We start from the raw sequence: 222110 nt of genomic DNA on the forward strand, positions 1-222110 counted from the left end.
GCTACGACCGCCCCACCTCGCTCACCTTCCGCCGCCCGCTTCTGTCGTGACGCCCGCGTAGGATGGGCAATCGTGCCCATCCTACCCCGCCCCTTGCAGCCGCCCGCCCCCACCATACCTTCCCCGGCAAGACTCCCCGCGAAAGGCCCACCCCATGCTCACCCTCCTCGGCATCGCCGGCGCGCTCCGCGCCGCCTCCACCAACCGCCTGCTGCTGGCCGAGGCCCGCCGCGCCTTTGGCGACGCCCACCATACCGAGGCCGACCTCCGCCTTCCCCTCTTCGACGAAGACCTCGAAATCACCCATGGGTTCCCTGCCGCCGTCACCACGCTCCACGCCCAGATCAAGGCCGCCGATGCCATCGTCATCGCCACGCCCGAATACAACAAGGCCCTGCCCGGCGTGCTGAAGAACGCGCTCGACTGGGTGTCGCGCGTGCCCGGCGCGGCCTGGCGCGACAAGCCCGTCGCCATCATGTCCGCCGCCGATGGCCGCGCCGGGGGCGAACGGTCGCAATTCTCCCTCCGCCTCTGCCTCACGCCCTTCCGCCCGCGCCTCATCACCGGGCCAGAGCTGGCCGTGGCCCATTCCCGCAGCGCCTTCGATGCCGAAGGCCGCCTGATCGACGAACGCTATCGCAAGACGCTGGCCGAACTGATGGCCCTCCTGCGGGCCGAGGCCGGGCGCCCCGCCTCCTGATCGCGCCCCATGCACCCGCCACCATCAGCCGCGGATGCGCTCCATCTCGTCCAGCACGTCCATCAACTGATGGGTGGATACGGGCTTCGTCAGCACCCGGTCCGTTCCGGCCTGCTCGAACAGCGTGCGTTCATCGCCGATGGCCGCAGCCGTCATGCCGATGATCGGGCAGGTCACCCCCTTCAGGCGCAGCGCGGCGGTCAACTCATCCCCGCCCATCTCCGGCATGAACAGATCGGTCAGCACGATATCCGGCATCAGGCTGTCGAACACCGCCAGCGCCTCCTTGCCGTTGCGCACCCAATCCACCGCGCCGAATACCCGCTTCAGCCGCGCCGTCAGCAACTCGCCGATCAGATCGCTGTCCTCCACGATCAGCACCCGCCGCTCGCGCCATCCAGGCCGCGGGGCCCTGTCGCGCTCTGTCCCGGCCGGTACCGGCGCCGCGCCTTGCACCGGCTCTGCCGCCTCGATCAGCGGCACCGTCAGGACAAAGACCGATCCCCCTTCGGCCCCATGCATGTGCTGCACGGTCCCACCCAGCAATTCGATCGACGTCCGCGTGACATAAAGGCCAAGCCCCGACCCATCGACCTGCGCCGTGCGCGCGCCATCCCCCCGACGAAAGGCGATGAACAGTTCCGACCGTGCCGCCTCGGGGATGCCATGGCCATCGTCGCTCACCCGCCAGCGCGCCACCGGCCCGGCCAGCCCCGCCTCCTCGGCATAGGACAGGGTGATCCGGCGGCAGCCCGAATGAAGGATCGCGTTCTTCACCAGATTGGACAGCGCCTGCACCAGCCGCACCCGATCCGACACGCGGGTCTGCGCCGCCTCGGGCGCCAGCGCCAGCTCGATCTCGATCCCGTTCGACCCCGCCATCAGCAGGAACGTGTTGCGCACCGTCTCCATCACGTCGCGGGGCTGGAACGGATCCATCCGCACGGGCAGGTTTTCCTCCGGGCGCACCGCCTGCCGCATATCCGCCAGAACCGACAGCAACTGCTCGCTCACCGCCTTGATGCGCGGGCCGATATCGGCCCAGCGCGCCCCCGCATCCAGTTCTTCCACCATCATCGAAATCACCGCTGCCGGTGTCCGCAGCTCATGCGATACGATGGAAAACATACGCGTCTGACGGTCCTGTTGATCCGACAGCCGCCGCAGCGCCTGCGCAAGCGCCTCCTCGCGGATGTGATCGGCCGTCAGGTCGATCAGCGCCCCATAAGCACGGGTCTGCTCGCCCTTGCGCCGCTCGTACCATGCATGCACCGTCAGATACTTCCGCGGCGCGCCCTCCTCCCAGACGGCCCCGTCGGCCAGAAGAAAGGACAGGCTCCGCGTCTCGCTTTTTTGATCGCCCAGCGCGGTGACGATCGCCCCCCGATCGGCGGGCGACACCCGCTCCAGAAACCGCTGGATGTCGAACGCGTTGGGCATCCCCAGCATCGTCGCCGCGACATCATCCACCACGACCGCGCCGGTCTCGATGTTCACCACGAAATGCCCGATGGTCGCCAGATCGTTCACCTGCACGATGCGCTGCAGCGTCTGGCGATAGGCGCGCCGCTGGATCATCGACAGATGCCGCTGCAACAGCAGCACATAGATCAGGCCCAAGAGCAGGATGGAAACGATCTCCAGCCGCATCACATCCGGCGTCGGCACCGGGATCTGCACCAGGAACTCGCCCGTGATGGCCACATAGGCCACCACCCCGATCACATTGGCCAGCACCGCCGCATAGACCGGTGCGATCAGCGTCACCGCCAGCGCCAGCAGTTCCACATCCAGCGTCGGGTGCAGCGCATAGCCCAGCACCCGCAGCACCCCCAGCACCACAAAGGCCGGCAGCACGATCCACGCCACCCGCAGGTTGCGCCGCGTCGGACGGTCCAGCAGCAAAAGCGCCAGCACCGCCCCGCACAGCGCGATCCGCGCCGCCCGGAACAGCCCCGCCTCCAGCGCGCCAAGCGTTCCCCCGGCCGTCATCCCGCGCCAGCCCGGTTCGAACAGCAGCGTCACCACCAGCCAGACGCCAAGGCCCGACAGCACCAGATAGGTCGCCGTCATCGTCAAGGACTGGATCATCACCCGCCGCCCCTGCCGCGATGCCCATCGCTCGGCCATCATCCGCCCGGCCAGCCCCGCGATCAGCGCGGGCACCGCGTTCAGCAGCATCGACCAGACCAGCACCACCCCCGCGCTGCCGCCCGGCGGCAGATAATCCGCCTCAAGCCACAGCCGCAGCAGAAAGCTCAGCGTGAAGCCGACGATATAGGTGGCCAGCGGCACGAAGATCAGCCGCAAGGGAAACACGACCATCCCCATCAGGATGGCAAAGACCGCCTCGCTCGGCAGCAGGTCCACCACGGCGCCGTTATCGACTGCCCGCGCCTCGGCCAGCGCCAGAAACAGCGTCAGCCCCACGATTCCGAAAAAGAAGATGAGCGAAGACCGTAGCGGCGCCTGCAGAACCGCCACCTCAAAGAAACCCGCGCGCGACACCGCAAGCGGCGCGAACAGACCCTCCGGCCCCGATCGGACAGGCTCGCCTCCAAACGGCATGTCGGCACTCACTCCCCTGCCCGATACGAAAGCACCTCGCACGGTGCCTCCGGGCCTCATGAAGGCTACACCCAAGCGCCCTTCGTGCAAACGCCATCTAAAGGATGGGACATGAACCTTCCGCCAGTGCGCCGGCCAGTGCTCTGGCCAATTCTCCGGCCCGGCGCCAATCGGTGGAAAAGGCGGCAATGCCGTCACCCGGCCACGCCCCGTCGCGCCCCACGGCGCCAGTGGCCTGTCCCCCGCCCTGAAACTGGCAGTATTTTGCAGTTGCAGCATGAAATATGTGCATTTTCTGTGCAGTTCACGGCGCAACCCTGGGCGAATTCATGCCGCGCCATTCACGCGCAGTTGAACGCGCCTTGCAGTCGGCTTCCCCTGTCCCCTATATGCCGCGCTGAGTCGCCCGGTCCTGTTCGGGTAGAAAAACCGTTGGGTTATAGACCTCTATGACGATGACAGACCCCCTGACTGGCAGGATCTCGCGCCGGAACCTCCTCGCTGTTGCGGGCGCCCTCGTCCCGGCAACGCTGGTCGCCGTGCCGCATGGCGTCTTTGCACAAGAAACGACCACGGCAGCAGCCCCGGCCCTTGCGGCAGCGCAGCAATTCTCTTTTGACCTTCTGACCGAAGAGATGCGCCTGCTGTCCACCCAGCCGCATGCCACGGCCCCGGCGCCCGAAGGTTTCTTGGGCGATCTCGATTACGACGATTACCGCCTGATCCGCTTCAACGACAAGCGCTCCCGCTGGGCTGACGAAAAGACCCGCTTCCGCCTTGCGGCCTTCCACATGGGCTGGCTCTTCCCCGAACCCGTCCGCCTGTTCGAAGTGTCGGGCGGCATGGCGTCCGAGATGCTCTTTTCGACCGACGATTTCGAATATCTCAACGAACTCGCGCAGCGCGTGCCTGAACATGCCGAACTGCCCGGCGTGGCGGGCTTCCGCCTGAACCACCCGCTGAACCGCCCGGACAAATGGGATGAACTGGTGGCCTTCGTGGGCGCCTCCTATTTCCGCGCGCTCGGGCGCGGCTCGGCCTACGGCATTTCCGCGCGCGGGCTCGCGCTCAACACCGCCACCGCGCAGGGCGAGGAATTCCCCCGCTTCTCGCGCTTCTACATGGAACGCGACACGAACGGCGGCTCTAGCATCACGGTCTATGCCACGCTGGAAAGCCCGTCGGTCACCGGCGCCTACCGCTTCGTCATCACCCCGGGCGCCGAAACGGTGATGGAAACGACCTGCCGCCTCTTCTTCCGTCAGGACGTGGCCGAACTGGGCATCGCGCCCCTCACCTCCATGTTCCTCTTCTCGGAAAAGAACCGGGCCGAGTTCGACGACTACCGCCCCAACGTCCATGACAGCGACGGCCTGCGCATCCTGCGCGCCGATGGCGATGTGATCTGGCGCCCGCTGAACAACCCGCCCCGCCTGACCGGCAGCTATTTCGCCGAAACCGCGCCGCGCCGCTTCGGCCTGCACCAGCGCGACCGCGATTTCCAAAGCTATCAGGACACTGGCGCCCGCTACGAACGCCGCCCCTCGCTTGATGTGGAACCCATCGGCGACTGGGGCCGCGGCAATGTCCGCCTTGTCGAAATCCCCTCCGACCTCGAGGCGAATGACAACATCGTCGCCTATTGGGTGCCCGAAGCCCCCGCACGGGCCGGCGATGCACGGGAATTCGCCTATCGCCTGCACTGGGGTGACCTCGCGCATGACGCGGGCGAACCCCTCGCCTATGTTTTCGAAACGCGCTCGGGCCACGGCGGTTTCGCCGGGGTCGAGGTCCAGCAGGGCACGCGGAAATTCGTCGTAGATTACCGCGGCGGCCTGATCGGGCCGCTCGGCGGCGATACGGAAATCGAGGCGGTTGTAACGATTGCCAACGGTGAAGTGACCAGCAAGGTACTGGAAAAGATCGCAGGGACGGATATCTGGCGTCTCGTGATCGACATTGCCGCCGAAGATGACGCCGTGGTTGAGCTCTCGGCGCATCTGGCGGGCTTTGACCGCCGCCTTACGGAAACCTGGCTCTATCAGTGGATCAACGCGCAATGATGGAAGTCGCGAAACCGGAACAGTTCGACCTCGACCATCTGGCCGAGGAACTGGGTAAACTGCCGAACGCACCGCTCGCCATGCCGGTGCAGGATCTGGAATACAGGCCCCAACGCGGCGGCCTGTGGGCCGCGCTGCGGCTGACCCGGGTCCGCAAGGCAGGTCACTAGGCCGTGGCGGCGCCGGCCGCCCTTGACCGGCGGGTGCTCCTGACGCGCACCCTCACCCTGACGGCCGCCATCCTTGCCGCAGGGCTTGGCTTTGTCGTGTTCCTGCAATTCGGCGCGTCGGATGGCTTTGATGCCTTCGACGTGCTGCGCGCCCTTCTCATCTTCGCCTCCACCTTCTGGCTGGCCTGGGGCGCCTTCACCGCGTTGGCGGGGCTGACAACGCGCCCGCCCGCCGTGCCGCGCGATGCTGGCCCCCTGCAGGGCATGACGGCCATCCTCGTGCCGGTCTACAACGAAGACCCCGTCGCCACCTTCGCCCGCATCGCCGCGATGGATGCCTCGCTCCGCGCCACGGGCCAGCGCGACCGCTTCCACTTCGCCATCCTGTCGGACACCCGCAACGAAGAGGTGGCCGCCAGCGAACGCATCTGGTTCCTGCGCCTTCTGGCCGACACCCACGGCGAAGGCCGCATCTTCTATCGCCGCCGCACCAACAACAAAGGGCGCAAGGCCGGCAATATCGAGGATTTCATCAAACGCTCTGGCGCGGCCTATACCTTCGCCATCATCCTCGATGCCGACAGCCTGATGGAAGGCGACACGATGGTGGAAATGGTCCGCCGGATGCAGGCCGCCCCCGATCTGGGCCTGTTGCAGACCCTGCCCACCGTCATCCGCGCCCGGTCGCGCTTCGGGCGCATCATGCAATTCGCAGGCGCCTTCTACTCGCCCATCTTCGCCCGCGGCCTTGCCATGATGCAGGGCCGCACCGGCCCCTTCTGGGGCCACAATGCCATCGTCCGCGTGCAGGCCTTCGCCCAAAGCTGTGGCCTGCCCGAACTGGCCGGTCGCCCGCCCTTCGGCGGCCATATCCTGAGCCATGACTATGTCGAAGCCGCCCTCCTCGCCCGCGCCGGCTGGACCGTGCGGGTGGATGACGATCTGTCGGGCAGCTATGAAGAGGCGCCCGAAAACATCATCGACCACGCCAAGCGTGACCGCCGCTGGTGCCAGGGCAACCTGCAACACTCCCGCCTCCTCATGGCCCCCGGCCTGAAGGCCTGGAGCCGCTTCGTCTTCCTCCAAGGCATCCTCGCCTACATCGCCCCGGTCTTCTGGCTGGCCTTCCTCGCCGCCTCCATCGCGGCCCCGCTCTTTTCGCCGCCGATCGACTATTTCCCCATCGAATACTGGCCCTTCCCGGTGATTCCGGTCAGCCAGGTGTCCAAGGCGCTGCTTCTTGCCGTGGGCGTGGGCGGCCTGCTGTTCCTGCCAAAGCTCCTGATCCTGCTCGACGCCGCCCTGCGCGGCCGCACGCGCGGCTTTGGCGGCGCGATCCGCACCCTGCAATCGACGCTGACCGAACTTCTCTTCTCCTCCATCACCGCCCCGGTCTTCCTGATGTTCCAGACCCGGTCGGTGCTGCAGGTGCTGCGCGGGGCCGATGGCGGCTGGCCCGCCCAAACGCGCGGCGACGGCACGCTGTCCTTCCGCGATGCCTGGGCCGCCTCGCACTGGATCGTCACGACGGGCGGCATCGTGCTGGCCTTCGCGCAGTGGCTCTCGCCGCAGCTCGTGCCGTGGCTTCTGCCCGTGGCGCTGCCCATGGTGCTGGCGCCGGTCCTGATCTCGTGGTCCTCGCGCCCCAGCCGCACCACGCTCTTCACCACGCCCGCCGAACGGCAGGCACCGCCCGTCATGGCACTGCATGACCGCGTCCTCACCCGTTGGGGCGCCGATCTCGATCAGCGCGACGCCGCCTGATCAGCCGCGCCGCCGCGCAGCATTCTGCCACCGCCGTCACGGAACCCTTGCAGAACCGTCACGAAGCGGGCAATAGCCCGCCCGTCGCGCCGCTTCGGGCGCCTTGGTGAACCATGTCCTCCCCTCCGCTGCCCGCCCGTTCCGTCCGCGATCCGCGCCTTGATGTGTTTCGCGGCATCTGCCTCGTGATGATCTTCGTCAATCACGTCCCCGGCACGGTGTTCGAGGATTTCACCACCCGCAATTTCGGCTTCTCCGACGCCGCCGAAGGCTTTGTCCTGATGTCGGGCATCGCGGCAGGCCTCGCCTATTCCAACGATTTCCGCGACAGGTCGATGCGCCTCTGGACCGGCCTCGCCCGCGTCTGGCGGCGGGTCTGGACGCTCTATCTCGTCCATATCCTCACCACCTTCGCCGCCCTCGCCATCGCCGCCGCCGTGGCGCTCTGGCTCGGCAATGCCGAGGTGCTGTTTGAAAACCAGATGAAATGGGTCTGGACCGATCCGCTGCGCACGCTGGTGGGTCTTGTCATCCTCACCCACCAGTTCGGCTATGTGAACATCCTGCCGCTTTACCTCACGCTGCTCGCGATCACCCCGGTTCTGCTCTTCGTGGCATGGCGCGCGCCGCTCTGGCTCTTGGCCGCCTCGATCCTTGTCTGGCTGGTGGCAGGCCTCTACCACCTTGGCCCGCCCAACTTTCCCACCCAAGGCGTGTGGTTCTTCAACCCGCTGACCTGGCAACTCATCTTCATCATCGGGCTGCTGACGGGCGTCGCGCTCAAGGACGGGCGGCGCTTCGTGCCGGTCCGCCGCTGGCTGCAGATCGCAAGCGGCCTCCTCGTCGTCTACGCGGCCTTTTCCGTCCAGATCCCCGCCGTGTCCAAGGCCACGGGCCACACCCTGTGGCTTGCCAAGGAAACCTTCCACTTGCCGTGGAACATCACCGCCTTCGACAAGACCTATGTCACCGCCCCGCGCCTTCTGCACATCCTCGCGCTGGCCTATTTCCTGTCATCCTTTGCCTTCATCCGCCGCGCCTGCGCCCACCGCCTTGCCGCACCGTTCGAACTGCTGGGCCGTCAGGCGCTGCCGGTCTTTGCGCTGGGATCGGTGCTCTGCATCGGGCTGCAGGGCGTCAAGCATGTCACAGGCGTCAACATCCTTGCCGATGCCGCGATCCTCGCCGTCGGTCTGGGCCTGCAATTCGCCCTCGCCGCCGCGCGCCAGTACTGGCCCAAACCGCCCAAGGCCGCCTGACCCCGCCCGCTGCCCGCCGCAGTTGTCCGCCTCAGTTAAACGTCGCCGGGTCAGGCCCCGTGCGTTCCCCCGCCTCCAGCGTGGCTATGGCGGCCATCTCGGCCTCGGTCAGGCTGAAATCGAAGATATCCAGGTTCTCGGCCAGCCCGGCCGCGCGGGTGGATCGCGGGATCACCGCACAGCCCAGTTGCAGATGCCAGCGCAGGATCACCTGCGCCGGGCTCTTGCCCGTGCGCGCTGCCGCCGCCTGCACCGGCGCCGCCTCGAAGGAACGCCCCTGTCCCAGCGGCGTCCAGCTTTGCGTGACGATCCCGTGCTTGGCATGGAAGGCCCGCAACTCCGCCTGCTGCAACCGAGGATGCAATTCGATCTGGTTCAGCACCGGCACCACCCCGGTTTCGCCGATGATCCGCTCCAGATCCGCCACGCGGAAATTCGACACCCCGATGGATGCCACCTTCCCCGCCGCCCGGCACTCGATCAGCGCCTTCCATGTGTCGAGGAACAGCCCCTGCTCCGGGCAGGGCCAGTGGATCAGCATCAGATCCACCTGCGGCAGGCCGATACGGCTCAGGCTGTCCTCCACCGCCCGCGCGGCCTCCTGCCGCCCCTGCCGGTCATTCCAGACCTTGGTGGTGATGAAGATCTGATCCCGCGCCACGCCCGCACTGCGCAGGCCTTCGCCCAGACCCACCTCATTGCCATAGATCGCCGCCCCGTCGATCATCCGGTATCCGGCCGCCACGCCCTCGCGCACCACGCGCGCGGTCTCCTCGGCAGGCACCTGCCACAGGCCGAAACCCAGCTGCGGCATCGTGCGACCATCGTTCAGCGTCAGGCGGGGCTGTGTCATCGGAAAGGCTCCTGTCGAAAATGGTTTGGGCCCATAAACCACAGCCCCATCCCCGATTGCCACCCACCGCCGCGCCCGGATAGCCTGCGGTCACGCAACCGTGTTCCGGCCCGCCGCACACAGCCGGTTGAAGCCGCCGCCGCCGCCTGCCACAGAAGGGCGAAACCCAAGGGGACATCACACCATGCCACGCCTTCCGCTCTCCGCGCTCCTGATCCCGGTCCTGCTCGCGGGCTGCGTCTCCACCACCGCCAATGGCGAAGGCGAACTCCCCCCCCTCCCGGAAGAGGTGGTCGCCGTGGCCGCACCGTGGCAGAACCTCGCCACCGCCCGCCTCATGCCCGAAGATGGCTGCTACTGGTATGAACATGACGGCCAGGTGGAAACCACTATGCTGCCCCTGCGCACACCCGAAGGCCGCCCGATCTGCACCGCAGCCAGCTAAACGCGCGGCCTGTTAAACGCGCGGCTAGCGGACGCCGCCGCGCAGAATGGGGCCGCGCGGGACGGCGCGCCTCAGCTGCGCGCCGTGATGCCCTCTTCCGCAGGGTAGAGAAAGGCCGAGACGCCGACCTCCACCTCTTCATACAGCCCGATGATATGGGCCATCACCATCCGCACGCAGCCCGAGCTTGCCCGCCACCCCACCGACCGCGGGATCGGCGTGCCATGGATGCGCAGCAGCGTGTCACGGTTGCCCTGATACAGATACAGCGCCCGCGCCCCCAGCGCATTGTCCGGCCCGGGCGGCATCCCGTCGGCATATTGCGCGTAAACCTCCGGCTCGCGCTCGATCATGTTCGCCGTCGGCGTCCAGCGCGGCCACTTGGCCTTGCGCCCGATGCGGAAGAACCCCGGCTCGTACAACCCGCCCCGCCCGATCGCCACGCCATAGCGCATCGCCGTGCCATCGCCCTGCACATGATACAGATAGCGCGCGATGGCATCGACATGGATATCCCCCGCCTTCAGCCCGGCCTTCACCTCCACCCGCGTCGGCAGCAACCGGGGATGCAGCCCCCACGGGTTCGACGTCGCCGGATCATAGGCGGGTGGCAGCACCTGCGCATCCCACGCCGCCCATTGCGCCTCTTGCGACTGGGCCAGCGCAGGCTCTGGCAACCCCAGTGCGGGCGAGAACAGCGCCGCGCTCGTGATGATGAAATGGCGTCGTGTCAGCATGGGCAGGGTCCTTTACACTCGCCCCCACAACGCCGCGAATCCCAGCGCCGTCAAGGTCCTTTCGTTCACGTTTGACGGAGCCAGCCCCAACCCGGCAGCGCGGTCAGGCAAATCGCGCGCACAGGTGCGATGCCCACAACGGACAGAGGCGCCAGACCGCCCGGTCTGGCGCCTCCGCGCACGGCCCGCCTAGGCCACCGCGATCCGCGGGATGGCGTTCTTGGCACCAGCCGCCGCAATCGCGCGGTCAAGGATCAGCGACGGCCGCTTTGGCGAGAACAAGGAATTGCTGACCATCGGGCTGACCCGGATCCGTGGCAAAGGCAGCCGATCCGACGTATAGATCGCGCGGAAATCCTCCATCTTGTCATTCATCTCCATTTCAAGGGCATGGTTCTGCCACTCGGTCCGCCCGGTGATCACACCGACAAAGGCGCCATTTCCCGCATAGGAAATCAGCACCTTCTCCGTCTTGATGCACTCCCCAAGAACAGACGCCACATCGGCAAGCATGCTTCGAAACGCGATATTGTCGACCATCCGGTAAATGGTCGTGGCGTTCTCGATGTTGATCGCGAAGGCCGAAACTGAAAACAGACCCTTCACGCCAAGCGTGAGCAGATAGTTCTGCAGGGCATGGAACTCAATCCCGCGGTCGAAATCCGGGATCATGATCGGCGTGTCAAAGGTGTAGTCCAGATAGGTCGAACCGGACCGAACCTTCACCTGATACTCAAGCTGCTTGATCCGCTTCTGTTCGTCCACAAGGCGCCGAACAGTACCCAGCCGGGCTTGCAGCTCCAACGCGTTGATGGGCTTCGTGATGTAATCAGAGGCGCCTGCATCAAAGGCCTGGTAGATGTTCGTCCGATCAGAAAGCGTGGTGAGCATGATGATCGGCGTATTCTGATAGGCCTGCAACGCCCGGATGCGCGCGCAAAGCTCGATGCCAGTCATCCCCGGCATCTCGATGTCGAGAAGGATGCAGTCGAAATGAGCATAGCTGCTCTCCAGCATAAGCAGGGCCGGTAGGGGGGAACTCAACAGTTCGTTATCGCCATAACCACTCGTGCGCAGCGCGTGATCGAGGATCTCCAGAAACACGCGGTCGTCATCAACAGCCAGAATCTTCATACTAGGTCTGCCTCTGAAAAATGAATGCTTCGACAGGTAAGACATGAGAAAATTCACATGCCTGAATTCAACCATTCCGCGAAAGTTTCGCACCCGGAATTAGTATTTGTTACTCAGTCATTGGCGTTGTAATTATGCAACATATTCTGTAAACCTGCACTTACAACCGCGCTCGATTTTCTGCGGATCATCTGCCGCATCTGCAAGAATCGCCTAAATTCTATGCACTTATTCACAGGGTCCGGGTCCGCATCCAGCGTGGATCGCCCCTGTCGAACGGCATTCGGCCAAGCATCCGGGATGATGCCCAACCCACCGCACGCCGACCGAAGACCTCCAAGAATGGAAATTCCTCAACCAAACAGCGTCTATCCAGCATCCCTCTGCGGCAGGGTTGGCAGGTTCAACCGGGCACTCCCTCACGGTCCCGACGGCACCTCCTTTCCAGGACAGGTCAGGCACTGACGCTGCCGGCGGCGGGGCCCGCCCGCTGCGCTGCAGCGGCTAGTTGCACAACGGCCACATCCATGTGTCGTTTTGATCAAGGGCTGCGCCGTCGCTTTCCCCTGCGTTAATAAATGATAACGGTCGCGTGACTGACACTTGACACAACCGCTGGGAAGGATCGTCACATGCTGAACCGTGCTTTCGCAAAGGCGATGCAGGCCTCCACGGCCCTCTGCCTCGTGATGGCTGCGCCGTCCTTCGCGCAGGATCAGACCTTCACATTGACCGTGACGGATAGCGATCAACCCTATCAGACGCCGGGCTACACGTTCCGCGTCATTCCCATCACGATCACGGACCCGTCGGGTTTTCGGGTTGATGCCGTAGCACAATCCGGGACCACCGGAGGCGTCTCGATCGTGGACTTCATCATCTTCACGCAGGGCGCCACGATCCCGAGCGGTGCCGGAACGAGCTTTTCAACACACTCGTTCGACCCGAACTCTGTTGGATTCTTCTACGACGGAAATCCGAACGGCGTGGATCCATTCTTCACCCTGGCGCAAGGTCCAGCTGGCCCACTGACCGTGGCAGGCGACTATCAACTGGTCATTGCCCCTTATGACAACCTTGGCACCGCTGGTGACATCACGGTGACATTTGATCTTTACGGGGTCTTTTCTTCGATCTTCGGACCGCCAGGTGTTCCCGCCACCGATGATCTCGCAGAATTCCTGTCGGCTTCCGGCGGCGCAGCCCGCTTGATCGTCGTCGATGCAGCCGGTGTTGCGCGGAAGGTCGGCACCGTCTCCCTATCGACCCGCGATGCCGCCAGCCTGCAACAGATCCGTTCAGGCTCTCAGATCACGGCCTCATCCAAGGGCATGACGGGTTTCCCGGACGGCCTCTACACTTGGGCTGAACTTACGGCCTTCCGCTTGGACGAACGCGATCCGGGCAATGCCGTGGTGACAGGATCCGGCCTCGCCATCGGCGCCGATGTCGCCATCGGCCCCGACATGGTGGCAGGTCTGTCCCTGGGCTATTCCGACATCAATGCCACCGACACCGGCACCGCTCAGGATGGCGCCTACACCTACCTGCAACCCTACATGGCCTACCGCGCGGGCAACTGGAACGGCAATGCCAGCATCATCTTCGGCTGGGGCGACTATACCCAGACGACGGCCGGCGGCACCGGGTCGAGCGATGTCGAACTGACGGCCCTGGCCTTCGAGGGCGGCTATGATCTGACCTACTCCGACAACATGGTCATCACCCCGACCATCGGGCTGGTCTACGGTCGGGAAACCAGTGATGGAACCAGCGGCACGCTGGCCGGAACGACCGGGGTTTCCGAATTCACGCAGGCCTCCTTCGGGGCGGTCCTGACCACCACCGCACCCTCCGGCACCTACAGCTTCGGCGCCCATCTGGATTGGCTCGATCAAGATGGCTCGCTGGCCCTCGCATCGCAGTTCATCGCCGAGGACGGCGTCACAGGCCGTCTTGAACTGGGGGCCGAAACGTCCATCGGATCGGGCATGTCGCTCGCAAGCTCGGTCGAGGTCGGCGGCATCGGCGGCAATGTCAACTCGCTCCATGGTGGCGTGAAGTTCTCTCTCCGCTTCTAAGCGGCCGGCCGGGCATCGAAACGCCCCGGCTCCCCACACAGATCGTGCAGCACCCACATGCGGTGCTGCACCGTTTTGCCCCCCTGCCCGCAGGTCCGTGGTCACGGACCATCGCCAATCCGAAACGGATCTCAGGCAGCGGCGCAGGTCAGACAGCACGGCACGAAAGGGCAAGGGTGGACGTCTTTCCCTTGCTGGATAGATCGTGCCCGGCCGTCACGACACGGGCTTCCTAACCAAATGAAAAACACACAGGGTCAAAGACCCTTATCATCCTTCCTACCATCAAGCCGTCTCCCGGGCCCCAACTCCAAGCATGGACGCCGAATTCCGCTGCCTCGCCGTCATTCACCGGGTCCTTGTAATTGACGCAGACCCTCCCATTGGAAAAAATCTGTGCGGTGAACTCTTGGGGCGGGGCTGGCCCAGGGGCAGGAAAGATTTCAATGATCCGTCGCGGTATCGGCACGCGAACCGCGACCCGATAACTGCATTCAAGACCAGGTCTATGTGAGGCATGCAGATCGGTCGCAAACTTTTCCAGAACCAAGACGACCTCATCCCTCGGCGAAACCACCCCGATCTGCCGCGCATAATGCGCTGCAATTTCACGATATTCCGCGTCCGAACACTCTTGCAGGTAACCCTCTTGCTTTTCGCTTGATGTCTTTCCCACCAAGCCGTCACTGCATGCGCAAGCCAGAAGAACAGCCAGAATGACAAATCCAAGCTGAGGGCTCAATTCATGGGCTCCCAAGAAAACTTTGGGGGTTCCCGCACACCCGTTGCGGCCAGGCTTTCCTCCGTTGAACCATCATCGCCTCAGAGCAAGCTGTTTGAAAAGGATCGCCTGACCTTATCTGTTGGACAAGCATCTTCTTAAAATATCCCAAACCCGCCATAAGGTGCCGCCTTGCGCGGCTCATCTCAACACCGCGCGTGACCGATCAGCCGTCTGCGCAACTGTCTCATACAAGCGGGGATTTTCTCACGCCCCCTTCCGCAAGGCAGTATTGATCTGCAATGGCCTTGGCGTCGCGAAGATGAAACTTTCCAACAAACTGCCCGCGCTGACCCTGATCGCACTCTTTGCCTTGCTGGGATGCGTCGCCGAACCGCCCGAATATTACGGCCCTTACAAACTCGAAAAGATGTCAACGGCTGAACGCGCAGATTGCCTGCGTCAAGGTGGACAGCTCTACGTCGGGGGCATTTTCCCCACCGAACTGTGCGATCTACCAACGCCGGATGCCGGAAAAGCGTGCAGCCGCGCCAGTGACTGCCAGGGCTACTGCCGATCGGCAACCAGAACGTGCTCACAATACTTCATGGGTTCAGGTGCCTACGATCTCTTGGATGAAGATGGATCAGCGACCACAATCTTCTACGACTGAGCGAGTATAGATCACAAACTCCCCCGCACCGCCCCTAGCGCCCACTGCCCCCGGCTGCCGCACCGGCACCTGCCGATAGACCGGCCGCTCAGGCCCGCCCGTCCCCGTGGTGGCCACCGCGCGCATCCGATCCACGCCCAACCCCCGCCACCAAGGCGCGCCACCCGGGCCAACCGCGCAGGGGCGGCTGACAGCGACCCTGCCACAAATTCACCCCACAGCACGCGTACCCGCGTCGCATTCGCCTGCCACAGAGGTCGGGCGTTTACCCGATACCAACCAGACCCTTTCCGATGGCCCTTTCCATGAAACAGATTTACCGCGACTCCTTTGACTTCTTCCGTGCGTCCTTTCCCTTCCTCCTCCTCGTCGGCGGCGGCATCGAACTGATCATCTGGTACTTGCAGCCAGACTCTGAAGGCATCTCGACGACCATCTCACTGATCCTGCTTGCCTATCTCTTCCACCGACACTTCCTCTTCGGCGAGAAACTGGCCTTCCGTCAGGCCAAACCCACCGAAAGCGCCCCGCCGCACAAGTTCGGTCTGTTCATCCTCGTCAGTCTGGCAATGATCCTCGTCCCCGTCTTTGCCGCCTTGCCCCTTGCCGCAATGCTGACCACGGATTTCTCAAGCCTCGGCTATCTGGCCACAGTGTTGGCGCTCTATCTGCTCAGCCTGTCGATGTTTGGCACCGTGCTGCCCGCCAGCGTGGCGCGCGATGGCACATGGCGCCTGTCGCACGGCCTGCGCCGCACCGGGGTGACGATGCTTCGCCTGCTTCTCGGGCCGGCAGTGGTGGGGCTCGTTCTGTTCGTCGTCTTTAACATCAGCGAAAACTGGCTTTTGTTAAAAGGCTTTCAGCCAGACGGAATGGCCTTCCTCGCCAGCTTCATCCTCGCCCGAACCTTCGGCTTCCTCACCACGATCCTTGCCGTGGCGGTACTGTGCCAAAGCTACCGTGACCTGCGCCCGTATGCCGACACACAGCCTGCATGACCGCCGCGCCATATCCAGTCACGGACAAATCCCGTGACAGACAAATCCCGTCACAAGGGCCGATCTGATTTGAAAGAGGGAGATGGTGGCGAGGGGGGGATTCGAACCCCCGACCCTGCGATTATGAGTCGCATGCTCTAACCAACTGAGCTACCTAGCCAACGCCCGGCTAGCTACAGCGCAGCACTTCTGCCGTCAAGCCACGATCCGCACGCCCCGCGACATCCGCCGCTCAGCCATGCGCGACACGGGGTCGCCCTGACGCGGTGGCGCTGACCGTCGCCTCGATGAACATCGCACGCCCCTCCACCTCGGCCTCGCGGATGTCGCGCGCCACGGTCACGCGCAGATCCTCTGCCCCCGCCGCCCGCGCCCGCGCGCTGGCCTCGGCCACCAGCGCCGCCTCCAGCACCGAAAGCGCGGCATCACGGTCGGCAAAGCTCTGCACCCCTTCCGCCAGATGCACCACGAACCGCCCCTCTGATGGCGAGGTGACCGTCCCCGTCACCCGCTGGCTCACCTGCCCCACCACCGCGCCGATGGCATTGGCCACCCCGGCATGCTCCGGCAGCACCATGCGGCAGCCCAGCCGCGCCCCCACCGCCCCGTAATAGGACGGCGCGCTCGCCCCCAGCCCGATCACCGGCACGCCCAGCCGGGCGGTGATCTCCACCACCCCCCGATGCCCCCGCAAGCCCGCCGCCATCAGGGGATGCCGCGCCAGCACCTCGGGCACCTCGGCGGCAAAGGCCGCATCCTCGCCAAAGGCCGCTTCCAGCAGGCAATCCACCGTCTGCGCGGTCAACTGGTCCACGATGGCCTGCGCCAGTGTCGCGGCGTCGGGCGCGAACCGCTCGCCCCGCCCGTTCCGCCGCCGTGCGAGCAGGCGCACCGCCTTCTCCGCCGCCACCCCGTCCCAGGCCGACAGGCGGCCCAGCACATGGCTCGCATCCGAAGGCGTCACGCCCGCGATCATCACCAGCCCCCGCGCCACCAACCGCTCCAGCGCCGCCACCTCAAGGCGTGACGTCAGCACCTGCGCCACCGGCATCGGCGCGACCAACCGCCCCAGCACGGCCATGTCGCGCGCCCCCAACCCCCCGGCATTGCCCCCCATGGGGATGGCAAAGCGCCCGTCATGCTCGCCCACCGCATCCGCCGAAAGCCAGCGATCCAGCGCCGCATGAACCATCGCCCCATGCTCCACCGCCAGCAGGGACACGGGGCACAGCCGCCGCGGCCCCAGCCGCAACCCGCCCTCCAGCCCTTCGGTGATCAGATGCACCTCGCTGTCACCGCCCAATCCGGTGGTCCGCATCGCCACGGCCTCCACCATCGTGCGGAACCCGCCCACCCGCGCGCCCTGCGGATCAATCTCCGGCAGACCGTCGCGCAACAGCGCCACATCCGTCGTCGTCCCGCCGATGTCGCTGACCAGCGCATCTTTTTCGCCCGTAAGCCAGCGCGCCCCCACGATACTGGCCGCAGGCCCCGAAAGGATAGTCTCGATCGGCCGTTCCCGCACCATCGCGGCGGAGATCAGCGCGCCGTCACCGCGCACCACCATCAGCGGCGCGGCAATCCCGACCGCCGCCAGATGCCGCTCGCAGGCCGCCACCAGCCGGTCGATCATCCCGATCAGCCGCGCGTTCAACACCGCCGTCAGCGCCCGCTTCGGCCCGTTCAGATTGGCCGAAAGTTCGTGCGAACAGGTCACCGGCCGCCCCGTCACGCGCCGGATCACCTCGCGCGCCGCCACCTCATGCGCGGGGTTGCGCGTGGCGAAACTCGCAGCCACCGCAAAACCCATCACCTGATCGGCCAGCCCCGCCACCTCGGCCTCCAACGCGGCAAGGTCCAGGGGCGCGGCCTCCATCCCGGCATGGTTATGCCCGCCCGCCAGCCGGATCACCGGATCGCCCTTCAAGGCCTCGACCAGACCGCCCCGCTCCAGATCGGCATCGGAAAAGCCGATGAAGACCAGCGCCACCCGGCCCCCCTGCCCCTCGACCAGCGCATTGGTGGCCAGCGTGGTGGACAGCGACACCAGCGCCACCTCGCCCGGCGCCACCCCGGCCTCGGCCAGCGCGGCATCCACGGCGCGGCCCACGCCCAGCGCCAGATCCTCGCGCGTCGTCAGCGACTTCGCCGATCCGATCACCCGCGTCGCGGCCTCATCCACGATCACGGCATCGGTATAGGTGCCGCCGGTATCCACGCCCAGAAAATACGCCATCGCCCGCCTGTCGTCCTGTTCCGCTCCGGCACCTAATGAATGCCAAGCGGGCAGAAGATCACCCCCGAAGGCGACCCCCTGCATCGCCAAATGCGTCGCCCGCGCGGAATTTGACACAAATTCCGGCCCCCATCCGTCGCGCAACGGCAGGAAACCGATCTCTGCGCGCAGAAATCGCCGCGAAATCTGCGCCAGATTTCGCCCCCCTCACACCACATGCAGATAGGGCGCCCCCGCCACCACCGCGCCGATCCGCACGGCGGGCACCCCCGCCGCGCCCAGCGCGGCCAGCACCGCGCCCGCTTCCGCCTCCGGCACCGCCGCAAGCAGCGGCCCCGCTGTCTGCGGATCGAACATCAACGCACCGCGCGGCCCGCCCGGCACGCTCATCCGCCCCGCCACCGCCGCGCGGTTCGCAGGTGCCAGCGTGCTCTCCACCCCCGCCGCCGCCAAGGCCTCGGCCCCCGGCAAAAGGGGCAGCGCCGCCAGCGCCACCCGCGCGGCACAGCCTGACGCCTCCAGCATCTCCAGCAGATGCCCCGCCAGGCCGAACCCCGTCACATCCGTCATCGCATGGGCCACCGGCGCAAGGATCGCCGCCGCCCCGTCCTGCGCCTGCACCATCGACGCATGGGCCGCCGCCACCGCCACACCCAGAATGGCGCCCGGCAGACGCGCCAGCGCCATCTCGCCCGCCAGCACCGTCCCCGATCCCAGCGCCTTGGTCAGGATCAGCGCATCCCCGGGCCGCGCCCCTGCCTTGGTCACCGGCCGCGCCGCCAGCCCGGTGATGGTGAAGCCGATGGTCAGTTCCGCCCCCACCGTCGTATGCCCCCCCACCACATCCGCGCCCGCTGCGCGGAACACCGCGCCTGCCGCCGCCATGATCTCGGCCAGCATGTCGGCCTGCAGCGCCGCGCCCAGCCGCGGCAGCGTGATCTGCGCCAGCGCCGCCTGCGGCGCCGCCCCCATCGCCCAGACATCGCCCAGCGCATGTACCGCCGCGATCCGCGCCATCAGCGCCGCATCCGCCGTCACCGCCCGCAGGTGATCGGTGGTGATCACCTGCACCCCGTCCCCCTGCCGCAGCACCGCCGCGTCATCCCCCGGCCCCGAAAGCACATCCGCCCGCGCGGGCGGGGGCAACCCCCGCAAGGCCGCGCCCAGCACGCCCGCCCCCACCTTGGCCCCGCAGGCCCCGCACATCGGCTTGTCCCCCATCGCCTCGGCCAGCCCCAGCGCGGCAGGCTCCGGCACCGCCCGCGCCATGGCGGGATAGGCGTCGAACCGCGCCATGAACCGCCGGTCGATCCGGTCCTTCAACCGCCACAGCCACGCCCCGCCCGTCTGCAGGCCGAACTTGTCAGCCACCGCCGCGCGCCCGCCCAGCGACACCAGCTTCAGATAATCCCGCTGCGGCTGGAACGGCTGCAACGGCAGCCCCGCCGCCGCCGCCTTCAGATTGTGCAGCAGCACAGGCGCCGCCCGCACCGCAAAGACCCCGGCCTTGGGGCGCGGCGCATGGGAAAGATGGGCGCAATCCCCCGCCGCAAAGATCGCGGGGTCGGACGTTTGCAGATGCCGGTCCACCCGCAGGAAACCGGCCTCCAGAGCCAGCCCCGTCTCTGCCAGCCAGCCCTGCGGGCGCGCCCCCGCAACCGACAGCGTGAAATCCGACGCCACCACCGCGCCATCCGACAGGGTGACGTGATCCGCCGCCACCGCCGTCACCTCCACCCCGCAGCGCAGCGTGACCCCCGCCGCCGCCAGCCGCTCCACAAGCACCGCCCGCGCCCGCGCCCCGATGCGCGGCAGCGCCTCCGCCCCCCGCTCCACCAGCACGATCTCAGGCACCCGCCCCGCCGCGCGCAAACGGTGGCTGGAGGCCAGCGCAAGCTCCACCCCGCCGACACCCGCCCCGATCAGCACCATCCGGGGCCGGGCCGGGGCCGCCGCCACAAAGGCCGCCCAGCGCCGGGCATAATCGCCCAAAGGCTTGGCCGCCGCCGCATGGGCGGCAAAACCCGGCACCTCGGGCAGGTCCGACCCGATCCCCACATCCAGTGACAGGATGTCATAGCGCAGCGCCCCCCGGTCGCGCAGGATCACCCGGCCGCCCGCCCGGTCAATCTCTACCGCACGGTCAAGGATGATCCGCGCCCCCGCGAACCGCGCCAGCCGCACCAGATCAATCATGATCTCATCCGCCCGGTAATGCCCCGCGATCAGCCCGGGCAACATCCCGGTGTAGGGTGCCGCCGGATCAGGATTGATCACCGTCAGCCGCACGCCCGGCAAGGGGTCCATCGCCCACATCCGCAAGACCAGCGCATGGGCATGCCCCCCGCCCACCAGCACGATATCCTGAACAAGGGGGATCGGTTCCTGCATCATCGCCCATCTGCCGCCATCCCCCGCACCCTACCCCCCGCCCCCACGAAAGGCGAGAGGGGGGGCACCACGCCCCCCCTCACCCCCCCTCACCCCCTGCCCCGTTGCGCCCGCCCCCCGATCCCCCGTAGAACCGCCCCATGGACGCCAAGCCGCGCATAGCCGTCACCACGTCCCAGCGCCTGCATCTGTCGCTCGCGCTGCAATCCTCGCTGCGGCTGCTCAAGGCCGATGCCGCAGGCCTCACCCGCTATCTCGAAGAACAGGCGGCCGAGAACCCCGCCCTCCAGCTTGGCCCCCCGCCCCCCGGCGACTGGCTCCCCCGCTGGGACAGCATGTTCCGCGGGGCCGAGCCGCCGCCCGACCGGGCCGAGGCCGCCCCACCCAGCCTCCTCGCCCATGTCATCGGCTGGATCGACCGCCAGTCCCTACCCCCGGCAGAGGCGCGCATCGCCCTCGCTCTGGCCGAGGCGCTGGAACCCTCCGGCTGGCTGGGCAGCCCCCTGCCCCGCATCGCGAAGGACATCGCCACCCCCCTCGCGCAGGTCGAGGCCGTCCTCGCCCGGCTCCAGACCATCGAACCCGCAGGTCTCTTTGCCCGCAGCCTGTCGGAATGTCTGCGCCTGCAGGCCCGGGCCGAAGGTGACCCCGATCCTGTGCTGCTGGGGGTGATCGACCATCTCGATCTGGTGGCCACCGGCGATATCCCGCGCCTCGCGCGCAAGTTCGGCGTCCCCGAACCCGCGATCACCCGCGCCATCCGCGCCATCCGCGCGATGAACCCCAAACCCGGCGCGCAGTTCGACCACCTCGCCGCGCCGATCCGCGAACCCGATCTCATCGCCCGGCGGGGTGATCTGGGCTGGACCGTCGCGCTCAACCGCTCCGCGCTGCCCAGCCTCTCGGTCACGCCGGGCCGGGGCGGGGGCCAAGGTCCCGCCCGCGCCCTCCTGCGGCTGGTCGAGGCACGCAACACCACCCTCCTGCGCGTGGGTCAGGAAATCCTGCGGCGGCAAGAGGCCGCGCTGGACCACGGCCCTGCCCGCCTGATCCCGCTGACGATGGCCGAGGTCGCCGCCGCGCTGGACCTGCACGAAAGCACCGTCAGCCGCGTCGTCTCGGGCACCAGCGTGGACACACCGCGCGGCACGCTCTGGCTGCGCGGCCTGTTTTCCGCCCGCCGCGGGGGCGAGGAAGCCCCCGCCCTGTCGGCCGCCGCGCTGCGCGCCCGCCTGGCCGATCTCGTCGCCCGCGAAGACCGCAGGCATCCCCTGACGGATGAGGCGCTCGCCCGCGCCCTGTCGGCCGAAGGCGCGATCATCGCCCGCCGCACCGCCGCCAAATACCGCGAAATGCAGGGCATCCCCGCGGCCCATCGCCGCCGCCAGCGCGGCTGAAGGCGGGCTTCTTGCGACGGACGGGGGGACCCCTGTCCCCCCGAACCCCCCTTCCGCCCCGCAACAGGCCGGCGCGACCGCCCCCCCGAAGACACCCAGCGCCCGGCCCATCATCCAGGATCGGGGGGGTGTCGGGGGGGCTGTTGCCCCCCCGCCCGGTCTCGCATCCCCTGCGGTCTGGCATTCACACCGCCTGCCAGCCCCTCCGGCGCCTTGTTCCCCCGGCCGCCATCGCATGGTCTATAACACGCGATGCTTGGCCCCCCGCAGGTCACGATCCCGCGCCCCCACCGCCTCGGCCACGCCCGCGCAATCGGCCGCCGCCACCAGCGCATCCCGGCGCGCCACATCCGCCACCAGATCGGCACAGGCCCGCTCCGCGCGCGCGCCGGATCACCACCCGTTCGCTCCGGCCATCATCAGGACCGCACCCCCCCCTTGCCGAAAAGCGCGCTTGGGGGCCGTCACCCCGCCCCGCTCCATCTCACATCCCCTGCACCACGGCGGCCACCCGGTCCACCAAACCGGCCAGATCGTCCAGTCCCTCGACCGCCACCTCGGTGGCGGGGGCTGCCCTGCGACTGCGGTGCTTGGCCTCGCAAAGGTCGCAAGGACGCGCCCCCACCGCCTCGGCCACGCCCGCGCAATCGCCCGCCGCCACCAGCGCATCCAAACGCGCCACATCCGCCACCATATCGGCACGGGCCCGCACCGCGCGCACGCAGCATCACCATCCGTTCGCCCCGGCCAAAATCAGGACCGCAACCCCCAGCCCCCTGCCGACAAGCGCGTTTGGGGGCCGTCACCCCGCCCCTGTCACCCCGCCCCGGCCCATCTCACATCCCCCGCACCACGGCGGCCACCCGGTCCGCCAAACCGGCCAGATCGTCCAGCCCCTCCACCGCCACCTCGGTGGCGGGGGCCGGCATTCGGCTGCGGTGCTTGCCATAGCGCGGGTCGTAATGCCGCGCCATCAACCCCTCGGCCACGCCCGCGAAATCGCCCGCCGCCACCATGGCCCGCCAGTCCGCGATCACCTCGCGCGGATGCGCAGGCGCCAGCGACGCCACCACCGCATCCAGACGCGCCACATCCGCCACCAGATCGGCATAGGCCCGCACCAGATAGCCTGCCCGCGCCGCCCGGGGCGCCTCGATCGCCACGCGCGGCGCCTCTACCATCGCGCGCCACAACCGGGGCGGCAGGCGGCACTCCCCCACCTTGGCGCTCTCCGCCTCCACCACCACCGGCCGCGCCGGATCGAGCCGCGCCAGCGCCAGCGCCAGCCGCCCCTCAAAGGCCTTCTGCGACGGCTGCTCTCCCACCCGACCGAACAGCGACCCCCGATGGTTCGCCAACCCTTCCAGATCCACCACCTGCACCCCCCGCGCGGGCAACAGGTTCAACACCTCCGTCTTGCCCGACCCGGTATTCCCGTCCAGCACCACCAACCGAAACGGAAAGGGCGCATTGTAAAGCGCATCCACCACCAGCCGCCGCCACGTCTTGTAGCCGCCTGCAACCACCTCCACCCGCCACCCGATCTGGGCCAGGATCGACGCAAAGCTCCCCGACCGCTGCCCCCCGCGCCAGCAATAGACCAAGGGCCGCCACCCCCCCGGCTTGTCGGCCAAGGGTCCCTCCAGATGCAAAGCGGCATTCTTCGCCACCAGCGCCGCGCCCACCTTGCGCGCGGTGAACGGGCTCACCTGCTTGTAGATCGTCCCCACCCGCGCCCGCTCCGCATCATCCAGCACCGGGAGCGAGATCGCCCCGGGCAGATGATCCTCCGCCCATTCCGCCGGGGCGCGCACGTCGATGATGTCATCGAAGTCCAGCGCCAGCACATCCGCCAGCGATGTCAGCACCACCGCCATCAGAACCCCGCCTCGCAGGCATCGACCAGCGCCGCCAGCATCGCACCGCAGCGCCCCATCTGCTCCACGCTGACATACTCATCCGGCTTGTGCCCCTGCGCCATCGACCCGGGCCCACAGATCACCGTGGGCACCCCCAACCGCGCGTCAAACAGGCCCCCTTCCGTGCCAAAGGCCACCTTGATGCTCCCGTTCGCCCCGGTCAGCCCCTTCACGAAGCGCACCACCTCGGCATCCGAAGGCGTCCCCAGCCCCGGATAATCCCACAGCCGCTCGATCCGGATCTCGGCTTCCGGGAACTCCACCCGCAAAGGCGCCACCACCGCCTCGCACCCCGCCTGCACCTCGGCGATCAAGCCCGCCACATCCTCCCCCGCCAGCGACCGTATCTCCCAATCCGCCACGGCCAGATTGGGCACGATGTTCACCTGCACCCCACCCGCCATCTTGCCCACATGCAGCGTGGTGTAGGGCACATCATAATCCCCGTCCCGCATCCCCCCGGCCGCCACCCGCGCCTGCACGCCCCGCAACACGCCCACGAACTCCGCCGCCAGATGCAGCGCGTTCAAGGCCAGCGGCGCCAGCGCCGAATGACCCTCCCGCCCCACGCAGGTCGCCCGCAAGGCCACCTTCCCCTTATGCCCCGTCGCCACAGCCATCCCCGTGGGTTCCCCCACGATGCACAGGCGCGGCCGCACCGGTGCGCGCTCCAGCATCTCGATCATCGACCGCACGCCCATGCAGCCGATCTCCTCATCGTAAGACAGCGCCAGATGCAGCGGCACCCGCAGCTCCCGCCGCGCCGCCGCCAGCACGGCCGCGATCGCGCAGGCGACAAAGCCCTTCATGTCCGCCGTCCCGCGCCCGTACAGCCGCCCCTGATCCTCGGTCAGCGCGAAGGGCGGATAGGTCCAGGCCTGCCCCTCCACCGGCACCACATCGGTATGCCCCGACAGCATCACCCCGCCCCTGTCGGCAGGCCCCACCGTCGCGTAAAGATTGGCCTTCGCCCCGCCCGCATCCGGGATCAGCACCGCCGCCACCCCTGCTTCCGCCAGCAGCCCCGCCACCCAATCCATCAACGCCCGGTTGGGCCGGTCGCTCACGGTGTCAAAGGCCACCAGCCGCTCCAGTATCGCGCGCGCATCCATGCCGCTGCCCTCCTGCTCCTCGCGCCACCTAACCGCAAAGCCGCGTGAAGCGGAAGGCCCGCCCCTTCCCCCGCCTGTCCCCCGGTGCCATGCTCCGCCACCACCTCACAAAGCGAATCCCCCCTCCCATGCGCCTGCCCTCCCCCACCCTGCCCGCCGCTGCCCTGCCCGCCGCTGCCCTCTGCGCCGCCCTCCTCGCCACGCCCCTCGCCGCTCAGGACAGCGGCCCGCAGCCGCCCCGCGACGCGGGCGCCGTCTCGCAACTCCTCGCCGCGCAGGCGCTCTTCGATCTGGGCCTGTCGCGCAAGGACCCGCTCGCCACCCTCGCCGCCGCGCGCCTCATGGCAGGCGTTGCCGCCACCGATACCGACCGCCAGCCCGATCCGCCCGGCGATGCCGTCCCGCCCACCTATCCGATGGCGGACTTCATGTTCACCGCCGCCCGCGCGCTGGCACAGGAAGACGACCTCGCGACCGATCTCATCGCCCGGACCGAGGCCGAGGCCCCCCGCACCCCCACCCTCACCGTGATGCGGTCCTCACGCGGCATCGGGGCCGGCGAAAGCCATGCCTATGCACTGCCCTTCTTCTCCGCCGCCCCGGCCGAAGTGGGCCTGCTCGGCGACGGCAAGGCCAATCTCGACCTGACCATCACCACCGCCGAGGAGACGCCCCTCTGCCTCGACACAGGCCCGTCCGACCGCGCGCTCTGCACCTTCACCCCGGCCGAGAACGCAACCTTCACCGTGACCGTCACAAACCGCAGCGAAACCGCAGCGACCTACAGCCTCCTGACCAACTAACCCCCTGCAAAACAACAATTGCTGCGCAGCATGAACCGCAGCGAACTGCCCGCTTCGCCGCGCAGCACAAACCCCGCGCACCCCGCAATCTCACCCATCCCCGCGGGAACATGAGGCGGCGACACGGGCCCGCCAACACCCCCCGCCCCAACATCCTCGGCCCCAACACCCCCACCCCCGGCCCACCCACAGCGCAAACCGCAAACTACCTCAACCCGGGACACCGTCCTCAACCCCAAAACCCCGCCCCCTCACCTCGGCCCAAACACCCATCCTCCACCACCCAAAAAAACCACACCACCCCTAAGCTCTCATCCCCGGACGTTAACCTTAACGCCCCCAACCAGAGACATCGCCCACTACCGCAAAACCCCGCCTGCTCACCTTGGCCCAAATACCCATCTTCCACCCGACCCCACCCAAAAACCACACACCCCTCCAGCCGCCATTCCTAGACGTTAACCTTAACGCCCCCTCACCCTAGACACCGCCCCCCCCCAAAGAACCCCGCGCCCTCACCTTGACCCAAACACCCATCCTCCACCGCCCAAAAAAACCACACCACCCTTAGCTCTCATCCCCGGACATTAACCTTAACGCCCCCAACCAGAGACATCGTCCACTACCCCAAAACCCCGCCCGCTCACCTTGGCCCAAATACCTATCGTCCACCCGACCCCACACCGAAACCACCCCCCTCCAGCCCCCTGCCCCGGACGTTAACCTTAACGCCCCCTCACCCGAGACACCGCCTCCCACTCAAAACCCCGCCCCTTCACCTTGACCCAAGCACCCCTTTTCCACCCCCCCCGAAAACACTCCACCCCTCCAGCTCTGATCCCCAAACGTTAACCTTAACGCCCCATTCTCCCGAGACAGCGCCCCCCACCCAAAAACCCGCCGCCTCACCTTGGCTCAAATACCCACCTTTCACCCCACCTCACCCCGAAACCACGCCGCCCGCCATCCCCCCACCCCGGACGTTGACCTTAACCCCCCCTTACCCGAGACACCGCCTCCTCACCTTGGCCCAAACACCCCTCTTCCACCCCACCCCCCCGAAACCACGCCACCCTCCCGGGACGCTAATCTCAACGCCCCCTCACCCAAGACATCGCAACCTCGGCCCTAACACCCATCCGCAACACGCGCCGCCCCGTCGGCGCTCTGCTGGCTCGCGCCTCCCAGCCTCGCCGCAATCTGCCGCGCCATAAGAAAAAGGCCGCGCAGCCCTCGCTGCGCGGCCTTCCCAACGCTCTGAGCGCTTCAGAGGATCTCGCTCATCTTCACCACGCGCCCCTCGGCCACCGACTTCACCGCCGCATCGGCCAGCGCCAGCGCGATCAGCCCGTCCTCGCCCGTCGGTTCCGCCTTCCCTTTGCCCGCCATCGCCGCCACAAAAGTGGCGATCTCGGCCGCATAGGCCTCGGTGTAGCGGGTCATGAAGAAATCATGCAGCGGCGGCCGCGTGTAGCCCGCCCCCGTTGCCACCTCGATGGACACAGGCCGCTGGTTTTCCGCCGACACCGCGCCCTTCGATCCATGCACCTCGATCCGCTGGTCATAGCCATAGGTCGCGCGGCGGGAATTCGAAATCATCGCCTGCTTGCCCGACGCGGTTTTCAACAACACCTGCACGGAATCGAAATCACCCGCCGTGCCAATCGCCGGATCGACCAGCACCGCCGCCGTGGCGACAACCTCGGTGATCTCTTCGCCCAACAGGAACCGCGCCATGTCGAAATCATGGATCGTCATGTCGCGGAAGATCCCGCCCGACCGCTTGATGTAATCCACCGGCGGCGCGCCGGGATCGCGGCTGGTGATCACCACCATCTCCACCTCGCCCACGGTGCCCTTGTCGATCTCCGCCCGCACGGCGCGGAAATGCGGGTCGAAACGGCGGTTGAACCCCACCATCAGCGTGCCCTTATGGGCGCGGACCACCTCCAGACAGGCCTTCACCCGCGCAAGCGACAGGTCGATGGGCTTTTCGCAGAACACGGCCTTGCCCGCCTTCACGAAGCGCTCGATCAGATCGGCATGGGTGTCGGTCGGCGTGCAGATCACCACCGCATCCACATCTGCCGCCGCCTCGATCGCCTCGATCGTCCGCACCTCGCAGCCATATTGCTCTGCCAAAGCCTGCGCCGCCGGCGCCATGGCATCCGCCACCGCCACCAGCCGCGCCTGCGCGTCGCCCGTCACCGCCTTCGCATGCACCTTGCCGATGCGCCCCGCGCCCAGCACCGCAAACCTGACTGCCATCTTCCCGCTCCTCTGCCCGCTCCGGGGCGTTGCCATCCGGACCGGGGGATCACTCCCCATAGGCCCCGTTCACATTCTGATCGAAATCCACCATCGCGCCCGTCATCACGCCCGCATCCTCGGACAGAAGATAGGACACAAGCCCCGCGACATGCACAGGCTTCACCAGCATCCCGAAAGGCTGCTTCGCCTCTGCCTCGGCCAGCCAGCCCTCGCCCGCGCCATGGAACCCGCGCTGGATGGCATCCTCGCCCGGCGTGTCCATCCAGCCCACATTCACCCCGTTCACCCGGATGCGATGGGCCCGCAGCGCATGGGCACTGTTCTTGGTGATATTGGCCAGCGCCGCCTTGCTGGCCGCATAGCCCGCAAGGAAAGACTGCCCGCAATGGCTGCTCATCGTCACGATGTTCACCGCTGCCGCCGGATGGCCCGCCGCGATCGCCGCCTGCGCGAACCGCTGCAGCGCAAAGAACGGCCCCTTGGCGTTGGTATCCATCAACGCGTCCCACCCTTCCGGCGTGGTATCAAGGATCGACCCCCGCGCGGTCGAGGCCGCCGCATTCACCAATGCGTTGACGGGGCCAAAACGCATCAGCGCCCGCTCCACCAGTTCCGCCGCCTCGCCCGCATCCGACATGTCCGCCGGCAGGAACCGCACATCCGCGCCCCGCGCGCGCAATCCTTCCGCCGCTGCCTCACCCTTCGTGACAGTCCGCCCCGAAATGATCAGCTTTCGGCACCCCTCGGCCACCAGCCGCTCGGCAATGGCAAGGCCCAGCCCCTGCCCACCCCCAGTGATGACGGCCACCGTCCGCGCGTGATCCGGCATGATCCCCCCATGGAAGGCTGAGTCCCTGCCTCGGAACTTCTATTCCATTTTACCGCGCTTTCAACCTGAATATTCCACAAGCGCAGCGTCGCTCGTGGGGCAATCGCGTGACACCCGCGAAACGCCCCGTAGGATGGGCAGTCCTGCCCATCCTACCCGCTCATTCCTGCGCACGCAGCACCTGCGCGGGTCGCGCCGCCAGTGGCCGAAGCGCGAACAGAAGCCCCGCCGCCATGGTCGCAAAGACGCCCCCCGCCACGATCGCCAGCGCCGACACGGGCTCAAAGAAATACTCTCCCTCCATCACAAACACCATCACCGCCCAGCCCGCCAAACCGCCCGCCACGATGGCCACCGCCCCCGCTGCCGCCCCCGTCAGCGCCGATCGCAGCGCGAAACTGGCAAGGATCCGCCCCCGCGTCGCGCCCAGCGTTTTCATCACCGCCGCCTCATAGACCCGCGCGCGTTCCCCCGCCGCCGCCGCCCCGATCAGCACGACGAACCCGGTCACCAGCGTCGCCGCCGCCGCCCAGGCCGTGGCCGTGGCAATGGCCTCCAGCGCCTCCGTCACCCGGTCAATCGCCTCGCGGATGCGGATCGCCGTCACATTGGGATAGGCCTGCGACACATCCCGCAGGATCGCCGCCTCCGCCGCCTCTTCGGCATAGACCGTGGCGATGAAGGTATGCGGCGCGCCTTGCAATGCGGCAGGGTTCATCGTCATGACAAACCCCATCCCCGCGCTGGAAAAATCCACCTGCCGGAAACTGGTGATCGTCGCCGGGATATCCCGCCCCAGCACATTCACCACCAGCGCATCCCCCAGCTTCAGCCCGATTTCCTCTGCCTCTTCGGCAGCGAATGACACCTGCGCCGGCCCGGTGTAATCGGCAGGCCACCATTCCCCCGCCACCACCTGCGCATTCTCCTGCGGCGCAGCGGAATAGGTGATCCCCCGGTCGCCCCGCACCACCCAATGCTCGCCCGCCACCTCGCGCGCGGGCCGCCCGTTGATCTCGGTCAGCACGCCGCGCAGCATGGGCGCGCTTTCCACCTTGCTCACCGCTGCATCCCCCTCGACCCGGGCAAGGAACCCTTCGATCTGGTCCGGCTGGATATCCACAAAGAAATAGCTCGGCGCCCGCTCCGGCAGGTCGGTTTCAATCGCCGCCCGCAGATTGGCATCAATCTGCCCCACCGCCGCCAGCACGCTGAGGCCGAGGCCAAGCGACAGGATCACCGCCCCCGCCTCATCCCGCGGCCCGCCGATGCTCGCCAGCGCCAGCCGCAACGCCACCCGCCCACGCGCCAGCCCCGCCCGCGCCGCGCCCCGCGCCAGCCACCGCAACCCCACCGCCGCCAAGGCCAGCACGATCAGCGCCCCGATCACGCCGCCCGCCGATCCCAGCGTCAATTCCCATGTGCCAGAGAACCACACCGCGCCGCCCACCAGCAGCACGGCCAGCCCGACAATCGCCCAGAGATGCCGCGCCGCAGGCACGCCCGCACGCCCCGCCCCGCGATACAGCGCCGCCGCCCGCACGCCTTCCGTGCGCGCCAGCGGCCACAGCGTGAACAGAAACGCCGTCACCACGCCGTAGAACGCAGCCTCCAGCAACGGCATGGGATAAACCCCCACCTCCGCCGGAAAAGGCAGCGATGCCTCGATCACGCCGCCAAACAGAACAGGCACCGCCGCGCCCAGCACCAGCCCGATGCCAACCCCCAGCCCCGCCAGAACCCCGATCTGCAAAAGGTAGATGCGAAAGATCAGCCGCCCCTCGGCCCCAAGGGTTTTCAGCGTGGCGATGGTCGCCACCTTGCCCTCCAGATAGGCCCGCACCGCCGCCTGCACGCCGACGCCACCCACGGCAAGGCCCGCGATCCCCACAAGGATCAGGAACGATCCGATCCGATCCACGAACCGCTCCACCCCCGGCGCGGCGCGGCGGCTGTCCTGCCAGCGCATCCCGGCATCGGCAAATTCAGCCTCCGCCCGCCGCTCCATCTCGGCAAGATCCGTGCCCGCGGGCAGCACCAGCCGGTATTCCGTCTCGAACAGCGATCCGGGTTCCAACAACCCCGACCCCGCCAGATCGGCCGTCCGCACGATGGTGCGCGGCCCCAGCGAAAAGCCGCCATTCGCGCTGTCGGGTTCGCGCAGCAGCACACCACCCAGCCGGAATTCGCCGACGCCCATCCGCACCGGATCGCCAAGGGACAGCCCCAGCCGATCCACCAGAACCTTGTCCATCACAAGGCCCGCGCGGCCACCCTCCACGGCCAGCGCCTCAGGTAATGTCCCGGCTTCCAGTTCCACCGCGCCCAGCAGCGGATAGGCATCATCCACGCCCTTCACCTGCGTCAGCGCCGTCTCCTCGCCCACCACCACCATCGACCGGAAATCCACGATCTCCGACACATCGGTGGCAATGCCTTCCATCCACGCCCGCTCCTCTTCGGACGCGAAGCGATAGGTGAACTCCATCTGCGCATCGCCACCCAGCAGCACCGCGCCCTGATCGCTCAACCCCTGCTGGATCGACGCGCGCACCAGCCCTACGGCGGCAATCGCCGCCACGCCCAGCGCCAGACAGGCGAGAAAGACCCGAAACCCCTTCACCCCCCCGCGCAATTCGCGCCGGGCAATCGTCCAGGCCAAGGTCATGCCGGGGGTCACGCCGCCACCTCCGGCGCCGCCACCCGCCCATCGGCCAGCCGCACCACCCGGTCGCAGCGCGCCGCCAGTTCCGGCGCATGGGTCACCAGAACCAGCGTCGCCCCATGCCGGTCGCGCAAGCCAAACAGCAGGTCCATGATCGCCTGCCCGTTCACACCATCCAGGTTCCCCGTCGGCTCATCTGCCAGCAGGATCGCCGGGCGCGGCGCGGCGGCCCGCGCCAGCGCCACACGCTGCTGCTCGCCGCCCGACATCTGGCTCGGATAATGCCCCATCCGCTTGCCCAGCCCCACCGCCGCCAGCTCCGCCTCCGCCCGGGCAAAGGCATCCGGCACCCCCATCAACTCAAGGGGCACCGCCACATTCTCCAGCGCCGTCATCGTGGGCATCAGATGGAAGGACTGGAACACCACCCCCATCTTCCCGCGCCGGAACCGCGCCAACCCATCCTCATCCATCGCCGTCAGGTCCTGGCCAAGCGCGCGCACCTCGCCCCCCGTGGCCCGCTCCAGCCCCCCCATCACCATCAAAAGCGATGACTTCCCCGATCCCGACGGCCCGATCAGGCCAACCGTCTCGCCCGCATGAACTTCCAGTGATATGCCCTTGAGGATATCGACCGGCCCCGCATTTCCCGCCAAGGTCAACCGCACGTCCTTCAGCGCCAAAACCGCCCCGCCCACTGAACCGAGACCCTGATCCGTCATGAAAATCGCCTTCCACCTGTCCAATGCCACATATGGCGCGGCCCACATGTTCCGCAACATCACATTGGCGCTAGGCCTCGCGCTTCCCGCCACCGCATTGGCCGAACCCACCATCGTGGCCTTGGGCGACAGCCTCACCGCAGGCTACGGCCTGCCCGAAGGCGATGGCCTCGTCCCGCAACTGAACGCATGGCTTGCGGCGCAGGGCTCCACCGCCACGGTGATCAACGCAGGCGTCTCGGGCGACACCTCGGCGGGCGGCCTCTCCCGCCTCGACTGGTCCCTCACCCCGGAAACCGACGCGCTGATCGTCACGCTGGGCGGCAACGACCTCCTCCGCGGCCTGCCGCCGGCCGAGACCGCAAGGAACATCGACGCCATCGTGAAATCCGCCACCGACCGTGGCCTGAAGGTCCTCATCGTCCCGATGGAGGCGCCGGGCAATTTCGGCCCCGATTACAAATCCGCCTTCGACTCGCTCTACACCGACATCGCCACCACCTACGGCGCGCAGATCACCGCCCCCTTCTTCCGCCTGATCGACCCACAGGCCACCGACCCCGGCCAGATCGCGCAATGGATGCAGGCCGACGGCATCCACCCCAACAAGGACGGCGTCGCCCGCGTGGTGGAAAACCTCGGCCCCGCGCTTCTCGAACTGGCGGGGGCGACAAGCGATTAGGCAATGCCCAACGCCCAGAGCGTGATCGAAGCCGCCGCTACCCTGACCTTCCTTCTGTGCTGGTCGGGTGTAGCCCTGATCTTCCTCTCGATGATCATCCCGCTCGTCCGCCAGCGCGCCTTCTGGAAGACACTCGTCCTGCCCTTCGCCGAACGCTCCCGCCTTCAGGGCGAACTCATCCACGCCCTCCTGCAAGTCATCGGAAAATCCCGCCTGAACCGCATCGGCCAGCGCCTCGGCGCAGCAGGCCTCACGCTTGGCCTCTTCACCGGCATCGCTTGGCTCGCCCTGCGCATCACCCAAGGCCCCGCTCCCTGACCCAACCGCCACGCCATTTTGTCCTTCCCTGACCTGCCCCTTCATCTTGGCCCAAATACCCACTTTGCCACGCCCGCCCCGAAGCGCCCCGCCGGGGCCTGAAAGAACCCCCCTTGCAACCCGCCCCCGCCCGCCCGACAACAGCGCCCGACGACCGGAGCGCGCCATGTCCCTGATCCAAGACCTCATTCCCCTGCTCGGGCAACCCCACGTTCTCACCGGCCCCGACATGGCCCGCTACGCCCGCGACTGGATGGGCGGCTACCAAGGCACACCCCTCGCCGTGGCCCGCCCCGGCAGCACGGCGGAAGTCGCCGCCACCGTCAAACTGGCCGCAGACCACAACATCCCCGTCATCCCCATCTCCGGCAACACGGGCCTCACCGGCGCGACCTATACCGAAGGCGGCCTCCTCCTCTCCACCGAACGGCTCAACCGCATCCGCGAGGTTCGCCCCGCTTCCCGCCTCGCCATCGTCGAGGCGGGCGTCATCCTGTCCCACCTCCACGACGCCGCCGCAGACCACGGCCTCTACTTCCCCCTCTGGTTCGGCGCGCGCGGCTCGGCCATGGTCGGGGGCGTGCTGTCCACCAACGCGGGCGGCTCCAACGTCCTGCGCTACGGCTCCACCCGCGCGCTTTGCCTGGGGCTCGAGGTGGTGCTGCCCGATGGCCGCGTCCTCAACCTGATGTCCGAACTGCACAAGGACAATTCCGGCTACGATCTGAAAAACCTTTTCATCGGCGCCGAAGGCACGCTCGGCATCATCACCGCCGCTGTGATGAAACTCGTCCCCGCCCCCCGCGCCCATGCCACCGCCACCCTCGCCGCGCGCTCCCTCCCCGACGCGCTCGAACTCCTCAACCGCCTGCAGGCGGCAACGGGCGGCCTGGTGGAGGCCTTCGAATACATGCCCGCCGATTACATGGCCCGGCTGGAACGGGTCCGCCCCGATCTCGGCATCCCCTTCCCCGCCCATCGCGCCTGCACCCTGCTCGTGGAAATCGCCGCCACCGCCCCCGCGCTGACGGCGGAAACCGCCCAAGGCACCCTCCCGCTGACCGACCTACTGGAGGACACCCTCGCCCAACTGATGGACGAAGGCCTCATCCTCGACGCGCAGATCGCCCGCTCCACCACCCAGCGCGCCGCCATGTGGGCGCGGCGCGAGGCGGCGGCCGAAATCGGCGCCGCCGTGAAGCCGATGATCGACAGCGACATCGCCCTCCCGCTCGACAAGGTTGAATCCTTCCTCACCCGCATCGGCCCGCGCCTCGCGCAGATCGCCCCCGGCGCGGAAACCGTCACCGTCGCCCATCTGGGCGATGGCAACCTGCATTTCTCCGTCTATCCCGGCGATCCGTCCAAGGCGCTCTATGACCGCGTCATCCACGCGATCGAAGATATCGTCCAGGATCTCGGCGGCTCCTTCTCCGCCGAACATGGCGTGGGCCTGTCCAAGCTCAACTCCATGGCCCGCCGCAAAGACCCCGTCGCGCTCGACCTGATGCGAACCCTCAAACAGGCCATCGACCCGGCCAACCTGATGAACCCCGGCAAGGTCATCCCCCCCAAGAACACAGCCCCCGAAGACCCGGCCAAAGACCCCACAGAATGACCAGCCTCTCCGTCCTGCGCGACCCCACGCTCCGGCTCATCGCCTGGGCGCTGCTCCTTCTCGGGGCGCTCAATGCCTCAGTCTATCCCTACCAGTCGCTGGTGGGCATCGAACGCATCGGCCTCAGCGAACCCGCCTTCGCGCTGATCCTGACGCTGGCCTCCGCCACCTCGGTCACCGCTTCGGTCCTGCTCGGCATCCTGTCCGATCAACGCGCCAACCGCCGCCGCATCGCATTGCTCACGGCCACATCGGGCGCGGCGGGCGTGGGGCTGATGCTCATCGCCCCCTCACCCCTAACCTTCGCCCTCTGCCACGGGCTTCTCTTCCCCGTCGCCACCTCGCTCTACGGCCAGCTCTTTGCCCTCGCCCGCCTCGCCCGCAGCGATGACGGCACCGCCCGCGACGCCATCCTCGGCACCCTGCGCTCAGCCCTCTCGCTCAGCTTCCTCACCATGCTGGTGTTCTGGACCTTCGCCTTCGGCTGGGGGCTCGACGTCATGGCCGTCTACCTTTCGGCCACGCTGGCCGCCGTCGCGCTGACCACGCTCTTGCACCTGCGCTGGCCCCGCGACGGCCAGACGACATGGGCTGATCGCCCCTCCGGACTGAACTTCCGCCGCGCGCTGGCCGAGATTGCGGAACCCCGCATCCTGATCCGGCTCCTGCTCCTCGGCGCCATCGCCTCAGCCGGCAACCTCTACATGATCCTCACCGCGCTGGTGTTCGACGCTTCCCCTATCCGCGATGCCGGCGATGCCGCGCTCTACATAGGCCTCGTCGCGGGGTGGGAGGTGCCCTTCATGCTCCTCCTGCCCCGCATCACCCACCGCTTCCGCCGCGCCACCCTGCTGGCGGCGGGAACCGTGCTCTATGTCACGCACCTCGCCCTGATGCCGGTGCTGACCGATACCGCATGGCTCTGGGGGCTGACACTCCTCGCAGGCCTCGGCGGCACGGCGATCCTCACCCTGCCCATCGCCTATTACCAAGACCTGCTCGACGGCCGCCCCGGCGCCGCAGGCGCCATGATCGCGCTCCAACGGCTGGCGGCAGAGCTCCTGGCCGCCGCCGCCTTCGCGACGGGCGCGCTGATCGGCGGCGGCTATGCTCTGACCGCGCTGATGGGTGCCGGCGTGGCCCTGACCGGGGCAGGCGTGCTCCTATGGATCGACCGCCCGCGCCTGTGAACGCCAACAGGAAACGCGCTTGCAGCGCGTTCAAATCCCGGCAGTATAGGACAGTAATAGGCGCGTCTCTTCGCCCCAACGTTTAAGTTTTCGCCCAGAAGATTTGATAGACTGAAGAAATCACGTCACAGGGATTCTTCAAGGTGATCCAAAGGCGATCAGTGTCGCCATCGCGGAGTCGATGATCTAAGCCGTGCAGCACGGACGGACTGTCACCATGTTTTCTGTCGGTTCAATCGCGATGGCAAAGAGGGTTGGCGTAATGTCAAAAAATCTAAAAAGCAAGATTACACTGGCCGCAATTGTTTTTGGAATAGCTTTCCTCGATCCGTCGTTCGAGCCTTTCCAAAGCGCTCATGGCTTCTTGAGCGTTTCTGTCGTTCTTCTAGTCATATTCTTCGGCGATCGTTTGGCATCTTGGCTAATGCGAAAGTAAAGAATGAAGCTTAAATTTCTTCCAGAGTAAGAAACCTCGTTTTTTGAACCACCCTAATTCAGGCGATCCACCTAAAAACCGCGCAGCGACGAGCATGCCATCTCGGCCAGTATCTTTCAGATCACGCCCATAGATTGATCGCGCATACCTATTGCTGCGGGCCTTCATCGCTTTTGGCTTCACACTTCGCATTCGCAATACCATCAACCTTGCTCTCTCGGTTATCCACCCAGAATACAACTGCTCGCACCTGAATAAAGGCTAGGTGGTCTATATCCACCGCACGACGTACAAGGCAAACGCGCGATGCGCGCCCGGCTTCCCTGAGAAGTGCAGAGAACTTCGCGACTCACCCGCCGTGTCATGGTTAACGCGCCGAAAACCCACCGCGCGTCTGCACGCCCGTCTGCACGCGTTCCTGCACGCCCGAAAACGCCGCCCGCCGCCGATTAATCCAGCGCCCGCTTACACTTAGCGCCAGCTGAAGAACCCCGCAGGCGCCCGGCCCAGCAACTCCTCCGCCAGATCGCGCCCCATGGCCGCCGCATCTGACAGGCCCCCACGCCGCGCGCCCGTGATCGACTCGCTGCCATCCGGCCGCAGGATCTCGCCGCGCAGCCAAAGCACGTCCTCTTCGATCACGGCAAGCCCCGCAATCGGCGTCTCGCAAGACCCGTCCAGCCGTGCCAGCATCCCGCGCTCGGCGGCCAGCCGCACCCCCGTATCCCGGTCATGGATCGCCGAAAGCATCCACTCAACCCGTTGATCGGAAACGCGTCTTTCCACGCCGATCGCGCCTTGCGCCACCGCAGGCAGCATCTCTTCCGGCGCAATCGCCGCCCGCGCCACATGCGCCATGCCCAGCCGGTTCAGCCCCGCCATGGCAAGGAACGTGGCCACCGCCACCCCTTCCTCCAGCTTGCGCATCCGCGTCTGCACATTGCCCCGGAACTCCACCAGCCGCAGATCGGGCCGCCGCAGCGCCAGTTGCGCCCGCCGCCGCAGCGACGAAGACCCCACCACCGCCCCCTGCGGCAGGTCCGCCAGCGACGCCACGCCGGGCGACACGAACCCGTCCCGCACATCCTCGCGCGGCAGATAGCAGTCCAGCACCAACCCCTCCGGCTGCACCGTCGGCATGTCCTTCATCGAATGGACCGCTATATCTATGGCGCCTTCGATCAACGCCTCCTCGATCTCGCGTGTGAACAGCCCCTTGCCGCCGATCTCCTTCAGCGGCTTGTCCAGGATCTGGTCGCCCGTCACCTTGATCACCACGATCTCGAACGCCTCATCCGGCAGGCCAAAGGCCACCCCCAGACAGCGCCGCACCTCATGCGCCTGCCACAGCGCAAGGGGCGAACCACGGGTTCCGATCTTCAACGGCTGGGCGGGGGAGGGGAGCGGATGCGTCATGCCCCAAGGCATACAACTGTCATCTTTACCTGACAACTCTTGACAAGCGGCCCCCGCCAGCCGACCCATAACGCCATGACGCTGTTCCTGTCCCTCGCCCTCCTCGCCTCTGCCGCGCTCATCTTCCTTGCGTTTCGGATGGAGCGCAGCGCGATCCTTGGCGGGATCAACGGCGCGAACGGCCTGACCATCCTCGTGGCCTTCATCGTGTCGGCCACGACAACGCTGCCCGTGGCCGCCGTCACATGGTGGATGCACGGCATCCTCGCGGCGCTGCTGGTCATCCTGATCTCGGTCCTCTGGCACTTCGGCGCGTGGCGCTATGCGATGGCCTCCCTGCAATCCCTCGCCGACCGCACGAATGGCGAGACCAGCCTGAAAGCCCGCCCATGACCGCACCCACCAAGACGATCCTGCGCGCCCTCGCAGGGGAAACCCTGCCCACGCCACCGATCTGGATGATGCGCCAGGCGGGCCGCTACCTGCCCGAATACCGCGCCACCCGCGCGCAGGCGGGGGATTTCCTGTCGCTCTGCTATACCCCTGATCTTGCGGCCGAAGTTACCCTGCAACCGATCCGCCGCTACGGCTTTGACGCCGCCATCCTCTTTGCCGACATCCTGCTGCTCCCACAGGCACTCGGCCCCAAACTCTGGTTCGAAACGGGCGAAGGCCCGCGGATGGAAACCACCACCACGATGGATCAGGTCCGCGCGCTCAAACCCACCGACGCGATCCATGACACGCTGTCGCCCGTCTATGAAACCGTCCGCATCCTGTCGCGCGAACTCCCGCGCGAGACCACCCTCATCGGCTTTGCCGGCGCGCCCTGGACCGTCGCCACCTACATGATCGGCGGGCGCGGGTCCAAGGATCAGGCTGCCGCCCATGCCCTGAAAGATACCGACCGCGCCACGTTCGAGGCGCTGATCGACCGCATCACCGAGGCGACGGTGGAATACCTCTCCGCCCAGGTGAATGCCGGGGCCGAGGTGGTGAAACTCTTCGATTCATGGGCAGGCTCGCTCAAAGGCAAGGATTTCAACGACTTCGCCGTCAAACCCGCCGCGCGCATCATCGCCGCGATGAAAGACCGCCACCCCGGCCTGCCCATCATCGCCTTCCCGCGCGAAGCGGGCGATGGCTATATCGGCTTCGCCGCCAAGACCGGGGCCGATTGCGTGGCGATCGACAATTCGGTGACGCCGGAATGGGCGGCCGAACATGTCCAGCCGGGCGGCTGCGTGCAGGGCAACCTTGCGCCCGAACACATGGTCACGGGGGGCGAGGCGCTGGTGGCGGAGACCCGCCGCGTGGTCAACGCCTTCCGCAAGGGGCCGCATATCTTCAACCTCGGCCACGGCATTACACCGGATGCCGAACCGGCCCATGTGCAACTGATGATCGACACGGTCCGCGGGGCCTGATCCATGACGCTGCCGCTCTGGGTCTGGGCCGCGCTGATGGGCGCCATCGCCCAGACCGGGCGCAATGCCACGCAGGCGGGGCTGACGGCGGCGCTCGGCACCGCCGGGGCCACGCAGGTGCGCTTTCTCTTCGGCCTGCCCTTTGCGGTTCTTTTCCTCGTGATTCAAACCACTTGGACCGGATCACCCATCCCCATCCCCGGCCCGGCCACGCTGGGCTGGACGGCGCTCGGCGCCTGGGGCCAGATCGCGGGCACCGCCCTCATGCTTCTCTTGATGAAGGATCAATCCTTCGGGGTCGCAACGGCATGGCTGAAGACAGAACCCGTCCTCGTGGCGCTTCTTGGGATCTTGCTGCTGGGCGACCACCTCACCCCCGGCATCCTCGCCGCCATCGCCATCGCGACGCTGGGCGTCCTGATCCTGTCGATCAGGCCCGGCCCGCTACGCAACCTGTTCCAGACCCGCGCCGCAGCCCTTGGCCTGCTCTCGGGCATGGGCTACGGACTGGCCGCGATCGGCTTTCGCGGTGGCATTACCGCCCTGCCGGATGGCAGCTTTCTCACCCGCGCGCTGACCACGCTTGGCCTCGCGCTCGCGATCCAGACCGCCACGCTGCTGATCTGGCTGGCGCTCTTCAACCGCGCCGCGCTGGTGGGGTCCTTCCGCGTCTGGCGCAGCTCGCTCGCCGCAGGCTTCCTCGGCGCCTTCGCCTCCGCCTGCTGGTTCACGGGGTTTTCCCTGACCTCTGCCGCGAATGTCCGCACGCTGGCCCTGATCGAGGTGCCGATGGCCCAGCTTGTCGCCCGCCTGCATTTCAAACAGACCACCACCCCGAGACAATACCTCGGGATGGCGGTCATCCTTGCCGGGGTCGCCGCGCTGCTGATCCAGCAGGGCTAGGCGTCAAAGCCCCGGGATCAGGCTCAGCAGGCCACGCCGCCCGAAGGTGGCCTCCTCGCCCCCCATCTCGATCGACAGGCCGACGCCCACAAAGGCCTCACTCCCCGTCAGACCAAAGGCATCTGCCCGCACCGATCCCACTTCCGCAAAGACCGAAGACCCCTGCCCCAGCGCGTAGATCCCCTTCACGCCCAGACGCGTAACATCGACCGCCCCGTCGAAATCCGCATTGTCCAGCTTTACCCCAAGCCCGAACTGCTCTGACAGCGCGAACTTGCCCTCGACCCCGATCACGGTGCCCGTCACGCCGGCCTCTTTCCCGCGTGCCAGATAGACCTCCACCCCGCCCGTGCCGAAGCTCTGCCCGTATTCAACCCCGTAGAAGTTGACGCTCGACCCATCCACATCGTCCACGCCCAGAAAAGCCCCCGCCGATCCCTGCGGGTTCACATCATAGATCCCATGCAGAACAAGGTTGGTGCCTTCCGCATTGCTTGCCCCGAACCCGAACAGCCCAAGGTCCAGCTGAACAGACGCCCGATCCGACAGGCCAAACTCGAACGCGCCCTCGCCCGAGATACGATTGACCGACATTTCATCCCAGAACGCAGAATAGCCAAGGGTGATGTCCCCCTTGAACTCCTGCGCCGACGCCACGCTGCAAAAAAGGGTCGCCGCGAATGCGGCGGTGATGATGTGCTTTTTCATGATGCCCTATGCCTCAGGATTTTTGTTATTGCTAAAGGGTATCAAAATGATCGCCAGCCTGCCAAGTCGCTGATCCGGCACGGCACGGAATCGGATGCCTGTCGTTGCATCGCAGTCACAAACAAGCATATGTAAACAAATGTAAATTCAAGCGGCCGTCGGCCCTAGAACCTGCCTCAGGACAGCCAGCGCTGCGTGGCCGTCGGCATCGCCCGCATCCACAAAGACTGCGACCTCACCCACCATCCCCAGTTTCGCCATCATGGCGGGCCGGATCGCCACGACAAAGCCCGCCTCGGTGAAAGTCACCGCCTCCACCGCATCCTTCGCGGCGAAAATCTCGTCGCTCACCTCCAGATACAGCCCCTTCCGGTCGCCCGGACGCCCTTCGAAGACGACATAGCCATCCTCCGGATCCTCGCTCGCGGCAAAGCCCACGGCAAGGCTGTCGCCCTCCACGTCCGTCCAGAAAGCCCGCGCCCTGATCTCGATATCCGCCATCGCCCGCCCCTTCGTCCCGCTGCGGCGCCTCTTACAGGGCGGACAGGATCAAGTCCACTTGGCGATCGGCGGCAGGCTCATCAGCACGGCATTGGCGTCATGCCCCGTCTCCAGCCCGAACTTGGTGCCGCGGTCATAGACAAGGTTGTATTCCGCATAAAGCCCGCGATGCACCAGTTGCGCCTCGCGGTCGGCCTCGGTCCAGGGCGTGTTCACCCGCTGCTCCGTCACCGGCACGAAAGCGGGCAGGAAATGCCGCCCCACCTCTTGCGTGAAGGCGAAATCCGCCTCCCAACTGTCGCCCGCCGCGCCGCCGCTGTTCAGGTCATCATAGAAGATGCCGCCCACACCCCGCGCCCGCCCGCGATGCGGCACGAAGAAATACTCATCCGCCCAAGCCTTGAACCGCGGATAATAAGCTGCGTCATGCAGATCGCAGGCCGCCCGCATCTGGCCGTGGAAATGCGCCGTATCCTCCGCGTATTCGATCGCCGGGTTCAGGTCCGACCCGCCGCCGAACCACCAGGCATGCGGTGTCCAGAACATCCGCGTGTTCATGTGCACCGCAGGCGCATGGGGGTTCACCATATGCGCCACCAGCGAAATCCCGCTCGCCCAGAAGCGCGGGTCCCGGTCCATGCCCGGCACGCCCCGCGCCGCCATCGCCTTCTGCGCCCGCTCGCCCAGCGTGCCATGCACCTCGGACACATTCACCCCAACCTTCTCGAAGACGCGCCCTCCGCGCATCACGCTCATCAGCCCGCCGCCGCCATCGGCGCGGGTGGTGGGCGTCACCTTGAACCGGCCCGGCGTCCCCGTCCCAAAGCGATCCTCCAGCCCCTCGAAGGCCGCCACGATCTGGTCGCGCAAGTCGCGGAACCACGCGGCAGCACGGGCTTTGCGGGCATCGTACAGGTCAGTCATCGCTGTCTCTCCAGGTTTACACCGGCATGCCTAGCATTTGGGAAGGCCGCTCAACAACACGGCATTTGCAGCGGAAGGCAAAGGTCGTAAACTGCGCCCGATCAAAGGATACCGCCCATGCGCCGCCTCGTCATTCCCGCCCTCCTGCTGCTCACTGCCTGCGGCACGCCGCAGGAACAGTGCATCAACCGCAACACCCGCGACCTGCGGACGATGCAGGGTCTGGTCGACGAAACGCAGGCCAACCTCGCCCGTGGCTACGCGATCGAGGAATACACCGTCTATGTCCCGGTCTGGCAGATCTGCGATTACGCCCCCTCAGGCGATCCGGCCAATCCCACGCCCGTGGCGCGCTACTGCTTTGAAGATGAACCGCAAACCCGCACCCGGCCCAAGGCCATCGACCTGAACGCCGAACGGGCCAAGCTCGAAAGCCTGCTGCAGCGGCGCGACGAACTGGCGCGCGCGGCCGAACCCGTCATCGCCCAGTGCAAGGCGCAATACCCGGAATAACGCAGGCCTGCGTCAGAAACTCGGGGCGGCGACCACATCCAGAAGGCCCCGCCCGCCATCCAGCGTCAGTACCTGCCCGGTCATGAACCCCGACGCGTCCGAGGCGAGGAAATGCACCGCCTCCGCCACCTCGTCGGCGCTGGCGATCCGGCCCAGCGGCGTGCCGCGCTCGATCCGGTCCCGCCAGTCCGAATTCTCGCGCAGCGCGCCCTGCAACGACGCGCTCATCACCGAACCGAAGGATACGGCGTTCACCCGGATGCCGCGTGGCGCCAAGGCCACCGCCAACGACCGCGTCATCTGCTCCACCGCCGCCGAACTGATCGAATAGCCCAGAAGCTGCGGCTGCGTCCGCACCGCCGCCAGCGAGGACAGGTTCACGATCGACCCGATCATCCCTTCGGCCTCTGCTTTCTCGGCCTTTTGGATCATCCGCTTGGCGGTCATCTGGCACAGGCGCAGGCTGGTCAGCAGGTTCTGCTCCAGCAATTCCTCCACCAGATCGCGTTCTGGGTCCAGCGCATCGGACACGCCGCATTGGCGGCTTGCGTTCACCAGAATGTCGATCCGTTCAAAGGCATCAACCGTGGCCGACAGAAGGTTCGCCATGGTCAGCTTCTGCCGCAGATCGCCCGCAAACATCCGCACCGGCCCTTCGGACCGGGCCTCTTCGCCCACCTCGTCCTCCAGCCGCGCCTCATCCATGTCGGCGAACATGACATTCGCCCCCTTGTCGACGAAATGCCGCGCGATCGCCAGCCCGATCCCGTTGGCCGCCCCGGTGATGATGGCCGTTTTGCCGGAAATGGAAAAACTCATGGATCGTCCTGTCTAGCGCACCCGGATCGGATGCGACGCCCGTATAACCCGAAACCCCGTATCCCCGCCAATATCCTGCACCTCGCGGAACAGGGTCGTCAGCACCCGATCATAGGGCAGGTGGCGGTTCGCGACCAGCCACAGCACGCCCTGCGGCTGCAGCATCCGCGCCGCCGCGCCGATGAAGGCGATGCCAAGCGCCGGGTCGGCGTCGCGTCCCTGATGGAAGGGCGGGTTCATCACCACATGATCCATCGCGCGGGGCAGCTTCACCGTGGTCGCATCGGCCCAGTGGAACGCGGCCCGTGCATTGGTCACGTTCACCCGCGCGCAATCCAGCGCATCGGCCTCGGCCTCCACCAGATGACATTCCTTCACGCCCGCCCGGCCCAGCACCGCCCGCGCCAGATAGCCCCACCCGGCCCCCAGATCGGCCACACGCCCCTTCATCTCTTCCGGCAACGCGGCGGCCAGCAGGGCCGATCCCCGGTCCACCCCATCGGCCGAAAAGACCCCCGCCACGGTGCGGAACCCCTCCACCTCGGCCGGTGCGGGCCGCCAATCCTCAAGCCCCGGCCCGGCGGGAAAGACCGCCAGCTTGCCATGCGCCTTCGACAGCGCCTCCGACACCGCGGCCCGACCGCGCAACTCCTTCAGCATGGCATCCACACCGTCGGTCTTCTGCCCGTCCACCACCACAGGCCCGCCCGGCACCACCAGCGCCGCCGCCATGGCCACCAGCGCCCGCCCCTGCGCCCGCGCGCGCGGCAGACAGACCACCGCCGCCGCATAGGGCCCCGCCCCCTCGCGCAGCACCGTCACACCGCGCGCGGCGAACCAGTCGAAATCCGGGCGAAAGCCGGTGATCACCTCTACCCGGTCTTTCGGCAGTTCCCCCAGATCATCCCCGATCCGGGGCCGGATCAGCGCCACCCGGCCCTCGGGCGGCACCACGAAAAGCCCTGCCTCCAGCGCCTGTGTCAGTCGGGCAGATCGCATCGCTTATCCCCTTGCAAATCGCCGCGCACCATAGGCAGCGCCCCGCCGGAACCCAAGGCGAAATCTGACGCAGATTTCGCAGCGTTTACCGTCACAGGAAACGAAAAACCGCCCCTCGGGGCGGTTCAATGCGGAACTTGCGTCAAATTCCGCCGCGATTTCTGCGTGCAGATATCGCCCTGCCGGGCGGGACGGATCACTCCTTCTCCATTGTGCATTGCAGCGGGTGCTGGTGGCGGCGCGCGAAATCCATCACCTGCGCCACCTTCGTCTCGGCCACCTCGAACGAAAAGACCCCCACCACCGCCAGCCCCTTCTTGTGAACCGTCAGCATGATGTCAAAGGCCTGCGCATGGCTCAGCCCAAAGAACCGCTCCAGCACATGGACCACAAACTCCATCGGCGTATAGTCGTCGTTCAGCAGCATCACCTTGTAAAGCGGCGGGCGCTGCGTCTTGGACTTCGTCTTCGTCAGAAGCCCGGAATCGCTCCCCGGACCCTCGGGGGTTCCAGACAGGGTGATCGGGCGCGAAGTCACGGGACGGTCTCTCCGATGGGGGCAGGGGATTCGGGCATGTTGCCTGACGCAAGAATATAATCCTTTCGCGCGCAACGAAAAGGGGCCTGCCGCCCGCCCGCGCCCAAAGCTTGCGCCCGGCCGCGTCCCACGGCATCACGGTGCCGCGATCCCGTGCAGCGCAACCCAGAAAGCAACGTCATGCCCGCCAGCCCCCGCATCACCACCATCGGTTTCGATGCCGACGATACGCTCTGGCAGAACGAATCCTTCTTCCGCCTGACGCAGGACCGCTTCACCGCCCTGCTGGCCGATTACGCCGATCCTGACCATCTGCATGACCGCCTGCTCGCCGCCGAACGCCGCAATCTTGGCCATTACGGGTTTGGCGTGAAGGGCTTCACCCTGTCGATGATCGAAACCGCGATCGAGGTGACCGAAGGCCGCGTCCCCGCCGCCGTCATCGCCGATCTGATCGCCGCCGGGCGCGAGATGCTGGAACATCCGATCGAGCTTCTGCCCCATGCCCGCGCGACCGTGCAGACGCTGGCCGAAACCCACCGTGTCCTGCTCATCACCAAGGGCGATCTTCTGGATCAAGAACGCAAGCTCGCCCAATCCGGCCTCGGCGATCTGTTCCACGGGGTGGAAATCGTGTCGAACAAGACCGCCCCGGTCTATGCCACAGTCTTCTCCCGCCACGGCGACGGCCCCGACCGCGCGCTCATGGTGGGCAACTCGCTCAAATCCGATGTCATCCCCGTGATCGAAGCCGGCGGCTTCGGCGTCTATGTGCCGCATGGGCTGACATGGGCGCTGGAACAGGCCGATCCGCCACAGGATCACCCGCGTTTCGCCGCCCTCGATCATCTGGGCCTTCTCCCCGATCTGGTAGCCCGGCTGTCCTGACCCACAAATCCTAGCGCCCCGCCCCGTCTCGCGGGCGGCTTTGCCACAGTGCAGCTTTCCGGTGAAAGTCATTGAAAAACGGGGGTTTTCCGGGCCACCCCCCTGTGCTAGTCTGCGACCAAGGCAGACAAGTCCCACCAAAAACCGGGGCACCCTGAGGCAGGAACAAGGAACCAGCGACGTGGCATCGCTCATGGGGCATTACGCCCGTTTGCTTTCATTCGTTTTCGTCGCGGCCCTTCTGGCGCTTGTGTCCGCATCACCGCTGCGCGCCGCCCCCTATGCCGCGATCGTGATCGACGCCCGCAGCGGCGAGGTGCTTTATGCCGAAAACGCCGACACGCGCCTGCACCCCGCCTCTCTCACCAAGATGATGACGCTCTACATCGCGTTCGAGGAAATCCAGCGCGGCAATATCTCGCTCGACACGATGGTGACCATCTCCAAGCACGCCGCCGCACAGCCGCCCTCGCGGCTCGGCCTGCGCGCCGGGCAGAAAGTGTCGCTGCGCAACCTGATCCGCGCCGCCGCGATCAAATCCGCCAATGATGCCGCCGCCGCCATCGGTGATGCCATCGCGGGCAACGAGGCCGATTTCGCCCGCCGCATGACCCGCACCGCCAAGGCGCTGGGGATGTCGAACACCACCTTCAAGAACGCCCACGGCCTCACCGCCTCGGGGCATCTCTCCACCGCCCGCGACATGACGATCCTCGGGCGGCACCTGTTCTATGACTTCCCGCAATACTACAACCTGTTCTCCCGCCGCTCCGCCGATGCGGGGCTGGCCACGGTGAACAACACCAACCGCCGCTTCCTCGATGCCTATGAAGGCGCCGACGGCATCAAGACCGGCTTCACCAATGCCGCGGGCTTCAACCTTACCGCCTCCGCCGAACGCGGCGGCAAGCGGCTGATCGCCACCGTCTTCGGTGGCAAATCCACCGCCGACCGCAACGCCCGCATGATGAAACTGCTCGACATGGGCTTCGGCAAGGCCCCGCGCAACGCGCCGGTGAACCCGCCCGCCCCGCCCAGCTATCAGGGCGGCGACGAAATGCTGGTCGCCGATGCCGATCTGCCGGAAACCGCCGATGGCGCGGGCAAGACGGTGCGCGTCTCGATGAACGTCACCACCTCGCCCCGGCCGCTGGCCCGCCCCGGCGCCGCTGCGCCCGAACCGCCCGCCGAAACCGTCGTCGCCACGGCCGAGGCGGTGGATGCCATGCAATCGGGCATCGAAGGCGCGCTCGCTGCCGCGCTGGCCCCAGAAGACAGCCTCGAATCGCAGGCCGCCGAACTCGCACAGGCCGCCGCACCCGCCGCGACCCTCGCCGTGGATGATGTGGAACTTGCCTCCGCCGGCACCACCGCGACCGATGCCCTGCCCGATGCCGATACGCTGGCCGCCGCCGTCGCCGCCCTGCCCGATGTGCCGCCGCAGGCCCGCCCCGGAACGGAACCGGGAACCGACGCCGAAACCGACGCCCTCGCCGCCGCCACCCTGCCCGAGGCCACGCCCACAGAGGCCGAACCCGAAATCATCCCCTTCCAGGTCGTCTCTGCCGCAGGCGTGGCCGTCTCGCCCCGCCCGCAGACGCGCAACGCCCCGATCTTCGACGATGTCGCCACCCCCGAAGCCACGGCCGCGGCCGAGCCCGAGGTGATCCTCTCCGTCTCCACCTCCGGCGAACGGCACTGGGGCGTGAACCTCGGCCGCTACGGTTCCAGCTACGAGGCCGAACGCGCCCTGCTCCGTCTGCAACTGGTGGAAACCGCCACGCTGAACGGGTCGCTCCGCAAGGTCATGCCGCGCAGCGGCGGGTTTGACGCCACTTTCGTGGGGCTGACACAGGATCAGGCCGATCTCGCCTGCCGCCGCTTTCAGGCCCGCGCGATCCAGTGCTTCACGATGGGGCCGTAACGGCCCCGCCTTCCCCGCTTCATGCCGCCGCCGCGCATCCCGCAGGGATGCCCGTTTTCTGCGTAAGAAAACGACGCGGAACTTGCGTCAAGTTCCGCCCGCCTCACGGCTTGGGGTGATCATCCCATTCCTTGGTCAGGATGCGCTGCGCATCCCCTTCCGGGTCGTCATACTGGCGGTGCCGCATCGTCCAGATGAACGCCACCAGCCCAAGCCCCCCCAGAAACAGCGATACGGGGATCAACAGGCCCAGAATTTCCATCGCGCTCCCCTCACTTCAACCGCAGTGCATTCAGCGACACGGTGATCGACGACAGGCTCATCGCCGCCGCCGCCGCAAGCGGCGTCGCCATCCCCACCAAGGCCAGCGGCACCGCGATCACGTTATAGGCCGCCGAGATCCCGAAATTCTCCACGATCCGGCGCGATGCCTGACGGCTGATCCGCAGCGCATCGCCGATGGGCGCCATATCCTGCCCCAAAAGCACGATGTCCGATGCCACCCGTGCCGCATCCAGCGCGCTGGCCGGCGACACCGACACATGCGCCGCCGCCAGCGCCGCCGTGTCGTTCAGCCCGTCACCCACCATCAGCACCCGCCGCCCCGCCTGCGTCCGAGCCTGCACATCCGCCGCCTTCTCGGCGGGCAGCACCCCGGCCTTCCATTCCGCAATGCCCAGCCGCGCCGCCATGTCCGCCACCGCACCCTGCGCATCGCCCGACAGCAGCACCACATGCAACCCCTGCCCGCGCAAACTGGCCACCGCCGCCTCGGCCCCCGGGCGCAGGCTGTCGGCAAAGGTGAAGGCCCGCGCCGCCCCCTCACCCGTGCACAGATAGCTCGCCGTCACGGCGCGCGGGTCCGCCCCGCACCACTCGGCCCGCCCCAGCCGCACCCGGCGGCCCTTCCAGACGCCCTCGACACCGTAGCCGGGAACCTCGCGCAACGCCTCCACCCGCGCGGGATGAACCCCCGCCGCCCGCGCGCCCGCCACCAAAGCCTGCGCCAAAGGATGCGACGACGCCGCCGCCAGCGCCGCCGCCACCTCCACCGCCGCGCGGGGATGATCACCCAGATTGGTCACCTCCGGCGCGCCCATGGTCAGCGTCCCGGTCTTGTCGAACACGACCGTATCCACCTCGGCCAGCCGCTCCAGCGCCGTGCCATGCTTGATGAGCAGCCCCTTGCGGAACAGCCGCCCGCTCGCCGCCGTCACCACCGCAGGCACCGCCAACCCCAGCGCACAGGGGCAGGTGATGATCAGAACCGCGGCCGAGATATTGACCGCATATCGAAGATCGCCCCCCGTCCTCCACATCCAGAAGCCAAAGGCGCTGAACGACAGGATATGCACCAGCGGCGAATAAAGCCGCGCCGCCCGCTCGGCGAGGCTGGTGTACCGCGTGCGCGCGCTTTCCGCGACCGCCACCAGATCGGCCATCCGGTGCAGGCTGGACTCCCGCCCCGCCGCCGTCACCCGCACCACCAGCGGCCCGGTCAGGTTCCCCTCCCCTGCGGATACCACTGCCCCCGGCCCGGCAAAGATGGGCAGGCTTTCCCCGGTCAGCAGCGACCGGTCCACCTCTGACTGCCCCTCCACCACCACACCATCCACCGGCATCCGCCCGCCCGGGCGCACGCGCACCAGATCGCCCGCCACCACCTCCGCCAAGGGCAGCACCACCTCGGCCCCATCGCGCAGCACGGTCGCGCGCGGCACCTCCAGCGCAGCCAGAACCGAAGCCGCCGACCGCGCCACCGCCCGCGTGCGGTGGTCCAGATAGCGCCCGGCCAGCAGAAAGAAGGCCAGCATCACAGCGGCATCGAAATAGGCGTGATGGCCGCTGTTCCATGTCTCGAACAGCGAAATCCCCGATGCCAGGATCAGCGCCAGGCTGATCGGCACATCCATCCCCAGCCGCCCCACCCGCAAACTCGCCCATGCGCTGCGAAAGAACGGCTGCCCCGCGAACACCACCGTGGGCAGCGCAATGGCGGCGGAAATCCAGTGGAACAGATCCCGCGTCGCCTCCCCCGCGCCCGACCAGACGGCGACCGACAACAGCATGACATTCATCATGCTGAACCCCGCCACCCCCAGCCGCATCAGCAGGTCGCGCCCCTGCCGGTCCGTCTCGGTCGCGCTCAAGAGACCGGGGTCCAGCTCATGCGCCTCATACCCCACCGCCTGCAGCGCGGTGATCAGCGGCGCGGCGGTCACCTCCGGCGCGGCATCGACCGATGCCCGCCGCAGCGTCAGGTTCACCCGCGCCGACCGCACCCCCGGCACGGCGGCCAGCGCCTGCTCCACCGTCGCGATACAGGCCGCGCAATGCGCGCCGGGCAAGGACAGCATCAGCCCCGCGCCCTGCGCCCCGGCGGCGCGGGCGGCGATGTCCCCGGCATCCGGGGCCGCCACGCAGGCCGGGCAGGCCGCCAGCTGCGCATGTTCGGGGATAGGGGCAGACAGCGTCATGGACTAACCCTGATCTGCATCGCTGATGAACAGTTCCAGCCGCTGGCGGAACGGCGTTCCATCCTGTGCCTCGGCCTCCACCAACACCATCCACTTGCCCCGCGCCAGCGCCAGATCGGCCTTCCAGACCCCGCCCACGCGCACCAGCGCGGGCCGCACATCCTGCCCGGTCTCCGTGGTCCGACCCACCAGCACCTCGAAGGACCGCGCCTCCGCCGGCAACCCTTGGGCATCCGTCACGGCCAGCGTCAGGCGACCCTCGTCATAGGCAGGCGCCACCCGCCAGCCCAGCGCCTCCTGTGCGCGGCGGTCCGCGTCAAAGCTCTGGCTCGCCACATAACCATTCGCCACCTCCAGCCCCGGAAATGTGGAAATCGCCTGCCAGGCCATCACCAGATTCACCGCGATGATCACGCCAAAGGCCCCCACCGCAATCCCCAGCACATGCCGCCCCGTCAGTTCGGCCATCTCACTGCCCCTTCCCGTTGAAGACCGTGTCATGATGCACCCGCGCCGTGCTGCCCGTATCGGCCACCCACAGGCGCAGCTCTGTCCGGTCCGCCACCGCCGCCGCCGATCCCGGCGCCGCCTCGACATAGACCCGCTGCTGCAGCGTCTCGTTCGCCGGCACCCGCACCAGCGCATCCGCGCTGCCCTCCAGCCGCAGCACCAGCCCCGCCTCCGAGGTCACCGAAATCGAATAGGTCTCGTCGCTGCCCGATTTGTTGCGCAGCCGGATGTCATAGGTGTTGCGGATCGTGCCATCCGACAGCGTCACAAAGGTCGGGTTGCGCACCGGCGATACGTTCACGTCGATCTCGGATCGCAGGAACAGCGCCACCACCAGCCCGATCCCCACCCCGGCCCAAAGCACGGTGTAAAGCACCGTCCGCAGCCGGAACACATGGCTCCAGACCGATTTCGGCGTCTGGCCTGCGCGTTCGCGCACCTCATCGGTCAGCGCCATATAGCCGATCAGATCGCGCGGCTTGCCGATCCTGTCCATCGTGTCGTTGCAGGCGTCGATGCACAGCCCGCAGGTGATGCAGGCCAGTTGCTGGCCATTGCGGATATCGATCCCCATCGGGCAGACGTTCACGCAGGCCATGCAGTCGATGCAATCGCCCTGCCCCTCCGCAACCTCACCCTGATGCAGCTTGCCGCGCGGCTCGCCCCGCCAGTCGCGATAGGCGATGGTCAGCGTGTCCTCGTCCATCATGGCGGCCTGGATGCGCGGCCAGGGACAGGCGTAGATGCAGATCTGCTCCCGCGCGAACCCGCCAAAGGCAAAGGTCGTCAGCGTCAGGATCAGCATCGTCAGATAGGCAACCGGGTGGGCCGTGCCCTGCACCAGATCGGCGGCCAGCGTCGGCGCATCGGTGAAATAGAAGATCCACGCCCCGCCCGTCGCCAACCCGATCAACAGCCACAGCGTCCATTTCAGCGCGCGCTTGCGGATCTTCTCGCCATCCCAGCCCTGCCGGTGCAGACGGATGCGCGCGTTGCGATCCCCCTCCACCCAGCGTTCGACCAGGATGTAAAGGTCGGTCCACACCGTCTGCGGGCAGGCATAGCCACACCACACCCGCCCCGCCGCGCTGGTGAACAGAAACAGCCCGAGCCCCGCCATGATCAGCAACCCCGCCACGAAGTAAAACTCGTGCGGCCAGATCTCGATCGTGAAGAAGAAGAACCGCCGGTTCGCCAGATCCACCAGCACCGCCTGATCGGGCAGGTTCGGCCCTCGGTCCCAGCGGATCCACGGCGTGAGGTAATAGATCCCCAGCGTCACCGCCATGATCCACCATTTCATCGTGCGGAACGCGCCTTTCACCCGGCGCGGAAAGATCGGCTCGCGCGCGGTGTACAGGCTGGTGGGCTCGGCATCAGGGCTGGTCACGGAAGGCTCCCGGGATTCGGATTGCCGTCAGGTATCGGCCAGCCGGGCTGGCGGCACCTTGACCTGCATCAAACCCGGATCAGACCTGCATCTTTGTCGCAGATCGCCCGGCAGGGCAGCGGCGCAGCGCCAAGAATTTCCAAGGGAAATTCTTGGCGCTGCGCCCTCAGAAAACTTTGCCCGCAAAGTTTTCTGCCCCCCGCCCGGAAATTCTTTCCAAAGAATTTCCGGGCTTGGAACGAAAAGAGGCGGGGCCAGTCGGCCCCGCCCTGTCCCGCACCTGCGGGGGCGTTGTGATCACTCCCCGCCGCCGCGCGAGTGGACCCAGGCCGCGACCGCGCGGATCTCGTCCTCGGTCAGCCGCCCGGCCCAGGCGGGCATCACCCCAAAGCGCGCATAGACGACCGTTTCCTTGATCTTCTCGCGGCTCCCGCCATACAGCCAGATCGCATCGTTCAGCGCGGGCGCACCTTGCGTGGGATCGCCCTCGCCCGCTTCCATATGGCAGCCCGTGCAGTTGTCGGCATAGACCGTGGCCCCCTCTGCTGCCAGCGCGGCATCATGCGCCTGTCCCGAGATGGCCAGCACATGTTCCACCACCGCGTCGATCTGGGCATCCTCCAGCAAGCCGTCCACGCCGAATTTCGGCATCTCCGAATAGCGGGCGTCGGGATCGGTCGTGTTGCGGATGCCGTGGGTGATGGTCAGATGGATATCCTCGATCGTCCCGCCCCACAGCCAGTCATCATCCAGAAGGCTCGGATAGCCCTTGCCTTCCACCCCCGCCGCGCCCGACCCGTGGCAGGTTGCGCAATTGGTGCGGAACACCGATGCCCCCGCCGGTTCGGCATAGGCCATCAGCGTCTGGTCCGCGGGGATCGACGCCAGCGGCGCCGCCACAAGCTGCGCCTTGATCCCGGCATTGGCCTCGTCAAAGCGCTGGATCTCGGCGGCCACATCGGCGCGGGTGCTGGCGCCCAGCACCCCCGGCGTCGCCCCGCTGATCAGCGGCCAGGCCGGATAGGCGATCATGTAGCCCACCGCCCAGACAATCGTGGCGTAGAAGGTCCAGACCCACCAGCGCGGCATCGGGTTGTTGAATTCCTCGATCCCGTCCCATTCATGCCCCGTCGTCCCGACCGGTTCGCTGGGCTTTCGCGTCACTTGCTTGGCGCACATCTCACGCCTCCCTCTCGCTCGGGGCCGGGGCATCGCGCCCCGCGTCGGCCGGTTTCATCTCGTGGCGGAAGATCGACGCCGCCGCCGCATCATGCAGGGGCCGGCTTCCGGGCCGGAAGGCCCAGACCACCACGCCCAGAAAGATCAGCGTCAGCGCCACCAGCGCCCAGCTGTCGGCGAACTCTCTCAGAAAGCTGTAGGTTTCCATGCCCCACCCCCCTTACCGGCTCGCATCCGGGGTGAAAGTCGAGAAATCGACCATCGTCCCCAGCACCTGCAGATAGGCGATCAGCGCATCCATCTCGGTCAGTTGCGGCTGGCCGTCGAAGTTCGACACGTTGGCCTTGGCATAGCGTTCCTGCAGCCCCGCATAGTCGCTGTTCGGGTCCGCCTGCGCCAGGAAATCGGCCACGGCGTTTTCCATCATGGCGTCGTCATAGGGCACGCCCACCATGCGATGGGTAGCCATGATCCCCTCGATATACCGCCCGTCCAGATCGCGGTTCAGCAGATAGCCGTATTTCGGCATCACCGATTCCGGCACCACGCTTTGGGGATCGGTCAGGTGATCCACATGCCAGGCGTCGGAATAGCGCCCGCCCACCCGGGCCAAATCCGGCCCCGTGCGCTTTGATCCCCACTGGAACGGATGGTCATACATCGATTCCGCCGCGAGGCTGTAATGACCGTAGCGCTCCACCTCGTCGCGCATCGGGCGGATCATCTGGCTGTGGCAGACATAACACCCCTCGCGGATATAGATGTCCCGCCCCGCCAGTTCCAACGGGCTGTAGGGGCGCACGCCTTCGACCTTTTCGATCGTGTTCTCCAGATAGAACAGCGGCACGATCTGCACGATCCCCCCGATGGTCACCACCAGAAAGGACAGGACCAGAAGCAGGGTCGCGTGGGTTTCAATCGCCTTGTGCTTGTCAAGAAAAGCCATCTCTCCTGCCCCCCTCACTCGGCCGGAACAAAATTGTTGGCATTGACGGGCGCCTTGGCGGGCTGCGCGCGCACCGTCATCCAAAGGTTGTAGGCCATGATCAGCGCCCCCAGGAGGTACATCCCCCCGCCCAGGCCGCGCACCACATACATCGGGAATTTCGCGGCCACCGTGTCGGCAAAGGCGTTCACAAGGAACCCGTTCGCATCCACCTCACGCCACATCAGCCCTTCCATGATGCCGGTCACCCACATCGACGACGCGTAAAGAACGATCCCGATCGTCGCCAACCAGAAATGCCAGCTCACCAGCTTCAGGCTATACAGCCGCTCGCGGTTCCACAGCCGCGGCGTCAGGAAGTACAGCGCCCCGAAGGTGATCATCCCGTTCCAGCCCAGCGCGCCGGAATGGACATGGCCGATGGTCCAGTCCGTGTAATGGGACAGGGAATTCACGGCCTTGATGCTCATCATCGGGCCTTCGAAGGTGGACATGCCGTAGAAGCCCACCGACACCACCATCATCCGGATGATCGGATCGGTGCGCAGCTTGTCCCATGCGCCCGACAGCGTCATCAGCCCGTTGATCATGCCGCCCCAGCTTGGCATCCACAGCATGATCGAAAAGGTCATGCCCAGCGTCGATGCCCAATCCGGCAGCGCGGTATAGTGCAGGTGGTGCGGACCCGCCCAGATATACAGAAAGATCAGCGCCCAGAAGTGGATGATCGACAGCTTGTAGGAATAGACCGGCCGCTCGGCCTGTTTGGGGATGAAGTAGTACATCATCCCCAGGAACCCGGCGGTCAGGAAGAAGCCCACCGCGTTATGGCCGTACCACCACTGGATCATCGCATCCTGCACGCCCGCCGTGACCTGCACGGATTGCGACGAAAAGATGGACACCGGGATCGCAAGGTTGTTGCCCACATGCAGCATCGCAATCGTCACGATGAAGGCCAGCAGGAACCAGTTCGCCACATAGATATGCGGCTCCTTGCGGTTGATCAGCGTGCCCATGAACACCGCAAGGAAGGACAGCCAGACCACCACGATCCACCAGTCGATATACCAGACGGTTTCGGCATATTCCTTGGATTGCGTGCCGCCCAGAACATAGCTCGTCGCCGCCAGCACGATCATCAACTGCCAGCCCCAGAACACGAACCACGCCAGATTGCCCCCCCAAAGCCGCGCCGCGCTGGTGCGTTGCACGATGTAGAAAGACGACATGATCAGCGCATTGCCGCCAAAGGCAAAGATCACCGCGCTGGTGTGCAGCGGGCGCAGGCGGCCAAAGTTCAATATGCCCTGCGCCCATTCAAAGTTCAGCGCCGGAAAGGCCAGCTGAAAGGCGATGAACACACCCACCAGAAAGCCCACCACGCCCCAGAACGTCGTCGCGATCACGCCCGCGCGCACCACGTCATCCATGTATTCGTTGGGCCTGGCCCGCTTCGGCTCGCCCATCCTGCGCAGCGTCCACAGGAATGTGCCCCCCGCGGCCAGCATCACCACCAGCGCATTGACCTGATAGGCCAGATCATGCGCGTAGTTCGTGGCGATGGCGGCAAACAGCGCGATCAGCCCCAGCACGATCAGTTTCGTGTAATCCCACATTTTGCGTCCCTTCGTCTCGTGTCCCGCCGCGCATGGATGTCTCCGGTCACGCGGGGCCTCTTGCGACTGTTCCGCTTTTGCAGCGCCCGGCCGTCCCATGCCTTGATCCATGTCAACGTTCAGCGCCGTCCGGGTTGACCTCCGTCAAGGACACCCGCCCCCGGCCCCCCCTAGACAGGTGTCATCCAAAGGAAGGAGGCACCCATGGCCTACAAATCCCTGTTGACCGTCGCGACCGATCCAGATCGCTGCGACCTTGCGATTTCGGGCGCCGCGCAGATCGCGCTGGCCCATGACGCGCATCTCGACATCCTCGCCCTTGGCGTGGATCGCACGCAGGTGGGCTATTCCTATGTGGGCTCGGGCGCCGTCATCCTCGCCGCCGCGGCCGAACGCGCCGAACAGGATGCCCACACGATCGAGGCCGCCGCCCGCACCTCGCTGGCCCGGCAGGACCGCGCCCTGCGCCACGCGATGGAGGCCGCGATCACCCAGCTTGGCGCGCTGACCGATCTGGTGGCGCAACGCGCGCGCTTTGCCGATCTTGTGGTCCTGCCCCGGCCCTACGGCCCCGATCTGGGCCCCGAGGCCGAAGCCGTGGCCGAGGCCGCGCTGTTCGAAGGCCATGCCCCGGTCCTGATCCTGCCCGACACGGGCGGCAGCCGCGCCGCCGCCCCCCGCCGCATCCTCATCGCCTGGAACCAGAGCGCCGAGGCGATGGCCGCCGTGCGCCAGGCGCTGCCGCTCCTGAAGCAGGCCGATCTTGTGACCATCACGGTGATCGACCCGCCGCATCACGGGCCGGAACGGTCTGATCCGGGCGGGCTTTTGTGCCAGATGCTGGTGCGCCACGGCGTCAAGGCCGAGGTGACGGTGCTTGCCCGCACCCTGCCGCGTGTCTCGGACGTGCTGGCCCGGCAGCTGCGCGATACCGATGCCGATCTTCTGGTCATGGGCGCCTATGGCCATTCCCGCTTCCGCGAGGCGATCATGGGCGGCGCCACGCGCAACATGCTGGAACAGGCCGAGGTGCCGGTGCTGATGGCCCATTGATCCGCGCCGCGCGCCCTGCCCCGGCAGGGCGCGCGGCGCACTTACACGTCAGCAACCAAGACATGCCCAGATGGCAGGGCAGGAAAGACCGCCGCATCACCGGCAGGCGGTCCCACCCGCCAATTCGTGCGCCAAAGCACCGTTAACCACGATTAGCCACCCATATCTGCCGAAATCTGTATGCACACTGTATGCACACACGGCTGCACAGAAAGCTGCACGCAGGGTATACACGGAAGTCGGGAAAGGCAGTGAAATTAAACTATTTATTTCATAAGCTTAGTTCAGATAACCGCCATCGCTGTCATCGCCGGTCTGTTCCATCAGCCGATCAAAATCCGGCACGATCACATGCCGCTTGCCTTCCAGAGTGATCACACCGTCCCGCTTCAGCGCGCTGATCTGGCGGCTCACCGTCTCCAGCGTCAGGCCAAGGTAATCGGCCATTTCCTCCCGCGTCAGCGGCAGGTCAAAGACGATCCCCCCCTTCGCCGATTTGGGCTTCAGCGCCGCATCCCGCCGCGCGATGATCGCCAACAGCGACGCGATCTTCTCCCGCGCCGTCTTGCGCCCCAGCAGCAGCATCCATTCCCGCGCCGCATCCAACTCGTCCAGCGTCATCTCCAGCAGGCGCTGCGCCACATGCGGCGTGGTCTGCATCATCTCTTCAAAGGGTTTCTTGCGGAAACAGCACATCACCAGATCGGTGGTCGCCGTCACGTCATAGGCCGCCGTTGCCCGCCCCGGGCGCCCCACGAAATCCGACGGTAGCAACAGCCCCACCATCTGCCGCCGCCCGTCCTCCATCGTCTGGGTCAGCGTGGCGATCCCCGTCACGACCGAAGCCACGAAATCCATCCGGTCGCCGGACCAGATCACCGTCTGCCCCGCCTCATAGCTGCGGTAGTATTTGATCTGCTCCAGCCGCGCCAATTCGTCCGCCTCGCAACGCGAACAGACGGCGCGATGTCGTATCGGGCAATCACCGCACTGTTGAGACACCGCCTGCAGGTCATGATGTGCCATGGCCAGCCCTTCTGTCCCTCGCCCCCGCGATCCCGCACCCTTGCAGGGTTTGATCTGCATCAAGGCTCTTGTCTTCCCTAACGATCACGCTAGGGCAATGACACAGGAATCGCAACTCACCCGTTTCGGACTCTTTGACGCGCGGGTTCCGCGCTATACCAGCTATCCCACCGCGCCCCATTTCGCGCCGGGCGTGGATGCGGCGCGGTTCGTGGATTGGGTGCAGTCCATCCCCGCCGGATCACGGATCTCGCTCTACCTGCACGTTCCCTTCTGCCGCAGGCTCTGCTGGTTCTGCGCCTGCCGCACGCAGGGCACCACCTCGGACGAACCCGTGCGCGCCTATGCCGCCACGCTGCGCGCCGAAATCGCGCTTCTGCGGCGCCACCTCGCCCCCGGGATCACGCTGTCGCGCCTGCACTGGGGCGGCGGCACGCCCACGCTCCTGTCGGCCGATCTGATGCGCGACCTTGCCGATACGATCCTTGCCGCCGTCCCGCTGGGGGCGGGTGCCGAATTCTCGGTCGAGATCGACCCGAACGAAATCGACGCCCCCCGCCTCGACGCGCTCTCCGCGGCAGGCATGAACCGCGCCTCCATCGGCGTGCAGGATTTCGATCCCGAAATCCAAAAGGCCATCGGCCGCGAACAGGGCTATGACCTCACCCGCCGCGTGGCCGACATGATCCGCGACCGGGGCATCCGCAGCTTGAACGCCGATATCCTCTACGGCCTGCCGCACCAGTCGCGGGCCCGCATCGCGAATTCGGTGCAAAAGCTCCTGACCCTGTCGCCAGATCGCGTGGCGCTCTATGGCTATGCCCATGTCCCGTGGATGAGCCGCCGCCAGCAGATGATCCCCTCCGACGCCATGCCCACCCCGGAGGAACGGCTCGACCTGTTCGAAACCGCCCAGCAACTGTTCACATGGGACGGCTATCAGGAGATCGGGATCGACCATTTCGCCCGGCCTCAGGACGGGCTGGCCATCGCCGCCCGCACCGGCCGCCTGCGCCGGAATTTCCAAGGCTATACCGATGACACCGCACCCGTGCTGATCGGGCTGGGCGCCTCCTCCATCAGCCGCTTCCCGCAGGGCTATGCCCAGAACGCCTCTGGCACCGCCGACCATACCCGCGCCATCCGCGCGGGCCACTTTTCCACCCATCGGGGCCATGTCTTCGCGGGCGAAGACCTGCTGCGCGCCCGGATCATCGAGGCGCTGATGTCCGATTTCCGCGTCAGCCGGGCCGAGCTTCTGGCCCGATTCGCCACCACGGCCGACAGGCTCGACACCCTGTTCCGCAGCGCCGCTGATGCCTTCCCCGGCATGGTGGACGTCACACCCGACGGCCTTGCCATCCCACCCGGATCGCGGCCCCTGACGCGCATGATCGCCCGCGCCTTCGACGCCTATGACCAGTCGCGCGCCCAGCATTCCGCCGCGATCTGAGCCGTGATCTGCCGGGTAGGATGGGCCGCGGCCCATCCTACGGCGCGAAGCGCTCCACCATCGCCACCATGCGCGGCAGGCAGATGCCGCGCAGGTCATAGCGTTCCACCACCGTGCGCCGCGCCGCCGCGCGCAGCGGCGCGAAGCGCGCGGGATCGGCCAGCGCCGCGGTCATGGTCCTTGACCAGCCCGCGATGTCGAAGAAATCCACCAACAGCCCGTTCTCGCCATGCCGGATCACCTCGCGCACCGGGGCGGTGTCGGACCCGATGACCAAGGCCCCCGCCGCCATCGATTCGAGCATCGACCAGGACAGCACGAAGGGATAGGTCAGATAGGCATGCGCCCGGCTGACCTGCATCAGCGAAACGAAAGTCGGATAGGGCACCTTGCCCATGAAATGCACTCGGGCCAGATCGAGCCTGTCCCGGACCTCATCCAGATAGATGTCCTTCCAGCGCCGCCCGTCCTTGGGCGCCGGGCCATAGCTTACCTCGTCGCCCCCCACGATCACCACCTGCGCTTGCGGGCGCGCCGCCAGCACATCGGGCAGCGCCCTGAGGAAGCTGTGATAGCCGCGATAGGGTTCGAGGTTGCGGTTGACGAAGGTCAGCACCTCTTCGCCCGCCCGCAGCACCCGGCCATCCGGCAGGGTGACCTGCGCCGCCGGATCCGGGCGCAGCGCGGCGGTATCCACCCCGTCAAAGATCACCTCGATCATCCGCCGCAGCGCGGGCGGATAGGTCGAGGCCTGCCACTCCGTCGGCGACACGCCGGCATCGGCATGCAGCATCGCCTGCCCCAGATGCGCCGCCCGCCCCTGCGCGATCATCACCTGATCGAACCCGGCCTCGCCCGCCTCAGGGTCAAAGCCCACATCGGCCCCGCGCCCCTGATAGTAGAACTCGGCATAGACGATCAGCTTCGCCTCGGGCCAGACCTCCTTGAGGAAGAGCGTCTCGCCCCAGCCGGAATGACCGAAGATCACGTCGGGCACATAGCCCGTCTCCTTGCGCAACTGCAGGCAGGCGCGCGCCACGGTGACGCCCCGGTCGCTCTGCAGCGTGTAGTTGCGGCCCAGTCGGCACGCTGCCGGGTCCACCTTGGGCGCCTGATGGCGATAGCGCAGGGTGCGGATGCCCGTCTCGCGCTTGTTGACGGTATCGGTCAGCGCCAGCACCTCATGCCCGCGCCGGGCCAGTTCGGGCGCCAGATGCAGGAATTGGCCGGGAAAGTTCTGGTGTACGAAAAGAACCTTCAAAGCGCCCGCTCCCCGAAGGCCGCAGCCATCAGGGAACGCGTATAGGCACTTTTCGGCGCGCCAAAAACCTCATCCGCTGCGCCAGATTCGACCACATCACCCGATTTCATCACCAACACCCTGTGCGACAACGCCTTCACGACCCGCAGGTCATGGCTGATGAAGATATAGGCCAGACCCCACTTGCGCTGCAACGATCGCAGCAGATCCACGATCTGCACCTGCACCGTCATATCCAGCGCGCTGGTCGGCTCATCCAGCACCACCAGCTTGGGCCGCAGGATCATCGCCCGGGCGATGGCGATGCGCTGGCGCTGCCCGCCCGAAAACTCGTGCGGATAGCGCCCCATCCATGCGGGATCGAGACCCACCTCCGCCATGATCTCGGCCACCATCTCGCGCCGGTCGCGGCCCGGCTCCAGCCCGTGCACGCCCAACCCTTCGGCGATGATCTGCTCGGCGGTCATCCGGGGCGACAGGCTGCCGAAAGGATCTTGGAACACCACCTGCATGTCGCGGCGCAGGGCGCGCAGCGCGGCACCGTGCACATCCTTCACCTCGCGCCCCAGAAAGACCACGCGGCCCTCTGACGGCGTCAGCCGCAGCACGGCCAGCGCCAGCGTCGTCTTGCCCGATCCGCTTTCGCCCACGATCCCCAGCGTCTCGCCCGCCCGGACGGACAGGCTGGCCTCGTTCACCGCCTTCACATGGCCCACGGTCCGGCGCAGGAACCCCTGCTGGATCGGGAACCAGACGCGCAGCTTTTCGGTCCGCACCACCTCGACCGCGTCCGCCGCCACCGGCTCGGGCGCACCCTGCGGCTCTGCCGCCAGCAGCTTCTGCGTGTAGGGGTGCTGCGGATTGGCGAAAATCTCCTTGGCCGCGCCCTGTTCCACGATCTCGCCGCCCTGCATCACGCAGACGCGGTCCGCGATCCGGCGCACGATGCCCAAGTCGTGGGTGATGAACAAAAGGCTCAGGCCTTCTTTCGCCTTCAACTCGGCCAGAAGATCCAGGATCTGCGCCTGAATCGTCACATCCAGCGCCGTCGTCGGCTCATCCGCGATCAACAGCTCCGGCCCGTTGGCCAGCGCCATGGCAATCATCACCCGCTGCCGCTGCCCCCCTGACAGCTGGTGCGGATAGGCACCAAGGCGGCTTTCGGCATCCGCGATGCCCACCTTCTGCAGAAGATCCACGATCCGCGCCCGCGCCGCCGCACCCGACAGGCCCTGATGCAGCGCCAGGGATTCGCCCAACTGCCGCTCGATCGTGTGCAGGGGATTGAGACTCGTCATCGGCTCCTGAAAGATGAAGCTGATGTCATTGCCCCGCACCCGGCGCAGCTCGGCCTCGGACGCGCCCACCATCTCGCGCCCCAGATAGCGGATCGACCCGCTCACCTCGGCACTGTCGGGCAGCAGCGCCACAGAGGACAGCGCAGTGACCGACTTGCCCGATCCGCTTTCGCCCACCAGCGCGACCGTCTCGCCCTTGCCGACGGTGAAGCTGACCCCCTTCACCGCGTGGATCACCCGGCCATCCTGACCAAAGCGGATGTTCAGCCCGTCTACCTCCAGCACCGCGGTCATCGGAAGGTCTTTCTCGGGTCAAAGGCATCGCGCACGCCTTCGAAGATGAAGACGAGCAGGCTCAGCATGATGGCGAATGTGAAGAACGCGGTGAAGCCCAACCACGGCGCCTGCAGGTTCTGTTTGGCTTGTTGGGTCAGTTCGCCAAGGCTGGGCGCGCTTTCGGGCAACCCGAAGCCAAGGAAATCCAGCGTGGCAAGGCTGCCGATGGTACCCGTGATGATGAAGGGCAGCATGGTCAGCGTGGCGACCATCGCATTGGGCAGCACATGGCGGAACATGATCACCGCATCCGACACGCCCAAGGCCCGTGCCGCGCGGACATATTCGAAATTCCGCGCCCGCAGGAATTCTGCCCGCACCACGCCCACCAGCGCCGTCCAGCCGAACAACACCATCAGCCCCACCAGCAGCCAGAAATCCATGGTGAAGATCGCGGCCACGATGATGATGATGTAAAGGCTGGGCGTCGCGCCCCAGATTTCGATCACCCGCTGGAAGATCAGGTCGGTCAGACCCCCGAAATAGCCCTGCACCGCCCCCGCCGCGATGCCCACGACCGATGTGATCAGCGTCACGATCAGCGCGAAACTGACCGAAAGGCGGAAACCATAGATCACCCGCGCCAGAACGTCGCGCGCCGTGTCATCGGTGCCCAGCCAGTGGTTGGCATCCGGCGGTGAAGGGGCCGCGCCCGGCAGATCGTTGATCGTGTTGTAGCTGTAGGGAATGATCGGCCAGACGATCCAGCCTTCCACGAATTCCGGGTCCACCTCGGCCCGCGTCCCCGCCTCGACCTGCGCGATCACGCCTTCCGGATCGTCCCAGCAATCAAGGCTTCCGCCCGATTTGATCAGACAGCGCACCTCGACATCGGAATATTTCGCCTCGGTTCGGAAATCGCCGCCAAAGGCGGTTTCGGGGTAAAAGGTCATGAAGGGCGTGTGCAACTCGCCCCGATAGCTGACCAGCAGGGGGCGGTCATTGGCGATCACCTCGGCGCAGAGCGTGATCCCGTAGAGCACGAGGAAAATCCACAGCGACCAATAGGCCCGGCGGTTGGCCTTGAAATTGCGCCAGCGGCGCTGGTTCAGCGGAGACAGTTTCAGCGACATGGCGGCCATCATGTCCCCCGCGTGCCGAAATCAATCCGGGGATCAATCCAGACATACATCAGGTCTGAAATCAGCCCCATCAGCAGCCCGATCAGGCCGAAAAAGAACAGCGTGCCGAAGATCACCGGATAATCCCGCTCCACCGCCGCGCGGAACCCCAACTGCCCCAACCCATCCAGCGAAAAGATCGTCTCGATGATCAGGCTGCCGCCAAAGAAGACGGATACGAACAGCGCCGGAAAGCCCGCGATCACGATCAGCATCGCATTGCGGAACACATGGCCATAAAGCACCCGGCTCTCGCTCAGGCCCTTGGCGCGGGCGGTCATGACATATTGCTTCTTGATCTCGTCCAGAAAGCTGTTCTTCGTCAGCAGCGTCAGCGTGGCAAAGCTGGATATGGTCGATGCGATCACCGGCAGCGCGATGTGCCACAGGTAATCTGCCACCTTGCCCAACATCGACAGGTCTTCCCAATTGTCCGACGTCAGCCCCCGCAGCGGGAAGATGCGGAAATAGGACCCGCCGGCGAACAGCACCAAAAGCAGGATGGCGAACAGGAAGCCGGGGATCGCATAGCCCACGATGATCGCCCCGGATGTCCATGTGTCAAAGGGCGTGCCGTCCCGCACGGCCTTGCGGATGCCCAGCGGGATCGAGATCAGATAGGCAATCAGCGTGGACCACAGGCCCAGCGTGATCGACACCGGCATCTTTTCAAGCACGAGATCGACCACTTCGATCGACCGGAAATAGCTCTCGCCGAAATCGAAACGGATGTAGTTCCACATCATGATGAAGAAGCGTTCCGTCGCCGGGATCATCTCCTTCTGACATTCCGGTGCGGTAACCGACGGCGCACCGGTAAAGCCCTCGTCACAGACGATGCGGGCAAAGCCGAACTGCACCTCAAGCTGCGCCAGAAACTCGGGCGGCAGGCCGCGCGCGCCGATATAGCCGTCATCCTGCCCCTGTGACCCGGACCCGGCATCGCCGCCGCCCGACACGACCTCCATCGCATCGCCATCGCCTTCCAGCCGCGCCGCCACCTGTTCGATGGGGCCGCCCGGCACGAATTGCGTGAGCGCAAAGTTGATGACCATGATCCCGACGAGGGTCGGGATGATCAGCAAAAGCCGACGCAGGATGTAGGCGCCCATTCGGAATTGTGCCTTCCGTTTACCTGATCGCGCCCGCAGCGCGCAGGGCTTCGGCCTTTTCGGCGTTGAACCACCAGAAATCAAGCTCGCCCAGCGCGTAGGGCGGCAGATTTGCCGGGTGTTCATACATGTCGAGATAGGCCACCCAATCCGCCGCCTTGTACCATTGCGGCACCCAGAACCGTTCCGCCCGCAGCACCCGGTCCAGCGCCTTGGTCGCCACCGTCAGCTCGTCCATCGACTGGGCGCCCATCACCACATCAATCATGCGGTCCACGGCGGGCGATTTCAGGCCCATGATGTTGAAAGCCGACACATCCGCCGTCGCAGACCCGTAGAACTGCTTCAGCTCCGATCCCGACAGATAGCCCGACCGCGCATTGCCCACGACGATATCGAAATCATAGGCGGGCGGGCGCGTGCGGCTTTCCATCTGCGCATTGTCGATCCCCGTCAGCACGGCATCCACGCCCAGCGCCTTCAGGTTTTCTACAAAGGGGATGATCACCCGGTCGAAACTGGGCGAGTCGTTCAGGAACTCCACCCGCAGCACCTCGCCGGCCGCATTGCGGCGCAACCCGTCATCGCCCACGGCCCAGCCTGCCTCGTCCAGCAGGGCGGATGCCGCGCGCAGATTGCGGCGGTCCAACTGCCGCTCGCCACTGGTGGGCGCGGGAACCGGCGGATCGGTCAGGATGGCGGCGGGCAGCAGCCCCTCGTCCACCAGGGGCTGCAAGAGCGCCACTTCCTCAGGCGACGGCGGCCCCTCGGGTTCCATCATCGAGTTTTCCCAGACCGAATCGATCCGGTCATAAAGCCCGTAGAACAGCGTGGCGTTCGACCATTCAAAGTTGAACATCAGACCGATCGCTTCCCGCACCCGCGGATCCGTGAACTTGTCGCGCCGCAGGTTGAACATGAAGGCCTGACCGCTGGCCTTCGCGCCCGACGGGACCTCTTCCTTTTTCACCCAGCCACTGGCCATCGCCGGAAAGTCATAGCGCGTGGCCCATGTGATCGACGATGCCTCGGTGCGGAAGGTGTAGTCACCGCCCTTGAAGCCCTCAAAAGCCGCGTCATAGTCGGCGTAATATTCAAAGCGGATGGTGTCGAAATTGCCCCGCCCGCGATTGATGGGCAGGTCCGCACCCCAGTAATCCGGGTTGCGCCGCCAGGTGATCGACTTGCCCACATCCACGCGGTCCAGAACGTATTGCCCGGTGCCGAGGAAGGGGGTCATGCTGGATTTCTCAAGGTCCAGACCATTCGCCTCGTAATGCGCCTTCGAGATCACGGGCAGACCGCCCACCTCGGACGGCAGGTCGCGGGTGGGAATACCGGTCTTGAAGGTGAACTTGATCTGCTGGGGACCCAGAACCTCGGCCGTTTCCACCTGTTCTGCCAGAACCGTGCGGAAATCGGTCAGGCCCTTGGTCAGGAAGGTCTGGTACGAGAACAGCACATCCTCGGCCGTCATCGGGGTGCCATCGGCAAAGGTCACATCGGGCCGCAGGTTGAAGATGACCCAGGATCGGTCGGCCGGATACTCCATCGTCTCGCACAGCAGGCAGTAAGAGGTGCCGATCTCGTCTGCCGTGGCCGTCAGGATGGATTCATACGGCGCCGAGGCCAGCGCGGCGGCGCGGCCCTGCACGGAATAGGGGTTCAGGCTGTCGAACCCGCCAAAAGCCCATTGCGATATCTCGCCGCCCTTGGGCGCATCGGGATTGACGTAGTCGAGATGGGGGAAGTCGGCCGGATACTTGGGCGGATCGCCGAAGGTGGTGATCGCGTGGCTGACGGTGACATCGCCCTGCGCCTTGGCCGCCACGCCCCAAGCGGCCAGTGCCAGCGCCACAAACCCCGCCCCGATCCATCGAAAGCCGGACCCTGCCTGCTGTGCCGCCCGTGCTGCAACCTTCGCCTGACCCGCACCGCCACCGCGTCTGATCATCCCGTACTCCCCTGCCACGGACGGCTGACCCGTCCATCGTCTTGATCGGAAGCTAGACCGCCTTGCCGCAAAGTCACAAGTTGCGTTTGCGTGAAAGGCCGCGCGCGGGGGGCCTTCGCAAAGCAAAAGGCCGTCTCCCCAACGGGAAACGGCCCCTTTTTTCGGCATGACGCCCGTCGCTTACTGCACGGTCGCCAGATAGGCGATGAGGTTTGCACGCTCTTCGACGTCAGGCAGACCCGCGAACGACATCTTGGTGCCCGGCATATAACCCTTGGGGTTCTCAAGGAAGCCGTTCAGGTTCTCGGGCGTCCACACTTCGCCCGTCAGAGCGGCCAGCGCGTCGGAATAGGCATAGCCCGCCGACGTGCCCTTGTTCTTGTCCACGATCCCGTTCAGGTGCGGGCCCACGCCATCCGACCCGTCCAGCTTGTGGCAGGAGCGGCACTTGGCGAAGACCTTCTCGCCATCGGCGGGCACCGCAGCGGCGTAGACAGTGGCAAAGTCGGGCGCGGCCTCGGCATCGGCGCTGGCGGTTTCAGAGGCGCCCGTGTCGATCGAATAGGCCTGCGCGATCTCTTCGCCGCCATGCGAGTCATGCCCGACGTGGTAGAGGCCTTCCCCCGCCCACGCTGCAAGAAGATAAACCAGCAGCGACCCGCAAACCGCACCCGTTGCCTTGGTCAGAGTCATCGTGTCGAACATGTCGCGCCTTCCTTTGGCCGTCCTTTGGCGGGGTATGTATCCGCTTCCCCCATCAGGTTTCAAGGTATACTAGCGCGACCAATCGCCCCTCTGCCGGGGTTTTTTGCTGACGGAGCCTGCCACAAATGACGGGACGCATCGCCTTTCAGGGGGAACCCGGGGCCTATTCGCATCAGGCCTGCATGCAGGCCCGCCCGGGGATGGAGGTCGTGCCCTGCCAGACCTTCGAGGATGTGGTGGAACTCACCCGCTCGGGCGAGGTGGAGTTGGGCATGCTGGCGGTGGAGAATTCCACCTATGGCCGGGTGGCCGATGTCCACAGCCTTTTGCCCAAGGCCGGGCTGCATATCGTGGACGAGGCGTTCGTCCGCGTGCATGTGAACCTGCTGGGCGTGCGCGGCGCACGGCTGGACCAGATCACCGAGGCGCATGGCCATGTCGTGATCATCCCGCAATGCGCGGCCTTCCTCAAGGCGCATGGCATCAAGGGCCGTGTCAGCAGCGACAATGCCCGCGCCGCGCGCGAGGTGGCCGAGGCTGGCGATCCCGCCCGCGCCGCGCTGGCCAGCGAACTGGCGGCCGAGATCTACGGTCTGGACGTGATCGCCCGGCATATCGAGGATCACGCCAACAACACCACCCGTTTCCTTGTGATGTCGCGCGACCTGAACCCCGCGCGGCGCGGTGCGGGCAAGATGATGACGACCTTCACCTTCCGCGTCCGCAACATCCCCGCCGCGCTGTACAAGGCGCTGGGGGGCTTTGCCACGAACGGCGTGAACATGACCAAGCTGGAAAGCTACATGGTGGGCGGCAGCTTCACCGCGACCGAGTTCTATGCCGATATCGAAGGCCATCCCGACGATGCCAACGTCAAGCTGGCGCTGGACGAGCTGCAGTACTTCACCACTTCGTTCAACATCCTTGGCATCTACCCGGCCGACAGGGAGCGCGGCTGAGGGGGAGCGCGGCTGATAGGGAAGGCGGCTACAGCGTCGGCTGGCCGATGAAACGCTGCTCGATATCACGGGCGACAGCCTGCAACCGGGCGTCATACTTGCGCTGCACCCGGCCCTTGGCCAGACGCATCGACTGAATGAACAGCCGCGCGGCCAGCGTGCGCGGCTTCATGTCCACCTGCATGAGCATCCGGGTCCGCTTGGCGGCGAGTTCGACCAGTTCGATGTTCATCACACCCTCGACCGACGGGCCGTCAAAGGCGAGGGAAAGGTTCAGGTTGGGTTGCAGCTTTGTCAGCCGCACCTGCAATTGCCGCTCGCGCCCGCGCCACGCGAAACGGGCCTGCCATGTCATGCCGGGGCCGGCCGCGCGCAGCTTGTCGGTGCGATGCACGTCCGCGCCGCGCCGCATGGCCGAACGCTCCCACGCCTCGAAATCCGAGAGCGCCGCGAAGACAAAGGCGATGGGCGCCCCGATATCCGTCCTGCCGCTAAGCTTCATTCCAGCCCTGACCTGCCAATGGCAACCACTTTACCCACCTCACTTTTCAACCGTGGACCGCCTTATCCGGCCAAGGTGGGCCTAATCAAGCCTGTCGGCAAGCCAGTTCGCAATCAGGAAATGCGCAATCGCACCGCGACGGGCCGGTTTGAGGCGCGGATGCTGCCCTGCCATCACGGCGACCATCTCTTCCCGGCTGACCCAGAGCGCATCCTGCAACTCGTCAGGATCAAGGGTGATCTCCTCGCTCAACGCTTCGCCCGCGCAGCCGAGCATGAGGCTGGCCGGAAAGGGCCAGGGCTGGCTGGCCAGATAACGCACCGCCCCCACGCGGATGCCCGCCTCTTCCAGCACCTCGCGCCGGACGGCGGCTTCGACCGTCTCGCCGGGTTCGACGAAACCGGCCAGAAGCGAATACATCCCTTCGGGCCAGTTTCCGTTGCGCCCGACCAGCACGCTGTTGCCGCGCGTGATCAGCATGATGACCACCGGATCGGTGCGCGGGAAATGTGATGCGCCACAGGCCGGGCAGACCCGCTGCCATCCCCCCTGCGCCATATCCGTGGCCGCGCCGCAAGCAGCGCAGAAGCCGTGGCTGCGGTGCCAGTGCAGCAGGGCCTTGGCGGTGGCGGCAAGTTCGGCATCAAGCGGCGTCAGCGCCGCCATCACCGCCCGCAACTCGCGATAGGCGTAAGGGTCCGGCAGCGCCGGATGGCGCTGTTCGGAAGTGTCGAGAAACCCTTGCTCCACCCCTGCCGCCCCTGCCTCGGGCGACCAGGTCGAGGTGTCGCTGGCAAAAAGCGCCTGCCCCTCGACCCGCCCCAGAAAGACCGGCTCGGACGCAGCCGCCAGCACCGGGCTGTCTGGCGGGACCCAACCCAGCGCCTCGGGCCCCGCGCAAAGCGGCTTGCCGCGCCACAAGGGCAGGACACGCGCCCCGGGCAACAGCGCCGCGGCATCGCCGCGCAGGGCGGCCGCGCGATCATAGCCCGCGCCTCCAAAGGTCACCGTCTCTGCGATCCGCATCCGATCCTCCGCACCGCCCGGGCCATCAGCGCCGACAGGCGCCCTCATGCCATGCCCGCCGCAGCAAGGCAAACCCACAGGCCCGGCGCGGCTAAACCGACATAGAAACAAAGCGGGTGGGGCGACCGACTGACCCAGCGTAAACTTCGCTTGCGCATATTCACGCAAGGGTTGTAAACTAAACCTTACAGGGTGCGGACACCAACCCGCGGCCCTGCTTTACGATTTTGGGGAGTGCGCCCATGCCCACGCTTGTGGCCATGCTCAGATTGCTTGCGACGTCGGATCTGCACGCGCATGCCTTTGGCTGGGATTACCACGGCGACAAGCCGCAATCGGGCCTGGGCCTTTCCGATCTGGCGCATCTGATTGATACCGCGCGGGCGGAATGTCCCAATACCTTGCTCGTGGACAATGGCGATTTCCTGCAGGGCAGCCCGCTGGGCGACTGGGCCGCAGAACAAGGCAGCGACCGGACCCATCCGATGATCTCGGCCATGAACGTGCTGGGCTATGATGCGGCAACGCTGGGCAACCATGAATTCAGCCATGGCCTGCCGCTTCTGCGCCGGGCGATCAGGGATGCGGATTTTCCCTTCGTTTCGGCCAATCTGCGCCCCCTCGACAACGGGCCTTTCGCGGAACGGTCGATCCTGATCGACCGCGTCCTGTCGGATGGCCAAGGCAAGAGCCGCCCGATCCGCATCGGGATCACCGGCGTCGCGCCGCCGCAAACGGTGGTCTGGGAGGCGAATAGGATCGACGGGCAGGTCGCCGCCTGCGATGCCGTGCCCGCCGCGACACATGCCGTCAACGCGCTGCGCGATGCCGGGGCAGATGTGGTGATCCTGCTTGCCCATACCGGGCTGGGCGAGGTGACCCACCACCCCGGAATGGAGAACGTGGCCCAGCCGCTTGCACGCCTGTCGGGGGCGGATGCCATGGTGATGGGCCACACCCACCTGATCTTTCCCGCGCCAGAGGATGGATCGGGGCCGACCGGTGAAGATCATCTCGGCGGAACCCCGGCCGTGATGCCGGGCTTCTTCGGATCGCATCTGGGGCTTATCGACCTGACGATGCGGCACGATGGCAGCCAGTGGTCGCTGTCGGGCGGCAGTGCGACCCTTCTGCCCACGGCGCCCGCCGCGCGCCCCCATCATGGCCTGCAACGCGCCTGCGGCGCCGCGCATGAAGCCACGCGAAACTGGCTGAGCCGCCAGATCGGGCATAGCGATATCGGCCTGCAAAGCTATTTCGCGCAGATCGCCCCCTGTCACACCATGCGCCTCGTCGCAGCGGCGCAGGCCTGGCATGTGCGCCAGCGGCTGGCGGAAACCCCCTTGGGCGACCTGCCGATCCTGTCATCGACGGCCCCGTTCCGCGCGGGGGGCCGGGGCGGGCCGGACAACTTTACCGATATCCCCCCCGGACCGTTGGAGTTGCGGCACGCGACGGACATCTATCCCTTTCCGAACACCGTGGTCGCGCTGCGGGTGACGGGCGCCGAACTGGAAGGCTGGCTGGAGCGCGCGGTGATCCAGTTCGCAACGATCGACCCGGACCAGACCGATCAGCCGCTTGTCCGCCCGGACAGCCCAAGCTTCGACCTCGATCTGATTGCCGGGTTGACCTTCGCCATCGACGTGACCGAACCGCCGCGTTTCGATGCGCGCGGGGTCTGTGTCAATGCGCAGGCGCATCGGATCCGCGATCTCACCCGCAACGGGCGGCCGATCGCGCCGGATGAGGTGTTTATCCTTGCCACCAACAGCTATCGCGCGGCGGGCAGCGGTGGCTTTCCCGGCTGCTGGGCAGAGCGCATCGTGCTGGACGACAAGACCGCCACCCGCGCGGCGCTGGTGGACTATCTTGCTGGGGCCAACAAGCAGGACACGATGGCCGAATATGACTGGACGTTCCGCCCTGTGGGAACGCGCGTGACCTTTGACACCTCGCCCCGCGCGGCGGCGCATCTGCGGCACATCGCCCGCCTGAACCCCGAACCCGCCGCGGGGGCAGGACCGGGATACCTTCGCTTTCACCTGCATCTGTAATGGGATAAGCAGGCCGCGACCGGAACGGAGCGTCCCATGTTCGATGCCATCTTCTTCGACCTCGACGGCACCCTTGTCGATACGGAAAGCCTTGCCCTGACATCAGGGCTGAAGGCTTTTGCCGATCTGGGCCATCCCGTGGATCTGGCCTTCATGCACGGGCTGGTGGGCAAATCGCAGCCACAGACGGCGGCGATCATCGTCGGGGCCTTTCCGACGCTGGACCTCGGCCAGTTCCACAGCGCCTGGAATACCGGGTTCGAGGCGCTGATGCAGAACGGGGTGCCGCTCAAGCCGGGCGCGGCAGAGCTGCTGGAGATGCTTGAACATCCGCTTGGCCTTGTGACGTCGAGCGGGCGCGCCGGCGCGCATCACAAGCTGGGTCTGGCGGGCCTTGCGCATCATTTCCGGACCGTGGTCACCTTCGATGACGTGGCGGCGCCGAAACCCGCGCCGGAACCCTATCTGGTGGCGGCCGAACGGCTGGGCGTGGACGCCGCGCGCTGCCTCGTGTTCGAAGACAGCGACATCGGCGCGGAAGCCGCGCATCGGGCCGGGTGCACCGTGGTGCAGGTGCCGGATGTGGCGCCGACCGACGGGCGTTTCGCACGGCACCTGGCGGCTGATCTGCTGGCCGGGGCGCGGGCCGCCGGGATCATCTGACGCCGGCCCCGCATCCCCCGGTCGCGCGGCCCGTGGCGCCGCTTGCGAATCCGGGATCATGCGCCTATGTAGGCGGCGAGAGGTTGGCGCGGGCAGGCGCCTCGCCAACCCGGTCAGGACCGGAAGGTAGCAGCCGTAACGAGCCCCGCTTGGGTCGTTGTCCAGCCTCTCACCCTTTCCCCTTCATGCCGTTGAGATCTGGGGAACCCCTTGCAGGCAAGGCGTTTGGCCGGGGGTTTGGCAGGCGCTTGCGCGACATTCGCTGCGGTAACACGGGGTTTCGGACAGCACGCAGAACGCGCCCTTGGTTCGCGAAAGATGGCGTGTGCGGATCGTCGCGCCAGAAGACCTGCGCCACATCCTCGGACGCGACATCATCATCGAGATCGGCCGTCCCGATCACATCCGCGCCTTGACATGTCTGGATCCCCCGATCGGGGGGAGATCGGCAGCAGTCCAAGTCACCCCGAAACCCTTCATCAGGCTGGAGAGGAGCCCAGAGTCTACGCCAGGGCCATGAAGCCGTGCTTCACAAACTGTAAACAGAACATAACGGACTTTGCAGCCTGTCCCGGTTTAACTGCCCATAAGCGGTTCGCCGCGCAGGGAGGAGTCTATGACAGATCATGGCCGCATTGCTGCGGCGTCCAACGTTTCGTTGGCGCTGCGTGCATGGAACATTCGCCGAAAATCGCTGCTCATGGGCGAGGTTCAGGGGCAGGGCTATATCGGCCAGGCGCTGGGTGTGGCCGACGTTCTGGCCGCCTCCTATTTCCACGCCCTGAGGTATGATCCGAAGGATCCGGAATGGGAAGGGCGCGACCGGTTCCTCCTGTCGATCGGTCACTACGCCATCGCCCTTTATGCCGTCCTGATGGAAGCGGGGATCCTGCCTGAGGACGAGTTGGAAACCTATGGCATGGATGACAGCCGGATGCCCATGTCTGGCATGGCCTCTTACACGCCGGGGATGGAGATCACAGGCGGGTCGCTGGGCCAAGGCCTCGGCATTGCGGTCGGCATGGCGATGGGGTTGAAGCGCAAGGGCAATCCGGCCTTCGTCTACAATCTGATGTCGGATGGGGAGCTGGGCGAAGGGTCCACTTGGGAAGCCGTCATGTCCGCGGTCCAGCACCGGCTGGACAATCTGATCTGCCTTGTCGATTTCAACGACCAGCAGGCCGATGGCAAGACAACAGCCGCGCTGGCCACCGGCGATGAACGAGCGAAATGGGAAACCTTCGGCTGGCACGCCCAACGGGTGGACGGCAACGATCTTGATGCCGTGGTCGCCGCCTTCGATGCCGCCCGCGCCGTGACCGAGGCAAAACCGCGCGTGATCATCTTCGACACGACCATGTGCAAGGGCGTTCCCTTTCTGGAAACGCGCGAGATCACCCATTTCGTCCGCGTGGAGGCGGATGAATGGTCCAAGGCGCTGGCCGTTCTGGAAGAAGGAAAACCGGCATGACCCTCGCCTCAATGGTCCGCAAATACGAACCTCGGCGCGTCCCCGAGGTGAAGGTCGCCACCACAGCGATGATCGCAAGCCTTGCCGCGGAAGGCTATGACACGGTGACCGCCCCCTTCGGCGCGGCACTGGTCGATCTGGCGAAACAGGATGATAGGATCGTCGGGCTTTCGGCGGATCTGGCGAAATACACCGACCTGCACATCTTCGCCCAGGCCATGCCCGACCGCTTTTATCAGATGGGTATGGCCGAACAGGTGCTGATGTCGGCAGCGGCCGGACTGGCGCGCGAAGGCTTCATCCCCTTTGCCACCACCTATGCGGTCTTTGCCAGCCGCCGCGCCTATGACTTCATCGCTATGGCGATCGCCGAAGAGAACCTTCCGGTCAAGATCGTCTGCGCCCTGCCCGGCCTGACCACCGGATACGGGCCGAGCCATCAGGCAACCGAGGATCTGGCGATCTTCCGCGGCCTGCCGAACATGACGCTGATCGACCCCTGCGATGCGACGGATGTCGCGCAGATGGTGCCTGCAATGGTGGCGCATCCCGGGCCGGTCTATGCGCGCCTGCTGCGTGGCAAGGTGCCTTCGGTCCTGAACCGCTACAAGCCGGACTACCAGTTCCAGCTGGGCCGCGCGCAGACGATCCGCGCGGGGCGGGATGTCCTTGTCATCTCGACCGGCATCATGACGATGCGGGCTCTGGATGCGGCCGAGGTCCTTGCCAAGGACGGTGTCGATGTGGCGGTCCTGCACGTCCCGACGATCAAGCCGCTGGATCGCGAGACGATCATGGCCGAGGTTGCGCGCGGGGGCCGACTGGTCGTGACCGCCGAGAACCACAGCGTTGTCGGCGGACTGGGCGAGGCGGTGGCCGGCACCCTGCTGCAGAACCGGCTTGCGCCGCGCTTTGGCATGATCGGCCTGCCCGACGCCTTTCTCGAGGCCGGCGCCCTGCCGACGCTGCACGAAATGTACGGCCTGTCGGTCAGCAAGGTTGCCGAAAAGATCAAGGGCTGGCTCTGAGGCCCGCCACAAGCCCCGCAAGGGCAAATCAAGAACGAGGGAGGAAAGGGTCCATGGGCCTGCTGGACGGACGTATCGCGATCATCACAGGGGCCGCGTCACCGCGCGGTCTTGGCAAGGCCACCGCGCGGCTCTTTGCCGAACATGGCGCCAGGGTGGTCATTCTTGACCTCGATGCCGATCAGGCGTCCGCTGCCGCCGCCGATCTGGGCGGGGGGCATCTGGGCCTTGCCTGCAATGTGACCGACAAGGCCCAATGCGAGGCGGCGGCGGCAGCGGTGACCGAAAAATGGGGCCGGATTGATGTGCTGGTTAACAATGCAGGCATCACCCAACCCCTGAAGATCATGGATATCGGCCCGGCAAACTATGATGCCGTGCTGGATGTGAACCTGCGCGGGACGCTTTACATGACCCAGGCCTGCATCCCGCAAATGCGCAACCAGAAAGCGGGCAGCGTGGTCAATATGTCGTCGGTCTCGGCGCAGCGTGGGGGCGGCATCTTTGGCGGCCCGCATTATTCGGCGGCCAAGGCCGGGGTGCTGGGCCTGACCAAGGCGATGGCGCGGGAACTTGCCCCGGCCAATATCCGCGTGAATGCGATCTGCCCGGGGTTCATTTCGACGGACATCACCGCCGGCAAACTGACGCCCGAAATGATGAAAGGCATTCTGGACGGCATTCCGATGGGCCGTGCGGGCGAGGCGTCGGATGTGGCGGGTTGTGCGCTGTTCCTTGCCTCGGATCTTTCGGCCTATTGCACCGGGACCGAGGTGGATGTGAACGGCGGGTCGCTGATCCACTAGGCCGGGCCAAACCGACCTTAGCAGTCTGATCCTGCACGGGACCAACACGGCATTTTTCGCCGTGCTGGAGAGGCATGAAGTTTTCAACCGCTTACCTCCACCAAATCCGGCGTGATCCAGATGACCGCGAACAGCCAATGGGCGACCGGGCAGATCGTGCCGGAAATCAACGCCATCGGCCTGCCCTTCCTGTTCGCGGACGCCCCCACGGCCTGGCGTGTGCTGGACGGCGATGCCGGCGCGATGATTGACGAAAAGGCACAGGCGGCCGGTCTTGAGGGTCTTGCCTTCCGGGACAACGGCATCCGCCATGTCAGCCACATGTCGAAATCCATCGCGACGCCTGCCGATCTGGCCGGGATGAAGATCCGCACCCCGCCGGATGACATGACCATCGCGATCTTCACCGCCCTTGGCGCGAACCCGGCTCCGCTGGCCTTCGCCGAACTGCCGACCGCCCTTCAGTCGGGCGTTTTCGGAGGGCAGGAGAACCCGATGACGAACATCTATTCATCAAAGATCCACGAGATCACGAAGTGCATCAGCCTGACGGGCCATAAATCCGAAAGCGCGCCGCTGCTGGCGTCGCTGGCGTGGTGGTCGTCGCTTTCGCCGGAAAATCGGGGCTGCGTCCAGAAATCGGCGACAGCCGCAATGTGGTATCAGCGCGGGCTGTCCTGGGAGGCCTCTTCGGCCCTGATGGAGCCGCCGGAGGCCGTGGCCTTTGCCCTGCTGATCGGCGCCTTTTTCCATCGCGACCTGTCGATCGGGCTGTACACCCCGCCCGTCGGGACGACGTTGTTCATTTCCTCGGCGATTGCCCGCACGGGCATCGGGGAAACGACGCGGGCGCTGCTGCCCTTCTATCTTGCGGCGATCCTTGTCCTGCTGGCGTTTTCCTACATACCGGCCCTGACGATCTACTGACGATCCCGCCAGCGCGGGGAGAGGGCGGCCCGCCATCCAGGCCGCCCTCTTTCGTTCAGGCCCCTTCCATGCTGCCGTCGGGATCGCTGAAACCCGCCCGGCGTTCAAACCGCATGCGATGCCCTCGCTCCTGCAGCCAGACGCGGGCGACATCCGTGTCGCGGCTTCCCACCCCTTCCACCCAGTTCGAGAAGAGCTTGACCGACCGTCGGCCCATCTGACGTGCCGGACAGACCAGCCAATAGGCAGGAAACTCGATCGTTTCAAACTCTGTCGACAGCGGCACAAGTTCGCCCCGGCGCAGTTCTTCGAAGGCAAGTGTCGTGCTTTCCAGGATCACCCCGCCGCCATCCTTGGCCAGTTGCACCGACATGGACGACCGGTCGAAACGATAGGGATAGGACATCGTCACCCCCTGCACGCCATTGCGCGGCAACCAGTAATCCCACCGGAAATAGGCCTTCACGCTGTCGATCAGCCTTGCCCGCGCCAATTGCACCCGCGGATCGGGCGAGATGCTGCGCAACTCTTCCAGATAGGCGGGCGAACACATCGGCAGGATCAGGTCATGGACCACGCATTGGGAATACAGCCCGGACCACCCGCCTTCGCCATAGCGCAGGTCCAGATCAATGATCTCTGTCTCGAATTCGGAAAAGCTCGGGGTGGCATCGACCCGCAAGTCCCAGTTGGGGTACTGGCGCACGAATTCGATCAGCCGCGGCGCAAGCCAGCGCACCCCAAAGGACGGGCTGACGCGGATCAACAGGTTGAAGCTTTCGCGCTGCCGGACGATCGCGGCCCGCACCTCGCGGATGGATTGAAAGGCCTGACTGGTGGTCTGGAACAGACGTTCGCCATCAATGGTCAGACGCAGATGCCGCTTTTCCCGATGGAACAGCTTTACGCCCAGCTGCTGCTCCAGAAGCCGGATCTGCTGACTGACCGCCGAGGCAGAGACCTGCAGTTCCCCGGACGCGCGGGAGATGCCGCCCAAACGGGCGACCGCCTCGAAATGCGCCATCGAGTTCAGGTTCAGGTCACGCGCCATGATCCATCCTTAAGCTGTGCTTCATAGTTTTAGAAGAATACTGCATTGATGCAACGCTCCTTTGTCCCCACCATGATCGCGGGGTGGAGGAGATAATCCCATGAAATTCAAGTATATCGCCTTTAGCGGGGCGAGACCGGCCGCCCGTTTGCCATATGGGCGGGCCGCGTGATGCGCGATGCAAGGGCCACTCCCCTGCTGGCGGCGCGGGATGTGCAGAAAAGCTATGGCGCAACGCATGTGTTGCGGGGTGTGGACTTCACGCTGCGCGCCGGGGAGATCCACGCGCTTCTGGGTGGAAATGGTGCGGGCAAGAGCACGCTGATCCGCATCCTGACCGGCAAGATCCCGCGTGACGCAGGCGAGATTACCACGGCATCACACCGCCGCCCCGGAACCGATCCGGTCATCGCTGTAGTGCATCAAGAGCTGGCCCTACTGCCCAATCTGACCGTGGCGGAAAACATCGGGATCGTCCATGGCAGGCGCGTCTTCGGGCTGCACAGCCCGGCGCGCCAGGCGCAGATCGCCTTTGATGCGCTGCGCGTGCTGGATGCGGACCTCGCGACGCGGGCCCTGCATCTGCCTGCCTCGGGGTTGAGCCTGCACGAAGCGCAGATCGTCGAGATCGCACGCGCCCTGTCGATCGGCGCAGAGGTTCTTCTGCTGGATGAACCGACAGCCAATCTGACGGCGCAGGAAACCGCGCTGTTCTTCGGCGTGCTTCGCAAGCTGGTTGCCGACCAGGGCATCGCCATCGTTTTCGTATCGCACCGCATGAAGGAGATCCGCCAGCTTTGCGATCGCTGCACGATCCTGCGCGATGGCAGAAGCGTTGTGGAAGACCGTTCCCTGTCGGACCTGAGCGATGCCGAGATCGTGGCCCAGATGGGCCAATCGGACCGGCGTGAACCGGTGGCTGCGACACGGGCGCAGATGTCGGACCAACGCGATGTCGTGCTGGCCGGACCGGACGGCGCGGAAATCGCGCTGGCGGCCGGAACCATCCTTGGCCTTGCTGGCGCGCCAACAGGCCCCATGGCCCTGATCACCGCCCTGACGGGCGGGGCACGCCACCCCCAGTGGCGGATCACGGCCGAAGGGATGCCGTCCAGCTTTTCAAGTCCCGGGACGGCCGTGAAGCACGGGATTGGCTACATCTCGGGCGATCGGGCCGGCAAGGGTGTGCTGGCCGACCTGCCGATCCTCGACAATGTGATGGCGGCACGCCGCATCCGGCAAGGCCGCCATGTCATCCATGCGAAGGAATTGGTGGACTGTGCCGCGCTTGTCGGGTCGCTGAAGCTGAAGGCGGCATCGCTTCACGATCTGCCGCGCACGCTTTCGGGCGGAAACCAGCAGAAGCTGCTTGTGGCGCGCTGGCTTGGCCTGCCGCTTCGGGTGCTTGTGCTGGAGGAGCCGACGCGCGGCGTCGATATCGGGACGAAGCGGGACATCTACGGCCTTATCCGACAGATGGCCGCGACGGGGGCCATCGTCATCTGGTGGTCCACCGAGAACGCCGAATTGCTTGAACTTTGCGATCGGATTTTCGCCTTCGACACGCAGGGACGACCGGCGGGCGATCTTTCCGCTGATCGCTTTACCGAAGAAGGCATTGCAGAACGAACGGGAATGGCAGCATGAGCGACACAACTAGAGACAGCCCGGCCGAGAGCGCCCTGCAGGCGCGTCCCCCGGCCATCTGGACGGGCTATCGCACCGAGATCGCCATCCTGCTGGCCATCATCGTGCTGATGCTTTCGGTCGGGGCCTTTGTTCCGCAGGCGCTGAGCGGGGGGAACTTCCGCAACATCCTGCAGGCGGCGGCCCCCCTTATCATCATGTCGCTCGGGGTGCTGCTTGTGGTGCTGACGGGGGGGATCGACCTGTCGGTCGGTTCTGTCTTTTCGCTGACGGGGATGGTCGTCGCCCTTGCGATGGATCAGGGGGCGGGCGCGCTTGGGGCCACGGCGCTGGGTCTGGCGGTCGGGCTGACCTTCGGCGCGATCAACGGCGCGCTGGTCACGCTGGTGGGACTGGCGCCCTTTGTCGTGACACTCATCACCTATGCCGTTGCGGGAAGCCTTGCCTTCATCGTGACGAACGGGCGGTCGATGCCGATCGGGGCGCCGGATTACTGGCTGATCAATTCAGGCCAGATCATCCCCGGGCTGCGCAACCACATCCTTTACTGCATCGTGCTGATGGTGCTGATCGAATTTGCCCTGCGCAAGCTGGTGGTCGGGCGCTGGTTCTATGCGGTCGGCACATCGGCCCCGGCGGCGCGACTTCTGGGCATCCCGGTGCAGCGCACGCGCTTTGCGGCCTATGTGATTTCGGGCCTGCTCGCCTCTTTCGCGGGGATCGTCACTGTCAGCTACATCCTGAACGCCGAAGCGATGGCGGGCGCCAGCCTGATGCTGCAGGCCATCGCCGCCGTGGTGATCGGCGGGGCAAGCCTTGCCGGGGGAACCGGCAGCGCCATCGGCGCCGTGCTGGGCGCGCTGATGATCACCTGCATCCAGAACGCGGTGAACCTGATCGGAGTGAACAGCTTCTGGCAGGGCTCCGTCACCGGCATGGCGATCCTGATTGCCGTGCTGATCGACCGGTTCGGCAAAGCGGACCGGACCTGAACAACAAGACTCATCGAAACGGGAGGAAACCAACGATGATGAAGACAGCCCTACTTGCCACGACCCTCGTCGCCGGCCTGACCGGTGCCGCATCGGCGCAGGACAAGTTCACCGTGGCCTATCTGGCCCCCTCTCTCGATATCTCCTACTGGCAGTGGGTGGGCTATGGCGTCAGCCAGAAAGCCGCCGAACTGGGGATGGAGTATGTCGAATACACGTCAGACAATTCGCCCGCCAAGCAGATGGACAATGCGCGCACGGCGGTGACGGCGGGCGTGGATGCCATCGTGATCGGGCCGGTCAGTTCGACCTCGACCCCGCCGCTGCTGGATTACCTTGCAGCGGAGAATATCCCCGTGGCCTTTGCCGGCATCGGCCCGCAACCGGGGCTGACGAACTACACGTCCTCGGTCACCGCCAACAACTATGAAACCGGCCGTGCTCAGGCCGCGTTCACCTGCGAACTGGCCAAGGAACGTGGCGGCACCAAGGTGGGCATGTTGTCGCTGCCGCAGGACCGCGAGAATGCCCAGAAATATCTGGCCGGGGCCAAGGAGGCCTTTGCCGAGAACGGTTGCGAGCTGGTCCAGATGCTTGAAACCCGCGGGTTGACGATCAACGAGGCGGTGACGCAGGCCAATGACCTGATGACGGCGCATCCCGACATCAAGGCGATCTACGGCATGTATGACGAGGCCGGCACCGGCGCTGCCAAGGTTCTGGAAACGATGGGCCTGACCGGCAAGGTCGGCATCACGGTGGCGGATGGAAGCCCCACGACCATCGGTCTGCTGAAGGCGGGGGCGATCAACGGCATCTTCTTTCAGGAAGCGGTCGGTCAGGGGATCGACGGCACCCAGCAGGTCTACAATGCCCTGACGGGTGCCGAGGTGACGCAGGACCTTGCGCTGGTGATGCCGCTGGTCACCGCCGACAAGATCGACACGCCCGAAGCGCAGGCCGTTATCGCCCGCGTCTTCCCGCCGTCGAACTAAAGCGCCAGACTGTCGGCGGCGCCTTGCCCGGCTGCCGCCGACCGCATGCCCAAGGAGGAACCCATGACCGACATCCCGATCATCGACCCCCATTTCCACCTGTGGGATCTGGAGACGAATTACTATCCCTGGCTGTCGGACGGGGTGAAGCCTTCGGCCTTTGGCGACTATACGGCGATCAACAAGACCTATCTCATCGGCGATTTCCTGGCCGACGCCAAAGGGCAGAACCTGGTGAAGGCGGTCCACCTCGATGTGGGATACGATCCCCGGGATCCGGCGGGTGAAACCCGCTGGCTGCAAGGCGTAGCGGACAAGTCCGGCTTTCCCCACGGGATTGTCGGCTACGCCGATTTCCGCAAGGCGGATGTAGCCGATCTGCTGGACGAACACCGGCAATATGCCAATTTCCGTGGCATCCGGCAGTCGATGAACTTTCACCCCGATCCCGCCAAGACCTATCTGTCCGAACCCTTCGTCAGCCGCACGCCGGAATGGCGGCGCGGCTTCCGGGAATTGGCCAGGCGCGATCTGTCTTATGACCTGCAGCTTTACTTCTGGCAGATCGACGAATTCATCGACCTCGCTCACGCCTTTCCGGACACGCAGATCATCCTGAACCACACGGGCATGCAGGTGGACGGGCCGCAGCTTTTCGACGGGTGGCGCAAGGCGATGCACCGGCTCTCCGACTGTCCGAACGTGGCTTGCAAGATTTCGGGTCTGGGGATGGGGGACTGGACCTGGACGACCGAAAGCATCCGCCCCTATGTCGAGGCGGCGATCGACGCTTTCGGCACGGATCGGTGCATGTTTGCGTCGAACTTTCCGGTGGACAAGCTGTTTTCAAGCTATGGCGCCATCTTCGATGCCTTCAAGGCGATCACCGCAGGCTATAGCGAGGCCGAGCGGCGGGCGCTGTTCCACGACAACTCCGCACGGATCTACAGGCTGTAGCGAGAAAGGGCCGGTCCCGCCCGGGCGGGCAGATCACCGGCCCTGCCCCCCGGAATTCATGCGCGGAACGGGTGCGGCGCATCTTCATAAAAATGCACAATGGAGGTGCAGGGTGCAGATCGCGCCACCTTTTCGCACGTCAGGCACATAGATTTTACAAAGCCGTAACAGGAAACGGGCGGTTTTCGTCCTTTTCGGCCGGGTCTGCAGGCCCCTACGAAGAAAAAGGCCCATGTTTCAGTAACTCTCGCACATTTTCCGGTGATCAGCCGCGATCAATCGGTGATTTCACAAACCGGGGGGGGCGACCCTATCTGCCTTTCATCTGATCGCGACTGCCGATCAGCAACTGATAAAATGGTATGAAGGAAAAGATCATGAAAAACGTCATCGCGACTTCCGCTCTGCTGATCCTCGTGGCTGGCGCCGCTTCGGCAGCGGGCAACGACAGCCGCCAGCGCGCCGACTTCAACCCGGCGCCCGTCACGCCCGCCCAGACGGTGCAGGTCGAGGCTGGTGCGATCTACAAGAGCAACAAGGAACTGAACCGCGCCGGTGTGTCGGCGGATGAGAGCGTCCAAGTGACGGTCATCCCGAGCTCGGGCCTTGTTGACAAGCGCGACGGCGACAACTGATCGGTCCTGACCGATCCAGTTTGACGCCTACGGGGATTGGGGGTGTCCGCGCGCTGCGGGCGCCCCCAAAACTTTTGCCGACGCACCGTTTGCCAAGGCACCGGGCGATATTGCCCCCGCCTCCGATGTCGCACTAAGTTGGCAACAACAAGGAGCGACCATGTCCGACACGCCCGACAAGGCCTATCAGGTTCTTGCCCGCAAGTACCGGCCCGAAACCTTTGCCGATCTGGTGGGGCAAGAGGCGATGGTGCGCACGTTGAAGAACGCCTTTGCCGCCGATCGGATCGCCCATGCCTTTGTGATGACGGGCATCCGGGGGACCGGCAAGACGACCACGGCGCGGATCATCGCCAAGGGGCTGAACTGTGTGGGCCTTGATGGCACGGGCGGGCCGACGACCGAGCCTTGCGGGCAGTGCGAACCCTGCCGCGCGATTGCCGAAGGCCGCCATGTTGACGTGATGGAGATGGACGCCGCCAGCCGGACCGGGGTGGGCGACATCCGCGAGATCATCGACAGCGTGCATTATCGGGCGGCCAGCGCGCGCTACAAAATCTATATCATCGACGAGGTTCACATGCTGTCGAACAGCGCGTTCAACGCGCTGCTAAAGACGCTGGAGGAACCGCCCGCGCATGTGAAATTCATCTTCGCCACGACCGAGATCCGCAAGGTGCCCGTCACCGTGCTGTCGCGCTGCCAGCGGTTCGATCTGAAGCGGATCGAGCCCGAGGTGATGATGGGCCTTTTGCGCAAGATCGCCACGGCGGAAGGCGCGCAGATCACCGATGGGGCGCTGGCCCTGATCACCCGCGCGGCGGAAGGATCGGCGCGGGATGCGACGTCGCTGCTGGATCAGGCGATTTCCAATGGCGCGGGCGAGGTGACGGCGGATCAGCTGCGCGCCATGCTGGGGCTGGCGGATCGCGGGCGCGTGCTGGACCTGTTCGATCTGATCGTGACGGGGGATGCAGCCGGGGCCTTGGCGGAACTGGCGGGGCAATATGCCGACGGGGCCGATCCGATGGCCGTGCTGCGCGATCTGGCCGAGATCACGCATTGGATTTCCGTGATCAAGATCACCCCCGCCGCCGCCGAAGACCCGACCACCCCGCCCGATGAACGCGCGCGGGGCAGCGACATGGCGGCGCGGCTGCCGATGCGGGTGCTGACGCGGATGTGGCAGATGCTGCTGAAGGCGCTGGAAGAGGTGGCGCTGGCGCCAAATGCGATGATGGCCGCCGAGATGGCGGTGATCCGGCTGACGCATGTGGCCGACCTGCCCGATCCCGAAACCCTGATCCGCAAGCTGCAATCGGCCCCGCAACCCGGGCCGGGCGCGGGGGGCGCGCCTGCGGGCGGTGGCGGGGGGGGCCGCGTTGTCCATGCCCCGGCGATGCGGATGGCGCCGGCGGCGCCCGCGCGCGGGCCGGTGATGCAGGGGGGACAGGCCCTGGCCGTGGCGGAAGGGACGCTGCAGGTCTATGCCAGCTTTGATCAGGTGGTCGAACTGATCCGTGAAAAGCGCGACATGAAGCTGCTGTACGAAGTGGAAAGCGGTGTCCGGCTGGTGCGCTATGCGCCCGGGCGGATCGAGTTCCAGCCCGCGCCGGAGGCGCGGCCCGATCTGGCCGCACAGCTTGGCCAGCGGTTGCAGATGTGGACCGGCGCGCGCTGGGGCGTATCGGTGGTGAATGAGGGCGGCGCCCCGACGATTGCCGAGGAACGTGACCGCGCGCGGCTGGAGGCCGAGGCGGCCGCGATGCAGAACCCGCTGGTGCAGGCGGTGATGGCGGCCTTTCCCGGCGCGAAGATCGCAGAGATCCGCACCCCCGCCGCGCTGGCCGCCGCCGCAGAGGCCGAGGCGCTGCCCGAGGTCGAGGACGAATGGGACCCGTTCGAGGACGGCTGATCGCCGCGCTGGCGCTGCTTGCCGCATCCATGCTGGCCGGGCCTGCAAGGGCCGGGGTCTGCGCCGATCTGCGCCCGGATTGGGTGGCCGGGGAAGGTACGTTCGGGGCGCTGGCAGAGGCGGGCTATGTGCTGGGATCCCCGATCGGGATGATCCTGCTGGCGCTGGTGGGGCTGGCGCTGATCTGGCCGCGCCGGTGGCTGGCGGTGGTCGTGGCGCTGCCGGTTCTGGGTTTGGCGGGGCTGTTGTTCCTGTCGCGGCAGGCCGAGACGGCGGCGCAGGCGATGGCCGAGGGGTGCATCGGCGGGATCGGGCCGACGGTGGTGTTTCTGGTGCTGCTGGCAGCGGCGGTTCTGGTGCGCGGGTTCCGGCCACGCCGCCGCGCGGCTTGAAGCCCGGGGGGCCAGCCCCTATCACTGGGGTAGGCGTGGCATGGAAGGAGCGGGCGGATGCTGAAGGGATTGGGCGGTCTGGGCGGGCTTGGCGACATGGCCAAGATGATGAAGGCCGCGCAGGAGATGCAGACGAAGATGGCCGAGATGCAGGAGCAACTGGCCAGCACCGTGGTGATGGGCGAGGCCGGGGCGGGGCTGGTGAAGGCGCGCGTCACGGCGAAGGGCGAGGTGACGGGGCTGGACATCGACCCGTCGATCCTTGTCGCGTCCGAAAAAGAGGTGGTGGAGGATCTGATCGTCGCCGCGATCAAGGATGCCCAGGCCAAGGGCCAGCAGAAGATGGCCGATGAGATGCGCCGCATGACCGAGGCGCTGGGTCTGCCCGCCGACATGAAGCTGCCGTTCTAAGATGCCGCCCCCCGGCGATGGCCCGCGCGAGATCGAGGCGCTGATCGACCTGATGGCGCGGCTGCCGGGGCTTGGCCCCCGGTCGGCGCGGCGGGCGGTGCTTGTGCTGCTGAAACGCCGCGGGGCGCTGATGGCGCCTTTGGCGCAGGCCATGGCGCAGGTGGCGCTGTCGGCGCGGGATTGCCGGGTGTGCGGCAATATCGGCACGGCGGATATCTGCGCCATCTGCAGCGACGACCGCCGCGCGACGGGCGAGATCTGCGTGGTCGAGGATGTAGCGGACCTTTGGGCGCTGGAACGGGCGGGGGTGTTCCGGGGGCGCTATCACGTGCTGGGCGGCACGCTGTCGGCGCTGGATGCCGTGGGACCCGAGGAATTGCGCATCCCCGCGCTGATCGACCGGGTGGGATCCGAGGGCGCGCGCGAGGTGATCCTTGCGCTGAACGCCACGGTGGACGGGCAGACGACGGCGCATTACATCGCCGATGCGCTGGCGGGGACCGGGGTCACGGTCACGTCGCTGGCCCAAGGGGTGCCGATCGGGGGAGAGTTGGATTACCTCGACGACGGCACGCTGGGCGCGGCGCTGCGGGCGCGGAAGTCGTTCTGAGGGCGGAAAGGAATAGGGCACGGGATACGCCTCACGCATCCTGTCCAGCAGGATACGGATCGGTCTTAGGACAATTGGACGAAGCCTGCTGCGGTAGTCCGGTGGGGATCACTTGGGCTATTTGCGCCAAGTCTGAGATAAGCGACGGGCGGGAGGCGGATGTTCTCTGCACCACTCAACAACGTCCGCTATCGGGACGAAGCGGACGTTTGCTGTTGCAGCATAGATAGTTCCTCCACTCGTGGTAGACGCGCTGTTCAAGGCCCTTAGCGGATGTTCGTCTTGGCCTGGGAAGGATTTGTTGTTTCAACCTAGTCATTTGGCTGAAGCAGTAGGTTTGGCCGGCTCAAGTTTGCTCTATGGCTCTCGGCCTTCCAAAGCATCTTGCAACAGCCTGCGCAGCGCGGTGGGGGTAACTGAGCGGGGGTTCCAGTAGGGGTTTCGTGTGGCTAGATCCACGGCGCGGTCGAGGTCGGCTTCCCTGAGACCGAGGTCGCGGAGCGCCGTTGGCGCCTTCATGCTGGTGGCGAAAGCGTGGAGGGCTTGGCCTGGGCGGATTCCTCCGAAGATTTCGTTGATCGGTGCCAGTTCGCGTGCCGCTGCGGTTTCGTTATAGGCGATGGCGTGGGGCAGGATGATGGCGTGGGTTTCGGCGTGGGGCAAGTCGAAGCTGCCGCCGAGGGTGTGGCAGAGTTTGTGATGCAGCGCCATGCCGACCGTGCCAAGGACGGTGCCACAGAGCCACGCGCCATAGAGCGTTTCGCCGCGGGCGTGCAGATCGTCAGGGGTGTCGAGGACGCGGGGCAGGGCATCATGAAAGGCGCGCAGGCCTTCGATCGCCATGAGGGTGGAGACGGGCGAGCGGTTCTGGGCATAAAGGCCTTCTGCCGCATGGGCCATAGCGTTGAGCGCGCTGGTGACCGTCATGGATACGGGCAGGGTGCGGACAAGCTCGGCATCATAGAGGATGACTTCGGGCCGAACCTTGGGGGTGGTGATCGTGGTTTTCTGGCCATTCTCTGTCTGGCCAAGGATGGCGGTCGCCTCGGACCCGGCATAGGTGGTGGGGATGACGATCTGCGGCAGATCGGTGCGCAGGGCGATGGCCTTGCCGAGCCCCGTGGTGGAGCCGCCCCCGATCGCGAGAAGGCAATCCGCGCCACTTTCGAGGGCGAGCGCTGTCGCCTCTTCGCTGATCGCGATGGGGGTGTGCATCGCCGCCTTGGGAAAGACGCCCGCGGCGCGGGGGCCGAGCAGGGCTGCGAATTCGGCGCCCGTGTCGGCCTGTTGCGGGGTGGTCAGGATCAAGGCACGGCTCAGGCCGAGGGTGTCCATCTCTTCGCCGACCTTGTGGCGGACCCCCGCGCCAAAGCGGACGCGCATGCCGGGAAGGGTGGTCGTGAACTGATCGAGGAAGAGGGACATGGGGCCTGTCTTTCGGTTCTTGGTGTGGGTTAGACCCGTTCCAGCGCGATGCTGATGCCTTGGCCCACGCCGATGCACATGGTGCAAAGGGCGCGTCTGCCGCCGGTGAGGGTCAGTTCCAGTGCGGCTGTTCCGGTGATGCGGGCGCCTGACATGCCCAGCGGGTGGCCAAGCGCGATGGCCCCGCCGTTGCGGTTCACGCGGGGGTCATCATCCGCGATGCCAAGCTGGCGCAGGGTGGCGATGCCTTGGGCGGCGAAAGCCTCGTTCAACTCGATCACATCGAAATCGGCCTGGGTCAGGCCGAGGCGGGCAATCAGCTTTTGGCTGGCCGGTGCAGGGCCGATGCCCATGATGCGCGGCGGCACGCCGGCCGTGGCACCGCCGAGGATGCGGGCGATGGGGTGGAGGTTGTGGCGCCTTGCTGCCTCTTCAGAAGCGAGGATAAGGGCCGCCGCCCCGTCATTGACGCCCGAGGCGTTGCCCGCCGTTACAGAGCCGTTGGGGAAAAGCGGCCTGAGCTTGGCCAGCGCCTCTGGCGTGGTGGCGCGGGGGTGTTCGTCGCGGTCCACGGTGACGGGATCGCCCTTGCGCTGGGGCAGGGTGACGGGGGTGATTTCCCGTGCAAGCCGACCATTGGCCTGCGCGGCGGCGGCCTTGGCTTGGCTGGCCAGCGCCATGGCATCCTGTGCCTCGCGGGGGATGCCGTAGTCGTCGGCGACGTTCTGGCCGGTCTGCGGCATGGAGTCGGTGCCGTAGGCCGCCTGCAGGGCGGGGTTGATGAAGCGCCAGCCGATGGTGGTGTCGTGGATCTCGGCGTGACGGGAAAAGGCTGTGTCGGCCTTTGGCATGACGAAAGGCGCGCGCGACATGGATTCCACGCCGCCCGCGATCATCAGGTCTGCCTCGCCCGAGGCGATCTGGCGCGCCGCAGTGAGAACGGCATCCATGCCAGAGCCGCAAAGGCGGTTGATGGTCGTGCCGGTGACAGTGACGGGCAACCCCGCCAGAAGGAGCGACATGCGCGCCACGTTGCGGTTATCCTCGCCCGCCTGATTGGCACAGCCGAAGATGACGTCGTCGACCGCCTGCCAGTCCACGCCCGCGTTGCGCTCCACAAGCGCGCGGAGGGCAATGGCGCCGAGGTCATCGGGCCGGACCGAGGCAAGCGCGCCGCCGAAGCGGCCGATGGGGGTGCGGATGTAGTCGCAGATATAGACGGGGGGCATGGTCAGATCTCCGGCACGGTCAGATCGGCAGGCGGGGCGGGGATCAGCAGTTCGGCCCCGGTCATGGACTGGAGTTCATCCACCGAGAGCGCAGGCAGTTTTTCCCGCAGGACGAAGCGGCCACCTTCGACGTCGATCACAGCGAGGCTGGAATAGATGCGGGTGACGCAGCCGACACCGGTCAGCGGCAGATTGCAGCGTTTCAGGAGCTTGGGCTTGCCATCCTTGGTGACATGGTCGGTGATGACCGCCACACGCTTTGCGCCGTGGACGAGGTCCATCGCTCCGCCCACGGCAGGCACGCCTTTCGGCCCGGTGGACCAGTTGGCAAGATCGCCGTTTTCGGCCACCTCATAGGCGCCGAGGATCGCCACATCGAGATGCCCGCCGCGCACCATGGCGAAGCTGTCGGCGTGATGGAAGAAGGCGGTCCCGGGTTTGAGGGTGACGGCCTTCTTGCCGGCGTTGATCAGGTCCCAATCCTCTTGCCCGGCAGCGGGGGCCTCTCCAAAGCCGAGGATGCCGTTTTCGGTGTGGAAGATGGCCTGACGCCCCGGAGGCTGGAACCGTGCCACCATTTCCGGAAAGCCGATGCCGAGGTTCACATAGGCACCATCCGCGATGTCCTGTGCGGCGCGCCATGCCATCTGGGTGGGAGTGAGTTTCGGGGTCATTCTGCCACCTGCGGGTAACGGGCGTTGGCGCGGTTGAGCGTTTCTTCCTGTGCGGGGTTTTCGACCTGCACCACGCCCTGGACGAAGATGCCGGGGGTTATGACGGCTTCGGGGTCGATGCTTCCGGGGGCCATGATGCGCGAGACCTGCACAATGGTGGTGGTGGCGGCCATGCACATGAGCGGGTTGAAGTTGCGTGCGGCCATCCGGTAGGTGAGGTTGCCGAGCCGGTCGCCCAGATGCGCCTTGATGAGCGCATAGTCGGCCTTAAGCCAGCGTTCCTGCAAGTAAGGCCGCCCCTCGAACATCTCGACCGGTTTGCCCTTGGCAAGGTCGGTGCCATAACTGGTGGGGGTGTAGAAGGCGGGGATGCCTGCGCCGCCCGCGCGGATGCGTTCGGCTAGGGTGCCTTGGGGGACAAGTTCCAGTTCGATCTGGCCTGCGAGGTAGCGGTCGGTGAAGACCACCGGATCGACAGAGCGGGGGAAGGAGCAGATGAGTTTGCACACCATTCCCGCCTCGATCAGCGCGGCAAGGCCGATGTGGCCATTGCCGGCGTTGTTGTTCACCACCGTCAGGTCACGGGGATGGCCGGTCGCGTGGAAGCGGTCGATCAGCGCATGGATCAGTTCGATCGGCGCGCCGGAGCCGCCGAAACCGCCGATCATCACGGTCATGCCATCCTGTATGCCCGCCACGGCAGTGGCGAGATCGGGAAGCGTCTTGTCCATCCTTTGGTCTCCGATGTCTGGGGTCCTCAGGTCGCGTTCACCAATCTGAGGATGCTGTTTTCCGCATCGCGCAGCGCCTGCTTGGGGTTCTTGCCATGGAATACGGCGTCATGGATTTCGGTGCCCAGAACCTGTTCGATCAGACTGAATTCCTTGATGGGCGGGCGGGCCCAGGTCACCAGTTCATTGCGGCGGGCCAATTGATCGACCATGCTGACGATGGGCGAGGAGGCCAGCGCCTCGGGATCCGCGCAGACCGAAAAGCGGGGGGCGACGGGGAAGCCGTTTTTGACATGGGCTTTCATCGCCTCGGGCGAGACCATCCAGGCGATGGCGTCGATGATCTGCTTTTGCCGGGCTGGTTTGACGGTGGCGGGGATCGTCATAAGGAAGCCGCCGATGGGGGCTGCGATCTGGCGCATCCGGCGCGAGGGCGGCGGCAGATAGGCCACGCGGCGGGTGACCTGCGAGCTGAGTTCGTGTTCGAAGCGAGCGGCACGCATTGTCCAGCAATAGACCATGCCCGCACGGCCCGACATGAAGCACTGGGTGTGCTTTTCCCAATCCATCGTGGCGATATCGGGGGGCGAGACTTCGACAAGCTGTTTCATGTAGTCGATCACCTCGAGCGCGTCAGTGGTGTCGAGCTGAAGCTTCAGCTTTTCGAAGCGCGGGAAATCCCAGCCTTCGGGATTGTGCATCGGCACGTCGATGATGGTCTTTTGGCAGGCGGCAAGAAAGAACATGAAGGAATGCGCAATGGGCATGCCGCGATGGCCGTTCCAGGCGATGCCGTAGAATTCCTGCGCCGGGCGGTGCAGGGCGCGGGCGGCAGCGATGGTTTCATCGAAGGTGCGCGGGAAGATGAGGCCCTTGTCTTCGAATAGGTCGCGGCGGGCGGCGAGGATCTCAATCGTGCAGTAGAGCGGGATGCCGTATTGCCTGCCTTTCCAGTTGCCGGTGCCCCAGACGGAGGGGTGGAAGTCGAGCGGGTTGATGGCGGCATCCTGCAACAGATCGTCGAGGGGGGCGAGGTAGCCCTTCTCGGCGAATTCCCCAAGCCAAGGCATGTTGATGGAGATGACGTCGTATTCGGCGGCGGGCTTCTGGAAGGTGGCATGCGCGCTGGCATAGAGGTCCGGCAGGCGCTGCAGATCGAAGCTGCTTTTGCGGCTGAGGTCGTTGCGGAAATCCGACCACATGTTGCGCATGGACGAAAAGTAGTTGTCGTCGTTCAGCAGGAAGCGGATGTCGCCGGGCACCTTGCCTTCGATGTCGTCGCCGCGGATGGGCGAGATGATCTGCGCGGCGAAGTAGCTGCCGCCGAAGTAGTATTCATCCGCCTCGGTCCCCTTGCGCAGGCCGAAGGTGCGGGCGAGGTGACCTTTGACATGGTTGGCGAAGTCCATGAAGCTGTCGAGCAGCGTGTCGGTGGGTTCAAGGAAATGGGTCTTGAGCCCGCCGCCGCGCGGCACCTGCCGGATCAGACCGTCTTCGATCATCTTGGTCACGGCGCGGTTGCCTGTGCTGTAGGGCACCCCCGAAAGCGTGATGAGGCCTGACTTGTCGATGGGGCGGCGGCGCAGATGGGCATCCACCAGTTCCAGCACGATGTTCCAGAACGTGTCCTTCGATGCGCCGGGAACGCCCGTATCAAAAGGGGCGCGGAGTTTGCGCAGGAAGTCCACGATGCGCGACAATTCGTGCGGGGTCAGTTCCCTGCGCGCCGTGATCTGCGTGTTCTGTTGCTGCACGGCTGTGATCCTATTGCGCGGAAATCCCTGAATGCCATTTGATCAGGGCAAAGAAGTCATCCTGATCATGGCCGGTATTGGCGGCCGCGCGATACAGTTCGAGGATCAGCCCTGCCGTCAGCAGCGGCACACCCTTGGCGCGCCCGGCATCGCTGATCAGGGTGAAATCCTTGATCATCTGCTGCACCGTGAAGGCGGGTTTGTAATCCCCCGACACGATGAGGGATGATTTATACTTGAACAACGGCGAGGCAACGGCGCTTTCGTTGATCACCTCGACCATCTTCTCGGCGCTCAGGCCACCGCTTGCCCCCAGCGACAGCGCCTCGGCAAGGATGGCGGCGTTGGCACCGACGAGCGTGTTGATCACAAGCTTCATGTAGCGCGCCTCTTCGCCGGGGCCGAGGTAGAACTGGCGCGTGGAGAAGTGGCGGATGAGGGGAAGCGCTTCGTCCCACCCGGCCGGATCGCCAGAGGCGAGGACAGTCAGGGCGCCCTGCTGCGCGGTGGTGGTGCTGCCCGAGACGGGGGCGCGGACATAGCGAATTCCCGCCGCGTCCAGCGCTGCTGCCACGTCGGCAGAGGCATCGGGAGAGACGGTGCTCATGTCCACGAAGGTGGCGCCGCGCGCGAGCACGCCCGCAAGGCCGGGCTCTGTGTCGCTGCCAAGAACCACAGCGCGCAAGGCGTGATCGTTTGGCAGGGTTGCAAAGACGATGTCACAGCGCGAGACTGCCGAAAGGTCGGCTGATGTGGCGGCCCCGGCTTGCTGTAGTGCGGCGCGCGCGTCCGGATCGGGTTCTGAAACCGCGACCGGATATCCGGCGCCGAGAAGGCGGAGCGACATCGGCGCGCCCATCTTGCCCGCCCCGACCCAGCCTGCCTGCAGGGCGTTCTCGGGCGCCACGTCCGCCCGTGCCAGATGCGACTCCATCCCTGTGACCCTCCTCCTTGGCCTTACCGACAATAGGGGAATCACTTCGGCGGTTCTTCTGTCGATTTGTCCGAAGTGGATAAATTAACGCGAAATGTTCCCAGATGGTTTTGTTATGCCTACTGGAGAGGAGACGAGTCGCTTTTGCGCGGGCGTTGCCCGGCAGAGCGGTGAGGCGAGAAAAAGGGTCGCACAAATCAGGATGGTTCAGACGCTGTCGCACGGTCGGCGGCGATCGGATGAGCCTTGCCGCCGAACGGGCGGGGTGCGGCGGTGGAGACGGAGGAGGCGGGTCATGCGTGCAGTAAGGTTTCACGGGGCAAAGGACATCCGGGTGGAGGATGTGGCCGAGCCGTCGGATCGGCTTGCCCATGATGACGTGCTGATCGCGCCGGTGGTTTCTGGGATCTGCGGAACGGACCTGCATGAATACATCGCGGGCCCGATCGTCACGCCAAAGACGCCGCATGCCTACACGGGCGCGACCAATCCGCAGATCCTTGGGCACGAATTTTCGGCGCTTGTCCTGAAGGTTGGTGATGCGGTCAGCCATGTGAAGGCGGGCGATCGTATCTCGATCCAGCCGCTTTTGTCGCCGCGCGACGATTATTATGGCCGGCGCGGGCTGTTCCATCTGTCGCCCAGCATGGGTTGCGTCGGGCTGAGCTGGGCCTGGGGCGGGATGGGCGAGAAGGCGGTGATCAAGGATTACAACGCCCAGCCGGTGCCGGACGGGATCACGGATGAGCAGGCCGCGATGATCGAGCCTGCCGCAGTGGCGCTTTACGGGGTGGATCGTGGGCGCGTGGAGGCGGGATCGACGGTTCTTGTGTCGGGTGCGGGTCCCATCGGGGCGCTGACGGTGCTTGCGGCAAAGGCGGCGGGCGCGGCAACGATCATCGTGGCAGAGCCTAACCCCAATCGCCGCCGCATCATTTCGGACATAGCGCCCTATGCCCATGTAGCGGATACCCGAAGCGGAGAAATTGCGAAGATCGTAGCCGATCTGACCGAGGAGGGCGTTGGAGTGGACGTGGCGCTGGAATGTGTCGGGTTGGAAGCGTCTCTTAACACCTGTGCCGAGGCGGTGCGTCGTCAAGGGCGGGTGGTGCAGGTGGGCCTGCACATGGCGCCCGCGCGCGTGGATGCCATGCTTTGGGCGCTGAAGGATATCACGGTCGAGGCGACGTGGTGCTACCCGACGCAGATCTGGCCGCGCATCGCTCGTATGATCGCGGCGGGTATTTTCCCGGTCGAGAAGGTCATCACCGCCCGGATCGACGCCAAGGATGTGGTCGCCAAGGGGTTCGAGGCGCTGCTCGACCCGTCGGGTGAGCATCTGAAGATCCTTGTCCGCACGTGAAACCGGATACCGCAGAGAGAGACCGAGAATGAGCACGAAGAACGTAGCCCTGATCGTGGGGGCGACCGGCCTGTCCGGCAGTTACACGGGCCGCCTGCTGAAGGAAAATGGCTGGACCGTAGTGACGCTGTCGCGTGGTGTGGCGGACCTTGAATTCTCGGACCGTCATATCGCGGCGGACCTCACGGATGGGGCTGGCAGCAAGGCGGCACTGGCGGCGGCGCAGGACGTGACGCATGTGTTCTTCTGCACCTGGTCGCGGCAGCCGAACGAGGCCGAGAATGTACGCGTGAACGGCGCGATGATCCGGCATCTGTTCGAGGGGCTGGAGGGCGCGGCCCTGAAACACGCCGCGCTGGTGACGGGGTTGAAGCATTACCTGGGGTCGTTCGACGACTATGCGAAGGTGAAGCCTTACACCCCCTTCCTTGAATCCAGCCCGCGCCTGCCGGGGCTGAACTTCTATTACGCGCAAGAGGATGTGCTGTTCGAATTCGCGGCAAAGCGCGGCTTTACCTGGTCGGTGCATCGCCCGCATACGATGATCGGTTTCGTCATCGGCAATGCGATGAACATGGCGGTGACGCTGGCCTGCTATGCCGTGATCTGCAAGCATACGGGGCGGCCCTTCGTCTATCCGGGGTCAACCGAGCAGTACAACGCCGTCACCGATGTGACGGATGCGCGTCTGCTGGCCCGGCAGTTGCTTTGGACGGTCGATACGCCCGCCGCGGCCGATACGCCCTTCAACACGGCCAATGGCGACGTGTTCCGCTGGACATGGCTGTGGCAGCAGATCGCGGATTACTTCGGGCTGGAGGTCGCGCCGCATCCGGGCCATCCCACCCCGCTTGTCGCGCAGATGGCGGATTCGCCCAAGATCTGGGCCGAGATCGTGGCGCAGCACGGGCTGCAGGACATCCCGGTCGATCGGCTGGCGTCGTGGTGGCACAGCGACGCCGATCTGGGACGGACGCTGGAATGTTTTACCGACATGACCAACAGCCGGACGCTTGGCTTTGCCGCCTATCAGTCCACCCGCAACAGCTTCACTGACGTCTTCGATGAATTGAAGGCGCGCAAGATCATCCCCGCCTGAGCCCTGCGGAGTTCACAATGCACTATGTCGTTCACTGCCTTGACCATGAGGGGGCCGTCGGCACCCGTCTGGCGAATTACGAGGCCCACAAAGCCTATCTCGCGGCTGCCACGGTGAGGACCGTGATTTCCGGCCCGCTGCTGGCCGATGACAACGAGACGATGATCGGATCCTGCTTCGTGCTGGAAGCCGACAGCCTTGCCGATGTGCAGGCGTTCAACAGCAATGATCCGTTCAACAAGGTGGGTCTTTGGAAGACCGTGTCGATTCGGCCCTTCCTCAAGCGCGTGGATAACCGGTGATGGCGGGTCCGGTGAAGATCGCCCTCGTGGGCATGGGGTGGTGGGGCCAGAAGATGCTGGCCGTGCTTGAGGCCGCGCCCGAGGATATCCGCGTGGTTCGTGCGGTGGAGCCGAATGTCGACGGCGTGCGCGCGCTGTGTGACGGCAAGGGCATCCCTCTTTCGGCCGATTACGCCGATGCGCTGGCCGATCCGGAGGTGGAGGCGGTGGTGCTGGCCACGCCCCATTCGCTGCATACCGCGCAGATCGCGGCGGCGGTGGCGGCGGGCAAGCACATCTTTTGCGAAAAGCCACTGGCGCTGACCAAGGCCGAGGCAGAGCAGTCGGTCGCGCTGTGCCGGGATGCGGGGCTGGTGCTGGGCATGGGGCACGAGCGGCGGTGGGAACCGCCGGTGGCCGAGATGCTGGCACTGGCGGATGCCGGGACTTTGGGCCGCATCCACCAGATCGAGGCGAATTTCAGCCACGACAAGTTCCTGTCGCTGGATCGCGGCAATTGGCGGCTGAAGGCGGATCAGGCCCCGGCGGGGGGCATGACGGCCACCGGCATCCATCTGCTGGACCTTTCGGTGCGGTTGCTTGGTCCCGCGGAAAGCGTGCTTTGCATTTGCGAACAGCTGTCTTCTGACCTGCCGCAGGGCGACACGGTCGCGGCCTATGTGAAGTTCAAGGGCGGCGGGACCTCCTATGTCTCGGCCTCGCTGGCCAATCCGTTCATGTCGCGCTTCACGGTCTATGGATCGGGCGGCTGGATCGACATCCGCGACAAGGCCCACGTCGAGGCGCCGGATGGCTGGATCGTGACCTCCGCCATGAAGGGCGGGCCGATCATGACGACCGAGGTCGGAAAGGCCGAACCCGTGAAGGACAATCTGGTGGCCTTTGCCCGCGCCGTGCGGGGCGGGGCGGCCTATCCGATCACCGCAGACCATCTGGTGAACAATATCGCACTGCTTGAGGCGGTGTTCCGCTCGGCCCTGTCGGGCCGGATCGAAACCGTTGCCTGAGAAAGGGAGACAGACATGAAGGCGCTCATCTTCGATCAGCCGAACAAGCCCGTGGTGACGGATGTCCAGACCCCGGGGATCACCGAGAACGAGGTCCTCGTCCGGTCGCGGCGTGTCGGTATCTGTCATTCGGATTACGAATTGTTGGCGGGCAAATACATCATCCCAATCAGCTATCCGGTCACGCCCGGCCATGAATGGGTGGGCGAGGTGGTCGAGGTGGGTCGCAACGTCAAGGGGTTCCGGCCCGGCGACCGTGTGGTGGGCGAATGCGTGATCCGCACACCCGAACGCATCCACCATTTCGGCTTTTCGATGGACGGGGCGAACCGCGAGTATTTCGCGGCACGGCCGGAATGGCTGCACAAGTTGCCGGAGGCCGTGGATGACGCCAAGGGCGCGCTGATCGAACCGTTTACCTGCGGGTACTACGCCGTGCTGCGGCATGGCGGTGTGAACCCGTCGCATCGGGTGGTGGTGTCGGGCGGCGGGACAATCGGTCTGGTGACGGCTGCGGCCGCCATCGGGATGGGGGCCGAGGTGATCGTGGTCGATCCCGTGCCGCTGCGCCGCGAGATCGCGATGAAACTGGGTTGCGTGGGCACGGTTGACCCGATGAACGGCAATCCGGTCGAGGCGGTGACAGAGATGACGAAGGGTGGCGCCGACCTCGTGGTCGAGGCGGCGGGTCATGCGGCGTCTTTGGCAAACGTGTTCGACTATGCGCGGCCCGAGGGCTGTGTGTCGATGGTGGGGATCAGCATCGGCCAGAAGATCCCGGTGGAGCTGGGCAAGATCCAAATCAAGGATCTGGACGTGAAGGGCTGCATCGGGTCGCCCGGTGTGTGGCCTTCGGCCATCCGGTTCCTCGAGCGGACGGGGTTCGACCTGTCGCCGATCCAGACGCACAGCTTTGCGCTGGATGACGCGCTGACGGCCTATGAGCTGGGCAAGGACCCGACCAAGGCCGTGAAGATCACGCTGGAAATCGCCTGAGGCGGGACCGGGATCGGGGGGAGCGGGACCATGCTGGACAATCCGGGGACGGCGACGATGCAGGGTGCTGCGCCCGACTGGCGGTCGGTGCGGTTGGCGCGCGGTTTCGTCACGGTGGTCGTCTCCACCGTCGCGCTGCTGGTCCTGTGCTGGGCTGTCGCGCCGTCGGCTGTTTCGGCGGGGGCGCTGGCGGGAAGCCTGCCCTTCGCGGCGATCATCGCCATCGTGGGGCTGGGGCAGATGCTGGTCGTGCAGCAGGGCGGGTTCGACCTGTCGCTGGCGGGCGGTGTGTCGTTGGCCGTGGTGATCACGACCCATTTGCCGTCGGGGAATGATGCGGCGCTGCCGTCGGCGATCCTGCTTGCGCTGGCCTTTGCCACGGTGGCGGGGGTGGCGAACGGCATCCTGGTCGGCGTTATGCGGCTGAATGCGATCATCGCGACGATCGGGATTAATGCGGTTCTTTACGGGGCTGTGTTTGCGGTCTCGGGCGGTGTGCCGCGCATCACGACCCCTCTGATGTCTGCGATTGCCGGGGGCAAGACGGCGGGCATCCCGAACTCGGTCCTGTTTGCGCTTGCGCTGATGCTGTTGGTCAGTTTCGTGCTGAAGAAAACGGTCGTCGGGCGCCGGTTCGAGGCGATCGGTGCCAACCCTGCCGCTGCGCATGCTGCAGGGCTGCGGGTGCGGCTGCATCAGACGATGGCCTATGTCTATGCGCAACTGCTCTACTGCGTGGCCGGTATCCTGATCTCCGGGATCACGCGCGAACCCACCGCCTTTCAGGGGGATAGCCTGCTGCTGCCGTCGGTAGCCGTCGTGGTGCTGGCGGGGACATCGCTGCTGGGCGGTCGGGGGTATCCGATTTCGACGGTGGTCGCTGCGTTCTTCCTGAACCAGCTGAGCCAATTCGCCCTTGCCGTCGGAGTGCCGTTCTCGGCCCAGACCATCATCCAGGCCTTGGCCCTGGTCTGTGGGATCGGCGTCTACTCGGTCCGCTGGAAGCGGTCCGCAAGAACTCGTGCATCAAAGTAAGTCCAAACTCGGAGGATACGGACAATGTCTATGGCAAAACCGATGAAGGCGGCTCTGGCAGCCTTTGCACTGACTACCGCCGTTGGCGCGACGGCCGCGATGGCGGAAACGCCGTCCTGGTGCGGGCCGAACGAGGCCTCGCTCGCCCTGCTGGACGGGTTTGGCGGGAACAGCTGGCGTCTGGTGACGACGGCATCCGGCGCGGAAGAGGCGGCGAAGTGCCCGACCATCACGCAGTATGAATATGCCGACGGTCAGGGCAACACGCAGAAGGCGATTTCGGACATCAACTCGATGGCTGCGCGCGGGATCAACGCGCTGGTGGTGTTCGGCGATGCCGGCCCCGCCGTGCTGCCCGCGCTGACCAATGCGCATCGTTCCGGTGCGGTCGTGGTGCCCTACCGCGTCGACGTGGGTGGCGCGGAAGGCGAGAACTACGCCAAGTTCATTGGGTCGTCCTTCGTCGAGGACGGCAAGAGCTGGGGCAATTGGATCAAGGAAATCCTGCCCGAGGGCGGCAACATCCTGTTCCTGTCCGGCCCGGCGGGCAACAGCCAGGGACTGGACGAGCTGAAGGGGATGAAGGAGGTTCTGGACGACAAGTATGTCTTCGTGAACCCTGAACCCTTTGCCGTCACCAACTGGGACCCGGCGCTGACGCAGCAGGTCCTGTCGGCCGAGATCGCGAAGAACGACAAGATCGACGTGATCGTGTCCGACTTCGGCCCGTCTCTGGTGGGCGCGCTGCCGGTGTTCAAGGAATATGGCCGCTCGATCCCGGCGCTCGCCACCTCGGACGGCAACTCGCTGGCCTGCTTCTGGGAGCAGAACAAGGACGCCAACCCGGACTTCAAACTCTTCACCGTCGCGACCGGCAACGACAACGTGCGTCTGGCCGTGCAGTGGGCGGTCGCGCTGGCGACCGGTGGCACGCCGCCTGCGGACAACATCTTCAAGGCGCCGGTCTACGAGAACTCCGTCACGGGTCAGCCGAACCCTGTCACCTGCCGTCCCGACCTGCCGGGCGCGATCTACCTGTCCGCCGAGCTGGCGGATGACGCGCAGGCCAAGGCGGTCGGCCAGTAAGGAGAACCGGGCCCGGGGGCGCGTTCCCCCGGGCCCATCCAATCGTTGCGGACCCTCATTGATCGAGGCCGACCCATGCCCGAGGCAGAGCCGATGATGCACATGAACGCGCCGCAGGCGACCGATCCCGCCCATGCAGAGCCGATCCTGCGGCTGTCGAACATCACCAAGGAATTTTCGGGGGTCGTGGCCCTTTCGGAGGCGTCGGTGGACATCTTCCCCGGCGAGGTTCACGCCATCCTTGGCGAGAATGGTGCGGGCAAGTCGACGATGATGAATATCATCTCGGGTGTTTTTCCTCCCACACGCGGGACCATTTCCGTCGAGGGCGACGTGATCGCCGCCATGACGCCGGAAAAGGCGGCGGCGCTGGGCGTCGCGATTTCCTATCAGCATCCGGCCGTGCTGGATGATCTTTCGGTGCTTGAGAACTTGCGCGTTGCCTTGCCGGATCGCGTCTTTGCGGGCGGCGATCCACATGTGATCGCGAAGGGGATGCTGGAGGATGTCGGGCTTCATGTGCCGCTGATGGCGCGGGCGGACGGGTTGACCGTCGCGCAGAAGCACCTGCTGGAGATTGCGAAGGCGCTGGCGGTGCAACCGCGCATCCTGATCCTTGACGAGCCTACCGCTGCCCTTGACCAAGAGGCGACGGACATGCTCTTCGACCGCATCCGTGCGGTCGTGGCAAAGGGGACGGCGGTGATCTACATCACGCACCGGCTGGCGGAGCTGCGCCAGATCGCGCGGCGCGTGACGGTGCTGCGCGACGGGCGGGTCGAGGGGCGCGCGCTGGTTGCGGATGTGTCCGACGACGACCTTCTGGGAATGATCGTGGGGCGCAGCCTTGCCTCGGCCTTTCCGCCGAAATGCGCGGAGGCTGCGCCGCCCGTGAATTTCACCGTTCGCGGGCTGACGGGGCGCAAGGTGCGCGACGTGTCCTTCGAGGTCGGACGAGGCCAGATCATCGGGATCGCCGGGGTCGAGGGGAACGGTCAGGCCGAGGTGATGCGCGCGCTGGCCGGGCTGGAAAGCTGGCAGGGCGAGGTGGTGCTGAACGGGGCATCGCTGGCACCGGCCGCGGTTAAGGCCAAGGCGGCCTACATGCCGTCAGATCGCCATTCCGAAGGGATCGCGTCGGAACTGACGGTGCGCGAGAATGCGACGTTTTCGGCGGTGGACCGCTTTGCAAGCGCAGGGATCGTGGATCGTCGCCGCGAACTGGCCGAAGTCGGGCGCATTTTCGGATCGCTGGCGGTCAAGGCACCGGGGATGGAGGCGGGCATCCTGTCGCTGTCCGGCGGAAACCAGCAGAAGGTGGTGATGGCGCGCGCGCTGCTGTCGCAGCCGGGCTTCATTCTGGCCGACGAGCCGACGCAGGGCGTGGACGTTGGCGCGCGGTTCGAGATCTATCGCATCCTGCGCGAGGTTTCGGCCTCGGGCGTGCCGGTGATCGTCAACTCATCGGACGCGGCGGAGCTGGAGGGGCTGTGCGACGTGGTCGTCGTGCTGTCGCGGGGCCGCGTGGCCGAGACGCTGCGCGGCGATGAGGTGACCGAGGATCGCATCGTCGCGGCGGCGGTGAAGGCGCAGTCGCATGTGACGGGCGACGGAGCGTCAACGCGCGCCGTGTCGGACCGTAAGGCGGGGCTGCGGCAGCTGATCGACAGCGACAATGCGACGGTCTATCCGCTGGCGGCGGTGATCGTGGCGCTGGCGCTTTATGTGTTCAGCCAGAACGGGAATTACCTTTCTTCCTTCAACATCTCGAACATCCTGCTTCTGGCGACAGCGCTGGGCTTCATCGCGTTGGGGCAGACGGTGGCGCTGCTGATGGGGGGGATCGACCTGTCGGTCGGGCCTCTGGCCGGGTTCCTTGTCGTGGTGGCGTCGTTCTTCATCAATGACGGGCAGGCCCCGCAGACCATCGCGCTGGGCTTTGCGTTGATGTTCGGGGTGGCGGTTGTCGTGGGGGCGGTGAACGGGTGCCTGATCCGGTTCGCCCATTTCACCCCGATCGCGGCCACTCTGGCCATGTATATCGGCCTGCAAGGCATGAGTTTCGTGCTGCGGGATGGCCCGGACGGGTACATCAACTTTGCCGTGATGGATTTCATCGGCTGGAAGCTTGGGCCGATCCCGCTGGCCTTTGTCGTTCTGGTGATCGTCGCGCTGGTGGCCGAGCGGGTGTTGAGGCATCGCCGCGCGGGCTGGCAACTGCGTGCGATCGGATCGGACGAGGGCGCGGCGCGGCGCATGGGCATCCGCATCGACCGCACGGTGATCGCGGGCTACGTCGCGGTGTCGCTGTTCACGGCTCTGGGGGCGGTGATGCTGATGGCGCAGATCGGCGTCGGTGATCCGCAGCAGGGCGTCAGCTACACGCTGGCTTCCATTACGGCGGTGGTTCTGGGCGGAACGAGCCTGCGGGGCGGGCGCGGCACCTTCATCGGGACGCTCATGGGGGCGGTCCTGCTGACCGAGGTGTTGAACGCGGTATCGTTCCTCGGGCTGTCCCAGATGTGGCAGTACCTGTTCCAAGGCGCGCTGATCCTTGCCGCAGCTCTGGTCTATTCGACCGCTCGCAGTCGCGCGCAGGCCTGACGGGTGCTGCACCTACACTGACACGGCGGACCGACGGCGCGTCGGTCCGACCGGAACATGATGACTGAAAGGACCAAAGATGACTTCCCAAGCCGTTGCGTATTTCACCGAACACGGATCGGTCGAGGCGGTGAACGCCCGCATCGGGGCAGGCTGCGATGCGCGGCTGGCGCTGGTGATGTCTCGGCTGGTCCATCACCTGCATGCCTTCGTGAAGGATGTCGCGCTGACGCAGGAGGAATGGGGGCTGGCCATCGATTTCCTGACGCGAACCGGCCAGATGTGCGACGACAAGCGGCAGGAATACATACTGCTGTCCGACGTGCTGGGCGTGTCGATGCTGGTCGATGCGATCAACAACCGCCGACCGGAGGGAGCGACGGAGAACACGGTGCTGGGGCCCTTCCATGTGGACGGCGTGCCCGAGATGCCTATGGGCACGAATATCTGCAAGGACGGGGCAAAGGAGCCCTGCCTGTTCGAAGGCGTCGTGACGGACCTTCAGGGCAGGCCGTTGCAGGGGGTGCGGATCGACGTCTGGTCAGACAATGAGGAGGGTTTCTACGACGTGCAACAGCCCGGCGTTCAGCCGGAGCACAACAATCGGGGCGTCTTTGTCACCGGGGCGGACGGGCGGTACTGGTTCGAAGGGATCAAGCCGGTTTCCTATCCCATCCCAGATGATGGTCCGGTCGGGCAGCTTCTGGGACGGCTGGGACGCCATCCCTATCGTCCGGCGCATATGCATTTCATGGTCAGCCGCGAGGGGTTCGACACCATCGTCACCCATACCTTCGTGGGCGGCGATGCCTATCTGGCGTCTGATGCAGTGTTCGGCGTGAAGGCGTCGCTGATTGCGCCCTTCGATCCGGTCGAGGGGGGCGCGACCAAGTGGCGGTCGCGCTTCGACTTCGTGATGAACCCGCGCGACGTGGTCTGAGGGGTTCGCCATGGACGTGCAAGCCACCCCTCCCGTCCGTCCGCGCATCGCCTTTCTCGGCACCGGGGCGCAGGGCTCCTCCATCGCTGCCGACTTCGCGCTGGCAGGCCATGATGTCACTTTCATCGACCAGTGGCCCGCGCATGTCGAAGCGATCCGCGCGAAGGGCATAACGGTCAACTTCCCTGCGCGCAGCGTGAACGTGAAGGTGCCCGCGCTGCATCTTTGCGAGGTGGCGGAGGTCAAGGGGAAGTTCGACCTGATCTTCCTTGTGGTGAAAGCCTATGACACGACATGGGCGACCCATCTGATCAGGCCAGTGCTGGCCGAAGACGGTTTTGTCATCGGTCTGCAGAACGGCATGACGCATGAGGAGATCGCGGCCGTCGTCGGACGGCACCGGACCATCGGCGCGGTGATCGAGATTGCGTCCAACATGTGGGTTCCGGGGGTCGTGAACCGGCAGAACGACCATGATGAAAGCTGGTTCGCACTTGGTGCCCTAGACCCTGACCAACAGCACAGGGTAGAGGGCGTGGCTGATATCCTGCGCTCGACCGGTCGGGTCGAGGTGATGGAGGACATCCGTTCGGCCAAGTGGATGAAGCTGGTCGTGAATGCGGCGGAACTGATCCCTTCGGCCATCATCGACACCGCCCTGAACGATGCCGCCCGCATCCCCGAGATGCTGGAGATCATGCGCGCCGCCGGATACGAGGCGATCCACGCCGCCCTGGCCGACGGGGCGACCATCATGCCGATCATCGGGATGCAGCCGGTGATGAGCAATGATCCCGAACGCTATGTGGACGAGATCTTTGCCGAGGTCCTGCGCACATTCTCACGCGAAGATACGCTGACGACGTCGTTGCAGGATTGGCGCAAGGGCCGCCGCGCCGAGGTGCAGGAGGTCAATGGCTGGGTTGTCGACATCCTGCGCGCGCATGGGCGTGATGCGCCCGTGAACCGCCGGATCGTGGAGGTGGCCTTCGAGATCGAGGCAGGGCGCGCGCGGCCGGAGCCCGGCAATCTGGCGCTGTTAAGGGCTACTCCGCAGCAGCAGGACGGGGCAAGTCATGCCTAACGTAAAGCTCTATGTGGATGATGGGGTGTTCCGGGACCGGCCATCGACGGTCGACGCGCTTCTGCCCCGCCTGCGCGATTTGATCTGCTCGGGGCTGGGCGTCACGACAGAGGCCTGCCACATCGTCGCGTTGGTTGTCCGGTCGCTGCCCGGGCAGACCCCCGTCAACATCGAACTCTGCCTGCTGCATAAGCCGGGTCGCACCCGTGCCGCGCTGGAATTGCTCTGTGGCGACCTGCGCGATCTTGCAGCCCGTGCGCTTGACGCGCCTGCCGCCGTCCGGTGCACCCTCGCGGAACCCGAAAACTACATCGTCATCCGTGCCGGATGACAAACCCCTGACGCCGCCCGAAGGAGGAGACCATCATGGCCGAGAAAGTCTATGGAATGCACCATATCGGGATCACGGTGCCCGATATCGAAGAGGGCATACGCTTCTTCAAGGCCGTGTTCGGCGCGGTGGAGGTGTTCCGCACCGGGGCCTTCGATGTGGACGAATCTTTCATGGAACGGCGGTTGGGAACCCCGCCGCATACGCGCATCCGCGATCTGGTCTTCCTGCGCTGCGGGGCAGGGACGAATGTCGAACTGTTCGAATACAGCGGCGAGGACAGCAGCGCGCGTCCGCGCCGGAACTCCGAGATCGGGGGAACGCATCTCTGCTTCGAAGTGGAAGATGTCTTTGCGTCGGTCGAGCGGTTGCGGGCGGAGGGAGTTGAATTCCTTGATGGTCCCAATACGGTGACGGAGGGGCCGCTGGCCGGGTTCAACTGGATCTATTTCAATGCCCCTTGGGGCCAATCTCTGGAAATCGCCAGTTTCACTTCACTTGGTTATGAAAAGGACACGGGCGAACGTATCTGGCGCGCCAAACCCGAGACCTGAGAACCGGCCAAAACCTACACTTCAGCCCGCTCTATAGCATTTGGTGCGGTGCGGCGTTGCCCAAGTATACGCCGGGAACCAAAGGAAGGCAGTTGTTCGATAGAGGCTCACTAAGGACGGTCGTCCGCTTTCCGCCCCGTCGACCTTCGCCGCATTCGCGAAGTGTAGGTATTGTAGGATGGGTTGAACGTCCGCTGTAACCACTCAGAACAATCAGACCCGTCATTTGTGGTATGCTCGACGAGCCGGATAGGCCGGAGAATGGGAGGGACGGTGGACAGGAGTATACGTCATGTCCAACGAACAACTGCCCGCACTTCGCCCAACCCGACCTGTCTGGAACAAGGGTCGCATCGTCGGCCAGAAGAGGCCCCTTGCACCGAAGCACGTCTGGTCGATACGCGTCCGCCTCGAAATGTCAGGCAACCTTCGCGACCTCGCGCTCTTCAACACCGCCATCGACAGTAAGCTACGCGGCTGTGATCTGGTGCGGATGAAGGTGCGTGACGTTTACGCCGCAAGCTCCGTCAAAGAACGGACGTCGGTTGTTCAGAGCAAGACCGGGAAACCCGTCCGCTTCGAGATAACCGAAACCACGCGACACTCGCTCCAGCGCTGGATCGCGGACGCGGAGATGACGGGCGCCGAGTTCCTGTGGCCAAGTCGCGTCCATGGAAGCCCGCACCTTTCGACCAGACAATACGCACGGATCATGCGCGGTTGGGTGATCTCCATAGGGCTCGAACCTAGTGGTTATGGCACGCATTCGATGCGCCGGACTAAAGTCGCCCAGATCTACAAGAAGACAGGCAACCTTCGTGCGGTGCAACTTCTTCTAGGCCACACGAAGATGGACAGCACGGTCAGATACCTGGGCGTCGACCTTGATGATGCCTTGTCACTGTCCGAAGCGATCGACCTATAGACTGAACCGCCCGGCATCGCTCAAGCCGGGCGGTCGCCATGATGTTGAGGGCCGTCACGGAGCCAAACGTCGGCTTTTCGGCTGATCACTGCCAACGGGGACGAGGTTGCCTTTGGACGTTCGCAATCGCGCACAGCGTTCTAACGGGCGGAGAGCGGACATTGGCAAAGCCGTTGGATAGCTATCATTAAGTCTTGGCTGACAGATCGCCCATTTGCCTTAGGGTCGTGAACCTATTGAAAGCCCCGTGGCCATTTACGAAAGCAGACTGATCGCCGTCTGTTCGTCGGTGACAAGCGTGGTCGGCACCAAGGTCCGCATGGCCGCCTTGATCGCAATGCGCTTTTCTTTTCCGCCGGAAATAAGAACCCTCTCCGGACAGCGGCGTATGAGGCTGAGGTCCGCCGAGATTACGCGGTCGTTCACCTCGTGCTGGACGGGTTTTCCATCTTCGGAAATGAAGTTGTAAAGGACGTCGCCGACGGCACCTGCCTCGATCAATGATCGGCGGTCGGCTTCCGTGATATAGCCTGTGCGGTAGCTCGTCGTCAGAGTGGAAATGCCACCGACCGACAGGAGGGCAACGTCCAACTTGGTTGCCATCTCAAAGATCGCAGCTAGTCCGCAGCGCTCCAGCAAGGCGTGTTTCGTCTCAGGGCTGTCCACGACGGCGGGGGCTGGGATCAGGAACCCTTCGCCCTGAAAAAGCTCGGCAAACTGCCATGCGAATTCAGCAGGGTTGAAGCGCCGTGCCGCTGCGATCCCGCCGAGAAGCGAAACGACGCGGAAATCCTCCAGCGTCTCGCCCGATATGAACGGCAGGGAGTTGTAAAGCGTGCGCCCCCAGCCAACTCCGACCGTCATTCCCGAAGTCATAAGACTTGAAATGAACGCGCCCGCCGCAGCCGCAATGACGCGCACGGGGTCTTCGTCCGGGTCGGCAAAGGGCGCAACGATCACGCGGTTTATGCCGAAGGTCGCCTCGATACGGCGTTCGATTTCTGTCAATTCAGCCAAGGGTGCCGAGACGGTGACGCGAACCTCGTTCCGGCGGCGCGCATCGGCCAGAAGGCGGACGACCATGACACGGCTGATGCCCAACTGCTGTGCGATGTCGTTCTGCGTGATGCCTTCCACATGATAAAGCCAGACCGCCCGCGCCCGCAGGCGGTCTGCTTCACTCTGGGTGCCTGGGGCTTGCCTTTCCAGCAGCATGAAGACCCCGATCCTTCCACACGGTTCAGTTCCCGGAAGCCGCCGACAGGTGCAGCCTCAAGATGCGCGCCACCCTGTCCGGGCATTCGATCTGCGGAACATGGCCCGCTTCGGACAAAAGGTGAAGCGCGAAATCGCCGGTGACGGATATGGATTGCCGCCAAGGAAGGATGTGGTCCTTGCGGCCCCAGATTAAGGTCGTGGGGCAGACCAACCGCGACAGCGCGGGGCGCAAGTCGAAGGGCTGTACACTGTCGGGGAAGAGCACGTCTGCCAGATCGCTCTGATAGGCCCGCAGCGAGGCATCCGCCCGCAAGCGCATCGCCGCTTTGGCGTAATCGTCGCTGATCCCGTCGGGCGTTGCTGTTAGTAACCGCAGCCACGGTGCAAGGCTTTCGGCACGGGTGGCGCGGGTAATGCCCGCCAGCGCCTGAGCGTGGACTTCCGGCCCAAGCCCCGCGGGCGCGATCATCGCAAGCGACCGCACCCGACGCGGCCGTATATCGACAAGCGCCAGCGCGAGGGCACCACCCAAGGAATGGCCGAGGATGTCGATGCGGTCATGGTCACGACAGGCATCGTCAAAGGTCTCCACGACCTGCCGCGCAAGATCGGTAAAGGACGCAACCCGCCGCCGCGGCGAACGTCCGTGACCTGGCAGGTCGATGCGGATCAGGGGACGGTCGCCGCCCATCGCCTTTTCCAGCGGAGCCCAGCTTTGGCTATCGGCGGTGAAGCCATGCAGCATGAGAAGCGGCGTGCCAGTTCCCTTGCGAGTCGTGACGTTGAGCTTGCCCGCCTCGGGCGTCCATACAGCGGCCACTGCTGGAGCATGCAGCGCCTCGGCCTGCGGCGGGGCGAAATTGGCGACGTCGTCGCGCTGGATCCTGCCCTTGGGGCCGGTTCCGGTTACTCGCGACAGGTCAATTCCTGCCCTGCGCGCCGCTGCCCGCGCCGCAGGCGTGGCGCGTAGGGCTGCGCCCTCCACCGACATGGCCGCCGTCGCGGCAATGACAGGTACTGTCGCAGGGGCAGAAGGCGCAGGCTTTGTCTCTGTTTCCGGGGTATCTGCAAGTTGCACCGACTGCGCCGATGGCCTTGGCCCAACGGCTACACCCACCGGATAGATGTAGGCCACGACCGAACCGACCGGCACCTTTTCACCGGATCGCGCCATGACGCGATGCAAGACGCCGCTTGCGGGGGCTTCCACCTCCATAGCGGCCTTGTCGGTTTCAATGTCGAACAGCGCGGCTCCCTTGTCGACGAGCTGTCCTTCGGAGACATGCCATGTGGCCAGCGTGCCGTGGGTCATATCCATGTCGACCTTGGGCAGGATCACCTCCACCGCCCCGGCTGTCGCCGCGACCGGCGCGGATGCAGTCGCAGGTGAAGAAGCAGGCGCAGCTGTGCTCTGTTTGGCCGTTTCCACCGCGTCAGCCTCGCCTTCGGCGTAGATCAGCGCAACGACCGTGCCGACAGCAACCTTGTCCCCCGGCTGCGCGGTTACGCCAGCCAGACGGCCAGAGGCTGGGGCTTCCACCTCCATTGCAGCCTTGTCGGTTTCGATGTCGAACAGGGCGGCCCCTTTGGTGACCGTCTGGCCCGGCAAGACATGCCATGTGGCAAGCGTGCCGTGGGTCATGTCCATGTCGACCTTCGGCAGAATGACTTCGACAGGCATGTCAGACCTCGCGCCGGGCCAGACGGCGGGCGGCGGCTTCAATGGTGTCGACCTGCGGCACGGCAGCGCGTTCCAGATCGGGGTTATAGGGAACCGGCGCATCGGCTGCGCCAAGCCGCAGGATTGGCGCGTCGAGATAGTCGAAGGCATCGCTTTCGGCGACCATCGCGCTGATTTCTGCCCCGACGCCGAAGGCTTTGACGCCTTCATAGACCACCATCAGACGCCCCGTCTTACGGACCGAGGCGAGGATCGTCTCATGATCTATGGGCCGGATTGACCGAAGGTCGATCACCTCAGCGTTGATGCCTTCGGCAGCCAGCTTCTCGGCCGCTTCCAGAGCGCGATGCACCATGATGGAACCGGCAACGATGGTGACATCGGTTCCCGCCCGCCGCACAAGCGCCTTGCCGATGGGAGTGTGATAGCTGCCCTCCGGCACTGGACCCTTCATCTTGTAGAGCAGCTTGTGCTCGAAGATCATCACGGGATCAGGGTCGGCCAAGGCCGCAAGCAACATGCCCTTCGCATCCTCGGGCGTTGCAGGTTGCAGGACCTTCAAGCCGGGGACATGGCCGAACCAAGCTTCGATCGACTGGCTGTGCTGGGCCGCCGCGCCAGTGCCCGAACCCGACGGCAGACGGAAAACGACCGGCACCGACGCCTCGCCCCCAAGCATGTAACGCAGCTTGGCGGCCTGATTGACAATCTGTTCCATCGCCAGCATGGCGAAATCCGAGAATTGGAACTCGTAGATTGGTTTCAGGCCCGTCAGAGCCGCACCGACCGCGACCCCGGCCCCGCCCAGTTCGGAAATCGGCGTATCCATCACGCGATCCTTGCCAAAGCGATCGACCAGATCGAGCGTCACCTGAAACGCCCCACCATAGACGCCGATATCCTCGCCCATCAAAATGACCGTGGGATCGGCTTCCATCGCGATGGCCATCGCCTCGCGGATCGCTTCGGAATAGGACAGGACACGCAGGCCTGCATCGCTCATGGCGTTCATCTCAGCTCTCCGCGTAGACATAGCGTGTGACATCGGTGACGGCGGGGGACGGGCTGTCCTTGGCGAAGGCGATGCCCGCCTCGACCGTCGCCACGGCATCGGCCGCAATCGCATCGGCCCCGGCTTCATCCAGAATACCATGCGCGATCAGTTCGGCGCGGAAACGGGCGATCGGATCGCGCGCCATCCATTCCTCGATCTCTTCCTTGGTCCGATAGCGGTTGCGGTCGGACTTGGAATGTCCGCGCCATCGATAGGTCAGATTTTCAACGAGACTCGGTCCTTCGCCCGCCCGCGCACGTGCGACGGCGATATGCACCGCCTCGGCCACGGCGGAAAAATCGTTGCCGTCTACCGTGACACCAGGCATCGCATAGGCCACTGCGCGGTCTGCGATGTTGCGGACTGCGGTTGCATAGGCGGCGGGGGTGGACATGCCATAACGGTTGTTTTCGCAGACAAAGACCACCGGCAATTTCCAGACTGCCGCCATGTTCAGCGCCTCGTGGAAAGCACCTTCGTTGTTGGCACCATCCCCGAAGAAGCAGACTGTCACGTCATCGCGCCCCAGTCTTTTTGCCGTCAGCGCAGCTCCCACCGCGATGGGCAGACCGCCCCCCACGATGCCATTCGCGCCAAGGTTCCCCGTCCGAACATCAGCAATGTGCATGGACCCGCCACGTCCGTGGCAATAGCCGGTTTCCTTGCCGAAAAATTCCGCGAACATCCTGCCCACGTCCGCGCCCTTGGCAATGCAGTGACCGTGGCCGCGATGGGTGGAGGTGATCTTGTCCGCGTCGGTCAGTTCCATGCATGTCGCCATGGCACTCGCTTCCTGACCGATCGACAGGTGCATCGTGCCGTGGATCAGGCCGCGCATATAGCTGTCTTCGGCACCCTCTTCGAAGCGTCGGATCAGATACATCCGACGCAGCGCTTCGCGCAGTTGGGCGGGCGCGTAGGTGCGGATGGCAAAGGGTCGGTTGTCGGCAGAAATTGCTTCGGCAGCGGTCATGGTCACAGCCCCAGCATCTTGTCCTGCCGAGCGCGCAGGGCCGCGATCTTGCTGCCTGCAGGAACGGTGGTGTTGGAATAGGTGATAAGTTCGCCCCGGCGGATCGGCGCGGTGACCTTGGCACCGGCCAGCAGGCCGCAGGGAATAGCGCCGTCCCTGCGCGCCTCGCCCGCTTCCATGATCCAGGCGCGGTAGCAGTATTCGCCGATCTGATCGAGGGTGTCCCCAACCGCCAGATCCTTCTTTGCCACGGCGCAGACCTCGGCCACCGGGCGCGACAATGGCACCATGTCGGCCTTGCCATACAGCACCACGCGGGCGCAGGTCAGCGGCACTTCAAGGCTGGTCAGGTGGTAGGGGCGGAAGAAGGTGAAATAGGGACCCTTGCCCATCTTCAGGTCTTCCATCCGCTCCCAGATGCGGGGGTGATCCATCTCGGCCACGACAAAGACGCCGGGGGCCACACCCTTGCCGATGGTGTAATCAACCCGCCCCTCGCCCGAAGACAAAAGCCCCCCCGCCGATTGCGGAACAAGGATCTTGTTCAACTCGTCACGCCCGGCAGCGGGGCCGTGCATACCCGGCTTGTCGGGGATCAGGCCGGTCGCGTTGGCGATGGCCGCCATCTCCACCATCGTCTTGGATCCATCCACGAATTCGACCAGCATCCGCGGGTTCATGTGCCGCCGGATCGCCTCTGCGGTGTATTCATCCGGGGTCGCGTCGATGTTCAGCGGGTTGTTCTTACCCTTGCCGGCCGAGACGATCCGATGGCCCATCGCGCTGACGAATTCGATCAGTTCCATGCAGGACGACGGCTCATCCCCCGCGCCGAGCGAATAGACAACGCCGAGACGTTCGGCCTCGGACCGCAGATAGGCGCCGATGGTGACATCCGCCTCGACATTCATCATCACCAGATGCTTGCCGCGCTCCATTGCGTGAAGGCCGATTTCCGCCCCCACGGCCGGAACCCCCGTCGCATCCACCACCACGTCGATCAGGCCCGCCTCCAGCAGCGCATCGACATTGTCCGTTACCGCGACCTTGCCCGCCTCCATCGCCGCATTTGCCGCATCGGACGACGACACGTCCTGCACGCGGTCCGCCGATCCATAAGCGATCTCCACCGACTTCGCCGCAGCCCCGGGCTTCAACTCGCTGATGGCGCCGATTTCGATCCCTTTCATATGCGCGACACGGCTGACGATGTCGGTGCCCATCTCGCCGGCGCCGACAAGGCCGATACGAATCGGCTTCCCGGAGTCGCCCCGCGCAGCCAGATCCTTAGCAAGCCCAGTCAGGGCAACATTCGTGGGCATGGACTGTCTCCTATCTTCACTACCCGGACGCTAATTGAACTTATGTTCTTGTGTCAATCAAGAGTTCATGCCGCAATGCAGCGAACAGCCATCAAAAAATCCATTGACAGGCTTTCACCCCAGAACACAGTATCTACATGCGAAACGAAAGTTCACGCAACGCCGCGAAGGCAGTCAATGCGTCCTGAGGAGACCGCAGCGACGACTTGCTTGCGCCGCGCGCGTCAGACCGTTCAAGTATCGCCAATGGGAGGAAGACAAAGATGACCATTCGTTTGGGGGGCATGTCCCGCCGCTCGTTTCTGCGCACGGGGGCAGCCTTTGGCGTTGCAACTGGCGCGGCCGGGCTGAAAATGCCAGCACTCGCGCAGGATAGCCTGCCCGATATCCAGGCCACGCTCGACAGCATCTCGGTCGAGAAATACGTGCGCGAGGACTATCGCAAGCTCTACAACATGTCGAACGAGCCGCTGTGGGACCCGGCCAAGGACTGGATCCGCACGGTCGATTGGGAAGCGGTCCGCAGCCAGCTGGGCGGCACGACCGTGCGTTTCGCCATCGGCGCGGCCGATCAGGAATCGGCCGCCGAAGGCCTCAAACCCTTCGAGGCGCTCTCGGGCATCAAGGTTGAACTGGTTCCGATCCCGGATGACAGCATCTACGACAAGGCGATTTCCGAATTCATCTCGGGCAATGCCTCCTTCGACGCGCTGCAGTTCTTCTCCGCCTGGCTGGGCGACTTTGCCGCGCCGGGCTTCCTGGCGCCGCTCGACGACTATGCCGCCAAGTGGAACCTGCCGCTGGACGATTTCTATGACACCTACCGCCTGAACTATGGCTACTTCAACGGCAAGCTGGTCGGCATCCCCTTCGACTGCGACATCCAGATGGTCCATCTGCGCAAGTCGGTGATGGAAAAGGTGCTTGGCGGTCCGATCGACCGCGCGAATTCCGTCCCGACCTATGACGAGTTGATCCGCATCACCGCCGAAGCCAACAAGCTGGGCGGTGGCGTGGCGGGCGTCGGCCTTTTGGGCGCGCGCGGCTTCTGGTCCACCTACACCTGGGAACACATCGCGGCACAGGCCGGGATGCAGCTCTTCGACGACAAGTGGAACCCGACGCTGAACACCGATGCCGGCATGAAGGGCATGGAGACGCTGCTCGCGCTGGCCCAGAACGCGATCGAAGGCGTGTCGGGCGCAGGCTGGGGCGAAAACCGCGCGGCATGGCTGGGCGGTCAGGTCGCGGCGAACATCAGCTGGCAGGACAGTGGCACACAGGCCATGCGCCCCGACCAAAGCCAGATCGTCGATGACTTCGTCACGATCTACGAACCGCGCATCGCAGGCGGCATCTTTGCGCCCCCGAACATCGCGGGTTCGACTTCGGTCGTCACGGCCACCAGCCAGAACCCCGAAGGCGCCTTCCTGATGCTGGCCTTCCTGACCACCTCGTCGATCATGGCGATGAACGAAGCCAACGCCAACGGCGTGGCGCCGGGCTACCGCTCGGTCCTGTCGAACGAACGTCTGCGCGCCGTGTCGCAGCCGATGGAAGTCTGGGCGAACAGCCTTGAACACGCCTGGTGCAGCCCGCGCCTGCCCGGCATGTTCGAGATGGAGCAGGCGCTTGGCAACGAAATCAACCGGGCGATCACCGGCCAGATCACCGCCAAGGAAGCGCTCGACAATGGCCAGGCCGCCTGGAAGGCGATCATGGAAAAGAACGGGTTCAAGGATGGCTCCGGTCCCGTCGACTATGCCTCGGTTGCACCGGGGCTCTATGTCGGCGGCGGCAAGGCCCTTCCGTTCTGACCGTGATGAGAACCGACGCTCCCTCGGTTCCGGCAGGGGGGGTGGCTTCGGCCACCCCCGACCGGTCGGGCAATCCGCCCCGTCGCCGCAGCCCCGCGCTGCGCAAGGCCTTCCCTTACCTCCTTCTCGCGCCCGCGATGATCTACCTTCTGGCGATCACGCTCTACCCTGGGCTTTTCGCGATCTACCAAAGCCTGTTCGTCGTCAAATTCCTTAACTGGACGTGGACGGGTTTGGGCAACTATTCCCAGATCCTTCAGGATCGGGAGTTCTGGGCCGCGCTTGGCAACACCGCGCTGATTGGCGGCATCTCGCTGACATTGCAGACGGCCATCGCGCTGACCTTGGCCTATTTCGCCTATCGCGATCCCCTGATCCGCGGCTGGCGGATCATCTTCCTGATGCCGATGCTGTTCATGCCTTCGGCCGTGGCCTTCATCTGGAAGCTGGCCTTCAATGACGGGCGGGTGATCTCGGATCTCTTGATGTCCGTGGGCCTTGTCGATGGGAACGTGGACTGGCTCGCCTCGGTCTGGCTCGCCCGGATGACGCTGATCGTTGCCGATGTTTGGCAGTGGACCCCGTTCCTGTTCATCATCTTCGTCGCCGCCCTGCAGGGCCAGGATCAAGAGATCGAAGAGGCCGCGCGCCTGGATGGCGCCAGCTGGCCCGAAATCTTCTGGAACATCTCGCTGCCGATGATGCGGCCCGTGATCGTGGTCGCCGTCACCCTGCGCGGGATCGACATCACCACCATGTTCACCAACGTCTTCGTCATGACGCAAGGAACCCCCGGCGGCGCGACCGAGACGATGAGCTATTTCATCTACCGTCAAGGGTTCCGCATGTTCAACTTCGGCTATGCCTCTGCGGCCTCGGTCCTGATGCTGATCCTCACGATCATCATCGCGCAGACTGTCGTGAAGCGCGCCTTCCACTCGGGGAAAAAGTGATGGCCACCGCCCGCAAATCCCGCGGCGAAAGCCGGATCCTGCGCTACCTCATCCTCGGTACATGGGCGTTGGTGTGCCTCTTGCCGATCCTGTGGTTCCTCTCCATCGGCTTTCGTCCGCGGACCGAGGTCATCACGCCCGAGCCGATCTACTGGCCGACCTTCAGCCTCGATGCCTGGCGGCTTCTGCTCAGCGACTGGCCGATTGCGAAATATCTGCTGAACTCGGTGCTGGCTGTCGGCGGATCGGTGGTGATCAGCCTGATCCTCGGCATCCCTGCGGCCTATGCGCTGTCGCGCTATGAATTCCGGTGGCGCGAGGATATCGGCTTCTACATCCTGTCCACCCGGATGATGGCGCCGGCCATCGTGGCCGTGCCGATCTTCTTTTTGTTCCGCTCCATGGGCCTTCTGGACACGATCTGGGCGCTGATGCTGATCTATGCGGCGGTCAACCTGTCGCTCGTGATCTGGATCATCCGCAGCTACATGCTCGACATCCCCAAAGAGCTTGAGGATGCCGCCCGCACCGATGGCGCATCCGACCTGCGCATCCTGTGGGAGATCATCATCCCCGCCTGCCTGCCGGGGATCATCACCGCCGCCGTGATCGCGGCCATCTTCGCGATCAACGAGTTCCTCTTCACGCTGCTGATCGCCTCGACCGCGAACGCCTATACCATGTCGGTGGCGCTTGCGAACTTCACGGGCGGCTCTGACGGCATCATCTACAACGCAATCGCCCTCGTCTCCTTCATCGCCTTCGTGCCGATCCTGATCCTCGTGATCCTGATCCAAAAGCACCTGTCGCGCGGTCTGACGATGGGCGCAGTGAAAGGCTGACCCATGGCATCGATCCACCTCCAGAACATCGTCAAGCGCTATGGCGGCTTTGTCGGCGTGCAGAACATGTCGCTCGACATCGCGGATGAGGAATTCCTCGTGCTGCTCGGCCCTTCCGGCTGCGGCAAGACGACGACCATGCGCATGATCGCCGGGCTTGAAGAACCGACCGAAGGCCAGATCGTGATCGGAGGCGAAGTCGTCAACGACATCGACGCCCGCGACCGTGACGTGGCGATGGTGTTTCAGGGCTACGCGCTCTACCCCAACATGTCGATCTACGAAAACATCCGCTTCCCCCTGCGGATGCGGGGCATCCCGGCCTCCGAACACGATGCCCGCATCCGCAAGGCGGCCGAGATGGTGGAACTTGGCAGCTTCCTCGACCGCAAACCCGGCGCGCTTTCCGGTGGCCAGCGCCAGCGCGCGGCCCTTGCCCGCGCAGTCGTGCGCCAGCCGCAGGTCTTTCTCATGGACGAGCCGCTGTCGAACCTCGACGCGAAACTGCGCCAGTCGATGCGCGTGCAGATCAAGCATATGCAGCGCCAGCTCAAGGTCACGACCGTCTACGTGACCCACGACCAGATCGAAGCGATGACCTTGGCCGACCGCATCGTGATCATGAACAAGGGCGCGATCCAGCAGGTTGGCACCCCGGATGAAATCTATTCCGACCCGGCCAACACCTTCGTTGCGGGCTTCATCGGCAGCCCACCTATGAACCTGATCCAAGGCACGGCCCGGGATGGCCGCTTCACCGCACCCGGCATCTCGGTTCCTTGCCCCCGTTTCGTGCATGGGCAAGTCACCCTTGGCGTCCGGCCGGAAGATTGCCATGTGGGGGGCGACAACCTGCAAGGTCAGGTCTATGGCGTAGAACCGACGGGGGATGTCACCTATCTCACCGTCCTAGGCGGCACCAACAAGATCGAGGTGAAGGCAGCCCGCGACTATCGTTCCGATATCGACGTTGCGATCGGCATCGCCTTCGATCCCGCCCATCTCTACTTCTTCGATGAAAGCGGCCAGCGCATCCGGGGGGCGGCATGACCCCGCGCTTCGACTATACCTCGATGGGCTTCATCACCTTCGATGCCCTCTGCCGCCCGGTGACCCAGATCCCGCCCGGCGGTGACACCTATTTCGTCGAGGATTTCGCCCTTGCGGTGTCGGGGGCCGCGGGAAGCGCCGTGATCGTCGCCGCCAAGCATGGGCTCAAGGCGCGTGCCGTGGGCGGGGTGGGCCATGACGACATGGGCGACTGGGTCCTGATGAAACTGGCAAGCTTCGGCATCGACATCGGCATGATGGCGCGGTGCGAAGGGTTCGCCACCTCGTCCTCCATCGTGACGACGCGGCCGGATGGCGCCCGCCCCGCGCTGCACAAGCGCGGCGCGACCGACGGCTTCTACATTGCCGACGACCAGATCGACGATCTGCTCGACACCCGCATCCTGCATGTGGGCGGCGTCGGGCTGATGAACCGGATGGATCAGGGCCGCACAGAAGAGATCATGGCCGAAGCCAAGCGGCGCGGAGTCATCACCACGCTGGATGTCTTCGCCTCCACCCCCGACGACCTGCCAAAGGTTGCGCGGCTGCTGCCGCATACCGATTACTTCCTGCCATCCGAAGAAGAGGCGCGCGCCCTGTCCGGGCTGACCGAAAACCGCGATCTGGCACAGTTCCTGATCGACCGTGGGGCGGGCTGCGTGATCCTGACACTCGGCGCGGATGGCGCCTATTGCCGCAGCCGCGATGGCAGCGAATTCGCCACACCCGCCTTCGCGGTCGAGGTGAAATGCACCTGCGGCTGCGGCGACTGCTTCAATGGCGGCTTTGCAACCGGTCTGATCAAGGGCATGGATCTGCGCGACGCCGTGCAGGTTGCGCAGGCCTCCTCCGCCCAGAACGCCACCGGGCTGGGCAGTCAGGCGGGTGTGCGGGACTTTGCCGCCACGATGCAGTTCATCGCATCGACCCCGGTCCGCACGCCCACGCATCGCTTGGTAAGCGCCACGGGCTAGGCTATGCTGGGCGCGTAAGAAGGACACCAGCCGTGCCGCGACCAAACCTAGCGCCCCCCGATGCCGCCCCCCTGCGCGAAGCCCTCCGCGGCATCCGCTTCCTGCTGCGGCGCGGCGGAGCGACCGTGGCCGATACGCTCACCCTCGACGCCCTGCCCGATCCGGCCGCAGGCCTTGCCAAGCGCATGATCCGCGAGGTTGAGGGCCTCGCCCGCAGCGTGGACGAGGCCGCCTCGGCCGCCGCGAAGGGCGTGCTGGGTGGCCATGACAACCCGGCCGAAAAGCTGGACGAAATCGTAGGCCATTCATCCGCCGCCGCCGAATTCGGGCGGGCGATCTACACGGCGCTGGACGCCGTTCTGCGCCGCATCGGCGTGGACGACGCCTTCATCAGCGAAATGTCTGCCCGCGCCGTTTTTGCCGCTTGGCGGCAGGACCATCCCCATGGCCAACCCCAGGACTGGGCAGCTGACCTGACGTTGCGCCTGCTTGCGGCCCGCGTGATCCGTGGCGCCGTTCCGGCAGGCAGCGGCAGCATCGGCCGCGTCGAGCCCGTCGCTGTTTTCGCCGTTCTGCTCTGGCTGCAATCAGATCGATCCGAAAGTGAGAACGAGGCAGTGCTGGAAGCTGCGGCCGACATCGCGCTGGCCCGCGCCACGGAAATCGCGGCAACCATCGGCAGCGGGGATCAAGGCCGGATCGCCGCGCTGTACCGCAAATATGTTGACCATGTCTAAGGTCCGCCTCACCCCCGACGGCCTGCCGCCCACGAACGAACCCCTGCGCGTCGCCGTGCGTCGCCTTCGCTGGTTCAAGGCGGCCTTCCTCAAACATGCCGAAGAGATGGGGGCCGAACTTGGTTCCCGTTTTGAGGTGGATGACACCAAACTCGCAGCCGCCTTCACGCGCTGGCTCGACGCGATTGAACTGCAGCGCCCCGCCGACAAGTCGCAAAGACGGGCCTTCTTCGAATTCGCCGCAGCCCTGATGATGCGGGAACTGACCGTGGACATGCCGCTGAAGGCGGTGGGGGAGCCCAGCCGCGCCCAGACCGGCTCTGCCGCCGCCTTCTGGCCCGAAGGCTATTGCTGCACCCTCTTCTGCCTGTCGGTCCACGCCGCGGCCACCGCACAGGAATTCCACGCAGACACCACCATCGACCCCGCCATAGATGACCTGCGGCATTGGTGGTCCTTCAAGGAAAACACCATCCGCGACGCCAGCTTTTCAGCCGGATTCCTGCAAATGCTGCTCGGAAGCCAGCCGAACTGGGTGATGCCGGATGTGTTCAGGGCAAAGCCCCGCGGCTAGTCTGGCCAAAAGGACTGGCTGCGTCCCATGTTCTTGTCGACCGTCTGCTTTGGGCCGATCCCGGCATGCTGCGGGTGCAAAGAGTTTGGAGCACCGCACCCCACGTGACCGTCCGCTATGGGCTCGGAGCAGCCATTCGCCGCACTGTGCCTCGTCCTCAAAAGCCGAGAGCAGCCTCTAGCTTCAACCGGTTCGTAGGTCAGCGAACAGTCAGACGCGTCCGAGCAAAAAACAAGCGGGGCGGCAAGAAAGCCACCCCGTTTGAGATGTCCCAATGGCTGGAAGTGTCAGAAACGCCCCCGGCCCCTGATCCTGCACCCGGTCGATCAGCGACGGGGATTGTCGTCCTCGTCCTCATCCTCGTCATCATCGTTCTGCGGCAGGTTGAAGAAGCTTTCCGCATCCGAGAAATCGGCGGGTTTTTCTTCCCGCTCGCTGAGCGTGAAGGCCTCGAGCCCCGCGATGCCGGCGGGCATCTTCGCCTCGGGCGCCATGCCGAGCGATTGTTCGGTGGAGACGAGCTTGCGCCGTTCGTCATCCGACATCACCACGCCTTCCGCCGCGCGCTTGCGCGCCGCCGCCTGCACCGCGGCATCCAGTTCCGACTGGCGGCAGAGGCCGAGGGCGACCGGGTCGATCGGGGTGATGTTGTTGATGTTCCAGTGGCTGCGGTCGCGGATCGACTGGATGGTGGGCTTGGTGGTGCCCACGAGCTTGCCAATGGCGCCATCGGACAGTTCGGGGTGGAACTTGACCAGCCAGAGGATCGCCGCCGGGCGATCCTGCCGCTTGGACAGCGGCGTGTAGCGGGGACCGCGGCGCTTTTCCTCGCCCTCGGCGGCCTTGTTGTGCTTGAGGCGCAGGCGATAGGCCGGGTCGGCCTGACCGCGTTCGATCTCGATCGGGTCAAGCTGGTTGTTGGCGATGGGATCGAAGCCCTTCACCCCTGCGGCCACATCGCCATCGGCGATGCCCTGCACTTCCAGCTCATGCATTTCGCAGAAATCGGCGATCTGCTTGAAGGACAGCGTGGTGTTGTCGACAAGCCAGACGGCGGTGGCTTTTGCCATGAGCGGCTTCGTCATCGGATGGCTCCTTGCAATATCTCTCTCGGGCCGGGAAATCGGCTGCGGCCTGGGCCGCCATTCCACGATTTCGGGGAAGTTCAAGCGGCGATATAGTCAGTTTTGCAGTCGGAGGGAAGTGAAAATGCGTGGGATTGTTCTGGCACTGGTGGCGCTGATGACGGCCGCCCCGGCGCGGGCCGAGGGCGAGCGGGCCGGGGATTTCGAATACTATGTCATGGCGCTGTCCTGGTCAGCCAACTGGTGCGCGCGGGAGGGGGATGCGCGGGACGATCCGCAATGCGATGCGGGGCGCGGGCATGATTTCGTGCTGCACGGGCTGTGGCCGCAATATGAGGAGGGCTGGCCCAGCTTCTGCCGCACGGCAGAGCGCGATCCGCCGCGTTCGCTGACCGCCGCGCAGGCCGATCTGTTCGGCGGCGCGGGGGCGGCCTTCTATCAGTGGAAGAAGCACGGGCGCTGTTCGGGCCTGTCGGCGGGCGACTATTTCCGCACGGCGCGGGCGGCGTTCGACCGTGTGGCGGTGCCGGAGGTGTTCACCCAGCTGCGGCAGGATATCCGCCTGCCCGCCGATGTGGTGGAAGAGGCGTTTCTGGAGGCAAACCCCGCGCTGGGGCCGGAGGGCGTGGTAGTCACCTGCCGTGACGGGATGGTGCAGGAGGTGCGCATCTGCCTGACGCGGGATCTGGACCTGCGGGCCTGCAATGCCGATGTCGGCCGTGTCTGCCGGGGGACGGTGGGAATGGAGGCGGTTCGGTAGGATGGGCAGGATTGCCCATCCTACGCCAGAGGGACGGACAGCCGGCCGATGAACATCCTTCTGATGGTGCTTCGTGACTGGGCGTATCGCCACTTTCGGCGCCGGCCCGTCCTTGCGACGCTGGCGCTGGGTCTGGTCGCGGCGGTTTCCGCCATCTCTTTCGCGCTGTGGCTTTACGATCTGACCGTGTGGGATGCGACGGATCTTTGGCCGATCCTCGTGCTGCCGGGCCATTAGGGCGAAAGCGGCGCGCGGCGGTGCGGAAACTTGCGCCAGATCATGGCGGAGTGCCGCGACTTGTGATTCTCATTCCGGGAGAGGGCAATTCCGGAAGGCTTTGCGATCGTGCCTGTGAGAAAGGATGCCAAGATTGCACTGATGGATGGGAAGAGTTCCATCCTGATCGAAACGGGCCACATGCCGGACGCGCCGCGCCTGCCAGAGGCGGACCGGACCATGGGCGAGCGGCTGGTGGCCGAAGTGGTATCGCATCTGCGCAAGATCGCGGGGGACCGGCCGCTGGTGATGGCGGCAGCACCGCAACTGATCCGGGCGGTCCGGGCGGAACTGGATCGCCCGTCGGCACTGACGGGGCAGGAGAAGTTGACGCTGCTCAGCCTGCTGGACAAGGCGGTGACGGGCGTGGCCTCGGCCAGCCTGCCCGCGATCCTGCAGGCCGCGCGGGACAGGGCCTGACGCGGACGGCTGTAGCGGGCGGCTGTGGCGCGACCTGGGGACGGGTGTTCCGGTGTGGCCTTTGGCTATTCCACCTTCAGCACGATCTTGCCCACATGGCCGGAGCTTTCCATCCGGGCATGGGCGGCGACGGCCTGGTCCAGCGGGAATTCGCTGTCCATCACGGGGCGGAACTTTCCGGCCGCGATCATCGGCCAGACATGCGCCTCGACCTCGGCGGCGATGCGGGATTTGGCGAGGTCGCTTTGCGGGCGCAGGGTGGAACCGGTGATGGTGAGGCGGCGCATCATTACCTCGGCGAAGTTCAATTCCACCTTGGGGCCTTGCAGGAAGGCGATCTGGACAAGGCGGCCTTCGGTCGCCAGCGCCTTGACGTTGCGGGGCAGGTAGGGGCCGCCGACCATGTCGAGGATCAGTTGCGCGCCGCCTTCGTCATGCATCATGGCGACGAAATCGCCGCTGCGGTAGTTCAGCGCCTTTTCCGCGCCAAGCGCTTCGCAGGCGGCGCATTTCTCATCCGATCCGGCGGTGGTGAAGACGCGAGCGCCCAGCGCGCGGGCGATCTGGATGGCGGTGGTGCCGATGCCGGAGGATCCGCCATGGACGAGGAAGCGTTCCCCCGCCTTCAGGCCGCCACGCATCACCGCGTTGGACCAGACGGTGAAGCACGTTTCCGGCAGGCAGGCCGCCTCGGCCATGGTCAGCCCATCGGGGATGGGCAGGGCATGGGCTTCGGGGGTGGCGACATATTCGGCATAGCCGCCCCCGGGGAGCAGGGCGCAGACCTTATCGCCGATGCTGTAGCGCGTGACGCCGGGGCCGAGTTCGACCACGGTTCCCGATGCCTCCAGCCCCGGCAGGGGCGAGGCATTGGCGGGGGGCGCGTAGCTGCCCGCGCGCTGCAGCGCATCGGGGCGGTTCACCCCGGCATAGGCCACGCGGATGACGATCTGGCCATGGCCGGGCACCGGCACCGGGCGCGTGCAGGGTTTGAGCACCTCGGGGCCGCCGGGTTCGGTGATTTCCACCGCGCGCATCGTGTGGGACAGTTCCATTGGCCTTCTTTCCTGTCGGCCCGCCTCAGCGGAAGGGGTTCCTGAACCGGCCGGGCAGATCATCGGGGACTGTCGGCGCGCGCCATTTCTCCATCACCTTGGCGGGGCCTGCAAGCAGGGCCTTGCCCAAGGGGTTATCGCGCATCCTGGCCTTGATGGTTTCGATCTGCATCACATCGGCGATGCGGCGGTCGAGGAAATCCCAGGTGGCCTGATGGCCGGTGCTGTCATCGCCCAGCCAGTAGAGGACGGTGGAGCCGTAGACGGCGGAAAGCGTGGCGCGCTTGGTGTACCAGTTCACGTCGCGCGAGGTGTCGCCCAGCGCCGTCCAGATGGCATCGGCCGTGCCCCAGATCAGTTTTGCGCCCTCGGCCGCGTGCTGCGGCAGGGCGAAAAGGGTGGTGCCGCGGCGGACAAGCTCGCGATCTTCGATCAGGTCGAGCCGGGTGCGGATGGCGAAGGCCACGCGGTCGCGAAAGCGCATCGACGACAGGTCTGTGGCGGCGAGCGTGTCGGTCATCCGCTGGTCGCCGCGCTTGTGGAAGGCCACGGCCAGATCAATGCCGCCGCGCGGGAACAGGGCGCGGGCCAGACCCTCGGCCACGCCCGAATCGGCGATGGCGGCGCGCAGGGTGGCGTCAGACCAGCCGTCAAAGGGGACGTGGATCAGCGCCGCCTCCAGCACCTGATCGCGGGCGTTTTCCAGGGTGGTCTGGGTTTCCATGACGTCTCCTTCGGGCGTGGGGTGGGCGCTGTCAGTGGACAGGGGCGGTTTCCTTTGTTATAGGGCGCGCGCCTGCACACTGTAGTGCAACTCTAGCTTAGGAAGGTGGTGACAACCACATGCAGGTCAGCGTCCGCGACAATAACGTCGAACAGGCCCTCCGGGCCCTCAAGAAAAAGCTCCAGCGCGAAGGCGTGTTCCGCGAAATGAAGCTCAAGCAGCATTTCGAGAAGCCGTCGGTCAAGAAAGCGCGCGAGCAGGCCGAAGCCGTCCGCCGTGCGAGGAAACTCGCCCGGAAAAAGCTTCAGCGTGAGGGCGGCCTCTAAGCCGTTCAGCGACACTGGGGCAGCGATGCCCGCCCGATCAACCCCCGTCCGCAAGGCCGGGGGTTTTTCATTTTCGGATCAAGGGTTTGGCGGGAGAACGGGAATGTGCGCGGCGTGCAGCTTTCTGTGCAGCAGGGCGTGCAGCAATGTGTATGCACGCGGCGGGCGGTGGGTTAGGGGTTTCGGGCGGTTTTGTTAAGGTTTGCGGGCCGGGGGTAAAGGGCGCGGACGGACCCTGGGCGGGAAAGGTTGCTGGTGCGTAAAGGTGCCGCGCGGTGGAAGCGATTTCTGACGAAGAAATCGGGGCGAAATCTGCGTCAGATTTCGAGCAGGAATTTGCGTCAAATTCCGATTACGGGTGGCGTTTAGAGCACGACACGATCAGGTCGCCGTTTGGGCATCGAATTGCGCCATTCTTAGGATATGTCCGGAACCGAGAAGATGGGCAAAGACCACAGCACGTTCTGATGAAGACCATTCAGATCACCGCAGAGCCAGAACCGTGGGTTGCACTTTTGATAATCGCATTGGCGGTTCTGTGCCTTTGGGGTTTGTTGCGGCTGTTGGTTCGCTTGGGTGGCAGACAACGAACCCGAGTAGCATGCCGGTGGCGGCGCGCGGCTACGAAAGACAGTGAGGCGCTGAAGGCGTGGACCTGCAAATCCTGTAGCGAGATAGCCTATTCCGCGACGGGAAAGCCGCCCGCGCAATGCAAGCGCGGCCTGTCACCCCGCGCCTTGTGAACCGCTACACCGCCAGCGCCGTCGTCTTGACCACGGTCCGCAGCGCGAAGGAGGAGTGCATCTGCCGCACGCCCGGCAGGCGCGACAGGTACTGGCGGTGGATGCGGGCGAAATCTTCGGTATCCTCGGCGAGGATCTTGATCAGGTAATCGGCCTGCCCCGCCATCAGGTGACATTCGAGGATGTCGGGGATGCGGGCCACCTCACGCTCGAACGCGTCGAGCAGTTCGTCGGCCTGACCCTGCAGGGTGATTTCCACGAAGACCGTGGTCGGGCGGCCAAGGCGGCGCGGGTCGAGGAGGGCCACGTACCCTTCGATGAACCCCTCTTCCTCAAGCCGCTGGGTGCGGCGGTGGCAGGCGGAGGGCGAGAGGTTCACCCGTTCGGACAGTTCCGCATTCGTGATGCGGCCTTCCTTCTGCAACACGGTCAGGATGCGGCGGTCGGTTGCGTCGAGTTCTGACATTGCGGGAGAGTCTTTCTAGAAATGGCGCTTTGGCGCGGAATTCTACCGCGCAGGGCGGGGTGCCGTCATCCAGAATTCACAACATTTGCGGGCGATGTGACGGAGACTTTCCCCATGAGCCCCGCCCTGAGAGGCCGGGCCGCACTGGGAGAGAGAAGATGAAGATCGGTTGTCCGAAAGAGATCAAGCCGCAGGAATTTCGTGTGGGCCTGACGCCCCATGCGGCGCGCGAGGCGGTGGCGCATGGGCATGAGGTGATGGTCGAGACGCAGGCCGGGGTGGGTGCGGGCTTTGCCGATGCGGATTACGTCGCGGCGGGCGCGCGGATCGTGGACACGGCGGAAGAGGTGTTCGCGCAGGCCGAGATGGTGGTGAAGGTGAAGGAGCCGCAGGCAGTGGAGCGCGCGCGGCTGCGGGCGGGGCAGGTGCTGTTCACCTATCTGCATCTGGCCCCCGATCCGGCGCAGACCCATGACCTGCTGGCATCGGGCGTCACGGCGATTGCCTATGAGACGGTGACGGATGACCGGGGCGGGCTGCCCCTGCTGGCGCCGATGTCGGAGGTGGCGGGGCGGCTGGCGCCGCAGGTCGGCGCCTGGACCTTGCAGAAGGCCAATGGCGGGCGCGGCGTGCTGATGGGCGGCGTGCCGGGCGTGCTGCCTGCGCGCGTGGTGGTGATCGGCGGCGGGGTGGTGGGCACCCATGCGGCGCGAGTCGCCGCCGGAATGGGGGCGGATGTGACGATCTTGGACCGGTCGCTGCCGCGCCTGCGCTATCTGGACGACATCTTTCACGGCACGGTGAAGACCGGCTATGCCAGCGCGGGCACCACGGCGGAACTGGTGGCCGAGGCCGACATGGTGATCGGTGCGGTGCTGATCCCCGGGGCCGCCGCGCCCAAGCTGGTGACGCGGGCGCAGCTTTCCACGATGAAACCCGGCGCGGCCATCGTGGATGTGGCGATTGATCAGGGCGGGTGTTTCGAGACCAGCCGCGCGACCACCCATCAGGACCCGATCTACGAAGTCGACGGCATCCTGCATTACTGCGTGGCCAACATGCCGGGCGCCGTGGCGCGGACATCGACGCTGGCCTTGGGCAATGCGACCATGCCCTTCATGCTGGCCTTGGCCGACAAGGGGTGGAAGCGCGCCTGTGCCGAGGATCGGCATCTGCTGGCCGGGCTGAACACCCATGCGGGCAAGCTGACCTATGCGGCGGTGGGCGCCGCGCTGGGACTGCCGTCGATCAGCGCGACAGAGGCGCTGGCGATCTGAGAGGACGGGGGTGCCGCAGGGGTTATGCCCCCTGCGGCACCCCTTGGCGCGTCACTTTTTCAGCGCGTCGCGGATTTCCATGAGGATATCCAGTTCGGTCGGGCCGGCGGGGGCAGCCTCGGCGGCCTCTTTCTTGGCGGTGGCTTCTTTCAGCTTGTTCACCGCCTTGACCAGCAGGAAGACGACCCAGGCGATGATCAGGAAGTTGATGACCGCCGTGATGAAGGCGCCATAGGCGAAGACCGGCGCGCCCGCCTCTTTCGCGGCGGCGAGCGAGGCCGGATCGGTGCCGGACAGGTCGATGAAGAGGTTGGAGAAATCCACCCCGCCGGTGATCAGGCCGATGATCGGGTTGATCAGATCGCCCACGAGCGAATTGACGATGGCGGTGAAGGCCGCCCCGATGATGATACCCACGGCAAGATCGACGACGTTGCCACGGGCGATAAACGTCTTGAACTCATTCAGCATTCCACGGTTCCCACTGTCTTTTCGTTGTTTGACGCCCCGTCGAGACGGGTTTGGCGTGCCGCGCGTTCCGGCGACAGGGAAAGTTATGCAGAAAACGGGATGCAATTCATCGTAAAATTGAAACGATCCGGCCCGGAACGGGTGATCTGTTGCAGGATCGTCGGCGGCGCGTGAACGGGCGTCAGATGGGCCGCACCATGGAATGGGCGGCGCGGAAGCCGAAGATCAGGCGCAGGGGGCCGATGCCTTCGGTGCGGTCGATGACGAAGCCGCGCCGTTCATAGAGCGCGCGGGCGCGGTCGTTGGTATCCACCACATCCAGCCGGACGGCGCGGTAGCCGCGGGCGCGGCCTTCGGCCACTATCGCCTCAAGGAGCAGGGTGCCGACGCCCTGCCCGCGGGCGGCATCGCTGACGCAGAGGCCATCGAGCAGGAAGCGGGTGGTGTCGCCGTCATTGCCCAGAAGGCGCAGGACCGTGGCGCGCCAGCGCCCGCCGATGGGGCCGTAGACGGCGCGCAGATCGGCATCGGTGCCGCCGGCAAAGCTGCCGCGCGTGGTCTTGAACCCGGCAAGGCCAACGAGGCGGTCATCGCGGTTGAAGGCGGTCAGGCAATGGTCGGCGCGCATGACGCGGCGCAGGAATTCCAGCGCCTTGTCTTCCGGCCCGAGCACGCGGCCCAGCTTGCCCCCGAAGGCCTGCCAGTAGAGGACCGCCGCCTCGGCGCGCAGATGTTCGGGCAGGCCTTGCCGGATGCGGATCATGGTGCGGCCCCTGTGGTGGCCTCTGTGGCGGCGTCGATGAGGGTGGCTTCGTGCCCGGCGCCGAGGATCCAGCCTTCCTCGATGGCGCGGGGATCATCGGGCGGGGCGAGGAGCGGGGCAAGCGCCCCCTGCCCCGACAGGCGGAACAGCGCGCGGGCGAGGAGGGTGACTTGGGCGGCATCCTTGATGCCGGGGGTCTGTGCCACCAGCGGGGCGAGGAGCGAGGGGTAGACTTCCGCCAGCGTGACTGGGGCTGTGCCGGGGGGATCGAAGGGCCAAACGGTGACGCCCGCGCGCTGTGACAGGCGGTGGATCATGGGCAGGCCCATGAGCGCCTGCGATCCGACCGAGCCTGTGGTGTAGAGCTTCCACACCGGCTGGGCGCGGGGGATGCGGGTTTCGATGGCGCGGCGTTCGGGCAGGCCGAGGGCGGGGTAGTTGATGGACTTGCGTTCGGGCAGATGCGGCAGGGGCAGGCTGGCGGGACGGCCCCAGAAGGGGCCGCCCCCCATCTGCGCGTTGATGGCATCGGCCACGGCAAAGCGGTTGTTGCGGTTGCCGTCATCGGTGATGCGGTCGGCCAGCCAGCGCCAGAGCGCGCGGGGGCTGGCCTCGCACGTGAGGCGGGCGGCGAAGCCTGCGGGATAGCCCAGCGGGAAATCAAAGCCCACAAGCAGGCGGCGGCCTGCGGCCTGTTCGGTGGCGATCAGGGTGGCGAGGTGCGCCTCGGCCTCCGCCCGGGTGCGGAAGTAATGGGCGGTTTCGCCCGTGGCACTGGCGGTGCCGATCCAGATGGCATCGGGCGAGGGTTTTGCGGGGGACGGGCCGTTGGTGGCGGACCAGTCCGCGATGGCCACGGTATCGAAGCGGGGGCTTTCGCCGTTGGCGGGGACAAGGCCCACCTCGGACAGGATGAAATCGGCCACGGCGGCGGTGTCGTTGAGGTCGAGCACGGGGACGGGCAGCGCCACGCCCTTGGCATCGGTGGCCACGGCGCGGACGAGGGGATCGCCCGGCTGGATCATCGCCTGCCCGGTCTCAGCGCGCCACACCTCCAGTTTGCGGTGGGTGTCGCGCTTGTAGCCTTCGACCAGAACCAGATCGACGGGCGCAAGGCGGGCGAGGATGGCGGCGAGATCGGGTTCCGGCCCGCGATGTTCCACCATCAGGGCGAAGCGGTCCTTTGAGGCCAGCACCACCTCGCGCGCGCCGGCCTGACGGTGGCGGAAGGTGTCTTTGCCGGGCTGGTCGAGGTCCACCTCATGGTGGACATGCTTGACGGTGGAGACGGAGAAGCCGCGCGCGGTGATGTCGGCCACCAGCCGCTCCATCAGGCTGGTCTTGCCCGAGTTCTTCCAGCCGATGACGCCGTAGACCTTCATGCCACGCCCCCGATGCGGGCGGCGGCGGCGGCGAGGTCTTCGGGCGTGTTGAGGTTGGTGAAGGCCCCGTCATCCGCGAAATCGGCGCGGGCGGCGTTGTGGGCATCGGCGAAGGTGCGGACGCGGGCCTTTGCGCCGCTGGCGAGGAAGGCGCGCAGCGGATCGCGCAAGGCGACGGGCCAGAGGCCGAAGGTGGGGTGATCGTTGCCGCCCGAGCGGGCCATCGCCACGCCCCCCGCGCCTTCGCCCGCAAGGATCAGGCGGGGGACCAGATCGGGGGGCAGGAAGGGGGCATCGACGGGCGCCGAGACGACGGCCGTGGCGCCGAGCGGCGCCGCCCAGTCGAGCGCGGCGAGGATGCCCGACAGCGGGCCTTCGGAGCGCGCATCGGGCAGGACGGGCAGGCCGAGGAAGGTAAGACGGGCGGGATCGCCATTGGCGCTGAGGGCCAGCCGTTCCACCTGCGGCTCCAGCCGGTCGGCCGCATGGGCGATCAGCGGGCGGGCGGCAAGGGGCAGAAGCGCCTTGTCGGCCCCGCCCATCCGGCGGCCCTGCCCGCCGGCCAGTATCACCCCGAAGATGCGCACGTTCCGCCCTTCCCCTTTGCTGACCAATGGCCTAAGCCCATCCCGGCGCAAGGTAAAGCGCGAGGCAGCATGTCACCCACACGCAAGGCATTTCTTCGTGGCCTGATTGCCGCGGCCCCGATGACCGTGGTCGTCGGCCCCTTTGCCATGCTGTTTGGCGTGGTGGCGACCGAGGCCGGGTTGAACCTGTTCGAGGCGATGCTGTTTTCGGTTTCGGTCTTTGCGGGCGCGTCGCAGTTTGCGGCCCTGCAGACGATGCAGGAGCAGGCGCCCGCGCTGGTGGTGCTGGCCACGTCGCTGGCGGTGAACCTGCGGATGGTGATGTATTCGGTCACGCTGGCCCCGCATTTCGGGGAGTTGCCGCTGCGGTCGCGTGCGCTGATGGCCTATTTCCTGGTGGATCAGAGCTTTGCCACCACGGTGGCCGAGATTGACCGCAACCCCGCCATGACGGCGGGCGAAAAGCGTGCGGTGTTCTTCGGCGCGGTGGTGGCGGTGGCGCCCTTGTGGTTCGTGGCCTGTCTGGTGGGCGGGATGATCGGCACGGCGATCCCGCCCGATTATGCGCTGGATTTCGCGCTGCCGATCACCTTTCTGGCCATGGTCGCGCCGATGCTGCACAGCATGCCCCATCTGGTGGCGGCGGGGGTGTCGATCCTGCTGTCGCTCCTCTTGGCGGGGATGCCTTATGGCACGGGGCTTTTGGTTGCGGCGTCAGGCGCCATGGCGGTGGGGGCGGGGCTGGACCGGTGGCTAAAGGTGCGGCGAGCATGATCGACAAGGCCACCTTCTGGATCGTGCTACCGGTGCTGGCGCTGGGGACCTATGCGATCCGGTTTTCGTTCCTTGGCACGCTGGGGGCGCGGCCCCTGCCGGGCTGGCTGACGCGGGCCTTGCGCTATACGGCGGTGGCGGTGCTGCCCGCGCTGGTGGCGCCCGGTGTGCTGTGGCCGCCCGCCACGGGGGGCGAGACGGACCCGGCCCGGCTTGCGGCGGCGCTGGTGACGCTGGCGGTGGGGATCGCCACGCGCAGCACGATGGGGGCCATCGTGGCGGGGGGCGTTACGCTATACGCCCTGCTGGCGGTGGCGGGTTAGAGCGGCAGTTCGCCTGCCTGCACCAGAAGGACGCCATGGTTCTTGTCGGCATCCTCATCGCGGATGGTGCGGGTGGTGACGCCGGGCAGCTTGGCGAAATCGTCCATCAGGCGGTTGGGATACCAGGTGGCGCCGATCGCTTCGAAGCCCGGCACGCCGCGCAGGATATCCGAGATCGAGCGGGCGCATTGCGCCTTTGGCACCGCGCCATAGGCGCGCGCGCGCTGCGCCACGAGTGCGGCCACTTCGGGCGAGACGATGACCGTCTGTTCCACCACGCGATAGGTTTCGCGGGCGTGATAGTCGATGTAGAAATTCACGATCCGGGGCGTGATGCCGAAATGCACGTCATTGCGTTCGGGGATGCGCGGATGGTTCCATGTGCCTGCCGGATCGAACATGATCCGTTCCGCCCCGTTAATCATCAGCCCGCTATGCGCCCCGGAATCGGAGCGGTTGTTGATCACGGTGAACAGGGTGATCGCGGGCGGCCCGTCATGCACGTAGCGCGCGGCCTGCACCCGTTCCTCGGGCGCCCAGACAGGCTCTGCCCCGCAGGCCGCAAGGCTGAGGAGCGCGAAAAGGGCGAGGATGGCGCGCAGCATGGGGACTTCCAGATCTTCGGGCAGGAAAGGCAGGGGGCGGCCCCGGACGGGGCCGCGCGGCGACGCGTCAGGCCCGCGCCAGCGCGAGGAACACAAGAAGCGCGACGATGATGATCACGCCCCATTGGACGTATTTCATGAAGCCCGCGAAGGTTTTCTCCTGTTCGCGGATGTCCATGCTGCCGGGTGTGAAATCGGACTTGTGGTCGGCCATGTCGGTTCCCTTTCGTCTTGTCTCGGACGTGTTCTTTCGCGCCGCATAGCCGATTCATGCATCCATGTCACGCCTTACGGCGCATCGGCCACGGCCGAGGCATCGCCTGCCTCGCCCCCCGCCCATTGCTGCATCATCTGAAACCCGATGCGGCGCGGCGGGGCGGCGGGCTGTTCCTTTGGCACGGCGCGCAGGATGACGTTGAGCTGCGTGACATGCTGGATGAGCTGGGTGCGCAGGCCATCCTGATCGCGGCCATAGAAGGTGACGAGGTCGGGGTCGAAGAAGCCCACGCCTTCGATGGCCAGCACGCCCGCCTGCCCGCCGGTGAAGCCCATCGCTACCTCTTGCCCGGAATCGAGCTGGGATTCGAAGTTCTGGATATAGAGGATCAGCCGTTCATAGGCCCATTCGGCGGGGCTTTTCTCTTCCACCGGGCGGCGGGTGGCGGCATCGGGCAGGGGCGCGGTTTCAAGGCTGCCGCAACCCGACGGGTCGGCATGGACGGCGCGCACGCGCGGGAGGGTGGCGGTATCGGGCATCAGGGCGACGGGGTTGCCCTGTGGGGGATCGGCTTCTTTCATCTGTCCTGCATGCGTTGCCAGAGCCATGCGCCCTGTTCATTCAGGGAACGGGAAACCTGACCGCGCCGCAAGAGGCAGTTGAGATGGGCCACCGATTCGACCAGCGCCATGCCGAATTCCGGCCCGTCGATCTGGCGTCTGAACAGCGGCAGGAAGCAATCGGCGGCGACCTGCGGGGTGGCGAGGTGATCCAGCAGGCGCGACAGGGCGCCTTCGTGGTTCTCGGCCATCTGGCGCAGCCGCAGCGGCAGGCCGGTGAAGGGCAGCTTGTGGCCGGGAAGGACAAGCTGATCGTCGGTGGCAAAGGCCGAAAGCCGCGCGCAGCTGTCCAGCCATTCGGTCAGGGGATCGGCATCGGGTTCGGTCGGATAGACGCCGATATTGGCGGAGATGCCGGGAAGAAGCTGGTCGCCGCCGAGGATGAGGTTGTCCTCCATGCTCCACAGTGTCGCATGTTCCGGGGCGTGGCCATCGCCGCAGCGCACGCGCCAGCGGCGACCGGCGGCGGTGAGGGTGTCGCCGTCGCGGATGCGGGTGAAGCCCAGGGGGAGCGGCGTCACCACATCGGCAAAGTTGAAGGGGCGGGTGGTGGCGTAGGCCTTTAGCCGGGCGGGCGGCACCCCGGCGCGGCGCTGGAACGCCACCGCCTGTGGGGGCGGCGTGGCGTGTTCATCAAGCACCAGCATGCGGGCGTAAAGCCAGCTGGTGCGGGTGGTGATCAGTTCGGCGCCCTGCGCCTGAAACCAGCCCGCCAGACCGATATGGTCGGGGTGGTAATGGGTGACGATGACGCGGCGGACCGGGCGCCCGGCCAGCGGGCCAGCCAAGAGCGCCTGCCAGATCGCCCGGGCGCGGGTGGAGGCAAAGCCCGTATCCACCACCGTCCAGCCATCGCCATCGTCCAGCGCGTAGACATTCACATGGTCGAGCGCCATGGGCAGCGGCAGGCGCATCCAGAGGATGCCGGGCGCCACCTCGACCGCCGCGCCTTCGTCTGGCGGCGTGGGAAAGGGGTGGCGGATGCCGTCATCGCTGGCGGGGGCGTCCCTCACGCGGCCAGATCCTCGGGCGAGAGGGCGTAGAGCTGGGCCGCGCCTTCGCGCGCCTCGGCCAGAAGGGGGGCGTATTCCGGCAGGAGGCGGCGGATCGCCACGCGGGCCAGCGCGGTGCGCGCGCCCCCGGCAGCGTGGGCGGCGCGCAGATGGGCGTCGGCGCCAAGCACCAGCGCGAAGGCGCGCAGATAGGGTGCGGCCCCGGCGAAGCGATCGGTCATGTCCTGTTTCACGAGCGTCTCGGTCGCGTCGCGCAGGGCCTCGGCCGCCTGCCAGACATCACCGGCGAGGTCGGGAAGGGTGGCGCGGGCGGCTTCGGCCCCGGCCTGCACCTCATCCACCAGCGCGAGGGCAGCGGCCCCGCCATCGGCCATCTTGCGGGCGACAAGATCCATCGCCTGGATGCCGTTGGTGCCTTCGTAGATCGTGGTCACGCGCACGTCGCGGGCGAACTGGGCGGCGCCGGTTTCTTCGACAAAGCCCATGCCGCCGTGGATCTGGATGCCCAGATGGGCGACCTCGTTCCCGGTATCGGTGCCATAGGCCTTGGCGATGGGGGTAAGGAGCGCGGCGCGGGCCTGCCATTCGGGGGCGTCGGTGGCGCGGGCCATGTCGATGGCCACGGCGCAGGAGAGCGCGATGGCGCGGGCCGAAAAGACCTGCGCCCGCATCCGCGCCAGCATCCGGCGCACATCGGCATGATCGGTGATCGGCGCGCGCCCCGTGGGCGTGCGGCCCTGCACCCGGCCTTCGGCATAGGCCAGTGCCTGCTGGAAGGCGGCCTCGGCGATGCCCACGCCCTGCACGGCCACGCCCAGACGGGCGTTGTTCATCATGGTGAACATGGCCGCCATACCGCGATGCGCCTCGCCCACCAGCCAGCCTTGCGCGCCGTCATATTGCATCACGCAGGTGGGGCTGCCGTGCAGGCCCAGCTTGTGTTCGAGACTGACCACCGACAGGCTGTTGCGGCGGCCCGGATTACCCGCCGCATCGGGGATGAACTTCGGCACGAGGAAGAGGCTGATGCCCGATGTCCCCGGCGCGCCATCGGGCAGGCGGGCCAGCACCAGATGGCAGATGTTCGGCAGGAAATCCGCATCGCCCCAGCTGATATAAATCTTCTGCCCGGTGATCGCATAGGTGCCGTCGGGATTGGGTTCCGCCCGCGTCCGCAGCGCCCCCACATCCGACCCGGCCTGCGGTTCGGTCAGGTTCATCGTGCCGCCCCATTCCCCCGCGATGAGGCGCGGCAGATAGGTGGCGCGGATCGCGTCGGAGCCGTGATGTTCCAGCGCCTCGATCTGGCCTTGGGTCAGCAGCGGGCCCACCTGCAACGACAGGCAGGCCGCCGACATCATCTCGTTCACCGCGGTTGCGAGCGTCATGGGCAGGCCCATGCCGCCGTTTTCAGGCTGGGCCGCCATGCCGACCCAGCCGCCCTGCGCCACCGCGCGGTAGCCTTCGGCAAAACCGGGGGAGGTGCGGACCACGCCGTTTTCCAGCCGCGCGCCCTGTTTGTCGCCCACGCGGTTGAGGGGGGCGAGCACGGTTTCGGCCAGACGCGCCGCCTCGGCCAGCACGGCGGCGGCGGTATCGGCGCCGGCTTCCGCAAAGCGGGGCGTGGCTGCGACGCGGCCATAGCCCAGGACCTGGGACAGGAGCAGATCGAAATCGGCAAGCGGGGCGCGGTAGGGCATGGATCAATCCTCTGGCATGCCGGGGGCCTGCCCACCGGGGAGCGGACCGCTTGGCAAAGCGGGCTGCGGCGGATAAGGCACCGGGCAGGGCGAGGTTTGCAGACCGTCCGCGCCTTCTCAACCCCTACGCAGCGTCACGGCGCGGAGTGCCCGGCATGATCGCCACGCAAGACCTGACCGACAGCCCCGAGGATATCGCCCGCGCGGCAGAAATCCTGCGCGCGGGCGGGCTTGTCGCCTTTCCGACCGAGACGGTGTATGGGCTGGGCGGGGATGCGCGGTCGGATCATGCGGTGGCGCGGATTTTCGAGGCGAAGGGGCGGCCCCGGTTCAACCCGCTGATCGTGCATGTGCCGGATGTGGACAGCGCGCGGCGCTTCGCGCGCCTCGACGCGCGGGCCGAGGCGGTGGCGGCGGCGTTCTGGCCCGGCCCCCTGACGCTGGTGCTGCCGCTGCGCGCGGATGCGGGCGTGTCGCCGTTGGTGACGGCGGGGCTGGAGACGGTGGCGATCCGGGTGCCTGCCCATCCCGTGGCGCGGGCGCTGTTGCAGGCCTTTGGCGGGCCGCTGGCCGCGCCATCGGCCAATCCGTCGGGCAAGGTATCGCCGACGCGGGCGGATCATGTGCGCGCGGGGCTGGCCGGGCGGATCGAGGCAATCCTTGACGGCGGGGCCTGCGCGGTGGGGGTGGAATCCACCATCCTCGGGCTTGAGGGAGCGCCCAGCCTGCTGCGCCCCGGCGGGGTGCCGGCCGAGGCGCTGGAGGCGGTGCTGGACTGCGCGCCGGTGGCAGGGGGCAGTGCCGCGCGGCCCAATGCGCCGGGGCAACTGGCCAGCCATTACGCGCCGGGGGCCATGGTGCGGCTGGAGGTGACGGTGCCGGAGCCGGGCGAGATCTGGGTGGGCTTCGGCCCCTGCCCCGGCGCGGCGCTGAGCCTGTCGGAGACAGGCGATCTGGTGGAGGCGGCGGCGCGGCTGTTCCATGTGCTGCGCGAGGCGGATGCGCTGGCCGGTGCGGGGGCGAGCGGGCGGATCGCCTTCGCACCCGTGCCGGAGACGGGGCTGGGGCGCGCGATCAACGATCGGCTGCGGCGGGCGGCGGCGCCACGCGGGTGACAAATTTCTTCGAAGAAATTTGCAAAAATCTTCGAAGATTTTTGATCGGATGGCCCAGGCAATCCGATGCCCGGTTCAGTCGAAGGTCCCGGTCACCCGCCCGAACAGCATGAAGGCGCGCGCCGTGCGGGTATCGGCGAGAGCGTTGAGATCGGCGTCCGAGGCGTTGCGTTCAAATTCCTGAAACGTCTTGTCGAAGCTGCGCAGGAAATGGTGCGCGGCATCGCGGAAGACCGGGTCTTCGCGCATCCTTGCCCCAGTCAGCGCGAGGGAAGAGCGGTCGCGGATGCCGCCCAGCGCGGCGATGGGGCGGCCGCGTTCGCCTTGGGCGAACTTGCGCCAGAGTTCTGGGCGGGCGCGTTCGGGGGGCAGGTCATCCATGTAGATGCCTTCCTGCGACAGAAGCGTCAGCACATCCTGCGCGGCGCGGATCAGCTTGGCGGTGGTGCGATCCTCCAGCGCGGCGCGCAGGGCGCGGAACCCCTCGCGGTCATCGGGGTTGTCGGGAAAGTTCAGCGCGCGGATGAAATCGGCAACCGACAGGGGGGCGCGCAGATCTTCGGCCGGGGTGCCGAGGGCGAGGGCGGGCTGTTCCTCCTGCGGGGCGGGGCGAGGGGGCACCAGCGCGGCCTTGCGGTCTGCCGAGGGCACGGTGAGGCCCGGATCGCGCCGGGTCTGGAAACTGGCCTGCGGGGCGGGGGCGTCTTCGCCGCGCGGATCGGGCGCGGGCTTGATCGCGGCCTGTTTCTGCTGGCCGGCGAGATAGGCCTTGCGCATCGCATCCACCGTTGCCTGCAGGCGCGCGGCTTCGGCCCGCAGGACGCGGACGGAGCGCAGGGTTGTGACCGCGGCCCAAATCAGCGCCAGCGGCAGGAAGACGGCGACCAGCGTCATCACGGTGCCGAACACACCGCCAAAGCCGCCTTCGGGTGCGAGCAGGACATAGGCGATGACCGCAAGCACCCAGACCACCGCCAGAAGCCCGCCCACCAGTTCGGTCGGGCCGAAGGCGGGGCCGTCCTCGCGGCGCTGGTAAATCCCCAAGGGTTCGGGTCTGTCGTGGTCTTCCGGCATTCTGTTCCCGTCTTCCCCTTCTGCGCCTGGCCATCGCGACGGAACGTCGCGGCGACCGGGCCGCGTTCAGACGTAGAGGATCTTCAGGATCTCATAGCTTTTCTGGCCGCCGGGGGTTTTCACCTCGACGCTGTCGCCCTCTTCCTTGCCGATCAGGGCGCGGGCGAGGGGGGAGCGCATGTTCAGAAGCCCGCGTTCGATATCGGCCTCGGCCTCGCCCACGATCTGGTAGGTGCGCTCTTCGTCGGTATCTTCATCGACGATGGTGACGGTGGCGCCGAACTTGATCGCGCCGGACAGTTTCGACGGGTCGATCACATCGGCCAGCGACAGCATCGCCTCAAGCTCCTTGATGCGGCCTTCGATGAAGGACTGCTTTTCGCGGGCGGCGTGGTATTCGGCGTTTTCCGACAGGTCGCCATGTTCGCGCGCCTCGGCGATGGCGCGGATCACGGCGGGGCGTTCGACCGATTTCAGGGTCTTGAGCTCTTCGTCCAGCGCGGTGAAACCCGCGCGCGTCATCGGAATCTTTTCCATCGGTCCCTGCGTAACAAAAGGAAGGCCACGGCCCCGTTTCGGGGGCAGTGGCGCGGTACGATCTGCGATCTTCTGTCACAACTGAACCGACCGGGGGCGCAATTGCAAGGGGCTGCCCGCCGCGGGCGCGGCCCGGCGCGCGCGAAAGCGCCGCAAGAACGGGCAGGATGCCGCAATGCGACATTGTGATGCCGCGTTACGATTGACCCCCGCGCGCGGCTTGGGCTAGGGGAAAGGCCGCGACGGCAATATTATTGCGCGGAGCCAGTGGGAAACGCGGTGAGGGAGCAGGCAGCATGGCCGACATCGTCCGTGAGTCGATGGAATATGATGTGGTGATCGTGGGGGCAGGCCCGGCGGGCCTGTCGGCGGCGATCCGGCTGAAGCAGCTTGACCCCGACATGACGGTGGTGGTGCTGGAGAAGGGGTCCGAGGTCGGGGCGCATATCCTGTCGGGTGCGGTGCTGGATCCCAGCGGCCTGGACGCGCTGCTGCCCGATTGGCGCAGCATGGGCGCGCCGATCAAGACCGAGGTGACGGAGGACAATTTCTATATCCTCGGCCCTGCCGGGCAGGTGCGGATTCCGAATTTCCCCATGCCGCCCCTGATGAACAACCACGGCAATTACATCGTTTCCATGGCCAATGTCTGCCGCTGGATGGCGGGGGTGGCCGAGGGCCTTGGCGTGGAGATTTTCCCGGGCATGAGCGCGAGTGCGCTGGTCTATGACGGCGACCGGGTGAAGGGCGTGGTCGCGGGCGAGTTCGGCCGCGATCCGGCGACGGGCGAGCCGGGGCCGGCTTACGAGCCGGGGATGGAACTGCACGGGAAATACGTCTTCCTGTCCGAAGGCGTGCGCGGGTCGCTGTCGAAAGAGGTCATCGCCAAGTATGACCTGTCGAAGGGGAAGTGCCCGCAGAAGTTCGGCCTTGGCATGAAGGAAATCTGGGAGATCGACCCCGCCAAGCACCGCGAAGGCACGGTCACGCATACGATGGGCTGGCCGCTGGGCAGCAATGCGGGCGGCGGGTCGTTCATCTATCACCTTGAGAACAATCAGGTTTATGTGGGTTTCGTCGTTCACCTGAACTATGAGAACCCGCATCTCTATCCCTATATGGAATTCCAGCGGTTCAAGCATCACCCGATGGTGGCCGAGCTTCTGAAGGGCGGCAAGCGCGTGGCCTATGGCGCGCGGGCCATCAGCGAGGGGGGCTGGCAGTCGATCCCCAAGATGGTGGCGCCGGGTGTGGCGCTGCTGGGCTGTTCGGCGGGCCTCGTGAACGTGCCGCGCATCAAGGGCAACCACAACGCCATGCTGTCGGGCAAAGCCGCCGCCGAGGCCGCCCATGCCGCGATCAAGGCGGGCCGCGCGGGCGACGAACTGGCGGAATATGAAACCGCCGTGCGGACCGGGCCGATCGGCAAGGACCTGCGCAAGGTGCGCAACGTCAAGCCGCTGTGGTCCAAGTACGGGCTGGTGGCGAGCCTGATGGGCGGCGGGATCGACATGTGGGCCAATACCTTCGGCCTGACGATCTTTGGCACGCTCAAGCACGGCAAATCGGACGCGGCGGCGACGGGGCTGGCCAAGAACCACAAGCCCATCGACTACCCCAAGCCCGATGGCGTTCTGTCCTTCGACCGGCTGACCAACGTCGCCTACAGCTTTACAAACCATGACGAGGCGCAGCCTGCGCATCTGAAGCTGAAGGATCCGTCGATCCCGATTGCGGTGAACCTGCCGAAATATGCCGAACCGGCGCAGCGCTATTGCCCGGCGGGGGTGTATGAAGTGCTGGGCGAAGGCGATGATGCCAAGTTCAGGATCAATTTCCAGAACTGCGTGCATTGCAAGACCTGCGATATCAAGGACCCGAGCCAGAATATCAACTGGACCACGCCGCAGGGCGGGGGCGGGCCGAACTATCCCAACATGTGATCGGCCCGTAATCTGATTGGCGCGTCATCCCTCCGGTCTGACATTTGCGTGTGAATCAGCAGGAAACGGCGGGCCGGGACGGGGAAACCCGCCCGGCCCGATTGCCTATGGCCCATGGCGCGGCTAGCTTTGAGGCAGCCCTGCAGGAGATGCTTGTCGATGCCGTTGCACCCCCGCCGCCTTGTTGCCGTGGTTCTTGCCGGGGCGCTGGCCCTGCCCCCTGCCCTGCCCGTTGCCGCGCAGACGCCGATGCCCACGCCAGAAGGATCGGCGGGGGCCTATCTTTCGGCACAGGTGGCCGCATCGCAGAGCGATTTCCGCGAGGCCGCGCGCTGGTATGACCGGCTGATCGAGCTGGGCGTGATGGACCCGGCCACGCTGGAAGGCGCGGTGATCGCGCATCTGAGCCTTGGCGATGTGGCGCGGTCGGCGGAACTGGCGCGGCTTTTGGTGCAGCAGGGCGGGCGCAGCCAGACGGCCTATATCGCGCTGCTGACCGATCAGGCCCAGCGGGGCGAGTTTGCCGCGCTGATCGCCGATACGCAGGCGGGCCGGTCCATCGGGCGGCTGCTCGACGATCTGGTGCTGGCCTGGGCGGCGCTGGGTGACGGGCGGATGTCGGATGCGGTGGCGGGGTTCGACACGCTGGCCGCCTCGCCGGGGCTGGAGGCGTTCGGCCTGTATCACAAGGCGCTGGCGCTGGCATCGGTCGGGGATTTCGAGGGGGCGGACAACATCCTTTCGGGGCGTGAGGCGGGGCAGATCGCGCTGATGCGGCGGGGGGCCATTGCCCATGCCCAGATCCTGAGCCAGCTGGAACGCAACCCCGAGGCGCTGGCCCTGCTGGAGCGGGCCTTTGGCACCGAGGCGGACCCGCAGATCGACCCGCTGCGCGCGCGGCTGGCGGCGGGGGAGCCGGTGCCCTTTGACATCGTCACCTCGCCCGTGGACGGGATCGCCGAGGTGTTCTTTACCCTGTCCACCGCCCTGCGCGGCGAGGCGGAGGATGGCTATACCCTGCTATACGCGCAGGCGGCGGCCTATCTGCGGCCCACCCATTCCGAGGCCGTGCTGATGGCGGCGGGGCTTTTGGAGGCGCTGGACCAGCACGCGCTGGCGGGCGAGACCTATGCCCGGATCGCAGCCGATGATCCGGCCTATCACGTGGCCGAGATCGGGCGCGCGAACACGCTGATCGCGCAGGACAAGACCGAGGCCGCGCTGGAAGTGCTGCAGGCGCTGACGCGCAGCCATGGCCAGATCATCGAGGTGCCGGCCGCGCTGGCCGATGCGCTGCGGCGGCAGGAACGCTTTGCCGATGCGATCCCGGTCTATACGCAGGCGATCGCGCTGATCCCGGAGGCCGAGCAGCGGCATTGGACGCTGTATTACTCGCGCGGGATCAGCAATGAACGCGCGGGCAACTGGCCCGAGGCCGAGGCCGATTTCCGCCGCGCGCTGGAGTTGAACCCCGACCAGCCGCAGGTGTTGAACTATCTGGGCTATTCCTTCGTGGACCGGGGCGAGAATCTGGAAGAGGCGCTGGGGATGATCGAACGCGCGGTCGCCGCGCAGCCGGACGCGGGCTATATCATCGACAGTCTTGCCTGGGCGCTGTTCCGGCTGGGCCGCTATCAGGATGCGCTGGAGCCGATGGAACGCGCGGCGCTGCTGGAGCCCGTCGATCCTGTGGTGACGGACCATCTGGGCGATGTCTATTGGGCCGTGGGCCGCAAGCTTGAGGCGCGGTTCCAGTGGCACCGGGCGCTGTCCTTCGACCCGACGGAGAAGGACGCCGCCCGCATCCGCCGCAAGCTGGAGGTGGGGCTGGATGCCGTGCTGGCCGAAGAGGGCGCAAAGCCGCTGACCGAAGTGGCGAATGGCGGCAACTGAGTTCGCCCCGGCCAAGATCAACCTGACCCTGCATGTCATCGGGCGGCGGGCGGATGGCTATCATCTGCTGGATTCGCTGGTGGTCTTTGCCGGGGTGGGGGATCGCGTGTCGGCGATTCTGTCGGATCTGCCGTCGCTTGACGTGACGGGGCCGATGGCGGCGGGGCTGACGGGTGAGGGCGACAATCTGGTACTGCGGGCGGCGCGGGTGATGGGCGTTTCGGCGCGGATCGCGCTGGAAAAGGTGCTGCCCGTATCTTCCGGCATCGGCGGCGGATCGGCGGATGCGGCGGCGACGCTGCGGCTTCTGGCACGGATGACCGGGCGGGCGCTGCCCGGGGCGGCCGAAGTGCTGGCGCTGGGGGCGGATGTGCCGGTCTGTCTGGCCGGGCGGGCGGCGCGGATGTCGGGGATCGGCGAGGGGCTGGCAGAGGTGCCCCCGCTGCCGCAGGCGTGGCTGGTGCTGGCCAATCCGCGGGTGGCGGTATCCACCCCTGCGGTGTTCCGGGCGCTGGTGCGGGCCGACAATGCGCCCATGCCGCGCGAGATGCCGCGCCTGCGCGGCGTGGCCGAGCTTGCGGCCTTTGTCGCCATGCAGCGCAACGATCTGGAAGCGCCTGCCATGGCCGAATTGCCGGTGATCGGCCGGGTCAAGGCGGCGCTGTCGGCGCAGGCAGGATGCCGGGTGGCGCGGATGTCGGGATCGGGGGCCACCTGTTTCGGCCTGTTCGACGATCCCCTGTCGGCGCGCGCGGCCGCGCAGGCCATCCGCGCGGCCGAACCGGCATGGTGGGTGGCGGATGCGCCGCTGCTTCAGCCCCAGTCGTGACGGAAAGCGATCTCTGTCCCATCGGCGCGGCGCAGGGCGCGAGCCACGAATTCGGGCGGGAACCCCTCTTCCAGCGCGCCCAGCACCGTCACCTCTTCGCCCACCTGAACGGGCAGGTCATTGGGGCCGACATAGACGGTAACGACGCCGCTTTCATCTTTGAGCCGGAAGGCATCGGCATCGGTGATGCGCATCACCTTGCCCGTCACCGTGACGGGCTGGCCGCGCGGGGCCTTGGTGATGGGAACGGGGGCGGCGAAAGCGGCAGAGGCCGACAGAAGGACGGCGGCCATGGCGGCGGAACGGATCATCGTCATCTCCCTGCAGTGTTTTCGTTGCAAAGGGAGGTGGGAAAGCCGCCCGCCCTTGGCAAGGGGGCGGCTGGGCGGGATCATTCATACGGATGATCAAAGGTCACACGGCTGCCATCCGCGCGGGTGGCGTCTCGCGCATAAACCGCCAGCCGGCCGAAATCGCGGTCCACGATCCCGCGGAGGGTGACCGTCTCGCCCGTGTCAAAAGGCACGATGCCCGGGCCGATATGGACGAGGACCGATCCGCTGTCGTCGCGCAGGCGGAATGTGTCCGCACCCGTGATGCGGTCAACGATGCCGGTGATGGTGGCGGTGGTGCCGTCATGCAGATCGGCGATGGCGACAGTGTCGGTGGCGGGGCCAGTGTTTTCGGGGCCAGCGTTTGCAGGCGGCGGCGCACCCGGCAGGAGGCCGCCAAGGATGAGAAGGCTGCGCATGGTTGTCCCCCCGGATGTTTTCCAGGAGGTCGGGGGGCGTCGGTCCGGGTGCAAGCGGCCTGACGCGAAGTTGACCCTGCGTGAGGGGCGGATCAGTTGATCCGCGCCACCACGTAATCGGCCAGATCCGACAGCATGTCGCGCAATTCATGGGCGGGCAGGATGTCCAGCGACCGGCGGGCCGTATCGGCCCAATGCAGCGCCGCATCGCGCGCGGCCTGCATCGCGCCATGGCGATCCATGATGGCGCGGGCGCGGGCGAGGTCGCCTTCCTGCTGATCGCCCTTTTCGATGGTGCGCTGCCAGAAGGCGCGTTCTTCCGCATCGGCCTGCGCCACGGCCTTGATGACCGGCAGCGTCAGCTTGCGTTCGCGGAAATCATCGCCGGTGTTCTTGCCGATGGCGGCATCCGTGCCGCCGTAATCCAGAAGATCATCGACGATCTGGAACGCGATGCCCAGCGCATCGCCATAGGCGCGGAGCGCCTGCACCTGCGCCTCTGGCGCGGCGGCGACGACGCCGCCCACCTCCATCGCGGCGGCAAACAGCGCCGCCGTCTTGCCCCGGATCACCTGCAGATAGATGGCTTCGGTCGTGGCCAGATCCTGCGCGGCGGTGAGTTGCAGCACCTCGCCTTCGGCGATCACGGCAGAGGCATTGGCGAGGATGTCCATCACCCGCAGCGATTCCGTTTCCACCATCAGCTGGAAGGACCGGGCAAAGAGGTAATCCCCGACAAGGACCGAGGACTTGTTGTCCCACAGCAGGTTCGCCGTGGGCCGCCCCCGGCGGCGTTCGCTTTCATCGACCACATCGTCATGCAGGAGCGTGGCGGTGTGGATGAATTCCACGGTGGCGGCCAGTTTCACATGGTTGTCGCCGTCATAGCCGCACATGCGCGCGGCGGCGAGGGTGAGCATGGGACGCAGGCGTTTTCCCCCGGCCTCGACCAGATGGGCGGTCACTTCGGGGATGCGCGGGGCGTGTTCGCTGGCCATGCGGGTGCGGATCAGTGCATTGACCGCCGCCATGTCGGCGGCCAGCCATGCGGCCAAACGATCATGCGGTTTGCGCGCGGCTTCGTCCAAACCCATGCCCCTGTTCCCCCGCCTCTCGACATTCCGGGGCGCTGCCCCTTAACTCTGCTCCATGAGAGAGCTTTTGCGCAGCACCGACCCGACGATCATCGCTTTTGCCACCGCCCTGCTCGAGGGCGAGGGTATAGACGTGTTTGATCTGGACGTCCACATGAGCATCCTCGATGGCAGCCTTGGCATATTGCCGCGCCGGTTGATGGTGCGGGATGCCGATCATTTCATGGCCTCGGCCGTGCTGCGTGACAACGGGATTCCCACGGGGCTGGAATGACCGAAGGCGGCGGGGTCTTTGCCGAGGCGGACCTGTCGGATGACAAGTTCCTGATGGGGCGGCTGCGGCTGCTGCAACCCCTGCGCGGCTATCGCGCGGCGACCGATCCGGTGCTGCTGGCCGCCGCCTGCCCGGCCGGGGCGGGCGAGAGCGTGCTGGATCTGGGCTGCGGGGCGGGGGCGGCGGCGCTGTGCCTTGCGGCGCGGGTGCCGGGGGTGGTGCTTTCGGGGCTGGAGGTGCAGGCGGGCTATGCCGATCTGGCGCGTCGCAATGCAGCGCGCAACGAGGTGGTGATGGAGGTGGTGCAGGGCGATCTGGCCGCGATGCCGCGCGCGCTGCGCCGGGATTTCGATCATGTGATCGCCAACCCGCCCTATTACGCCCCGGGCGGCACGCCATCGCCCATCGCCGAACGTGACCGCGCGCTGCGGGTGGAGACGCCGATCGCCGCCTGGGTGGCGGCGGCCGGGGCGCGGCTGCGGCCGGGCGGGTGGCTGACGATGATCTTTGCCACGCCCTGCCTGCCCGAAGCGCTGACGGCGCTGGCGCCAAAGCTGGGCTCGGCGGTCGTGCTGCCGCTGGAGCCGCGCGCAGGCCGCGCGGCGCCGCGCGTGATCCTGCGGGCGCGCAAGGGCGGGCGGGCGGCGTTCCGGCTGCTGGCGCCCTTTACCCTGCATGCGGGCGCAGGCCATGACGGGGACCGGGAAAGCTATACCCCCGCCGCCACGGCGGTTCTGCGGGAAGGTGCCGATCTGTCGGCGGCTTTTGGCAAGATCACTTAAGACTGTCAGAATTCTGATGTCGATTGTCCGTGACACGACTCGGGGGTTGTGATGCACTTGTTACATTGCAACCAGACATGAGGAGGACAGATATGACGATTGCTTCGCATCTGCAGGAACTGCGCCGCAAGCATGAGCACCTCTCTGACATGGTCGAGCGTGAGCAGCGAAGCCCCGGCGCGGATGCCTTGCGGATTGCCGAGCTGAAGAAGCAGAAGCTCAAGCTCAAGGAAGAAATGACCCGCCTGCAGCAGGCGTAAGGGATCATTCCCCGGCGCTGGCCCCCGCGCCTGCCGAGGCGCGGGCGGCCAGCGCTGCCCCCCCGGTGATCAGCACCGCCGCCGCGAGCAGGGTCCAGCTGGCGGGTGTGATACCGGTTGCGACAAGTGCCAGCGTAGAAAGCAGCGGCGCCGCGTAGGAGGCGACGCCCAGAAGCTGGATATCGCCCTGCTTCATGCCGATGTCCCAAGTGAAGAAGGCCGCGCCCACCGGCCCGATGCCCAGCGCGAGTATGGACAGCCAGCCGATCCCGGTGGCAGGCCAGACGGTTTCTTCCCATGCCAGATGGGCGAGGGCCGACAGCACCGCCGTGCCAAGGCAAAAGACAGTGACACTTTCGGTGGGCACATCGCCCAGGCGGCGCGACAGGGTGGAATAGCCCGCCCATGTGATCGCGCAGAGAAAGCCCAGAAACAGACCCAGCGGCGTGGCATTTCCCCCCGCGTCGCGCCCCAGAACGATCAGCGCGGCCCCGGCAAAGGCGACCACGGCCCCGATCAGCACGATGGGGCGCAGGCGTTCCCCGGGCAGGAAACTGGCGAAAAGGACGATGAAGAGCGGCCAGAGATAGGCCATAAGCCCCGTTTCCGCCGACGGCGCGATGCGGAAGGCGGTGAAGTAAAGCGCGTGATAGCCGAAAAGGCCGATGATGCCGAAGGCATAGACGCGCCAGGATATGCCGCGCAGGCGGCCCAGCCCGCCCCGCAGCGTCCAGATCAGGCCTAGCGTGCCGCCGATGGCAAAGGTCAGCGCGTTCAAGAGGAAGGGCGGCACCGGGGCCGATCCGATGGTGAAGAGCGCCAGCAGCGCCCACATCAGGACGGCAGTAAAGCCGATGGCGGTTGCGCGTGACGTCTTCATCCCTGCCTCACCAAATTTCTTCGAAGAAATTTGCAAAAATCTTCGAAGATTTTTGGCCCTTCTATCGGCTGCGGCGCAAAAGCAAAAGGCCCGCGCCGGGCGCGGGCCTTTCTCTGCGACGGCTGTCGCTTCAAACGAAGAACTGCCCGCCATTGGCCGAGATGGTGGAGCCGGTGATGAAACCCGCATCGTCCGAGGCGAGGAAGACCACCGTCCGGGCGATCTCTTCCGGTTCGCCCAGACGGCCCACCGGGATCTGCGGGATGATCCGCTCGTTCAGCACCTTTTCGTCGATGGCCTTGACCATCTCGGTCGCGATATAGCCCGGGCAGATCGCGTTCACCGTGATGCCCGCCCGCGCGCCTTCCTGCGCCAAGGCCTTGGTGAAGCCCAGATCGCCCGACTTGGCGGCGGAATAGTTGGCCTGCCCCGCCTGCCCCTTCTGCCCGTTGATCGACGAGATGTTGATCACCCGCCCGAACTTGCGGTCGCGCATCCCCGACCACAGCGGGTGGGTCATGTTGAACAGACCCGTCAGGTTGGTGTCGATCACCTCTTTCCACTGCTGCGGGGTCATCTTGTGGAACATGGCGTCGCGGGTGATGCCCGCATTGTTCACCAGCACATCCACTGGGCCGACCTCGGCCTCGACCTTGGCGATGCCCGCCACGCAGGCGTCGTAATCCGCGACCGACCATTTGTAGGTGGGGATGCCCGTTTCCTTGGTGAAGGCGGCCGCCGCCTCATCATTCCCGGCATAGTTCGCGGCCACCTTGTAGCCCGCCGCCTTCAGCGCCACCGAAATCGCGGCGCCGATCCCGCGCGAACCACCTGTTACCAAAGCCACTCGTGCCATTCGTCCCTCCTCCTGAAATCGGACATTCTTGAAACGGTGTTACCGAAATGAAGAAGGGCGCGCAACATTATTGCGCGCCCATTTCGCATCTGCGGCATTGTGGCCGCAGAAAGATCAGCGCGAGGATCAGCGCTCTAGGCACATGGCCACGCCCATGCCGCCGCCGATGCACAGCGTGGCAAGGCCGCGCTTTGCATCGCGGCGGGCCATTTCGAACAGGAGCGTGTTCAGGATGCGCGCGCCCGAGGCACCGATCGGGTGGCCGATGGCGATGGCGCCGCCGTTCACGTTCACGATGGCGGGGTCCCAACCCATGTCCTTGTTCACGGCGCAGGCCTGGGCGGCGAAGGCCTCGTTCGCCTCGACCAGATCCAGATCGCCGACCTTCCAGCCCGCCTTGGCCAGCGCCTTGCGGCTGGCATGGATCGGGCCGACGCCCATGATCGACGGATCGAGCCCCGCGGTGGCGTAAGAGGCGATGCGCGCCAGCGGCGTCAGCCCGCGCTTTTCCGCCTCTTCCGCCGACATGATCAGCACCGCCGCCGCGCCATCGTTCAGCCCGCTGGCATTGCCCGCCGTGACCGACCCGTCCTTGGTGAAGGCAGGCTTCAGCTTGGCCATCGACTCCAGCGTCGCGCCGTGGCGGATGTATTCATCCGAATCGACCGTCACATCGCCCTTGCGGGTGGAGATGGTGAAGGGGATCACCTCATCCTTGAACTTGCCGGCCTTCTGCGCGGCCTCGGCCTTGTTCTGGCTGGCCAGCGCGAATTCATCCTGCATGTCGCGGCTGATCTGCCACTGGGCCGCCACGTTTTCCGCCGTCTGGCCCATATGATAGCCGTTGAAGGCATCCCAGAGCCCGTCCTTGATCATCGAATCGACGAATTTCATGTCGCCCATCTTGGTGCCCGCGCGCATGTGCGCGACGTGGGGCGACAGCGACATGCTTTCCTGCCCGCCCGCGACCACGATCCGCGCATCGCCCAGTTGCACATGCTGCGCGCCCAGCGCCACCGCCCGCAGGCCCGACCCGCAGACCTGATTGAGCGACCATGCGCTGGCCTCCTTGGGCAGGCCCGCCTTGATATGCGCCTGACGGGCCGGATTCTGCCCCTGCCCCGCCGTCAGAACCTGACCGAGGATCGTCTCCTCCACTTCGGCCTTGTCGATGCCCGCCCGTGCGACCACCGCTTCGATCACCGCGGCGCCAAGGTCATGCGCCGGGGTATTGGCGAAGGAACCGTTGAAACTGCCCACGGCCGTACGGCCTGCGGAAACGATGACGACATTGGTCATGACTGATCCTCTCTCCCAACCGGGCGAGGCCCCGCTGACCACGCCGCCTTGCAGCATGGCCTAATCGCGGGGGGAAACAAAAGCAACAATCTTGCGCCCATGCGCCCCTGCACCCGCCGATCCGCCGTCGGCGCGCCCCAGCGCCCTCTTTAGCGCCTCCCTCTTCAGCGCCGGACTTGGGGCAGGGCGTTGGGCGGACAGGTGCAGGGCTCCAATCCTTCGGGGATCAGCTTGGGCGCGGCAAAGTGATATCCCTGCAGGCAATCCACCCCCAATTGCGCCAACCATGCCGCCTCGCCCGCCTGTTCCACGCCCTGCGCGACAATCAGCATGTCGAACTGCCGCGCCACGGCCAGATAGGCCGCCATCAGAACCTGATTGTCGGCATGGGTGTGGATGCCCCGGCTGTACTGGGCGTCGATCTTGAGCAGATCAAAGCTCAGCTCCCGGAAATGGCGCAGGGCAAAGGCCCCCGCACCAAACCCATCCAGCGCGAAGGATACGCCCTTGGGGCGCAGCTCGGCGATCATCCCGACCAGCAGTTCCGGCACCGTCATGACGCTGGCCTCGCTGATTTCCAGAATCAGCCGGTCGCCCATTCCGGGGTGACGGGCCAGCCCGGCCTGCAAGAGCTTCATCCAGCGCGGCCAACCCACCGACCGTGCCGACATGTTCACCGACAGGCGCAGTTGCGGATGACGGGCCAGCGCGTCGAGGCCCATTGCCAGCGCGGCGCAGTCGATCTCGCGGCCCAGCTCATGCGCCTCCACCGCATACATGAATTCCCGCGCGGGGATCACGCGGCCCTGCGCATCCAGAACGCGCATCAGCCCTTCGTGAAATCCGATCCGCGCGGGCTTGGCCGCCAGCACGACCGGATGGTAGGCCAGACGCAAGCGGCGCCCGCGCACGGCGTCGGCGACCATGGCCACAGCTTCGGCCGTGCTTTCGGCGATCGCGAAGGACAGGGGGCTTGCCCCGCCCGCGAAATCGCTGTCGCTTTCCATCTTCATCGCAAAACCCCAAAGACCCCGAAACACCCATCGACAAGGTTTCCGCGAAGCCCGTAAAGATCGGGTTAAACCGCAAGGAAGGACCCCCGATGGACCATGCCGATCCACCCACCCAGCGCTGCCCGTGGTGCGGGACGGATCCGCTCTATGTGGCCTATCACGATACGGAATGGGGCGTTCCGGAACACGATCCCCGCGCGCTTTGGGAAAAGCTGATCCTCGACGGGTTCCAGGCCGGCCTGAGCTGGATCACGATCCTGAAAAAGCGGGACAATTTCCGCAGCGCCTTCGCCGGGTTCCGCCCCGAAATCATCGCAGGATGGGGCGAATCGGATGTCGCCCGCCTGCTGGCCGATCCGGGCATCATCCGCCACAGGGGCAAGATCGAAGGCACCATCCGCTCCGCCCGCGCCTGGCTGGCGATCGAAGCGCGCGAAGGGTTTTCCCCTTATCTGTGGAAACATGTGGACGGGCGCCCGCTGCAGAACCGCCCCGCCACGATGCGCGACATTCCCACGGAAACGCCGCTGTCGCAGGCCATCTCGAAACAGCTGAAGAAGGACGGCTTCACCTTCTGCGGCCCGACCATCACCTATGCCTTCCTGCAGGCGACAGGCCTTGTGAACGATCACCTGATCACCTGCCCCGCCCATGCCCGGGTCGCCGCCCTAGGCCGCGCGTGATCTTCATCTTGGCGGAAAATACCCCCGGGGGGGGCGCGGCACGCGCGGGGGGCTGGCCCCCCCTTGCCGGCACGGCGCCGCAAGGCGACGGGACGGAAAAAAGGCTTGCGCGTCGGGCGGCACGCCCGGCGCGCGCCGTTCAATTGCCCGCCATGAAGGCCCGCAGCACGGTCTGGGCGTGGGCGCTGTCCCATTCGGCATCGCCGATCAGGCGGGCCACTTCCTGCCCCTGCGGGTTCAGGATCACCGTCACCGGCAGGCCCATCACCCCCATCGGGCGGGCGAGCTTGCTCTTGGGGTCGCGCAGGATGGGCAGGGCCTGCACGCCGGCCTCTTCATAGAACCGCTCGATCCCCTCCACCGCGTTGCGCCCGGTAGCGACGGGCAGCACGGCCAGTTCTGGCATCGCTTGCTGCAGGCGCAGGAGCGAGGGCATCTCTTCACGGCAGGGCGCGCACCATGTGGCCCAGAAGTTCAGCACCACCCATTGCCCCTGCCAATTGGCCAGCGGAACCTCGGCATCCGCGGCATCGAGGAAGACGGCGACAGGCAGGTCCACCGGAGCGTCATGGATCGCCAGCTTGCGCATATCGCCTTCGCGCAGGGCTTCGGCATCGCCGGCGAGGGCGGCATTTGCACCGATGGCCAAGGCCGTGTAGAGGACGGCCAGAATTTTCCGCAGCATCATCCCTCCGAAGGCCGCCCCCATGTCCGCTTCCCCCGATGCCAAATCCGCCAACCAGATGTGGGGCGGGCGCTTTGCCGAAGGGCCGGATGCCATCATGACGGCGATCAACGCCTCCATCGGCTTTGACAAACGGCTCTATGCGCAAGACATCGCAGGATCGCGCGCCCATGCGGCGATGCTCGCCGCCACAGGCATCCTGACGAATAAGGATGCCGAGGCGATCGGGGAAGGCCTTCTCACGGTCTTGTCAGAGATTGAAACCGGTTCCTTCCCCTTCCGGACGGAACTGGAAGACATCCACATGAATGTGGAGGCCCGGCTGAAAGAGGTGATCGGCGCGCCCGCAGGCCGGCTGCACACCGCCCGGTCGCGCAACGATCAGGTGGCGGTGGATTTCCGGCTGTGGGTGCGCGACCAGTGCGATGCCGCGATTGCGGGGCTGGAGGCGCTGATGCGCGCCTTCCTCGCGCAAGCCGAGGCCGGGGCGGATTGGGTGATGCCGGGCTTCACCCATCTGCAGACCGCACAGCCCGTGACATGGGGCCACCACATGATGGCCTATGTCGAAATGCTGGCGCGCGACCGGGGGCGGTTCATCGACGCACGCGCGCGGATGAACGAATGTCCCCTTGGCGCGGCGGCGCTGGCAGGAACGTCTTTCCCCATCGACCGGGAGATGACGGCGCGGGCGCTGGGGTTTGACCGGCCCACGGCCAATTCGCTGGATTCGGTGTCTGACCGGGATTTCGCGCTGGAATTCCTTGCCGCCAGCAGCATCTGCGCGATGCACCTGTCGCGCTTTGCCGAAGAGCTGGTGATCTGGTCCAGCGCGCAGTTCCGCTTTGTCCGCCTGTCGGACCGCTGGACGACCGGCAGCAGCATCATGCCGCAGAAGAAGAACCCCGATGCCGCCGAATTGCTGCGCGCCAAGCTGGGCCGCATCCTGGGGGCCACGGTGGCGCTGTTCACCGTGATGAAGGGGCTGGCGCTGACCTATTCCAAGGACATGCAGGAAGACAAGGAACAGGTCTTCGATGCCGCCGATACGCTGATGCTGGCCCTGGCCGCGATGACGGGGATGGTAGGCGACATGACCGCGAACCGCGCGGTGCTGGCGCAGGCCGCGGCATCGGGCTTTTCCACCGCCACCGACCTTGCCGACTGGCTGGTGCGCGAACTGGGCCTGCCCTTCCGCGAGGCGCATCATGTGACCGGCACGCTGGTCGCCATGGCCGAGGCGCGGGGTTGCGACCTGCCCGATCTTTCGCTGGGCGACATGCAATCCGTCCATGCGGGCATCCGCGCCGATGTTTTCGACGTGCTGGGGGTGGAAAACTCCGTCCGGTCGCGCCGGTCCTATGGCGGGACTGCGCCCGATCAGGTGCGCGCGCAGGTCGCCGCCTGGAAGGCGAGACTGGCGTGACAGGGGGCGCGGCACGAGATAGATTCTGTGCCATGCTCCACGCGCTGCCCCGCCTTCTGCCTGGCCTGACGCCCGCGCTTTCGGGATGCGCCGCGGCGCGGCTGCCCGTGCTGGCGGTGCTGGCGGTGCTGGCGGTGCTGGGCATCATCTTCACCGATCCCCTGCACAGGATGCACTGACCATGCGCGCGGCCCTTGGTCTTTGCTTGCTTGTCGGCCTTTTCGGCCTTGCCGCCTGCTCGGCCCCCCGGCTGAATGCCGGGCTGAGCCTTGGGGCGGATGGGTTGACCGTGACGCCGTCGGTTTCGGCCGGGCTGGGCGGCGGGCGGATCAGCTATTCCCCGTGATCCTTCACCCTGAGGTGCCTTTGCGATGAAATCCTTGCCTCTGCCTGCCCTGCCTGCCCTTGCGCTGATCGCGCTGCTGGCCGCCTGTGGGGCGGATGGCCCGCCTGTGCCGCCATCGCAGGCGACGGGCCTTGCCGTCAGCGGATCGGTGGAGACCGGCATCGTGGGGGGCAACTGATGGCCCCGCTGCGCATGGTCTGGCTGGCGCTGGCAGTCTGGGGCGCGATCCACCCGATGTACTGGTTCGTGACCTATATGCGGGAAACCGGCACCGGGCTGTCAGGGCTGATCGACGCGTGGTATGTGAACGCTTCGACCACCGGGCTGACATGGGATCTGACCATCGCCGCCGTCACCCTGACGGTCTGGGTTCTGGCAGAAACGGTGTCGCGCAAGGCGTGGCTTGGGTTGATCGCCATCCCCGCCACCTTCTGCATCGGCGTCAGCTGCGGACTGCCGCTTTATCTGTTCCTGCGGTCGCGTCCCCACTAGGCGGATCAGAGCGTCAGGATCGTCTGCCCGGTCGTTGCCCGCGCTTCCAGCGCGCGGTGGGCATCGGCCACCCGTTCCAGCGGGAAGCGCTGGTCGATGCGGATCTTCACCGCGCCGGAGGTGACCATGGCGAACAGGTCCTGCGCCATGGCCTGACAGGTGGTGGGATCGGCGATATGGGTGAACAGCGTCTGCCGCGTGATCTTGAGCGATCCCTTGGCGGCCAGCAGGCCGATATCGAAGGGTGGCACCTTGCCGCTGGCATTGCCGAAGGAGATGAACATCCCAAAGGGTTTCAGGCTGTTCAGGCTGCCGTCAAAGGTATCCTTGCCCACGGCATCCATCACCACATCCACGCCCTTGCCCCCGGTCAGGTCGCGCACGCGGGCGGCGAAATCCTCGGTCCGGTAGTTGATCGCATGGCTTGCCCCGTGGTCCAGCGCGAGGCGGCATTTCTCATCCGATCCGGCGGTCGCGATCAGGGTGATGCCTTCCGCCCGCGCCCATTGGCAGGCGATCAGGCCCACCCCGCCCGCCGCGGCATGGAACAGCACCGTATCGCCGCGCTTGAGCGGTGTGGTGCGGCGGAACAGGTATTGCACCGTCATGCCCTTCAGCATCATGGCGGCGCCTTCGTCGAAGCTGATCCCGTCGGGCAGGGGGCAGACCTGCGCGGCAGGCATCACCCGCGCTTCGGCATAGGCGCCGGGGGGCTGGGCGGCATAGGCCACACGGTCGCCGGGTTTGACATGGGTGACGCCGTGACCCACCGCCTCGACCACGCCGCTGGCTTCCATCCCGAGCGCGGCGGGCAGGGCCATGGGATAGAGGCCCGACCGTTGGTAGACGTCGATGAAGTTCAACCCGCAGGCGCGATGTGCGATGCGCACCTCGCCCGCGCCGGGGTCGCCCACGGGGCGATCCACCAGCGTCAACACCTCGGGTCCGCCGGTCGCTTCGATGATGACGGTGCGCGCCATGGCTTGCCTCTCCCTCTGACTTTACACCAGCCTAGCCCGGCCTGCGGCGGGGTCCAGTCCGAAGGATGGGAAACAGGGTGGAAATCGCCTGTGCTTGCGGCTAGATGCAGCGGTCAGTCCGGGCGAAGGGTGGTTGGGGAACGATGGATCATTTCCTGTACAGGAACGGCATCCTGCATGCCGAGGATGTGGCGATCCCCGACATCGCGGCGCAGGTCGGCACGCCCTTCTATGTCTATTCCGCCGCCACGCTGACGCGCCATTACCACCTGTTCACCGAGGCGCTTTCCCCCCTGCCGCATCTGGTGTGCTTTGCCATCAAGTCGCTGTCCAACGTGGCGGTCTTGAAACTGCTGGGCGATCTGGGCGCAGGCATGGATGTGGTGTCGGGCGGCGAATATCGCCGGGCGCGGGCGGCGGGCGTGCCGGGGGACCGGATCGTTTTTTCCGGCGTGGGCAAGACGCGCGAAGAGATGCGGCTGGCGCTGACCGGGGGCATCCGGCAGTTCAACGTGGAAAGCGAACCCGAGTTGCGCGCCCTGTCCGAGGTGGCGGTGTCGCTGGGCGTCACGGCCCCCATCACCATCCGCGTGAACCCGGATGTGGATGCCCGCACACATGAGAAGATCGCGACGGGGAAGAAGGAAAACAAGTTCGGCATCCCCATCGCCCGCGCGTCCGAGGTCTATGCCGAAGCGGCGCGCCTTCCGGGGATCGAGGTGATCGGGATCGACGTCCATATCGGCAGCCAGCTGACCGAGCTGGAACCCTTTGAGCAGGCCTATCTGAAGGTGGCCGATCTGACCCGCCGCCTGCGGGCCGAGGGGCATGACATCCGCCGCCTTGATCTGGGGGGCGGGCTTGGCATCCCCTATACGCGGTCGAACGAGGCCCCGCCTTTGCCCACGGATTACGGCGCGCTGATCAAGCGCACGGTGAGCGATCTGGGCTGCGAGGTGGAGATCGAACCCGGCCGCCTGATTTCCGGCAATGCGGGCCTGCTGGTTGCGGGCGTGATCTATGTGAAGAACGGCGAGGGGCGGGATTTCCTGATCCTTGACGCCGCGATGAACGATCTGGTCCGCCCGTCGATGTATGGCGCGCATCACGACATCGTGCCGGTGCTGGAACCCCCCGCCGCCAGCCCGACGCAGCCCTATGATGTGGTGGGCCCGGTCTGCGAGACGGGCGACACCTTCGCCAAGGCGCGCGAGATTGCGCTTCTGGCCGAGGGCGATCTGGTGGCCTTCCGTTCGGCGGGGGCCTACGGGGCGGTGATGGCGTCGGAATACAACACCCGCCCGCTGGTGCCCGAGGTGCTGGTGCGGGGGGATCAATTCGCCGTCATCCGGGAAAGACCGTCCTTTGACGAAATCCTGAACCGCGATACCATCCCTGCATGGTTGTAAGGCGGCATGGCCGCGATCAGCGGCAAAGGCCACGCCCCCCGGATGCAGGATCACCAGAACAGCGCGCTTGCCACGATTGCCCGCCCCCTGCGGCTGACGCTGTTGGGAATGTGGGCAGAGCGGCTGACCCGCGCGTTCTGGCCGCTGTGGACGGTGCTGCTGCTGGCCCTTTCCGCGCTGGCCTTCGGGGTGCAGGACCATCTGCCGCTTGAGGCGGCATGGACGGCCCTTGTGCTGGCCATCGCGGCGGCGGGCTGGACGCTGTGGCGGGGTCTGCGGGCCTTTCGCGCGCCCACGCGGACCGAGGCGCTGATCCGGCTTGATTCGCGGCTGCCGGGCCAGCCCATCGCCGCGTTGACCGATACGCAGGCGATCGGCGGGGATGATCCGGCCTCGTTGGCGGTGTGGCAGGCGCACCGCGCGCGCATGGCCGCACGGGCCGCACAGGCGCGGGCGGTTGAGCCGGACCTGAAACTCGCCCGGCGCGACCCTTTCGCCCTGCGCTATGTGGCGCTGACGGCCTTTGTGATGGCGATGATCTTCGGCTCGCTCTGGCGTGTGACGTCGGTGCAGGCGCTGGCGCCGGGGGCGGGCAATGAACTGGCGGCGGGGCCGACATGGGAAGGCTGGGCGCAGCCGCCCGCCTATACGGGCAAGCCGTCGATCTACATGAACGACATTGCCGAAGGGCGGCTGGAACTGCCCATCGGCACGCGGCTGCAATTCCGCCTCTATGGCGAGGTGGGCGATCTGACCCTGTCGGAAACCGTATCGGGCCGCACGGATGTGCCCGCCGCATCAGAGACGACGCATGACTTCACCCTGACGCGCCCGGGCGAGGTGGTGATCGCAGGCCCCGGCGGGCGGACATGGGCGCTGTCGGCCACGCCCGACACCGCGCCGACGGTCACACCCGCCACCAGCGCCGAGCGCGAAGGGGATGGCCGCTTCACCATGGAATTCACCGCGCGCGACGATTACGGCGTGGCGGCGGGGCAGGTTAGCATCGCGCTGGACCTGCCGGCGGTGGAGCGGATCTATGGCCTGACGGTGGAGCCGGAACCGCGCGAGGCGGTGGTGCTGGATCTGCCGATGCCGATGACCGGCAACCGGGCCGAATTCACCGAGGCGCTGATCGACGATCTGTCGGAACATCCCTTTGCGAACCTGCCCGTGGCGATGACCTTCACCGTCACCGATGCGGCCGGTCAGGAAGGGCGGGCCGAACCGGTGAACCTGATCCTGCCGGGGCGGCGGTTCTTTGATCCGCTGGCCGCCGCACTGATCGAGGTGCGCCGCGATCTGCTGTGGAGCCGCGCGAATGCCGCGCGGTCGGCGCAGATCCTGAAGGCCATCACCCACCGGCCCGAGGAATTGATCCGCAACGAACGCGCCTATCTGCGCCTGCGCGTGCTGATGCGCGATCTGGACGTGCAGAAGGCCAGCCTGTCGCCCGACACGCGCGATGCGATGGCGGCGGAGTTGTGGGAAATCGCGCTGATGGTGGAAGAGGGCGATCTGGCTTCGGCCATGGAACGCCTGCGCCGCGCGCAGGACCGTCTGGATGAGGCGATCCGCAACGGCGCCGAACAGGGCGAGATCGACGAACTGATGCAGGAGTTGCGCGAGGCGCTGAACGATTACATGCGCGAACTGGCCGAAGAGGCCGAGCGCAACCCCGACAGCCAGCTGTCCCAGAACATGGACGGGATGGAGATGTCGGGCGACCAGCTGCAACAGATGCTGGATGAATTGCAGCGCCTGATGGAAGAGGGCCGGATGGCCGAGGCGCAGGAACTGATGGAGATGCTGCGCCAGCTGATGGAGAACATGCAGGTGGCGCAGGGCGAAGGTCAGGGGCAGGGCCAGGGCGGCCCGGGCCAGCAGGCCATGCGCGAATTGCAGGATACGCTGCGCGGGCAGCAGGGCCTGTCGGATGATGCATTCCGCGATCTGCAGGACGGGCAGGAAGGCAATGAAGGCCAGCGTCCCGGTCAGCAGGGGCAGCAGGGGCAGGGCCAGCAAGGGGAGGGCCAGCAACCCGGCGAAGGTCAGGGCGAAGGCGAAGGTCAGGGCGAGGGCCGCAGCCTCGCCCAGCGCCAGCAGGACCTGCGCGACAGGCTGGGCCAGTTGCAGGGGGGCCAGTTGCCCGGCGACGGCACCGAACGCGGCGAGGAAGGACGCCGTCAGCTGGATCGTGCCGGACGCGCCATGGAAGAGGCCGAAGAAGCGCTGCGCGACGGCGATCTGCCCGGCGCGCTGGACCGGCAGGCCGAGGCGATGGAAGCGCTGCGCGACGGGATGCAGCAGTTCGGCGAGGCGCTGGCCGAAAACCAGATGGAAGGCAATGCCGAGCAGGGGCAGGAATTCGGGCAGGCCGATCCGAATGGCCAGCGCGATCCGCTGGGGCGCGAGCCCGGCAATTCCGCCCGGATCGGATCGGATCGCAACATGCTGCAGGGCGAGGATGTCTATCGCCGCGCACAGGATCTGCTGGATGAAATCCGCCGCCGGTCGGGCGAACAGGCCCGCCCGGAAGGCGAACGCGAATATCTGCGCCGCCTGCTCGACATGTTCTGATCGTGTCGTGATCCGGGCGGCGGGAGGTGGGTGCTGCGGCCGTCAGTTGCCTTGAGCCGAAACCTCGCGCACGGCTTCGGTGGCCGACCGCAGGACACCGTCCAGCCACAGGCGCAGGCCATCCACCCCGGCGACATAGGCCGTCACCGCGCCCTCTGTCACGGGAACCATCGCCACAAGGCGCGGCGCGGCGACATAGACCGCCAGCAGGATCAGCGCGAAGACGACCGCCACGGCGAAACCCGACCGGAAGCCGCGCGCGGTGGAGGGGCCTGCGTCAGGCCCGCCGTCCATCGGCAGGACGGGGGGTTCGGCCCCCTTGAGCGAGGAGTTGATCTCTTCGATATCCGGCAGAAGATCGCGCCGTGTGGCGGGTTTCGGCGGCGCGGGGGGCGGGGCGTCCGGGTCAAGCCCCTTGAGCTGCGCGATGCGCCTTGCGGCGGCGGCCAGCCCGCCCGCATGGGCGGGCGACGGCGTGACGCCCGCCGCGCTGGAGCGTTCCGCCGATGCGGTGACGGCTGCGGCCGCCGCCGCCACGGCCGCAGCGGCGGGGGCATCAAGGCCCATCTCTGTCTGCGTCTCGATCGGCGCGGCCTCGGCCTTGCGGGCGGCGGCCTCGCGCTCGGCCTCTTCGCGCAGGATGGCCATCAGGTTTTCGTCGATGCTGCGCTTGGGCGCCTCGGCCTCGGGGAAGGCGGCAGTGGCGGGGGGCGGGAGGTTGTCCTCATCCTCGTCCAGCAGCGGATCGGGCGCGCCGGACAGGCCGAAAAGCTCGTCTTCCTGTTCCAGCGCCAGTTCGATTTCAGGGGGCAACTGGAACCACGCATGGCCGCAGTTGGAGCATTGCACGTCGCGGCCCGTGTCCGGGATCGCCGCATCGTCCACTTCGTATTCGGCCTCGCAATTCGGACAGATGAGCCGCATTCGAACCTTCCCCGCTTCCCCCGCCCGCGCAGGCAGGTGCCTGCAGGACCGTCACCGCACGATTACACCATATTTCCGGGTCCACAACCGGCACCCACCCGGATTGCAACCGCGCCCACCTTGGGCAATGCTGCGGGCGCAAGCAAGGGGCTGTGAAACACAAGTGATCGCGTTCGACAACGTCGCCTACAATTACGGCGGAGGGGAGCTTTTGTCAGAGGTCAGCCTGCGGCTTGCGCCCGGGTCTTTCCATTTCCTCACTGGCCCGTCAGGGGCGGGGAAATCCACCTTCCTCAAGCTCGCCTATGCCGAGCTTCTGCCCACGGCGGGCCGCGTCACGATCTTTGACCGCGAGGTGCGCAGCCTGACCCGCGATGACGTGGCCCGCACCCGCCGCCGCATCGGCGTGGTGCATCAGGATGTGCAGTTCCTCGACCATCTGCCCTTGGCGGCGAATGTGTCGCTGCCCTTGATGGTATCGGGGCGGACGGGCGACAGCCGCGATCTGACCGATCTTCTGCAATGGGTGGGGCTGGGGCAGTTGGCCGATGCCCTGCCACCCCAGCTTTCGGGCGGGGAACGCCAGCGCGCGGCGCTGGCGCGGGCGGTGATCATGGGGCCGGATGTCATTCTGGCGGATGAACCCACCGGCAACCTTGATTGGGAGATGTCGCTGCGCCTGCTGACGCTGCTGGTGGAGTTGAACAAGATGGGCAAAACGATCCTTGTGGCCACCCATGACCTGAACCTGATCCGCACCGCCAAGAACCAGGTCGCCGCGCGGGTGCTGCGCATCCGCAACCGCCGCATCCAGCTTGCGGGGGCGGACCTGTGATCGCCCGGCTGCGCCTTCTTGTCACCCCCGACCGGCAGGCCGACCGGGTGGTGCCGCCTTCGGGCCATACCGCATGGCTGACCGTGTTCACCGCCGCAACGATGACCTTTCTCGCCGTCTTCGCGCTGGCCTTGTCGATGGCGTCGGGGCGGCTGGCGGACGCTTGGGCCGATGCGCTGGCCCGCACTGCCACGGTGCGCATCTCGGCCCCGCCCGACCAGATGGAGGCGCAGACCTTCGCCGTGCTGGAGGTGCTGAAGACCACCCCCGGCATCGCCGCCGCCCGGGCGCTGGACGATGACGAACAGAAGGCGCTGCTTGCACCGTGGTTCGGCCCCGACCTGCCGCTGGATGCCCTGCCCCTGCCCCGCCTGATCGAGGTGACGGAGGCCGCGGAAGGCTATGACAGCGAAGGCCTGCGCCAGCGTCTGGCGGCCGAGGCGCCGGGGGCGGTGCTGGATGATCACACCCGCTGGCGGCGCCCGCTGGCCACGGCGGCGGCGCGGCTGAACCTGCTGGGCGGACTGTCGATGGTGCTGATCGGGGCCAGCATGGCCGCGATGATCACGCTGGCCGCCAATGCCGCGCTGGCGGCCAATGCGCAGGTGATCCGCGTGCTGCGGATCGTGGGGGCGCAGGATGACTATATCGCCGCCGCCTTCGTGCGCCGCTTTACCCTGCGGGCGCTGACCGGGTCGGCGGTGGGGGCGGTGGCCGGGCTGATCGGCGTGGCGCTGTTGCCCCCGGTGGATGAGGCGGGTGGATTCCTGACGGGTTTGGGCTTTCAGGGGGCTGGATGGTTGCTGCCGCTTCTGCTACCCCCGGTGGCCGCGGCCGTGGCGCTGATCGCCACGCGGACCGCCGCGTTCAGGAAGCTCCGGGAATTGCCATGATCTATGCGCTGCGCTGGCTGATGTCGCTTTTGTTCATCATCCAGATGTATCTGGCCATGGTTGTGCTGGCCATCGTCTTTGCCCCCTATGCCATCGCCTCGCGCAAGGGGGCATGGGCGGGCATCCATACCTATTGCAACTGGGTGCGGCTGTCGGCGCGCTGGATGGTGGGCCTGCGGTCCGAGGTGCGCGGGCCGGTGCCGACGGGCGAGGTGATGATCGCCTCGAAACATCAGAGCTTCTTTGACATCATCCTGATCTGTTCGGTCGTGCCGCGGCCGAAGTTCATCATGAAGAAAGAGCTGAAATGGGCGCCGATCCTGGGCTTCTATGCCTGGCGGATCGGGTGCATCCCGGTGGATCGCGGCAAGAAGGGCCGCGCGATTGCCGAAATGAAGAAGGCCGTGGCCGCCGGGGCGGCGATACCGGGGCAGTTGATCATCTATCCGCAGGGCACGCGGGTGGCCCCGGGGGCCACGCCGCCCTACAAGGTGGGATCGGGGCTTCTTTATCAGCAACTGGCCCAGCCCTGCATCCCGGCGGCCACCAATGTGGGCGTGTTCTGGCCGCGCCACGGCATCTATCGCAAGCCGGGGCTGGCGGTGGTGGAGTTCCTGCCCGCCATCCCGCCGGGCCGCCCGGTGGCCGATTTCATGACGGAACTGGAACGCGTGATCGAAGGCGCATCGAACCGGCTGATGGCCGATGCGGGATTTGCCGTGGCACGCGCTGCCTGAGCAGGGGGAAGGCGATGGAGTTCATCACCACGCTAGAGGCGCTGCACGCCCACTACGGCACGCCTGCCGATCCGGCGATCCGCAAGGTGACGCGCCACATCATCCCGGCCTACAGGCAGGTGATCGAACGCAGCCGGTTCTGCATCCTGACGACCGTAGGGCCAGAGGGCACCGATGGCAGCCCGCGCGGCGATGACGGGCCGGTGGTGGCGGTGCTGGATGACCGCAGCCTCGCCCTGCCCGACTGGAAGGGCAACGAACGCATCGACAGCCTGCGCAACATCGTGCGGGATGGGCGCGTCAGCCTGTGCTTCCTGATCCCCGGCTGGAAGAACCTTTTGCGCGTCAACGGCACCGCCCGGCTGACCGCCGATGCAGCCCTGCGCGCGCGGTTCGAACGGGGTGGGGTGCAACCGCGCACGGTGATCGTGATCGACGTGGCCGAGGTCTATTCCCAATGCGCCCGCGCGGTGGTGCGGGCAGGGCTTTGGACGGCGGGGGATCAGTCGGCGGGTCTGCCGACCATCGGGCAGATGATGGATGAGGCATCGGCTGGGGCCATCGACGGGGCCACCTATGACGCCGTGCGCGCCGGTCGCGCCATGACCGACATCTGGTAGGTCACACCTCGAACCGCGTCGCGCCGCGCCGCTTTTCATCCACCGGCTGGGACAGCACCACCGCCTGATGCGCCCGCTGGTCGCAGCCTGCGCGCGGGCAGATGCGGCAGTTGATGCCCACGGGCGTCATCCGCGCGCCCGCGACTGAGAACGCCTCAGCATAGCCGATTTCCGGCGCGTGTTCGATCGCGCAGCCCATCGCCACGGCAAGGCGGTTGTCCTGCGCGTGCCGCGCCCAGGTGGGGCGGTCCACCGTGCGCGAAAAGACGAAGAACTGCGATCTGTCGGGCATTTCCACGAATTGCGGCACGATCCGGCCCGGCGTGCGGAAACTGGTATGCACATCCAGCCGGGGGCAGGCGCCGCCATGTTCGGCCAGATGGAACCCGGTTGCGTTGAAGCGCTTGGTCACGTTGCCACCCTTGTCGATCCGCAGGAAGAAGAACGGCACCCCCTGCGCGCCTTCGCGCTGCATCGTCGTCGCCCGGTGGCAGGCCTGTTCAAAGCTAACCCCGAACCGCGTGGCGATATGGTCAAGGTCGTATTTCGTCGCCCGTGCTTCGGCCAGAAAGGCATCATAGGGCATCAGCACGGCGGCGGCGAAGTAGTTCGCCAGTTCCACCCGCAGCCGCGCCACCCCGCGCGGATCGGTGATGCCGGACCGCGCCGCCAGCGCATCGAGCAGCGCGCGCTGTTCCAGAAGCCCGCACATATGGACCAGCTGGAAGATGCGGTTGGTGTGATCCAGCGCCTCGGACAGCAGGATTTCGCGACGCGCCTCGTCATACTGGCGCAGGGTACCGGGCAGGTCTTCCACCCGCACCAGCCGGACCGTCACCCCCACCCCGTCGCGCAGCCGCCGCTTCAGCGCGACATAAGTTTCATCCGGCTCTACCGCCGCGCCGTTCCAGAAGCCGAAGGCCGCCTCTTCCAGCTCGCGGAAGTGGTTCCGGTGGCGGCGGAACTCGTTATGCACGGCGGATTCCGGCGTGGCCACGATCTGCGGCGCCTCCCCCTCGGTCAGCGACAGGAGCTGATCCGTCGCCGCCTGATAGGCGCTGTGCAGGCGCAGAAAGCTTTGCACCAGCCCAGGCGAATGGACCAGCGCCGCGCGCATCTGGGGCAGATCGGGGCGGGTTTCGGCAAAGAGCGGATCCTGCATCACCGCGCGCAGATCGACAAGCTGGCTGGTGCCATCCTCATCCGCGATGTCGCGCCAATCGACGCCATAGACCTCGAACAGCCGCAACAGGACCGAAACGGAGACGGATCGTTCGTTGTTTTCCAACAGGTTGACATAGGACGCGCTGATCCCCAGCGCCCGCGCCATCGCGCCCTGCGTTTCCCCCCGTTCGATCCGCAGACGGCGCAGATGGGGGCCGATGAAGGTTTTCTGCATACTGTCGCACACATTGAGGGGTTCGTCATATTTACAATATTACAAATTACAGCTTCTGTAAATTCTCGCATTCACAGCAGAACCCGCTTTCGTTTTGCACACGGGGCGACTGGTGGCATGGAAGGTTCAACCAATGGGAGGACGCCATGAAAACCGGAACGCAGCACCTTTACATCCCCGGCCCGACCAACGTGCCCGAGGCTGTGCGTCAGGCCATGATCGTGCCGATGCAGGATCACCGCGCCCCCGATTTCGGCGATCTGACGCTGGGGCTGTTCGCCGATCTGAAAAAGGTTTTCAAAACGGAAACCGGCACGGTGATGATGTTCCCCGGCTCTGGCACCGGCTGCTGGGAAGCGGCGATCACCAACACACTGAACCCGGGCGACAAGGTGCTGATGGCGCGGCACGGGCAGTTTTCGTTGCTCTGGGCCGATATGGCGGTGAAGCTGGGTCTGGATGTGGAGATCGTCGATCTGGCCTGGGGCGCGGGGACGCCCGCGAATGAATTTGCCCGCATCCTCGGGAATGACCGGCACGGCAAGATCAAGGCGGTGTTCGTCACGCAGAACGAAACCGCCACGGGTGTGACGTCGGACGTTGCCGCCGTGCGCCGCGCGCTGGACGAGTCGTTCCATGATGCGCTTTTGTTCGTGGATGGCGTGTCTTCCATCGGCTCCATCGACTTCCGCATGGATGAATGGGGCGTCGATCTCGCCGTGACGGGCAGCCAGAAGGGGTTCATGCTGCCCGCCGGTCTGGGGATGCTGGGCGTGTCGGCCAAGGCGATGGCGGCGGCAGAAACCGCCCGGATGCGCCGCGCCTATTTCGACTTCACCGACATGGCCCGCGCCAATGCGACCGGCTACTTCCCCTATACCCCGCCCGTCCCGCTGTTCCACGGCCTGCGCCGGGCGCTGGACCGGATGCTGGATGAGGGGCTGGAGACCATCTTCGCCCGCCACCGCCGCCTTGCCACCGGCGTGCGCAATGCCGTGGCGGCCTGGGGCCTTGAATTGGCGGCCGAGCATCCCTCGCTCTACTCCGACACGGTCAGCGCGATCCGCGTGCCGCAGGGGGTGGATGCGCGCGACGTGATCCGCGTGGCCTATGACCGCTACAACTGTTCCTTCGGGGCGGGCCTTGGGCCGCTGAACGGCAAGGTCTTCCGCATCGGCCATCTGGGCGATCTGAACGAAGGCATGTGCCTGACCGCCCTGTCGATCGCCGAACTCTGCCTTGCGGCCGCGGGCGCGCAGGTGCGCTTCGGATCGGGCGTGGCCGCCGCGCAGGAGGTCTATGCCGAACCCATGGCCCGCGCCGTGCAGCGCAGCACCCGCGCGACCACCAGCATCGCCGCCGAATAAGACCCAGAGGAAACCATGTCCCACACCCTGTACCCGCTGCGGCGCCAACGCCTGCAGCGATCGGAGCTGGCCGTCCCGGCCTCGAACCCCACCATGATCGACAAGGCCGCCGCAGGCCCCGCCGATTACGTTTTCCTCGATCTGGAGGATGCCGTCGCACCCCCCGAGAAAGAGCAAGCCCGCAAGAACGCGATCCAGGCGCTGAATGACATCGACTGGGCCGCCAAGGGCAAGACCGTTTCCGTCCGCATCAACGGGCTGGATACGCATTACATGTATCGCGACGTGGTGGATGTGATGGAACAGGCGGGCAGCCGCGTGCACACGCTGCTGGTCCCCAAGGTGGGGGTGCGCGACGACCTGTACATGGTCGAGGCGATGGTGAACCAGATCGAGCAGGCCCGGGGTTACACCACCCGCGTGGGGCTGGAGGCGCTGATCGAAACCGCGCTCGGCATGGCCAACGTCGAAAGCATCGCCCAATTCGGCGGCCGGCTGGAGGCACTGCATTTCGGCGTGGCCGATTACGCGGCCTCGATGCGCGCCCGCACCACGAATATCGGCGGGTTGAACCCGCATTATCCGGGCGACCAGTGGCACGCCGCGATCAGCCGCATGGTGATCGCCTGCCGCGCCTATGGTCTGCGCGCCATCGACGGGCCGTTTGGCGATTTCAGCGATCCCGAAGGCTACAAGGAAGGCGCCCGCCGCGCCGCCGCCTTGGGGTGCGAAGGGAAATGGGCCATCCACCCAAGCCAGGTCGCCATGGCGAACGAGGTGTTCAGCCCCACGGATGCCGAGGTCACGAAGGCCCAGCGCATCATCGAGGAACTGAAGATCGCGGAATCCCAGGGCAAGGGCGCGGCCAGCCTCGACGGCAAGATGATCGACGCGGCATCGGAAAAGATGGCGCGCAACGTGCTGGTGATCGCGGACGCCATCGCCGGGAAGTGACCAGAGCCGGGGGATGGGCCGATGGCCCATCCTACAGGCCCGTAGGATGGGCGATCCGCCCATCCCCGCCACAGGGAGGAATACCGAATGGACATTCATGAATATCAGGCCAAGGAAATCCTTGCCCGCTTCGGCGTGCCCGTCCCGCGCGGCGGACTGGCCTATAGCCCCGAACAGGCAGGCTACCGCGCCCGCGAGTTGGGCGGCAGCGCCTGGGTCGTCAAGGCACAGATTCATTCCGGCGGCCGTGGCGCCGCGGGTGGCGTCAAACTCTGCCGGTCTGAGGCCGAGGTGCAGGAATTCGCCGCCACCCTTTTCGGCCGCCAGCTTGTCACCAAGCAGACCGACGCCAATGGCAAGGGCGTCTATCGCCTCTGGGTTGAAGGCGCGTCCGACATCAAGCAGGAGCTTTACCTCGGCTTCGTCCTCGACCGGAAATCCGAACGCATCATGATCGTCGCCTCTGCCCATGGCGGGATGGAGATCGAGGATCTGGCAGAGAACGACCCCAACAGCCTGCGCCGCATGACGATCGACCCGGCGGTGGGCCTGTCGGAGTTTCAGGCGCGCGAACTGGCCTTCCAGCTTGGCCTCAAAGGCGGGCAGATCGCCCAGATGGTCAACATCCTCAGGGCCTGCTACCGCGCCTACCGCGATCTCGACGCCATGATGGTGGAGATCAACCCCCTTGTCATCACCGGCGCGGGCGACCTTGTTGCGCTTGACGCCAAGATGTCCTTCGACACCAACGCCCTCTTCCGCCGCCCGGAAATCGCTGAACTTCGCGACCGCAGCCAGGAAGACCCGCGCGAAAGCACGGCGGGCGACCACGGCCTCGCCTATGTCGGCCTCGATGGCGATATCGGCTGCATCATCAACGGTGCGGGCCTCGCGATGGCCACGATGGACATGATCAAACTCGCTGGGGGGGAGCCTGCAAACTTCCTCGATATCGGCGGGGGGGCCAGCCCGGAGCGGGTGGTGCGGGCTTTCCGCACCGTGCTGGCCGACCGTAACGTCGGCGTCATCCTCGTGAACATCTTCGCGGGCATCAACCGCTGTGACTGGGTGGCGCAGGGCGTGGTGCAGGCCTATCGCGAACTGGGGCTGACCCTGCCCGTCGTCGTCCGCCTTGCCGGCACGAATGTCGAGGAAGGCCGCCGCATCGTGCAGGAATCGGGCCTGCCGCTGATCACCGCCGACACGCTGGAAGACGCCGCCCGCAAGGCCGTCGCCACGCGCCAGAAAATCGCCGCGTAAGGGGGAAACGCCATGGCAATCCTGATCACCGAAAAGACCCGTGTTATCGTGCAGGGCATGTCCGGCCGCATCGGCCAGTTCCATGCCGAGGACATGATCAAGCACGGCACGAACGTCGTGGGCGGCGTGACCCCCGGCAAGGGCGGCGACACGCTGCTCGGCCGCCCGCTCTTCAACACCGTAAGGGAAGCGGTCGAGGCGACGGGGGCCGAAGCCAGCCTCGTCTTCGTCCCCCCGCCCTTTGCGGCGGATGCCATCATGGAAGCCGCCGACGCAGGCATCAAGACCGCCGTCTGCGTCACCGACGGCATCCCGTCGCAGGACATGATGAAGGTGAAGCGCTTCCTGAAACGCTACCCGGCAGAGCGGAAGATGCGCCTTGTCGGCCCCAACTGCGCAGGCATCATCTCGCCCGGCAAGGGCTTCATGGGCATCATGCCGCCGCATATCTACATGCCGGGCCGCGTGGGCATCGTCGGCCGCTCCGGCACGCTGGGCTATGAGGCGGCTTCCCAGATGAAGGCGCTTGGCATTGGCGTCTCCACCAGCGTGGGCATCGGCGGCGACCCGATCAACGGATCGTCCTTCCGCGACATCCTCGAACTGTTCGAGGCTGACTCTGAGACCGATGCCGTGATGATGATCGGCGAAATCGGCGGCCCGCAAGAGGCCGAAGCTGCGATCTACGCCCGCGACCACATGACGAAACCCGTCGTCGCCTATATCGCGGGCCTCTCTGCCCCCAAGGGCCGCAAGATGGGCCATGCCGGGGCGATCATTTCGGCCTTCGGCGAAAGCGCGCAGGAAAAGGTGGAAATCCTCTCCGCCGCCGGCATCACCATCGCGCCGAACCCGTCGGCCATGGGCGATACGATGGCCCGCGTGCTGGGCACCCGCCGCGCGGCAGCGTAAGGCAGCGTTGCAGAAAACAAGGGGGCGGTCCCGGTGGCCGCCCCCTCTTCTTTGCCCTCGGCTTCATCTTGGCCCAAACACCCCGGGGTCCGGGGCAGAGACCTGGGGGCATCCACCCCGAGCCGTCAGGCGAATTTCAGCGCGATGATCCCGCCGATGATCAACAGCACGCCCAGAACGCGCATCAGGTTGACGGGGTCGCCGAACAGAAAGACCGACAGGATTGCCGTTCCCACCGCGCCGATCCCGACCCAGACAGCATAGGCCGTGCCGACGGGAAGATCCTTCATTGCAATGGACAACAGCCAGAACGACGCCAGCGCCCCCACCACCGTCAGCACCGATGGAATGGGCTTGGTGAAGCCGTCGGAATATTTCAGGCCCAGCGCCCAGCCGGTTTCCAGAAGGCCCGCGATCAGCACGATCAACCAGGCGTTCATGCGGCCAGCCCTTTCGACCCCATGTCGATGAATTTCGACCGACGGTCCTTGATCAGCGCCTCGGGCTTCTTGCCCGACAGTTCCTTCAGCATGGCCTCGATGCCCTTGCCCACGGCCTCGATCGTTTCCTTGCGGCCGCGCTGGGCGCCGCCCAGCGGTTCCTTGATGATCCGGTCGATCACGCCCAGCTTCTGCAGGTCCTGCGCCGTCAGGCGCAGGGCTTCTGCCGCCTCGCGCATCTTTTCGGCATCCTTCCACAGGATCGAGGCGCAGCCTTCGGGCGAGATCACCGAATAGACGGAATGTTCCAGCATCGCCACGCGGTTCGCGGTAGCAAAGGCCACCGCCCCGCCCGATCCGCCCTCGCCGATCACCACGGAAATCAGCGGCACGCCGATCTGCAGGCATTTCTCGGTGGACCGCGCGATCGCCTCGGCCTGACCGCGCTCTTCGGCGCCCTTGCCGGGATAGGCGCCGGGCGTATCCACCAGCGTGATCACCGGCAGGCGGAAACGGTCGGCCATATCCATCAGGCGGATCGCCTTGCGATAGCCTTCGGGCCGCGCCATGCCGAAGTTCCGCTCGATACGGCTTTTCGTGTCATGGCCCTTTTCATGCCCGATCACCACCACCGGCTGGTCGTTGAACCGCGCCAGCCCGCCCATCACCGCGTGGTCATCGGCAAAGTTTCGGTCGCCCGCCAGCGGGGTGTATTCGGAAAACAGCCCGTCGATGTAATCCTTGCAATGCGGCCGGTCCGGGTGCCGCGCGACCTGGCATTTCCGCCAGGGCGTCAGGTCCTTGTACAGGTCTTTAAGCAGCGTTTCCGCCTTGCGGTCCAGCGCATCGGCCTCTTTCGATACGTCCATGCCGGAATTGGCCCGCGCCATCGCGCGCAGCTCTTCGGCCTTGCCCTCGATCTCGGCAAGCGGCTTTTCGAATTCCAGATAGTTCATCGGGCACTCTCCAGACGGATCGCCCCTATATGGCCAGAGGCGGGGCAAGATGCAACTCGCCCCGTGGGGGCAGGCCTCAACCCGCCGCCTGCCCCCGGTCCAGCGCGATCAGATGCGCCACATGATCCGGCCCGCAGGACAGCTTGGCCGCCACCTTGCTGTCGGGCGTGACCACCCGCCAGAAAGGCACCACCTGATCCAGCGGCTTGCCCTCGGCCAGATCGGCCAGCGCCACCTCGGCCACCACGCGCAGATAGATGGCCGTCGTCACCGGACACATCGCATCGGCCCCCGCCTTGCGCGCCAATTCGTTGCGCAGCCGGTCCATCGTCCGCGTCTCGCCCTGCGGGATACGGGCGAGGTAGTTGGCAATCTCGCCGGGCGAGGAGATCAGCATCGTGTTTCCCGCCTTCACCCCGGCGAAATCGGTGTGCAGCATCACCACATGCGGATCCTTCGCGGCGCCAAAGCGTTTGCGCCAATCGGTCGGTTTCTTCTTTTTTTCCGCCATCACATACCCTCCACACGTGACTTCAGCGCCGCAAGATATGTGGTGGCAAAAGCCCCTGGATCAAAGAACAGCCGCGCCAGAATCCGGCCCAGCGGCGAAGGCACCGTCGCCCGCTCCACCACCGCGATCCGCGTGCCTGCGCCTTCGGGCGTCAGCACTGCCTCCCATGTCCCCGCGTATCCGGCATCCGACGCAAAGCGCAGCCGGATGCGCGTCTCGGCCATCTCTTCGGTCACGAAGGTGATCCGTTCCCCCCGCGCCGTCACCTCGGTCCAGCCATCACCCGTCCGCTCCACCGCCGCGATGCCTGCGCGCCAATCGGGTTGCGCCTCGACATCCGCGATCACGGCCACGATCCGCGCGGGGTCTGCGGCGATCAGCACCTCGGCCCGCCCCTCGCGCGTGGCGGGCAGAAGCCAGCCCACCAGAACCACCAGCCCCGCCAACAGCAGCAGGGCGACACCCATCCAGATCAGAACCCGCATGACATCCTCCGCATGACGCCTGAGCCCGCGCTAGCACAGGATCGGACCCCTGCGGAGTATCCCGATTTTTCGTGTTTCATATCAGAAGGTTGCGCCAAATCGCGCCATTTCAGACAGCAGCGCCCCGTGGCCGGGCCACGGGGCGTGCATCCTCCCCTTTTGCTGCGCGGGGCCTCCTCTCCCCGTGGGTCGCAGCGCGGGTATTCTTTCCAAAGCGCCTGATTTTCACGCTTCTGTCATGAAAGGTTGAGCGTAGGGCAGGCAACCTGTCAACGATTCATTGGGTGTTTTGCAGAGAAACCCGATCAACCGGCGATCAATTCCGCCTGCCGAACAATGACCTCGGCCTGTTTGATGCTGGCGATGTCCACCAGACGGCCCTTGTAGACCGTCGCCCCCTCGCCCCGCGCCTTGGCGGCCTCCATCGCCGACAGGATTTCCCGCGCCTCGGCCACCGTCTGTTCGGACGGGGTGAAGACCTCATTCGCCAGCGTCACCTGTTTGGGGTGGATCGCCCATTTCCCCACCATGCCCAGCGTGGCCGACCGCCGCGCCTGCGCGCGGAAGCCTTCGTCATCGCTGAAATCGCCGAAAGGCCCGTCCACCGGCAGGATGCCATGAGTGCGGCAGGCCGCCACGATGGCCGCCTGCGCCCAATGCCACGGGTCGGACCAGTGCTTTGCCCCCTCGCGCAGCATGTAATAGTTCTCCTGCGTCCCGCCGATGCCCGTCGTCTGCATCCCCATGCTGGCCGCGAAATCCGCCGCGCCCAGGCTCATGGCCTGCAAGCGGGGCGATGCCTTGGCGATCTCCTCCACATGGGAAATGCCCGCCGCCGATTCGATGATGACCTCAAAGGCGATGGGCTTGGTCCGCCCCATCGCGCGTTCCACCGCCGTCACCAGCGCATCGACGGCATAGATATCCTCGGCGCAGCCCACCTTGGGGATCATGATCTGATCCAGCCGCGCGCCGCCCTTTTCCAGCAGGTCCACCACATCGCGGTACCACCACGGCGTATCCAGCCCGTTGATCCGCACCGACAGGGTCTTGCGCCCCCAATCCACGGCGGAAATCGCCTCGATGATGTTCGCCCGCGCCTGATCCTTGTCCGACGGCGCAACCGAATCCTCCAGATCGAGGTTGATCACATCCGCCTCGCTCGCTGCCATCTTGGCAAAGATCGCGGGCCGCGATCCGGGGCCGAACAGTTGGCAACGGTTCGGACGGGCGGGGGCGGGGGGTTGCAGGCGGAAGCTCATGATCGGTCTCGCAAGTATATTTCGGATGCGGATGCGTCAGCGTTATATTCTTGCGCTGCATCGCGCAAGCGGCATTTCGCAGCTGCAGCATGACTTGACAGCGCATCCCCCCGCGCGCCCCCTCCGGCCAAAGGGAGCGCCTCATGATCACCGCCACGCTTGACACATTCCCCCTCGCCCGCGCCTTCACCATCTCGCGCGGGTCCAAGACCGAGGCGCGGGTGATCACCGCCACCGTCACCCGGGGCGGGATCACCGGGCGCGGCGAATCCGTCCCCTATGCCCGCTATGGCGAAACGCCCGAATCCGTGCTGGCCCAGATCGCCACCCTGCCCGACGGGATCACGCGCGCCGCGCTGCAAGACGCGCTGCCGCCCGGCGCGGCGCGCAATGCCGTGGATTGCGCGCTGTGGGATTGGGAGGCGAAATCGCAGGGCAGCCGCGTCTGGCACCTCGCGGGTCTGCCCGCGCCCCGCCCCCGCATCACCGCCTTTACCCTGTCGCTGGACAGCGCGCAGGCGATGCGCCAGCAGGCGCAGGAAAACGCCCATCGCCCCATCCTGAAGATCAAGCTCGGCACGCCGGACGACATGCCGCGGCTAGAGGCGGTGCGCGCCGGCGCCCCCCGCGCCACCATCATCATCGACGCCAACGAAGGCTGGACGCCCGAGATTTACACCGACCTCGCGCCCCATCTGATGCGCCTTGGCGTGGCGCTGGTGGAACAGCCCCTGCCTGCCGGGGCCGATGGGATGCTTGCGGAAATCCCCCACCCCATCCCCATCTGCGCCGACGAATCCGCCCATGACCGCGCCAGCCTGCCCGCGCTGCGGGGCCGGTATAACATGGTGAACCTGAAGCTCGACAAGACAGGCGGGCTGACCGAAGCCCTGCTGATGGCCGAAGAGGCCCGGCGCATGGGATTTTCCCTGATGATCGGCTGCATGGTGGGGACATCGCTCGCCATGGCCCCGGCGATCCTGCCCGCGCAAGCGGCCGCCTTCACCGATCTGGACGGCCCCCTCCTCTTGGCCCGGGACCGTGAACCCGCGCTGCGCTATGATGACGAAGGGGTGCATCCACCAGAGGCGGCGCTGTGGGGATAAGCAGACCGATTCAGACCCAGATCAGACCCCACCCCGCGCTTGATCCGGGGCCTCCGCCTGCGGCTTGCAGGTTCCAGGACAGGCCGGGGACCGGTTCGGCAGGTCACGGTCGGCCCGCATTCACGCAAAGGGATTGACCACCCGCAGAACCCCCTCCACGACCAGCCCATCCTGCATGTCTTCCGAAAGCACCCGATCACAGCCTGCAACCAGCGCTGCCGCCACGATCATCGAATCGTAAACGGACAAACCGTATCGCGCCGCCACCGCCCGCCCGGCATCATGGACCTCGACAGTCAGGTCCACGACCCGACACAGGCGCCTGATCCCGGCCAGAAACTCTCCTGCCTCTGCCAAGTCCATGTCTGCCTTGCGCAAACAGTTCACCAGCACCTCGTTCAGCACCTGAACACTGATCTTGCCACCTGCTGCCAGCACGGCCTCTGCCCTATCCGCCTTCGGCCCGTCATCCAGCAGGTAGAGGATCACATTGCTGTCGATGAAGTCACCGCCCATTGGCATCGTCGCGGCTCAGACGATCCGCCGCAGCCAGCCGCCTGCGAAACCGCCGCAGCCCTGCCAGAACCTCCTCTGGCCGCGCTTCGCGCTGCACGGCGAAACCCCCTGCCTCAGGGCGAAGCGAAACCTCGTCCCCTTCGCGCAAACCGAGTTCGCGCACAAGTTCCGCAGGCAGCCGCACCGCCAGCGAATTTCCCCATTTCGCAACCTGCATGACCACCCCCGCACCCTTGGATATACATGAAAAATGTATATCATCCCATCTCTGTCGGCAATATCCGCCCTTCACCTGCCGGATACACACCCACTTCCCCCTTGACCCCCGCCCCCCTTGCGCCCAAACCCCACCCATCCATTCGCGCAGGGAGATGACCCATGACCCGCACCGTCTATGTCAACGGCACCTATCTGCCGGAAGATCAGGCCACCGTGTCGATCTTTGACCGGGGTTTCCTGATGGCCGATGGCGTCTATGAGGTGACGTCGGTTCTGGACGGCAAGCTGATTGATTTCGAAGGCCATATCATCCGCCTGCACCGTTCGCTGGATGAACTGGACATGGCCGCCCCCTGCACGGACGACGCGCTGCTGGAGATGCACCGCGAACTGGTGCGCCTGAACGGGATCGACCAGGGGATGATCTATCTGCAGGTGACGCGCGGCAATCCGGGCGACCGGTCCTTCGTCTTTCCCGATGACAGCGTGACGCCCACCATCGTGGCCTTCACCCAGAACATCCCCAACCTCGCCGATGCCCCCGCCGCGCGGACGGGGTTCAAGGTGATCTCGATCCCTGATATCCGCTGGGGCCGCCGCGACATCAAGACGGTGCAGCTGCTCTACCCGTCCATGGCCAAGATGATGGCCAAGAAGGCGGGCGTCGATGACAGCTGGATGGTGCAGGACGGGGTGGTGACCGAAGGCACCTCGAACAACGCCTATATCGTGAAGGGCAACCGCATCATCACCCGGCACCTGTCCAGCGACATCCTGCATGGCATCACCCGCGCGGCCGTTCTCCGCTTTGCCGCCGAGGCGCAGTTCGAGGTGGAGGAACGCCCCTTCACCGTGGCCGAGGCGCAGGCCGCCGATGAGGCTTTTTCCACCGCCGCCTCCATCTTCGTGATGCCCGTGGTGGAAATCGACGGTGCGGCCGTAGGATCGGGCAAGCCCGGCCCGGTGGCGACGCGCCTGCGGGAACTCTACCTTGACGAGATGCGCAAGGCCGCCATCTGACCGCGAGGGCCAAACGCGCCCTTCCGTCAGGCGGCCTGCAGCGAGAAATCCTGCAACTGCGCGCGGGCGGCGGAAACGCCCTCCAGCCGCAGCATCACCACCTCGGACGGCAGGTCGGGATCGACCGCGCTCAGGATCACCAGCGTGTCGCTGCCGTCCTCCTCCAGCCGCAGGGACAGGCCCGACAGATCGCGCAGGCCGGAAAGCTGCACCACAACCTCATCCTCGCCGGGGACATAATCGGTGACGACCGGCGTTTCCCATCCGCCCAGCGCGGGCCCGTCGGCCAGGAGTTCCAGCCGGTCATCACCGCTGTCGAAGTTGAACACATCCCCGGCCCCGCCCCGGATCACATCCGCCCCGGCCCCGCCGCGCAGCACGTCATAGCCTTCGCCACCGATCAGCAGGTCATTCCCCGCCCCGCCGATCAGCGTATCATCGCCATCATCCCCGCTCAGGGTATCGGCCCCTGCGCCACCCACCAGCACGTCATCGCCCGCCCCGCCCTCGGCCATCACCCCGGCAGTGGCCGAGGCCGCATCCAGCCAGTCATTCCCTTCACCCAGCGACACGGTATCGCTGTCCGTTTCGGGCCAGATCGTCACCAGATCGTCGCCCGCGCCTGCTGCCACCACATCGCGCCCCGTGCCGGGGGCGATGCTGTCATCGCCCGTGCCGCCGAAGATCGTGTCATCCCCCGCCCCGCCGCCGATGGAATCCGCACCCTCATGCCCGTCGATCAGGTCATCGCCCGAATGACCCCAGAGCGAATCGTCCCCCGCCCCGCCCAGCACCGTATCCGCCCCGGTGCCGCCAAAGATCGTGTCCGCGCCCAGGCCTCCCGTGACACGGTCATTCCCGCCCCGGCCATCCAGAACATCGGCCCCGTCGGTACCGTCGATCATCTCGCCCAGCGCCGCATCGCGGCCGGCATCGGCATCGGGCGCCGATGCGGGCGGGCTTTCGTCGCCAGTCTCGGCTTGGGGATCCTCGGCGTCCCACATGTGCCAGGCAAGGCCGCCCACCAAGGCGGGCAGCAGGGTCGAGAAAAGGGCAAGCTCCAGCATCTGCAAATCCCGTTCCAGTTCCCCAACTGAAACGGCATCAGGCCGCGCCATGTGAGTCTGGTGGGGCGCGGGTGGGGGGCGTCAGCCGTGCGTCTTGATGGATTCGCTGAAGGCGGTTTTCTGCGCCTCGGTCGCCTCGGCCTGATGCAGCGCCTTCCAGTCGTCATAGGGCATGCCATAGACCAGCGTGCGCGCCTCTTCCTTGTCCAGCGCGACGCCCTGTTCGGCGGCGGCTTCGGCCATCCAGCGGCTCAGGCAGTTCCGGCAGAAGCCGGCAAGGTTCATCATGTCGATGTTCTGCACGTCGGTCCGGGCGCGCAGGTGATCGCGCAGGCGGCGAAAGGCCGCGGCTTCCAGCGCCTGCATCGTGGCATCGTCGATCTGCGTCATGGTGCGATCCTCCTGATGGGGAAAGTAGGGCGCGCAACCCGCGCGCACCACCCCCCAAAAGGCCCGCCGGGATCAGGCGCGCGATACCACGATATCGGCCACATTCACCTGTTCGGCGCGCAGACCGGGCAGATAGATCACATCCGCCCCGTTCAGCGTGACCATGACGCCCTGTTCCTGTTCCTCGACCGCAAGGGCGACGTCGCCCTGCGCTTCGGTCAGCACCTCGATCCGATCCTCCAGCGGATCGAAGTCTTCGACCCGCACCACCTGCCCGACATTCGGATCGGTCGGATCGTCAGGCTGCGGCGGGGCGAGCGCGACAAAGGCATCGGCACCCGCACCGCCCGTCATCACATCGCCCCGATCGCCGATCAACTGGTCGTCGCCGTCGCCGCCCTGCATCACATCGGCGCTGGCCTCGCCGCCGACAGAGAAGAGATTGCGCAGGATCCGATCCTCCAGCGCGGGCGCAATGGTGCCGAAACGGGCCGCCACAGCCTCCGAGAAATCGGGCCGCTCCAGCCCGCCCAGAATTTCAGAGGGCGTCTGCCGGTCCGGGGTCAGCCCGATCAGCACGTCATTGCCTGCCCCGCCCTCAAGCGTGTTGGCGCCATCCATCCCGACGATGACATCATCCCCCGCATCCCCGACCACGGAATCATCGCCCGCGCCACCGACCAGCAGATCGCGGCCGTCCTCGCCGCGCAGGATGTCATCCTCGGGCCCGCCAAGCAGGATGTCATTGCCCGGTCCACCCGCCAGCGTATCGGCCCCCTGATCCCCGACCAGAAGATCCACACCCGCCGCGCCTTGCAGAAGATCATCGCCCTTGAACCCGACGATCAGGTCATCATCGGCGTCGCCGTTGATGGTGTTGTCGCCTTCGCCGCCCAGACGCACGTCTGATGCGCCATCCCCGGCGTCGGCCTCGGGCGCGGGTTCGTCATCCCCCCCGGACAGCATGCCGATCAGCGCGATGGGGAGAAGAGACGCAAGCAAAAGCAACATGGTGGCACTCGCACAAGGAAATCACACAGGCAGACCAGTGACATGGCTTCGGATGATTCTGTCAAACTTTCAGAATCCGGGGGCGGATTGCGGAAACAATCCCGCGCTTGCCGCGCGATCCGCCCGGCACCCGGAACAAAGCGCCTGCCATATCGCACCCCGAACCCGGGCGCCGCGCCGTCAGCCCCCGGCCAAGGCCAGCGCGCGCGTCAAAAGCGGCGCCAGCCGGGCGCCCCACGCGGCCTGCGCCGCAGGCGTGGCGATCAGGTCATTCCTGACCTCGACCAGCGTGTTCTGCCGCCCGTGGCGCAGCGCGTGCCGGTCGATCGCGTCCCCCGGCAGATGGCCGGAATAGGGTTCGTTGTCGCCCACGCAGAGATCCGGCTCTGCGCGCAGGACGGAAATCAGCGTATGGCTCAGCCGCCCGTCCAGATGCGAATGAAGCACCCCCACATGCCATGGCCGGGGCGCGCGCCCCTTCAGACAGGGGGTGAAGGAATGGATCGCCACGATCACCACATCCGGCCGCCGCGCCGCCAACCGCGCCAGCGCCGCATGATAGGGGCGATAGAGCCGGTCCAGCCGCGCCTCCACGCCGCCTGCGTCAATATGGCGGTTCGCGGGGATGATGGTGCCATCATACAGCTTCATCACCAGCGTCGGGTCATCCTCGCCCCGGTTCGGATCAATCACGAGGCGCGAGAAATCCGACAGCACCACCGGGCTGTCCAGACCTTCGCCCAGCGCGCAGGCCAGCCCTGCCGCCCCCACGTCATAGGCGATATGGCGGCCCATATCCGCAGGCCCGATCCCCAGATCGCCGCCCGCCACCCAGTCCGGCACCCGGTTGGAGGCATGGTCGCAGGTCACCAGCCAGCGCCCGGGGCGCCCCTCTCCGATGATCCGATAGGCATCCATCCCCAGCTTTCCCCCGGCCTTTTCATGAATTCGTCATTTATTCTGACGAAAGGAAAAGCGCCAGTTGCCCCAGCCCACCGATTGCGCCATAAGACGCGCGGCCCACGACAAAATGAAGAACTGCATAAGGAACGAGGCATATGAGACGCCTTCGGAACGTCAAGATCGTGGCCACGCTCGGACCGGCCTCCAGCGATTACGAAACCATCCGCGCCCTGTTCGAGGCGGGCGCCGACGTGTTCCGCCTGAACATGTCGCACGGCACGCATGACGACATCCGCGCCCGTCACAGCATCATCCGCCAGGTGGAGGCCGATACCGGCCGCCCCGTCGCCATTCTGGCCGATCTGCAGGGGCCGAAGCTGCGGGTGGGCACCTTCGCCGCGCCCAGTGGCGAGGAGCTGGTCGAAGGCGCCGCCTTCCGCATGGACCTTGACCCCGCGCCGGGGGATGCCACCCGCGTGCAACTGCCCCACCCCGAGATCTTTGCCGCGCTGGAACCGGGCGCGTCGCTGCTGGTGAATGACGGCAAGATCCGCCTGCGGGTGGACACCTGCGGCAAGGATTTCGCCAATTGCACCGTCACGGTGGGTGGCACCATCTCAAACCGCAAGGGCGTGAACGTGCCGGATGTGGTGCTGCCCTTGGCCGCGCTGTCGGACAAGGACCGCAAGGATCTGGAATTCGTCTGCGAACTGGGGGTGGACTGGCTCGCCCTGTCCTTCGTCCAGCGCCCCGAGGATGTGATCGAGGCGCGCGATCTGGCCAAGGGCCGCGCCGCCGTGCTGTCCAAGATCGAAAAGCCGGCCGCGGTAAAGGCCTATGACGCCATCCTCGAGGTGTCGGATGGCATCATGGTGGCGCGCGGTGATCTGGGCGTGGAACTGCCCGTCCATTCCGTGCCGCCGATCCAGAAGAAACTGGTCCGCGGCGCGCGCGCGGCGGCGAAACCCGTGATCGTCGCCACCCAGATGCTGGAATCGATGATCGAATCGCCCATGCCCACCCGGGCCGAGGTGTCGGACGTCGCCACCGCCATCTATGAAGGCGCCGATGCCATCATGCTGTCGGCGGAATCGGCAGCGGGCAAATACCCGATCGAGGCGGTCTCCACGATGAACAACGTGGCGATCAGCGTCGAAGGCGATGCCGTCTATCGCCAGATCATCGAGGCAAGCCGCCACGTCAACCGCACCTCCGTGGCCGATGGCATCGTGGCCGCCGCGCGCGAGATTGCGGAAAGCGCCGACATCAAGGCGATCTGCTGTTTCTCGCAATCGGGGACCACGGTTTCGCTGGTGGCGCGCGAACGGCCCCGCGTGCCGATCATCGCGCTGACGCCGCTGATCGAAACCGCCCGCCGCATGTGCCTGACCTGGGGCGCGCACTGCGTGATCACCGAAGAGCAGGACCGCTTCAAGGGCGCCGTCATCTCGGCCGTCCGCGCGGCGCGCACCTACGGCTTTGCCTCGGAAAAGGATCAGATCGTGCTGACCGCGGGCGTTCCGTTCAACGTGCAGGGCACGACGAACATCCTGCGCGTGGCGCCCTGCGACGAAAGATTGATCTACCGCGTCGATCCTGAATAAGCTGACAGGGCCCGCATCACCGATGCGGGCCCCGTGCTTTTGGGGATGTGCTTTAGGGGTATGTTTTAGGGGGTGTTCCCGTGGTCAACATCAACGATCTGTCGCTGGTCATCGGCATCCTTCTGACCGTCTTCTCGATCCCCTCCCTTCTCAATGCCTGGACGCAGGACCGCCTGCCGCGCTTTGGCGGGATCATCTGCCTGACGGGCATGGTCCTGATCGGGCTGGCGGCGGCGCGCAACCCTTCGGGCTATGGGCTGTCCGACATTCCGGCCGTGTTCACCCGCGTGATCCGTGGGCTTGCCTCCTGAAGCCGGGGCGGGGCGGGGCGGCGGGGCGCGGCCATGGATCATGACCTTCTGTTCTTTCTCGGCCTCGCGCTCATGGCGCTTGCCATTCCGTCCCTGCTGGCCGCGCTGATCGACGACCGCCCGCCCGTCGCCGCCGGGATCGGCCTTGTGACCGGGCTTGGCATGGCGGTCTGGGCCGTGCTGGCGGGCGGCTTCGATCTGGACCCCGCCACCCTGCCCCATCTGTTCTTCGAGGTGCTGGGCCGCTATCTGCCCTGAGGCGCGCGCTTTTCCCCTTGCACCGCACCCCCGCCCCGCCTATACGGCCCACCTTGCGATACCCGCGCGGCCGGCCAAAGTGGCATGCCGAGTCGCGCCTGCAACCACGGAGATGGAAATGCCCAAGATGAAGACCAAGTCGGCGGCGAAGAAGCGGTTCAGCTTCACGGCCTCCGGTCGGGTGAAGGCCGGCGTCGCCGGCAAGCGCCACGGCATGATCAAGCGCACGACGAAATTCATCCGCGATGCGTCCGGCACGATGCTGCTGAACGACAGCGACGCGAAGATCGTCAAGAAATACATGCCCTACGACCGGTAAGGAGAACATCAGAATGTCCCGCGTCAAATCCGGTGTCGTGACCCACGCCCGTCACCGCAAAGTCATCAAGGCCGCCTCCGGCTACTACGGCGCGCGCTCGCGCAACTTCCGCACCGCCACGCAGGCGGTGGACAAGGCCAACCAGTACGCGACCCGCGACCGCAAGACCCGCAAGCGCAACTTCCGCGCCCTGTGGATCCAGCGCATCAACGCCGCTGTCCGTCTGTTCGACCTCGAGATGACCTATTCCAAGTTCATCAACGGTCTGGCCAAGGCCGGCATCGAAGTCGACCGCAAGGTCCTCGCCGATCTCGCCGTGCACGAGCCCGAGGCGTTCAACGCCATCGCCGCGCAGGCCAAGGCCGCGCTGGCCTGATCCTCTGATCAGCCCTTAAACGAAAGGCCGCCCCCTGCCGGGCGGCCTTTTGCTTTGCTGCATGCGGGTCGCGGATAGCAGCCGAGCTATGCCCCGTGTCTTACCCCGCACCCTGCCAATTAAAACAACCTATGCGGGTAAAATCTGCAAAAACGCATGGAATCCGCCTTAACAGCTCCATGAAATTGTCCGTAACTGTGGGTCACAAGGACAAGCGAACCCTCATCGAAAGACCCGCCTCATGCTGCGCCCCCTGATTGCCCTCCTCTCCCTGCTCCTCCTCCTGTCCGGCTGCGGCGAGGTGGTCACCTCCAGCACCAAGGACGCGCGCATCCTGCTCATGGGCGATTCGATGATGGCCGCCAATCGCGCCGCGGGCCGGTCGGTGGCCCAAGGGATCGAACGCCAACTGGGCGAAGAGGTGATCGACCGCTCCGTCTATGCCGCACGGATGATCTATATCCTGCCCATCTCCGGCGCGGCGGGCCTCAGCATCCCCGCGCAGCAGCAGAAGGGCAACTGGGACTGGGTGGTCATGAACGGCGGCGGCAATGATCTGGTCTTCGGCTGCATCTGCGGGCGCTGCGATGGCATGGTGGACCGCCTGATTTCGGCCGATGCCACGGCGGGCGCGATCCCCGCGCTGGTCTCCCGCATCCGCAAGACCGGGGCAAAGGTCGTCTGGGCGGGCTATCTGCGCAATCCCGGCCTCTTCACCCCCATCCGGTCCTGCAAGGTCTATGGTGATGAGCTTGACCGCCGCCTCGCCCGGCTGGATGCCCGCGATCCGGGCATGATCTTCCTGCCGATGTCGGATGTCGTCCCCACGGGCGATCCGTCGCTGCATCAGGCCGATATGGTCCACCCCTCGCCCAAGGGCAGCGCCGCCATCGCCACCCGCATCGCCGCCGCCATCCGCGCGAACGGCGGCTGATCCCCGAACCGCGTCCGCCCCCTTCATCTTGGCAAAAATACCCGCCGGGGTGAGCCCCGCAGGGGCGACGGGGTGGCAGCCCCCTGCGACGCCCGGGCCCGGGCGCCACGCGGCGCGGCGCGCGCCCCATCCCCTTGCATCGCAGGCCCTGTCCCGCTACCACCGCCTCGCACCCGAAGGAGGCACCCCATGGACGGGCTCGACACGCTCAAGGCCAAGTATCTGACCGCCGTCGCCGATGCCACGGACGAATCCGCGCTGGAAGAGGTGCGCGTCGCGGCCCTTGGGAAAAAGGGCGAGATCAGCGCCATGATGGCCACCCTGGGCAAGATGGACCCCGAGGCCCGCAAGGCGGCCGGGGCCAGCCTGAACGCGCTGAAGGATGAAATCGACGCCGCGCTGCGCGCCCGCAAGGCCGGCCTTGCCGATGCCGCGCTGGACGAACGGCTGCGCACCGAATGGCTGGATGTCACCCTGCCCGGCCGGCCCCGCCGCATGGGCACCATCCACCCCGTGTCTCAGGTGATGGAGGAATTGACCGCCATCTTCGCCGATATGGGCTTTGCCGTGGCCGAAGGCCCGCAGGTGGAAAGCGACTGGTACAATTTCGACGCGCTCAACATCCCGCCGGAACACCCCGCCCGGCAGGAGCATGACACCTTCTTCATGCACCGCGCGCCGGGTGACAACCGCCCGCCGCATGTGCTGCGCACCCATACCTCGCCGGTCCAGATCCGAGCCATGATGGACAAGGGCGCCCCCATCCGCGTCATCGCCCCGGGCCGCGTCTACCGCATGGACATGGACCAGACCCATACGCCCATGTTCCATCAGGTCGAGGGCCTCGCCATCGACCGCGACATCAGCATGGCCAACCTGAAATGGTGCCTCGAGGAGTTTTGCCGCGCCTTCTTCGAGGTGCCCTCGGTCGAGCTGCGCTTCCGCGCATCGCATTTCCCCTTCACCGAACCCTCGGCCGAGGTGGATATCCGCTGCTCGTGGGAAGGCGGACAGCTCAAGATCGGCCAGGGCGACAAGTGGATGGAGATTCTGGGCTCCGGCATGGTGCATCCCAAGGTGCTGACGGCGGCAGGCGTGAACCCCGATGAATGGCAGGGCTTCGCCTTCGGCATGGGGATCGACCGCATCGCCATGCTGAAGTACGGCATCCCCGACCTGCGCGCCTTCTTCGAATCCGACCTGCGCTGGCTGCGGCATTACGGATTCGCCGCGCTGGACATGCCCGATCTGCCCGGCGGCCTCAGCCGCTGACCGGCCCGACGGAAATGGAAAGCCCCGCCGCGGCGGGGCTTTCTGCGTTTTGCAAGGTCGGCCCTGTCTCAGATGAACAGCAGCAATATCGCAACCAGCGACAGCCCCATGATCAGGATCAATCGCCATGCCGGCACGCGGCGGGTTTGGTCGGGTACTTTAAACATCGGGTCCATGGGCCAAGGGATGCCACCCGCACGGTCCGAAAATGTGGCAGTTTAGGGCAAAGCTGCGGGTTCGCGCGGAACAACGCGTTTCCATCCCGGAAACCCCAGCGCCGCCTTCCCGCCACCTTCCCCTCGCGCCGCAACTGCGCTAATCCCTGCCCTGCATTTCCGAAGGGACCGGCACGATGAAATTCACCCTCTCCTGGCTGAAGGATCACCTCGATACCGGGGCCACGCTGGAGGACATCCTCTACGCCCTCACCGATCTGGGGCTTGAGGTGGAGGATGTCACCAACCCGGCGGCCCGGCTGGCGCCCTTTACCCTTGCGCGCGTCCTGCACGCCGAACAGCACCCCGATGCCGACAAGCTGCGCGTCTGCCGCGTGCTGACGGATGAGGGCGAAAAACAGATCGTCTGCGGCGCGCCCAATGCGCGGGCGGGCATCACCGTGGTCTTGTGCAAGCCGGGCGATTACGTGCCGGGCATCGACGTGACGCTGGGGGTGGGCAAGATCCGCGGCGTGGAATCCCACGGCATGATGGCATCCGAGCGCGAGTTGGAACTGTCCGACGAACATAACGGCATCATCGAACTGCCCTCGGGCGAGGTGGGCGAGAAGTTCGTCGATTGGCTGGCCGCGAACCGCCCCGCGGCGGTGGACCCGATGATCCATATCAAGATCACCCCCAACCGCCCCGATGCGCTGGGTGTGCGCGGCATCGCGCGCGATCTGGCCGCGCGCGGGCTTGGCACGCTCAAGCCCCTGCCGATCCCCACGATCACCGGCGCCTTTCCCTGCCCCATCCGGGTGGAAATCGCCCCCACGCTCAAGGCCAAGGGCTGCCCCCTTTTCGCCGGGCGCCTGATCCGGGGGGTGACCAACGGCCCGTCGCCCGCATGGCTGCAATCGCGCCTCATGGCGATCGGCCTGCGCCCGATCTCGGCGCTGGTGGATATCACCAACTACTTCACCTTCGGCCTGAACCGCCCGCTGCACGTCTTCGACGCTGCCAAGGTCAAGGGCGCGCTGCGCATCCACCCGGCGGAAGGCGGCGAAGACCTGCTGGCGCTGGACGGCAAGACCTACAGGATGCAAGCCGGCATGATGCTGATTTCCGATGACACCGGGCCGGAATCGCTGGCCGGGATCATGGGCGGCGAGGTGTCGGGCTGCACCGACGCGACGACCGATGTCTTCCTCGAATCCGCCTATTGGGACCCGATCACCATCGCCGCCACGGGCCGCGCGCTGAAGATCAATTCCGATGCCCGCTACCGGTTCGAACGCGGGGTGGACCCGGCCTTCACCCTGCCGGGGCTGGACCTTGCCACGCAGATGGTCCTCGATCTCTGCGGCGGCACGCCGTCGGATATCGCGATGGATGGCGCGGTGCCCGATGTGTCGCGCGCCTACCGGCTGAACCCGGCGCGCGTCATCTCGCTTGTGGGCATGGATATCCCCGAGGCAGAACAGCGCCGCACGCTGGAGGCCCTGGGCTTCACTCTGAACGGCGACATGGCCACCCCCCCCACCTGGCGCCCCGATATTCTGGGCGAGGCGGATCTGGTCGAAGAAGTGGCCCGCATCGCCAGCCTGACCCGGCTGGAAGGCAAACCGATGCGCCGCACCGCGCCGGGCGTGCCGCAACCGATCCTCACCCCCGCGCAGCAGCGGGAGAAGGCCGCGCGCCGCACGCTGGCGGCGCTCGGCTACAATGAATGTGTCACCTACAGCTTCATCGACGAACAGGCAGCCGCGCTGTTCGGCGGCGGGGCGGATGCCGTGCGGGTGGATAACCCCATCTCGTCCGAGATGACGCATCTGCGCCCCGACCTGCTGCCGGGGCTTCTGCGCGCGGCCGCCCGCAATCAGGCGCGCGGCTTTGCCGATCTGGCGCTGTGCGAGATCGGCCCCGCCTTCCACGGCGGTGAACCGGGGGAACAGCATCTGCAAGCCACGGGCCTGCTCGTGGGCCACAGCGCCCCGCGCGATCCCTATGGCAGCCGCCGCCCGGTCGATGTGTTCGACGCCAAGGCCGATGCTGAGGCGGTGCTGGCCGCCCTGGGCGCACCCGCCCGCGTGCAGATCACGCGCAAGGTCGCGGGCTGGTGGCATCCGGGACGGTCCGGGGTGATCGGGCTTGGCCCGAACACGCTGGCGACCTTTGGCGAGGTGCATCCCCGCGTGCTGGCAGCACTTGGGGTGAAGGGACCGGCGGTGGCCTTCACCATCCTTGTCGCCAATGTCCCGATGCCAAAGGCCAAGACGCCCACGCGCCCTGCGCTGGCGATCAGCGACCTGCAGGCGGTGGAACGCGATTTCGCCTTCGTGGTGGACAAAGGGGTAGAGGCGCTGGTCGCGATCAACGCCGCGCAGGGGGCCGACAAAGCCCTCATCGAAAGCGTCCGCCTGTTCGACCAGTTCACCGGCGAGAAGGCCGAGGCGCAGATGGGTGCGGGCAAGAAATCCATCGCCCTGACGGTGCGCCTGCAACCCACGGACAAGACCCTGACCGAGGCCGAGATCGAGGCGGTCTCTGCCAAGGTCATCGAAAAGGTGACCAAGGCCACCGGCGGCACCCTGCGGGGGTGACGCCACGTAGGATGGGCAGAAGATTGCCCATCCTACATCGGCGCATCCTTCCCCCATGGGCGCGCGACGGCGCACGTCCCCCTGCCCGCCCGCCGCAGCGTCACGCTTCCGCATCGGCCCGCGCCGCGACTAGGGTGAGGCAGCGGCACGGTGGGGGGACAGATGGCCTATGACTACATCATCGCGGGCGGCGGTTCGGCGGGCTGTGTCCTTGCCGCACGGCTGTCAGAGGATCCTGCCGTGTCGGTCTGCCTCGTCGAGGCTGGGGGGCAGGGTAAATCCTTCCTGATCAACACCCCCGCCATGGTCGCGGCCATGGTTTCCGGGCGGCCCCCGTTGCACAACTGGGCCTTTGGCACAGAGCCCCAGCCGCATCTGAACGGTCGGCGCTGCTATCAACCCCGGGGCAAGGCGCTGGGCGGATCCTCTGCCATCAATGCCATGCTTTATGTGCGCGGCCATCCGTCCGATTACGACGATTGGGCCGATCTCGGGGCAGAGGGTTGGGATTGGCGCTCCGTCCTGCCTTACTTTCTGAAATCAGAGGGAAATTCGCGCGGCCCATCCGCGCTGCACGGGGCCGGTGGCCCCCTGCAGGTCACCGATCAGGCCAGCCCGCACGCCATCACCCAGGCCTTCGTGCAGGCCATGCAAAGCCTGCAACTGCCCGAGAACCCCGATTTTAACGGCCCCGATCAGACCGGCGCGGGGCTGTTTCAGGTCACGCAGTTCCACCATGGCCCAAGGAAGGGCCGCCGCTGTTCCGCCGCTGCCGCCTATCTGCATCCGGTGATGCAGCGTCCCAACCTGACCGTGCTGACCGGCGCGCTGGCCGAGCGGATCGTGATGGAAAAGGGCCGCGCCACGGGGTTGATGGTCCGGCATAATCGCCGCCGCCTCACGCTTAGCGCCCGGCGCGAGGTGATCCTTTCGGCGGGGGCTTTCGGTTCACCCCATCTGCTGCTCCTTTCCGGGATAGGCCCGGAGGATGAGTTGCGCGCCCATGGCATCCCCGTGCATCACGCCCTGCCCGGCGTGGGGCAGAACCTGCAGGATCACCTTGACCACACGCTGATCTGGCGGTCGCTGCGCCCCGATGTGGTGGGGTTCAACCCGGCCGGACTGATGCGCCTGTTGCGCGGCTGGCGCCCCTTCCGCGATCATGGCACGGGCGTCCTGACCACCCCGGGGGCGGAAGGCTGTGCCTTCCTCCATTCCCGCCCGGGCCTGCAACGCCCTGATCTGCAGGCGCATTTCGTGATCGCCATCGTGGATGACCACATGCGCCGCATCCATCTGGCGAATGGCTATTCCGCCCATATCTGCGTTCTGCGCCCCCACAGCCGGGGCAGCGTGGGCCTGCAGGACGCCAATCCCGCCCGGCCGCCGCGCATTGACCCGAGTTTCCTGTCCGACCCCCGCGATCTGCAGGTGCTCAAGGCCGGCGTGCGGCTGATGGAACAGGCGATGTCTGCCGACGCCCTCGCCCCATGGCGCGGGCGGCGCCTCTATCCCCATGACGGCAGCGATGCGGCGCTGGAGGCCGATATCCGCGCCCGGGCCGATACGATCTATCACCCCGTGGGGACCTGCCGCATGGGGCGGGATGAGATGGCGGTGGTGGATCCAACCCTGCGGGTGCAGGGCTTGGACGGTCTGCGCGTGGTGGATGCCAGCGTGATGCCGACGCTGATCGGGGGAAACACCAACGCCCCCACCATCATGATCGCCGAACGCGCCGCCGATCTGATCCGACGGGGTTAAGACCGGGCAAATCCCCGCCCGACCGCCCGCCATCCCCAGAGCGTGAGCAGGCCCGCCCCTGCGGCCGCCAGCCAGAAGGGCAGGACCAGCGCCACGGGTCGCCCGAAAACCGGCTCTGCCACCGCCATCGCCGCGCCCGACAGCACAAGTCCAAGCGGCATCATCCCGGTGGCAATCAAGCGATAGAGGCTGTTCACCCGGCCCAGCAGCGCGGGCGGAATGATCCGCTGGCGGTGCGAGACAACGACAAGGTTCCAGACCAGCCCCGAAAACTCGAACAGCGCCATCGACAGTGCCAGCGTCCAGGCCCCCGGCGCCAGCGCCACGCCCAGAAAGGCTGGGGCCGAGGACAGCAGCATCACCTGCGCCGTCCGCGCCGCGCCCATCCGCGCCACGATCCGCGGGCCAAGCAGCGATCCGGCGATCCCGCCCACCGCCGCCGCTGACAGGATCAACCCGTAAACCCCGGCAGAAAGCCCAAGGTTTTCCTGCACATGCAGGACCAGCGCCACCATCATCGCCTGATGCAGCAGGTTCCACACCCCTGTGATCAGCGCCAGATCGCGCAGGATGGGCAGGCCGCGCAGGAAATCGAACCCCTCCCTCACCTCGCGCCGCCAGTCGCGCGGCCCCGCAGCCTCGGCCCGGAACCGCCCGGAAAGCGAGGCGACCAGCGCCACCGCCACCCCATAGGCCGCCGCATTGGCCGCGAATGGCAGCGCCACCGCCAGCCCGATCAGGGCCGCACCGATGGCAGGCCCTGCCAGCGCATTGCCGATCAGTTCCACGCTCCACAACCGCCCGTTCGCCGCCTCCAGCCGATCCGGCCCCACCAGCGCGGGCAGCAGGGTCTGGGCGGCGTTGTCGCGGAAAACCTCGGCCATCCCCACCAACAGCGCGGCCAGCACCATCCCGGCAAACAGGCCCGGCAGGGCCACCCCCGCCTCTGGCGCCGCAGGCAGGGGCGAGGCCAGCCAGACGATCAAGGCCGTGACACCAAAGGAAAAGGCCCGCAGCGCATCCATCGCAAGGATCAGCCGCCGCCGATCCACCCGATCCGTCACGACGCCAGCAGGAAGCGAAAACAGGAACCACGGCAACCGCAGCGCCAGCGGCACAAGCGCCACCAGCAACGGATCGCGGGTAAGCAGCGTTGCGGCCCAGGCCCAGGCGACCAGCGCCACGCCATCGGCCAGATTGGTGGCCCCGCTGGCCAGGATGAACCGCATCAACATCGCGCCACCCAATCCGGGCGGCGCGGGACAGTCAACCTACTTCCGCCCCGTCACGCGCCGGAACCAGCCACCCACCCCGGCCTTGGCGCGATCCGCCCTCCGGTCCAGATCATCCAGCGTTTCCTGCGCCTCGATCACCGCGGGTTCGATCATGCGTTCGCGGAACTGCAGCCACATGCGCCGGATCATGAACAGGATGCCCGCCAGAACGGTCAGGATGATGATGCTGATCCACGGGATGACGCGGGTATCGGGCCCCGCCACCTCGCGCAGCGAGATCGCGTTGGGGAATATGGTGAAAAGCTGGTTGCGCCACCCGTAATGCGTGATCGCCACCCATTTCGGCGCGGCGGCGGTCGATTGCAGTTCCTTGGCCGAGGTGTTCAGCGACGAGGAATTCATCTTGAAATAGGGCGGCCAGCCCCAGCCGGTATCTTCGTTGCGATATTCCATCGTCTTGCCGTTCGGATAGACGGCATTGATGAAGAACACGTCGCGGCTGGTTCCCGATCCCGTCCCCACATCGGGCGCGGCCCAGAACCAGCTGTTCTCGCCCAGATCCATGCGGCGGTTCTCGGTGCCGACGATGCGAACGATGTCGGTCTGCGGCAGGGTGTAATGCAGGAAGGCAAAGATCAGCAAAGCCGCGATGCCGTAGACTGTCCATTTCAAGAAACGCATTTCCGCCTCAACTGAAGTTCAGGATCCAGACCAGCGCCACCACCACCACGGTCGGGATGACGAACACCAGCCAGATCAGCCGCCGCCGCAGGCTGTGGTCATAGGCGGCCAGCCCTGCCGCGATGAAGGCGTCGCGCGAACCTGCGACATCGCCATGGTCGTATGCCTTTTCCAGCCGCTCCCGTTCCACGGAGCGGGCATAGATCGACAGCAGCCAGTAGATCACCGCCAAGGCAAGATAGCCAAACAGTGCCAGCTTGAAGAAGGCAAGCATCACAACCCCCGTCCACCTGCCCCAATGTGGCGTGCCGCCCGGCCAATCGCAAGCCGTCGCCCGCTTTCCGCTTGGCAGGCGGGCGCGGCGCGGCCACCATCGGCGCATGACCGACCCTCTGACCGCCGCCATAGATGACCGCCGGGCCGCCCTGATCGGGCTGGCGCAGGATCTGATCCGCATCCCCACGCTGAACCCGCCAGGTCGGAACTACCGCGCCATCTGCGACTATCTTGCCGCGCGCCTGCTGGCCCAAGGCTGGGAGGTGGAGGTGATCCGTGCGCAAGGCGCGCCGGGCGACAGCGATGCCTTTCCGCGCTGGAACATGGTCGCGCGGATGGCATCGGGGCGGGCGGGGGACTGCGTGCATTTCAACAGCCATCACGATGTGGTGGAGGTGGGCCATGGCTGGACGCGCGATCCCTTCGGCGGCGAACTGGACGGCGACCGCATCTATGGCCGGGGCGCCTGTGACATGAAGGGCGGCCTTGCCGCCAGCCTGATCGCGGCCGAGGCGTTTCTTGCCACCACCCCGGACTGGCGCGGCAGCATCGAGATCAGCGCCACGGCGGATGAGGAATCGGGCGGCTATGGCGGCGTGGCCTGGCTGGCCGAGCGGGGCTATTTCGCGCCCGCGCGGGTGCAGCACGTCATCATCCCCGAACCGCTGCACAAGGATCGCATCTGCCTTGGCCATCGCGGCGTCTGGTGGGCCGAGGTGGAAACCCATGGCCGGATCGCGCATGGCTCCATGCCCTTTCTGGGGGACAGTGCGATCCGCCACATGGGCGCGGTGCTGGAGGAGATCGAGCATCACCTCTACCCCCTGCTTGCCACGCGCCAGACGGCGATGCCGGTGGTGCCGCCGCAGGCGCGGCAATCGACGCTGAACATCAACTCCATCCATGGCGGCGAGGCGGAGCCCCCCGAAGGTTACACCGGCCTGCCCGCGCCCTGTGTGGCCGACCGCTGCCGGATCGTCCTGGACCGCCGCTTCCTGATCGAGGAAGCGGTGGATGACGTGAAGGCCGAGTTGCGCGCGGTGCTGGACCGGGTGCAAAGCCGCCGCCCCGGCTTCAGCTACACGATCCGCGACCTGTTCGAGGTGCAGCCCACCCAAACTGACCGGGGGGCGCCCATCGTGCGATCCACCGCCGCCGCGATCGAACGCGTACTGGGGCAGGTGGCCGATTACGTGGTCAGCCCCGGCACCTACGACCAGAAGCATATCGACAGGATCGGCAGGCTGCAGAACTGCATCGCCTATGGCCCGGGCCTTCTGCATCTGGCGCATCAGCCGGATGAATGGGTGGGGGTGCAGGACATGATCGACAGTGCCAAGGTGATGGCACTGGTGTTGCAGGATCTGCTCAGTTGACGCAGCCCACCGGCCCGCTGCGCGACTTTGCCCGCATTGTTCCCCAATAGGACACAATTCCGCCAAAACCGTCTAATAGCCCCGTTCTCTGAATGTGGCCGCGCCTTTCGCGGTCGGCCCGGCGATGAAGACTGAACAGAGGGGCAGACCTGTGACGACCCAACCCACCGTGACGCCGAAAGGGACCGTCCTTCTTCTAGGCGCCCGCTCCGATGTGGCCCGCGCCACGGCACGGCGCTATGCCGCCGCCGGTTATGCGATCCAACTGGCCGCGCGCGATCCCGAACGGCTGGCGGCGGAAAAGACCGATCTGGAACTACGCTACCGGGTGGCAGTCACGCTGTTGCCTTTCGACGCGCTGGATGTGGCGGGGCATGGCGCCTTTGTAGCCGCCTTGCCGGTGCTACCGGATGTGGTGGTCTGCGCCGTGGGCCTTTTGGGAAAACAGGCCGAGGATGAGCAGGACATCGCCGCCGCCATCACCGTGATGCGCAGCAATTTCGAAGGCCCGGCCAGCATCCTTGGCCATCTGGCCAATGCCTTTGCCGCCCGCCGTTCCGGCACCCTCATCGGGATCAGCTCGGTCGCGGGCGACCGGGGGCGTGCCACGAATTACATCTACGGATCGGCCAAGGCGGGGTTCACCGCCTATCTGTCCGGCCTGCGCAACCGGATGGCGGGGATGGGCGTGCATGTGATCACCGTCTCGCCCGGTTTCATCGCCACGCGGATGACGGCGGGGATGGACCTGCCCGCCAAGCTGACCGCCACGCCCGAAGAAGTGGCCGAGGCGATTTTCGCGGCACAGGAAAAGCGCCGCAATGTCATTTATGTCCGGCCCATCTGGTGGTTGGTCATGCTGATCATCCGCAACATTCCCGAACCTGTATTCAAGCGACTGAAGATTTGAACGAGGAGATTTCTTCGCATGTTTTCTGCATCCCATAGCCCGATCTCCGTGCCCTGTTCGGCCACCGAAGAACTGGCGAAACCCCGCACGATCCTTATTCTGGCACTGCTGTGCCTTGTGGCCGGGCTGAAGACGGTGGTGGATTTCTACATGAAATCCGAAGGTCTGACGACCTATGTGATGACCGATATTGATACCTTCTGGCTGGCAGGCTGGCTGTACTGGGATGGTCGGCTCGACGATGCCTATCGCACCACGACGCTGTTCGCCGCGCAGGCCACGGTGCTGGATAGCGAATCCTTCATGCCCTATACCTATCCCCCGCAGTACAATTTCCTCAGCGTGGCGCTGGGGGCGGTGCCGATCTGGATCAGCTATGCGATCTTCGTCCCGCTCAGCTTTGCGCTTTATGTGGTGGCGGTGCGCAACCTGGCGCCGGGGCATCTGGGGCTGGTGTTCCTGCTGATCTTTCCCGCGATCCTCGTGAACGTGCGCACGGGTCAGAACGGGCTTCTCGTGGCGGGGCTGGTCGCGTTGGCGGCGCGGGGGATCATCGCGCCGCACCTGCGGGCGGGCTTTGCGCTGGGCCTTGCGGCGATCAAGCCGCATATCGCCATCGGCATCGGCGCCGCCGCGATCCTGACCGGGCAGTGGCGGCTGGCGGCGCTGGCGATCGCCACCTGCCTTGTCACGCTGGCGGCGGCGGCGGCGGTGTTCGGGACAGAGATGTTCACGCTGATGCTCTCCGCCTCGGCCGAGGCGATGGGTTTCCTCAAGATGGGGGTCTATCCGCTGCATCGGATGGTGTCGGTCTATGCCTTCCTGCGCAGCTTCGGCGCCCCGGCCGAACTGGCGCTGGCGGTGCAGTCGATCTTTGCCCTGCTGACGGTAGGGGGGCTTTTGTTCATGGCCTATCGCCGGGTGGACCGCGTGGTCCTGGTGGCGGCGGCCATCGTGGCCCCGCTGTTCATCAGCCCTTACGCCTATGACTATGACATGACGCTGGTCGGCGTCGCGCTGGCCCTGCTGGCGACGCGCCTTATCGCCCGCGCCCGTCCCGGGCAGATGACCATCCTGCTGGGCCTGCTCTGGGTGGCCACCGTCTGGGGGATCCCCACCACGCTGATCCGCGATTCAAGCGGGCTTGTGCCTACCTATGAAGACCCTAACATCTTCCCGTCGGTTCAGGCCCTGCTGAACATCGCCACCGTCCTCTTCGTGGCGCGAATCTTGCGGCAGGCCCCCACCACGACCGAGGAAAGGGCCCTTGCATGACCGCCAATCCTGCCCCCATGCCGATCATGGACGTCCCACCCCCACCGGAGGCGATGCCGGATCAGGCGGTGCTGGTTGTCGATCTGGACGGCACGTTGGTGCGTTCGGACATGCTGCATGAAAGCTTCTGGTCGGCCTTCGGGCGGAACTGGCGCAGCCCGTTTCAGGCGATGGCGGCCCTGATGGGCGGGCGCGCGGCGCTGAAGCGGATGCTGGCCGAACGGTCGCATGTCGATGTGACCACCCTGCCCTATGACGAGGTGGTGCTGGACCATATCCGCGACTGGCGTGCCAGCGGCGGGCGCACCGCGCTGGTGACGGCGGCGGATCAGGCGCTGGCCGACCGGATTTCCGCGCATCTGGGCATCTTCGATGAAACCCATGGATCGAACGGGCAGACCAATCTGAAAGGCGCCGCCAAGGCCGCTTTCCTGACCCGGCATTTCGGGGCCGGGCGTTTTGCCTATATGGGCGATCATGCCGCCGATCTGGCCGTCTGGGCCGAGGCGGGGGCGATCATCACCGTGAACGCCAAGCCCGATGTCGCCCGCCGGGCCGAGGCGCTGGGCAAGCCCATCGAACATATCGTCACCGCCCAGCCCATGCTGCGCCCCTTTTTCAAGGCGCTGCGTCCGCATCAATGGCTGAAGAACGTGCTGATCTTCGTGCCGGTGCTGGCCGCGCACCGCATGGATGCGCCGACGCTGCTGCAGGGGTTCCTGGCCTTTGCCGCCTTCAGCATGATCGCGTCAGGCGTCTATCTGCTCAACGACCTGCTCGACCTTGGCCCCGATCGCGCCCATCCGCGCAAGCGCAAGCGCCCCTTCGCGTCAGGCGCGCTGCCGGTAGCCATGGGCACCTTCCTGGCGCCGGCCTTCCTGATGGGCGGCTTGTGCCTGTCGATCCCGCTGGGATGGCCCTTCGTCACGATGATGGCCTGCTATTTCGTGCTGACCACGGCCTATTCGCTGCATCTGAAACGCAAAATCGTGATCGACATCTGCGTTCTGGCGGGGCTTTACACGCTGCGCATCGTGGCGGGCGGCGTGGCGACGGGGATCGAGATTTCGGTCTGGCTCTTCGCCTTCGCGATCTTCTTCTTCTTTGCGCTGGCCGCGGTGAAGCGGCAGGCCGAACTGGTGGATCTGGCCGAGCGGGGCAAGCTGGACGTGGTCGGCCGGGGCTACCATGTGAACGACCTGCCCATCATCAGCATGATCGCGCTGGGCGCAGGCTTTGTGTCGGTGCTCGTGCTTGCGCTCTACCTCAACACGCCGGATGTGCGCGAACTCTACAGCCAGCCTGCGGTGCTGTGGGGGGTGTTTGTCATCCAGCTGTACTGGATCACCCGTATCGTGCTGATCACCCATCGGGGGCAGATGCACGACGATCCGGTGATCTATGCCGTGAAGGACAAGGTCAGCCGCGTCTGCCTGCTGGCCTCTGTGGGGTTCATCGGCGTGGGGGCGATGCTGTGACACGGACGACGCTGGTCCTGCGCTATGGCGCCTTTGCGGTGCTGGCGACGCTGGCCAATCTGGGGGTGCAGCGCATCGTGCTCGCCATAGGCGAAGGCGCGGCGGTGTTCACGCTGGCCATGCTGGCGGGAACGGCGGCGGGGCTGGTGCTGAAATACATCCTCGACAAACGCTATATCTTCAACGACGCGACCACCGGCCTGCGCGCGGGCGGGCAGCAGTTCCTGCTTTATACGGTGATGGGGCTGGTGACGACGGCCGTCTTCTGGGCCACGGAAACCGCCTTCTGGCTGATCTGGCAGACGGATGCGATGCGCGAGCTGGGCGCGGTGATCGGGCTGACGGTGGGCTATGTGGTGAAATACAAGCTGGACAGCAAATACGTCTTCACCCGGCGCGAGGCCGTGGCATGAAACTGTCCGGCTGGGGGCGCACGCCCGTGCATGACACGCGGCTGGTGCAGCCCGATGACGAGGCCGGGTTGCGCGCGGCGCTGGCGGATGGCCCGCTGATCGCGCGCGGCAATGGCCGCGCCTATGGCGACAGCGCGGTGGGGCGGCAGACCGTGGACATGCGGCGGTTCGATCGGGTGCTGGCCTTCGATCCCGCCACCGGCCAACTGGTGGCCGAGGCCGGGATCCTGCTCGGCGACATCATCGCCGCCTTCCTGCCGCAGGGATGGTTTCCCGCCGTCACGCCCGGCACGAAATTCGTGACGCTGGGCGGCATGATCGCCGCCGATGTGCATGGCAAGAACCACCACCGCGATGGCGGGATGCGCGCCACCATCGACTGGATCGACGTGATGGATGGCGCGGGTCAGGTGCAGCGCTGCACGCCCGCCGACAACCATGATCTGTTTGACCGCACCGTGGGCGGCATGGGCCTGACCGGCATCATTCTGCGCGCCGCGATCCGCCTGCGCGCGGTAGAGACGGGCTGGATCCGCCAGACCACCACGCCCGCCGCAAACCTTGCCGCCGCGATGGACCTGCTGGATGCCGAAACTTCGGCCACCTATTCGGTGGCGTGGATCGACTGTCTGGCCACCGGCGATGCGATGGGCCGTTCCCTTGTGATGACGGGCGAACATGCCCAGCGGGATGAGCTGGGCCGCCACCCGCCCCTGCCGCGCGCCAAGGGCAAGAAATCGGTGCCCGTCGATCTGCCGGGCGTGGCGCTGAACCGCTACAGCGTGCGCGCCTTCAACGCGCTTTACTGGCAGGCGGGCCTGCGCAAGCAGGGCACGCAACTGGTGGACTGGGACAGCTATTTCTACCCGCTCGACGCGATCCTCGGCTGGAACCGCATCTACGGGCGCAAGGGTTTCCTGCAATTCCAATGCGTGCTGCCCGATGCCACGGCCCGGGCCGGCATGACAGCCCTGTTGCAGGCGATTTCGGCCAGCGGTCAGGGGTCGTTCCTTGCCGTGCTGAAACGGCTGGGGGCGGAAGGAACGGGGGTTTCCTTCCCGCAGCCGGGGCATACGCTGGCCCTGGATTTCCCGGCCACGGCGCGGGCGCAGGCCCTGTTCGACCGGCTGGAGGCGATCACGCTTGATCACGGCGGGCGTTTCTATCTGGCCAAGGATGCCCGGCTGTCGGCCCGCATCCTGCGCGCCGCCGATCCGCGCATGGAACCTTTTGCCGCGCAGCGCCGGGCGGGGGGCGAGGCGGGCCACTTCGCCTCGATGCAGTCAGACAGGCTGCAGCTTTAGCGCGCCTCAGACGGCGATATTGTCGATCAGGCGGACATCGTCGATCCAGGCCGCCGCCAGCATCCGCAAGGGGCGGTCGGGATCGGTGACGGCTTCCAGCGTCTCGGCATCGCGCAGTGCGATGTATTCCACACTGTCGAAGCCTTCGGCCAGCACCGCCGCCGTGGCGCGGGCCATCGCCTGCGCCTCCGGCACGCCCGAACGGACATCGCGCGCCGCCGCCAGCATCGCGGCATAAAGCGCGGGCGCGCGGCGGCGCCCCTCGGCCGTCAGGCGCAGGTTGCGCGACGACATGGCCAGCCCGTCGGGATCGCGCACCGTCTCGCAGCCCACCACGGTGACGGCCATGTTCAGATCGGCCACCAGCCGCTGCACCACCTGCAACTGCTGCCAGTCCTTCTGCCCGAAATAGGCCCGGTCCGCCTGCGACATGCCGAACAGCTTGGCCACCACCGTGGCCACCCCTTCGAAATGCCCCGGGCGCAGGGTGCCTTCCAGCGGGCCCGACACGCCCCCCACCGTGACCTTTGACACGAAGCCGGGGGGATAGACCTCGTCCGGCGCGGGGGCGAAGATCACCTCGACGCCCACCCAGTTCAGCAGCGCCGCATCCGCCTCTTCGGTGCGGGGATATTTCTTCAGGTCATCGGGATTGTTGAACTGCATCGGGTTGACAAAGATCGTCGTGATCACCCGCCCACATTCCGCCTTGGCGCGGCGGGCAAGGCTGAGATGCCCCTCATGCAGCGCGCCCATGGTGGGAACCACGCCCACCACATGCCCCTCGGCCTTCCAGCCGCGCACGACCGCGCGCAGTTCGGCCACCGTCCGCAGGATCACCGTCAAGATTTCACCTGATCCGCGAAACCGTGTTCCGGCCCCGGAAAGGCGCGGGCGCGCACCTCGGCCGCATAGGCGGCAATCGCCTCATCCGCCGCGCGGCCCAGATCGGCATAGCGCTTCACGAATTTCGGGCGGAAATCGGTGAATATGCCCAGCATGTCGTCGATCACCAGAACCTGACCGTCGCACTCCACCCCGGCGCCGATGCCGATGGTGGGGATGCGCAGGGCATGGGTGATCTGCCCCGCAAGCCCCACTGGCACCTTCTCCAGCACGATGGAGAAGGCCCCCGCCGCCTCGCAGGCGCGCGCATCGGCCATAACCTTTGCCGCCTCGGCCTCGCGCCCCACCACCTTGTAGCCGCCCAGCGTGTTCACCGCCTGCGGGGTCAGGCCAACATGGGCCATGACCGGCACGCCGCGCGCCGTAAGAAAGGCGATGGTCTCGGCCATATGCTGCCCGCCTTCCAGCTTCACCGCAGGGGCGCCGGTTTCCGTCATCAGGCGGGCGGCGTTGCGATAGGCCTGCGCGGGGCCTTCCTCATAGCTGCCGAAGGGCATGTCGATCACCGCCATGGCCTTGCCCAGCCCGCGCACGACGGCGCGGCCATGCAGGATCATCATCTCCAGCGTCACGCCGATGGTGGATGGCATCCCGTGCAGCACCATCCCCACCGAATCGCCCACCAGCGCGATGTCGCAATGCGAATCGACAAGGCGGGCCATGGGGGTGGTATAGGCCGTCAGCACCACCAGCGGCACGCCGCCCTTGCGGGCGGTGATATCGGGCGGCAACACGGGCCGGACGGGGGCGGTGGCGCTCATCAGCGGGTCCCTTTTCTCAATTCCGCCTGTTATAGAGGCATAGCCGCGCCGCGACAGCAAGATTTCTCCGCTGCAGCGCGGCGTGACGTGGGGGACAAAGCCCCCTTGACCCGCGCCCTGCGGCGGCCTTCCATGCGCGCAGGCAAAGCGGAGCATCCCCATGTCCTTCACCCAGCGCGTCACGCGCGACGGCATCACCCCTGAGGTCTATCGCCCCGCCCCTGAGCGTGTGCTGGCAGGCGACCCGGTCCATACCAACTGGACGGTGGAAGACCGCGACGGCATCTCCTGCGGGATGTGGCAATCCACACCGGGCAAGTGGAAGATCGTCTATACCGAATGGGAATATGTCTACATCCACGAGGGCCATTCGATCCTGACCGAGCAGGACGGCGCGGCCGTTCACCTGAAGGCGGGGGACAGCTGCATCATCCGGCCCGGGTTCGAAGGAACGTGGGAAGTGGTCGAGACGACGCTGAAGGATTACGTCATCCGCTGACCGCCCCGATGGGACAAATGACAAAGGGCGAGGGAGTTTCCCTCGCCCTTTCTGCATGTCCCGCGACGGGGGCGGCCGTTCAGCCCGGCAGGTCCTGGAACACCGGGCAGTCGGCCTCGTCAATCCCGCGGTTGCGGCACTGGCGCAGGCGGCGACGCTCTTCACGGGCAAGCTCGGCCTCGGCTTCGGCGGCGGCGGCAAGCTCTTCCTCGCGCTGGCGGGCCTCGGCGGCGGCAAGCTCCGCCGTATCGGTGATCAGGCGTTCGCGATTCTCGGGCGTGTCGGGAACGGCGCGGCCAAAGGCATCGTCCATGAACGGGCCTTCCGCGGCGAGGCTTTCCTGCAACGTGCGCACCTTGATGCGGTCCCCGTTCTGCGCGCGGTTGTAAAGGTCAATCGCATCCTGATTGAACATGCGGATACAGCCCGCGCTGGTGGCCCGCCCGATCGAGGCGTTGTCGATGGTGCCGTGGATGCGGAACATCGTATCCCGCCCACCCCGATAAAGGTACAGCGCCCGCGCCCCCAGCGGGTTATCCAACCCGCCCGGCAGGCCGCCGGCATATTCGGCATAGAGATCGGGTCGCGTGCGGATCATGTTCGCGGTCGGCGTCCAGGACGGCCATTCCGCCTTGCGGCCCACATAGCCGGTGCCGCGGAAGGAAAGCCCTTCCCGCCCCACTGCGATGCCGTAGCGCATGGCGCGGTTGCCTTCGAGAACATAGTACAGCACGCGCGCATAGGTATCGACGACGATGGTCCCCGGCGCCTCGATCCCCGCATAATCCACCTCGGTCCGCGGATTGGTGCCGAACAGATGGATCGGCTCCACCGGGGGAATCAGGTATTCGCCATCTTGCACGGCCTGATAATGCGGCGGCACATCCGCAGCGCTTGGCGTGGACGCGCCGCTGTTGGGCACATCGGCGCAGGCAGCAAGGCCAAGCAGGGCCAAGAGGGCGGTCAGTCTAAGGATGATGGATGGCACGTCGGGAACCCGGCTTGAAAGGTTGCGGCTTTAGAATTTCGAACACAGAAGGACGTGTGAACACATTTGCGTCAACCCCTCTGCCGGGTGCGGGGCGGGGATTCGTTGCTTTCGTGGCCGAAACATCCCCCCTATGACGGTTTCCGGCGGCCGATCTGACGCGCGCCGCTTTCGCTTGCCCCATGGCGCCCGTCATGCGACCCAATGACGGATCGCCGCCATGTCGGCCGGGTCATGGAGGGGCTTGATGCGGCCGGGGCCACGCAACCTGATCACCGATGTCGCCGGGCTGCGGGTGGGCCATGCCCATGACGCCACGCTGCGATCGGGCGTCACCGTCCTGACCGCTGACCGTCCGTTCACCGCGGCCGTCCATGTGATGGGCGGCGCCCCCGGCACGCGCGAGACGGATCTGCTGGCGCCGGATCGGCTGGTGCAGCAGGTGGATGCGCTGGTCCTTTCGGGCGGGTCGGCCTTCGGGCTGGATGCCTGCTCCGGCGTGGCCGATGGGTTGCGGGCGATGGGGCGCGGCTTTTCCGTCGGCGATCAGCGCGTGCCGATCGTGCCGGGCGCGATCCTGTTCGATCTTCTGAACGGCGGCAACAAGCGGTGGGACCGCAACCCCTATCACGATCTGGGCCGGGCCGCGCTGGCGGCGGCGACGGACCGGCCCGCCCTCGGCACGGCAGGGGCGGGCTACGGGGCGCTGAGCGGGCGCTGGAAGGGGGGCGTTGGATCAGCCTCCGCCGTGCTGGAAAGCGGGCATACCGTCGGCGCACTGGTCGCCGTCAATGCGCTGGGATCGGCCACGGCGGGCGATGGGGCGCAGTTCTGGGCCGCGCCTTGGGAGATGGGCGATGAATTCGGCGGTCTCGGCCCCGCAACCACCCATGACCCCCATCACGAACCCCCACCCAGCAAGGGGAGGGGAGAGGCCACGACCATCGCCATCGTCGCCACGGATGCCGCGCTGACACAGGCCGAATGTCTGCGGCTGGCCACGGCGGCGCAGGACGGCATGGCGCGGGCGCTGGTGCCATCGCATACGCTGATCGACGGCGATCTGGTCTTTGCCGCAGCGACCGGCGACCGCCCCCTGACGGATCCCTTGGGCGATGCCTTCCGCCTTGGCCATGCCGCGGCCTGCTGCCTTGCCCGCGCCATCGCGCGGGCGGTCTATCTGGCCGAACCGATGCCGGGGGATGTGCTGCCCGCATGGCGGGCGCGCTTCACCAGCGGGTAAGCGCGGCCTCATCCGCCTCCTTGGCCGCAACCCAGGCCGCGCCATCGGCGCGGGTCTCCTTCTTCCAGAAGGGCGCGCGGGATTTCAGGTAATCCATCAGGAACTCTGCCGCGGCAAAGGCATCGGCCCGATGCGGCGCGGCGGTGGCGACCATCATGATCGCCTCGCCCACAGCCAGCCGCCCATGGCGATGGATCACCAGCGCGTCGATCAGCGACCAGCGTGCCACCGCCTGATCCGCGATGGCGGCGATCGCGCGTTCGGTCATGCCGGGGTAATGTTCGATCTCCATCGCCGTGATGCCCCCGTCCCCGCGCACCACGCCGGTAAAGGTGACCACGGCCCCCGCCCCCGCAGCCCCGGCGGCAAAGGCCGCCGCTTCCGCGCCAAGGTCAAAGGCCGCCTCCTGCACCGCGATGCGCATGCTCAGCCCCCGGTCATCGGCGGGAAAAACGCCACCTCGCGCACCCCGGCCAAGGGCGCATCAAAACTGGCCAGTTCCTGATCCAGCGCCACCCGCAGGCTGGCCAGATCCGCGAAGGCCACCGCATAGCGCTCTTCCCGCGCGCGCAACTCCTCGACCAGCGCCATCACCGTGGGCGCGGCGGTTTCCACCCGCTCGCGCGGCAGGCCGATCCTTTCGCGCACCCATGCGAAATACAACACGTCGATCATTTGCCATCCCTCAGATAGGGCAGCGATTTGCGGAAGTAATCCCACCCGGTGACCAGCGTCAGGATCGCCGCCACCCAGATCAGCACCAGCCCCACCAAGGTGGCATAGGACGAACAGCCCCGCGTCCCGCAGGACCGGATCGGATCGGCCAGCCCTTGCGTCACCAGTTCGGCATATTGCTCGACCGTCATGCCATGGCGGGCGATCCCCTCCATATGTTCCAACCCCGTGCCAAGGAACAGGATCGCGATGGCCACCATCTGCGCCGTCGTCTTCCATTTGGCGAGCTTGGTCACCTTCAGAAGCCCCGCCTTCGCCCCCAGAAACTCGCGCAGGCCAGACACAAAGACCTCGCGGAACAGGATCGCCGTCACCGGCAGGATGAGCCACGGGTTCATACCGGAATAGCCGGTAATGATCACCAGCGCGATCACCACCATCGCCTTGTCGGCGATCGGGTCCAGCATGGCGCCGAATTTCGATTCCTGCTTCCACGCGCGCGCCAGATAGCCATCGAACCAGTCCGTCACCGCTGCGCTGATGAACAGCGCCAGCGCGAACCAGTCCGCCCAAGGACGATGGAAATACAGAAACATAAGCGCCACACCCGGTGCGGCCAGAAGACGGATCACCGTCAGGATGTTCGGCAATGTCCATGTCATGCGCGCAGGCATAGCAGGCGAAGCGCGCCGGGGGAAAGGGTAAACGGCACCCAAGGCCAAGCCCGGTTGACGCCCGCCCCCGGCTTCGCTAGCACGCGCCCCTCTGCACATGGGGGGCCAGCATGGCGCGCAGCAAGAAGGGCCGGGCGGTTTCGGGCTGGCTGATCGTGGACAAACCGGCAGGCATCACCTCGACCGCCGTGGTCAACAAGGTGAAATGGGCGTTTCAGGCGCAAAAGGCCGGCCATGCCGGAACGCTGGACCCCGCGGCAACCGGGGTGCTGGCCGTGGCCCTGGGCGAGGCGACAAAGACCGTCCCGCTGGTGACGGATGCGCTGAAGGCCTATCGCTTCATGGTCCGCTTCGGCGCTGCGACCAGCACAGATGATGCCGAAGGCGCGGTGATCGAAACCACCGAAACCCGCCCCACCGATGCCGATATCGAGGCCGCGCTGCCCGCCTTTCGCGGCCAGATCGAACAGGTGCCGCCGCAATTCTCGGCGGTGAAGGTGGACGGCGCGCGCGCCTATGACCTTGCCCGCGAGGGCGAGGCGCTGGATCTGGCCGCCCGCCCGCTCTGGGTGGAAAGCCTGACGCTGATCGACCGGCCCGATGCCGATCATGCGCTTCTCGAGATGGTCTGTGGCAAGGGCGGCTATGTCCGGTCCATCGCCCGCGATCTGGGCCGCGCGCTGGGATGCCTTGGCCATGTCCTGTGGCTGCGGCGCGAATGGTCGGGGCCGTTCGATGCCGCCGACGGGGTCAACCTCGAAGAGATCGACCGCCTCGCCCGCACGGATGCCATCGACAGCCTGCTGAAACCGCTGGAAATCGGCCTTGCCGACCTGCCGCAGGTGATCGCCACGCCGGAAGGGGCGGCGCGGCTGCGCAATGGCAATCCGGGCATGGTCATCGCGTCGGGGATCGACTGGGGCACCGAGGTCTGGGCCAGCCATCAGGGCCGCGCCATCGCCATCGGGCGGTATCAGGCGGGCGAACTGCACCCCTCGCGCGTGTTCAACTGATCCCCCCTTCCCTTGGCCGGGCGTGAAAAATAAGCTTGGCCCGAAAATCCCAACGGGCCAGCCACACCCATAGGTCCAGCGATAGGCGCGAAATGATCACACGCCATCACCAGAAGGGCGACGCCGCGTCCACCGCCGTCTATTCCCCCTGCGAGGCCTATCGCTATCTGCTGACCCGTGTCTGGAACCCGGCCGGACCCAAGGCGCTGTTCGTGATGCTGAACCCCTCGACCGCGACCGAATTCCAGAATGACCCGACGGTAGAGCGCTGCGAACGCCGCGCGCGGGCCTTGGGCTTTGGCGCGTTCCGGGTGACCAACATCTTCGCCTTCCGCGCCACCGACCCGCGCGTGATGCGTGCGGTGGCCGATCCCGTCGGCCCCGCCAACGATGCCGCGATCCGCGACAGCGCCACGGATTGGGCGGATCGCATCATCTGCGCCTGGGGCACCCATGGCGCGCATCTGGGCCGGGGCGCGCAGGTAGAGGCGCTGCTGCGCGGCACCGGGCGGGCGCTGTTCACGCTGGGCCTGTCCAAGGACGGGCACCCCAAGCACCCGCTCTATATCGGCTATGACCGCCAGCCGGAGCAGTGGCCATGACCGTGACCGACATCGCAGGCTTCATCCGCCGCCGCATCGCGCTGCCCGGCATCACGCTTTCGGTGCAAGAAGGCGGCGCGGGCGATCCGCTGATCCTGCTGCACGGTTTTCCCGAAAACGGCCTGTGCTGGGCGCGCGTGGCGCCCGCCTTCGCCCAGGGCTTCCGGGTCATCATCCCCGATCTGCGCGGCTATGGGCAAAGCGACGCCCCGCCCGATGATGCCGCCCATACCGCCTATTCCAAACGGCAGATGGCCGCCGATATCGTGGCGCTGATGGATCACCTCGGCCTGCCCTCGGCCCATATCCTCGGCCATGATCGGGGGGCGCGGGTGGCCTACCGGCTGGCGCTGGATCATCCGGCGCGGCTGCGGCGGCTAGGGATCATCGAGATCGCACCCACGGCGGAATACTGGGATGCCTGGGGCTATGACCTTGCCATGTCGGCCTGGCATTGGACATTCCTCGCCCAGCCCGCGCCGGTGCCGGAACGCATGATCGCCGCCGATCCGGTGGCCTGGCTCGACCACACGCTGCAGGGGTGGACGCGGGCGAAATCGCTTGGCGTGTTCGACGACGCCGCGCTGGCCGCCTATCGCGCACAGGCGCTGGACCCGGCCCGCATCCACGCCATGTGCGCCGATTACCGCGCCGGGGCCACCACCGACCGGGCGCATGACATGGCCGACCGCGCCGCAGGCCGCCGCATCACGGCACCGCTGCATTTCCTGTGGGGGCGGCACGGATTTCCGGCGCGCACGGGCGATCCGGCAGGCATCTGGCGGCGATGGGCCACCCAAGTGACCGACAGCGCCTGTGACTGCGGCCATTTCGTGATGGAAGAGGCGCCCGCAGCCGTGCTGGACGCCTTCCTTCCCTTCTTCGCGCCGGATCACCCCGCCCGCAGCTGAAGATCGGCAAGGGTCAGACCGGCCCCGTTGTTGACACGCGCCAGCACCTCGCCCTCCAGCAGGATCAGCGCATCCGGCCCCTCGGTCCGCACGCTCACCTCAGGGGGCAGGCCGCTGGCATCGGGCTGGTACAGCACGACCAGCCGATCCTCGGTCGCGTCATAATCGGCGATGACCGATGTGCCGGGGGCCAGCAGGCGGAACTCGTCGGCCCCGGCATCGCCCGTGGCATAGGTATCATCGGACAGCACCAGAACGTCATCCCCCGCCCCGGCGTTCAGGTAATCGGCCCCCGGCCCGCCGCTCAGCGTGTCATTTCCGGCGCCGCCATCCAGCGTGTCCGCCCCCTGATCGCCGGACAGAAGATCATCCCCGTCGCCACCGGCCAGCCAGTCATCCCCCTGACCGCCGCGCAGATCATCATGGTCCGAACCGCCCAGCACGGTATCCGCCCCCGCGCCGCCTGACAGGAGATCCGCACCCTCGCCACCGGCTAGGTGATCCGCACCCGCGCCGCCGCGCAGGGTATCGGTCCCGGCGCCCCCGGTCATCTGATCCGCGCCGGTCCGGCCCAGCAGGTGGTCATCACCGCTGCCTGCATCGAGCGTGTCATCCCCGGCACCGCCGCGCAGGCTGTCATCGCCGCCCGCGCCCGCGATCGCATCCAACCCGGCACCACCGGACAGAAGATCGTTGCCACCAGCGCCATTCAGGATGTCGTCGCCCCGCGTTCCCTGCGCGATGACGGCCTCATCCGGGGCATCGGGGATATCATCGCTGGTGAGCATGCCAGCCGCATCCGAATCGCCATAGGCCAAGGCCAGAAGATCCGCCGTCCCAGAGGCATCCCCTTCGGAAACTGCCGGATCTTCGGCGCCATCTTCGGCGCCTTCGGGCGCGTCGTCTTCATCCCGGTCGGTATTGGATACCGCATCCGCCGCCATACCGGCGACCATCAGGCCAACAAGGCCCAGCAACCCAAACATGTAAGCCACCCCTGACCACACACAGAACAGGCGAAACGCCTGCCAACACCCGTGATCAGCCTGCCCGAATCGCCCCCGTTTTTCCAGCATTGCCGCGCAGGCGCGGCCCGGAATTCCCAGCATTGGTTAATCAAACGGGGTTTTGGCGCTTTTCTTCGGGGCGGAATTCCCCTATACGCCCCCAGTCCCGCGTCCTGCCGACTCGGGGCATTTACCGGCCTTGCTGGACGACATCCCGGCTTGTGCCTTCACCCTTCTGGATAGGAGATTCCGATGTCGATCACCGTTGAAGAGAAAGCCCGCCTGATCAAGGACTATGCCACCAAAGAGGGCGACACCGGTTCGCCCGAGGTGCAGGTCGCGATCCTGTCGTCGCGCATCGCGACGCTGACCGAGCATTTCAAGACCCACAAGAAGGACAACCACTCCCGTCGTGGCCTTCTGATGCTGGTCGCCCAGCGCCGCAAACTGCTGGACTACCTCAAGGCAAAGGATGAGGCGCGCTACGCCTCGCTCATCTCGCGCCTCGGCCTGCGTCGCTGATCCATCAGTCGCAAGGCAGAAACAAAAACGCCCGCAGCCGATGGTTGCGGGCGTTTTCGTTCAGATCTGGTTGACCAGGTTTTCAACCGATTTGCTTCCGTTCGCCGTCAAACCCTCGATCTCGGCCGTGATGGCCGAAACCTGATTTGCCAGCGTGCGGATCTCCTGCGCGACGATGGCGAAACCACGCCCCGCATCCCCCGCACGCGCCGCCTCGATCGAGGCATTCAGCGACAGAAGGTTTGTCATCTGCGCGATGGTCCCGATCCGCTGGTTGAATTCGGTGACATTGCGCAGCAGCGTGCGCAGGACATCGGTCGTCTGGCCCACGATCTGTTTCTGCAGGGTGATGTCCTTCAGGAACGCGGTGTAAAGGCGGCTACCATCATCCTGCGTGAACGCCGACAGAAGCAGGATCGCCGAGGCGACGCTGCCATCCTTGCGATGGATCGGCACCTCGCGCGTGGAACCGACAAGCCGGTTCTCGCCCGTCTTGCGGTGGTGATCCACGAACCCGTCATGGTTGCCGCGCATCTCGGGCGGGACCAGCATCTTGACGTTCTTCCCGATCACCTCGGCCGCGCCATAGCCCCACAACCGTTCCGCCGCGGCGTTGAAAAAGGTGATGCAGTTGCGCGCGTCAATCGTGACGACGGCATCCATCGTGTGTTCCAGCGTCTGACGAATGGCCTCGCGGTTGCGGCGATCCTCGGTCACGTCCCGGACGAAGGCCGCATAGTTGCGTGATCCGTCCTCGCCCATCACCTGCGACAGTGACAGCGAAACCCAGACCTTGCGCCCATCCTTGCGCTCCAGCTGCACCTCGCGCGAGGATCCGACGATCCGGTTCTGCTGCGTGCGGCGGTGGCGATCCACCCAGGCATCGTGGTTTCCCCGCATTTCCGCCGGGATCAGCATCTTCACGTTGCGGCCCAGCACCTCATGGTCCTCATAGCCCCACAGGCGGCGGGCGGCGGCGTTGAAAAAGATGATGCTGTTGTTCTGATCAATCAGGATTGCGGCATCAATGGCCTGATCCAGGACCAGCCGAAGGTTGATGGATCGGTCAAGATTTGTCCCGGAATCGAGCATGGGTCCCTCCAGTTATGGGGTGACCCTGCCACGCAAATCTTAAACCTCTCTTTCCAGCGGCCCTGCTTTTCCGTGCGGCACGGAACAAATCCGGCGGCGCGAAAGGCGCTGTGGGGGCGGCGAATCTGCATCCTTTCCAAACCGCCGCTTTTCCTGTATGCGGCGCCCCATCTGCGACGTGAGGCCATGCCCCCGGCCACATGCGAAGGATAGGGGGCGGCGGCAATGGGGCCGCCATGCAAACGGGGGGCCGGCAGGGGCCGGTGACCCTCAGATAGGATCCGCTGATGTTCAACGTAATCAAGAAATCCATCCAGTGGGGCGGTGAGACGCTCACGCTGGAAACCGGGAAGGTTGCCCGTCAGGCCGACGGCACCGTAATCGCCACGCTGGGCGAAACCTCGGTCATGGCCAACGTCACCTTTGCGAAAAGCGCAAAGCCGGGGCAGGACTTCTTCCCCCTGACCGTGCACTATCAGGAAAAATACTACGCCGCCGGCAAAATCCCGGGCGGCTTCTTCAAGCGCGAGGCGCGCCCGTCGGAAAAGGAAACGCTGACCTCGCGCCTGATCGACCGTCCCTGCCGCCCGCTCTTCGTGGATGGCTTCAAGAACGAAGTCCTCGTCATGGCGACTGTTCTGTCGCATGACCTGCACAACGAACCCGATATCGTGGCGATGATCGCGGCCTCTGCTGCGCTGACCATTTCGGGCGTGCCCTTCATGGGCCCGATCGGCGCGGCGCGCGTCGGCTTCTCGAACGGCGAATATGTGCTGAACCCGTCGGTGGACGATCTGCAAAACCTGCGGTCGAACCCCGAACAGCGCCTCGATCTCGTCATCGCCGGCACCAAGGACGCCGTGATGATGGTCGAATCCGAGGCCTATGAACTGACCGAGGCCGAAATGCTGGGCGCGGTGAAGTTCGGCCACGCCGCGATGCAGCCGGTGATCGACCTGATCATCGACCTTGCGGAAGATGCGGCGAAGGAACCCTTCGACTTCTCGCCCCCGGATTATTCCGAACTCTACGCCCGTGTGAAAGCGGCAGGCGAGGCGCAGATGCGCGCGGCCTTCGCCATCAAGGACAAGCAGGACCGCACCAACGCCATCTCGGCGGCGGTGGACGCGATCCGCGCCGCCCTGTCGGAAGAAGACAATGCCGACGCCAACCTCGGCGCGGCGATCAAGAAGCTGGAAAGCTCCATCCTGCGCGGCGACATCATCAACGGTGGCGCGCGCATCGACGGGCGCGACAACAAGACCGTGCGCCCGATCATCTCGGAAACCGGCGTCCTGCCGCGCACCCATGGCTCGGCCCTCTTCACCCGGGGCGAGACGCAGGCGCTGGTCGTGACCACGCTCGGCACCGGCGAAGATGAACAGATCATCGACGCCCTGCACGGCAACTCGCGCTCCAACTTCCTGCTGCACTACAACTTCCCCCCCTATTCGGTGGGCGAGGTTGGTCGCGTGGGCTCTCCCGGACGGCGCGAGATCGGCCACGGCAAACTGGCCTGGCGCGCCCTTCAGGCCGTCCTGCCTGCGCCGACCGATTTCCCCTACACCATCCGCGTGGTGTCCGAGATCACCGAGTCCAACGGCTCCTCCTCGATGGCCTCCGTCTGCGGCGGGTCGCTGTCGATGATGGATGCGGGCGTTCCGCTGAAAGCCCCGGTCGCGGGCGTGGCCATGGGCCTGATCCTCGAAGACGATGGCCGCTGGGCCGTGCTGACCGACATCCTCGGCGACGAGGATCACCTCGGCGACATGGACTTCAAGGTGGCAGGGACCGAGAACGGCATCACCTCGCTGCAGATGGACATCAAGGTTGCCGGGATCACCCCGGAAATCATGGAACAGGCGCTGGCACAGGCCAAAGACGGCCGCCTGCACATCCTGGGCGAGATGAACAAAGCGCTGTCCGCCCCGCAGGGCTTCAGCGAATACGCCCCCAAGATCGAAACGCTGACCATCCCCACCGACAAGATCCGCGAAGTGATCGGCTCGGGCGGCAAGGTCATCCGCGAGATCGTGGAGACGTCGGGCGCCAAGGTCGACATCAACGATGACGGCGTGATCAAGATCGCGTCCAACTCGGCCGAGGCGATCAAGAAGGCCTATGACATGATCTGGTCGATCGTGGCAGAGCCGGAAGAAGGCCACATCTACACCGGCCGCGTGGTCAAGCTGGTCGATTTCGGCGCCTTCGTGAACTTCTTCGGCAAGCGCGACGGTCTGGTCCACGTCTCCCAGATCGCCAACAAACGCCTGAACCACCCGAACGAGGTGCTGAAGGAAGGTCAGGAAGTGAAGGTCAAACTTCTGGGCTTCGACGATCGCGGCAAGGTCCGGCTCGGCATGAAGATGGTCGATCAGGAAACCGGCGAGGAAATCGTCGAGAAGAAGGAAGAGGCCGAGGCGTAAGCCTCTCCTCCCCTGCGATGACATGACAAAGCCCCGGCCATCGTGCCGGGGCTTTTCCTTTTCCTGCCGGGGCCGCGCTGGCACGGTTTTCAACATCGCCGCGACCTGTTACCCAACCACGGCAACCGGAGCATGGAACAGATGCAGGGAAACTGGCGGTCGGTCACGGCTGCGGCACATGTCACCGGCGACAGGCCCATCCCTCGCCGGGCAAGCGTCACGCCCACCATGGGTGCGACGGCCATGCCCAAAGGCAAGAACGATCAGGGAAGGGCGAATGCGACCATGGCCCCGACCATGGTCCTGTCATGTGCCCATCGAAAACAGATGACCACAGGCCGATCTTTCCACCTGCCCCGCCGCCTTGGCACGCCTTGCCCCGCTGGCGGAACCGGCACCCCTCCTTCCCTCCAACATGTCTGACCGATGAGCCCCCACCCCACCGCGGAAAGCCCCGCCATCGCCATCATCCCCTATGCCGAGCGCCTGCCCGAAGGCCTGCCCAACCTGCCGCTGGATCGGCTGGATTGGCCCTTGGGCCGCCCCGCCCGCTTGGCGCAAGGCACGGTGGCCGACATGGCCGCGACCGACCACCTGATCACCTATCCCAAGACACGCCTCTATCTTTCGCCGCGCGGGCGGCGGAAGGCGCAACTGTCGCTCATGATCGTGGAACCCGATGCCGTTCATGCCAAACATCTGCGCCTTGTCCGGCTGTTTCATCGGCGCTTCTTCAGGATCCTGACAAAGAATGACGCGCTGATCCGCGCCATACCGAACGGGGTAAAGTTCATCGCCGGTGCCTCCTTCGTCGCCCCAAGCGCGGAAATCGACGCGCAGAAGACAAGGATGGTGTCGATCATCGCATCGTCGAAGCGCAGTTTCGAAGGCCACCGACTGCGCCACGAGGTGATTGATGAAGCCCGGGCGCGCAACCTTGCGCTCGATGTCATGGGGCGCGGCTACCGCCCGATCGAAGACAAGACCGAAGGCCTGGCCCCCTATCGCTTTTCCGTGGTGATCGAAAACTCGCGCGAACCCTCCTACATCACCGAAAAGCTGATCGACGCGCTGCGCTGCCGTGCGGTGCCCATCTATTGGGGTGCGCCGAATGTCGGCCGGATTTTCGACCCCGCCGGTCTTATCGAATGTTCCACCTTTGCCGACATCCTCGCCGCCATTCAGGGCGCATCGGCCGAAGACTATGACCGTCGCCGCACCGCCATCGAAGCGAACGCCCGCATCGCGGATCACTACGCAGACGTCCACCGACGCGCGGCGGAAATCATCAGGGGCGCGGTCTAGATCCGCACCCACTCGGGCGGGCAGATATCGGGGTTGTGCAGGCCTGGATCGGCAAACCACCGCGACGGCGCGATGACAACCTTTTCCGGCGACGGGTTCCGCCATGCCCCCCACCAGGAAAAGCTGGAATTGGCAATGATGTGGTGCCGACAGGCCGCCATCAGGCGCAGATCCTCTGCCCCCGCCGCAGCGGAATTGTGGTCGAGCACCACCATCTCGGCCCCGGGCGCAAGGTTTTCGCGCGCCCAGGCCGGATCATCGGAAAAGACGAAAAGCAGCGGCTCGATCCCCGTGCGTCTGCCGATCTCTTCCACGGCGCGCACATAATAGGCCGCATCACAGGTGCCATGCACCGCCTGCCCCTTGGCCGATCCCACATAATCCCCGCGCCGCACATGCAGGGACACCGCCCGCGCCTCTGCCCCGATATGATCCAGCCAGCGGGCATTCTCCCCCTCGGGTGCGGCGCGAAAGCGCAACTCATCCCGGATCGTTGCGGCCTGATCGCGAAAATATCCCTCGCTCTGAAAGTAGCCGTGCAGATAGGTATCATCCGGTGCGGCCAGCACCGCCGGGTTCAGCGCCAGCCCCTTTTCCCGCAGGAAGCGGGGCCGCATCAGGCCTGCCCGCCACAGCGCATATCGCAGGATCTGGCCGCGTGCCGGCGGCAATTCCGCATCCGCCCCGATCCTTGCGGAAATGGCAAAGCGATCCAGCCCATAGATCGCGTGCGCCGCCCCGCGCGCCAATTCGCGGGTATCGAGGACGACGTCAACACCATGCCGCAGCGCCATCGCCCGCGCACAGGCATATTGGAACAGCTGGTTCCCCAACCCTCCGACCAAGCGCACATAGATCATGCTCTTCCGATCTCCTGTCGCCGGGCACCATGGCGGTGCCGCTGCCGCCTGCGCCTGCATTAAAATTCACCAACTGTCCATGGGCATGCTAAAGGGTGCAAGCAGCCACGCGTGGAGCGGCGCCTATGTATCTGGTTCGGTATTACGCAAAACGCCTGCAAACCCTGCGCGGCAGGACGATCGTGCATGTCGGCGCGCACAAGGGGCAAGAGGCGGCACTTTACGAACGCTGGGGCGCCGCCCGTGTCATCTGGGTCGAGGCGGACCCGGACACGGCAAGGTCACTCCGTGCCAATCTGGCCGCGCGCAGCGGGCAGGGCGAAGGCTGGCTCGCCCGTCTCCTGCGCTTTCCCCCGACCCACCACCAGGTGATCGAGGCGCTGATCGGCGACGAGGACGGGAAACCCACCGATTTCTTCGTGTTCTGCAATGACGGTCAGTCAAGCTCCATCTTCCGCAAGGCCCAGCTGGAAGAAGACCGACACGCAAATGTCAAGGAAACCGGGCAGGTCAGACAGCTTGCGATGCGCAGGCTCGATACCCTTCTGCCCGAATCCGGCATCCCTTTAAACAGCGTGGACATCCTTGCCCTTGACGTGCAGGGGGCAGAACTTCTCTGCCTCAAGGGCGCCTCGGCCCTTCTTGGGCATATCCATCTGCTGGAGGCCGAGGTGTCGCTGCTGCGCTGGTATGAAGGCGGCGTCCTCTTGCCCGAACTGGATGCCTGGCTGCGCGAAAAGGGTTTCCATCGCAGGACATGGGTCCGGCGCCGGATGATGAACGCCGTCTACCGCAACGGGCGCCGGTCACGCTGATCCATTCGCGCCCGCGCCTTTGCCACATGCGCGCGGATGGCCCGCCGATAGGCCGAACGGTGCCAGCTCTTGGTCAGTTCAGCGAGCAGCGGGGTGCCTTTCGCCTGGATCGTCGTGCCCCCTGCCGCCGCCGTGCCATCGCGCACGCCCGATGGCTCCACGCACAGGATGCGCTGCTCGGTCACGCCCAAAAGCTGCAGGACACCATCCACAGGTCTGTCAAACCGCTCTGTCACGGCCAGCAGGCGCGCCGCCGCCTCTGCCCCGATCAGCTGCGCCGACAGCCGGAAGGGCGGAACCTGCGGCTCGACAATGCGGAACGCGCCCACACTGTGGATCACAGGGCCATCGACAGGCCGCGTCTGGAACTCGATCCAGTCACCGCGTCCCATCCAGCCCAAGGCCGCCTCGACCGCACGGGGAAATACCTCCGGGTCGATGACCACATCATCCTCGAACACCAGCCCGGCATCCGCACCACTGTCAAGGATCGCCTGCCACGCCTTGCGATGGCTCAGGAAACAGCCGATCTCGCCCCGACTGATCACAAAGGGATAGCGCGGCTCCAACAGATCATGCGGCTGATACACCGCCTCGACTGCCGCCTCGTCAAGCAGCCCGCCATCCACCGCAGCAAGAACCGTCACAGGCACGGGCGACAGGCGCTGCAGGTCCGCCACCAAGGCACGCCGCCGCTCTGCCCGCGCCAGATGGATGACGAAACCGGCAGCACGCATGGATCAGGCCCCCCGCAAGCCGTCTGCGTTGTCCAGAAACCACCGATACGTCGTCTCGATCCCGTCCCGCAGCCGCGTCCGCGCGCGCCATCCCATCGCGGCCAGACGTGACACATCCATCAACTTGCGCGGCGTTCCATCCGGTTTCGAGGTATCGAAAACCAGCCGCCCCCGGAACCCCGTCACCTCGGCCAGCATCTCGGCCAGTTCGCGGATCGACACGTCCTCGCCCGTGCCAACGTTGATATGGCTGAGCATCGGCTGCGTGTTCGCCTCATACACCGCGCGGTCAAGGTCCATCACGAAAAGACTGGCCTCTGCCATGTCGTCCACATGCAGGAATTCCCGCCGTGGCGTGCCACTGCCCCAGACCGCCACCTCATCCCGCCCCTCGCGCACCGCTTCGTGGAAACGGCGCATCATCGCCGGCATGACATGGCTGTTCGTCGGATGGAAATTGTCGCCCGGCCCATACAGATTGGTCGGCATGACCGACCGGTAATCCGTCCCATGCTGGCGATTGTAGCTTTCACACAGCTTGATCCCGGCAATCTTGGCAATGGCATAGGGTTCGTTCGTGGCCTCAAGGACGCCGGTCAGCAAGGCCTCTTCCGCCATCGGCTGCGCCGCGGCGCGCGGATAGATGCACGACGATCCAAGGAACAACAGCCGCCGCACCCCGGCGGCAAAGCTCTGATGGATCACGTTGCATTCCATCATCAGGTTTTCATAGATGAAATCGGCCGGAAAGGCGTTGTTGGCATGGATCCCGCCGACCTTCGCCGCAGCCAGGATCACCGCATCGGGCCGCTCGGCCTGCAGGAAACCGCGCACCGCCGCCTGATCCGTCAGATCAAGTTCGGCATGGGTCCGGGTGACTGTCGCCACCCCCTGCGCCTGCAGGCGGCGAAGTATCGCGCCGCCCACCATGCCCCGATGGCCTGCCACATAGATCTTCATCGGATCAGGTCTCCATCGACACCGGCAGATCCAGCCCGTGCTCCTTCAGCAGGCGATGACGTTTGGCGGTTTTCAGATCTTCCACCACCATCTCGCGGCACATCTCCTGTGCTGTGATCTGGGGCGTCCAGCCCAGCTTTTCCTTCGCCTTGGTCGGATCGCCCAGCAGCGTCTCCACCTCGGCCGGGCGGAAATAGCGCGGATCAATCCGCACCACCACCTGCCCCGGCACGACGGCGGGCGCATGGTTCGATGTCACCGCCTCGACGATGGCCACTTCCTCGACACCCTCGCCTTCGAACCGCAGCCGGATGCCCAGCTCCGCGGCCGTCCATTCGATGAACTGGCGCACCGAATACTGCACACCCGTCGCGATGACAAAATCATCGGGGGCGTCCTGCTGCAGCATCATCCACTGCATGCGGACATAATCCTTGGCATGGCCCCAATCCCGCAGCGCATCAATATTGCCCATGTAGAGGCAATCCTCCAACCCTTGGGCGATATTGGCCAGCCCGCGGGTGATCTTGCGCGTCACGAAGGTCTCGCCCCGGCGCGGGCTCTCGTGATTGAACAGGATGCCGTTGCAGGCATAGATCCCATACGCCTCGCGGTAATTCACCGTGATCCAGTAGGCATACATCTTGGCCACGGCATAGGGGCTGCGCGGATGGAAGGGCGTGGTCTCCCGCTGCGGGATTTCCTGCACCAAACCATACAGCTCTGACGTCGATGCCTGATAGAACCGCGTCTTCTGCTCCAGCCCCAGAAAGCGGATCGCCTCCAGCAGGCGCAGGGTGCCGATGGCATCCACATCCGCCGTGTATTCGGGGGCATCGAAGCTGACCGCGACATGGCTTTGCGCACCAAGGTTGTACACCTCGTCCGGCTCCACCTCGCGCAGGATGCGCGTCAGGTTCGAAGTATCGGTCAGGTCGCCATAATGGAGCTTGAGGTTGGGGTTCGGCTTGTGCGGATCCTGATAGATGTGGTCGATGCGGCCCGTGTTGAACAGCGACGACCGCCGCTTGATGCCGTGCACCTCATATCCCTTGTCCAGCAGAAACTCCGCCAGATAGGAACCGTCCTGCCCGGTGATCCCGGTAATCAGTGCGCGTTTCAATGTCCCGTCCTTCACTCTTTGCCAGAGGTCATTCAACGCACGCGGCGCAAGTAGCCGTTCGGCGCCACGGATATCTGCAACTTGGCGTCCATCTCGTGGTCGATGACGAAGCCGGTATTGCTTTTCAGCCATTCCTGCACGGCGGTCATTGAATTGTCGCCCACATCCCAAGGCCGATCGACATACATTTCCGAAGGAAGGTTTTCGATCACGGTGTCAAAGACCACGCAATAGCTGCCCATCGTCACCATCGGCGCATAGGCCTCCAACTCGGCCAGCACATGGTCATGCGTGTGGTTGCTGTCCAGACAGACCAGCACCGTCTTCGCATCGCCCACCGCAGCTTTCACCTGCGCCACGATCCCCGGATCAACCGACGACCCCTGTATCATCGTGATGCGCTTCGCCATCGGATGCGCCTCGATGGCCGCACGGTTGTGCGGGCGGATGTCGATATCTACTCCTACCACGCGGCGCTTCGGCTGCGCCGGATCGACCACGCCTCCCGCCTCGGTGGCATCGCACAGATCCAGCATCGCCAGAAGCGAGGCCGACAGGATCAGCGATCCGCCATGCGCGATCCCGGTTTCCACGATCACGTCAGGCCGCACCCGCCAGACCAGCTCCTGCATCGCGCAGATATCCTGCGGATACTGGATGATCGGCCGCCCCATCCAGAACCAGTTGTAAGAATAGCGCGCCGCGATGGACCGCTCCATAAAGGTGGCCGTCGCCGCCTGCAGGTCGTCATTCCGCGCGGCCTCTTGCAGACGCCCCGCCACTTCCCGCTCGAAATCAGTCATGGCTCATTCCTTTATAAACAAAGCCGGGCCCCGCCATGGCGGCAATTTCTGGCAGATAGTTCGGGTTCATCACATGGATCGTGCTTCCCTCGGCAAGGCCTGCCAAGCCTTGCTCCGGTGACAGGACACAAAGACCCGTCCCCGCCAGGTACTTGCCCTGCTTGGATGGGTTTATGTCGATCACGCGATCCACCGGATGGCCCGCCCTTTCCCGCAACAGCGCGAAGATCACGCCTTTCGACGCCCCGCCCCAGACGACGCAAGGACCCAGATCCTCAGTCGCTTCCCGCTCAAGCCTCGTGGTGAAATCCTCCGGAAACGACACCGCATCCCCCGCATCCCGCACCGGGCGGCGCAAACTGGCCAGATCGGCCACGATTCGCAGATACTGCCCCCCGAACCCGCGATCCGCCTGCACGACCCGCCCGAAGATGCGATGAAAATCGGTCAGCCGGAAGTAATTCACATGCTCATAAAAGATGTCAAACCACGCGCGATGGGTGCAGATCCAGTCAAGGCAGGGAACTTCAATGTAGATAAGACCCTGCCCGCCATTCGCCTGCGCCAGACGAAACAGAAATGCGACCGGATCGTCGATATGTTCCAACACGTGCCGCAGGATCAGACCTTCACCGCGTATGCCCAGCGCTTCCGAGAAATAGGCCTTGCGCACCCGCGGATTGCTGCCTTCGTAGGTCGGATCGAACCCCGTGACATCCGCCCCGCGCGACAGCATCAATTCCAGAAACCGGCCCTTGCCGCAGCCGACCTCGACCAGCCGGTCACGCCCCATCGTCGTCTCAATCAGGCTAGCCACCTCGTCCAGATGGCGCTGAAACTGCGCGCTGTTGCCCTGTTCGTTCTGATAGGCGGCGTCGTACTCCATCTGTGATGCATCAAAGGCCGCGTTCCGCACCAATCCGGTTTCCATATCCTCGACCAGAACGACATCCCCGCGCGGGCAGTCCCGCCCTTCTGCTGGGCTGTCATACATGCGGTTCTGAAAGATCGGCAGCGCCATCTGGCGATACAGTTCACGGAAAGCCATGGCACTTCCCTCGCAGGTTGAAAAGGTTACACAACACTCGGCTCTCCGATGATGCAAGGCGGATCACCCGGCGTGTCAGGCCGCGCACCAAAATGCAGAAGGTCGCGCCGCCCGTATTCGTCAGCGATCCGGCGGGCCAGATCGGCCACCGACACAGGCACGCCGGAACAGATGTTCAGTGGCCCTTCGACACCTGACAGGGCGGCCTTGGCGATCCTGCGCCCTGCTTCGGCCACGTCAAGAAAATCCCGGATCTGTCGACCCGAGGTCAGTTCGGCAGGCTCCCCCGCCGCCAGACGAGCCCGGATATGCGGCACCAGACGACGCGCGTCTTCACCCTCACCATGCAGATAGAACAGTCGGCACCATGCGAAAGAGCGTCCTTCAAGCGCCATCAGCCGCGATAGCGTGAGGAAGGCCGAAGCCTTGGCTGCACCATAAAGCGTGCGCGGGGCCAGTGGCGTGGTGGTGCGAAGATAGCCAGCATCAAGATCATATTCGAAACAGGTTCCCACCCCGACGAAGCGCGCAACCCCGGCGGCCACAGCTGCCTGCGCCAGCCGCAGCGTCCCCGACAGGCAATCGAGGTTGCGTGGGGATTCGACATACTTGCCCGGCTCGGCGTACCAAGCCGCGTGCAGCACGATATCCATGCCATCGCATGCCTCGCGCAGAACGGCATCAGGCGTGGCAAACAGGTCATCCGTCCGCCAGACCTCCACACCGGCTGGTGCAGGCGCGTCTCCGCGCAGCACCAGCCTCACGCTGGCCCCTCCGTCAAGCAGGCGCTGCAGGATCTGGCGACCCACGAACCCCGTTCCACCGGTCAACAGGATGTGGGTCATACCACCCTCACCTCCGGCACGGCTGTCACGAAACGCGTGCCGCGTGCAGCCAACCCCGCCAGTTGCCCCCTCACCTCATCCGCGATGTTCCAAGGCAGGATCAGCAGGTAGTCCGGTCGCTGCTCTTCAAGCACCGAAGGTGGCAGGATGGGGATATGGCTGCCCGGCATCAGCTTGCCCTGTTTGGATGGGGCGGCATCACAGACAAAGGGCAGAAGGTCGGGCTTCACCCCGGCATAGTTCAAAAGCGTGTTGCCCTTCGCCGCCGCCCCATAGGCCGCGACGCGCTTTCCGTCGCGCTTGGCATCCAGAAGGAACCGCAGCAATCCGTTCTTCACCGCATCAGCCCGCACCTGAAACCCGGTGTAGAAATCGGCGCTGTCCATGCCGCGACGCCGCTCTTCCGCCAGCACGGCGCGCGCGGCCGCCGTCTCGGCATGGGTGGCACCCCTGTGGCAGCCGAACACGCGAAGGCTGCCGCCGTGGGTCGGCAATTCCTGAATATCAAAGATCCGCAGACCCGCCGCACCAAAGATCCGCGCGACGGTCAGCGCCGAAAGGTACGAGAAATGTTCGTGATAGACCGTGTCGAACTGGCAGAACTCCACCAGCCGCATCAGATGCGGAAATTCCAGCGTGATCACCCCCTCGGGCTTCAGCGCCGCCGCAAGGCCTGCCGTGAAATCGTTGATGTCGGGTACGTGGGCATAGACATTGTTGCCGGCGATCAGATCCGCTGCGCGACCCTGCGCCGCTAGCTGCCGGCCCAAGCTCTCGCCAAAGAATTCCCTGATCACCGGGATGCCCAGAGCCTCGGCCGCCGCTGCCGTGCTCGCGGTCGGTTCCACCCCAAGGCAGGGCACACCCGCCGCCACGAAGTTCCGCAGCAGGTAGCCGTCATTCGACGCCACCTCGATCACATGGCTGGCCGCGCCAAGGCCAAGCCGTGTGATCATGTCGGCGGCGTAGCGCGCGGCATGGTCAAGCCAGCTCTTCGAGGTGGAGGAGAAATAGGCATAGTCCGCATCGAAAAGCTGGTCCGCCTGCGCGAAATCCTCTGTCTGCACCAGCCAGCAGCTTTCACAAAACCGCAAACGCAAGGGAAAGGTCAGCTCTGGCGCATTCAGCCGGTCGGGGGAAAGATACGCATTCGACGGCGGCGCATGGCCGAGGTCCAAGAACACCTGCGGCAGGGGAGCCATGCAATGGCGGCAGGCGGGCAGGGTCATGTCCGTATCGGCTCCAGCATGTTCAACGTCGGAAAGGCGGCATCCCGCGCCGACATCTCCGTTACGCCAAGGGGCCAGTCCACCGCAACCCTGCCATCGTCCCAGCGCAGGCCGCCCTCATGCGCTGCGCTGTAAGGTGCCGAATGGAAGTACAGCATCTCCACATCCGGGGTCAGGGTCTGAAAGCCGTGGGCAAAGCCTTCGGGCACGCAGATCATCGTCCGGTTGGCCTCATCCAGCCGCTCACCATGCCAGCGTCCAAACGTCGGCGATCCCTCGCGCAGATCGACGATCACATCGAATATGGCGCCGCGGATGCACCGCAGCAACTTTGTCTCTGCCATTGGGGGACGCTGGAAATGCAGGCCCCGCAGCGTGCCTTTCTGCGCGGTAAAGGACGTGTTGCACTGAACCCATCCGGTCGCCAACCCCCGCGCCGCAAACTCCTCGGCGCAGAACAGCCGCGCGAAGAAGCCCCGCGCATCCCCGCGCGGTTCAAGCTCTACCCGATAGGCACCCGGCAGGGGCAGTTCGGTAAACCTCATCCCCCTGCCCCGAAATCCGCCACCTGCGCCCGCAACCGTTCAGCGGGATCCGTCCCCGCCGCAACATCCCGATACCAGCCCACCGTTTCCGCTACCGCCCGCGCGAAATCCCAGCGCGGTTGCCAGCCCAGTATTCGGCGCGCGCGTTCGATCGACAGGGCCAGTTGACCTGCCTCATGCGGGGCGGCGGGATCGGTCGCATCGGTCCAGTCCCCCGGCCAGTGTCGGCGCGCCTCTTCCACCAGCGCGCCCACGCTGCGCTGATCGGCGGATTCAGGCCCGAAATTGAAGCCGTCCTCGCCCTGTGCGCCCTCCGGCCCGGTCAGCCGCTCGGCCAGCATCAGATACCCTTCCAGCGGGTCCAGCACATGCTGCCACGGACGGACAGAATGGCGATTGCGCACCAGAAGCGGCCTGCCCGCCCCGAAGGCGCGCGCCAGATCGGGCAGGATGCGATCCTCGGACCAGTCGCCCCCGCCGATCACATTGCCCGCCCGCGCTGTGGCAACCTTCACGCCCGTGCCTGCAAGAAACGCCTTGCGCCAGCTTGCCGCCACCAGTTCCGTTCCGGCCTTGGACGCGGAATAGGGATCATGCCCACCCAATGGATCGGTTTCCCGATAGGGGTGTTCCCATTCGCGGTTCTCATAGACCTTGTCCGTCGTCACGACGACCACGGCACAGGGGGCATCCAGCGCGCGCACCGCCTCCAGCACATGCGCGGTGCCCATCACATTGGTCGCCCATGTCTCCAACGGCGCACGATAGGACCGCCGCACCAAAGGCTGCGCGGCCAGATGCAGCACGATCTGCGGCCGCACGTCGCGCAGGCGCGCTGCCACCAGACCGGCATCGCGGATATCGCCCAGTGCGTGATCCATGCGCGCCGCCAGACCAAGCTGGTCGAACAGCGCCGGCTGCGTCTCCGGTGCCAGCGCCAGACCCGCCACCTCGGCCCCGCGCGCCAACAGCATCTCGCACAGCCAGCTTCCCTTGAAACCGGTATGCCCGGTAACCAGAACCCGCCTGCCTTCCCAGAACGTCATTCCCACACCTTCCACGGTGCGCGGCCCTTGGCCCACAATTCCTCCAGCATGTTCTTGTCGCGCAGCGTGTCCATCGCCGCCCAGAACCCGCGATGACGGTACACAGCCAACTGCCCGTCGGCAGCAAGGCTCTCCAGCGGCGCGGCTTCCCACGGCGTTCCATCCCCGGCAATCCGGCCGATCACCGACGGCTCACAGACGAAAAAGCCGCCATTGATCCACTGCCCGTCGCCCACGGGTTTTTCAAGGAACCGCTCCACCCGGCCGTCAGCGATATCCAGCG

Annotated in this window: 223 protein-coding genes, 1 tRNA gene, 1 other RNA gene and 1 pseudogene (2 of these 226 running past the window's edge); 117 read left to right on the forward strand and 109 right to left on the reverse strand. The window is 66.1% G+C overall.

Annotated elements, in window-relative coordinates:
• Positions 1-50: the 3' end of a GNAT family N-acetyltransferase gene (locus GU920_RS04920; RefSeq protein ID WP_161765830.1), read on the forward strand. It extends 415 nt beyond the left edge of the window; the window shows 50 of its 465 coding nt (coding positions 416-465); its start codon lies off the left edge, out of view; it ends in the stop codon at positions 48-50.
• Between the two features lie 104 nt (positions 51-154).
• Entirely contained in the window at positions 155-700 is a 546-nt protein-coding gene (locus GU920_RS04925; RefSeq protein WP_161765831.1) for an NADPH-dependent FMN reductase, read from the forward strand.
• Between the two features lie 24 nt (positions 701-724).
• Here GU920_RS04925 and GU920_RS04930 read toward each other — a convergent pair whose 3' ends face one another.
• Positions 725-3268, reverse strand: coding sequence for a hybrid sensor histidine kinase/response regulator (locus tag GU920_RS04930; RefSeq protein ID WP_161765832.1), 2544 nt, complete (start codon positions 3266-3268; stop codon positions 725-727).
• A 449-nt stretch (positions 3269-3717) separates the two neighbouring features.
• On the opposite strand from GU920_RS04930, the gene GU920_RS04935 reads away from it, so the two are divergent.
• The 4 genes from GU920_RS04935 (at position 3718) to GU920_RS04950 (ending at position 8524) form a co-directional block, all read left to right on the forward strand.
• Positions 3718-5331 (forward strand): glucan biosynthesis protein, encoded by a 1614-nt coding sequence (locus GU920_RS04935; RefSeq protein ID WP_201743968.1) that lies wholly within the window; start codon positions 3718-3720, stop codon positions 5329-5331.
• Positions 5328-5501 (forward strand): hypothetical protein, encoded by a 174-nt coding sequence (locus GU920_RS04940; protein ID WP_161765833.1) that lies wholly within the window; start codon positions 5328-5330, stop codon positions 5499-5501. Before GU920_RS04935 ends, GU920_RS04940 begins: the two co-directional genes overlap by 4 nt.
• A 33-nt stretch (positions 5502-5534) precedes the next feature.
• Positions 5535-7265, forward strand: a complete 1731-nt coding sequence (mdoH, locus tag GU920_RS04945; protein ID WP_328799231.1) for a glucans biosynthesis glucosyltransferase MdoH — start codon at positions 5535-5537, stop codon at positions 7263-7265.
• Between the two features lie 113 nt (positions 7266-7378).
• Positions 7379-8524, forward strand: a complete 1146-nt coding sequence (locus GU920_RS04950) for an OpgC family protein (RefSeq protein WP_161765835.1) — start codon at positions 7379-7381, stop codon at positions 8522-8524.
• 31 nt (positions 8525-8555) lie between these two features.
• Here the strand turns inward: GU920_RS04950 and GU920_RS04955 are convergent, their stop codons facing one another.
• Positions 8556-9377 carry an aldo/keto reductase gene (locus tag GU920_RS04955; protein ID WP_161765836.1) on the reverse strand — a complete coding sequence of 274 codons (822 nt, stop codon included), beginning with the start codon at positions 9375-9377 and terminating at the stop codon, positions 8556-8558.
• A 184-nt stretch (positions 9378-9561) separates the two neighbouring features.
• Between GU920_RS04955 and GU920_RS04960 the strand changes: the two genes are divergently transcribed.
• Positions 9562-9822, forward strand: coding sequence for a hypothetical protein (locus tag GU920_RS04960; RefSeq protein WP_161765837.1), 261 nt, complete (start codon positions 9562-9564; stop codon positions 9820-9822).
• Positions 9823-9893: 71 nt separating this feature from the next.
• Here the strand turns inward: GU920_RS04960 and GU920_RS04965 are convergent, their stop codons facing one another.
• Together GU920_RS04965 and GU920_RS04970 are read right to left on the reverse strand one after the other, a co-directional pair.
• On the reverse strand, positions 9894-10559 hold the full coding sequence (locus tag GU920_RS04965; protein WP_161765838.1) for a L,D-transpeptidase: 666 nt from the start codon (positions 10557-10559) through the stop codon (positions 9894-9896).
• 189 nt (positions 10560-10748) lie between these two features.
• Entirely contained in the window at positions 10749-11693 is a 945-nt protein-coding gene (locus GU920_RS04970) for a response regulator (protein WP_161765839.1), read from the reverse strand.
• 632 nt (positions 11694-12325) lie between these two features.
• On the opposite strand from GU920_RS04970, the gene GU920_RS04975 reads away from it, so the two are divergent.
• The 3 genes from GU920_RS04975 (at position 12326) to GU920_RS04985 (ending at position 16166) form a co-directional block, all read left to right on the forward strand.
• Positions 12326-13774, forward strand: a complete 1449-nt coding sequence (locus tag GU920_RS04975) for an autotransporter outer membrane beta-barrel domain-containing protein (protein ID WP_161765840.1) — start codon at positions 12326-12328, stop codon at positions 13772-13774.
• A gap of 1043 nt (positions 13775-14817) precedes the next feature.
• Entirely contained in the window at positions 14818-15168 is a 351-nt protein-coding gene (locus GU920_RS04980; RefSeq protein ID WP_235933065.1) for a hypothetical protein, read from the forward strand.
• Between the two features lie 305 nt (positions 15169-15473).
• The gene (locus GU920_RS04985; protein ID WP_161765842.1) at positions 15474-16166 is read left to right on the forward strand and encodes a hypothetical protein; all 693 of its coding nucleotides are present in this window, start codon (positions 15474-15476) and stop codon (positions 16164-16166) included.
• A gap of 83 nt (positions 16167-16249) precedes the next feature.
• On the opposite strand, the gene GU920_RS04990 is transcribed toward GU920_RS04985, so the two are convergent.
• The 3 genes from GU920_RS04990 to selD all read right to left on the reverse strand — a co-directional run bounded on the left by GU920_RS04990 (position 16250) and on the right by selD (position 20793).
• Positions 16250-16326, reverse strand: a tRNA-Met gene (locus GU920_RS04990).
• A 72-nt stretch (positions 16327-16398) separates the two neighbouring features.
• A complete protein-coding gene (locus tag GU920_RS04995) occupies positions 16399-18402 on the reverse strand; it encodes a hydantoinase/oxoprolinase family protein (protein WP_161765843.1) in 2004 nt (667 codons plus the stop codon).
• 207 nt (positions 18403-18609) lie between these two features.
• Complete coding sequence (gene selD / locus GU920_RS05000; protein ID WP_328799232.1) at positions 18610-20793, reverse strand: selenide, water dikinase SelD; 2184 nt, start codon at positions 20791-20793, stop codon at positions 18610-18612.
• Positions 20794-20933: 140 nt separating this feature from the next.
• On the opposite strand from selD, the gene rpoN reads away from it, so the two are divergent.
• The gene (rpoN, locus tag GU920_RS05005) at positions 20934-22190 is read left to right on the forward strand and encodes an RNA polymerase factor sigma-54 (RefSeq protein WP_161765845.1); all 1257 of its coding nucleotides are present in this window, start codon (positions 20934-20936) and stop codon (positions 22188-22190) included.
• A gap of 484 nt (positions 22191-22674) precedes the next feature.
• Here rpoN and GU920_RS05010 read toward each other — a convergent pair whose 3' ends face one another.
• The 3 genes from GU920_RS05010 to argE all read right to left on the reverse strand — a co-directional run bounded on the left by GU920_RS05010 (position 22675) and on the right by argE (position 25221).
• The gene (locus GU920_RS05010; protein ID WP_161765846.1) at positions 22675-22911 is read right to left on the reverse strand and encodes a hypothetical protein; all 237 of its coding nucleotides are present in this window, start codon (positions 22909-22911) and stop codon (positions 22675-22677) included.
• A 115-nt stretch (positions 22912-23026) separates the two neighbouring features.
• Complete coding sequence (mnmH, locus tag GU920_RS05015) at positions 23027-24067, reverse strand: tRNA 2-selenouridine(34) synthase MnmH (protein ID WP_161765847.1); 1041 nt, start codon at positions 24065-24067, stop codon at positions 23027-23029.
• Entirely contained in the window at positions 24067-25221 is a 1155-nt protein-coding gene (argE, locus tag GU920_RS05020; protein ID WP_161765848.1) for an acetylornithine deacetylase, read from the reverse strand. The genes mnmH and argE overlap by 1 nt, the downstream gene beginning before the upstream one ends.
• 128 nt (positions 25222-25349) lie before the next feature.
• On the opposite strand from argE, the gene GU920_RS05025 reads away from it, so the two are divergent.
• Positions 25350-26024, forward strand: coding sequence for a hypothetical protein (locus tag GU920_RS05025; protein ID WP_161765849.1), 675 nt, complete (start codon positions 25350-25352; stop codon positions 26022-26024).
• 1266 nt (positions 26025-27290) lie between these two features.
• Here GU920_RS05025 and iolG read toward each other — a convergent pair.
• From iolG to GU920_RS05045, 4 genes are all read right to left on the reverse strand, one after another.
• The gene (gene iolG, locus GU920_RS05030; RefSeq protein ID WP_161765850.1) at positions 27291-28292 is read right to left on the reverse strand and encodes an inositol 2-dehydrogenase; all 1002 of its coding nucleotides are present in this window, start codon (positions 28290-28292) and stop codon (positions 27291-27293) included.
• 49 nt (positions 28293-28341) lie between these two features.
• The gene (locus GU920_RS05035; protein ID WP_161765851.1) at positions 28342-29124 is read right to left on the reverse strand and encodes an SDR family oxidoreductase; all 783 of its coding nucleotides are present in this window, start codon (positions 29122-29124) and stop codon (positions 28342-28344) included.
• 160 nt (positions 29125-29284) lie between these two features.
• A complete protein-coding gene (locus GU920_RS05040; RefSeq protein ID WP_161766529.1) occupies positions 29285-31792 on the reverse strand; it encodes an ABC transporter permease in 2508 nt (835 codons plus the stop codon).
• 8 nt (positions 31793-31800) lie between these two features.
• A complete protein-coding gene (locus GU920_RS05045; protein ID WP_201743969.1) occupies positions 31801-32511 on the reverse strand; it encodes an ABC transporter ATP-binding protein in 711 nt (236 codons plus the stop codon).
• Between GU920_RS05045 and GU920_RS05050 the strand changes: the two genes are divergently transcribed.
• The 4 genes from GU920_RS05050 (at position 32510) to GU920_RS05065 (ending at position 36319) form a co-directional block, all read left to right on the forward strand.
• Positions 32510-33193, forward strand: a complete 684-nt coding sequence (locus tag GU920_RS05050) for an arylesterase (RefSeq protein WP_235933066.1) — start codon at positions 32510-32512, stop codon at positions 33191-33193. The two genes, GU920_RS05045 and GU920_RS05050, sit on opposite strands and share 2 nt — an antisense overlap.
• Before the next feature lie 3 nt (positions 33194-33196).
• Entirely contained in the window at positions 33197-33511 is a 315-nt protein-coding gene (locus tag GU920_RS05055) for a hypothetical protein (protein ID WP_161765852.1), read from the forward strand.
• Positions 33512-33677: 166 nt separating this feature from the next.
• On the forward strand, positions 33678-35129 hold the full coding sequence (locus GU920_RS05060; RefSeq protein ID WP_161765853.1) for an FAD-binding oxidoreductase: 1452 nt from the start codon (positions 33678-33680) through the stop codon (positions 35127-35129).
• Positions 35126-36319: a hypothetical protein gene (locus tag GU920_RS05065; RefSeq protein WP_161765854.1), complete on the forward strand. Its 1194-nt coding sequence runs from the start codon at positions 35126-35128 to the stop codon at positions 36317-36319. Before GU920_RS05060 ends, GU920_RS05065 begins: the two co-directional genes overlap by 4 nt.
• Before the next feature lie 907 nt (positions 36320-37226).
• On the opposite strand, the gene hemC is transcribed toward GU920_RS05065, so the two are convergent.
• Positions 37227-38171, reverse strand: a complete 945-nt coding sequence (gene hemC / locus GU920_RS05070; protein WP_161765855.1) for a hydroxymethylbilane synthase — start codon at positions 38169-38171, stop codon at positions 37227-37229.
• Positions 38172-38246: 75 nt separating this feature from the next.
• Here hemC and GU920_RS05075 point away from each other — a divergent pair, with 75 nt between their 5' ends.
• The 3 genes from GU920_RS05075 to GU920_RS05085 are packed head-to-tail and all read left to right on the forward strand — an operon-like array spanning position 38247 to position 40501.
• On the forward strand, positions 38247-38564 hold the full coding sequence (locus GU920_RS05075; protein WP_161765856.1) for a hypothetical protein: 318 nt from the start codon (positions 38247-38249) through the stop codon (positions 38562-38564).
• Positions 38561-39598 carry a uroporphyrinogen decarboxylase gene (hemE, locus tag GU920_RS05080; protein ID WP_161765857.1) on the forward strand — a complete coding sequence of 346 codons (1038 nt, stop codon included), beginning with the start codon at positions 38561-38563 and terminating at the stop codon, positions 39596-39598. Before GU920_RS05075 ends, hemE begins: the two co-directional genes overlap by 4 nt.
• A 3-nt stretch (positions 39599-39601) precedes the next feature.
• On the forward strand, positions 39602-40501 hold the full coding sequence (locus tag GU920_RS05085; protein WP_161765858.1) for a DMT family transporter: 900 nt from the start codon (positions 39602-39604) through the stop codon (positions 40499-40501).
• A gap of 3 nt (positions 40502-40504) precedes the next feature.
• On the opposite strand, the gene GU920_RS05090 is transcribed toward GU920_RS05085, so the two are convergent.
• The 3 genes from GU920_RS05090 to hemF all read right to left on the reverse strand — a co-directional run bounded on the left by GU920_RS05090 (position 40505) and on the right by hemF (position 42634).
• Positions 40505-41209 carry a hypothetical protein gene (locus GU920_RS05090; protein ID WP_161765859.1) on the reverse strand — a complete coding sequence of 235 codons (705 nt, stop codon included), beginning with the start codon at positions 41207-41209 and terminating at the stop codon, positions 40505-40507.
• A gap of 147 nt (positions 41210-41356) precedes the next feature.
• The gene (locus tag GU920_RS05095) at positions 41357-41710 is read right to left on the reverse strand and encodes a hypothetical protein (protein WP_161765860.1); all 354 of its coding nucleotides are present in this window, start codon (positions 41708-41710) and stop codon (positions 41357-41359) included.
• Between the two features lie 48 nt (positions 41711-41758).
• The gene (gene hemF / locus GU920_RS05100) at positions 41759-42634 is read right to left on the reverse strand and encodes an oxygen-dependent coproporphyrinogen oxidase (protein WP_161765861.1); all 876 of its coding nucleotides are present in this window, start codon (positions 42632-42634) and stop codon (positions 41759-41761) included.
• A 117-nt stretch (positions 42635-42751) separates the two neighbouring features.
• On the opposite strand from hemF, the gene GU920_RS05105 reads away from it, so the two are divergent.
• Positions 42752-43147, forward strand: a complete 396-nt coding sequence (locus GU920_RS05105; protein ID WP_161765862.1) for a hypothetical protein — start codon at positions 42752-42754, stop codon at positions 43145-43147.
• A gap of 12 nt (positions 43148-43159) precedes the next feature.
• On the opposite strand, the gene GU920_RS05110 is transcribed toward GU920_RS05105, so the two are convergent.
• The 3 genes from GU920_RS05110 to clpS all read right to left on the reverse strand — a co-directional run bounded on the left by GU920_RS05110 (position 43160) and on the right by clpS (position 45503).
• Positions 43160-43966 (reverse strand): SDR family NAD(P)-dependent oxidoreductase, encoded by an 807-nt coding sequence (locus GU920_RS05110; protein WP_161765863.1) that lies wholly within the window; start codon positions 43964-43966, stop codon positions 43160-43162.
• Between the two features lie 12 nt (positions 43967-43978).
• Positions 43979-44965, reverse strand: coding sequence for a class I SAM-dependent methyltransferase (locus GU920_RS05115; RefSeq protein WP_161765864.1), 987 nt, complete (start codon positions 44963-44965; stop codon positions 43979-43981).
• Between the two features lie 196 nt (positions 44966-45161).
• Entirely contained in the window at positions 45162-45503 is a 342-nt protein-coding gene (clpS, locus tag GU920_RS05120) for an ATP-dependent Clp protease adapter ClpS (RefSeq protein ID WP_161765865.1), read from the reverse strand.
• A 180-nt stretch (positions 45504-45683) separates the two neighbouring features.
• On the opposite strand from clpS, the gene GU920_RS05125 reads away from it, so the two are divergent.
• Both GU920_RS05125 and GU920_RS05130 read left to right on the forward strand, forming a co-directional pair.
• Complete coding sequence (locus tag GU920_RS05125) at positions 45684-46391, forward strand: HAD family hydrolase (RefSeq protein ID WP_161765866.1); 708 nt, start codon at positions 45684-45686, stop codon at positions 46389-46391.
• 181 nt (positions 46392-46572) lie between these two features.
• A complete protein-coding gene (locus tag GU920_RS05130; protein ID WP_328799233.1) occupies positions 46573-48315 on the forward strand; it encodes a D-alanyl-D-alanine carboxypeptidase family protein in 1743 nt (580 codons plus the stop codon).
• 103 nt (positions 48316-48418) lie between these two features.
• Here GU920_RS05130 and ccoS read toward each other — a convergent pair whose 3' ends face one another.
• The 8 genes from ccoS to ccoN form a co-directional block, all read right to left on the reverse strand.
• Positions 48419-48577 (reverse strand): cbb3-type cytochrome oxidase assembly protein CcoS, encoded by a 159-nt coding sequence (gene ccoS / locus GU920_RS05135; protein ID WP_161765867.1) that lies wholly within the window; start codon positions 48575-48577, stop codon positions 48419-48421.
• Positions 48578-48587: 10 nt separating this feature from the next.
• Entirely contained in the window at positions 48588-50792 is a 2205-nt protein-coding gene (locus GU920_RS05140) for a heavy metal translocating P-type ATPase (RefSeq protein WP_161765868.1), read from the reverse strand.
• A gap of 3 nt (positions 50793-50795) precedes the next feature.
• Complete coding sequence (locus GU920_RS05145; RefSeq protein WP_161765869.1) at positions 50796-51260, reverse strand: FixH family protein; 465 nt, start codon at positions 51258-51260, stop codon at positions 50796-50798.
• A 1-nt stretch (position 51261) separates the two neighbouring features.
• Positions 51262-52692, reverse strand: a complete 1431-nt coding sequence (gene ccoG / locus GU920_RS05150; RefSeq protein WP_161765870.1) for a cytochrome c oxidase accessory protein CcoG — start codon at positions 52690-52692, stop codon at positions 51262-51264.
• 297 nt (positions 52693-52989) lie between these two features.
• On the reverse strand, positions 52990-53871 hold the full coding sequence (gene ccoP, locus GU920_RS05155) for a cytochrome-c oxidase, cbb3-type subunit III (RefSeq protein ID WP_161765871.1): 882 nt from the start codon (positions 53869-53871) through the stop codon (positions 52990-52992).
• A 1-nt stretch (position 53872) separates the two neighbouring features.
• Positions 53873-54079 (reverse strand): cbb3-type cytochrome c oxidase subunit 3, encoded by a 207-nt coding sequence (locus GU920_RS05160; protein ID WP_161765872.1) that lies wholly within the window; start codon positions 54077-54079, stop codon positions 53873-53875.
• A 12-nt stretch (positions 54080-54091) separates the two neighbouring features.
• Positions 54092-54817, reverse strand: a complete 726-nt coding sequence (ccoO, locus tag GU920_RS05165; RefSeq protein ID WP_161765873.1) for a cytochrome-c oxidase, cbb3-type subunit II — start codon at positions 54815-54817, stop codon at positions 54092-54094.
• A gap of 14 nt (positions 54818-54831) precedes the next feature.
• Complete coding sequence (gene ccoN, locus GU920_RS05170; protein WP_161765874.1) at positions 54832-56436, reverse strand: cytochrome-c oxidase, cbb3-type subunit I; 1605 nt, start codon at positions 56434-56436, stop codon at positions 54832-54834.
• A 204-nt stretch (positions 56437-56640) separates the two neighbouring features.
• Between ccoN and GU920_RS05175 the strand changes: the two genes are divergently transcribed.
• Complete coding sequence (locus GU920_RS05175; protein WP_161765875.1) at positions 56641-57489, forward strand: universal stress protein; 849 nt, start codon at positions 56641-56643, stop codon at positions 57487-57489.
• A gap of 279 nt (positions 57490-57768) precedes the next feature.
• On the opposite strand, the gene fnrL is transcribed toward GU920_RS05175, so the two are convergent.
• Positions 57769-58515: a transcriptional regulator FnrL gene (gene fnrL / locus GU920_RS05180; RefSeq protein ID WP_161765876.1), complete on the reverse strand. Its 747-nt coding sequence runs from the start codon at positions 58513-58515 to the stop codon at positions 57769-57771.
• A gap of 97 nt (positions 58516-58612) precedes the next feature.
• On the opposite strand from fnrL, the gene hemN reads away from it, so the two are divergent.
• Positions 58613-59968: an oxygen-independent coproporphyrinogen III oxidase gene (gene hemN / locus GU920_RS05185; protein ID WP_161765877.1), complete on the forward strand. Its 1356-nt coding sequence runs from the start codon at positions 58613-58615 to the stop codon at positions 59966-59968.
• Between the two features lie 37 nt (positions 59969-60005).
• On the opposite strand, the gene GU920_RS05190 is transcribed toward hemN, so the two are convergent.
• The 6 genes from GU920_RS05190 to GU920_RS05215 form a co-directional block, all read right to left on the reverse strand.
• Positions 60006-61229, reverse strand: a complete 1224-nt coding sequence (locus GU920_RS05190; protein ID WP_161765878.1) for a glycosyltransferase family 4 protein — start codon at positions 61227-61229, stop codon at positions 60006-60008.
• Entirely contained in the window at positions 61226-62821 is a 1596-nt protein-coding gene (locus GU920_RS05195) for an ABC transporter ATP-binding protein (protein ID WP_161765879.1), read from the reverse strand. Before GU920_RS05195 ends, GU920_RS05190 begins: the two co-directional genes overlap by 4 nt.
• Complete coding sequence (locus GU920_RS05200; protein WP_161766533.1) at positions 62818-63930, reverse strand: ABC transporter permease; 1113 nt, start codon at positions 63928-63930, stop codon at positions 62818-62820. The genes GU920_RS05195 and GU920_RS05200 overlap by 4 nt, the downstream gene beginning before the upstream one ends.
• 14 nt (positions 63931-63944) lie before the next feature.
• Complete coding sequence (locus GU920_RS05205) at positions 63945-65096, reverse strand: microcin C ABC transporter permease YejB (protein ID WP_161765880.1); 1152 nt, start codon at positions 65094-65096, stop codon at positions 63945-63947.
• Positions 65097-65115: 19 nt separating this feature from the next.
• Positions 65116-67050, reverse strand: a complete 1935-nt coding sequence (locus GU920_RS05210) for an extracellular solute-binding protein (protein WP_161765881.1) — start codon at positions 67048-67050, stop codon at positions 65116-65118.
• Positions 67051-67230: 180 nt separating this feature from the next.
• A complete protein-coding gene (locus tag GU920_RS05215; RefSeq protein ID WP_161765882.1) occupies positions 67231-67755 on the reverse strand; it encodes a c-type cytochrome in 525 nt (174 codons plus the stop codon).
• A gap of 125 nt (positions 67756-67880) precedes the next feature.
• On the opposite strand from GU920_RS05215, the gene GU920_RS05220 reads away from it, so the two are divergent.
• Complete coding sequence (locus tag GU920_RS05220; RefSeq protein WP_161765883.1) at positions 67881-68714, forward strand: prephenate dehydratase; 834 nt, start codon at positions 67881-67883, stop codon at positions 68712-68714.
• 28 nt (positions 68715-68742) lie between these two features.
• On the opposite strand, the gene GU920_RS05225 is transcribed toward GU920_RS05220, so the two are convergent.
• The gene (locus GU920_RS05225; RefSeq protein ID WP_161765884.1) at positions 68743-69216 is read right to left on the reverse strand and encodes an SRPBCC family protein; all 474 of its coding nucleotides are present in this window, start codon (positions 69214-69216) and stop codon (positions 68743-68745) included.
• Between the two features lie 81 nt (positions 69217-69297).
• Positions 69298-70242, reverse strand: coding sequence for an NAD(+) diphosphatase (gene nudC, locus GU920_RS05230; protein ID WP_161766534.1), 945 nt, complete (start codon positions 70240-70242; stop codon positions 69298-69300).
• Positions 70243-70484: 242 nt separating this feature from the next.
• On the opposite strand from nudC, the gene GU920_RS05235 reads away from it, so the two are divergent.
• The 7 genes from GU920_RS05235 (at position 70485) to dctP (ending at position 77194) form a co-directional block, all read left to right on the forward strand.
• On the forward strand, positions 70485-72299 hold the full coding sequence (locus tag GU920_RS05235; RefSeq protein ID WP_161765885.1) for a bifunctional 2',3'-cyclic-nucleotide 2'-phosphodiesterase/3'-nucleotidase: 1815 nt from the start codon (positions 70485-70487) through the stop codon (positions 72297-72299).
• Between the two features lie 36 nt (positions 72300-72335).
• Entirely contained in the window at positions 72336-72962 is a 627-nt protein-coding gene (locus GU920_RS05240; RefSeq protein WP_161765886.1) for an HAD family hydrolase, read from the forward strand.
• Between the two features lie 77 nt (positions 72963-73039).
• An RNA gene (gene ffs / locus GU920_RS05245) (signal recognition particle sRNA small type) lies at positions 73040-73136 on the forward strand.
• A 442-nt stretch (positions 73137-73578) separates the two neighbouring features.
• Positions 73579-74433, forward strand: a complete 855-nt coding sequence (locus GU920_RS05250; protein WP_161765887.1) for a transketolase — start codon at positions 73579-73581, stop codon at positions 74431-74433.
• Positions 74430-75461, forward strand: coding sequence for a transketolase family protein (locus GU920_RS05255; RefSeq protein WP_161765888.1), 1032 nt, complete (start codon positions 74430-74432; stop codon positions 75459-75461). Before GU920_RS05250 ends, GU920_RS05255 begins: the two co-directional genes overlap by 4 nt.
• A 53-nt stretch (positions 75462-75514) precedes the next feature.
• Positions 75515-76267: an SDR family NAD(P)-dependent oxidoreductase gene (locus GU920_RS05260; protein WP_161765889.1), complete on the forward strand. Its 753-nt coding sequence runs from the start codon at positions 75515-75517 to the stop codon at positions 76265-76267.
• Positions 76268-76387: 120 nt separating this feature from the next.
• On the forward strand, positions 76388-77194 hold the full coding sequence (dctP, locus tag GU920_RS05265) for a TRAP transporter substrate-binding protein (protein WP_235933153.1): 807 nt from the start codon (positions 76388-76390) through the stop codon (positions 77192-77194).
• 55 nt (positions 77195-77249) lie between these two features.
• Here dctP and GU920_RS05270 read toward each other — a convergent pair whose 3' ends face one another.
• Positions 77250-78245 (reverse strand): LysR substrate-binding domain-containing protein, encoded by a 996-nt coding sequence (locus tag GU920_RS05270; RefSeq protein WP_161765891.1) that lies wholly within the window; start codon positions 78243-78245, stop codon positions 77250-77252.
• A 171-nt stretch (positions 78246-78416) separates the two neighbouring features.
• On the opposite strand from GU920_RS05270, the gene GU920_RS05275 reads away from it, so the two are divergent.
• The 9 genes from GU920_RS05275 to recR all read left to right on the forward strand — a co-directional run bounded on the left by GU920_RS05275 (position 78417) and on the right by recR (position 86799).
• Entirely contained in the window at positions 78417-79892 is a 1476-nt protein-coding gene (locus GU920_RS05275; RefSeq protein WP_161765892.1) for a sugar ABC transporter ATP-binding protein, read from the forward strand.
• A complete protein-coding gene (locus tag GU920_RS05280; protein WP_161765893.1) occupies positions 79889-80884 on the forward strand; it encodes an ABC transporter permease in 996 nt (331 codons plus the stop codon). The genes GU920_RS05275 and GU920_RS05280 overlap by 4 nt, the downstream gene beginning before the upstream one ends.
• Positions 80885-80919: 35 nt before the next feature.
• A complete protein-coding gene (locus GU920_RS05285; protein WP_161765894.1) occupies positions 80920-81879 on the forward strand; it encodes a substrate-binding domain-containing protein in 960 nt (319 codons plus the stop codon).
• A gap of 63 nt (positions 81880-81942) precedes the next feature.
• Positions 81943-82836 (forward strand): amidohydrolase family protein, encoded by an 894-nt coding sequence (locus GU920_RS05290; protein WP_161765895.1) that lies wholly within the window; start codon positions 81943-81945, stop codon positions 82834-82836.
• 377 nt (positions 82837-83213) lie between these two features.
• Positions 83214-83471, forward strand: a complete 258-nt coding sequence (locus GU920_RS05295; RefSeq protein ID WP_161765896.1) for a hypothetical protein — start codon at positions 83214-83216, stop codon at positions 83469-83471.
• A 160-nt stretch (positions 83472-83631) separates the two neighbouring features.
• A complete protein-coding gene (locus GU920_RS05300) occupies positions 83632-85386 on the forward strand; it encodes a DNA polymerase III subunit gamma/tau (protein ID WP_161765897.1) in 1755 nt (584 codons plus the stop codon).
• Positions 85362-85778 carry a hypothetical protein gene (locus GU920_RS05305; protein WP_161765898.1) on the forward strand — a complete coding sequence of 139 codons (417 nt, stop codon included), beginning with the start codon at positions 85362-85364 and terminating at the stop codon, positions 85776-85778. Before GU920_RS05300 ends, GU920_RS05305 begins: the two co-directional genes overlap by 25 nt.
• 57 nt (positions 85779-85835) lie before the next feature.
• Positions 85836-86189 carry a YbaB/EbfC family nucleoid-associated protein gene (locus GU920_RS05310; RefSeq protein WP_161765899.1) on the forward strand — a complete coding sequence of 118 codons (354 nt, stop codon included), beginning with the start codon at positions 85836-85838 and terminating at the stop codon, positions 86187-86189.
• Position 86190: 1 nt separating this feature from the next.
• Positions 86191-86799 (forward strand): recombination mediator RecR, encoded by a 609-nt coding sequence (gene recR, locus GU920_RS05315; RefSeq protein WP_161765900.1) that lies wholly within the window; start codon positions 86191-86193, stop codon positions 86797-86799.
• 357 nt (positions 86800-87156) lie between these two features.
• Here recR and GU920_RS05320 read toward each other — a convergent pair whose 3' ends face one another.
• From GU920_RS05320 to GU920_RS05345, 6 genes are read right to left on the reverse strand one after another with little or no spacing between them, the layout of a single operon-like run.
• A complete protein-coding gene (locus tag GU920_RS05320) occupies positions 87157-88224 on the reverse strand; it encodes a maleylacetate reductase (protein ID WP_161765901.1) in 1068 nt (355 codons plus the stop codon).
• A gap of 29 nt (positions 88225-88253) precedes the next feature.
• Positions 88254-89453: a 3-oxoadipyl-CoA thiolase gene (pcaF, locus tag GU920_RS05325; RefSeq protein WP_161765902.1), complete on the reverse strand. Its 1200-nt coding sequence runs from the start codon at positions 89451-89453 to the stop codon at positions 88254-88256.
• Positions 89454-89455: 2 nt separating this feature from the next.
• A complete protein-coding gene (locus GU920_RS05330) occupies positions 89456-90127 on the reverse strand; it encodes a 3-oxoacid CoA-transferase subunit B (protein ID WP_161765903.1) in 672 nt (223 codons plus the stop codon).
• On the reverse strand, positions 90124-90858 hold the full coding sequence (locus GU920_RS05335) for a 3-oxoacid CoA-transferase subunit A (RefSeq protein ID WP_161765904.1): 735 nt from the start codon (positions 90856-90858) through the stop codon (positions 90124-90126). Before GU920_RS05335 ends, GU920_RS05330 begins: the two co-directional genes overlap by 4 nt.
• 26 nt (positions 90859-90884) lie before the next feature.
• Positions 90885-92612, reverse strand: a complete 1728-nt coding sequence (locus tag GU920_RS19455; protein ID WP_161765905.1) for an ABC transporter substrate-binding protein — start codon at positions 92610-92612, stop codon at positions 90885-90887.
• Between the two features lie 10 nt (positions 92613-92622).
• Positions 92623-93546: an NAD(P)-dependent oxidoreductase gene (locus tag GU920_RS05345; RefSeq protein ID WP_161765906.1), complete on the reverse strand. Its 924-nt coding sequence runs from the start codon at positions 93544-93546 to the stop codon at positions 92623-92625.
• Between the two features lie 295 nt (positions 93547-93841).
• Here GU920_RS05345 and GU920_RS05350 point away from each other — a divergent pair, with 295 nt between their 5' ends.
• From GU920_RS05350 to GU920_RS05410, 13 genes are all read left to right on the forward strand, one after another.
• On the forward strand, positions 93842-94909 hold the full coding sequence (locus GU920_RS05350; RefSeq protein ID WP_161765907.1) for a zinc-binding dehydrogenase: 1068 nt from the start codon (positions 93842-93844) through the stop codon (positions 94907-94909).
• A 28-nt stretch (positions 94910-94937) separates the two neighbouring features.
• Positions 94938-96008, forward strand: a complete 1071-nt coding sequence (locus GU920_RS05355) for an SDR family oxidoreductase (protein WP_161765908.1) — start codon at positions 94938-94940, stop codon at positions 96006-96008.
• 17 nt (positions 96009-96025) lie between these two features.
• On the forward strand, positions 96026-96310 hold the full coding sequence (locus tag GU920_RS05360; RefSeq protein WP_161765909.1) for a YciI family protein: 285 nt from the start codon (positions 96026-96028) through the stop codon (positions 96308-96310).
• The gene (locus GU920_RS05365; protein ID WP_161765910.1) at positions 96310-97317 is read left to right on the forward strand and encodes a Gfo/Idh/MocA family protein; all 1008 of its coding nucleotides are present in this window, start codon (positions 96310-96312) and stop codon (positions 97315-97317) included. Before GU920_RS05360 ends, GU920_RS05365 begins: the two co-directional genes overlap by 1 nt.
• Positions 97318-97332: 15 nt before the next feature.
• Positions 97333-98313: a zinc-dependent alcohol dehydrogenase gene (locus GU920_RS05370; protein WP_161765911.1), complete on the forward strand. Its 981-nt coding sequence runs from the start codon at positions 97333-97335 to the stop codon at positions 98311-98313.
• Positions 98314-98343: 30 nt separating this feature from the next.
• The gene (locus GU920_RS05375) at positions 98344-99348 is read left to right on the forward strand and encodes an ABC transporter permease (protein WP_201743970.1); all 1005 of its coding nucleotides are present in this window, start codon (positions 98344-98346) and stop codon (positions 99346-99348) included.
• A 30-nt stretch (positions 99349-99378) separates the two neighbouring features.
• Positions 99379-100434: a substrate-binding domain-containing protein gene (locus tag GU920_RS05380; RefSeq protein ID WP_201743971.1), complete on the forward strand. Its 1056-nt coding sequence runs from the start codon at positions 99379-99381 to the stop codon at positions 100432-100434.
• 75 nt (positions 100435-100509) lie between these two features.
• Positions 100510-103038 (forward strand): ATP-binding cassette domain-containing protein, encoded by a 2529-nt coding sequence (locus GU920_RS05385; RefSeq protein WP_201743972.1) that lies wholly within the window; start codon positions 100510-100512, stop codon positions 103036-103038.
• Positions 103039-103117: 79 nt separating this feature from the next.
• Entirely contained in the window at positions 103118-103978 is an 861-nt protein-coding gene (locus GU920_RS05390) for a dioxygenase family protein (protein WP_161765913.1), read from the forward strand.
• A gap of 10 nt (positions 103979-103988) precedes the next feature.
• Complete coding sequence (locus tag GU920_RS05395) at positions 103989-105062, forward strand: ketopantoate reductase family protein (protein WP_161765914.1); 1074 nt, start codon at positions 103989-103991, stop codon at positions 105060-105062.
• A complete protein-coding gene (locus GU920_RS05400; RefSeq protein WP_161765915.1) occupies positions 105055-105393 on the forward strand; it encodes a hypothetical protein in 339 nt (112 codons plus the stop codon). Before GU920_RS05395 ends, GU920_RS05400 begins: the two co-directional genes overlap by 8 nt.
• Before the next feature lie 35 nt (positions 105394-105428).
• Positions 105429-105947 (forward strand): VOC family protein, encoded by a 519-nt coding sequence (locus GU920_RS05405; RefSeq protein WP_161765916.1) that lies wholly within the window; start codon positions 105429-105431, stop codon positions 105945-105947.
• Positions 105948-106239: 292 nt separating this feature from the next.
• Positions 106240-106872: a tyrosine-type recombinase/integrase gene (locus GU920_RS05410; RefSeq protein ID WP_161765917.1), complete on the forward strand. Its 633-nt coding sequence runs from the start codon at positions 106240-106242 to the stop codon at positions 106870-106872.
• 255 nt (positions 106873-107127) lie between these two features.
• Here the strand turns inward: GU920_RS05410 and GU920_RS05415 are convergent, their stop codons facing one another.
• From GU920_RS05415 to GU920_RS05435, 5 genes are read right to left on the reverse strand one after another with little or no spacing between them, the layout of a single operon-like run.
• On the reverse strand, positions 107128-108087 hold the full coding sequence (locus GU920_RS05415; RefSeq protein ID WP_161765918.1) for a sugar-binding transcriptional regulator: 960 nt from the start codon (positions 108085-108087) through the stop codon (positions 107128-107130).
• 25 nt (positions 108088-108112) lie between these two features.
• A complete protein-coding gene (locus tag GU920_RS05420; RefSeq protein WP_235933069.1) occupies positions 108113-109771 on the reverse strand; it encodes an acetoin dehydrogenase dihydrolipoyllysine-residue acetyltransferase subunit in 1659 nt (552 codons plus the stop codon).
• Between the two features lies 1 nt (position 109772).
• The gene (locus GU920_RS05425) at positions 109773-110783 is read right to left on the reverse strand and encodes an alpha-ketoacid dehydrogenase subunit beta (protein ID WP_201743973.1); all 1011 of its coding nucleotides are present in this window, start codon (positions 110781-110783) and stop codon (positions 109773-109775) included.
• A gap of 1 nt (position 110784) precedes the next feature.
• Positions 110785-111798, reverse strand: coding sequence for a thiamine pyrophosphate-dependent dehydrogenase E1 component subunit alpha (locus tag GU920_RS05430; RefSeq protein ID WP_161765919.1), 1014 nt, complete (start codon positions 111796-111798; stop codon positions 110785-110787).
• Between the two features lie 2 nt (positions 111799-111800).
• Positions 111801-113120 (reverse strand): NAD(P)H-dependent oxidoreductase, encoded by a 1320-nt coding sequence (locus GU920_RS05435; RefSeq protein ID WP_161765920.1) that lies wholly within the window; start codon positions 113118-113120, stop codon positions 111801-111803.
• A 263-nt stretch (positions 113121-113383) separates the two neighbouring features.
• On the opposite strand from GU920_RS05435, the gene GU920_RS05440 reads away from it, so the two are divergent.
• The 7 genes from GU920_RS05440 to GU920_RS05470 are packed head-to-tail and all read left to right on the forward strand — an operon-like array spanning position 113384 to position 120070.
• Positions 113384-114937 carry an ABC transporter substrate-binding protein gene (locus tag GU920_RS05440; protein ID WP_161765921.1) on the forward strand — a complete coding sequence of 518 codons (1554 nt, stop codon included), beginning with the start codon at positions 113384-113386 and terminating at the stop codon, positions 114935-114937.
• Between the two features lie 5 nt (positions 114938-114942).
• Entirely contained in the window at positions 114943-115890 is a 948-nt protein-coding gene (locus GU920_RS05445) for a carbohydrate ABC transporter permease (protein ID WP_161765922.1), read from the forward strand.
• Positions 115890-116732: a carbohydrate ABC transporter permease gene (locus tag GU920_RS05450; protein WP_161765923.1), complete on the forward strand. Its 843-nt coding sequence runs from the start codon at positions 115890-115892 to the stop codon at positions 116730-116732. The genes GU920_RS05445 and GU920_RS05450 overlap by 1 nt, the downstream gene beginning before the upstream one ends.
• Positions 116733-116735: 3 nt before the next feature.
• Positions 116736-117782 carry an ABC transporter ATP-binding protein gene (locus GU920_RS05455; RefSeq protein WP_161765924.1) on the forward strand — a complete coding sequence of 349 codons (1047 nt, stop codon included), beginning with the start codon at positions 116736-116738 and terminating at the stop codon, positions 117780-117782.
• Positions 117779-118759 carry a carbohydrate kinase family protein gene (locus tag GU920_RS05460; RefSeq protein ID WP_161765925.1) on the forward strand — a complete coding sequence of 327 codons (981 nt, stop codon included), beginning with the start codon at positions 117779-117781 and terminating at the stop codon, positions 118757-118759. Before GU920_RS05455 ends, GU920_RS05460 begins: the two co-directional genes overlap by 4 nt.
• Before the next feature lie 32 nt (positions 118760-118791).
• A complete protein-coding gene (locus tag GU920_RS05465) occupies positions 118792-119496 on the forward strand; it encodes a hypothetical protein (protein ID WP_161765926.1) in 705 nt (234 codons plus the stop codon).
• Positions 119489-120070, forward strand: coding sequence for a hypothetical protein (locus tag GU920_RS05470; RefSeq protein ID WP_161765927.1), 582 nt, complete (start codon positions 119489-119491; stop codon positions 120068-120070). Before GU920_RS05465 ends, GU920_RS05470 begins: the two co-directional genes overlap by 8 nt.
• A 326-nt stretch (positions 120071-120396) precedes the next feature.
• Here the strand turns inward: GU920_RS05470 and GU920_RS05475 are convergent, their stop codons facing one another.
• Positions 120397-121155, reverse strand: coding sequence for a DUF1013 domain-containing protein (locus GU920_RS05475; protein WP_161765928.1), 759 nt, complete (start codon positions 121153-121155; stop codon positions 120397-120399).
• Positions 121156-121279: 124 nt separating this feature from the next.
• Between GU920_RS05475 and GU920_RS05480 the strand changes: the two genes are divergently transcribed.
• The 3 genes from GU920_RS05480 (at position 121280) to GU920_RS05490 (ending at position 122611) form a co-directional block, all read left to right on the forward strand.
• A complete protein-coding gene (locus GU920_RS05480; RefSeq protein WP_161765929.1) occupies positions 121280-121915 on the forward strand; it encodes a ribonuclease T2 family protein in 636 nt (211 codons plus the stop codon).
• A gap of 48 nt (positions 121916-121963) precedes the next feature.
• Positions 121964-122152: a hypothetical protein gene (locus GU920_RS05485; protein WP_161765930.1), complete on the forward strand. Its 189-nt coding sequence runs from the start codon at positions 121964-121966 to the stop codon at positions 122150-122152.
• A 141-nt stretch (positions 122153-122293) separates the two neighbouring features.
• Positions 122294-122611 (forward strand): hypothetical protein, encoded by a 318-nt coding sequence (locus tag GU920_RS05490; protein ID WP_161765931.1) that lies wholly within the window; start codon positions 122294-122296, stop codon positions 122609-122611.
• Between the two features lie 65 nt (positions 122612-122676).
• On the opposite strand, the gene GU920_RS05495 is transcribed toward GU920_RS05490, so the two are convergent.
• Positions 122677-123666: an NAD(P)H-quinone oxidoreductase gene (locus tag GU920_RS05495; protein WP_161765932.1), complete on the reverse strand. Its 990-nt coding sequence runs from the start codon at positions 123664-123666 to the stop codon at positions 122677-122679.
• A 25-nt stretch (positions 123667-123691) separates the two neighbouring features.
• Complete coding sequence (locus tag GU920_RS05500) at positions 123692-124390, reverse strand: COQ9 family protein (RefSeq protein WP_161765933.1); 699 nt, start codon at positions 124388-124390, stop codon at positions 123692-123694.
• A 119-nt stretch (positions 124391-124509) separates the two neighbouring features.
• Here GU920_RS05500 and rpsU point away from each other — a divergent pair, with 119 nt between their 5' ends.
• Positions 124510-124716 carry a 30S ribosomal protein S21 gene (gene rpsU / locus GU920_RS05505; RefSeq protein WP_008027119.1) on the forward strand — a complete coding sequence of 69 codons (207 nt, stop codon included), beginning with the start codon at positions 124510-124512 and terminating at the stop codon, positions 124714-124716.
• A 747-nt stretch (positions 124717-125463) separates the two neighbouring features.
• Here the strand turns inward: rpsU and GU920_RS05510 are convergent.
• Positions 125464-125925 carry an Lrp/AsnC family transcriptional regulator gene (locus GU920_RS05510; RefSeq protein ID WP_161765934.1) on the reverse strand — a complete coding sequence of 154 codons (462 nt, stop codon included), beginning with the start codon at positions 125923-125925 and terminating at the stop codon, positions 125464-125466.
• Positions 125926-126083: 158 nt separating this feature from the next.
• On the opposite strand from GU920_RS05510, the gene ald reads away from it, so the two are divergent.
• Positions 126084-127202 carry an alanine dehydrogenase gene (ald, locus tag GU920_RS05515; protein WP_161765935.1) on the forward strand — a complete coding sequence of 373 codons (1119 nt, stop codon included), beginning with the start codon at positions 126084-126086 and terminating at the stop codon, positions 127200-127202.
• Between the two features lie 51 nt (positions 127203-127253).
• On the opposite strand, the gene mscL is transcribed toward ald, so the two are convergent.
• From mscL to mobA, 4 genes are all read right to left on the reverse strand, one after another.
• The gene (mscL, locus tag GU920_RS05520) at positions 127254-127673 is read right to left on the reverse strand and encodes a large conductance mechanosensitive channel protein MscL (RefSeq protein ID WP_161765936.1); all 420 of its coding nucleotides are present in this window, start codon (positions 127671-127673) and stop codon (positions 127254-127256) included.
• Between the two features lie 181 nt (positions 127674-127854).
• Positions 127855-128436: a GNAT family N-acetyltransferase gene (locus tag GU920_RS05525; protein ID WP_161765937.1), complete on the reverse strand. Its 582-nt coding sequence runs from the start codon at positions 128434-128436 to the stop codon at positions 127855-127857.
• Positions 128433-129818, reverse strand: coding sequence for a molybdopterin-guanine dinucleotide biosynthesis protein B (gene mobB, locus GU920_RS05530; RefSeq protein WP_161765938.1), 1386 nt, complete (start codon positions 129816-129818; stop codon positions 128433-128435). The genes GU920_RS05525 and mobB overlap by 4 nt, the downstream gene beginning before the upstream one ends.
• Positions 129815-130405 carry a molybdenum cofactor guanylyltransferase MobA gene (gene mobA, locus GU920_RS05535; protein ID WP_161765939.1) on the reverse strand — a complete coding sequence of 197 codons (591 nt, stop codon included), beginning with the start codon at positions 130403-130405 and terminating at the stop codon, positions 129815-129817. The genes mobB and mobA overlap by 4 nt, the downstream gene beginning before the upstream one ends.
• A gap of 69 nt (positions 130406-130474) precedes the next feature.
• On the opposite strand from mobA, the gene GU920_RS05540 reads away from it, so the two are divergent.
• Both GU920_RS05540 and GU920_RS05545 read left to right on the forward strand, forming a co-directional pair.
• A complete protein-coding gene (locus GU920_RS05540; protein ID WP_161765940.1) occupies positions 130475-131179 on the forward strand; it encodes an AzlC family ABC transporter permease in 705 nt (234 codons plus the stop codon).
• The gene (locus GU920_RS05545; protein WP_161765941.1) at positions 131176-131502 is read left to right on the forward strand and encodes an AzlD domain-containing protein; all 327 of its coding nucleotides are present in this window, start codon (positions 131176-131178) and stop codon (positions 131500-131502) included. The genes GU920_RS05540 and GU920_RS05545 overlap by 4 nt, the downstream gene beginning before the upstream one ends.
• Here the strand turns inward: GU920_RS05545 and GU920_RS05550 are convergent.
• The 5 genes from GU920_RS05550 to GU920_RS05570 form a co-directional block, all read right to left on the reverse strand.
• Positions 131499-132107, reverse strand: coding sequence for a hypothetical protein (locus tag GU920_RS05550; RefSeq protein WP_161765942.1), 609 nt, complete (start codon positions 132105-132107; stop codon positions 131499-131501). The genes GU920_RS05545 and GU920_RS05550 overlap by 4 nt on opposite strands.
• Before the next feature lie 67 nt (positions 132108-132174).
• Positions 132175-132321 carry an aa3-type cytochrome c oxidase subunit IV gene (locus tag GU920_RS05555; RefSeq protein ID WP_161765943.1) on the reverse strand — a complete coding sequence of 49 codons (147 nt, stop codon included), beginning with the start codon at positions 132319-132321 and terminating at the stop codon, positions 132175-132177.
• Positions 132322-132395: 74 nt separating this feature from the next.
• The gene (locus GU920_RS05560; RefSeq protein ID WP_235933070.1) at positions 132396-132905 is read right to left on the reverse strand and encodes a DUF6173 family protein; all 510 of its coding nucleotides are present in this window, start codon (positions 132903-132905) and stop codon (positions 132396-132398) included.
• A complete protein-coding gene (locus GU920_RS05565) occupies positions 132902-133957 on the reverse strand; it encodes an MBL fold metallo-hydrolase (RefSeq protein WP_328799235.1) in 1056 nt (351 codons plus the stop codon). The genes GU920_RS05560 and GU920_RS05565 overlap by 4 nt, the downstream gene beginning before the upstream one ends.
• Positions 133954-135657, reverse strand: a complete 1704-nt coding sequence (locus GU920_RS05570) for an acyl-CoA dehydrogenase (RefSeq protein WP_161765944.1) — start codon at positions 135655-135657, stop codon at positions 133954-133956. Before GU920_RS05570 ends, GU920_RS05565 begins: the two co-directional genes overlap by 4 nt.
• Before the next feature lie 155 nt (positions 135658-135812).
• Here GU920_RS05570 and GU920_RS05575 point away from each other — a divergent pair, with 155 nt between their 5' ends.
• On the forward strand, positions 135813-136772 hold the full coding sequence (locus GU920_RS05575) for an L-threonylcarbamoyladenylate synthase (RefSeq protein WP_161765945.1): 960 nt from the start codon (positions 135813-135815) through the stop codon (positions 136770-136772).
• Between the two features lie 75 nt (positions 136773-136847).
• On the opposite strand, the gene GU920_RS05580 is transcribed toward GU920_RS05575, so the two are convergent.
• Together GU920_RS05580 and greA are read right to left on the reverse strand one after the other, a co-directional pair.
• Positions 136848-137846, reverse strand: a complete 999-nt coding sequence (locus GU920_RS05580) for a hypothetical protein (RefSeq protein WP_161765946.1) — start codon at positions 137844-137846, stop codon at positions 136848-136850.
• A 66-nt stretch (positions 137847-137912) separates the two neighbouring features.
• Entirely contained in the window at positions 137913-138383 is a 471-nt protein-coding gene (gene greA / locus GU920_RS05585) for a transcription elongation factor GreA (RefSeq protein ID WP_201743974.1), read from the reverse strand.
• Between the two features lie 296 nt (positions 138384-138679).
• Here greA and GU920_RS05590 point away from each other — a divergent pair, with 296 nt between their 5' ends.
• The 3 genes from GU920_RS05590 (at position 138680) to GU920_RS05600 (ending at position 143048) form a co-directional block, all read left to right on the forward strand.
• The gene (locus GU920_RS05590; protein ID WP_161765947.1) at positions 138680-140326 is read left to right on the forward strand and encodes an electron transfer flavoprotein-ubiquinone oxidoreductase; all 1647 of its coding nucleotides are present in this window, start codon (positions 138680-138682) and stop codon (positions 140324-140326) included.
• 159 nt (positions 140327-140485) lie between these two features.
• Positions 140486-142219: a tetratricopeptide repeat protein gene (locus GU920_RS05595; RefSeq protein ID WP_161765948.1), complete on the forward strand. Its 1734-nt coding sequence runs from the start codon at positions 140486-140488 to the stop codon at positions 142217-142219.
• On the forward strand, positions 142206-143048 hold the full coding sequence (locus GU920_RS05600; RefSeq protein ID WP_161765949.1) for a 4-(cytidine 5'-diphospho)-2-C-methyl-D-erythritol kinase: 843 nt from the start codon (positions 142206-142208) through the stop codon (positions 143046-143048). Before GU920_RS05595 ends, GU920_RS05600 begins: the two co-directional genes overlap by 14 nt.
• Here GU920_RS05600 and GU920_RS05605 read toward each other — a convergent pair.
• The 3 genes from GU920_RS05605 to GU920_RS05615 form a co-directional block, all read right to left on the reverse strand.
• Positions 143033-143359, reverse strand: a complete 327-nt coding sequence (locus GU920_RS05605) for a hypothetical protein (RefSeq protein WP_235933072.1) — start codon at positions 143357-143359, stop codon at positions 143033-143035. The two genes, GU920_RS05600 and GU920_RS05605, sit on opposite strands and share 16 nt — an antisense overlap.
• An 80-nt stretch (positions 143360-143439) precedes the next feature.
• Positions 143440-143799 (reverse strand): hypothetical protein, encoded by a 360-nt coding sequence (locus tag GU920_RS05610; protein WP_161765951.1) that lies wholly within the window; start codon positions 143797-143799, stop codon positions 143440-143442.
• Positions 143800-143891: 92 nt separating this feature from the next.
• Entirely contained in the window at positions 143892-144893 is a 1002-nt protein-coding gene (locus GU920_RS05615; protein ID WP_161765952.1) for a polyprenyl synthetase family protein, read from the reverse strand.
• A gap of 55 nt (positions 144894-144948) precedes the next feature.
• On the opposite strand from GU920_RS05615, the gene GU920_RS05620 reads away from it, so the two are divergent.
• The 3 genes from GU920_RS05620 (at position 144949) to GU920_RS05630 (ending at position 146209) form a co-directional block, all read left to right on the forward strand.
• The gene (locus tag GU920_RS05620; RefSeq protein WP_161765953.1) at positions 144949-145167 is read left to right on the forward strand and encodes a putative signal transducing protein; all 219 of its coding nucleotides are present in this window, start codon (positions 144949-144951) and stop codon (positions 145165-145167) included.
• Positions 145164-145949, forward strand: a complete 786-nt coding sequence (locus GU920_RS05625; protein ID WP_161765954.1) for a tRNA1(Val) (adenine(37)-N6)-methyltransferase — start codon at positions 145164-145166, stop codon at positions 145947-145949. The genes GU920_RS05620 and GU920_RS05625 overlap by 4 nt, the downstream gene beginning before the upstream one ends.
• A gap of 92 nt (positions 145950-146041) precedes the next feature.
• Positions 146042-146209: a DUF465 domain-containing protein gene (locus GU920_RS05630; protein WP_161765955.1), complete on the forward strand. Its 168-nt coding sequence runs from the start codon at positions 146042-146044 to the stop codon at positions 146207-146209.
• Positions 146210-146213: 4 nt separating this feature from the next.
• On the opposite strand, the gene yddG is transcribed toward GU920_RS05630, so the two are convergent.
• From yddG to GU920_RS05650, 4 genes are all read right to left on the reverse strand, one after another.
• Positions 146214-147089, reverse strand: coding sequence for an aromatic amino acid exporter YddG (gene yddG / locus GU920_RS05635; RefSeq protein ID WP_161765956.1), 876 nt, complete (start codon positions 147087-147089; stop codon positions 146214-146216).
• Between the two features lie 130 nt (positions 147090-147219).
• A complete protein-coding gene (phbB, locus tag GU920_RS05640; protein ID WP_161765957.1) occupies positions 147220-147945 on the reverse strand; it encodes a beta-ketoacyl-ACP reductase in 726 nt (241 codons plus the stop codon).
• 126 nt (positions 147946-148071) lie between these two features.
• A complete protein-coding gene (locus tag GU920_RS05645) occupies positions 148072-149244 on the reverse strand; it encodes an acetyl-CoA C-acetyltransferase (RefSeq protein ID WP_161765958.1) in 1173 nt (390 codons plus the stop codon).
• Between the two features lie 164 nt (positions 149245-149408).
• Positions 149409-150257, reverse strand: a complete 849-nt coding sequence (locus GU920_RS05650) for an EAL domain-containing protein (RefSeq protein ID WP_161765959.1) — start codon at positions 150255-150257, stop codon at positions 149409-149411.
• Between the two features lie 89 nt (positions 150258-150346).
• Between GU920_RS05650 and GU920_RS05655 the strand changes: the two genes are divergently transcribed.
• Entirely contained in the window at positions 150347-150940 is a 594-nt protein-coding gene (locus tag GU920_RS05655) for a DNA-3-methyladenine glycosylase I (protein WP_161765960.1), read from the forward strand.
• A gap of 139 nt (positions 150941-151079) precedes the next feature.
• Here GU920_RS05655 and GU920_RS05660 read toward each other — a convergent pair whose 3' ends face one another.
• The gene (locus GU920_RS05660; protein WP_161765961.1) at positions 151080-151625 is read right to left on the reverse strand and encodes a TlpA family protein disulfide reductase; all 546 of its coding nucleotides are present in this window, start codon (positions 151623-151625) and stop codon (positions 151080-151082) included.
• A gap of 22 nt (positions 151626-151647) precedes the next feature.
• Between GU920_RS05660 and argH the strand changes: the two genes are divergently transcribed.
• The 5 genes from argH to GU920_RS05685 are packed head-to-tail and all read left to right on the forward strand — an operon-like array spanning position 151648 to position 153889.
• On the forward strand, positions 151648-153051 hold the full coding sequence (gene argH / locus GU920_RS05665; RefSeq protein ID WP_161765962.1) for an argininosuccinate lyase: 1404 nt from the start codon (positions 151648-151650) through the stop codon (positions 153049-153051).
• Between the two features lie 32 nt (positions 153052-153083).
• The gene (locus GU920_RS05670) at positions 153084-153230 is read left to right on the forward strand and encodes a hypothetical protein (RefSeq protein ID WP_161765963.1); all 147 of its coding nucleotides are present in this window, start codon (positions 153084-153086) and stop codon (positions 153228-153230) included.
• A gap of 26 nt (positions 153231-153256) precedes the next feature.
• Positions 153257-153397 (forward strand): hypothetical protein, encoded by a 141-nt coding sequence (locus GU920_RS05675; protein WP_161765964.1) that lies wholly within the window; start codon positions 153257-153259, stop codon positions 153395-153397.
• Positions 153398-153422: 25 nt separating this feature from the next.
• Positions 153423-153575 (forward strand): argininosuccinate lyase, encoded by a 153-nt coding sequence (locus GU920_RS05680; protein ID WP_161765965.1) that lies wholly within the window; start codon positions 153423-153425, stop codon positions 153573-153575.
• Positions 153575-153889 carry a DUF2834 domain-containing protein gene (locus GU920_RS05685; protein WP_161765966.1) on the forward strand — a complete coding sequence of 105 codons (315 nt, stop codon included), beginning with the start codon at positions 153575-153577 and terminating at the stop codon, positions 153887-153889. Before GU920_RS05680 ends, GU920_RS05685 begins: the two co-directional genes overlap by 1 nt.
• 5 nt (positions 153890-153894) lie before the next feature.
• On the opposite strand, the gene GU920_RS05690 is transcribed toward GU920_RS05685, so the two are convergent.
• The gene (locus tag GU920_RS05690) at positions 153895-154869 is read right to left on the reverse strand and encodes a quinone oxidoreductase family protein (protein WP_161765967.1); all 975 of its coding nucleotides are present in this window, start codon (positions 154867-154869) and stop codon (positions 153895-153897) included.
• A gap of 143 nt (positions 154870-155012) precedes the next feature.
• Between GU920_RS05690 and lysA the strand changes: the two genes are divergently transcribed.
• Together lysA and GU920_RS05700 are read left to right on the forward strand one after the other, a co-directional pair.
• On the forward strand, positions 155013-156278 hold the full coding sequence (gene lysA / locus GU920_RS05695; protein ID WP_161765968.1) for a diaminopimelate decarboxylase: 1266 nt from the start codon (positions 155013-155015) through the stop codon (positions 156276-156278).
• Positions 156279-156284: 6 nt separating this feature from the next.
• Positions 156285-158858 carry a TIGR02302 family protein gene (locus GU920_RS05700; RefSeq protein WP_235933076.1) on the forward strand — a complete coding sequence of 858 codons (2574 nt, stop codon included), beginning with the start codon at positions 156285-156287 and terminating at the stop codon, positions 158856-158858.
• 42 nt (positions 158859-158900) lie between these two features.
• Here GU920_RS05700 and GU920_RS05705 read toward each other — a convergent pair whose 3' ends face one another.
• The gene (locus tag GU920_RS05705) at positions 158901-159782 is read right to left on the reverse strand and encodes a zinc-ribbon domain-containing protein (protein ID WP_161765969.1); all 882 of its coding nucleotides are present in this window, start codon (positions 159780-159782) and stop codon (positions 158901-158903) included.
• Between the two features lie 163 nt (positions 159783-159945).
• Here GU920_RS05705 and GU920_RS05710 point away from each other — a divergent pair, with 163 nt between their 5' ends.
• Genes GU920_RS05710 through GU920_RS05725 form a run of 4 tightly spaced genes read left to right on the forward strand, consistent with a single transcriptional unit; the run spans position 159946 to position 162867 of the window.
• Entirely contained in the window at positions 159946-160617 is a 672-nt protein-coding gene (locus GU920_RS05710; RefSeq protein WP_161765970.1) for a cell division ATP-binding protein FtsE, read from the forward strand.
• On the forward strand, positions 160617-161510 hold the full coding sequence (locus tag GU920_RS05715) for a cell division protein FtsX (protein ID WP_328799243.1): 894 nt from the start codon (positions 160617-160619) through the stop codon (positions 161508-161510). Before GU920_RS05710 ends, GU920_RS05715 begins: the two co-directional genes overlap by 1 nt.
• Positions 161507-162247 carry a lysophospholipid acyltransferase family protein gene (locus tag GU920_RS05720; protein ID WP_161765972.1) on the forward strand — a complete coding sequence of 247 codons (741 nt, stop codon included), beginning with the start codon at positions 161507-161509 and terminating at the stop codon, positions 162245-162247. The genes GU920_RS05715 and GU920_RS05720 overlap by 4 nt, the downstream gene beginning before the upstream one ends.
• A 14-nt stretch (positions 162248-162261) precedes the next feature.
• Positions 162262-162867: an MSMEG_1061 family FMN-dependent PPOX-type flavoprotein gene (locus tag GU920_RS05725; RefSeq protein ID WP_161765973.1), complete on the forward strand. Its 606-nt coding sequence runs from the start codon at positions 162262-162264 to the stop codon at positions 162865-162867.
• A 1-nt stretch (position 162868) separates the two neighbouring features.
• Here GU920_RS05725 and GU920_RS05730 read toward each other — a convergent pair whose 3' ends face one another.
• Positions 162869-164266 carry a helix-turn-helix domain-containing protein gene (locus GU920_RS05730; RefSeq protein WP_161765974.1) on the reverse strand — a complete coding sequence of 466 codons (1398 nt, stop codon included), beginning with the start codon at positions 164264-164266 and terminating at the stop codon, positions 162869-162871.
• A gap of 146 nt (positions 164267-164412) precedes the next feature.
• Between GU920_RS05730 and GU920_RS05735 the strand changes: the two genes are divergently transcribed.
• From GU920_RS05735 to sucD, 4 genes are all read left to right on the forward strand, one after another.
• Complete coding sequence (locus tag GU920_RS05735; protein WP_161765975.1) at positions 164413-165633, forward strand: pyridoxal-phosphate-dependent aminotransferase family protein; 1221 nt, start codon at positions 164413-164415, stop codon at positions 165631-165633.
• A 15-nt stretch (positions 165634-165648) separates the two neighbouring features.
• Positions 165649-166587, forward strand: a complete 939-nt coding sequence (locus GU920_RS05740; protein WP_161765976.1) for an HpcH/HpaI aldolase/citrate lyase family protein — start codon at positions 165649-165651, stop codon at positions 166585-166587.
• 87 nt (positions 166588-166674) lie between these two features.
• Positions 166675-167847 (forward strand): malate--CoA ligase subunit beta, encoded by a 1173-nt coding sequence (locus tag GU920_RS05745; RefSeq protein ID WP_161765977.1) that lies wholly within the window; start codon positions 166675-166677, stop codon positions 167845-167847.
• 12 nt (positions 167848-167859) lie between these two features.
• Positions 167860-168759 (forward strand): succinate--CoA ligase subunit alpha, encoded by a 900-nt coding sequence (gene sucD, locus GU920_RS05750; RefSeq protein ID WP_161765978.1) that lies wholly within the window; start codon positions 167860-167862, stop codon positions 168757-168759.
• A gap of 125 nt (positions 168760-168884) precedes the next feature.
• On the opposite strand, the gene GU920_RS05755 is transcribed toward sucD, so the two are convergent.
• The 5 genes from GU920_RS05755 to GU920_RS05775 form a co-directional block, all read right to left on the reverse strand.
• Positions 168885-169199, reverse strand: coding sequence for a DMT family transporter (locus GU920_RS05755; protein ID WP_161765979.1), 315 nt, complete (start codon positions 169197-169199; stop codon positions 168885-168887).
• The gene (locus GU920_RS05760; protein ID WP_161765980.1) at positions 169196-170155 is read right to left on the reverse strand and encodes an acetyl-CoA carboxylase carboxyltransferase subunit alpha; all 960 of its coding nucleotides are present in this window, start codon (positions 170153-170155) and stop codon (positions 169196-169198) included. The genes GU920_RS05755 and GU920_RS05760 overlap by 4 nt, the downstream gene beginning before the upstream one ends.
• A gap of 76 nt (positions 170156-170231) precedes the next feature.
• Positions 170232-170666, reverse strand: a complete 435-nt coding sequence (locus tag GU920_RS05765) for a hypothetical protein (RefSeq protein WP_161765981.1) — start codon at positions 170664-170666, stop codon at positions 170232-170234.
• Complete coding sequence (locus GU920_RS05770; RefSeq protein ID WP_161765982.1) at positions 170666-171151, reverse strand: SRPBCC family protein; 486 nt, start codon at positions 171149-171151, stop codon at positions 170666-170668. Before GU920_RS05770 ends, GU920_RS05765 begins: the two co-directional genes overlap by 1 nt.
• A gap of 305 nt (positions 171152-171456) precedes the next feature.
• The gene (locus tag GU920_RS05775) at positions 171457-172413 is read right to left on the reverse strand and encodes an L-malyl-CoA/beta-methylmalyl-CoA lyase (RefSeq protein ID WP_161765983.1); all 957 of its coding nucleotides are present in this window, start codon (positions 172411-172413) and stop codon (positions 171457-171459) included.
• Positions 172414-172556: 143 nt separating this feature from the next.
• On the opposite strand from GU920_RS05775, the gene dgcA reads away from it, so the two are divergent.
• Positions 172557-173519, forward strand: coding sequence for an N-acetyl-D-Glu racemase DgcA (dgcA, locus tag GU920_RS05780; protein ID WP_161765984.1), 963 nt, complete (start codon positions 172557-172559; stop codon positions 173517-173519).
• Positions 173520-173639: 120 nt separating this feature from the next.
• Here dgcA and GU920_RS05785 read toward each other — a convergent pair whose 3' ends face one another.
• Together GU920_RS05785 and GU920_RS05790 are read right to left on the reverse strand one after the other, a co-directional pair.
• Positions 173640-174035, reverse strand: a complete 396-nt coding sequence (locus GU920_RS05785) for a PIN domain-containing protein (protein ID WP_161765985.1) — start codon at positions 174033-174035, stop codon at positions 173640-173642.
• Complete coding sequence (locus tag GU920_RS05790) at positions 174025-174252, reverse strand: AbrB/MazE/SpoVT family DNA-binding domain-containing protein (protein WP_161765986.1); 228 nt, start codon at positions 174250-174252, stop codon at positions 174025-174027. The genes GU920_RS05785 and GU920_RS05790 overlap by 11 nt, the downstream gene beginning before the upstream one ends.
• 161 nt (positions 174253-174413) lie before the next feature.
• On the opposite strand from GU920_RS05790, the gene GU920_RS05795 reads away from it, so the two are divergent.
• Entirely contained in the window at positions 174414-175274 is an 861-nt protein-coding gene (locus GU920_RS05795; protein WP_161765987.1) for a D-amino-acid transaminase, read from the forward strand.
• A gap of 26 nt (positions 175275-175300) precedes the next feature.
• Here GU920_RS05795 and GU920_RS05800 read toward each other — a convergent pair whose 3' ends face one another.
• The 4 genes from GU920_RS05800 to GU920_RS05815 all read right to left on the reverse strand — a co-directional run bounded on the left by GU920_RS05800 (position 175301) and on the right by GU920_RS05815 (position 178660).
• Positions 175301-176341, reverse strand: coding sequence for a calcium-binding protein (locus tag GU920_RS05800; protein ID WP_161765988.1), 1041 nt, complete (start codon positions 176339-176341; stop codon positions 175301-175303).
• 81 nt (positions 176342-176422) lie between these two features.
• Complete coding sequence (locus GU920_RS05805; protein WP_161765989.1) at positions 176423-176731, reverse strand: DUF1244 domain-containing protein; 309 nt, start codon at positions 176729-176731, stop codon at positions 176423-176425.
• 72 nt (positions 176732-176803) lie between these two features.
• Positions 176804-177742 (reverse strand): calcium-binding protein, encoded by a 939-nt coding sequence (locus GU920_RS05810; RefSeq protein ID WP_161765990.1) that lies wholly within the window; start codon positions 177740-177742, stop codon positions 176804-176806.
• Between the two features lie 180 nt (positions 177743-177922).
• Positions 177923-178660 (reverse strand): N-formylglutamate amidohydrolase, encoded by a 738-nt coding sequence (locus tag GU920_RS05815; protein WP_161765991.1) that lies wholly within the window; start codon positions 178658-178660, stop codon positions 177923-177925.
• A 140-nt stretch (positions 178661-178800) separates the two neighbouring features.
• Here GU920_RS05815 and pyk point away from each other — a divergent pair, with 140 nt between their 5' ends.
• The 9 genes from pyk (at position 178801) to GU920_RS05860 (ending at position 188244) form a co-directional block, all read left to right on the forward strand.
• Positions 178801-180249 (forward strand): pyruvate kinase, encoded by a 1449-nt coding sequence (gene pyk, locus GU920_RS05820; RefSeq protein ID WP_161765992.1) that lies wholly within the window; start codon positions 178801-178803, stop codon positions 180247-180249.
• Between the two features lie 80 nt (positions 180250-180329).
• The gene (locus tag GU920_RS05825) at positions 180330-180560 is read left to right on the forward strand and encodes a hypothetical protein (protein ID WP_161765993.1); all 231 of its coding nucleotides are present in this window, start codon (positions 180330-180332) and stop codon (positions 180558-180560) included.
• Positions 180561-180593: 33 nt separating this feature from the next.
• Positions 180594-180818, forward strand: coding sequence for a hypothetical protein (locus GU920_RS05830; RefSeq protein WP_161765994.1), 225 nt, complete (start codon positions 180594-180596; stop codon positions 180816-180818).
• Positions 180819-180936: 118 nt separating this feature from the next.
• Positions 180937-181137: a 50S ribosomal protein L35 gene (rpmI, locus tag GU920_RS05835; RefSeq protein ID WP_161765995.1), complete on the forward strand. Its 201-nt coding sequence runs from the start codon at positions 180937-180939 to the stop codon at positions 181135-181137.
• Between the two features lie 13 nt (positions 181138-181150).
• Positions 181151-181513 carry a 50S ribosomal protein L20 gene (gene rplT, locus GU920_RS05840; protein ID WP_161762313.1) on the forward strand — a complete coding sequence of 121 codons (363 nt, stop codon included), beginning with the start codon at positions 181151-181153 and terminating at the stop codon, positions 181511-181513.
• A 241-nt stretch (positions 181514-181754) separates the two neighbouring features.
• The gene (locus GU920_RS05845) at positions 181755-182447 is read left to right on the forward strand and encodes an SGNH/GDSL hydrolase family protein (protein ID WP_161765996.1); all 693 of its coding nucleotides are present in this window, start codon (positions 181755-181757) and stop codon (positions 182445-182447) included.
• A gap of 189 nt (positions 182448-182636) precedes the next feature.
• A complete protein-coding gene (gene pheS, locus GU920_RS05850; RefSeq protein ID WP_161765997.1) occupies positions 182637-183719 on the forward strand; it encodes a phenylalanine--tRNA ligase subunit alpha in 1083 nt (360 codons plus the stop codon).
• A gap of 352 nt (positions 183720-184071) precedes the next feature.
• The gene (gene pheT / locus GU920_RS05855) at positions 184072-186480 is read left to right on the forward strand and encodes a phenylalanine--tRNA ligase subunit beta (protein ID WP_161765998.1); all 2409 of its coding nucleotides are present in this window, start codon (positions 184072-184074) and stop codon (positions 186478-186480) included.
• Positions 186481-186642: 162 nt separating this feature from the next.
• Positions 186643-188244, forward strand: coding sequence for a GMC family oxidoreductase (locus tag GU920_RS05860; RefSeq protein ID WP_161765999.1), 1602 nt, complete (start codon positions 186643-186645; stop codon positions 188242-188244).
• Here GU920_RS05860 and GU920_RS05865 read toward each other — a convergent pair.
• Genes GU920_RS05865 through GU920_RS05875 form a run of 3 tightly spaced genes read right to left on the reverse strand, consistent with a single transcriptional unit; the run spans position 188241 to position 190434 of the window.
• Positions 188241-189479: an MFS transporter gene (locus GU920_RS05865; protein WP_161766000.1), complete on the reverse strand. Its 1239-nt coding sequence runs from the start codon at positions 189477-189479 to the stop codon at positions 188241-188243. The two genes, GU920_RS05860 and GU920_RS05865, sit on opposite strands and share 4 nt — an antisense overlap.
• A gap of 36 nt (positions 189480-189515) precedes the next feature.
• The gene (locus GU920_RS05870) at positions 189516-190160 is read right to left on the reverse strand and encodes a DUF1523 family protein (RefSeq protein ID WP_161766001.1); all 645 of its coding nucleotides are present in this window, start codon (positions 190158-190160) and stop codon (positions 189516-189518) included.
• A 7-nt stretch (positions 190161-190167) separates the two neighbouring features.
• The gene (locus tag GU920_RS05875; RefSeq protein ID WP_161766002.1) at positions 190168-190434 is read right to left on the reverse strand and encodes a hypothetical protein; all 267 of its coding nucleotides are present in this window, start codon (positions 190432-190434) and stop codon (positions 190168-190170) included.
• A gap of 106 nt (positions 190435-190540) precedes the next feature.
• Here GU920_RS05875 and GU920_RS05880 point away from each other — a divergent pair, with 106 nt between their 5' ends.
• The 6 genes from GU920_RS05880 to GU920_RS05905 all read left to right on the forward strand — a co-directional run bounded on the left by GU920_RS05880 (position 190541) and on the right by GU920_RS05905 (position 197192).
• Positions 190541-191812, forward strand: coding sequence for an acetylornithine deacetylase/succinyl-diaminopimelate desuccinylase family protein (locus GU920_RS05880; protein WP_161766003.1), 1272 nt, complete (start codon positions 190541-190543; stop codon positions 191810-191812).
• A 151-nt stretch (positions 191813-191963) separates the two neighbouring features.
• The gene (locus GU920_RS05885; protein WP_328799236.1) at positions 191964-192722 is read left to right on the forward strand and encodes an SDR family oxidoreductase; all 759 of its coding nucleotides are present in this window, start codon (positions 191964-191966) and stop codon (positions 192720-192722) included.
• A gap of 18 nt (positions 192723-192740) precedes the next feature.
• Positions 192741-193997 (forward strand): glycosyltransferase family 87 protein, encoded by a 1257-nt coding sequence (locus GU920_RS05890; RefSeq protein ID WP_161766005.1) that lies wholly within the window; start codon positions 192741-192743, stop codon positions 193995-193997.
• A complete protein-coding gene (locus GU920_RS05895) occupies positions 193994-195475 on the forward strand; it encodes a UbiA family prenyltransferase (RefSeq protein WP_235933077.1) in 1482 nt (493 codons plus the stop codon). Before GU920_RS05890 ends, GU920_RS05895 begins: the two co-directional genes overlap by 4 nt.
• Complete coding sequence (locus GU920_RS05900; protein WP_161766006.1) at positions 195472-195888, forward strand: GtrA family protein; 417 nt, start codon at positions 195472-195474, stop codon at positions 195886-195888. The genes GU920_RS05895 and GU920_RS05900 overlap by 4 nt, the downstream gene beginning before the upstream one ends.
• Entirely contained in the window at positions 195885-197192 is a 1308-nt protein-coding gene (locus GU920_RS05905) for an FAD-binding oxidoreductase (RefSeq protein WP_161766007.1), read from the forward strand. Before GU920_RS05900 ends, GU920_RS05905 begins: the two co-directional genes overlap by 4 nt.
• 6 nt (positions 197193-197198) lie before the next feature.
• Here GU920_RS05905 and panC read toward each other — a convergent pair whose 3' ends face one another.
• Complete coding sequence (gene panC / locus GU920_RS05910) at positions 197199-198038, reverse strand: pantoate--beta-alanine ligase (RefSeq protein WP_161766008.1); 840 nt, start codon at positions 198036-198038, stop codon at positions 197199-197201.
• Positions 198035-198859, reverse strand: a complete 825-nt coding sequence (gene panB, locus GU920_RS05915; RefSeq protein WP_161766009.1) for a 3-methyl-2-oxobutanoate hydroxymethyltransferase — start codon at positions 198857-198859, stop codon at positions 198035-198037. Before panB ends, panC begins: the two co-directional genes overlap by 4 nt.
• Before the next feature lie 160 nt (positions 198860-199019).
• Here panB and GU920_RS05920 point away from each other — a divergent pair, with 160 nt between their 5' ends.
• Positions 199020-199358 carry a cupin domain-containing protein gene (locus GU920_RS05920; protein WP_161766010.1) on the forward strand — a complete coding sequence of 113 codons (339 nt, stop codon included), beginning with the start codon at positions 199020-199022 and terminating at the stop codon, positions 199356-199358.
• Positions 199359-199629: 271 nt separating this feature from the next.
• Here the strand turns inward: GU920_RS05920 and GU920_RS05925 are convergent.
• Positions 199630-200337, reverse strand: a pseudogene (locus GU920_RS05925) (L,D-transpeptidase); the annotation flags it as partial.
• A 256-nt stretch (positions 200338-200593) separates the two neighbouring features.
• Between GU920_RS05925 and GU920_RS05930 the strand changes: the two are divergent.
• Entirely contained in the window at positions 200594-201589 is a 996-nt protein-coding gene (locus tag GU920_RS05930) for a P1 family peptidase (protein ID WP_161766011.1), read from the forward strand.
• Here GU920_RS05930 and GU920_RS05935 read toward each other — a convergent pair.
• Genes GU920_RS05935 through pgsA form a run of 3 tightly spaced genes read right to left on the reverse strand, consistent with a single transcriptional unit; the run spans position 201576 to position 202926 of the window.
• On the reverse strand, positions 201576-202013 hold the full coding sequence (locus GU920_RS05935) for a molybdenum cofactor biosynthesis protein MoaE (RefSeq protein WP_161766012.1): 438 nt from the start codon (positions 202011-202013) through the stop codon (positions 201576-201578). The two genes, GU920_RS05930 and GU920_RS05935, sit on opposite strands and share 14 nt — an antisense overlap.
• A 2-nt stretch (positions 202014-202015) precedes the next feature.
• Positions 202016-202264, reverse strand: coding sequence for a molybdopterin converting factor subunit 1 (gene moaD, locus GU920_RS05940; protein WP_161766013.1), 249 nt, complete (start codon positions 202262-202264; stop codon positions 202016-202018).
• Positions 202261-202926: a CDP-diacylglycerol--glycerol-3-phosphate 3-phosphatidyltransferase gene (gene pgsA, locus GU920_RS05945; protein WP_161766014.1), complete on the reverse strand. Its 666-nt coding sequence runs from the start codon at positions 202924-202926 to the stop codon at positions 202261-202263. The genes moaD and pgsA overlap by 4 nt, the downstream gene beginning before the upstream one ends.
• Before the next feature lie 122 nt (positions 202927-203048).
• On the opposite strand from pgsA, the gene truB reads away from it, so the two are divergent.
• The 3 genes from truB to GU920_RS05960 all read left to right on the forward strand — a co-directional run bounded on the left by truB (position 203049) and on the right by GU920_RS05960 (position 205464).
• Positions 203049-203951, forward strand: a complete 903-nt coding sequence (gene truB / locus GU920_RS05950; protein ID WP_161766015.1) for a tRNA pseudouridine(55) synthase TruB — start codon at positions 203049-203051, stop codon at positions 203949-203951.
• A gap of 92 nt (positions 203952-204043) precedes the next feature.
• Entirely contained in the window at positions 204044-204553 is a 510-nt protein-coding gene (locus GU920_RS05955; protein WP_161766016.1) for a DUF1643 domain-containing protein, read from the forward strand.
• Positions 204550-205464, forward strand: coding sequence for an alpha/beta fold hydrolase (locus GU920_RS05960; protein ID WP_161766017.1), 915 nt, complete (start codon positions 204550-204552; stop codon positions 205462-205464). The genes GU920_RS05955 and GU920_RS05960 overlap by 4 nt, the downstream gene beginning before the upstream one ends.
• Here GU920_RS05960 and GU920_RS05965 read toward each other — a convergent pair.
• Entirely contained in the window at positions 205446-206450 is a 1005-nt protein-coding gene (locus GU920_RS05965) for a calcium-binding protein (RefSeq protein WP_235933080.1), read from the reverse strand. The genes GU920_RS05960 and GU920_RS05965 overlap by 19 nt on opposite strands.
• 273 nt (positions 206451-206723) lie before the next feature.
• Here GU920_RS05965 and rpsO point away from each other — a divergent pair, with 273 nt between their 5' ends.
• Entirely contained in the window at positions 206724-206993 is a 270-nt protein-coding gene (gene rpsO, locus GU920_RS05970) for a 30S ribosomal protein S15 (protein WP_161766019.1), read from the forward strand.
• A gap of 60 nt (positions 206994-207053) precedes the next feature.
• Here rpsO and GU920_RS05975 read toward each other — a convergent pair whose 3' ends face one another.
• Positions 207054-208085 (reverse strand): PAS domain S-box protein, encoded by a 1032-nt coding sequence (locus tag GU920_RS05975; RefSeq protein ID WP_161766020.1) that lies wholly within the window; start codon positions 208083-208085, stop codon positions 207054-207056.
• Positions 208086-208372: 287 nt separating this feature from the next.
• On the opposite strand from GU920_RS05975, the gene pnp reads away from it, so the two are divergent.
• Both pnp and GU920_RS05985 read left to right on the forward strand, forming a co-directional pair.
• Entirely contained in the window at positions 208373-210511 is a 2139-nt protein-coding gene (gene pnp / locus GU920_RS05980) for a polyribonucleotide nucleotidyltransferase (RefSeq protein WP_161766021.1), read from the forward strand.
• A 426-nt stretch (positions 210512-210937) separates the two neighbouring features.
• Positions 210938-211816 (forward strand): glycosyltransferase family 10 domain-containing protein, encoded by an 879-nt coding sequence (locus tag GU920_RS05985; protein ID WP_161766022.1) that lies wholly within the window; start codon positions 210938-210940, stop codon positions 211814-211816.
• Here GU920_RS05985 and GU920_RS05990 read toward each other — a convergent pair.
• Positions 211813-212676 (reverse strand): alpha-1,2-fucosyltransferase, encoded by an 864-nt coding sequence (locus GU920_RS05990; protein ID WP_161766023.1) that lies wholly within the window; start codon positions 212674-212676, stop codon positions 211813-211815. The two genes, GU920_RS05985 and GU920_RS05990, sit on opposite strands and share 4 nt — an antisense overlap.
• Before the next feature lie 125 nt (positions 212677-212801).
• On the opposite strand from GU920_RS05990, the gene GU920_RS05995 reads away from it, so the two are divergent.
• The gene (locus GU920_RS05995) at positions 212802-213491 is read left to right on the forward strand and encodes an FkbM family methyltransferase (RefSeq protein WP_161766024.1); all 690 of its coding nucleotides are present in this window, start codon (positions 212802-212804) and stop codon (positions 213489-213491) included.
• Here the strand turns inward: GU920_RS05995 and GU920_RS06000 are convergent.
• The 10 genes in view from GU920_RS06000 to rfbF are tightly spaced (at most 32 nt apart) and all read right to left on the reverse strand, a layout consistent with a single transcriptional unit that may run on beyond the window.
• On the reverse strand, positions 213464-214228 hold the full coding sequence (locus tag GU920_RS06000; RefSeq protein WP_161766025.1) for a glycosyltransferase family 25 protein: 765 nt from the start codon (positions 214226-214228) through the stop codon (positions 213464-213466). The two genes, GU920_RS05995 and GU920_RS06000, sit on opposite strands and share 28 nt — an antisense overlap.
• Positions 214229-214231: 3 nt before the next feature.
• On the reverse strand, positions 214232-215188 hold the full coding sequence (gene fcl, locus GU920_RS06005; protein ID WP_161766026.1) for a GDP-L-fucose synthase: 957 nt from the start codon (positions 215186-215188) through the stop codon (positions 214232-214234).
• Between the two features lie 4 nt (positions 215189-215192).
• Positions 215193-216311, reverse strand: a complete 1119-nt coding sequence (gmd, locus tag GU920_RS06010; RefSeq protein WP_161766027.1) for a GDP-mannose 4,6-dehydratase — start codon at positions 216309-216311, stop codon at positions 215193-215195.
• Between the two features lie 32 nt (positions 216312-216343).
• Positions 216344-217114 (reverse strand): cephalosporin hydroxylase family protein, encoded by a 771-nt coding sequence (locus GU920_RS06015; RefSeq protein WP_161766028.1) that lies wholly within the window; start codon positions 217112-217114, stop codon positions 216344-216346.
• Positions 217107-218162, reverse strand: coding sequence for a class I SAM-dependent methyltransferase (locus GU920_RS06020; RefSeq protein WP_201743976.1), 1056 nt, complete (start codon positions 218160-218162; stop codon positions 217107-217109). The genes GU920_RS06015 and GU920_RS06020 overlap by 8 nt, the downstream gene beginning before the upstream one ends.
• A 26-nt stretch (positions 218163-218188) precedes the next feature.
• Complete coding sequence (locus GU920_RS06025) at positions 218189-219007, reverse strand: NAD-dependent epimerase/dehydratase family protein (protein WP_161766029.1); 819 nt, start codon at positions 219005-219007, stop codon at positions 218189-218191.
• A complete protein-coding gene (locus tag GU920_RS06030) occupies positions 219004-220209 on the reverse strand; it encodes a class I SAM-dependent methyltransferase (RefSeq protein WP_161766546.1) in 1206 nt (401 codons plus the stop codon). The genes GU920_RS06025 and GU920_RS06030 overlap by 4 nt, the downstream gene beginning before the upstream one ends.
• 23 nt (positions 220210-220232) lie before the next feature.
• Complete coding sequence (gene rfbC / locus GU920_RS06035; protein ID WP_161766030.1) at positions 220233-220781, reverse strand: dTDP-4-dehydrorhamnose 3,5-epimerase; 549 nt, start codon at positions 220779-220781, stop codon at positions 220233-220235.
• Positions 220778-221827, reverse strand: a complete 1050-nt coding sequence (gene rfbG / locus GU920_RS06040) for a CDP-glucose 4,6-dehydratase (protein ID WP_161766031.1) — start codon at positions 221825-221827, stop codon at positions 220778-220780. Before rfbG ends, rfbC begins: the two co-directional genes overlap by 4 nt.
• Positions 221824-222110: the end of a glucose-1-phosphate cytidylyltransferase gene (gene rfbF, locus GU920_RS06045; RefSeq protein ID WP_161766032.1), read on the reverse strand. The gene runs 481 nt beyond the window's last position; the window shows 287 of its 768 coding nt (coding positions 482-768); its start codon lies beyond the right edge, outside the window; it ends in the stop codon at positions 221824-221826. The genes rfbG and rfbF overlap by 4 nt, the downstream gene beginning before the upstream one ends.

It is taken from the genome of Paragemmobacter ruber (genome assembly GCF_009908315.1).
In the GTDB taxonomy this organism is placed as follows: Bacteria; Pseudomonadota; Alphaproteobacteria; order Rhodobacterales; family Rhodobacteraceae; genus Paragemmobacter; species Paragemmobacter ruber.

What these genes read in the sequence shown, in the direction of transcription:
- GU920_RS04935 (WP_201743968.1), top strand. Translation starts at nt 3,718, where the DNA reads ATGACGATGACAGACCCCCTGACTGGCAGGATCTCGCGCCGGAACCTC.
- dctP (WP_235933153.1), top strand. Translation starts at nt 76,388, where the DNA reads ATGACCGCGAACAGCCAATGGGCGACCGGGCAGATCGTGCCGGAAATC.
- GU920_RS05355 (WP_161765908.1), top strand. Translation starts at nt 94,938, where the DNA reads ATGAGCACGAAGAACGTAGCCCTGATCGTGGGGGCGACCGGCCTGTCC.
- GU920_RS05610 (WP_161765951.1), bottom strand. Translation starts at nt 143,799, where the DNA reads ATGCGCAGCCTTCTCATCCTTGGCGGCCTCCTGCCGGGTGCGCCGCCG.
- GU920_RS05115 (WP_161765864.1), bottom strand. Translation starts at nt 44,965, where the DNA reads ATGCGATCTGCCCGACTGACACAGGCGCTGGAGGCAGGGCTTTTCGTG.
- GU920_RS05755 (WP_161765979.1), bottom strand. Translation starts at nt 169,199, where the DNA reads ATGAACGCCTGGTTGATCGTGCTGATCGCGGGCCTTCTGGAAACCGGC.
- ccoP (WP_161765871.1), bottom strand. Translation starts at nt 53,871, where the DNA reads ATGTGCGCCAAGCAAGTGACGCGAAAGCCCAGCGAACCGGTCGGGACG.
- GU920_RS05555 (WP_161765943.1), bottom strand. Translation starts at nt 132,321, where the DNA reads ATGGCCGACCACAAGTCCGATTTCACACCCGGCAGCATGGACATCCGC.
- GU920_RS05300 (WP_161765897.1), top strand. Translation starts at nt 83,632, where the DNA reads ATGTCCGACACGCCCGACAAGGCCTATCAGGTTCTTGCCCGCAAGTAC.
- GU920_RS05770 (WP_161765982.1), bottom strand. Translation starts at nt 171,151, where the DNA reads ATGCGGGTTCTGATCTGGATGGGTGTCGCCCTGCTGCTGTTGGCGGGG.
- GU920_RS05145 (WP_161765869.1), bottom strand. Translation starts at nt 51,260, where the DNA reads ATGGCCGAACTGACGGGGCGGCATGTGCTGGGGATTGCGGTGGGGGCC.
- GU920_RS05160 (WP_161765872.1), bottom strand. Translation starts at nt 54,079, where the DNA reads ATGGAAACCTACAGCTTTCTGAGAGAGTTCGCCGACAGCTGGGCGCTG.
- GU920_RS05810 (WP_161765990.1), bottom strand. Translation starts at nt 177,742, where the DNA reads ATGTTGCTTTTGCTTGCGTCTCTTCTCCCCATCGCGCTGATCGGCATG.
- GU920_RS05745 (WP_161765977.1), top strand. Translation starts at nt 166,675, where the DNA reads ATGGACATTCATGAATATCAGGCCAAGGAAATCCTTGCCCGCTTCGGC.
- rfbC (WP_161766030.1), bottom strand. Translation starts at nt 220,781, where the DNA reads ATGAGGTTTACCGAACTGCCCCTGCCGGGTGCCTATCGGGTAGAGCTT.
- GU920_RS05815 (WP_161765991.1), bottom strand. Translation starts at nt 178,660, where the DNA reads ATGGATGCCTATCGGATCATCGGAGAGGGGCGCCCCGGGCGCTGGCTG.
- GU920_RS05095 (WP_161765860.1), bottom strand. Translation starts at nt 41,710, where the DNA reads ATGGCGGATATCGAGATCAGGGCGCGGGCTTTCTGGACGGACGTGGAG.
- GU920_RS05580 (WP_161765946.1), bottom strand. Translation starts at nt 137,846, where the DNA reads ATGCCGGAAGACCACGACAGACCCGAACCCTTGGGGATTTACCAGCGC.
- mnmH (WP_161765847.1), bottom strand. Translation starts at nt 24,067, where the DNA reads ATGGCGGTGGTGCTGACATCGCTGGCGGATGTGCTGGCGCTGGACTTC.
- GU920_RS05995 (WP_161766024.1), top strand. Translation starts at nt 212,802, where the DNA reads ATGTATCTGGTTCGGTATTACGCAAAACGCCTGCAAACCCTGCGCGGC.
- argH (WP_161765962.1), top strand. Translation starts at nt 151,648, where the DNA reads ATGTCCGCTTCCCCCGATGCCAAATCCGCCAACCAGATGTGGGGCGGG.
- GU920_RS05720 (WP_161765972.1), top strand. Translation starts at nt 161,507, where the DNA reads ATGATCTATGCGCTGCGCTGGCTGATGTCGCTTTTGTTCATCATCCAG.
- GU920_RS05400 (WP_161765915.1), top strand. Translation starts at nt 105,055, where the DNA reads ATGCCTAACGTAAAGCTCTATGTGGATGATGGGGTGTTCCGGGACCGG.
- dgcA (WP_161765984.1), top strand. Translation starts at nt 172,557, where the DNA reads ATGATCACCGCCACGCTTGACACATTCCCCCTCGCCCGCGCCTTCACC.
- GU920_RS05270 (WP_161765891.1), bottom strand. Translation starts at nt 78,245, where the DNA reads ATGGCGCGTGACCTGAACCTGAACTCGATGGCGCATTTCGAGGCGGTC.
- fnrL (WP_161765876.1), bottom strand. Translation starts at nt 58,515, where the DNA reads ATGGCACATCATGACCTGCAGGCGGTGTCTCAACAGTGCGGTGATTGC.
- GU920_RS05085 (WP_161765858.1), top strand. Translation starts at nt 39,602, where the DNA reads ATGACGCTGCCGCTCTGGGTCTGGGCCGCGCTGATGGGCGCCATCGCC.
- GU920_RS05330 (WP_161765903.1), bottom strand. Translation starts at nt 90,127, where the DNA reads ATGACCCCGAAACTCACTCCCACCCAGATGGCATGGCGCGCCGCACAG.
- GU920_RS05625 (WP_161765954.1), top strand. Translation starts at nt 145,164, where the DNA reads ATGACCGAAGGCGGCGGGGTCTTTGCCGAGGCGGACCTGTCGGATGAC.
- GU920_RS05760 (WP_161765980.1), bottom strand. Translation starts at nt 170,155, where the DNA reads ATGAACTATCTGGAATTCGAAAAGCCGCTTGCCGAGATCGAGGGCAAG.
- GU920_RS05055 (WP_161765852.1), top strand. Translation starts at nt 33,197, where the DNA reads ATGCCCAACGCCCAGAGCGTGATCGAAGCCGCCGCTACCCTGACCTTC.
- GU920_RS05295 (WP_161765896.1), top strand. Translation starts at nt 83,214, where the DNA reads ATGAAAAACGTCATCGCGACTTCCGCTCTGCTGATCCTCGTGGCTGGC.
- GU920_RS05380 (WP_201743971.1), top strand. Translation starts at nt 99,379, where the DNA reads ATGGCAAAACCGATGAAGGCGGCTCTGGCAGCCTTTGCACTGACTACC.
- GU920_RS05235 (WP_161765885.1), top strand. Translation starts at nt 70,485, where the DNA reads ATGCCCACGCTTGTGGCCATGCTCAGATTGCTTGCGACGTCGGATCTG.
- GU920_RS04985 (WP_161765842.1), top strand. Translation starts at nt 15,474, where the DNA reads ATGAAACAGATTTACCGCGACTCCTTTGACTTCTTCCGTGCGTCCTTT.
- pyk (WP_161765992.1), top strand. Translation starts at nt 178,801, where the DNA reads ATGAGACGCCTTCGGAACGTCAAGATCGTGGCCACGCTCGGACCGGCC.
- GU920_RS05600 (WP_161765949.1), top strand. Translation starts at nt 142,206, where the DNA reads ATGGCGGCAACTGAGTTCGCCCCGGCCAAGATCAACCTGACCCTGCAT.
- GU920_RS05215 (WP_161765882.1), bottom strand. Translation starts at nt 67,755, where the DNA reads ATGTTCGACACGATGACTCTGACCAAGGCAACGGGTGCGGTTTGCGGG.
- GU920_RS05920 (WP_161766010.1), top strand. Translation starts at nt 199,020, where the DNA reads ATGTCCTTCACCCAGCGCGTCACGCGCGACGGCATCACCCCTGAGGTC.
- panB (WP_161766009.1), bottom strand. Translation starts at nt 198,859, where the DNA reads ATGAGCGCCACCGCCCCCGTCCGGCCCGTGTTGCCGCCCGATATCACC.
- GU920_RS05655 (WP_161765960.1), top strand. Translation starts at nt 150,347, where the DNA reads ATGGACCATGCCGATCCACCCACCCAGCGCTGCCCGTGGTGCGGGACG.
- iolG (WP_161765850.1), bottom strand. Translation starts at nt 28,292, where the DNA reads ATGGCAGTCAGGTTTGCGGTGCTGGGCGCGGGGCGCATCGGCAAGGTG.
- GU920_RS05690 (WP_161765967.1), bottom strand. Translation starts at nt 154,869, where the DNA reads ATGGCGCGCACCGTCATCATCGAAGCGACCGGCGGACCCGAGGTGTTG.
- GU920_RS04930 (WP_161765832.1), bottom strand. Translation starts at nt 3,268, where the DNA reads ATGCCGTTTGGAGGCGAGCCTGTCCGATCGGGGCCGGAGGGTCTGTTC.
- GU920_RS05525 (WP_161765937.1), bottom strand. Translation starts at nt 128,436, where the DNA reads ATGATCCGCATCCGGCAAGGCCTGCCCGAACATCTGCGCGCCGAGGCG.
- selD (WP_328799232.1), bottom strand. Translation starts at nt 20,793, where the DNA reads ATGCAGGAACCGATCCCCCTTGTTCAGGATATCGTGCTGGTGGGCGGG.
- GU920_RS05730 (WP_161765974.1), bottom strand. Translation starts at nt 164,266, where the DNA reads ATGCAGAAAACCTTCATCGGCCCCCATCTGCGCCGTCTGCGGATCGAA.
- nudC (WP_161766534.1), bottom strand. Translation starts at nt 70,242, where the DNA reads ATGCGGATCGCAGAGACGGTGACCTTTGGAGGCGCGGGCTATGATCGC.
- GU920_RS05985 (WP_161766022.1), top strand. Translation starts at nt 210,938, where the DNA reads ATGAGCCCCCACCCCACCGCGGAAAGCCCCGCCATCGCCATCATCCCC.
- GU920_RS05280 (WP_161765893.1), top strand. Translation starts at nt 79,889, where the DNA reads ATGAGCGACACAACTAGAGACAGCCCGGCCGAGAGCGCCCTGCAGGCG.
- rplT (WP_161762313.1), top strand. Translation starts at nt 181,151, where the DNA reads ATGTCCCGCGTCAAATCCGGTGTCGTGACCCACGCCCGTCACCGCAAA.
- GU920_RS05440 (WP_161765921.1), top strand. Translation starts at nt 113,384, where the DNA reads ATGACCATTCGTTTGGGGGGCATGTCCCGCCGCTCGTTTCTGCGCACG.
- GU920_RS05470 (WP_161765927.1), top strand. Translation starts at nt 119,489, where the DNA reads ATGTCTAAGGTCCGCCTCACCCCCGACGGCCTGCCGCCCACGAACGAA.
- GU920_RS04980 (WP_235933065.1), top strand. Translation starts at nt 14,818, where the DNA reads ATGAAACTTTCCAACAAACTGCCCGCGCTGACCCTGATCGCACTCTTT.
- GU920_RS04955 (WP_161765836.1), bottom strand. Translation starts at nt 9,377, where the DNA reads ATGACACAGCCCCGCCTGACGCTGAACGATGGTCGCACGATGCCGCAG.
- GU920_RS04960 (WP_161765837.1), top strand. Translation starts at nt 9,562, where the DNA reads ATGCCACGCCTTCCGCTCTCCGCGCTCCTGATCCCGGTCCTGCTCGCG.
- pheT (WP_161765998.1), top strand. Translation starts at nt 184,072, where the DNA reads ATGAAATTCACCCTCTCCTGGCTGAAGGATCACCTCGATACCGGGGCC.
- GU920_RS05205 (WP_161765880.1), bottom strand. Translation starts at nt 65,096, where the DNA reads ATGGGCGCCTACATCCTGCGTCGGCTTTTGCTGATCATCCCGACCCTC.
- hemE (WP_161765857.1), top strand. Translation starts at nt 38,561, where the DNA reads ATGACCGCACCCACCAAGACGATCCTGCGCGCCCTCGCAGGGGAAACC.
- GU920_RS05890 (WP_161766005.1), top strand. Translation starts at nt 192,741, where the DNA reads ATGTTTTCTGCATCCCATAGCCCGATCTCCGTGCCCTGTTCGGCCACC.
- hemF (WP_161765861.1), bottom strand. Translation starts at nt 42,634, where the DNA reads ATGACTGACCTGTACGATGCCCGCAAAGCCCGTGCTGCCGCGTGGTTC.
- lysA (WP_161765968.1), top strand. Translation starts at nt 155,013, where the DNA reads ATGGATCATTTCCTGTACAGGAACGGCATCCTGCATGCCGAGGATGTG.
- ccoN (WP_161765874.1), bottom strand. Translation starts at nt 56,436, where the DNA reads ATGTGGGATTACACGAAACTGATCGTGCTGGGGCTGATCGCGCTGTTT.
- GU920_RS05905 (WP_161766007.1), top strand. Translation starts at nt 195,885, where the DNA reads ATGAAACTGTCCGGCTGGGGGCGCACGCCCGTGCATGACACGCGGCTG.
- GU920_RS05775 (WP_161765983.1), bottom strand. Translation starts at nt 172,413, where the DNA reads ATGAGCTTCCGCCTGCAACCCCCCGCCCCCGCCCGTCCGAACCGTTGC.
- GU920_RS05975 (WP_161766020.1), bottom strand. Translation starts at nt 208,085, where the DNA reads ATGCTCGATTCCGGGACAAATCTTGACCGATCCATCAACCTTCGGCTG.
- recR (WP_161765900.1), top strand. Translation starts at nt 86,191, where the DNA reads ATGCCGCCCCCCGGCGATGGCCCGCGCGAGATCGAGGCGCTGATCGAC.
- GU920_RS05210 (WP_161765881.1), bottom strand. Translation starts at nt 67,050, where the DNA reads ATGATCAGACGCGGTGGCGGTGCGGGTCAGGCGAAGGTTGCAGCACGG.
- GU920_RS05735 (WP_161765975.1), top strand. Translation starts at nt 164,413, where the DNA reads ATGAAAACCGGAACGCAGCACCTTTACATCCCCGGCCCGACCAACGTG.
- GU920_RS05045 (WP_201743969.1), bottom strand. Translation starts at nt 32,511, where the DNA reads ATGACGGATCAGGGTCTCGGTTCAGTGGGCGGGGCGGTTTTGGCGCTG.
- GU920_RS05575 (WP_161765945.1), top strand. Translation starts at nt 135,813, where the DNA reads ATGATCGCCACGCAAGACCTGACCGACAGCCCCGAGGATATCGCCCGC.
- GU920_RS05615 (WP_161765952.1), bottom strand. Translation starts at nt 144,893, where the DNA reads ATGGGTTTGGACGAAGCCGCGCGCAAACCGCATGATCGTTTGGCCGCA.
- GU920_RS05285 (WP_161765894.1), top strand. Translation starts at nt 80,920, where the DNA reads ATGATGAAGACAGCCCTACTTGCCACGACCCTCGTCGCCGGCCTGACC.
- GU920_RS06030 (WP_161766546.1), bottom strand. Translation starts at nt 220,209, where the DNA reads ATGGCTCCCCTGCCGCAGGTGTTCTTGGACCTCGGCCATGCGCCGCCG.
- GU920_RS05370 (WP_161765911.1), top strand. Translation starts at nt 97,333, where the DNA reads ATGAAGGCGCTCATCTTCGATCAGCCGAACAAGCCCGTGGTGACGGAT.
- GU920_RS04970 (WP_161765839.1), bottom strand. Translation starts at nt 11,693, where the DNA reads ATGAAGATTCTGGCTGTTGATGACGACCGCGTGTTTCTGGAGATCCTC.
- GU920_RS05500 (WP_161765933.1), bottom strand. Translation starts at nt 124,390, where the DNA reads ATGGAAACCCAGACCACCCTGGAAAACGCCCGCGATCAGGTGCTGGAG.
- fcl (WP_161766026.1), bottom strand. Translation starts at nt 215,188, where the DNA reads ATGAAGATCTATGTGGCAGGCCATCGGGGCATGGTGGGCGGCGCGATA.
- GU920_RS05410 (WP_161765917.1), top strand. Translation starts at nt 106,240, where the DNA reads ATGTCCAACGAACAACTGCCCGCACTTCGCCCAACCCGACCTGTCTGG.
- GU920_RS05670 (WP_161765963.1), top strand. Translation starts at nt 153,084, where the DNA reads ATGCTCCACGCGCTGCCCCGCCTTCTGCCTGGCCTGACGCCCGCGCTT.
- GU920_RS05510 (WP_161765934.1), bottom strand. Translation starts at nt 125,925, where the DNA reads ATGTCAGAACTCGACGCAACCGACCGCCGCATCCTGACCGTGTTGCAG.
- GU920_RS05685 (WP_161765966.1), top strand. Translation starts at nt 153,575, where the DNA reads ATGGCCCCGCTGCGCATGGTCTGGCTGGCGCTGGCAGTCTGGGGCGCG.
- GU920_RS04925 (WP_161765831.1), top strand. Translation starts at nt 155, where the DNA reads ATGCTCACCCTCCTCGGCATCGCCGGCGCGCTCCGCGCCGCCTCCACC.
- GU920_RS05740 (WP_161765976.1), top strand. Translation starts at nt 165,649, where the DNA reads ATGTCCCACACCCTGTACCCGCTGCGGCGCCAACGCCTGCAGCGATCG.
- GU920_RS06000 (WP_161766025.1), bottom strand. Translation starts at nt 214,228, where the DNA reads ATGCGTGCTGCCGGTTTCGTCATCCATCTGGCGCGGGCAGAGCGGCGG.
- sucD (WP_161765978.1), top strand. Translation starts at nt 167,860, where the DNA reads ATGGCAATCCTGATCACCGAAAAGACCCGTGTTATCGTGCAGGGCATG.
- GU920_RS05485 (WP_161765930.1), top strand. Translation starts at nt 121,964, where the DNA reads ATGAACATCCTTCTGATGGTGCTTCGTGACTGGGCGTATCGCCACTTT.
- GU920_RS05345 (WP_161765906.1), bottom strand. Translation starts at nt 93,546, where the DNA reads ATGGAGTCGCATCTGGCACGGGCGGACGTGGCGCCCGAGAACGCCCTG.
- GU920_RS05375 (WP_201743970.1), top strand. Translation starts at nt 98,344, where the DNA reads ATGCTGGACAATCCGGGGACGGCGACGATGCAGGGTGCTGCGCCCGAC.
- truB (WP_161766015.1), top strand. Translation starts at nt 203,049, where the DNA reads ATGGCGCGCAGCAAGAAGGGCCGGGCGGTTTCGGGCTGGCTGATCGTG.
- GU920_RS05075 (WP_161765856.1), top strand. Translation starts at nt 38,247, where the DNA reads ATGACGCTGTTCCTGTCCCTCGCCCTCCTCGCCTCTGCCGCGCTCATC.
- GU920_RS05050 (WP_235933066.1), top strand. Translation starts at nt 32,510, where the DNA reads ATGAAAATCGCCTTCCACCTGTCCAATGCCACATATGGCGCGGCCCAC.
- ccoO (WP_161765873.1), bottom strand. Translation starts at nt 54,817, where the DNA reads ATGGCTTTTCTTGACAAGCACAAGGCGATTGAAACCCACGCGACCCTG.
- GU920_RS05990 (WP_161766023.1), bottom strand. Translation starts at nt 212,676, where the DNA reads ATGATCTATGTGCGCTTGGTCGGAGGGTTGGGGAACCAGCTGTTCCAA.
- GU920_RS05570 (WP_161765944.1), bottom strand. Translation starts at nt 135,657, where the DNA reads ATGCCCTACCGCGCCCCGCTTGCCGATTTCGATCTGCTCCTGTCCCAG.
- GU920_RS05090 (WP_161765859.1), bottom strand. Translation starts at nt 41,209, where the DNA reads ATGAAAAAGCACATCATCACCGCCGCATTCGCGGCGACCCTTTTTTGC.
- GU920_RS05240 (WP_161765886.1), top strand. Translation starts at nt 72,336, where the DNA reads ATGTTCGATGCCATCTTCTTCGACCTCGACGGCACCCTTGTCGATACG.
- yddG (WP_161765956.1), bottom strand. Translation starts at nt 147,089, where the DNA reads ATGAAGACGTCACGCGCAACCGCCATCGGCTTTACTGCCGTCCTGATG.
- GU920_RS05865 (WP_161766000.1), bottom strand. Translation starts at nt 189,479, where the DNA reads ATGTTGATGCGGTTCATCCTGGCCAGCGGGGCCACCAATCTGGCCGAT.
- rpsU (WP_008027119.1), top strand. Translation starts at nt 124,510, where the DNA reads ATGCAGGTCAGCGTCCGCGACAATAACGTCGAACAGGCCCTCCGGGCC.
- GU920_RS05960 (WP_161766017.1), top strand. Translation starts at nt 204,550, where the DNA reads ATGACCGTGACCGACATCGCAGGCTTCATCCGCCGCCGCATCGCGCTG.
- GU920_RS06025 (WP_161766029.1), bottom strand. Translation starts at nt 219,007, where the DNA reads ATGACCCACATCCTGTTGACCGGTGGAACGGGGTTCGTGGGTCGCCAG.
- GU920_RS05365 (WP_161765910.1), top strand. Translation starts at nt 96,310, where the DNA reads ATGGCGGGTCCGGTGAAGATCGCCCTCGTGGGCATGGGGTGGTGGGGC.
- GU920_RS04975 (WP_161765840.1), top strand. Translation starts at nt 12,326, where the DNA reads ATGCTGAACCGTGCTTTCGCAAAGGCGATGCAGGCCTCCACGGCCCTC.
- GU920_RS05040 (WP_161766529.1), bottom strand. Translation starts at nt 31,792, where the DNA reads ATGACCTTGGCCTGGACGATTGCCCGGCGCGAATTGCGCGGGGGGGTG.
- rpmI (WP_161765995.1), top strand. Translation starts at nt 180,937, where the DNA reads ATGCCCAAGATGAAGACCAAGTCGGCGGCGAAGAAGCGGTTCAGCTTC.
- GU920_RS05310 (WP_161765899.1), top strand. Translation starts at nt 85,836, where the DNA reads ATGCTGAAGGGATTGGGCGGTCTGGGCGGGCTTGGCGACATGGCCAAG.
- GU920_RS05795 (WP_161765987.1), top strand. Translation starts at nt 174,414, where the DNA reads ATGACCCGCACCGTCTATGTCAACGGCACCTATCTGCCGGAAGATCAG.
- GU920_RS04965 (WP_161765838.1), bottom strand. Translation starts at nt 10,559, where the DNA reads ATGCTGACACGACGCCATTTCATCATCACGAGCGCGGCGCTGTTCTCG.
- greA (WP_201743974.1), bottom strand. Translation starts at nt 138,383, where the DNA reads ATGGAAAAGATTCCGATGACGCGCGCGGGTTTCACCGCGCTGGACGAA.
- GU920_RS05435 (WP_161765920.1), bottom strand. Translation starts at nt 113,120, where the DNA reads ATGCCCACGAATGTTGCCCTGACTGGGCTTGCTAAGGATCTGGCTGCG.
- GU920_RS05830 (WP_161765994.1), top strand. Translation starts at nt 180,594, where the DNA reads ATGGATCATGACCTTCTGTTCTTTCTCGGCCTCGCGCTCATGGCGCTT.
- GU920_RS04950 (WP_161765835.1), top strand. Translation starts at nt 7,379, where the DNA reads ATGTCCTCCCCTCCGCTGCCCGCCCGTTCCGTCCGCGATCCGCGCCTT.
- GU920_RS05875 (WP_161766002.1), bottom strand. Translation starts at nt 190,434, where the DNA reads ATGCTTGCCTTCTTCAAGCTGGCACTGTTTGGCTATCTTGCCTTGGCG.
- GU920_RS05680 (WP_161765965.1), top strand. Translation starts at nt 153,423, where the DNA reads ATGAAATCCTTGCCTCTGCCTGCCCTGCCTGCCCTTGCGCTGATCGCG.
- GU920_RS04940 (WP_161765833.1), top strand. Translation starts at nt 5,328, where the DNA reads ATGATGGAAGTCGCGAAACCGGAACAGTTCGACCTCGACCATCTGGCC.
- GU920_RS05195 (WP_161765879.1), bottom strand. Translation starts at nt 62,821, where the DNA reads ATGACCGCGGTGCTGGAGGTAGACGGGCTGAACATCCGCTTTGGTCAG.
- GU920_RS05880 (WP_161766003.1), top strand. Translation starts at nt 190,541, where the DNA reads ATGACCGACCCTCTGACCGCCGCCATAGATGACCGCCGGGCCGCCCTG.
- mscL (WP_161765936.1), bottom strand. Translation starts at nt 127,673, where the DNA reads ATGCTGAATGAGTTCAAGACGTTTATCGCCCGTGGCAACGTCGTCGAT.
- pnp (WP_161766021.1), top strand. Translation starts at nt 208,373, where the DNA reads ATGTTCAACGTAATCAAGAAATCCATCCAGTGGGGCGGTGAGACGCTC.
- GU920_RS05430 (WP_161765919.1), bottom strand. Translation starts at nt 111,798, where the DNA reads ATGACCGCTGCCGAAGCAATTTCTGCCGACAACCGACCCTTTGCCATC.
- pheS (WP_161765997.1), top strand. Translation starts at nt 182,637, where the DNA reads ATGGACGGGCTCGACACGCTCAAGGCCAAGTATCTGACCGCCGTCGCC.
- GU920_RS05550 (WP_161765942.1), bottom strand. Translation starts at nt 132,107, where the DNA reads ATGCTGCGCGCCATCCTCGCCCTTTTCGCGCTCCTCAGCCTTGCGGCC.
- moaD (WP_161766013.1), bottom strand. Translation starts at nt 202,264, where the DNA reads ATGATCGACGTGTTGTATTTCGCATGGGTGCGCGAAAGGATCGGCCTG.
- GU920_RS05765 (WP_161765981.1), bottom strand. Translation starts at nt 170,666, where the DNA reads ATGGCGGAAAAAAAGAAGAAACCGACCGATTGGCGCAAACGCTTTGGC.
- GU920_RS05790 (WP_161765986.1), bottom strand. Translation starts at nt 174,252, where the DNA reads ATGCAGGTTGCGAAATGGGGAAATTCGCTGGCGGTGCGGCTGCCTGCG.
- GU920_RS05405 (WP_161765916.1), top strand. Translation starts at nt 105,429, where the DNA reads ATGGCCGAGAAAGTCTATGGAATGCACCATATCGGGATCACGGTGCCC.
- hemC (WP_161765855.1), bottom strand. Translation starts at nt 38,171, where the DNA reads ATGACGCATCCGCTCCCCTCCCCCGCCCAGCCGTTGAAGATCGGAACC.
- GU920_RS05650 (WP_161765959.1), bottom strand. Translation starts at nt 150,257, where the DNA reads ATGAAGATGGAAAGCGACAGCGATTTCGCGGGCGGGGCAAGCCCCCTG.
- GU920_RS05110 (WP_161765863.1), bottom strand. Translation starts at nt 43,966, where the DNA reads ATGAGTTTTTCCATTTCCGGCAAAACGGCCATCATCACCGGGGCGGCC.
- GU920_RS05255 (WP_161765888.1), top strand. Translation starts at nt 74,430, where the DNA reads ATGACCCTCGCCTCAATGGTCCGCAAATACGAACCTCGGCGCGTCCCC.
- GU920_RS05725 (WP_161765973.1), top strand. Translation starts at nt 162,262, where the DNA reads ATGGAGTTCATCACCACGCTAGAGGCGCTGCACGCCCACTACGGCACG.
- GU920_RS05175 (WP_161765875.1), top strand. Translation starts at nt 56,641, where the DNA reads ATGGCCTACAAATCCCTGTTGACCGTCGCGACCGATCCAGATCGCTGC.
- GU920_RS05620 (WP_161765953.1), top strand. Translation starts at nt 144,949, where the DNA reads ATGAGAGAGCTTTTGCGCAGCACCGACCCGACGATCATCGCTTTTGCC.
- argE (WP_161765848.1), bottom strand. Translation starts at nt 25,221, where the DNA reads ATGGATGCGCGCGCGATACTGGAGCGGCTGGTGGCCTTTGACACCGTG.
- GU920_RS05360 (WP_161765909.1), top strand. Translation starts at nt 96,026, where the DNA reads ATGCACTATGTCGTTCACTGCCTTGACCATGAGGGGGCCGTCGGCACC.
- pcaF (WP_161765902.1), bottom strand. Translation starts at nt 89,453, where the DNA reads ATGCCCCCCGTCTATATCTGCGACTACATCCGCACCCCCATCGGCCGC.
- GU920_RS05455 (WP_161765924.1), top strand. Translation starts at nt 116,736, where the DNA reads ATGGCATCGATCCACCTCCAGAACATCGTCAAGCGCTATGGCGGCTTT.
- GU920_RS05645 (WP_161765958.1), bottom strand. Translation starts at nt 149,244, where the DNA reads ATGACCAATGTCGTCATCGTTTCCGCAGGCCGTACGGCCGTGGGCAGT.
- GU920_RS05480 (WP_161765929.1), top strand. Translation starts at nt 121,280, where the DNA reads ATGCGTGGGATTGTTCTGGCACTGGTGGCGCTGATGACGGCCGCCCCG.
- GU920_RS05320 (WP_161765901.1), bottom strand. Translation starts at nt 88,224, where the DNA reads ATGTCCCTCTTCCTCGATCAGTTCACGACCACCCTTCCCGGCATGCGC.
- GU920_RS05490 (WP_161765931.1), top strand. Translation starts at nt 122,294, where the DNA reads ATGGATGGGAAGAGTTCCATCCTGATCGAAACGGGCCACATGCCGGAC.
- GU920_RS05870 (WP_161766001.1), bottom strand. Translation starts at nt 190,160, where the DNA reads ATGCGTTTCTTGAAATGGACAGTCTACGGCATCGCGGCTTTGCTGATC.
- GU920_RS05705 (WP_161765969.1), bottom strand. Translation starts at nt 159,782, where the DNA reads ATGCGGCTCATCTGTCCGAATTGCGAGGCCGAATACGAAGTGGACGAT.
- rpsO (WP_161766019.1), top strand. Translation starts at nt 206,724, where the DNA reads ATGTCGATCACCGTTGAAGAGAAAGCCCGCCTGATCAAGGACTATGCC.
- GU920_RS05385 (WP_201743972.1), top strand. Translation starts at nt 100,510, where the DNA reads ATGCCCGAGGCAGAGCCGATGATGCACATGAACGCGCCGCAGGCGACC.
- GU920_RS05220 (WP_161765883.1), top strand. Translation starts at nt 67,881, where the DNA reads ATGACGGGACGCATCGCCTTTCAGGGGGAACCCGGGGCCTATTCGCAT.
- GU920_RS05605 (WP_235933072.1), bottom strand. Translation starts at nt 143,359, where the DNA reads ATGATCCGTTCCGCCGCCATGGCCGCCGTCCTTCTGTCGGCCTCTGCC.
- GU920_RS05935 (WP_161766012.1), bottom strand. Translation starts at nt 202,013, where the DNA reads ATGCGCATCGCGGTGCAGGAGGCGGCCTTTGACCTTGGCGCGGAAGCG.
- GU920_RS05495 (WP_161765932.1), bottom strand. Translation starts at nt 123,666, where the DNA reads ATGGAACTGTCCCACACGATGCGCGCGGTGGAAATCACCGAACCCGGC.
- GU920_RS05955 (WP_161766016.1), top strand. Translation starts at nt 204,044, where the DNA reads ATGATCACACGCCATCACCAGAAGGGCGACGCCGCGTCCACCGCCGTC.
- GU920_RS05860 (WP_161765999.1), top strand. Translation starts at nt 186,643, where the DNA reads ATGGCCTATGACTACATCATCGCGGGCGGCGGTTCGGCGGGCTGTGTC.
- GU920_RS05930 (WP_161766011.1), top strand. Translation starts at nt 200,594, where the DNA reads ATGCGGCCGGGGCCACGCAACCTGATCACCGATGTCGCCGGGCTGCGG.
- GU920_RS05800 (WP_161765988.1), bottom strand. Translation starts at nt 176,341, where the DNA reads ATGCTGGAGCTTGCCCTTTTCTCGACCCTGCTGCCCGCCTTGGTGGGC.
- rpoN (WP_161765845.1), top strand. Translation starts at nt 20,934, where the DNA reads ATGGACGCCAAGCCGCGCATAGCCGTCACCACGTCCCAGCGCCTGCAT.
- ald (WP_161765935.1), top strand. Translation starts at nt 126,084, where the DNA reads ATGAAGATCGGTTGTCCGAAAGAGATCAAGCCGCAGGAATTTCGTGTG.
- GU920_RS05125 (WP_161765866.1), top strand. Translation starts at nt 45,684, where the DNA reads ATGCCCGCCAGCCCCCGCATCACCACCATCGGTTTCGATGCCGACGAT.
- GU920_RS05335 (WP_161765904.1), bottom strand. Translation starts at nt 90,858, where the DNA reads ATGGACAAGACGCTTCCCGATCTCGCCACTGCCGTGGCGGGCATACAG.
- rfbG (WP_161766031.1), bottom strand. Translation starts at nt 221,827, where the DNA reads ATGACGTTCTGGGAAGGCAGGCGGGTTCTGGTTACCGGGCATACCGGT.
- GU920_RS05425 (WP_201743973.1), bottom strand. Translation starts at nt 110,783, where the DNA reads ATGAACGCCATGAGCGATGCAGGCCTGCGTGTCCTGTCCTATTCCGAA.
- GU920_RS05260 (WP_161765889.1), top strand. Translation starts at nt 75,515, where the DNA reads ATGGGCCTGCTGGACGGACGTATCGCGATCATCACAGGGGCCGCGTCA.
- GU920_RS05660 (WP_161765961.1), bottom strand. Translation starts at nt 151,625, where the DNA reads ATGCTGCGGAAAATTCTGGCCGTCCTCTACACGGCCTTGGCCATCGGT.
- GU920_RS05965 (WP_235933080.1), bottom strand. Translation starts at nt 206,450, where the DNA reads ATGTTTGGGTTGCTGGGCCTTGTTGGCCTGATGGTCGCCGGTATGGCG.
- GU920_RS05895 (WP_235933077.1), top strand. Translation starts at nt 193,994, where the DNA reads ATGACCGCCAATCCTGCCCCCATGCCGATCATGGACGTCCCACCCCCA.
- GU920_RS05395 (WP_161765914.1), top strand. Translation starts at nt 103,989, where the DNA reads ATGGACGTGCAAGCCACCCCTCCCGTCCGTCCGCGCATCGCCTTTCTC.
- GU920_RS05275 (WP_161765892.1), top strand. Translation starts at nt 78,417, where the DNA reads ATGCGCGATGCAAGGGCCACTCCCCTGCTGGCGGCGCGGGATGTGCAG.
- pgsA (WP_161766014.1), bottom strand. Translation starts at nt 202,926, where the DNA reads ATGACATGGACATTGCCGAACATCCTGACGGTGATCCGTCTTCTGGCC.
- GU920_RS05595 (WP_161765948.1), top strand. Translation starts at nt 140,486, where the DNA reads ATGCCGTTGCACCCCCGCCGCCTTGTTGCCGTGGTTCTTGCCGGGGCG.
- GU920_RS05805 (WP_161765989.1), bottom strand. Translation starts at nt 176,731, where the DNA reads ATGACGCAGATCGACGATGCCACGATGCAGGCGCTGGAAGCCGCGGCC.
- GU920_RS05390 (WP_161765913.1), top strand. Translation starts at nt 103,118, where the DNA reads ATGACTTCCCAAGCCGTTGCGTATTTCACCGAACACGGATCGGTCGAG.
- GU920_RS05785 (WP_161765985.1), bottom strand. Translation starts at nt 174,035, where the DNA reads ATGGGCGGTGACTTCATCGACAGCAATGTGATCCTCTACCTGCTGGAT.
- GU920_RS05250 (WP_161765887.1), top strand. Translation starts at nt 73,579, where the DNA reads ATGACAGATCATGGCCGCATTGCTGCGGCGTCCAACGTTTCGTTGGCG.
- GU920_RS05560 (WP_235933070.1), bottom strand. Translation starts at nt 132,905, where the DNA reads ATGAAAGAAGCCGATCCCCCACAGGGCAACCCCGTCGCCCTGATGCCC.
- GU920_RS05590 (WP_161765947.1), top strand. Translation starts at nt 138,680, where the DNA reads ATGGCCGACATCGTCCGTGAGTCGATGGAATATGATGTGGTGATCGTG.
- GU920_RS05700 (WP_235933076.1), top strand. Translation starts at nt 156,285, where the DNA reads ATGGCCGCGATCAGCGGCAAAGGCCACGCCCCCCGGATGCAGGATCAC.
- GU920_RS06015 (WP_161766028.1), bottom strand. Translation starts at nt 217,114, where the DNA reads ATGACTGATTTCGAGCGGGAAGTGGCGGGGCGTCTGCAAGAGGCCGCG.
- GU920_RS05420 (WP_235933069.1), bottom strand. Translation starts at nt 109,771, where the DNA reads ATGCCTGTCGAAGTCATTCTGCCGAAGGTCGACATGGACATGACCCAC.
- phbB (WP_161765957.1), bottom strand. Translation starts at nt 147,945, where the DNA reads ATGGCACGAGTGGCTTTGGTAACAGGTGGTTCGCGCGGGATCGGCGCC.
- GU920_RS05140 (WP_161765868.1), bottom strand. Translation starts at nt 50,792, where the DNA reads ATGACGCTGTCTGCCCCTATCCCCGAACATGCGCAGCTGGCGGCCTGC.
- GU920_RS05065 (WP_161765854.1), top strand. Translation starts at nt 35,126, where the DNA reads ATGACCAGCCTCTCCGTCCTGCGCGACCCCACGCTCCGGCTCATCGCC.
- GU920_RS05845 (WP_161765996.1), top strand. Translation starts at nt 181,755, where the DNA reads ATGCTGCGCCCCCTGATTGCCCTCCTCTCCCTGCTCCTCCTCCTGTCC.
- GU920_RS05540 (WP_161765940.1), top strand. Translation starts at nt 130,475, where the DNA reads ATGTCACCCACACGCAAGGCATTTCTTCGTGGCCTGATTGCCGCGGCC.
- GU920_RS05025 (WP_161765849.1), top strand. Translation starts at nt 25,350, where the DNA reads ATGCGCCTGCCCTCCCCCACCCTGCCCGCCGCTGCCCTGCCCGCCGCT.
- GU920_RS05450 (WP_161765923.1), top strand. Translation starts at nt 115,890, where the DNA reads ATGGCCACCGCCCGCAAATCCCGCGGCGAAAGCCGGATCCTGCGCTAC.
- GU920_RS04995 (WP_161765843.1), bottom strand. Translation starts at nt 18,402, where the DNA reads ATGGCGTATTTTCTGGGCGTGGATACCGGCGGCACCTATACCGATGCC.
- GU920_RS05445 (WP_161765922.1), top strand. Translation starts at nt 114,943, where the DNA reads ATGAGAACCGACGCTCCCTCGGTTCCGGCAGGGGGGGTGGCTTCGGCC.
- hemN (WP_161765877.1), top strand. Translation starts at nt 58,613, where the DNA reads ATGACACAGGAATCGCAACTCACCCGTTTCGGACTCTTTGACGCGCGG.
- GU920_RS05035 (WP_161765851.1), bottom strand. Translation starts at nt 29,124, where the DNA reads ATGCCGGATCACGCGCGGACGGTGGCCGTCATCACTGGGGGTGGGCAG.
- GU920_RS05305 (WP_161765898.1), top strand. Translation starts at nt 85,362, where the DNA reads ATGGGACCCGTTCGAGGACGGCTGATCGCCGCGCTGGCGCTGCTTGCC.
- GU920_RS05225 (WP_161765884.1), bottom strand. Translation starts at nt 69,216, where the DNA reads ATGAAGCTTAGCGGCAGGACGGATATCGGGGCGCCCATCGCCTTTGTC.
- GU920_RS05545 (WP_161765941.1), top strand. Translation starts at nt 131,176, where the DNA reads ATGATCGACAAGGCCACCTTCTGGATCGTGCTACCGGTGCTGGCGCTG.
- GU920_RS06020 (WP_201743976.1), bottom strand. Translation starts at nt 218,162, where the DNA reads ATGGCTTTCCGTGAACTGTATCGCCAGATGGCGCTGCCGATCTTTCAG.
- ccoS (WP_161765867.1), bottom strand. Translation starts at nt 48,577, where the DNA reads ATGGAAATTCTGGGCCTGTTGATCCCCGTATCGCTGTTTCTGGGGGGG.
- GU920_RS05460 (WP_161765925.1), top strand. Translation starts at nt 117,779, where the DNA reads ATGACCCCGCGCTTCGACTATACCTCGATGGGCTTCATCACCTTCGAT.
- GU920_RS05350 (WP_161765907.1), top strand. Translation starts at nt 93,842, where the DNA reads ATGCGTGCAGTAAGGTTTCACGGGGCAAAGGACATCCGGGTGGAGGAT.
- GU920_RS05630 (WP_161765955.1), top strand. Translation starts at nt 146,042, where the DNA reads ATGACGATTGCTTCGCATCTGCAGGAACTGCGCCGCAAGCATGAGCAC.
- GU920_RS05290 (WP_161765895.1), top strand. Translation starts at nt 81,943, where the DNA reads ATGACCGACATCCCGATCATCGACCCCCATTTCCACCTGTGGGATCTG.
- GU920_RS05105 (WP_161765862.1), top strand. Translation starts at nt 42,752, where the DNA reads ATGCGCCGCCTCGTCATTCCCGCCCTCCTGCTGCTCACTGCCTGCGGC.
- mobB (WP_161765938.1), bottom strand. Translation starts at nt 129,818, where the DNA reads ATGAAGGTCTACGGCGTCATCGGCTGGAAGAACTCGGGCAAGACCAGC.
- GU920_RS05475 (WP_161765928.1), bottom strand. Translation starts at nt 121,155, where the DNA reads ATGACGAAGCCGCTCATGGCAAAAGCCACCGCCGTCTGGCTTGTCGAC.
- GU920_RS05415 (WP_161765918.1), bottom strand. Translation starts at nt 108,087, where the DNA reads ATGCTGCTGGAAAGGCAAGCCCCAGGCACCCAGAGTGAAGCAGACCGC.
- GU920_RS05060 (WP_161765853.1), top strand. Translation starts at nt 33,678, where the DNA reads ATGTCCCTGATCCAAGACCTCATTCCCCTGCTCGGGCAACCCCACGTT.